The organism is Pseudomonas sp. GW822-FHT02E03 (genome assembly GCF_058802325.1).
Window position 1 is genome coordinate 1 of record NZ_JBXAOA010000004.1, and the last position, 230686, is coordinate 230686.

A 230686-nucleotide genomic window follows, 5' to 3' on the forward strand; every position below is an offset into this window, starting at 1 on the left:
CCCCCCCCCCCCCCCCCCCCCCCCCCCCCCCCCCCCCCCCCCCCCCCCCCCCCCCCCCCCCCCCGCTCCCACATTAGGTCTATGTGAGCCATTAAGGGGTGTCGGGCTGATTTGCCGGATGGGCCAGGAAGAAGGCGGGGTGTGTCGCCGCCAATGCCGCCACTCGACGAATTCGCGGGTAGGCCTCAAGGGAAATATTGAAGCGCTCGGCCGCATACAACTGCGGGATCAAATAGACGTCCGCCAGCCCCGGTTGATCGCCAAAGCAGTAACCGGTGTCACCGATCAATTGCTCCACCGTCGCCAACCCCTGGCTGATCCAGTGACCGATCCACTCAACCACCTGCGGCTCATCGTGCCCCAACTGCCGAAGCTGATTGAGCACGCTGACGTTGTGCAGGGGGTGAACATCGCAGCCGATCACCGCCGCCACGCCACGCTCATGGGCACGGGCGACGAGGTCCTTGGACAGCAATGGCACCTGTGGATAACGTTCCTCCAGGTATTCGATGATCGCTGGTGACTGGATCAGCAACTCGCCCTCATCAGTGCGCAAGGCCGGCACCCGGCCTTGGGGGTTGATGCCCAGATAGGTCGGCTGCCGATGTTCGCCACCTTGCGGCGCGATCAAGTTGATTGGCAGCGCCTGGTAATCCAGCCCCTTCAACGCCAGCGCAATACGCACCCGGTAAGACGAGGTCGAACGATAGTAGGTATAGAGTTCCATGACACGATCCTCTTAGCGCGCGGGCAGCACTTTGCCGCGGCATTCGCCGAAACCGATGGAAGCAAAACCCTCGCGGCTGCAACGTGCGCGCAGAATGATTTCGTCGCCGTCCTCAAGGAACTTACGCACCTCGCCCGACGCCAGTTCGATCGGCTTCTTACCGCCCTCGGTGATTTCCAGCAAGCTGCCGAACTGACCGTTTTCAGGACCGGACAGCGTGCCCGAACCGAACAGGTCACCGGCCTGCAACTGGCAACCGTTGACGCTGTGATGCGCAACCATTTGTGCGACGGTCCAGTACATGTGTTGGGTGTTGCTGAGGGTCAGGCGATGGGCTGGCAGATTTTGCTCGCGCATCGATTCGGTCAGCAGCAGCACTTCGAGTTCGATGTCGAAGGCACCGGCGGCCTGATCACGCTTGTCGAACAGGTACGGCAGCGGCTGCGGATCGCCTTCCGGGCGCGCAGGCTGCGCACGACGGAACGGCTCCAGCGCTTCGGCCGTCACCACCCACGGCGAAATGCTGGTGATGAAACTCTTGGACAGGAACGGACCCAGCGGCTGATATTCCCAGGCCTGGATGTCCCGCGCCGACCAGTCGTTAAGCAGGCAGAAACCGGCGATGTGGTCGGCGGCGTCACCGATGGCGATGGAGTCGCCCATCGCGTTGCCCTGACCGATCCAGATACCCAGCTCCAGTTCATAGTCCAGACGTGCGCACGGGCCAAACGTCGGCTCGGTCTGGCCGGCCGGCAGGGTCTGGCCTTTGGGACGGCGAACGTCAGTGCCGGACGGGCGAATGGTCGAGGCACGGCCGTGGTAACCAATCGGCACGTACTTGTAGTTCGGCAGCAACGGGTTGTCCGGGCGGAACAGTTTGCCGACATTCTGCGCGTGCTCGATGCCGACGTAGAAGTCGGTGTAATCGTTGATCTTCGCCGGTAAGTGCATTTCGCAATCCGCCGCCAGCGGCAGCAGTTTGGCGCCTTGGGCTTCGATCTTGCCGTGCAGGGTGCTGCCTTCCTTGAACAACTCGATCAAGCGTTCACGCAAGGCGACGCGTGCCTCGCGACCCAGTTCGAAAAACGCATTCAACTGACCGCCACGGGTGGCTTCGACTGCTTTCTTTGCAACACCGTCGAACAGCCCGGCATCCAGTGCCGCTTCCAGATCAAAGATATGGTCGCCGATCGCCACGCCACTGCGCGGCGCGGAGCCCTTCACGCTGAACACGCCCAACGGCAGGTTTTGCAGCGGGAAATCAGCGTGGCCGTTGGCGGAGGCAACCCAGCTACGAGTGATGGAAGTCTGAGTCATGGTTATCTCCGGGTCGGGTCGAAAGTCGCGGGCAGTGTGGCCCAGCAGGCGTCGTAATTGTTTTGCAGTTGCGGGCAATCGAGGGCGAATCGGCTCGGGCGCAACACTTGGCTGGTCTCGAACATGAAAGCCATGGTGTTGTCGATTTTAGCCGGCGCCAGTTCCGCGTTGATCGCCTTGGTGCAGGTCTCGCCGTCGGGGCCGTGGGCGCTCATGCAGCTGTGCAACGACGCACCGCCAGGCACAAAACCTTCGGCCTTGGCATCATATTCGCCTTGGATCAGGCCCATGAATTCGTTCATCAGGTTGCGGTGGAACCACGGTGGACGGAATGTCTTCTCGGCGACCATCCAGCGTGGCGGGAAGATCACGAAGTCGAGGTTGGCCAGACCATGCACGCTGGTCGGCGAGGTCAGGACGGTGAAAATCGACGGATCCGGGTGATCGAAACTGACCGTGCCAATGGTATTGAAACGGCGCAGGTCATATTTGTACGGCACGTTATTGCCGTGCCAGGCGACCACGTTCAGCGGCGAATGATCGAGCTCACAACCCCATAACTGGCCGAGGAATTTCTGTACCAGGGTGGTCGGTTGCTTGAGGTTTTCGTAATGGGCCACCGGCGTCAGGAAGTCTCGCGGGTTAGCCAGGCCGTTACTGCCGATCGGCCCCAGGTCCGGCAGACGCAGAGGGGCGCCATGGTTTTCGGCGATGTAGCCGCGGGCCTGCGGGTCGAGCAGTTCGACGCGGAATTTCAGCCCGCGAGGCAGGACGGCGATTTCCAGCGGTTCCAGCTCCAGCACGCCCAGTTCGGTGGCGATGCGCAGGCGACCCAGTTGCGGCACCAGCAGCAGTTCGCCATCGGCGTTGAAGAACACGCGTTCCATGGAACGGTTGGCGCGGTAGTTATAAATACTGATCCCGGACGGTTTTTCTGCGCCCGAGTTGGCGGCCATGCTCACCAGCCCGTCGATGAAATCGGTGGGCTCGGTCGGCATATCCAACGGATTCCAGCGCAGGCGATTGGGGGTCACTTCACCCAATGGGCCACCGGCCAGTTGCCGATCCAGTTTGACGAATGCCGGGTGATTGGCCGACGGCTGGATGCGGTACATCCAGGTCCGCCGTGCTTCGCTGCGAGTCATGGTGAACGCAGTGCCGGAGAACAATTCGGTGTACAAACCGTAAGGAGCTTTTTGCGGGGAGTTCTGGCCGACGGGCAGTGCGCCGGGCAACGCTTCGCTGCTGAATTCGTTGCCAAAGCCTGACTGATAAGCCAGCGCTGGCGCCGTTGAATCGAGGTTCATGGAGCCTCCTGAACGGGAGTTGGCAATGGCCTGTCACTCTGCTGAAGAGACCTTGGCACGCCTGGGTTATTTTTATCGTAATTCGATTACGCATAACGTAATTTGATTGGTATTGACCGTCAAGCTATAAAGACGCCCATTCGTCCCGGGATCACACCGCCTCATGACCAGCGAAAGCAACGGTAAACAGAAAGTCCGCTCGGCCGAGGTCGGCACCGACATCCTCAAGGCGCTTGCCGAGCTGTCGCCATCGACCTCGTTGTCGCGCCTGGCTGAACACGTGCAGATGCCGGCGAGCAAGGTTCACCGCTATCTACAGGCGCTGATCGCGAGCGGTTTTGCCGAGCAGAACCCCGCCACCAACCATTACGGCCTGGGCCGTGAGGCGCTTCGGGTCGGTCTGGCTGCTCTGAACAGTATGGACGTGCTGAAAGTCGCCGCCCTGCCCCTGGCCGAACTGCGCGACGATTTGAATGAGACCTGTTTTTTGGCGGTGTGGGGCAATCAGGGCGCGACGGTGGTACACATCGAACCGGCAGTGCGGGCAGTGACGGTGGTCACGCAATTGGGCTCGGTGCTGCCGTTGCTCAGCTCGTCGACCGGGCTGGTGTTCAGTGCCTATTTGCCCCACCGCGAAACCGATGAGTTGCGCGTTCTCGAAGTTCGCGCCGTCGACGTTCATCCGTTGGCCGATGAGCAGGCTTACACCACATTGTGCGAGCAGATCCGCGAACGCGGCTTGCACCATGTTCACGGCCTGCTGATGCCCGGCGTGGATGCGTTGTCGGCGCCAGTGTTCAATGCGGTTGGGCAGGTGGCCGCGGTGATGACCATCGTCGGCCCGGCCTCGTTGTTCCATGCCGATGAAAACGGCCCGGCGGCGCAGCGGTTGTTGGCGGCGACGCGGGCCGTGAGTTGGCGGATGGGGTATCAGGCTGATGATCTCAGTCGCTGAGCCAGACGCAAAACCAGCGGACCGTCATTAACGCTGGATAATGGTGGTTTTGCTGGTAGCGCTTTGAGGATCGTCGAGAACCTGCTGAATCACCTCCAGCACCCGTTCATGTAGTCGAGGCTGTCCTGTGGCTTGGGAGAAAAACCATTCCACGGTGTATACATCCCCCAATAATCCGATCAGATCTTTCTGTATTTTGGTGGGCTGCGAACCCACATATCCTGCCTTGCCCAACAGCGCCAACTCAATCAGCGCATCCCTGAAATGGATCAGGGCCTTGGCCCGATTGCCCTCCGAGTAAGCCTCGGCGCCTTGCACCAGATTCTTGGTCAGCAAGGCTGCGCTCAAGGCAATACTAACTGGCGGATAGACAATGCCGATGACGCTGACGGCTGTCAGGACGGCGTTGTACACCAGGCCGGTGATGATTTCTTCAAGGCTTTGTGTTTTCGCATCAACATCCGAAATGATCTTGTACACCACGTCGCTATAACAGTCGTACAGATCCGTGACCCGACTGTTGCGCTCCAGTTCCGGTGCCTCAGTGAAGTGGGCCAATTGTTCGAGATCGGTCAAATAAGCGCCCACGCCCGGCTGATACTTCTCGTGCACACGGTCGTAGAGGTAATCACCCAGACCACGGGTTTTCACCGCACTTACAAAGTCCTTGAATGGTCGTATCTCATAACCATCCGGAGCATCAGGCGTGAACAGGTATTGCTCGATCGTCCCGGCGATACGCAGCCTGAAAACAAATACCCCGACTACCAGGCGCTTCTTGAGATGGAGTTTAAACAGAGCACTGTGAGGTACATCGCCAGGTGCCTCGCCCACCGGCCAGGCTAGTTGCGGATGATCGAATGCCGCAATTACCTTTTTCAGCTCCTCGAAGTGTTTCCTCGTCAAACATCCGGTGAACAGCGCCTGCATCGCTGCCACGGTCATCTGACGTTTCATGATGCCCATGTAAATCTTGCGCTTGAAGATGCCTTCGGGATGGGAGCGATTAACATGAGTCGTGCGCAACATATCAATGTACTGCTCGCCCGCGCGCAACGTTCTCGACCAACCGGCGATATCGCGGATATCAAGTTTGTCGAGTGGCGGGTGATCTGTTGCCATCGTAAAACGCGGATACTTGTCCCGATCGGCGTTACCAGCGTAGAAGTGCGTTTCATCGGCAATCAACCGAGTCAGTGTCATCTGTTGTTCATGACTGATTTGCACGTAAATCCGATCAGGATCAATCGCGACTACGTCACCTCTGCCCAGCAGGATTTCTTCCACACGCTGCTTGATCAGTTGATGGCAAAAACGCTCATAGGTGATAAAGCCACCCTCGCGGACCTCAACGGTTTTGAGCGCCTTAAGCTCAGTGTTGATGCGCGTAAACGTCTGACGCAACTCATCGGATGCGGTGCGATAGTAATAGGGCGTTTGGCTTTCTTCCTGTGCCACCAGCCAGGCTCGATGATTGAAAACAACCGTATTTAGCACCTCGGGTCCTGTGTAAGGGGTTGGCACCGGCTGGATACCACGCCATAGATCAGGTCGTTGTGAGATCTTTTTCAGATAACCGGCGATCACTTCGCGATCCAGCGCATGGGATCGCCAGACCAGATAGGCTTGCCCCTCTGGCTTGGCCATCCAGCTGCAGATCTCGCCGTCAAGTTGCCTGAAACCCGGCAACTCATACCAGTCCTGTCCACCAGGCGAATCCGGTGCATACAGGAGCCAGTCATCCTGGCTGGGGCTGCGGCTTCCAATGGCAACCAGCTCCGCGAACGGTCGAGTGTTCCGAACGCCGTCACCCATGAGCGTCAATGGCGCCAGCGTCATGTTCGTATAGCCATTGACGGCAAGCTCGATCCGCTGAAGATTGGTGTCGTTGAGATGTCCGCGAAGCTTCGCGGTAAATGCACTCAGCAATAACTGATCCCGGGTGACATTTTTCATGGCGGCGAGCACAGCACTGCGCTCGTAAGCGGCGCGCAAATCCCGGCCATATGACGCACGGACGTCCCCGTTCCAGTTTTCCTCCAGCCATTGCTGATTCAATCCGATAGGAATGCCTTCGCCTTCAAGCGTGATACTTGCACGCCGACCTTTCTCGTGTAGGCCCCACAACAATAAATCTGTCAGAGAACGCTTGTCTTCCTGTCTGATTTTGCAGTCGGCCTCGTCGAACTCGTATTGGCTGATGGTCATAAGAGTGTCGGGATCAAGGCTGCTGTCAAATTCCAGCTGCAGAAACTGGCTGGCCAGGTTACGAGCATAAACCTGTACATTGATATGCCCTCTAAGTTGTCTTTCCAGATCGACCCTGTTTGCAATCAACTGCTGTTCCAGCCCCCCATAATGAAGTTGGTTGGTAATACTGACCTGCTCAAGCCATTGGGGACGATTCGCGGGGGGAATAGAGGTATTCATAATATTCATTTGTCACCCTTTCAAAAAATGGAGCGAGAAACTCGCCTAACCAAATTAATTCAGGGGCAGCTCAATATGAAAACATCCAAGTAATACCAGGCATTTACGACTTAAACCGCTTGTAACTTCACCCACAATATAAATATGAAGTAAACAATTATATATTCTCCGTATTCTGGATCAGTTCCACAGCCCTAACAATTTGGCCTTGGCCACCGCTTGCGTCCTGCGCTCAACCCGCAACTTCGCATGTATGCGTCGTGTGTGAGTTTTGACGGTATGTAATGAAATGAACAGCACCTCGGCAATCTCTTGATTGGAATGGCCCTGTGCAATCAGCTTGAGCACTTGTAGTTCACGCTGACTTAATGTGTCTGTTTCACCTGTCCGCATGCAAAGTTGATCAGAAGCTAGAAGAGTGGCTTGCTCATTGAGCAATAACGGCTGACGCTGGCGCAATTCACTTAACAACTGGCGAGTCTGATACCGCGCCACATTGCGTTCTCCTTCCTGCAATGCATCAATGGCCTTAGCAGTTTGCCCCTCAAGCCATAGCACTTCAGCCAGGGCCAGTTGCAGTTCGGTGGCGAGTGCCCACATTTCGCGCGCCTGTGCCTGCTCCATCAATGATTCGAGCTGTGCTGCGGCATCACTCGCATCGTGCTCCAACCGAACCTTGGCGAGAATCAGCAAATATTCGATGCGTGGGATCAGCTCCAGCGTGGCCGGTGGCGCCTGCTGTGCCTGCGGCCCGCGATAGTGATTGAGCACCCGGCTCAAAGCCTCGCACGCCAATTCGGCACGCCCCTGTTGCAACCAGAAATGACTACTGACTTGCAACAGCACCCCCCGGTAAACAGTTTCCGGAATCAGCCGCTGCTGCATCAGCCGTTCGGCATCGCGTAAGCGCACAAATGCCTGAGCATAATCGCCTTGATTAGCCGCCAGTTGTGCCAGGCCGAGAAACCCATAGAGCACACGCTTGTCATGGCTGCGCAGACAGTCGTCCAGCCCGCGCTGAAAGAGTTCGGCCGCCCTTTCCTCCTGCCCCATGCATAACGCCAGTCGTCCACGTCGCAGATCAATGCGTCCCAGCAAGGGTATAGGCCGGTCTGTCTGCTGGCAGAGCAGCTCGTACATATTGGTCAGTACACTTTCAGCCCGCACCGCCGCCCCCCGTTGCTCCAGCAATTGCGCATGATCGAGCTCCATCAAGCCCTCGAACACCAGCGAACCTTGCCCCCGCGCCAGGCACAGCGCCTCGCGGTTATGTGCATGTGCCACATCGAGTTCGCCCCTTAGCAAGGCCTGTTGCGTCAGACCGGACAAACACATCAGGCGCGCCGTCCAGCATTCGGGATCGAGCGCGCTCAACGCATCAAGGAAATGCGCGCGTGAAGTCTCCATTCGTCCCTGCAAATGCAGTAGCCAACCCTGCAGGGCCTGCCAGCGTGCAATCAGTTGACGCTGAAGCACCGCCGAGGGTTGAGGCGTGAAATGCGCCAAATGAGCAATGCAGGCAGTTGCCAGTTCGAAACGCCCGGCGAACAACAGCGCAGCGGTAATCAAGCCCACCAACTGCGGGCTCCCCAGCGTCAGTTCTTCGCCTTGCTGCTCATGCAAACGCAGCAACAGCACGACCATTTGCTCTTCGAACAAGTGCTCGAAACTGAAGTGCTGCAACAGGCTGACCGCCACTTCGTATTCCTCGGCGAGCAATGCCTGTTCGAAGGCCGATTTCCAGTCCTGTTCAGCACAGAACCACTGGCATGCACGCCGATGCCAAGAGCGTCCCGCCGGCCATTGCTCATCGCGCAACAACTGCGTGAACGGGGTGAAAATCTGCAGCCAGTCGCTGGAGTCCCCCCAAGGTTCGATAAAACAGCCCAGCGCTTGCAAGGTCCGCAAGTATTGAGCGCCCTCCCCGGCTCCGAACAGGTGATCGCACAGCCGGGCATTGAAGCGGGGCAAGTGGGCCAGCACGCGCCAGGCCTCGCTCAACTCAGGTGTCAGCGAGCTGAACAACTCATGCTCCAGGTAATCGAGCAAGGTGGCCGCCCGTCCCAGGGAGTTGTCCTGACGTGACCAGTCGCACTTGTGCAGCAATGCAATCCGTACACCGGCACACCAGCCGCCGGTGCGCTGGATAATCCGACTCGCCACCTTGCCGGTTTGCTCGGGTACCCAGGGCTGCAATATCTGCTCGACTTCACCTTGAGTGAAAGCCAGCGAAGCGTTCTCGCACTCGTACAACTCATCATCGAGCAGCAACCTTGGCCAGTTGCATTGCGGCCGGCGGCGGGCGCCCAGCCACCAGGTCAGCATCGGGCTGCTGATCGCCAGCATGCGATCCAGTAACTGATCCAGCTCCGGGTTCGGCAGACGGCAGTAGTCATCGAGAAACAGCCAGGCAGGCGTCTGCAATCGCGCCAGATCGCCCAGCAACCCGGTTTCATCCGATGAGGCCAGCCCCAACGTCTCTGCCAGACGCTGACGAAAATCCGCTGCGCTCCACGCCACGCCAGACAATGGCAACCAATGCACCCGGCATTGGGTTGGCGCCTGCAACAGGCATTCGGCGAGCAACGCGCTCTTACCACTGCCGGCGGGTGCGCAGAGTAATTTCACCCGGGCCGTCGAAGCCAATAACGGCTCGCTTAAACGAGCCCGCGACAGGTGATGAGAGGACAGGCGGGGCAGGAATCCAGAACGGTCCAGACACGGAGTCATGGCGGTCATTGCGGCGTGCCTTTTTATAATTGTCCGGCCACCGTAGCCTTCTGTAACCCGCTTGTTGAGAAGTATTCAGGACGCTGATTGGCGCCCATAAAAAAGGCGACCCGCAGGTCGCCTCTGGTGATGCCAATGTATCAAAACCCTTACCGAACGCCCTCGGCGCGCAGGGCCGATGGGGTGTAGTCCGCAGACTTGGCGTCGAAGCCGAATTCGAAGCTGTGCTTCTCTTCGTTCTTCATTCCCAAGGCAATGTATCGGCCGGCGATGATGTCGTAGAGCGCCTCCAGGGTGTAGGCCGGCGTCTGGTGATCGTAGTAATACTGGGCGTGACCTTCAGCCACTCGCCAGAGTTGACCGCGACCGTCGTAGTGATCCGCCAGCGCCACTTGCCAGCTGTCTTCGTCGAGGTACATATGGCGTTTGGCATAGATGTGCCGCTCGCTCGACTTGACCGTGCCGACCACTTCCCAGACCCGGTGCAACTCGTAACGGGTCAGGTCCTGATTGATGTGCCCGGCCTTCACCACGTCATCGTACTTGAGGCTCGGCGAGTCGAGTTTGTAGCTGTTGTAGGGGATGTACATTTCCTTTTTGCCGATCAGTTTCCAGTCGTAGCGATCCGGCGCACCGGAGAACATGTCGAAGTTATCCGACGTGCGCAGGCCGTCAGCGGCGGTGCCCGGCCCGTCGTAGGCCACTTGGGGCGCGCGTCGTACCCGACGCTGACCGGCGTTGTAGATCCACGCCAGACGCGGCTCTTTCACTTGGTCGAGGGTTTCATGCACCAGCAGCACGTTACCCGCCAAGCGTGCCGGCGCGGTCACCGACTGTTTGAAGAAAGTCAGCACGTTGGCGCCTTTTTCCGGGTCCAGGTCCTTCATCAATTGCGGTACGGCGATCTCTTCCTCGAAGCGGATCGGCGTGAAGCTGCCGTTGGTCTGCGGGGTCACCTGGGTAATGATGCGGCGCAGGTTGCCGCCGTGATAACGGGTGATGTGGTTCCACAGCACCTCGACGCCGTTCTTCGGAATCGGGAATGCGTAATAGCGATTGCCGGTGAAATTGGCCAGGCCGTTACCGTCGTTGATGCTGTTCACATTCAGCGCGCTGCGCTTGGCCGACTCGTAGATTTCCGCCGGTAGGCCCACGGTGCGATGGGTCGGGTAGACCGGGATCTTGTAGGTTTCCGGGTAGCGCTTGAACATCGCCACCTGGCCATCCGAAAGCTTGTCCTTGTACTTATCAACGGTTGCAGCAGTAATGGTGAACAACGGTTTTTCGCTGGCGAACGGGTCAGCCAGGAAGCCTTTGCTGTCGACCGCGCCGGCGTTTTTCGGGATGCCACCGGTCCAGGCCGGGATCGAGCCGTCGGCGTTGCCGGCCTTCTCGGCGCCCAACGGCGTGAGTGTGTTGCCAAGCTTGTTGGCTTCTTCCGGCGAGACCGCCGCCATCACGTTGGCGGCCAGCAGGCTCAGGGCCAGGGCGCCGCATTGCAGAATCATCTTGCGCATTAACATCATCCTTCTCAGCCAGATCAGAAGTTCACACCGAAGCTCAGCGCCAGGAAGTCACGGTCTTCCAGGACGTTGTAGTCACCGCCGAAGAAGTCGGTGTAACTGAGGCTCGCGGTATAGGTGTTGCGGTAATCGGCATCGACACCGACGCTGACCGCCTTGGCGCCTTCGTTGAATAGCCCGTTGGGACCGTAGCCGGCGACGTCATGGGACCAGGACAGGTTGGGTTTGAGGTTGATCCCGCCGATCACGTTGGCGTAATCGAGGATCGCCCGGGCGCGGTAGCCCCAGGAGGTAGAGGTGACGAAGCCGTCGGTATCGCCACCGAAACCGTACTGGCCGTAGACCGAATCACGGCCGTAACGCAGCTTGCTCCGCGACTCCAGACCACCGACTCGTACCACCGCGGCTTCACCGACCAGGGTTAGCCGTTGGGCGCCCAATACCTGGTCGAAAAAGTGCGTCAGGGTGCTTTGGACCTGGGTCACTTCCTTGCGGCGATAACCCGTGTTGTCGGCACCTGGCCGGGTCGCGACAGGCGATGCCGCGCCGCCGGCGATCGGGTTAAGCAATGCCAGAGTCAGGTCGTTGGTATTGACCTGCACCGGAGCGTTGGGCCGGTAGCTGATTTCGCCGGTCCAGGCAGTACCGGTGGGCAAAGTGGTGGAGAAGCTCGCACCGTACAGACGAATGTCTTCCGGGTATTCGAGGTAATACTGGCCGCGCCCGAGCATCACGCTTTGGGCCAGGCCCGAGCCGCTGCCCGGGGCCAGACGGTTGGCAATGCTGACCATGCCCGGCAGGCTGGCCAGTGTCGACAGCCCGGCGGTGGAGGTGCCAACGGTCGGTGTGCGACTGTGATAGTTCATGAAGTAGAGGCCGTATTCGGTGTCGTCACCGAGCCAACGCAAGGCGGTGCCCCACTGCCCTGAATCCCGGGCATCGCGGTCGCCGCCACGGGGCACGATGACGCCCTCACGGGTGACCTGGATAGGTTGGCCAAAGGCTGACGCCAGCGGCGCCAACGGGGCAATCGCCGGGCTGCCGACGGTATAACCGTTGTTGCAGCCGTCCGCCGCCACGTCGACGCCGAAGAAAGTGCCGCAGTTGTCGAGAACGGTCTGATCCCACTCCAGTTGGTAGAAACCTTCCACCGTGAGCTGATCGGTCAGGCCCTGGGAAGCGAACAGCATGTTCACCGGAATCAGGCCTTCCTTGATCTCCGCACCCGGACGACGGAATGCGGAAACGTCGACCGGGTTGATGCTGTTGATCGAGTTGCCGATGAAGGTACTTTCACCCCAGCTGACCACCTGCTTGCCGGCGCGCACGGTGCCCGGCAGATCGGCGATGGAATAGTTGTGATAGACGAATGCATCGAGGATCTGTGCGCCCGAAGACTTGGCGCCTTCTTTGCGACCGCTGTCGCTGATCTGTTTGAACTCGCGGTCTTCGTCCTTCAGCTCGAAGTCGTACCAGTACTTGCCACGGACGAACACGCCTGTGTCGCCGTATTTTAATTCCAGGTCGTGGATACCTTTGAAGATCTTGGAGAAGGTCTCGCCTTTCTTGAAGTTCAGGCGCCCGTCATCACCGGTCGAAGACTGGCCGGTACCGCCGTTGACGGTGCCCACCAGTGACTTGTCGGCATCGCGCATGCCCCAGCTCGCGCCGACGGACAACGAGGAATCGAACTGCCCCTCGATTTCGCCGATGTTGAATGAAACAGCCTGCGCCTGGGCACAGCAGCCCAAGGCCACCGCAGCGGCCAGCGCTTGCGGTTTGAAGATGGCGCGCATTGTTGTTTTTGTCATGCGTCTTCCCCGGTGAGTGACAGAAGGCCCCACCCTACTGCCGCACGCCGGGAGCGATAAGCGCACCAAGGAGGTATTCGCGTTGTCCCTCCAAAGGATGAATGCCCGCATGGGACGGGGGTTTGCGCGGGGTATGGATGGGCTGGATGGAGGGTTATCAGCGCAGCGCATGGGACGCGGGTTGAATAGGGTGTGTAGCAGCTGCCGAAGGCTGCGTTCGCTTGTAGCAGCTGCCGAGCTCGCGAGGCTGCGTTCGGCTGCGCAGCAGTCGTAAACCCTGAATCCACAGTGAGCCTGACAGAACACAGAGCCTGATTTTGCGACTGCTTCGCAGCCGAACGCAGCCTTCGGCAGCTGCTACAGGGGTCAGCCAGAGACTGTTGCCCAGCCTGCAACAGTGCATGTCTGGAATCGCTATTTTTCCTTTGCGCTCAAGCCCTTATTCTTGCCGGGCTTTCACGGCAAACGGCCTGAAAGCATGAAGCGACGGGGATGATGCCCCACCCCGTTGGCGACAGAATCCAGATGATTTGAAGCGTACTTTTTCAACTCATCGCCCCGTGTTCACTGACGTTGATTTATTGCTCCTTGATCCACGTCTTGCTTTGGCCGCTGCGTTTGCAGCGGCCTTTTTTATGGGCGGAAGCTTTTCAGGCGGGGAATCATCGGGGGTGAAGGCAGTGCTCAGAGCAAGCCAAGGCCAGTCAGTTAAATTTTCAAGAGAGGAACATCGTACCTGTGGCGAGGGAGCTTGCTCTCGTTCGGTTGCGCAGCAGCCGTCGCTTTTGGGACGGCTTCGCCGTCCAACGGGAGCATGCTCCCTCGCCACAATGGTTCTTCAACTTCCGGATCTCTGTTAACTGACTGGCATCAAGGCAAGCCCGGCAGATGTCGCGCAGTCAGATGGAATACTTCTGCAAGTTCTCCATCATTTCCTTCAGCGCCTCAATATTGTCCTTCGGATGCGCTGCCCCCTCAAAATCACAAATCTGCTGCCAATGCGCCGCGACATCTTCCGGCGAAAAACCAACCCGCGGATCAAACCCGGCGCCCAGGCTGCGCTCCCAGCGCACTTTGCCCATCCAGCCGCCACCCACTTCGAATAGCCCCGAAGTTTCCTGGCAATGTTCGCTGGCCAGGTACACCACCAGCGGGCTGACCAGTTCCGGTTTGAGTTGTTCGAACACGTGTGGCGGGATCAGGCCTTCGGTCATGCGGGTGCCGCCGGTCGGGGCGATGGCGTTGACCAGAATGTTGTTCTTGCGGCCTTCGATGGCGAGGGTGCGGGTCAGGCCATAGAGGCCGAGTTTGGCCATGCCGTAGTTGGACTGACCGAAGTTGCCGTAGATACCCGAGGTCGAGGCAGTGAAGATCACACGGCCATAGTTTTGCTCACGCATGTGCGGCCAGGCGGCGCGGGTGACCTTGTAGGCGCCTTCGACGTGGACGCGGTAAACCAGGTCCCAGTCGCTGTCGTCCATTTTGTGAAAGGTCTTGTCCCGCAGGATGCCGGCGTTGTTCACCACGACATCGACACGGCCAAAAGTGTCGAGTGCATGCTGGACGATTTTGTCACCGTCGGTGACGGAATCGTGGTTGGCTTCGGCGGTGCCGCCCGCTTCGCGAATTTCTGCGACCACACGATCGGCAGCCGATGCATTGGCGCCTTCGCCTTGAGCCGAACCGCCGAGATCATTGACCAGCACTTTGGCGCCCTGCTTTGCGAACAACAGCGCGTGCGCCCGCCCCAATCCACCGCCCGCACCGGTGACGATCACCACTTTATCTTCGAAGCGCACAGACTCATTCATGGGGAACTCCAGCAGGCCAAGGGACAAGGAGTGCGAGTGTCAGCCACAGCGATGCCGGTCACAATGAACACGGGGGCGGCTGAATGGTGCGCAATAAGGCAGCGGGATAGTCAGGAACAGGCCGCTTTGCGCGGAGGTGAAACCAGCCGATCGCGAAATTCCAGATAGTGCTTGAGTACCTGCGCCGGTGCTTCGATCTGCGGGTAATGGCCAATCTCAGGCAGCAGGACCGTATCCGGGGCGGGAATCAGTTGCCGATAGCGCGCCACCATGTGCCCGCCGGAAACCGGATCGACCTCGCCATCGATGACCCGTAGCGGCACCTCGCCACGCTGCATGGCGCTGACCCAACGCTCACGCTGGACACGGCGCTGCGGGATATAACTGATGAGTTTGTGCATGATCCGTTGCCCGTGATTGCTGCTGACCAGGCTCCAGAAATCATCCAGTTCGCTTTCGGTGGGCCGGGTCTGTGGGCCAAAGATCTGCTGGAAACTCTTCACCAGCGCGTCACGGCTAAAGGCTCGCCCGATCATCCAGCCGAAGGGGCTGAGCAGGAGTTTTTGCATCAATACCGGACGATGGGTTTCGGGAAACAGCCCGCCATTGAGGAACACGCAACTGGCGATATCAGCGCGCGTTTCATAGTGCCGGGCCAACAGTTCCTGGGCCACGCTGTCGCCATAATCGTGTGCCAAAATATGAACGGGCTGGTCAACGTTCAGATGCGCCAGTAAGGCCTGCTGCAAATCGGCCTGTTCCAGCAGGCTGTAGTCGTGGTTCACCGGTTTGGCCGAATCGCCGAAGCCGAGCATGTCGCAGGCAATTACCCGATAGCGCTGCGCCAGCGGCTGCCACAGGTAATGCCAGTCCCAACTGGCCGTTGGGAAGCCATGGATCAGTAACAGCGGCTCGCCTTGCCCCGCGGCCCAATAGCGCAGGGTCTGACCGCCGAATACGAACGTCTGGCCGCGCTTGCGCCAGACACATAGCGGAATCTCGGCGAGGGCCATTTAGAGTTTATAACCCGGGTCTTGTTTATCGAGTTTGCGCAGCAGCGCCGGCCAGGCCAGCGCGCCGCCCATCCCTTGAGCACTTTTGGTGACACCGGCGATCATCGCCTTGGCGCCTGCCAGAATCTGCGGTTCGATGGCGATCAGCTCCGCACCACCGTTCTGCGCCAGTACCTGAATTTCGCAGGCGCGCTGAAAGGTAAACATCATCAGGAACGTGTCGGCGATGGTGCCGCCACAGGTCAACAGGCCATGGTTGTGCAGCATCAGGAAATTGTTTTCGCCAAGATCGGCTTGCAGTCGCGCCTTCTCTTCATGGTTCAGCGCAACACCTTCATAAGCGTGATAAGCCAGGCTGGAAAGGACGAACAAGGACTGCTGACTGATCGGCAAGATGCCCTGCTTCTGTGCCGATACCGCCACCCCCGCCGCGGTGTGGGTGTGCAGTACACACACGACGTCATGACGGACTTCATGCACGGCGCTGTGGATGGTGTAACCCGCCGGGTTGATCTCGTAAGGGCTGTCCATCAGCTTGTTGCCGGCCTGATCGACCTTGACCAGGCTCGACGCGGTGATTTCATGGAACATCAGCCCGAACGGGTTGATCAGGAAGTCTTCAGTGCCCGGCACCTTGGCCGAAATGTGCGTGAAAATCAGATCGTCCCAGCCGTGCAAGGCGACCAGACGATAACAGGCGGCCAGATCGACGCGGGTCTGCCATTCGGCGGCACTGACTTTGTCTTTGATGCTGTGTGGCGATTGGACGGGGGCTACGCTCACGGCAAGGATTCTCTTTTTTATTTTTCTGGGTTTTTATTGTTTTTTGCTGCGTTACAGCAGTCTAGTCAGCCCCCGGACTTCGTGTAGTTGCATTGGCAGCCAGCTTGATGGCCGAGCGAGTCAGTGCGCGGGTGAATCTGGATCCATTGTCAAGGCACCCACGAACTTGTGGATGTTGCCTGACCCGCCGCTATCAAGAGCTGGCTCGCTCCCACAAGTCAGCCCCGCAAAACGCTGACCAGTTCTGCCAACCAAGGCTCGGCGTCGGTTTCCGGCGTTACGGTTTCGCTGGCGTCCAGGCGCAGCATTGGCAGGACTTCACGCACGCCCAGTTCGCCGAACAATTCACGCATTTGTTCGCCGCCGCCGCAGAACGTGTCGCCATAACTGGAATCGCCCAAACCGATCACCGCGCCCGGCAAACCACGCCAGGCCGCCGGCAACTGATCGCGGATGGCGAAATACAACGGCTGCAGATTGTCCGGCAACTCGCCCATGCCGGTGGTCGAGGTCACCGCCAAAAACGCTTCGGGGCCAAACGCCAGAACATCGGCGAGTGTCGCGCGGGGGTTGTGCCAGGTTTCAAAACCGGCGGCGTTCAAAATGCTTGCAGCGTGACGGGCGACTTCTTCAGCCGTGCCGTACACCGAGCCGGAAAGGATGGCGACTTTCATCAATCTGATCCTGAATCTAAATAAAAGTAGGAGATATTAACAGCACCGCCTTCATTGATCTTTTAGAATGCAGCGTATCAATCAATACGCAAAGGACTCTGCGATGATCAATGCCCAACTGCTGCAAATGGTGATCGACGCCTCCAACGACGGCATCGTGATTGCCGAAAAGGAAGGCGGACAGGACAACATCCTGATTTACGTAAACCCGGCATTCGAGCGCCTGACGGGTTATACCAGCGAAGAAATCCTCTACCAGGATTGCCGTTTTTTGCAGGCAGGAGACCGGGATCAGCCAGCCCTCGCCTTGATTCGCCAAGCGTTGGGCAGTGGCGGCTCCTGCCGGGAAATCCTCAGGAATTATCGCAAGGACGGCACGCCGTTCTGGAATGAACTGTCGCTTTCCACGGTAAAAAACCCGAACGACGGACAAACCTATTTCGTCGGGGTGCAGAAAGACGTCACGGTTCAGGTCAAGGCGCAGCAGCGAGTCGCGCAGCTGGAAGCGCAATTGGCCGAGGCACAGGCAGAAATTGTCGCACTCAAAACGACGAACGGCTCAAACCAATCTGCGAATTAGTGGTCACTTACTACAATCACCGATGACTTTGTAATTATTTCTTTCGAGCGAACCATGCAGCGCGACGCACTCTTGACCCAGGATGAGCTGGATTTTATCCAGAACATGCAGCACAACCCGCAACTCAATGTGCGGGATGCGACGTCGAGTCTGCTCGTCAACGGTGGCTCGCAGATTCGTGACTTGCTCACACGCCTGGCTGCTCATGAACAAGTCACTATCCAGGCCAGTTTCGAAAATCAGCAAATAACCTTCCCGCTGCACTTGGTGGAAGATGAGTTCCACGCCATGCATCTACGCCTCGGCGTCCCCAGCATCTATGAAGACGGGCCGATGGTTCGGCCATGGCGCCTGGTGCTCGAAGAGCCCGTAGCACTGGAAAATGCCAAGGGCCAACCCGGCACGATGTGGGTGCATGAAATATCGTTCAAAGGGGTTTTGCTGGAAGTTCGCAACAAGACCAAGGCGCCGAAGCATTTCGCGTTGTGGTTCAGCCCCTCAGGTTATGAGCGGATTGCGTTGCGCGGCACCTTCGAGCGTGAAACCGAGCAGGGTTTCTACGCCTACGAATTGAGCCAGAGTGACAAGGACGAAACCGAACGTCTGCGTCAGTACATCCTTCAGCAACATCGCCTGACCCATCCCGCATTGCATATCTGATTTTTCTGTCTATCTACGCTCAGGTATCCAGGTTTCCCGCCAGGAACTGCTTCAAGCGCTGGCGCATCAACACGCCCTCGTTTCCCAGACAACCGATCGACGATCCAGCCAGGCTCTCCTGCGCCAGGTCCGATGCCTCTCCGGCCAGCAACACCTGACAATCCAGGCTCATGGCCAAGCGCTTCAAACGTCTGGGCAGTTCAACCGCCGGCGCGTGGTTGGAAACCAGTATCAGTGCCTTGGGCCTGATCTTTTCGCAGACCAAAACCAATTCTTCGAAGGGCTGACCGATCGCCAACAACTGAATAGCCGAATCGATGCTGCTCAGATACAGCGCCGTGACCAACACGTCGAGTTCACGGCATTGATCGGCCAAGGCGCAGACAATCACTCGTCGCGGTTGCATGACTCGCACCAGCAACAGGCGTTGCAACACTCGAGATCGTAGAAAAGCATCCAGAAAAAGCCACTCGCTGATCTGACCGAACGCTTCATGGCGCTGTAGCAATAGCTTCCAGATCGGAATCAGAATGTCCTGAAACACCACCGTCAATGGGTAACTGGAAAAAATCTGACCGTAGACGTGTTCCAGTTGAACTTCGTCGAAAGCACTCACCGCAGCCTTGACCTGCTGCTGCCATTGGTCGTAGTCAGCTTGAACGAGTTCGTTGGGAATGACCTGCGCCAGCACCTTGAGCGGTTCGGTCTTGGCCAGTATCTTGCCGACCTTGCTGACTGCGACGCCGCGTTCTATCCAGCCGAGGATGCTACGAACACGCTCGATATCGGTCATCGAATACAAACGGTGCCCGCTTTCGGTGCGCGTGGGTTGTATCAAACCGTACCGCCGCTCCCATGCGCGTAGCGTGACCGGGTTGACCCCTGTCAGGCGCGCGACCTCACGAATCGGAAACAGCTCTTCTCGAATCAGGGAGGTGCTGGGGGGCAAGCCAGGTGCAAGGTCTGTCAACACAACCATGAGAATCTACGTCCATGTAATATTGAGACACATTCTAACGCTCCTGCCTCAGTGGTGATCAACACATTGTTGAACTAATTGGAACAGACGTTCCAGACAGAATCAGGAATAATTCTTGCTTGCCCCAAGGCGCAGCCCACCACCCCGGCGCTGTGTCTGGCGAAGCTCTTATCCGGAGCGACGCGTTTGCCCTACGGAGATACAAAATGTCTACCTCACCCGTCACCCTGATGGTTGCGCGCCGCGTCGCCGATGGGCGTTATCAGGACCTGATGGCCTGGTTGCGCGAAGGCGAACAACTGGCCACCGATTTCCCCGGTTACCTGGGCTCTGGCGTACTGGCTCCGCCGCCCAATGATGACGAGTTCCAGATTATCTTCCGCTTCGCCGACGAGCAGACCATGCACGCCTGGGAGCATTCCGCATCGCGCACTGCCTGGCTGGGGCGCGGCAGTGATCTGTTTGCCCACCCTTCGGAACATCGGGTCAGTGGCATCGATGGCTGGTTCGGTGCGGTCGGCCAACGTCCACCACGCTGGAAACAGGCCGTGGCCATCTGGCTGGCGTTCTTTCCGGTGTCCCTGTTGTTCAACTTTGTATTGGGGCCGCTGCTGGCTGAAACGGGTTTGCTGACCCGCGTGTTTGTCAGCACCCTGTGCCTGACGCCATTGATGGTGTATTTCTTCATTCCGCTGTCGACGCGCCTGCTGGCCGGGTGGCTGCATACCCCATCGGCACGTCCGTTGCCCGCCGAACCCACCCCCCAAAATCAATAACCCCCTGTAGGAGCGAGGCCATTGCAGGACGTAGGTGATCAACTCCCGTCGCTGGTATAGTTTTGCTCTTACCGCGACGCGAGCCGTTCATGACCTCTACCGCAGCCCCAATCCTCATCACCGGTGCCGGCCAGCGTGTCGGCCTGCACTGTGCGCAGCGTTTGCTCGAAGACGGCCATCCAGTCATTTTCAGCTATCGCAGCGAACGCCCTGGTGTGCAAACCCTGCGTGATCTGGGGGCGAGCGCGGTGTTTGCGGACTTTTCCAGCGAGGCCGGCATCCTTGCGTTCATCGGCGAACTGAAAAACCACACCGACAGTTTGCGGGCGGTTGTCCATAACGCTTCCGAATGGCTCGCCGAAACCCCGGGCACCGAAGCCGCGGCTTTCACCCGCATGTTCAGCGTGCATATGCTGGCGCCCTACCTGATCAACCTGCACTGTGCCGACCTGCTACGGCGTTCAAGTCCCGCCGACATCGTGCACATCAGCGATGATGTGACCCGCAGGGGCAGCAGCAAGCATATCGGCTACTGCGCCAGCAAAGCCGGGCTCGACAGCCTCACCCTGTCCTTTGCCGCGAAATACGCGCCCAGCATCAAGGTCAACGGTATCGCGCCAGCCCTGCTACTGTTCAATCCCGACGACGACGCGGCGTACCGCGCCAGGGTTCTGGCCAAATCGGCACTGGGCATCGAGCCCGGCAGCGAAGTGATCTACCAGAGCCTGCGTTATTTGCTCGACAACCCTTATGTCACCGGCACGACCCTGACCGTCAACGGCGGACGGCACGTCAAATAAGCCGCTCCCGCGAGGATGTCCCATGACGTTATTCCCGCCACACAACTCCTTGTCCCAGAGCTATCGCGAGATCCTGATCGGCCTGGGTGAGAACCCCGACCGCGAAGGACTGCAAGACACCCCGGTGCGCGCCGCCAAGGCGATGCAATACCTGTGTCATGGTTACGAACAAAGTGTCGAAGAAATCGTCAACGGCGCGCTGTTTGCCTCCGACAACGATGAAATGATCATCGTCGACAACATCGAGCTGTACTCGCTCTGTGAACATCACATGCTGCCCTTCATCGGCAAGGCTCATGTGGCTTATATTCCAACGGGCAAGGTGCTGGGCCTGTCGAAGATTGCGCGGCTTGTGGATATGTTCGCCCGCCGACTGCAAATCCAGGAAAACCTCACCCGGCAAATCGCCGACGCCGTGCAGCAAGTGACCGACGCCGCCGGTGTCGCGGTGGTCATCGAAGCCCAGCACATGTGCATGATGATGCGCGGCGTCGAAAAACAGAATTCGACCATGAACACCTCGGTGATGCTCGGCGCCTTCCGCGAGTCGAGTAATACCCGCCAGGAGTTCCTGCAATTGATTGGACGGAGCAAGTAGCAATGCCACAACTTCAACCAGGAATGGCACGCATCCGGGTCAAGGACCTGTGTTTGCGAACTTTCATAGGGATCAACGAGGACGAAATCCTCAACAAGCAGGATGTGCTGATCAATCTGACCATTCTGTACGCCGCCCAGGATGCAGTGCGTGACAACGATATCGATCACGCGCTGAATTACCGCACCATCACCAAGGCGATCATCGCCCACGTGGAGGGCAATCGCTTTGCCCTGCTCGAACGCCTGACCCAGGAATTGCTGGACCTGATCATGGTCAACGAGTCGGTGCTGTACGCCGAAGTCGAAGTCGACAAGCCCCATGCCTTGCGCTTTGCCGAGTCGGTATCGATAACGCTCGCGGCAAGCCGCTAGCTTCAAGCTTCAAGCGCCAAGCTGTAAACTCGAGCCACCGCAACCCATCTTGCAGCTCGAAGCTTGCCGCTTGCAGCTGTCTCGCAGAGACCTTTCATGAACGATCAACAACGCCTGGAACTTGAAGCCGCCGCCTTTCGCCGGCTGGTTGCCCACCTGGACAGCCGCAAGGACGTGCAGAACATCGACCTGATGAACCTCTCGGGTTTCTGCCGCAACTGCCTGTCCAAGTGGTATAAGGCCGCCGCCGACGAACGCCAGATCGACGTCAGCCTCGACGAAGCCCGCGAAGTGGTTTACGGCATGCCGTACGCCGAGTGGAAAGCCCAATACCAGCAAGAAGCCACCGCCGACCAGCAAGCGGCGTTCGCCAAAGGAAAACCCAATGAGTGATTTGAATACCCTGCGCGCCAGCCTCAAGAGCGGCGAACACGCTTTCGCCGATACCTTGGCGTTCATCGCTGCCGGTTACGACTATCAGCCCCAGTCGTTCAATAACGGTGGTGTGGAAAACGCCGCCGGGCAGAACGAAGGCTCGTGCAAGACCCTGGGTCTGGCATTGCTGGAAGGCTTGAGTGATGAAGAGGCGCTACTGGCGTTTGGCGAGCATTACCGCTCGGTGGTGGCCACGCCTGAAGGCAGCGACCATGGCAATATCCGCGCGTTGATCGCCCATGGTTTGGCCGGTGTGAAGTTCACTCAGCAGCCGCTGACTCGTCGCTGAACGCTTTTTGTAGGAGCGAGGCTTGCCCGCGAAGGCGATCCCAAGAACGCCATCGCCGGCAAGCCGTGCTCCTACAGGTATTAGCGGCACATCCCGACTTTTAATATTGACCCGGCAACTTTATTTCGTTTGCCGGGTACCTCTGCTCGCGGCTTAGATAAAAAGAAGCATCCCTTCTTCTGAGTCCGGTATCCATGAGCAGCGAAAACATCAGTCGGTCAATCAATATCGTTCATCCCGTCACACTCAGCCATGGCAAAAATGCCGAGGTCTGGGACACCGATGGCAAACGCTACATCGATTTCGTCGGTGGTATCGGCGTGCTGAATCTCGGCCACTGCCATCCGCGCATCGTCGAGGCCATTCGCGAGCAAGCCACCCGGCTGACCCACTACGCGTTCAACGCCGCCCCGCATGCGCCTTACCTCGAACTGATGGATCGCCTGACGGCGTTTATCCCGGTGGATTACCCGGTCAGCGGCATGCTTACCAACAGCGGTGCGGAAGCGGCGGAAAACGCCCTGAAGATCGTCCGTGGCGCCACCGGTCGCACGGCAGTCATCGCCTTCGACGGCGCCTTCCACGGTCGCACACTCGCCACCCTCAACCTCAACGGCAAAGTCGCGCCGTACAAGCAGAAAGTCGGTGTGCTACCGGGGCCGGTGTTTCACCTGCCCTTCCCCAGCAAAGACAATGACGTGACCTGCGCCGAGGCTCTGAAGGCGATGGATCGGCTGTTCAGCGTCGAGATCGACGTTGATGACGTGGCCTGTTTTATCGTCGAACCGGTACAGGGCGAAGCGGGTTTCCTGGCGATGGACGTGGAATTCGCCCAGGCGCTACGACGCTTCTGTGATGACAAAGGCATCCTGCTGATCGCCGATGAAATCCAGTCTGGCTTCGGCCGTACCGGCCAGCGGTTTGCGTTCTCGCGACTGGGCATCGAGCCGGATTTGATCCTGCTGGGCAAAAGCATTGCCGGCGGCGTGCCGCTGGGGGCGGTTGTCGGGCGCAAGTCGCTACTCGATAACTTGCCCAAAGGCGGATTGGGCGGCACCTATTCGGGCAATCCCATCGCCTGTGCGGCCGCGTTGGCGACCCTGGACGAAATGACTGACGCGCATCTGCACGCCTGGGGTGTGCAACAGGAAGAGGCGATTGTCAGCCGCTACGAATCCTGGCGAGCCCGCGAACTGTCACCGTATCTGGGCCGCTTGACCGGCGTGGGTGCCATGCGCGGCATCGAGCTGATCAACGCCGACGGCACACCGGCCTCGGCGCAACTCACACAGCTGCTGGCCCTCGCGCGCGACTCGGGCTTGCTGCTGATGCCTAGCGGCAAATCGCGGCACATCATTCGGCTGCTCGCGCCGTTGACCACTGAGGCCGCCGTGCTGGAGGAAGGGCTGGATATCCTTGAGGCGTGCCTGGCGAAGCTGACCTGAAGTAAAAATTCCCACGATCCCTGTGGGAGCGGGCTTGCCCGCGATAACGATTTATCTTTCAACCTTAGTGTCGACTGACCTACCGCCATCGCGGGCAAGCCCGCTCCCACAGGATTACTGCGTTACCGAAGGCATAAAAAAACCGGCCAAGGCCGGTTTTTTGCTTTCTACAGAATCAGAATCAAGCGTTCTGCAGATCGTCGAGGTAACGCTCGGCATCCAGTGCCGCCATGCAACCGGCGCCGGCCGAGGTGATGGCTTGACGGTAAACGTGGTCAGCCACGTCACCGGCGGCGAAGATGCCTTCGAGGTTGGTTGCAGTGGCGTTGCCGTCACGGCCGCCCTGCACAACCAGATAGCCGTCTTTCAACGTCAGCTGACCTTCGAACAACGAAGTGTTCGGGGTGTGGCCGATGGCGATGAACACGCCGTCGACTTTCAGCTCGTCGAAGCTGCCATCGTTGTTCTTCAGGCGAGCACCGGTCACGCCCATGTTGTCGCCCAGCACTTCGTCCAGGGTCGAGTTCAGCTTCAGGACAATCTTGCCTTCGGCAACCCGGGCATTGAGCTTGTCGATCAGGATCTTCTCGGCGCGGAATGTTTCGCGACGGTGGATCAAGGTGACAGTGCTGGCGATGTTGGCCAGGTACAAGGCTTCTTCCACAGCCGTATTACCACCACCCACCACAGCCACGGGCTTGTTGCGATAGAAGAAACCGTCGCAGGTGGCGCAGGCCGAAACGCCTTTGCCCATGAACGTTTCTTCCGACGGCAGGCCCAGGTAGCGGGCGCTGGCGCCGGTGGCGATGATCAGTGCGTCGCAGGTGTAAGTCGCGCTGTCGCCAATCAGGGTGTATGGCTTGGCGGCGAAGTCCACGGCATTGATGTGATCGAACACGATCTCGGTTTCAAAGCGCTCGGCGTGCTCTTTCATCCGCTCCATCAGCGCCGGGCCGGTCAAGCCGTGGACGTCGCCCGGCCAGTTGTCGACTTCGGTGGTGGTGGTCAGTTGACCGCCAGCCTGCATGCCAGTGATCAGCAGTGGCTTGAGGTTGGCACGGGCGGCATAGACCGCAGCGCTGTAACCGGCAGGGCCGGAACCGAGAATAATCACTCGCGAATGACGAACTTCAGACATGACCTGCTCCTGTTGACCGGGCCCGAAACACTGGGCGCGGAACGCCGGATTGCCGGCGGGAATAAAAAAGGACCGTTGAAAGCACTTGGGGAAGGCTTGGGCTCGACAGTCCTGTAAAAGAATGGGTGCAGCGTATCGAGGGGGCGAAGATTAAGGAAATACGGTTTAACAATCCAGCTCATAGGCGGTCTCTATCCCATTGCAGTGAATATATAGACGCCTTTGTTACAGTTAATGTCGATGCCGCTACCGCGCTTTCGCCTGTCAGGCAAAGCCGGTAAGGTCGGCGCGTTTCCCCTTTGCTCGGAGCACGTTATGCCCGCCCCCGTTCTGTCTGGCCCGCAATACCTGCGCGAGGGCCTCAAGCTGGTCCTGAGCCCAAGCCTGCGCTTGTTCGTGTTATTGCCGCTGGCCATCAACCTGGTGCTGTTCGTCGGATTGATCTATCTGGCTGGTCATCAGTTCAGTATGTGGGTCGATACGCTGATGCCGTCCCTGCCCGATTGGCTGAGCTTTCTGAGCTACATCCTCTGGCCGATTTTCGTCGTGTTGGTGGTGTTGATGGTGTTTTTCACCTTCACCATGCTCGCCAACATCATCGCCGCGCCGTTCAATGGCTTCCTCGCGGAGAAAGTCGAAGTGGTGGTGCGCGGCACCGACGACTTCCCGGCCTTCAGCTGGGGCGAACTGATCGCCATGATCCCGCGCACCCTGTCCCGGGAAATGCGCAAACTCGGCTACTTCCTGCCCAGGGCCATCGGGCTGTTCATCCTGTCGTTGATCCCGGTGGTCAACATCATCGCCGCGCCGCTGTGGCTGCTGTTCGGGGTGTGGATGATGGCGATCCAGTACATCGATTACCCGGCGGATAACCACAAGCTGGGCTGGAACGAAATGCTCGCCTGGCTGCGGCAGAAGCGCTGGCAGAGCCTCGGCTTCGGCGGGAGCGTGTATCTGGTGTTGCTGATTCCGGTGGTCAACATTCTGATGATGCCGGCGGCAGTGGCCGGTGCAACGCTGTTCTGGGTGCGTGAGCGTGGCGCGGAAAATCTGGTGGCAGAACGCCGCTGATCGCGTCACAAATCCATCATCCCACCGTCACAATGACGACATGGCCTCAGCCGACACTGAGGTCATGACGACAACTCTGCATATCACCCTGATCACCGAAACCTTCCCACCGGAAATCAACGGCGTTGCCAATACCCTTGGCCGCTTGTTCGATGGTTTGCGCGCACGCGGGCATCAGGTGGAGTTGGTGCGGCCACGCCAGGGTGGCGACCCACTTATCGGAAGCAACGATGAGTTGCTGTTGTGTCGAGGCTGGCCGCTGCCGGGTTACCCCGGCCTGCAATGGGGTCAGTCGTCGATGCACAAGCTGCTGCGGCGCTGGAAACGCCATCGCCCGGATGTGTTGTACATCGCCACGGAAGGACCGCTGGGGTTATCCGCATTGCGCGCGGCACGGCGTTTGGGGATTTCAGTGGTCAGTGGCTTTCATACCAATTTTCAACAGTACTCCAGCCAATACGGCTTCGGGCTGCTGACCCGCTTGCTGACTCACTACCTGCGCTGGTTTCACAATCGCTCGACCCTGACCCTGGTGCCCAGCGCCAGCCAGCGACTGGAGCTGGAACGCCGCCGTTTCGAGCGCCTGGCGCTGCTCTCTCGAGGCGTCGACAGCCAGTTGTTTCATCCGGCCAAACGGCTGAAATCGCTGCGCGAGCAATGGGGACTGGCCGAGGAAGATATTGCCTTGATCCACGTAGGACGCCTGGCGCCAGAGAAAAATCTTGGCTTGCTCAAGCGGTGTTTCGACACGCTGAAAATGACTTATCCACAGCGAAAAATGAAATTGATTGTGGTTGGTGATGGGCCGCAACGATCGATGCTGGAGAAGGAATTGCCCGAAGCGATTTTCTGCGGCTCACAACGCGGCGAAGCGTTGGCCAGTCACTATGCGTCGGGGGATGTGTTTCTGTTTCCAAGCCTGACCGAAACCTTCGGCAATGTGGTGCTTGAGGCATTGGCTTCGGGGCTGGGGGCGGTGGCGTACGATCAGGCTGCGGCGGCCCAGCATATTCGCCATGGCTACAACGGCGTACTGGCCATGCCCGGGGATGAAGAGGCGTTCTGCGATGCAGCTCGTTGGCTGCTGGAGGAGCGCGAAACCTTGCGTTGCGTGCGCCTTAATGCGCGCCAGCATGCGAGTCGTCAGGGGTGGGCGGCGATTATCGAGCAGTTTGAAGGACAGTTGCGGGGGGCTTGTGTTGGGGAGCAGGTGGTTCCTGATGCACAGACATTACCCTGAATCTTTGCTGACCTTGAGGCCATCATCGCGGGCAAGCCCGCTCCCACAGGATTTGTGTGTGGCGCAGAACACTGTGGGAGCGGGCTTGCCGCGATGGGGCCCTTCCAGACGCTACTTAAACCAACGTCATCAACGCCTCACGGCTGAACGGCAGGATGTCTTCTTCACGACCGTCACGCACTTTCTGCGCCCAGTCCGGATCCACCAGCAACGCACGCCCCACGGCCACCAGATCGAATTCATCGTTATTCAACCGCTCCAGCAGTTTTTCCAGGCTGGCCGGTTGGGCGATCTTGTCGGTGTTGACCATGAATTGCAGGAACTCGCCATCCAGGCCTACGCTGCCGACGGTGATGGTTGGCTTGCCGGTGAGTTTGCGGGTCCAGCCGGCCAGGTTCAGCTCGGAACCGTCGAACTCCGGCTCCCAGAAACGGCGTGTCGAGCAGTGGAAAATATCCACGCCAGCGTCGGACAACGGCTTGAGGAACTCACCCAACGCCTCTGGCGTCTGCACCAGGCGCGCGGTGTAATCCTGCTGCTTCCACTGCGAGAAACGGAAGATAATCGGGAAACCCTCACCGACCGCTGCACGCACCGCCTGAATCAGTTCGATGGCGAAGCGCGAACGGTTCGCCAGACTGCCACCGTATTCGTCAGTGCGCTGATTGCTGCCTTCCCAGAAGAACTGGTCTACCAGATAACCGTGGGCACCGTGGATTTCCACGCCGTCCATACCGATGCTCTGAGCATCCTTGGCGGCTTGGGCGAACGCGGCAATCACGTCCTGGATATCTTCCTTGGTCATTCCGTGAACCACGACCTGACCGTCCTTCAATTTTTCCGACGGACCGTAACCCGGCACGCTGGCGTCCGGCTCGGTGCCGATGCGGCGCACGCTGCCCACATGCCACAGTTGCGGAACGATTTTCCCGCCCTCGGCATGCACCGCATCGACGACTTTCTTCCAGCCGGCCAATGCCGCTTCACCATAGAAGTGCGGCACGTTCGGATAGCCGTTGGAGGCCTTGTGACCAACGGTGGTGCCTTCGGTGATGATCAGCCCAACCCCGGCAGCGGCGCGACGACGGTAGTACTCGATCACTTTGGAATTGGGCACGCCGCCCGGCGAAAACGAGCGGGTCATCGGCGCCATGACGACGCGGGTCGGCAACTCGAGAGCGCCTAGGTGAAAAGGCTTGAACAGGGCTTTGACGGGCATGGGACGCTCCATGGGACATAGACTTTATGACGGCGATAATATGGAGACTGCCAAGCCTTGAACAGCACTATTGATTTAAGTGATTAAGGATCAAAAGACAGAAAACATTGTAGGAGCGAGCGGTGCGGCGATCCGACTTGCCCGCGAAGGCGTCATATCATTCAACATTGATATCGACTGATATGACGCTTTCGCGGGCAAGCCTCGCTCCCACACAGAGGGGATGTCAGCTCAACGCTTTTTCGATTGCCTGGATGACAGCATGATCATCCGGCGCCGTACGCGGCGAGAACCGCGCCAGCACGCGACCGTCCTTGCCCAGCAGGAATTTCTCGAAGTTCCAGGTGATGTCCCCGGGAAATTCGGCACCCTCGCCCGCCAACAGACGGTACAACTGATGACGCTCATGGCCGTTGACTTCCAGCTTGCTGGACAACGGAAAGGTCACGCCATAGTTGAGGCTGCAGAATGCCTGGATCTCCTGCTCGGTACCCGGCTCCTGCCCGGCAAACTGGTTGCACGGTAAGCCCAGCACACTGAAGCCTTTGTCCTTGTATTGCTGGTAGAGGTTTTCCAGCGCCGCGTACTGTGGGGTCAAACCACATTTGGAGGCAACGTTGACCACCAGCACGACACGCCCCTTGAAGGGCGCCAAAGGTAGCTCCTGACCATCCAGGGCTGTCAGTTTAAGGTCGTGAAAAGCACTCATGACGAACTCCAAATTCCAGTGTTCTTCTCAAAACAGCCACTTGGCGGTGCCACCAGGGACAGCCGCGGACTAAAAAAGGCGCCCCTCGGGCGCCTCTCCAGCTCTCGAAAGCTTAGCGCAGAAAATCAGTGGTGATGGCCACCTTCGCCATGGACGTGACCATGAGCGATTTCTTCCTGGCTGGCGTCACGGATGTCGATGATCTTGACCTGGAAATTCAGGCGCTGACCGGCCAACGGGTGGTTGCCGTCGACAGTGACATCGTCGCCGTCCAGATCGCGAATGGTGACGATCTGCATCTGGCCGTCCGGAGCGGATGCGTGGAACTGCATGCCCACTTCCAGCTCGTCGACGCCTTCGAACATGCTGCGGCTCAAAGTGCTGACCAGTTCGGCAGCGTATTCGCCGTAGGCATCTTCAGGTTCTACAGCGACAGTCAGCTCGTCACCGACTGCTTTGCCTTCCAGAGCCTTTTCCAGGCCCGGGATGATGTTACCTGCGCCTTGCAGGTAGACCAGCGGCGCGCCGCCGGCGGAGCTGTCGATGACCTCACCAGCGTCGTTGGTCAGGGTATAGTCGATGGAGACAGCCTTATTGGCGGCGATCAGCATGGGGCGAGACCTTTTGCATAAGAAAGATGAATGTCCAAGTTTAGCGAAGCAATCGCCCGAAAGCGAACACAACCCGGACAGACGGGGTGCGGCAAAGGGCTCGACGGTCACAGGCTTCCATCAGGATGAAGACGGACACTGGGTAGCCGAGCTTTCCTGCGGCCATACCCAACACCTGCGGCACCAGCCGCCGTGGCAATCCCGGGCCTGGGTGCTGGACCCTTCGTTGCGTAATGAAAAAATAGGCCAGCCCTTTGATTGCGGATGGTGCGCACAAGGCTCGGTTAGCGATAACCTTGACGACTGAATTTCGGTAGAACGCCAGCCATAGGCGCTCACCATTGCCATGCACCCTTAGAGAATCCGCATGCAAACTTTTTTTATCGCGCCCACCGATTTTGGTGTGGGTCTGACCTCCATCAGCCTCGGGCTGGTGCGTACGCTTGAGCGGGCCGGTCTCAAAGTCGGCTTTTTCAAACCGATTGCCCAGCCGCACCCGGGCGATACGGGCCCTGAACGCTCCACCGAACTGGTGGCCCGCACCCACGGTTTGAAACCGCCTCAGCCACTGGGCCTGGCCCACGTTGAGCGGATGCTCGGCGACGGTCAGCTGGACGAACTGCTCGAAGAAATCATCACCCTTTATCAGCAAGCCGCTGTCGGCAAGGACGTGCTGATCGTCGAAGGCATGGTCCCGACCCGCAGCGCCAGTTACGCCGCGCGGGTCAACCTGCATTTGGCCAAGAGCCTGGACGCCGATGTGATTCTGGTCTCGGCACCGGAAAACGAAGTGCTGACTGAATTGTCCGGCCGGGTGGAGTTGCAGGCGCAATTGTTCGGCGGGCCGAAAGACCCGAAAGTCCTGGGCGTGATCCTCAACAAGGTCAAGACCGACGAAAGCATGGACGCCTTCGCCTCGCGCCTGAAGGAACACTCGCCGTTGCTGCGCAGTGGCGACTTCCGCCTGCTCGGCTGCATTCCGTATCAACCGGAACTGAACGCACCGCGCACCCGCGACGTGGCCGACCTGATGGGCGCTCAGGTGCTCAATGCCGGCGACTACGAAACCCGGCGCATGACCAAAATCATTATCTGCGCCCGTACCATGCGTAATACCGTGGAGCTGCTCAAGCCCGGTGTGCTGGTGGTAACCCCCGGCGATCGCGACGACATCATCCTCGCCGTCAGCCTCGCGGCGATGAACGGCGTGCCTCTGGCCGGCCTGTTGCTGACCAGCGACACCCTGCCCGACCCGCGCATCATGGATTTGTGCCGTGGCGCCTTGCAGGCTGGCCTGCCGGTGTTGTCGGTCAGCACCGGCTCCTACGAAACTGCCAACCAGTTGAACGGTTTGAACAAGGAAATCCCGATCGACGACCGCGAACGTGCGGAGATCATCACCGATTTCGTCGCCAGCCACCTCGACGCCAACTGGCTGCACCAGCGCTGCGGCACGCCACGGGAAATGCGCCTGTCGCCAGCGGTGTTCCGCTACCAGCTGATCCAGCGCGCCCAGGCCGCCAACAAGCGCATCGTGTTGCCCGAAGGCAGCGAGCCGCTGACCGTGCAGGCCGCGGCGATCTGTCAGGCGCGCGGCATTGCCCGTTGCGTGTTGCTGGCCAAACCGGCGGACGTCGAAGCCGTGGCCCGCGCCCAAGGCATCGAGTTGCCGCCGGGGCTGGAAATCCTCGACCCGGACCTGATCCGCGAGCGTTACGTCGAGCCGATGGTTGCGCTGCGCAAGACTAAAAGCCTCAACGCGCCGATGGCCGAACAACAACTGGAAGACACCGTGGTGATCGGCACCATGATGCTGGCGCTGGATGAAGTCGACGGGCTGGTGTCCGGGGTCATTCACTCCACCGCCAACACCATCCGCCCGGCCCTGCAACTGATCAAGACCGCGCCGGGCTGCACGCTGGTGTCTTCAGTGTTCTTCATGCTCTTCCCCGAGGAAGTGCTGGTCTACGGCGACTGCGTGATGAACCCGCACCCGAGCGCCAGCGAACTGGCTGAGATCGCCTTGCAAAGCGCCGATTCGGCCGCGGCGTTCGGCATCACTCCACGTGTGGCGATGATCAGCTATTCCAGCGGTGAGTCGGCCAGCGGTGAAGAAGTCGAGAAGGTTCGCGAGGCCACATTGCTCGCCCACGAACAGCAAAACTCGCTGCTGATCGACGGCCCGTTGCAGTACGACGCCGCCGCCAACGAAACCGTGGCCCGACAATTGGCGCCGAACAGTCAGGTCGCCGGTCGTGCCACGGTGTTCGTGTTCCCCGACTTGAACACCGGCAACACCACCCACAAAGCCGTGCAGCGCAGCGCCGACTGCGTCAGCCTCGGGCCGATGCTGCAAGGCCTGCGCAAACCGGTGAATGACCTGCCGCGCGGCGCGCAGGTCGACGACATCGTCTACACCATCGCGTTGACCGCGATTCAAGCTGCCAACCGACCTATGGATGTTTAAATGCTGGATTTTCTACCTGCACCCGTGCGCGGCGTGATCGCCTCGCTTTTGTTGGCGCTGAACACGATTGTCTGCTGCACGCCGCTGTTCGTGGTGGCGATCTTCAAACTGCTGCTGCCCTTCCCCGCCGCCCAGCGTTTCACCGACTGGCTAATGGGCCATATCCACGAAACCTGGATCAGCAACAACAAGGCCTGGATGGACCTGCTCGGGCACACGCGCTGGCAGCTCAGCGGGCTGGAAGGTCTGGACTATCAGCACTCGTACCTGATCACCAGCAACCACCAGAGCTGGGTCGACATCATGGTGTTGCAGTACGTGCTGAACCGGAAGATTCGCCCGCTGAAGTTCTTCCTCAAACAGCAATTGATCTGGGTACCGGTGATTGGCCTGGCGTGGTGGGCGCTGGGCTTTCCGTTCATGAAGCGTTACTCCAAGGCCTATCTGGAGAAGCACCCGGAGAAGAAAGGCAAAGACCTGGAAACCACCCGCAAGACCTGCGACAAGTTCCGCAACAACCCGGTGGGGATTTTCAACTTCGTCGAAGGCACGCGCTTCACCGAGGGCAAGCACGTACAGCAGAGCTCACCGTTCCGCTACCTGCTCAAGCCGAAAGCGGGTGGCATTGCCTTCGTGCTGGATGCCATGGGCGACCAGCTGGAAGCCATCGTCAATGTGACCATTCACTATCCGGCCGGGCGTCCGGGTTACTGGAATTTGCTCTGTGGGAACGTGAAGGATGTGGTGGTGCACTTTCAGGAACTGAAGATTCCACCGCAGTTCGTCGGCAAGAACTACGACCAGGACGGTGTGTATCGGCTCGAGTTTCAGGGTTGGATCAATCAGTTGTGGAATGACAAGGATGCGTTGCTGGGGCAGATGCATCGGGAGTACACCGCCAAGGTTTGAGGTGCCTGTACCGGCGCCATCGCGGGCAAGCCCGCTCCCACAGTGGTTCTGTGTGGAATGCAAATTTTGTGTTCACTAGAGATCCCTGTGGGAGCGGGCTTGCCCGCGATGGCAATCTCGAGAACACAAAAAAACCCGCAGACGATCACTCATCTGCGGGTTTTTTATTTGCAGCTAACGCTTAGATCGCGCCACGTTTACGCAGCAGATCCAGCACTTGCTTGACGCTTTCTTCCAGCGACAGCGACTGGGTGTCGATCACCAGATCGGCATTCAGCGGCACGTCGTATGGGAAGGATTCGCCCGGGATGTTGTCGCCACCCGCCGCGTACAGACCTTGCGGATCACGCTCGGCACAGACCGTCGGAGAGGCCTGGACGTAGACCGTCAGCAGACGCTCCTTGCCGATCAGTTCCCGGGCCTGCTCACGACCTTCTGCACTCGGCGCAACGAAGGCTGCCAGGGTCAACAGACCGGCTTCGTTGAACTGACGCGCAACGTGCGCTGCGCGACGCCAGTTTTCGGTACGCCCGGCGCGATCCTGTGGCAGACCTTTGTTCAGGTCGTGACGCAGGTTCTGGCCATCGAGTACAAACACCGCACGGCCCAGGTCGAACAGCTTGCGTTCAACCGCGTAGGCCAGGGTGCTTTTGCCCGCGCCCGACAGGCCGCTGAACAACACGGTGGCCGGTTGCTGGCCGAAGCGCAGAGCACGTTCTTCGGTAGCCACGTGAGCTAGTTTGCCGTGGTGGGTGCTGGTGCCATGGCTCAACGGCTGGGCGATGATCATGCCGGCCGCGACTGTACCGTTGGTCAGTCGATCGATGACGATGAACGAACCGGTGGTGCGGTTGCTGTCGTAACCGTCCAGCGCGATGGCCGCGTCGAGGCTGATCTTGACCCGACCGATCTCGTTCAGCTGCAGCGAGCTGGCGGGACCTTCGGCCAGGGTGTTCACGTCCACGCGATTGACGATGCTGGTGATCGAACCCGGCACGTAAGTCGTGGCGCGCTTGATGTCGTATTTCTTGCCCGGCAGCATCGGCTCTTCGGCCATCCACACCAGCATGGCGTCGAAGGCGTCAGTCACTTGCGGCTGGTTGTCGGCATGCACCAGCAAGTCGCCGCGGGAGATGTCGATTTCGTCTTCCATGGTCAGCGTCACGGCTTGACCGGGACCTGCATGCTCCAGCTCACCTTCGAAGGTGACAATGGATTTCACGCGGCTGCTCTTGCCCGACGGCAACACAACGACTTCATCGCCCTTGTGCACGATGCCGCTGGCCAGGGTGCCGGCGAAACCACGGAAGTTCAGGTTCGGACGGTTGACGTACTGCACCGGGAAACGCAGGTCGGTGTAGTTGCGGTCGCTGGCGATTTCGACGGTTTCGAGGATTTCCATCAGCGACTGGCCGGTGTACCACGGCGAGCGCTCGGACTTGTTCACTACGTTGTCGCCCTTGAGAGCGGACATCGGCACGAACGCCATGGTGGTCGGCTTGAACGCGATGCCTTCGGCGAACTTCAGGTAATCGGCCTTGATCGACTCGAACACGCTTTCGTCGAAGCCGTTGAGGTCCATCTTGTTGATGGCGACAACGATGTGCTTGATGCCCAGCAACGAGGCGATAAAGCTGTGACGACGGGTCTGGGTCTGCACGCCGTAACGGGCGTCGACCAGGATGATCGCCAGGTCACAGGTGGAGGCACCGGTGGCCATGTTGCGGGTGTACTGCTCATGGCCGGGGGTATCGGCGATGATGAATTTGCGCTTGGCGGTGGAGAAATAGCGGTAGGCGACATCAATGGTGATGCCCTGCTCACGCTCGGCCTGCAAGCCGTCGACCAGCAATGCCAGGTCGATGTCTTCACCGGTAGTGCCGACTTTTTTCGAGTCGCGGGTAATGGCTTCCAGGTGATCTTCGTAGATCATCTTGGAGTCGTGCAGCAGGCGCCCGATCAGGGTGCTCTTGCCGTCGTCGACGTTGCCACAGGTAAGAAAGCGCAGCATTTCCTTGCGTTCGTGCTGGCCCAGATAGGCGAGGATGTCCTCGCTGATCAAATCAGATGCGTGCGACATGACAACCCCTTAGAAATAACCCTGACGTTTCTTTTCTTCCATCGAACCGGCGCCATCGTGATCGATGACTCGGCCCTGGCGTTCGGAAGTTCGCGTCAGGAGCATTTCCTGAATGATGTCGGTCAGGCTGGTGGCCTCGGACTCGACCGCACCGGTCAACGGGTAGTCGCCCAGCGTACGGAAACGGACCTTCTTCTTGACGATGCGCGCCTTGTCTTCGTCGCTCAGGTGATTGAGCAGGCGCTCGTCGTCGATCATGATCCAGGTGCCATTCATCTCGATGACGTCGCGCTCGGCTGCGAAATACAGCGGCACGATCGGGATGCCTTCGAGGTAGATGTACTGCCAGATGTCCAGCTCGGTCCAGTTCGACAACGGGAATACGCGGATCGATTCGCCCTTGTTGACCTTGCCGTTGTAGACGTTCCACAACTCGGGACGCTGGTTTTTCGGGTCCCAGCGGTGCTTGGTGTCACGGAAGGAATACACGCGCTCTTTGGCACGGGATTTCTCTTCGTCGCGACGGGCGCCACCGAATGCGGCATCGAAGCCGTACTTGTCGAGGGCCTGCTTGAGGCCTTCGGTCTTCATGATGTCGGTGTGCTTGGCACTGCCGTGGGTGAGTGGGTTGATACCCTGCGCAACACCCTCGGGATTCACGTGCACCAGCAGGTCCAGGCCGAGCTCTTCGACCATGCGGTCGCGGAACGCGTACATTTCCTTGAACTTCCACTGGGTGTCGACGTGCATCACCGGAAACGGAAGTTTGCCCGGGAAGAATGCCTTGCGTGCCAGGTGCAGCATCACGGCGGAGTCTTTACCGACGGAGTACAGCATCACCGGGTTATCGAACTCGGCGGCGACCTCGCGGATGATGTGGATGCTTTCGGCCTCCAGCTGTTTCAGATGCGTCAGTTTGTCGACCATGGCTACTCACGAAAACGATCTTATGGACGGCCTGCGGGCCGTGTTCGAGCGGGGAATCCTAGCACAGCGCCCTCTTCTAATCAGGACGCCGGCTAGATCGAAAGGGTATATGAATATACCCCCTCGTTTGGGCACGCAAGACGCATGTGGGAGCGGGCTTGCTCGCGAATGCGGACTCACATTCAACATGGATGTCGACCGACACACCGCTTTCGCGAGCAAGCCCGCTCCCACATTTTGATCAGCGGTGGAGGTCAGATAGGGTTCGGGCAATCGATGAAGATGTGCTCGAGGGCGAAACGTCGCGCCAGGTAATCGCCCAAAGCCTGCACACCATAACGCTCGGTGGCGTGATGGCCGGCGGCGATGAAGCTGATGTCGTTTTCCCGGGCGCTGTGAAACGTCTGCTCGGAGGCCTCGCCGCTGAGGTACAGATCAACGCCCGCCAACACCGCCTGATCAATGTACCCCTGGCCGCCACCGGTGCACCAGCCGACCCGACGAATCATCTCGCTGCCTTCGATCAGCAATGGCTCGCGCCCCATGACTTCCTGCACGCGACGGGCGAAATCGCGAGGGGTCATCGGTTCGTTCAACGAGCCGACCAGACCAACGATTTTCAGATTGTCCGGATCCAGCGGGCCTTCGACGGTGATGTCCAGTTGCCGGGCAAGCTGCACGTTATTCCCGACTTCCGGGTGCAGATCCAGCGGCAAGTGATAGGACAGCAGGCTGATATCGTGCTTGAGCAAGGTTTTCAACCGGCGCTGCTTCATGCCGGTGATGCACGGGTTTTCGCCTTTCCAGAAATAGCCGTGATGCACCAGCACCAGATCGGCCTGGGCTTCCACCGCCGCGTCCAGCAACGCCTGGCTGGCGGTAACACCGCTGACGATGCGCATCACTTGCGGCCGGCCTTCGACCTGCAAACCATTGGGGCAGTAATCGGCAATCTTTGCACTTGCCAGGTAGCGGTCGGCTTCTTCGACCAGGGTGCTCAGGGCAACGGCCATAAAAGACTCCTAAATATCCCGTTCAGAGGCACGTGCGGCCTCGTATAATGCGCGACATTATGGGCGGTCTCACACCGCCTGCAACCTCTGTAGGACTTGCTTAATGCTCAAGGCGCTGCGTTTTTCCGGCTGGCCGCTGTTGGCCGGCGTGCTTATCGCTCTATTGATTATGCAGCGTTATCCGGAGTGGGTCGGGCTACCGAGCCTGGACGTCAATTTGCAACAAGCCCCGCAAACCCTCGGTCTGCAGCAGGGGCCGGTGTCCTATGCCGACGCGGTGACCACGGCCGCGCCGTCGGTGGTCAACCTGTACACCACCAAAGTGGTCAACAAGCCCAGCCATCCGCTGTTCGAAGACCCTCAGTTCCGCCGCTTCTTCGGCGACAACTCGCCCAAGCAGAAGCGCATGGAGTCGAGCCTCGGTTCGGGCGTGATCATGAGCCCGGAAGGTTATCTGCTGACCAACAACCACGTGACCAGCGGTGCCGACCAGATCGTGGTGGCACTCAAGGATGGCCGTGAAACCCTGGCCCGGGTTATCGGCAGCGACCCGGAAACCGACCTCGCGGTACTGAAGATTGACCTGAAAAACCTGCCGTCGATCACCGTCGGCCGTTCCGACAATATCCGCATTGGCGACGTGGCCCTGGCCATCGGCAACCCCTTCGGCGTCGGCCAGACCGTGACCATGGGCATCATCAGCGCCACCGGGCGCAATCAGTTGGGGCTGAACAACTACGAAGACTTCATCCAGACCGATGCCGCGATCAACCCTGGCAACTCCGGCGGTGCACTGGTGGACGCCAACGGCAACCTGACCGGCATCAACACGGCGATCTTCTCCAAGTCTGGCGGTTCTCAGGGCATCGGCTTCGCGATCCCGGTCAAACTGGCGATGGAAGTGATGAAGTCGATCATCGAACACGGCCAGGTGATTCGCGGCTGGCTCGGCATCGAAGTGCAACCGTTGAGTCAGGAACTGGCGGAATCGTTTGGTCTGTCCGGGCGTCCGGGGATTGTGGTCGCGGGGATTTTCCGTGACGGCCCGGCGCAAAAGGCCGGCCTGCAACTGGGCGATGTGATCCTCAGCATCGACGGTGAACCGGCCGGCGACGGTCGCCGTTCGATGAACCAGGTGGCACGGATCAAGCCGACCGATAAGGTCACCATTCAGGTGATGCGCAACGGTAAAGAGCTCAAGCTCACGGCAGAAATCGGTCTGCGTCCGCCACCCGCGCCGATCAAGGAAAAAGAAGGCGAATAAGCGGTAGGAGCTGCCGAAGGCTGCGATCTTTTTGCACCCTCAGCAGCTCCATAACTCCGAATCCGTTAACAGCAGACATTCTCATTAGGCATGTTATATTGTTTCAATATTACTATTGGAACAACATAACATGTCGTCTCGAACAATGGCTTCCCTCGCAGGCCTGGCCCTCGGTTTGCTGGGGGATCCGGTCTTCGCCGAAGAATCGTAAACCGTTGAACTGGACGCCATCAGCGTCACCTCCGACTACGAATCCCCCACCGGCCCGGTCAAGGGTTACCGCGCCACGCGCTCCTCCAGCGCAACCAAAACCGACACCGCCCTTCGTGATATTGCGCAATCGATCAGTGTGATTCCCGTCAGTGTGCTCAAGGACCTGGGCAGCACCAGCGTCGAACGCGCGCTGGAATTTGCCGGCGGGGTATCGAAACAGAACAACTTCGGCGGCCTGACGCTTTACGAATACAGCGTGCGCGGCTTCACCACTTCGGAGTTCTACAAGGACGGTTTCAGCGCCAACCGCGGCTATCCAAGCACGCCGGACGTAGCCAACATCGAACGCATCGAAGTGCTCAAAGGCCCGGCCGCCAGCCTCTATGGTCGTGGCGATCCGGGCGGCACGGTGAACATCGTCACCAAGAAACCCCAGCCCGAAGCCTTCACCACACTGCAAACCAGCGCCGGCAGCTGGGATCGCTATCGCACCGCCGTGGACGTCAATACGCCGCTGGATGATGAGGGCAACGTTCTCTCCCGGGTGAACCTGGCTGTCGAGGACAACCACAGCTTCCGCGATCACGTCGACAATCAGCGTGTGTTTGTTGCGCCCTCCTTCAGCTGGCAACTGAACCCGGACACCAGCCTGTTGGTGGAAAGCGAATTCGTCCGTCACAGCTCGACCTTCGATCGCGGTATCGTCGCGCCAAACAATAAATGGAGCGGTGTCTCCCGTTCGACCTTCCTTGGCGAACCCAACGATGGTGACATCGACAACCACAACAATCTGCTGCAAGCCGCCCTCGAACATCAGCTCAACGACCGCTGGAAACTGCGCCTCGCCAGCCATTACAAAGAAGGCAAACTCTGGGGCTTCGCCTCCGAAAGTCGTCCCTTGAACGCCGACGGCCACACCATCAACCGTCGCTATCGCGAGCGCGACACCAACTGGCATGACAGCATCACCCAACTCGAACTGCGTGGTTTGTTCGACATCGGCAGCTGGCAACACGAACTGCTGATCGGCAGCGAATACGAGAATTTCCGCAAGAACGAACGGGTCACGACCATTGCCGGCGGCCCGTACGCCATCGATATCTATCGACCGATCTACGGCCAGCCGAAACCCAATGGCGCACGCTCCGGGACCGACTTCTTCGAGCACGTCGAAAGCAAGGCGCTGAACCTTCAGGACCAGATCGTCTTCACCGACAAACTGCGCGGCATGCTCGGTGCGCGCTTCGAGCATTTCGAACAAAGCATCGACGATCACAGCCGCAACGCCACCAGCCGCCAGCGCCACGATGCCCTGACCCAGCGGGCCGGCCTGCTCTACCAGATGACGCCCGAAGTGGGCTTGTTCGCCAACGTCTCCACCTCATTCAAACCGAACAACGGCCTGGATGCCGCCGGCAAATCGTTCGACCCGGAAGAAGGCGTCGGTTATGAAGTCGGGATCAAGAGCGAGCTATTCGACGACCGCTTGAGCACCACCCTCGCCGCCTTCCATATCGAAAAGGAAAACGTCCTGGCGCTCGATCCGAGCACCGATTCCAGCCGCGCCATGGGCAAGGCCCGCAGCCAGGGGGTCGATTTACAAGTCACCGGGCAAGTGACCGACGCCGTGCGAGTAATCGGCGCTTTCGCGTACATCGACGCCGAAGTCACCCAAGGCGACAAGGTCATTCCAACCGGTAGCCGAATTCTTGGCGTGGCCAAACGCAGCGGCAGTCTGCTGGGCGTTTATGAATTCCAGGACGGTCATTTGCGCGGTTCGGACCTTGGCGCAGCGTTCACCTATGTCGGCGATCGCTCGGGTGAAGCCGGCAGCGATTTCGAACTTCCGGCCTACCACACCGTCGACCTGCTGGCCCATTACAAGGCCAGCGAAAACGTCACCGTGGGCTTGAACCTGAACAATCTTTTCGACGAGAAATACTTCGAGCGCTCCTACAGCAACTACTGGGTCAACCCCGGTGAGCCGCGCAATTTCACCGTCAGCCTGACACTCAACCTGTAAAAGGACGTCCACCATGCAACACCTAAAATCCCTGGCGCTACTCAGTCTGTTGTGTGCCGGCCAAGTCTCGGCCCACGGTCTCTGGACCGAAGAACGTCGCGGCAACATCGAAGTCATCTACGGCCACGGTGCCGAAGACAACGCCTTCAAGGCACAGAAAATCAGCGGCGCGTGGGCCTATGACGTCGCCGGAAAAATGATCCCGGTGAACGTGCAACGGCTGGCCGACCACGCCCGCCTGCAGCCGTTGAAACCACCGGCGGTGATGGCCGTGGCGCTGAACAATGGCATGTGGTCGCAGACGGCGGATAAGAAATGGATCAACGAAGGACGCAGCAAAGTGCCGGGGGCCATTGAGTCGACCCAGACTTTCAAATACAGCCTGGCGATCTACCAGCCGGGGGCGAAGCTGCCGAAGCTCGATCAGATGAAACTGCTGATTCTGCCGGAGGTTGATCCGCTTACCGTGGGGCCGGGCAAGTCGTTGCCGGTTCGAGTGCTGCTGGACGGTAAGCCGGCGGCGGGCGTGAAGTTGGTGGGCGACTATCGCAGCGCGCCGGATACGTTAAGCACCGAGACCGATGCAGAGGGTCGGGCGCAAGTATTGGTGCGTAATGAAGGGTTGAATGTGATTGCGGCGCAGATGGAGATTCCGCTGAAGGACAACCCGGATGTCGCGACGCGCGGGCTGTTCACGTCGCTGACCTTCCTTGGCGAAGCGCATCACGAGTAACCCCCGAATGATCGTTCCCACGCTCTGCGTGGGAATGCCGCCATGGACGCTCTGCGTCCACTGTGACGCGGAGCGTCACGGGATGCATTCCCACGCGGAGCATGGGAATGATCAGTCTGGGGGTTTTACAGGTCGCCGAGGCCGTCGATCAGCGCCTGATTCTGCTCCGGCGTACCGATGGAAATCCGCAGGAACTGGGCAATCCGCTCCTGCTTGAAGTGCCGAACGATTACGCCCCGTTCGCGCAACTTCGCCGCCAGCCCTGCCGCATCGTGCTTCGGGTGACGGGCGAAAATGAAGTTCGCCGCCGACGGCAACACCTCAAACCCCTTTGCCTCCAGCTGCGCGACCACCTTTTCGCGACTGTCGATGACCAACCGGCAGGTCTTGTCGAAATACTCGCGATCCTCGAACGCCGCCGCAGCCCCCACAATCGCCAGACGATCCAGCGGGTAGGAGTTGAAGCTGTTCTTGATCCGCTCCAGCGCCTCGATCAAGTCCGGATGCCCCACCGCCAGACCAACCCGCAGGCCCGCCAGTGAACGGGACTTGGACAGGGTCTGAGTCACCAGCAGGTTCGGATAACGGTCCACCAACGTAATCGCCGTTTCACCACCGAAATCGATGTAGGCCTCATCCACCACGACCACCGAATCCGGACTGGCCTTGAGGATTTGCTCAACCGCGTCCAGCGCCAGCAGGCAACCGGTCGGTGCGTTCGGGTTGGGGAAAATGATCCCGCCGTTCGGCTTGGCGTAGTCCGCCGGGTTGATCTGGAATTGCTCATCCAGCGGCACCGCGTCGAATGCGATGCCGTACAACCCGCAGTAAACCGGGTAGAAGCTGTAGCTGATGTCCGGGAATAGCAGCGGCTGATCGTGTTGCAGCAAACCGTGGAAAATGTGCGCCAGGACTTCATCGGAACCGTTGCCGAGGAACACCTGATTGCCCTGCACGCCGTAGTACTTGGCAACAGCCTGCTTGAGCAGATCGCTGTTCGGGTCCGGGTACAGACGCAGGTTATCGTTCAGTTCGGTCTGCATCGCGGCCAAGGCTTTGGGCGATGGACCGTACGGGTTTTCGTTGGTGTTGAGCTTCACCAGTTTTGCCAGCTTCGGCTGCTCGCCCGGCACGTAAGGCACCAGACTCTTGACGAAGGGACTCCAGAATTTACTCATGTTCAGTTGCCCTTCTTATCGTCAACGATACGGTATTCGGCGCTGCGGGCGTGAGCGGTCAGCGACTCGCCACGGGCCAGCACGGAAGCCGTTTTGCCCAGTTCGGAGGCACCCTGCTCGGAGCAGAAGATGATCGACGAACGTTTCTGGAAGTCATAAACACCCAGTGGCGAAGAGAAGCGCGCGGTGCCGGACGTTGGCAGCACGTGGTTCGGGCCAGCGCAGTAGTCGCCCAGCGCTTCGGAGGTGTGGCGGCCCATGAAGATCGCGCCGGCGTGGCGGATCTGCGGCAACCAGGCCTGCGGATCGGCAACCGACAACTCCAGGTGCTCTGGCGCAATGCGGTTGGCTACTTCGATGGCTTGTTCCATGTCGCGAACCTTGATCAGCGCACCCCGACCATTGATCGAGGTTTCGATGATCTCGGCGCGCTCCATGGTCGGCAGCAATTTGGCGATGCTGGCGGCGACTTTGTCGAGGAACTCGGCGTCCGGGCTGACCAGAATCGCCTGGGCGTCTTCGTCGTGCTCGGCCTGGGAGAACAGGTCCATGGCAATCCAGTCCGGATCGGTCTGACCGTCACACACCACGAGGATCTCGGAGGGGCCGGCGATCATGTCGATGCCGACCTGACCGAACACGTGGCGCTTGGCGGTGGCGACATAGATGTTGCCAGGGCCGACCACTTTGTCGACCTTCGGCACGCTTTCGGTGCCGTAAGCCAGCGCCGCAACTGCCTGGGCGCCGCCGATGGTGAACACCCGGTCAACGCCGGCAATGCAGGCCGCGGCCAGCACCAGTTCGTTGATCTCGCCTCGCGGAGTCGGCACGACCATGACCACTTCGCTCACGCCTGCCACCTTGGCCGGAATCGCGTTCATCAGCACCGAAGACGGGTACGACGCCTTGCCGCCCGGCACATACAGACCGGCGCGATCCAGCGGCGTGACTTTCTGGCCCAGCACCGTGCCATCGGCTTCGGTGTAGCTCCAGGAATCCTGCTTCTGCTTTTCGTGGTAGCTGCGCACGCGAGTCGCGGCTTTTTCCAAGGCTTCACGCTGAGGCGCGGTGATGCGGGTCAGGGCCAGTTCCAGGCGTTCACGCGGCAGGATCAAATCTGCCATGGAGGCGACTTGCAGGCCGTCGAACTTCTGGGTGAATTCCACCAGCGCCGCGTCGCCGCGTTCGCGCACAGCCTTGATGATGTCCAGCACCCGCTGATTGACCGAGTCGTCAGACACACTTTCCCAGCTCAGCAGATGATCCAGATGATGTGCGAAATCCGGGTCAGCAGCGTTGAGTCGGCGAATTGCAGTCGGTGCGGTCATAGCGAGAGCCTCATAGGAATGGCAAAAACTCAGGCGCCCTAACTTAGCAGTCGTTTCCGCTTGGGCACCTGAGAATTCTGGCTATGAGGCGGATAGACGGGCGCGACTCAAGGTCGCGCGGGTGAATCAGCCGCGGTGTCGAGACTCCACTGCCTTGCGCAGGGTGTCGATCAACGCCTGGATTCGGGCGTGCTGCATTTTCATCGAAGCTTTGTTGACGATCAGCCGGGAGCTGATGTCGGCAATGAAATCCTGGGGCTCCAGGCCATTGGCACGCAGAGTGTTACCGGTGTCGACCACGTCGATGATCTTGTCCGCCAGACCGATCAGCGGCGCCAGCTCCATCGAGCCGTAGAGCTTGATGATGTCGACCTGACGGCCCTGCTCGGCGTAGTAACGCTTGGCGACGTTGACGAATTTGGTCGCCACCCGCAGACGCCCCTTGGGCTCGACATCGCCGACACGGCCGGCGGTCATCAGCTTGCAGAGGGCAATTCGCAGATCCAGAGGCTCATACAGACCCTGGCCGCCATATTCCATCAGCACATCTTTACCGGCGACGCCCAGGTCGGCGGCACCATGCTCGACATAAGTCGGCACATCGGTGGCGCGCACGATCAGCAAGCGCACATCGGCCTGGGTCGTGGGGATGATCAGCTTGCGGCTCTTGTCCGGATTCTCGGTCGGCACGATACCCGCTTCAGCCAGAAGCGGCAGGGTGTCGTCAAGGATGCGGCCCTTGGACAGTGCGATGGTCAACATGGGAAACGTCAGTCCTTATCAAGGTACTCATGCCCGGTCGCAAACGGCGCCGGACATACATCGAGGCCGTTACCAGCCCCGACTTGAACAAAATCAACGGGCGCGTCCTTGCGCCCATGCAGCAGAAACTAGCCCGGTACGCGGCGGATCTTCGCGCCGAGCATCTGCAGTTTCTCTTCGATGCACTCGTAACCACGGTCGATGTGGTAGATGCGGTCGATCAGTGTATCGCCTTCGGCGATCAGCGCCGAGATCACCAGGCTGGCCGAAGCACGCAGGTCGGTGGCCATTACTGGCGCGCCCTTGAGCTTCTCGATACCGGTGACGATGGCGGTGTTGCCTTCGACCTGGATGTGAGCGCCCATGCGGTGCAGTTCGTAAACGTGCATGAAGCGGTTTTCGAAGATCGTCTCGATCACCGCACCAGTGCCTTCGGCAATGGCGTTGAGGGAGATGAACTGCGCTTGCATGTCGGTCGGGAACGCCGGGTATGGAGCGGTCCGCACGTTAACGGCTTTTGGCCGCTTGCCGTGCATGTTCAGCTCGATCCAGTCTTCGCCGCAGGTGATTTCAGCACCCGATTCGCGAAGTTTTTCCAGAACGGCTTCGAGGATGGTCGGATCAGTGTCCTTGACCTTCACACGACCGCCGGTCACCGCCGCCGCCACCAGGTAGGTGCCGGTTTCGATACGGTCAGGCATCACTTTGTAAGTGGTGGTGTGCAGACGCTCGACGCCATCGATGGTGATGGTGTCAGTACCGGCGCCGGAAACCTTCGCGCCCATGGCGTTCAGGAAGTTCGCCAGGTCGACGACTTCAGGCTCGCGAGCGGCGTTTGCCAGCACGCTGCGGCCCTTGGCCAGAGCGGCTGCCATCATGATGTTCTCGGTACCGGTCACGCTGACGGTGTCGAAGAAGAAGTGCGCACCGCGCAGGCCGCCTTCAGGGGCCTTGGCCTTGATGTAGCCACCTTCGACGTCGATGACCGCGCCCATGGCTTCGAGGCCACGGATGTGCAGGTCGACCGGGCGCGAACCGATGGCGCAACCGCCAGGCAGTGCGACTTCGGCTTCACCGAAACGGGCAACCATCGGGCCCAGCACCAGGATCGAGGCACGCATGGTTTTCACCAGTTCGTACGGCGCGATCAGGGTCTTGATGGTGCGCGGGTCGATTTCGACGCTGAGCTTCTCGTCGATCACCGGCTCGATGCCCATGCGACCGAACAGCTCGATCATGGTGGTGATGTCGTGCAGGTGCGGCAGGTTGGCCACGGTCACCGGGCCATCGCACAGCAGGGTTGCAGCCAGGATCGGCAGGGCAGAGTTCTTTGCCCCGGAGATGCGGATTTCGCCATCAAGACGAGCACCGCCAGTAATAATCAATTTATCCATAAGAATCTCGACGCCCTTGGGCTCAGGTGCGCTCGGCCCAGGCCGCGCTGCTGAAAAATTTCATAGTGACCGCATGGATGCTGCCATCGGCGATCCACGGGTTCAAATGGGCATAGATGCTTTGCTGACGCTTGACCGGGCTCAGTGCCGCCAGTTCATCGCTAATCACGTTCAGCTGAAAGTTGCAGCCTTCGCCTTCAACTTCTACCTGAATTCCTGGCAGCTTTCCTTCAAGGAAGCTCTTCACTTCTACGGCCTGCATGCTCAACCTCAATCGGCGCCCTGTGCGCGCGGGTCGGACATCATACAAAAAAGCCCCGCGCCTGCGAACCCCGCATTCACAGGACTCTGACGGGGGGCTTCTTTATAGATGCGGTTCAGGGGTGCGCCAACAGCTCGGTCAATTCGCTGACCTGAGCGATTTCACGCATATCGTCGGGCATCGCGCGAATGCTCAGGGCCTTGCCGGCCGCCCGGGCATCGCGCATGAAGCACAGCAACAGCGACAAGCCGACGCTGCTGGACTTATCCACCGCTGAGCAATCAACCACCAGCGCAGCCGCGTTACTGGACTTGATCAGCGCCTGCCCCTGCTTGCGCAGGTTCGGGCCTGTCCGGTAATCCAGCACGCCACTGAGCAGCAGTTCGCCGGATTCGCTCATGCGAATGGCCGACTCACTCATTGGGTTTGCTTCTCGGTAGATTGTTCGGTGGCTTCCTTGGCTTTGGCGACTTCCCCGGCCCAACCGTTGATGGTCTTGTCCAGATCGTTGCCATTGCGCTGCATCGCATCAGCAAACTGATCGCGGAACAGCTTGCCAATGTTGATGCCGTTGATGATCACGTTGCGCAGCTTCCACTCGCCGTTGATCTTCTCGAGTGTATAAGACACAGGATAGATCGCGCCGCTGCTACTCTTGACCGTCATGCCAACGCTGGTACGGTCGCCTGACTCATCCTTGGCAGGATCGACGACGATGCCCTGGTTGTCGTACTCAAGCAAAGCATTGCCATAGAACTGGAACAGGCCTTTTTTGAAGTTCTCGACAAACTTCTGCATCTGCTCGGGCGTGGCCTTGCGTGAATACTTGACCGTCATGATGCTCTTGGAAATGCCTTCGGCATCCACCACAGGCCCGACGATGGTATTCAGCGCCGTATAAAAGTCCTGCGGGTCCTGCTTGTACTTTTCTTTGTTGGCAGCAAGATCCGCCAACAACCGGGTGGTGGTGTCCTGTACCAGATCGTGCGCGGAAGGCGCCGCCACGGCGTTAGCCATCAACGGCAAAGCCGCGAGTATTACCAACAGGCCACGTCGCAAGATAGAGATCATTCAAAAGCTCCTCATTTGGCGTCTTTGCTAACGGTATTGAGCAGGAATTTACCGATCAGGTCCTCGAGCACCAGCGACGACTGCGTGTCGTGGATGGTTCCCCCTTCCTTGAGCAGGGTTTCTTCCCCGCCCACGCTGATACCGATGTATTTCTCACCCAACAGGCCAGCGGTCAGGATAGATGCAGTGGAGTCGGTCGGCAGATTATCTACGCGCTTTTCCAGTTGCATGGTCACCCGACCGGTGAAGCTGTCGCGATCCAGATCGATTGCGGTGACTTTGCCGATGGTGACACCGGCCATGGTCACTTTAGCTCTGACCGTCAAACCGGCGATATTGTCGAAATACGCATAAAGTTTATAAGTATCGGTGCTCGCCGTCGGAGCCAGGCCACTGACCCGCAGCGCAAGCAACAGCAAAGCCAGGATGCCAGCCAGCAAGAAAAGGCCGACACCGATTTCCAGGGTGCGGTTTTGCATCAGAAATCTCCAAACATCAAGGCGGTCAAGATAAAGTCCAGGCCAAGTACAGCCAAAGAGGCATACACCACGGTCTTGGTAGTGGCACGACTGATCCCCTCGGAAGTGGGCTCGCAGTCATAGCCTTGGAATACGGCGATCCAGGTCACGACGAAGGCAAAAACGATGCTTTTGATAATACCGTTGAGCACATCGTCGACAAACGTCACGCTGTTCTGCATGTTCGACCAGTAGGAGCCTTCATAGACACCCAGCCAGTCGACGGCCACCCACGAACCGCCCCAGATACCCACCACGCTGAAAATTGTCGTCAGTACCGGCAAGGAAATGAAACCGGCCCACAGGCGCGGGGCAATGATGTACTTGAGCGGGTCGACCCCGATCATTTCCAGGCTGGACAATTGCTCGGTGGACTTCATGTTGCCAATTTCGGCGGTCAGCGCCGACCCTGCGCGCCCGGCGAACAGCAAGGCCGTGACCACCGGCCCCAGTTCACGCAGCAGCGTCAACGCGACCATCTGCCCGACGGCCTGTTCCGAACCGTAGCTGGACAGAATATTGAACCCCTGCAGGGCCAGCACCATGCCGATGAACACCCCGGAGACCACGATGATCACCAGGGACATCACGCCCACCGAATGCAGTTGCTTGACCAGCAAGCCGAAACCGCCGCCGATGCCGCCACGACCGAGCAAGGCATGGAACAGGAACAACGCCGAACGCCCGAACACCGCCATCACATCGATGCCGGCATGACCGAAACGGCGCACCCTTTCAATTAGTGTGATCTTGCGCATCAACGCTTCCCCAGAAGATCTGCGCGGTAATCCGGCGCTGGAAAGTGGTATGCGACCGGGCCGTCGGGTTCGCCAGTCAAGAATTGACGAATACGTGGCTCATCCGATTTCATCAGATCCTTGGGAGTGCCTTGCCCCAACACTTGCCCGTCGCCCACCACGATGAGGTGGTCGGCGATGCTCGCGGTCTCGGCCAGGTCGTGGGAAACCACAATGCTGGTGATGTTCAGCGCATCGTTGAGCAGGCGGATCAAGCGCACCAGCACGCCCATGGCGATCGGGTCCTGGCCGACGAAAGGCTCGTCGTACATCAGGATTCGCGGATCGAGAGCAATTGCCCGGGCCAGCGCGACGCGACGTTTCATGCCGCCAGACAATTCGTCAGGCATCAGGTCGATGGCGCCACGCAAGCCAACAGCCTGCAATTTGAGCAGGACAATGTCGCGGATCATTTCTTCCGGCAGCGCTGTATGAACACGTAGCGGAAAAGCGACGTTCTCGAACACATCAAGGTCGGTAAACAACGCACCGCTCTGAAACAGCACACCCATGTGCTTGCGCGCATCGAACAGATCGTTGCGCGACAGTGTTGGCAGGTTCTGGCCATTGACCCAGACTTCGCCGCTGGTGGGGCGCAACTGTGCGCCGATCAGCCGCAACAGCGTGGTCTTGCCACACCCGGAAGGTCCCATGATGCCGGTAACCTTGCCGCGCGGGATGCGGATATCGATGTTATTGAAAATGCTGCGCGTACCGCGCTTGAAGGTCAGTCCCTTCAGCTCGACCGCGTAGGCGTTATCGGCACTCATCTAAACTCCTTGCGATGCAGCCTCTCACTCGGACGCCTGGCTTTCTGGCGAAAGCACATACCTCCCCGGGCAGGCCGAACTGGCGGCGAACTATATCACTGCAAAGCTCAAGCGCCCAAGGCCCAAGCCGGGCATGTTCAGCAACATGACCGCCCGAAATCATCCATTTAGAGAGGATTCGGTAACAAGGAATGACAAACCGCGACGAACTAGCGTGAGGGTTTTGATCATTACCGTTATAATCGCCGCCTTTTCATCAGGCTATTCGATTTCCGACATGAACCAATCCAGCGACCTGATTCAATCCGCACAACGTACCATCCGTTTGGAACTGGAAGCCGTACAAGGCTTGCTACCCCATATCAATGCGGATTTCGTACGTGCGTGCGAGATGATTCTGGCCAGCAAAGGCCGCGTAGTCGTGGTCGGCATGGGCAAATCGGGGCACATCGGCAACAAGATTGCCGCCACCCTGGCCAGCACCGGCACCACAGCGTTCTTCGTGCATCCGGCCGAGGCCAGCCATGGCGACATGGGCATGATCACCCGTGATGACATCATTCTGGCGCTGTCGAACTCCGGCTCCACCAACGAGATCGTCACCTTGCTGCCGCTGATCAAACGCCAGGGCATTCAAATGATCAGCCTGACCGGCAACCCCGAGTCGCCGCTGGCCAAGGCGGCGGAAGTCAACCTCAATGCAAGCGTTGAGCACGAAGCCTGCCCGCTGAACCTGGCGCCCACCTCGTCGACCACCGCAGCACTGGTCATGGGTGATGCTCTCGCCGTTGCGTTGCTTGAAGCTCGCGGCTTTACCGCTGAAGATTTCGCTTTTTCCCACCCGGGCGGCGCCCTTGGCCGCCGCTTGTTGCTGAAAGTGGAAAACGTCATGCATGCCGGCACCGAATTGCCGCAAGTGATGTGCGGTACGCTGCTCAAGGATGCCTTGATGGAAATGACCCGTAAGGGATTGGGCATGACCGTTGTACTGAGTACGGATGGAAAACTCGCCGGGATCTTCACCGACGGCGACCTGCGCCGCACGCTGGACCGCACCATCGATATCCACAGCACGACCATTGATGAAGTGATGACCGCCCACGGCAAGACCGCCCGCGCCGAGATGCTCGCCGCCGAGGCCCTGAAAATCATGGAAGACCACAAGATCAACGCACTGGTAGTGGTCGACAGCGAAGACCGTCCGGTCGGCGCCTTGAACATGCACGATTTGCTGCGTGCGGGAGTAATGTAATGAGCACGGACCTGCTGCAACGCGGCAAACAGATCAAACTGGCGGTGTTCGACGTCGATGGCGTGCTGACCGACGGGCGCCTGTACTTCCTCGAAGACGGTAGCGAATTCAAGACGTTCAACACCCTCGACGGCCAGGGCATCAAGATGTTGATGGCCGCAGGCGTGCAGACCGCTATCATCAGTGGCCGCAAGACCCCGGTGGTTGAACGGCGCGCGAAGAACCTCGGCATTCCGCACCTTTATCAGGGTCGCGAAGACAAACTGGTGGTGCTCGACGAACTTCTTGGCCAGCTCAACCTGAGCTATGAACAAGTGGCCTACCTGGGCGACGACCTGCCGGACCTGCCGGTGATTCGCCGCGTAGGCCTTGGCATGGCAGTGGCCAACGCCGCCAGTTTCGTGCGCGAACACGCCCACGGCATCACCCAGGCCCGCGGTGGCGAGGGGGCCGCTCGCGAATTCTGCGAATTGATCCTGCGCGCCCAGGGCCGCCTCGATGCGGCCAACGCCGCATACCTGTGAGCCCATCATGCTGAGCAAGAAAATTCGTAACATCCTGGTGTTCGGTTGCATCGCCGCGATTTTTGCAGCGGTCGGCTACTGGAACATCAGCCCGGAGCGTTTCCTCGACAAGCCGGTGGTGAAGGTCGATGAAACCGCGATCGACTATTACGCCATCAACGCCCACAGCGTGCAGTACTTGCCCGACGGCAAACTGCAATACGAGATGACGTCGGACAAGGTCGAACACGTGAAAGCGAGCGAGGTGACGTTGCTGACCAATCCGGACCTGAACATGTTCCGTGGCACCGAATTCCCCTGGCACGTCCAGAGCGAGCGCGGCGAAGTCAACCCGGACGGCACTCAGGTCGAGCTGATTGACTCGGTACGTATCACGCGTTTCGACGAAAAAAACCGTAAAACCCTGATTACCACCACCCGTATGACAGTGTTCCCGCAGCAGCAATATGCGCAGACCGATCAACCCGTTAGAATCGACGGCGCTGGCGGTGTATCGACAGGCAACGGAATGAAAGCGTACCTGAAAGAAAGCAGGATACACCTGCTATCGAACGTAAGAGGACAGTATGAGGCTCGTTAAAACTCTCCCTATTTTGCTCAGTCTGGGCGCAGCACTGGGAAGCGTGAGCGCCTGGGCTCTGCCGAACGATCAAGAGCAGCCTATCCGCATTCAGGCCGACGATGCCCAACTGGACGACAAGAACGGCGTTGCCACCTATAAGGGCGATGTGATCATCACCCAAGGCTCGATGAAGGTCACCGGCAATACCGTGACCATCACCCGCACCCCTACCGGCGACATCGACGTGGTGACTTCGGTGGGCAACCTCGCCTACTTCGAGCAACTGCAAACGGCGGGCGATACCAAGCCGGTCCAGGGCTACGGCGTAACTATCCAGTACCACGCCTCGCAAAACCGCGTAGTGCTGATCGATCGCGCCAAGGTCATCGATAAGGACAACAACGTCACCCAAGGCGAAAAAATCGTCTACGACACGGTCAAAAAGCTTGCGAGCGCCGGTCGCGCCACGGGTAACAAGGTCACCGAGGCACGCCCTCGCATCGACATGGTGATCCAGCCGAAGAAGAAAACCGACGAGCAAAAGGCCCAGTAATGGCAACTCTGAAAGCTCAGCATCTGGCCAAGAGCTACAAGAGCCGTCAGGTCGTGCGCGACGTCAGCCTGTCCATCGACAGCGGTCAGATCGTCGGCCTGCTTGGCCCTAACGGCGCCGGTAAAACCACCTGTTTCTATATGATTGTCGGCCTGGTACAGGCCGATCAAGGCCGCGTACTGATCGATGACCTGGACGTCAGCCACCAGCCGATGCACGGTCGTGCGAAGGCGGGCATCGGCTATCTTCCGCAAGAAGCGTCGATCTTCCGCAAACTGTCGGTGGCCGACAACATCATGGCCATCCTCGAGACCCGCAAGGAGCTCGATCAGGCCGGTCGTCGCCAAGAGCTGGAAAGTCTGCTGCAGGAATTTCACATCCATCACATCCGCGACAATCTCGGCATGAGCCTGTCCGGTGGTGAACGCCGCCGTGTGGAAATCGCCCGGGCACTGGCTACCAACCCGAAATTCATCCTCCTCGACGAACCTTTCGCCGGCGTGGACCCGATTTCGGTGGGTGACATCAAGCAGATCATCCATCACCTCAAGGCTAAAGGCATTGGCGTGCTGATCACGGACCACAACGTTCGTGAGACCCTGGATATCTGCGAAACCGCCTACATCGTCAACGATGGCCAACTGATTGCTGAAGGTGACTCCGCCACCATCCTCGCCAATGAACTGGTCAAGGAAGTGTATCTGGGCCACGAGTTCCGCCTGTAAGCACCTGAGGTGCCCGGGTCGTCGAAGGGGCGCTCGTTTCAATAAAAAATCAATAACTTTTTATTGTTACAGCGCTCTAGGCAAACACTTCAGTTTCGGGCATATAATTTGCTTATGTTTGGCGCTTCGGCGCCCTGTAGTGGATGGCGCATGTGCGCCGGCGAATAAGGTGTTAAGCCCCTGCCATGAAACCATCGCTAGTCTTGAGAATGGGCCAGCAGCTGACGATGACACCGCAGCTGCAACAGGCCATCCGCCTGCTCCAATTGTCGACCCTGGACCTGCAACAGGAAATCCAGGAGGCTCTGGAGTCCAATCCGATGCTCGAACGCCAGGAAGAAGGCGACGACTTCGATAACGCCGACCCCTTGGCCGATAGCGCCGAACAGAAACCCAACGCCGACATTCAGGAACCCTCCTACCAGGAAACCGCCCCGACGGTGGATAACCTTGAGGAAGGCGACTGGAACGAGCGCATCCCCAACGAATTGCCCGTCGACACAGCCTGGGAGGATGTCTACCAGACCAGCGCCAGCAGCCTGCCTAGCAACGATGACGATGAGTGGGATTTCACCACCCGCACATCGGTCGGTGAAAGCCTGCAAAGCCATTTGCTCTGGCAACTGAACCTGGCACCGATGTCCGACACCGATCGCCTGATCGCCGTAACCCTGATCGACTGCATCAACAATCAGGGCTACCTGGACGAAACCCTCGAGGAAATCCTCGAAGCGTTCGACCCGGAACTGGACATCGAACTGGACGAAATCGAAGCCGTCCTGCACCGCATCCAGCAATTCGAACCCGCTGGCATCGGCGCCCGCAACCTCGGTGAATGCCTGCTACTGCAACTGCGCCAGTTGTCCGCCAAGACCCCTTGGCTGGCCGAAGCCAAGCGCCTGGTCACCGATTACATCGACCTGCTCGGCAGCCGCGATTACAGCCAGCTGATGCGCCGCATGAAGCTCAAGGAAGATGAGCTGCGCCAGGTCATCGAATTGGTCCAGAGCCTCAACCCACGCCCGGGTTCACAAATCGAGTCCACCGAAGCCGAATACGTCGTTCCCGACGTGATCGTGCGCAAGGACAACGAGCGCTGGCTGGTGGAGCTGAACCAGGAATCAGTGCCACGCCTGCGGGTCAATGCCCAATATGCCGGTTTCGTGCGCCGCGCCGATACCAGCGCTGACAACACCTTCATGCGTAATCAGCTGCAGGAGGCTCGCTGGTTCATCAAGAGCCTGCAAAGCCGCAATGAAACCCTGATGAAAGTCGCCACCCAGATCGTCGAGCATCAACGCGGCTTTCTCGAATACGGTGACGAAGCCATGAAGCCGTTGGTGCTGCATGACATTGCCGAAGCAGTCGGCATGCATGAATCGACGATTTCACGGGTAACCACGCAAAAATTCATGCATACCCCACGGGGCATCTATGAACTGAAATACTTTTTTTCCAGCCACGTCAGTACCTCTGAAGGCGGTGAATGCTCGTCCACGGCGATCCGCGCGATCATCAAAAAACTGGTTGCCGCGGAAAATCAGAAAAAGCCGTTGAGTGACAGCAAGATCGCTGGTTTACTGGAGGCACAAGGCATTCAGGTAGCCCGTCGCACCGTCGCCAAGTACCGCGAATCCCTGGGGATCGCGCCTTCCAGCGAACGGAAGCGGTTGATGTAGCCGCCGGGCTCGCCACAGCGTTCCAGTGGCAGGCATTTCTGCCTGCCGCTTTATGCACTGGCAACGAAGGAGAAGCTGTATGCAAGTCAACATCAGTGGACACCAACTGGAAGTGACCGAACCCCTGCGCACCTACATCGGCGAAAAACTCGACCGATTAGAGAGGCATTTCGACAAGATCACCAATGTGCAAGTCACGATGAACGTCGAAAAACTGCTGCAGAAGATCGAAGCCACGCTGCATATTCCCGGCGGAGAAGTGGTCGCCAATGCCGAGCATACGGACATGTATGCCGCCATCGACCTGCTGACCGACAAGCTGGATCGCCAACTTAAAAAGCATAAGGAAAAGACCCAGAGCCTCCTCCAGGGCGCGACCGGTCGTTAACACCCCCAATCCATGATCCGACTAGAAACCATCCTGACCCCCGGCCGTTCCCAAGTGAACGCGCCGGGTGGCAGTAAAAAGAAAGCCCTCGAGCAAATTGCCAACCTTATCCACCGCGAAGTACCGGATCTGGAAATGCAGGACGTCTTCGAGGCCTTGATTGCCCGTGAGAAACTCGGTTCTACCGGTTTCGGCAACGGCATCGCCATCCCCCACTGCCGGCTCAAAGGCTGCACCTCGCCAATCAGTGCGCTGCTGCACCTGGAAGCCCCTATCGATTTCGATGCCATCGACGGTGCCCCGGTTGACTTGCTGTTTGTGCTGCTGGTCCCGGAAGCCGCCACCGATGCACACCTGGAATTGCTGCGCCAGATTGCCAGCATGCTGGATCGCAAGGAAGTGCGTGAAAAACTGCGCAGCGCCCCGAGCAACGAAGCCTTGTATCAGGTTGTCCTGGACGAGCAGAACGGTCACTAATCATGCGCCTGATCATCGTCAGTGGCCGCTCCGGCTCAGGTAAAAGTACCGCCCTCGATGTGCTCGAGGACAACGGCTACTACTGCATCGACAACCTGCCTGCCGGCTTGCTGCCGGAGCTGGCCGAACGTGCGCTGATTCACACCGAACTGGCACAACCGCTGGTGGCCGTGTCCATCGATGCGCGCAACCTGCCGAGCCATCTGTCACGGTTCCCCGAATTGCTGGAAGAGGTCCGCAGCCGGCATATCCAGTGCGATGTGCTGTATCTGGACGCTGACGAAGAAACCTTGCTCAAGCGCTTTTCGGAAACTCGCCGTCGTCACCCGTTGAGCAGCGCCAATCGTTCGCTGGCGGAGGCGATAGAGGACGAAACCAATCTGCTGGGGCCTATCGCCGATTTGGCTGACCTCAAAGTCAATACCACCAATCTGAACCTGTATCAGCTACGCGATACCATCAAGCTGCGCCTGCTGAATCAGCCGGAGCCCGGCACTGCGTTCCTGGTGGAATCTTTCGGGTTCAAGCGTGGCATGCCGGTGGACGCCGATCTGGTGTTCGACGTGCGCTGCCTGCCCAACCCTTACTGGAAGCCGGAGCTACGGGCACAGTCCGGGCTCGATCAACCGGTGGCCGAGTACCTGGCGGCACAGCCGGACGTCGAAGAGATGTTCCAGGACATTTCCTCATACTTGCTCAAATGGCTACCCCGCTTTGCTGCCAGCAATCGCGCCTATGTCACCATTGCCATTGGCTGCACTGGCGGGCATCACCGCTCTGTCTACCTGACCGAACGTCTGGGTCAGGTCCTGCAAAAAAACCTGAAGAACGTCCAGGTCCGCCACCGCGACCTCAGCTAAAGGATTCACATCGCGATGCCTGCTCTGGAAATCGAAATCATCAACAAGCTGGGCCTGCATGCCCGCGCGTCTGCAAAATTCGTTGGGGTAGCGGGTCAGTATCCTTGCCAGATCAGGGTTGGCCGTACACCGGAATCAATGATCGACGGCAAAAGCATCATGGCCATGATGATGCTGGCCGCTGGCAAAGGCACCACAATTCACCTGAATACCGAAGGCGAGCAGGAACAGGAAGCGCTGGATGCATTGGTGGCACTGATCAATAACTTCTTCGACGAAGGCGAATAAACAGCAAAAGATCGCAGCCTCGTTTCACTCGACAGCTCCTACGGTATGCCGATCCTTGTAGGAGCTGTCGAGTGAAACGAGGCTGCGATCTTTTCTTGTTTTTCAAGCCAACGCGGTATCCATCACCATCATCAGACAAAACCCGATCAGCAGCCCAAGGCTGGCCAGTTTGTCGTGACCATGGCGGCGCGATTCGGGGATGACTTCGTGAGTCACCACCAGCAGCATCGCACCGGCCGCCAGTGCCAGCCCCAACGGCAACAACAGTTCGGCCAGGCTCACCAGCCAGGCGCACAACAGTGCGAAGACCGGCTCGACCAACCCTGACGCGGCACCGATCAGGAACGCCTTGACCCGCGACACCCCTGCTCCGGCCAACACCAACGCGATCACCAGCCCTTCCGGCACATCCTGCAAGGCGATGCCCATGGCCAGGCTGTCGGCGTCAGGCATGCCACCACCGGCCGAGACGCCGACCGCCATGCCTTCCGGGATGTTGTGGGCGATGATGGCGAACACAAACAACCAGATCCGCGGTGCAATCACCGATCGCTTCAGTGTCCCCACGAGCATTTCGGGCGCAGCGCCAGACACCCTGCGATCCACCAGAAACAACCCGAATGCGCCCAGAAGGATGCCGAAGCTGATCAGGCCGCTGGCCGCCCAAGGCGTCAGCCCGAGGCTTTCAGCCGCGGCAATGCCGGGCACGATCAGCGAAAACGCCGTCGCCGCGAGCATCACTCCGGCGCCGAAACCCAGCAGCGAATCACTGACTGCCTGGGGCATCCGCCGAATCACCAGCACCGGCACCGCGCCCAAAGCCGTGCCCAAGGCGCAAATCGCCCCGCCTTGCAGGGCGCGCTGCAGTTTCGGTTCGAGGTCCAGCCAGCTCAGCCCTTGAGCAGCCAATAACGTCATGCCCGCCAGCAGTAACAGCGATTCCAGTGCGTAACGAAACATTCGTCCACTTCCGACCGCCAGTGTTTCAGTGCCCATAGTCAGCCCTGGATTGTTTTTACAGAAGACTTAAACCAGCGCAGCCTGATAACGCGTAGCGACTTCAGGCCAATTGATCACGTTGTAGAACGCATTGATGTATTCCGGACGGCGGTTCTGATAGCGCAGGTAGTACGCGTGCTCCCAGACGTCCAGGCCGAGAATCGGCGTATTGCCGTTCATCAACGGGCTGTCCTGGTTGCCGCTGCTTTCAACGATCAAGGTCTTTTGCGGCGTCACACTCAACCAGGCCCAACCGCTGCCAAAACGGGTCAGCGCAGCTTTGGTGAAGGCCTCCTTGAAGCTGTCGAGACCACCCAGCTGTTCGTCGATCGCCTTGGCCAGCGTGCCTTCAGGTTGGCCTCCGCCGTTGGGTGCCATCACTTCCCAGAACAACGAATGGTTGGCATGCCCACCGCCCTGATTGATCACTGCAGCACGGAGCTTTTCCGGCAATTGCTGGACAGCCGCCACCAGTTTTTCCACCGGCCATTCAGCAAATTCAGTGCCTTCGACTGCAGCGTTGAGGTTGTTGATGTAGGTCTGGTGGTGTTTGGTGTAGTGGATTTCCATGGTTTGCGCATCGATGTGCGGTTCCAGGGCGTCATAGGCGTACGGCAAGGCAGGCAAGGTAAAAGCCATTTCAATGAACTCCATGTTGTAAGGGCGCAGGCTGATGCGAGGTCGAAGCGGTGTCGGTGCGCAGCAATCTGTGGGTGCGCGGATACTCACCGTGTTCGCTGATGAAATTCAGCAGCTCGACATAGGTTTTGCTGCTCTGGCGCAGCGCGGCTTCACGCAAAGCCGGCGCCAGTCGCGGGTCTTGCATGGTCTGTAAAAGCCGTTGATGGATCGCGCACAGGTACTCGGCGCTCTCCTCCGGCTGGTTCAGACGCAGGTGCAGGTCCGCCAGGTTATGGTGGGAAATCACGCAAGCCGCCACCGCTTCGTCGGCATCCGCCCAGCGCTCGAACAACACCTGGGCCAGGGCCAATGCCTGCAAGTAGGCCTCGCGGGCATCGATCAGCTCTCCCAGCATGAAACAGCGATTTGCTCTTTCGATCGTGCGTTTCCAGTGCTCCATGGTGAGCCTCCAAAGCGGTAGCGGTGATTACACGCCGCCTGCGGTGAGCTTCTCTGGGTTGAGCAATTCTTCCAGTTGGCTGCGCGTCAGGTCGGTGTGTTCCAGGGCGACATCGATCACCGGCCGGCCCTGCTGATAAGCCTTCTTGGCAATCTCGGCGGCTTTTTGGTAACCAATGATCGGGTTGAGTGCAGTGACCAGAATCGGATTGCGCGACAGCGCTTCCTTGAGCCGGGCCTCGTTGACCTTGAAGCTGGCAATAGCCTTGTCGCCCATCAGTCGGCTGGCGTTGGCCAGCAACTCGATACTGCTCAGCAGGTTCTGGGCGATGATCGGCAGCATGACGTTCAACTCGAAATTGCCCGACTGACCGGCGACGGTGATCACCGTGTCGTTGCCAATCACCTGAGCGGCGACCATCGCGGTGGCTTCCGGGATCACCGGATTAACCTTGCCGGGCATGATCGACGAGCCGGGCTGCAAGGCTTCGAGTTCGATTTCACCGAGCCCGGCCAACGGGCCGGAATTCATCCAGCGCAGGTCATTGGCGATTTTCATCAAGGAAACCGCTGTAGCCTTGAGCTGCCCTGAAACGCTGACCGCCGTGTCCTGCGAGCCGATTAGCGCAAACAGGTCCTTGCCCGGCGTGAACTGCACCTGAGTCAGTTGGCTGAGTTGCTGGCTGAAACGCGCCGCAAACTGCGGATGGGCATTGACCCCGGTACCCACCGCCGTGCCGCCCTGGGCCAGCGATTGCAGGCTTGGCAGCAGATCCTGCAGGTGACCGATATTGGCCTTGAGCTGTTGCGCCCAACCATTGAGCACCTGACTCATGCGCACAGGCATGGCGTCCATCAAATGGGTACGCCCGGTTTTGACGAACGGATGAACCTGCTCGGCCTTGTGCTCGATCACCTGCACCAGATGCACCAGCGCCGGCAGCAATTGCTCATGCAAGCTCAATGCGGCGCTGACATGGATGGCAGTCGGGATGATGTCGTTGCTGCTTTGGCCGCAATTGACGTGATCGTTGGGATTCACCGGCTCGCCCAACAAGCGGCTGGCCAGGGTGGCGATCACTTCGTTGGCGTTCATGTTGGAACTGGTGCCGGAACCGGTCTGGAAGATATCCACCGGAAAGTGCTGCATGAAGTCACCTTCGAGCAGGCCTTGAGCGGCGTCGACGATCGCCTTGCCCTGGGATTCGCTGATCTGTTTGAGCTCGACGTTGGCTCGGGCGGCAGCGGCCTTGGCCAGAATCAGCGCCCGGATGAACTGCACGGGCATCGGTTTGCCGCTGATCGGGAAGTTATCCACTGCGCGCTGGGTTTGCGCGCCGTACAAAGCATCAATCGGGACATTTAACTCGCCCATGCTGTCGCGTTCGATACGTGTGTTATTCATCAGGAGATCCTTGCACCAGTTCTATGAGAGGAATCGAGGGCAGCAACTCGCAGGTCGCCAATTGCCACGCGTAGCTTTGCCAACGTTTGAGGCGGCATTTGCAGAGTGATTGCCGTTCGAGATCGCGTAGTGGCCGCCAGGCCTGGTCGAGACACAAGCTGCGCCAGTGCCAGGGCAGCGCGACATCGACGGCGGTATCGAGCAGCAAACGGAAAGAGGTTTCAGCGATGGTCCAGGGTGAGGTGGCCGTGCAACACGCCAGATACCGGCCTTCGGCCAGGGAATGTTCAATCAGGCGCGGCTCGTCAGGGTCCATGGCGCAACGGATCTGGCGACTCATCCAGCGCCAGCTTTCGAGGTAAGGCTGCTCGTGCAAGGCAGAACTCATGATCCGGGCTCATTCGATAATGAGATTTATTATTAGATGATAATGAGAACCAAAACAAGCGCAGCGAAACACGGAGATCCTTGTGGGAGCGGGCTTGCTCGCGATGACGATAGAAGATTCAACATCGATGTCGACTGAAATGACGCTATCGCGGGCAAGCCCGCTCCCACAGAATCTGTGTTGCGACCAATAAAAAAGGCGCGCCACCCAATGGGGTGGCACGCCTTTTTGTGCAGCGATCGGAGGCTTAGCTACCCGCCACCGTCATCCGCTCGATCAACACCGACCCGGTGCGAATATTGCTGCGCAGTTCCAGGTCATTACCAACTGCGATGATCTGCTTGAACATGTCACGCATGTTGCCGGCGATAGTCACCTCCTGCACCGCGAACTGGATTTCGCCGTTCTCGACCCAGAAACCCGCCGCGCCACGGGAGTAATCGCCAGTGACCATGTTCAGGCCCTGCCCCATCAGTTCGGTGACCAGCAAGCCTCGGCCCATGCGGCGCAGCAAGGCTGCCTGATCTTCATCGCCGTGGGTGACGAACAGGTTGTGCACGCCGCCGGCGTTGGCGGTGCTCGGCATGCCCAGCTTACGACCGGAGTAGGTGCCGAGTATGTAGGACACCAACTCGCCCTTCTCCACGAACGGCTTGGCGTAGGTCGCCAGGCCATCGCCGTCGAAGGCCGAACTGCCCAGAGCGCGCATCAAATGCGGACGCTCATCGATGGTCAGCCATTCCGGGAAAAGCTTCTGCCCCAGGGTGCCTTCGAGGAACGAGGATTTGCGGTACAGACTGCCACCGGAAATCGCCGACAGGAAACTGCCGAACAAGCCACCGGCCAGTTCCGCGGAAAACAGCACCGGCACTTCGCAGGTCGGCACCGGACGCGCGCCCAGACGGCTCGCCGCCCGTTGCGCGGCACGTTGGCCGATGCTCTCCGGAGAGGCCAGCAAATTGCCCTGACGGTTCACGTCATACCAGTAATCGCGCTGCATCTGGCCATCGGCTTCGGCGATCATCACGCAACTGAGGCTGTGACGAGTCGACGCGTAGCCACCGATAAAACCGTGGCTGTTACCGTAAACCCGGCAGCCCTGGTGAGTGCTGAGGGTGGTGCCGTCGGCATTCTTGATCCGGCTGTCGGCGGCAAACGCCGCCGCTTCACAGGCCAGGGCCTGCTCGATGGCTTGCTCCGGGGTAATGTCCCATTGATGAAACAGGTCGAAATCCTGCAGATCCTTGGCCATCAGCGCGGCATCCGCCAGGCCCGAGGCTTCGTCTTCAGACGTGTGCTTGGCGATGGCGAGTGCCGCGGCGACGGTTTCGCGAATCGCTTCCGGGCCGCTGGCCGATGTGCTGGCCGAGCCTTTGCGCTGGCCTACGTACAAGGTGATGCCGAAGCCCTGATCGCGATTGAACTCAACGGTTTCGACTTCCCGCTGACGCACCGTGGTCGACAGGCCCTGCTCCAGCGACACGGCCACTTCACAGGCACTGGCACCCTGGCGCTTGGCTTCAGCGATGATCTGCTCGACTTGTTCTTGCAGTGCCGGCAACGCTTGTGGGCCGACGCTTTCAACTGCACTCATGCTGTTCTCCACTCAAATTCTGCTTTCGGCTGAGGGCCTTCGAGCGACCGGGCCGGACAAGCGGCCCCCGACTGGTTATCATGGCGGCGTTTCTTTGCGGACGGCCACCATGGTTGATTCTTACGACGACTCCCTCGATACGGGAGAAAAAAGCAAATCCCAGGTTAAACGCGAGCTGCATGCTCTGGTTGACCTTGGCGAGCGCCTTACAACGCTCAAGCCTGACTTGCTGGCAAAACTGCCATTGACCGACGCTATGCGCCGGGCCCTGGCCGATGCGCCCAAGCACACCGCGAATATCGCGCGTAAACGGCACCTTATGTTCATCGGCAAACTGATGCGCGATCAGGACACTGACGCCATTCTGACGCTGCTCGATCAACTGGATGCCTCCACTCGGCAGTACAACGAACGTTTCCATGGCCTGGAACGCTGGCGCGATCGCTTGATCGCGGGCGACGATGCAGTCCTGGAGAAGTTCGTGCTCGACTACCCGGAAGCTGATCGTCAGCAATTGCGCTCCCTGATCCGTCAGGCCCAGCACGAACTGGCGACCAACAAGCCACCGGCTTCGAGCCGTAAAATCTTCAAGTACATCCGTGAGCTGGACGAGACTCAACGCGGTTTGCGTTAAGGCTCGAATCGGGTGGGTTGCCTCGCAACTCACCCGAAGCTCCATCCCTTATGATCCTGTGCCACCCACAGTAATCGCATCAATTTTCAGCGTTGGCTGGCCGACACCCACCGGCACCGACTGCCCATCCTTGCCACACGTGCCCACACCGCTGTCCAGCGCCAGATCGTTACCGACCATCGACACCTTGCTCATGGCTTCCGGCCCGTTGCCGATCAACGTCGCACCTTTGACCGGGGCAGTAATCTTGCCGTCTTCGATCAGGTACGCCTCGCTAGTGGAGAACACGAACTTGCCGCTGGTGATGTCCACCTGGCCACCGCCGAGGTTGGCGCAGTAGATGCCTTTTTTCACCGAGGCGATGATTTCCGCCGGGTCCCTTTCGCCACCGAGCATGTAAGTGTTGGTCATGCGCGGCATCGGCAGGTGCGCATAGGACTCCCGACGACCGTTGCCGGTGCGGGCCACGCCCATCAGACGCGCATTGAGCTTGTCCTGCATATAACCTTTGAGCACGCCGTTTTCGATCAGCGTGGTGCACTCGGTCGGGGTGCCTTCGTCGTCGACGCTCAGCGAACCACGGCGCCCGGCGAGGGTGCCGTCATCGACGATGGTGCAGAGCTTCGAGGCAACCATCTCGCCCATGCGCCCGCTGTAGGCCGAACTGCCTTTACGGTTGAAGTCGCCTTCCAGGCCATGACCGACAGCTTCGTGCAGCAACACGCCTGACCAACCGGAACCCAACACCACCGGCAACGTACCGGCCGGGGCCGGGATCGCTTCCAGATTCACCAGCGCCTGACGCAACGCTTCGCGGGCATAGCCCATGGCGCGGTCGTCGCTGAGGAAATAGCGGTAATCGGTACGACCGCCACCGCCATGACCGCCGCGTTCACGACGGCCATTCTGCTCGACGATCACGCTGACGTTGAAACGCACCAGTGGTCGCACATCCGCCGCCAGCCCGCCGTCGGTGGAAGCAATCAAAATCCGCTCCCAGACCCCAGCCATGCTCACGGTGACTTGCTGGATACGCGGGTCGAGGGCGCGAGTCGCCACGTCGATTCGCTTGAGCAGCTCGACTTTCTCGGCACGGGTCATCACTTCCAGCGGGTTATCCGGCCCGTACAATTGGGTGACATCCTGGGTGGTGAACGCCTGCACGGTACCGTTCTGCCCGGCCCGGGAGATCGAACGGGCTGCACGGGCTGCCGCGCCCAGCGCTTCGAGGGTGATCGCATTGCTGTAGGCGAAACCGGTCTTCTCACCCGATTGCGCACGCACGCCAACACCCTGGTCAAGGTTGAAGCTGCCTTCCTTGACGATCCCGTCTTCCAGCGCCCAGGATTCGGAAATCTGCCCTTGGAAATACAGGTCGGCGGCATCGATGCCCGGGCCGGCCAGATCGCCGAGCACACCTTGCAGGCTCTCGATCGTTACGCCGCCGGGCGCCAGGAGGTGTTCACTGACGGAGGACAACAACTCGCTCATATGCTTTACGCCTTAAATTCGTCGTTCTGATGCAGGTCGCTGGGCGCCCTGCGAGAAAAAGCGCCGGTGAGTGGACACCGGCATCCGCGCCCTGATGGACGCCTGTTCGCTGCTGTCGCGTTGGGCCAGCAGCACGGCCTCGCCCTGATCTTGTTGTGCCAGCACACGCCCCCATGGGTCGACAATGGCGGCGTGACCAAAGGTTTCTCGTGGCCCCGGATGCGTCCCACCTTGGGCGGCCGCGAGCATGTAACACTGGGTTTCGATGGCCCGCGCGCGAATCAGCACGTCCCAATGGGCCGCGCCGGTCACCGCGGTAAAGGCCGACGGCGCGGTAATCAATTCCGCGCCGGCCGCACGCAATTCGCTGTACAGCTCCGGGAAACGCAGGTCATAACACACCGTCAGGCCGACTCGACCGACTGGAGTGTCGGCAACAACCACACCACTGCCATAAGCATAGTCATCGGATTCGCGATAACGCCCGCGATTATCCGCCACGTCTACGTCGAACAGGTGCAGCTTGTCATACCGTGCAACGGTTTCGCCGCAGTCATCCACCAGCAACGAGCATGCATGCACTTTGGCCGTCGGTTGATCCACTGGCGGCAACGGCAATGTGCCGGCCACTATCCATAACTTGAGGTCGCGGGCGGTCTGTTTCAACCACGGCAGGATCGGGCCTTCGCCCAAGGCTTCGGCGCGGCCGATGTCAGCAATGTCACGCCGGCCCATGGCAGCGAAGTTTTCCGGCAGCACGGCAAGCCGCGCGCCACCGGTCGCCGCCTGCTCAAGCAGACGACGGGCCTGGGCCAGATTGACCAGCACGTCGCTCTGGCTGACCATTTGAATCACCGCTACAGACATGGCCATTTCCTTACTCAAAACAACACATGACCTGTAGGAGCGAGCGGTGCGGCGGTCCGACTTGCCCGCGAAGGCGTCTTTCCTGATGCACAGCGGTGCGTCGGTTCGCGGGCAAGCCTCGCTCCTACAGGGATTAGCGTCGGTGCATTCGAACGTACGGACATGCTACTCCATAGGCCCGAAGAGTGCTTTTTCAAAAGAATTCAAAAAGGCTTGTCGAAGGTGATTTTCGGATCTTTCCATGGGCCTTTGACGGTGTATTTGACGCTGGCATAGCGCGCCACGCGGTCACCGATCAGCTTGTCGATCAGAAACAGCGCCCCGCCGACGGCCGGTGCACCGACGATCAGCGCGGCAATCGGCAGATTGTTGGTCACCGGTAAAGTCACCAACAACTTGGCATCGATCTGATCACCCACCAGGTCCAGCGTGCCATTGAGCTCCACATTACTCGACGGCCCGGTCAGCAGAATGGGTTCACGGGTCACGTAGACGCCGTTACTGGCAACCAGCAAGCCTTTGACCCGGTCATAGCTCAAGCCTTTGCCGAACAGGTCGGAAAAGTCCAGGCGCAAGCGGCGGCCAATGGAGTTGAAGTTGAGCAGGCCAAATACCCGCAGCGCCTGAGCCCCGCCCTCGACTTCAACAAACTGACCTTTATTCAGTGACGCATCAAGGCTGCCGGAGAAGCGTTTGGTGGCCAGCCACGCGGGTGACCCAGGCCAACGGCCATCGACGTCCATGTGAAACTCTTCGCTGGTGACGCTCGGTGCAAAACCCCAGCCCTTGAGCACGTCGGCAAGGTTCTTGCCACTGACTCGGCCCTTGTACCAACTGCTGGAGTTACCCGGCACGCCTTCCCAGCCACCGCTGCCCCGCAAGAGAATGCCCTTGAGGCCCAGATCAAGGGCATTGAAGGCGACGCCCTTGTCGGTCGGCCGAACCTTCAGGTGCCACCCGCCCACCAGATCCGGCCCCTGGAACAGCTGATTAATCGTGACATCCAGCGCCGGGATCTTCGTCGGGTCCACCGTGGCCAGCGGATCCGGCGAATTCTCGTCAGCCAGCGCGGTAGGGTCTCGTGCCGGCAAACGTATGTATTGCAGATTGACCGCAATCGGTGCGGCTTTCGCATCGGGAATTCCGACGCTGCCCTTGGCTTGCTGGCTGTCGAGTTGCAAGGCCCACGCGGTCGGTTTACGCGTCAACTGCACCGACGCCTGATCGAGGGTGGTGCCGAAACCAGTGAGTTTTCCGACCTTCAAATCCGCGCCACTGAGCAACTGTTTGGCACTGCCGCCAGGATCCTGGCCAGCGTATTTGGTCACCAGATCCTGCCAAGGGGCGACATCCAGCTCGGACAGTACCCCACGCACGCGCAAGCCTTTGGCGCCGGGCAACACGGCACTGCCGCCACCGAGAAACAACTCGCCGCGACCGTCGGCGAAATTGCCGGCCGGTGCCGCAAAGGTGAAACTCGCCAGATCACCATAGGTAGCCCAGTAACGCCGCTCCGGTCCCTGCAGGGTCATGCGGAACACGGTATCGCGCCCGACATCGGCCGCCATGCCGAACGGTGCCGGCAAATCCACCGCCGCGCCTTTGAGATTGGAGCTGACCATCAATTGGCTGTCGGCGCCAGCAAGGTTCAGTTGCAGCTGATAAGGGATCGTCCCCGTCACCGGCAATGGCTGAGTGACGTTCAGCCATTCAGTCAGTTTTTTGACCTCGACCTCACTCGTCGCCGCAACCCGGGTGTTGAGCTTGCCCGGGCTGCCTTCAGCGAATATCTGTGCGGTCACCGGCTTGTCGAAGGCTCTCGCCGTGATCTTTTGCCCGCTCAGCCCCTTGGAGCTGTCGAAACGAAAATCACCCTTGAGGTGCGTCAGTTCCAAGGTGGGCTCACTGAGCTTCAAACGGGCCTTGGCGGTTTTGAAGTCGACGAGGATTTTCGGCTGCTCGCCTTTGACCAGCGGGATATCGAGTTTGAGCTTGCCTTGCAGATCGCCCTCGCCTTCCCAGCCAGCGAACGTGTCGGCGGTGCCGATTGGCGCTTCTTGCAGAATCTTCAGGCCATCGCCCAACCCGCCAGCGAACGCGCCATCGAGGAACAGATGAGTGCTCTGCCCGGCAGGCACACGAGGAATATTGACGTAGACGTCGCTGACCTGGGTGTCGAGTAATTGGCCCTCGCTCGCGAGGATCCGCACGCCGCTGTCTTCGATGAACACATCGCCGCTGACCTTGCTGACATGCGGCCAGCCCGGCTGAAACGCCAGCTCGGCATCGTGGACCTTGAAAAACAGGCTGATGCTGCGAGCCGTTTCGGCGGCGCCGTGGTTCAGCGAACCCTGGTACTGGAAGAAGCCTTCATCCACTGCGCCTTTGAGAATCGCGGTGCGCAGCCATTCGTCCAGCCCCGGGCTGAGAACCGTCGGCAGGTACTTGGCGGTGTAGCGACCGTCGCCGTCGACCAGGCCGACCCGCAGGTCCATGTAGTCTTCCCGGGCGTGATCGAAATGCAGGCGTATCAGGAAATCGCCGGCAATCTTGCCCTCCTCGCCCAGCACCTTCAGGTACGGTGCGATCAGGGTGAAAGCTTCTTTGTCGAGTTTCCAGGTCAACCGGGCGTTGGCCTGAATGTATTGCCATGGCTTGGCGAAAATCGGGTCCAGATGCAGGGAGAAATCCTTGCTGTCCATGCGCAGTTCGCCCTGCCCGAGGTCGCCGCTGATGCTGCCACTGACATTTCGCACCGCTGGTGCACCGCGATAAGCGTCGAAGCCGACTTTTTCCAGGTTGGCGGCAAAACTGAATTTAGTGTCATCGGTAGCGGCTGGGCGAAAGTCAATCAGCACATTGCGCAAGACTCCGGTGACCTTGAGCCGCTCGACCGCCGTGGCGACCCCTTCGGGCAGTGGGCCCAGTGCGTTCAGCAGCGGAGTGAGCGGTGTGAGATCCAGACGGTCGGCTTGCAGATGCAGGAGCTCTGGCGCCTTGTCTGTCGCTGCCGTTTGTTGAAATTGCAGTTTCGATTCCCAGCGGCTGTCACCCAGGTTCATGGCCAGGGAATCCAGGGTCACCAGAACGCCTGTGGAACTGCGCTGGAAATACCCGTTCAGTGCCAGATTGTTGATCTGGATCGGCTTGCGCTCGGCATAGGCACCCTTGAGTTGCGGCGCGTTCAAACGAATTGCGGCGCGTTGCAGGGTGCCTTTGCTCCAGTTCACCCAGAGCTCGCCACCGGCCTTGATCTCGGAGAAATTCCATTGTTGGGTCAGGCGCTCGGGCAACCATTTCGACCAATCGCTTTGCGGCAGGCTCAGGTAAGCGTCCGCTTCACCGTCCTTCCATTGGGCTGCGCGCAAACGGGTGCGCAGGCTCATCGCAACTGGCTGCCCGTCGGGCAGGGTCAAACGGGCATCGAGCCGCTGGCGCGATGGACCGGTTTTCAGATTCAGGCCGACGTAGGTCAGGGTCAGCGGTGACTCCCCCAACGGCTGCAAGGTGATCTGGCTGTCGAGTACCGACAGCTGCTGGACCCTCTGCATGCGATTGAGCAGTTGCTCCGGGTTCAGCGGCTGGTCCTGCTGCACCGGCAAACCTTCCAGCGCCCAATGACCATCCTCACCTTCCTTGAGGCTGATCTTCAGGCCGTTAAGTTCCAGGTGTGCAATGCGCACTTCGCGCGCCAGCAGGCTGGCCCAGAGATCCGGCACCGCGCGCACCTGATCCAGGCGCAAGGCATTGGAACCCTCACCGACCATCACATCATGGGCCAGCAGAACCGGGGCGAAACCACTCCAGTTGCCTTCCAGCTTGCCGATCTGCAGGGGCATGCCCAAGGCATCGCTGGCTTTGTCTTCGATGTCGGCACGGTACTCGGCCACCAGCGGCGTCAGCTCTCGGCCAAGGCTGACGAACAGCGCCATCAGCACCAAAACCAACGCACACAGGCCCAGACCCCAGCGGGTCAGTGCGGCCAAAATGCGTGTCAGACGGTCCATGTCAGTTGGCTCCCGTGGCAAAAATACTGCAAAAAGCTGAGGCCAGCCGTTCTAGTGAAGGTGAAACACAACGATTCAGAGCAACACCACGTCGTATTGTTCCTGGGAGTACATGGTTTCCACCTGGAACCGAATGGTGCGCCCAATAAAGCCTTCGAGCTCGGCGACATTGCCCGACTCTTCGTCGAGCAAACGGTCGACCACTTTCTGATTCGCCAGCACCCTATAGCCTTCGGCCTGATAGGCCCTGGCCTCGCGCAGGATTTCGCGGAAGATCTCGTAGCACACGGTTTCCGGCGTCTTGAGTTTGCCGCGCCCCTGGCAACTGCTGCACGGTTCGCACAGCACTTGCTCGAGACTTTCGCGGGTGCGCTTGCGAGTCATTTGCACCAGGCCCAACTCGGTGATGCCGATGATGTTGGTCTTGGCGTGATCGCGTTCCAGTTGCTTCTCGAGGGTTCGCAACACCTGACGCTGATGTTCTTCATCTTCCATGTCGATGAAGTCGATGATGATAATCCCGCCCAGATTACGCAGGCGCAGCTGACGGGCAATGGCGGTGGCGGCTTCGAGGTTGGTCTTGAAGATGGTTTCTTCGAGGTTGCGATGACCGACAAAGGCCCCGGTATTGACGTCGATGGTGCTCATGGCTTCCGCCGGATCGACCACCAGATAGCCGCCGGACTTGAGCGGTACCTTGCGCTCCAGGGCTTTCTGGATTTCGTCTTCGACACCGTACAGGTCGAAGATCGGCCGTTCGCCAGGGTAATGCTCCAGACGGTCGGCAATCTCCGGCATCAATTCGGCGACGAATTGCGTGGTTTTCTGGAAGGTTTCCCGGGAATCGATGCGGATCTTCTCGATCTTCGGGCTCACCAGGTCACGCAAGGTGCGTAGCGCAAGGCCGAGGTCTTCGTAAATCACACTCGGCGCGCTGATGGTCTTGATCTGTTCGTTGATCTGGTCCCAGAGCCTGCGCAGATAGCGGATATCCATGAGGATTTCATCGGCCCCGGCCCCTTCGGCAGCAGTACGCAAAATGAAACCGCCGGCCTCCTTGATGCCTTCTTTGGCCACGCAGTCGGTGACCACCTGCTTGAGACGTTCGCGCTCGGCTTCGTCCTCGATCTTCAGGGAAATGCCGACGTGGGCGGTGCGTGGCATGTACACCAGATAGCGCGACGGAATCGACAGTTGCGTGGTCAGGCGTGCGCCTTTGGAGCCGATCGGGTCCTTGGTGACTTGCACCACCAGGCTTTGACCTTCATGAACCAGCGCACTGATGCTTTCGACCGTCGGGCCTTCGCGAAGAGAAATCTCCGAGGCATGAATGAACGCGGCGCGGTCCAGACCGATATCGACGAAGGCGGCCTGCATGCCTGGCAATACCCGCACGACTTTGCCTTTATAGATGTTGCCGACGATCCCGCGCTTTTGCGTGCGCTCGACATGGACCTCTTGCAGGACACCGTTTTCGACCACCGCCACGCGCGATTCCATCGGCGTGATGTTGATCAGGATCTCTTCACTCATGGCAGGGTCTCGTTCAGGCATGTTCACGATAATGGCCGCATCTTGTCAGTACGACGCTCAACGCGCGTTAAAGGTTTGCCAACAGGGTATGCCGAAATGGCCGAGTAGCTCGCAGGTTTCGCACAGGGGCAATCCGACCACCGCCGAGTAACTGCCGTTGAGCCCGGCGACGAACACCGCGCCCAGTCCTTGAATCCCGTAACCGCCAGCCTTGTCCCGGGGTTCGCCGCTGGCCCAATAGGCCGCTGCTTCGTCGCGGTCGATGTTGCGAAAACGCACCAGGCTGCGCACCACCAAAGACTCGCAACGCTCGCCATTGCGCACCGCAATCGCGGTCAGCACTTCATGTTCGCGCCCAGACAACAGCATAAGCATGGCGCATGCGTCGGCTTCGTCCACCGGCTTGCCGAGAATTTTCCCGTCCAGCACCACGGCGGTGTCGGCACCCAGCACGCAGAAATCGGCGTCGGACACGACCGTGCCATGCCCGGCCTCGGCCTTGCCGCGCGCCAGACGCTCGACATAGGCCAATGGGCATTCTTCAGGTAAGGGGGTTTCATCGATGTCCGCGCTGATGACGGAGAACGACACGCCGATTTGCGTGAGCAGTTCACGCCGACGCGGCGAGCCTGAGGCGAGGTACAGCTGTTTCATCAAGACATCTCCCTGCTAGCGCCCTGTCTCACAAATACTGTTCCTTTTTGTCGAGACAGGGCACCGGTGCGAGCACATGCCTGACCGAATTAATTGATTTTGTAGCGTCGACGCAAACCGCGCAAACCGTAGCTGATCCAGGGCCAGAGCAACGCGCTGACCAGTGCCGGCAACACCAGTGCCAGGGTCGGCTGACGATTGCCGGTCAGGGCGCTCAGCCACAACTGAACCAGTTGAGCGAGGCCGAAGATCACCAGGATCACCAGGCTCTGTTGCCACATCGGGAACATGCGCAGGCGCTGTTGCAGCGATAGCACCAGGAAGGTAATGAGTGTGAGGATCAACGCGTTCTGGCCCAGCAACGTGCCATACAGCACATCTTCGGCCAGTCCCAGGCACCAGGCGGTCACCATGCCGACTTTCTGCGGCAGGGCCAGCGCCCAAAAGGCCAATAGCAAGGCCAGCCATAGAGGGCGCAGGATTTCCATGAATTGCGGCAACGGCGAAACGCTGAGCAGCATGCCAATGGCAAAGGTCAACCAGACCATCCAGCCGTTTCGGGAGGAAGTGGTACCGCCCATTATTCTCTTCCCCCAGTGGTAGCCGGCGCAGAAACAGGCGGTTTGGCAGCTGGCTTCACGGCAGCGGGTTGGGCCGCCGATGGTTTGACGGCGGCCGGTGCCGACGCGGGTGGCTTGCTGGCAGCATGAGCAGCGGTTGCCGGGGTTGCGGCAGCAGGTGCTGCCGCCGGAACAGCCGGAGCAGCAACGGCAGCCGGTATCACCGACACGGCAGGTTTGGGCACGGTTGCGGGAATGATCGGCCCACCGCCATGCTGGTCCAGCGCTTCCTGAGCCTGGGCGGCGTCGTTGGCGCGCTCTTCAGGGGTGCGTCCGTCACTGAACACCAACAACAGATAACGGCTGCGGTTCAATGCAGCGGTCGGCACCGCACGGACGATGGCGAACGGTTGACCGGAATCGTGAATCACTTCCTTGACCGTCGCCACCGGGTAACCCGCCGGGAAACGCTGACCGAGGCCGGAGCTGACCAGCAAATCGCCTTCTTTGATGTCGGCGGTATCGGCCACATGACGCAGCTCAAGGCGCTCCGGGTTACCGGTGCCGCTGGCAATCGCCCGCAGACCGTTACGGTTCACCTGCACCGGAATGCTGTGAGTGGTGTCAGTCAGCAACAGTACGCGGGAGGTATACGGCATCAACTCGACCACCTGCCCCATCAGACCGCGGGCATCGAGCACCGGCTGACCGAGGACCACACCGTCACGCTCACCTTTATTGATGATGATGCGGTGGGTAAAGGGGTTGGGGTCCATGCCGATCAGCTCGGCCACTTCAACCTTTTCGTTGACCAGCGCGGAAGAGTTGAGCAACTCGCGCAGCCGAACGTTCTGCTCGGTCAGGGCTGCCAGCTTTTGCATGCGCCCCTGCAACAGCAGGTTTTCGGTTTTGAGTTTTTCGTTTTCGGCGACCAGTTCGGTCCGGCTGCCAAATTGGCTGGCCACACCTTGCCATAGCCGCTGCGGCAGGTCGGTGATCCAGTAAGACTGCATCAGCACCAGCGACATTTGGCTACGCACTGGCTTGAGCAGTGTGAAGCGGGCATCGACCACCATCAGCGCGACCGATAGCACGGCCAGCACCAACAAGCGCACGCCCAGTGAGGGGCCTTTGGTGAAAAGCGGTTTAATAAGCCGCTCCTCCCAGGCAAATGTTCTCTTTATTCATACGGCATCAAACCGGCCTGGATGCAGACTGACAGAAGATAAACGCAACAGGCAGCACTGCAAAGTGCTGCCTGCGCGCTCAAAAGCATAGAGGCGATCCGGCGACTTATTCGCTGGATAGCAGATCCATGGTGTGTTTATCCATCATTTCCAATGCACGGCCACCGCCGCGTGCAACGCAGGTCAACGGGTCTTCGGCGACGATCACCGGCAGACCGGTTTCCTGGGCCAGCAACTTGTCGAGGTCGCGCAGCAAGGCGCCACCACCGGTCAGTACCAGACCACGTTCGGCGATATCCGATGCCAGCTCCGGAGGCGATTGCTCCAGTGCACTTTTCACGGCCTGAACGATGGTGGCCAGGGACTCTTGCAGAGCTTCCAGCACTTCATTGGAGTTCAGGGTGAATGCGCGTGGAACGCCTTCGGCCAGGTTACGGCCACGAACGTCGACTTCGCGAACTTCGCCGCCCGGGTAAGCCGTACCGATTTCCTGTTTGATGCGCTCGGCGGTGGATTCGCCGATCAGGCTGCCGTAGTTGCGACGCACGTAGGTGATGATCGCTTCGTCGAAGCGGTCGCCGCCAACCCGTACGGATTCGGCATAGACCACACCGTTGAGGGAGATCAGCGCGATTTCAGTGGTACCGCCACCGATATCGACAACCATCGAACCGCGAGCTTCTTCCACCGGCAGACCGGCACCGATTGCAGCAGCCATCGGCTCTTCGATCAGGAACACTTCGCGGGCACCGGCACCAAGGGCCGATTCACGGATGGCACGTCGCTCAACCTGGGTGGATTTGCATGGAACGCAGATCAGCACACGAGGGCTAGGCTGCAGAAAGCTGTTTTCGTGAACCTTGTTGATAAAGTACTGCAGCATTTTTTCGCAGACGCTGAAGTCGGCGATCACACCGTCCTTCATCGGACGAATGGCAGCAATGTTGCCCGGCGTACGGCCGAGCATACGCTTGGCCTCGGTGCCGACAGCAACGACACTTTTCTGGTTACCGTGTGTCCGAATAGCCACAACCGATGGCTCATTCAGGACGATACCGCGCTCGCGCACGTAAATAAGGGTGTTGGCAGTGCCCAGGTCAATGGAAAGATCGCTGGAAAACATGCCACGCAGTTTCTTGAACATGGGAAAGGGACCCTAGGCAACGCGTGGGTAAAAAAGTGCGGCAAACTCTAACAACGACAGGGATTTTGGGCAAGGCGCCAATATGTTAAATTGGCCGCTTTTCTGTGCACCAAGCCCCACAATCGCGGCCTTGAGACCGTAGAAATGCGGTAGTGTTCCGACAATCTAACACACGGACGCCGTCCGTTCTGTTTTCCACTGGAGAATCCCATGGCGCTTGAACGCTCCGACGTGGAAAAAATCGCTCATTTGGCCTGCCTTGGCCTCAATGATGCCGATCTTCCACACATCACTTCGGCCCTGAACAGCATTCTCGGGCTGGTCGACGAAATGCAAGCGGTCAATACCGACGGTATCGAGCCGCTGGCCCACCCATTGGAAGCGAGCCAGCGCCTGCGTGCAGACGTCGTGACCGAAACCAATCATCGCGAGGCCTATCAGTCCATCGCACCAGCGGTCGAAAACGGCCTGTATCTGGTTCCGAAAGTCATCGACTAAAGGGAAAGAGCCTGCAATGCATCAATTGACTCTGGCCGAGATCGCCCGCGGACTCGCCGATAAAAAGTTTTCTTCCGAAGAGCTGACCAAAGTCCTGCTGGCACGTATCGCCCAGCTCGACCCGCAGCTCAACAGTTTCATCAGCCTCACCGAAGACCTGGCGCTGCAGCAGGCGAAAGCCGCTGACGCTCGTCGGGCCAACGGTGAGAGCGGCGCCCTGCTCGGCGCGCCGATCGCCCACAAAGACCTGTTCTGCACCCAGGGCATCCGCACCAGCTGCGGCTCGAAGATGCTCGACAACTTTAAAGCACCGTACGACGCCACCGTGGTCGCCAAACTGGCTGCTGCCGGGGCCGTTACCCTGGGCAAGACCAACATGGACGAATTCGCCATGGGGTCGGCCAACGAGTCGAGTTACTACGGCGCAGTGAAAAACCCGTGGAACCTGGAACACGTTCCGGGCGGTTCGTCTGGCGGTTCGGCGGCTGCAGTTGCCGCGCGCCTGTTGCCGGCAGCCACTGGCACCGACACCGGCGGTTCGATTCGTCAGCCTGCCGCGCTGACCAACCTCACCGGCCTGAAACCGACGTACGGTCGCGTTTCGCGCTGGGGCATGATCGCTTACGCATCCAGCCTCGATCAGGGCGGTCCATTGGCCCGCACCGCCGAAGACTGCGCGATCCTGCTGCAAGGCATGGCTGGTTTCGACCCGCAGGACTCCACCAGCATCGACGAGCCCGTGCCTGATTACAGCGCCGGCCTCAACGGTTCGCTGCAAGGCCTGCGCATCGGCGTGCCGAAAGAGTACTTCAGCGCAGGTCTGGACCCTCGCATCGCCGACCTGGTGATGGCCAGCGTTGAAGAGCTGAAAAAACTCGGCGCCGTGGTCAAGGAAATCAGCCTGCCGAACATGCAGCACGCAATCCCTGCGTACTACGTGATCGCCCCGGCGGAAGCCTCTTCCAACCTGTCGCGTTTCGACGGCGTGCGATTCGGCTATCGCTGCGAAGACCCGAAAAACCTGGAAGACCTGTACAAGCGTTCCCGTGGCGAAGGTTTCGGCCCGGAAGTGCAGCGCCGGATCATGGTCGGTGCCTACGCGCTGTCGGCCGGTTACTACGACGCCTACTACCTGAAGGCGCAGAAAATCCGTCGCCTGATCAAGAACGACTTCATGGCGGCCTTTAATGAGGTCGACATCATCCTCGGCCCAACCACGCCGAACCCGGCCTGGAAGCTCGGCGCCAAGAACAGCGACCCGGTCGCTGCGTACCTGGAAGACGTCTACACCATCACCGCCAACCTCGCCGGCTTGCCGGGCTTGTCCATGCCTGCAGGTTTTGTCGATGGCCTGCCGGTCGGCGTGCAGTTGCTCGCCCCGTATTTCCAGGAAGGCCGCTTGCTCAACGTTGCGCACCAGTATCAGTTGAACACTGACTGGCACACCCGCACCCCAACCGGCTTCTGAGGAGAAACACATGCAATGGGAAGTCGTGATCGGGCTGGAGATTCACACCCAGCTCACCACCCGGTCGAAAATCTTTTCCGGTAGTTCCACCACCTTCGGTTCCGAGCCGAACACCCAGGCCAGCCTGGTAGACCTGGGCATGCCCGGCGTATTGCCGGTGCTGAACCAGGAAGCGGTGCGCATGGCAGTGATGTTCGGTCTGGCCATCGATGCCGAGATCGGCCAGCACAACGTGTTCGCCCGCAAAAACTATTTCTACCCGGACCTGCCCAAGGGCTACCAGATCAGCCAGATGGAATTGCCGATCGTCGGCAAGGGCCACCTGGACATCGCGCTGGAAGACGGCACGGTCAAACGCGTCGGCATTACCCGCGCGCACCTGGAAGAAGACGCCGGTAAAAGCCTGCACGAAGAGTTCAACGGTGCCACCGGCATCGACCTGAACCGCGCCGGCACGCCGTTGCTGGAGATCGTTTCCGAGCCGGACATGCGCAGCGCCAAGGAAGCCGTGGCTTACGTCAAGGCAATCCATGCACTGGTGCGTTACCTGGGAATCTGCGACGGCAACATGGCCGAAGGTTCGCTGCGTTGCGACTGCAACGTGTCGATCCGTCCGAAGGGCCAGGTTGAATTCGGCACACGCTGCGAGATCAAGAACGTCAACTCGTTCCGCTTTATCGAGAAGGCGATCAACACCGAAGTGCAGCGTCAGATCGAGCTGATCGAAGACGGCGGCAAAGTGATCCAGCAGACCCGTCTGTACGATCCGAACAAGGACGAAACCCGTCCGATGCGCAGCAAAGAGGAAGCGAACGACTACCGTTACTTCCCCGATCCGGACCTGCTGCCGGTGGTCATCGAAGACTCGTTCCTCGACGATGTGCGCGCCACCCTGCCGGAACTGCCACCGCAGAAACGCGAGCGCTTCCAGGAACAGTTCGGTCTGTCGGTCTACGACGCCAGCGTCCTGGCCACCAGCCGCGAGCAAGCCGATTACTTCGAGAAAGTCGCGAGCATCGGCGGCGACGCCAAACTGGCGGCCAACTGGGTGATGGTTGAACTGGGCAGCCTGTTGAACAAACAAGGCCTGGACATCGACCAGTCGCCGGTTTCGGCCGAGCAACTGGGCGGCATGCTGCTGCGCATCAAGGACAACACCATCTCCGGCAAAATCGCCAAGGTGGTGTTTGAAGCCATGGCCAACGGCGAAGGCAGCGCGGACGAGATCATCGACAAGCGCGGCCTCAAGCAAGTGACCGACACCGGCGCGATCTCGGCGGTGCTGGACGAAATGCTCGCGGCCAACGCCGAGCAGGTCGAACAATACCGCGCGGCAGACGAAGCCAAACGCGGCAAGATGTTCGGCTTCTTCGTCGGCCAGGCCATGAAAGCCTCCAAAGGCAAGGCCAACCCGCAACAGGTCAACGAACTGCTGAAAAGCAAGCTCGAAGGCTGATGAGAATGGAGCCAGCATTCAAACCTGGCTCCATTCCCTGTGGGAGCGGGCTTGCTCGCGAACGCGGTCCGGCACTCAACGCAAGGTTGACTGTCAGAATGCATTCGCGAGCAAGCCCGCTCCCACATTTGTTTCCGGGATACCTTTTATGAAGCGTCTGCTCAGTGCCTGCGCCCTGCTCTCTCTACTGGCCGGTTGCGCCAGCACGGATGTTGTTGATCCACACGGCTACGACATGACTGGCGTAGCTTCGTATTACGGCGCCAAACACCATGGCAAACGCACCGCCAGCGGCGAGCGTTTCAACCAGCACGGCCTGACCGCCGCCCATCGCCAGTTGCCGTTCGGCACCCGGGTGAAGATTACCAACCTGAATAACGACAGGTCCTGCGTGGTGCGCATCAACGACCGCGGGCCATACTCACGTGGGCGCCTGATCGACGTGTCACGTGAAGCGGCCGAACAGTTGGGCATGCTGCGCAGTGGCACCGCGAAGGTTCGCGTGCAAGCCCTCGACGACTGATAGACGGAGCGCTGACTATTTTCGGACTGGCCGATTTACCCCTGATCAGCGTGATTGAATTGTTCAGCGGTCTGTTTTTACTGATCGCCGGTGCCGAACTGATGGTGCGCGCCGCCGTGCGCCTGGCCGCGCGACTGCATGTGCGGCCGCTGATCATCGGCCTGACCATCGTGGCCCTCGGCAGCAGCGCACCGCAGATGGCGGTCAGCCTGCAAGCCACCCTGGCGCAAAACGCCGACATCGCCGTCGGCAGCGTGATCGGCAGCAGCATCTTCAACATCCTCGTCACCCTCGGGCTCTCGGCGCTGATTATTCCGCTGCGGGTTTCGCGGCAATTGGTGCGCCTGGATATTCCGCTGATGATTGGCGCCAGCCTGCTGGTGTTCGTACTGGCGTGGAATGAAGAACTGAACCGCACAGACGGCATTATTCTGCTGGGCGCGCTGGTGCTGTACCTGGGCTTGCTACTGCGCCAGTCGCGGCACTCGGCCCGTCCGCCATCGAGCGCGCATGAAGCGCCACAGGCACCGTGGTTCAGCAGCTTGCTGATGATTGTCGCCGGGCTGGCGATGCTGGTGTTCGCCGGACACTTGCTGCTCGGCGCTGCGGTGGCGGTCGCCACCGACCTGGGGTTGTCGGAGCGGATCATCGGCCTGACGATCGTCGCCGTCAGCACATCCCTGCCGGAGCTGGCCACTTCGTTGATTGCCGCGTTGCGCGGTCAGCGGGACATCGCGGTAGGCAACGTAATCGGCAGCAATCTGCTCAACCTGTTGGGCGTGCTAGGGCTTACCGCATTGATCGCGCCGTCGCCGCTGTCGGTCTCGCCCAATGCCCTGGATTTCGACCTGCCGGTGATGCTCGGTGTCGCGGTGCTGTGCCTGCCGGTGTTCTATTCCGGCTACCGGGTGACGCGCGCCGAAGGCCTGCTGTTTTTGGGTTTGTACCTGGCCTATGGGCTGCACGTGGTGTCGTTCACCACGGGAATGCCGCTGGCCGGCAAGCTTGAACACCTGATGCTGTTTTTCGTCCTGCCGGCGCTGGTGGCGTTTTTGCTGTTCACCTCGCTACGCGCCTGGCGTCGCCAACACCACAAGAGGGAATTGCCATGAGCACTGATAAAAAGCCTGGGCTTGAAGTCCGTCGCCAAGTGATGGGCGACGCTTTCGTCGACCGCGCCTTGGGCAACGCCACCGAGTTCACTCAGCCGCTGCAGGACTTCGTCAACGAACACGCCTGGGGCGGTGTGTGGAATCGCGAAGGTCTGCCGCTGAAAACCCGCAGCCTGATCACCCTCGCCGCGCTGACCGCGTTGAAGTGCCCGCAAGAATTGAAAGGCCACGTGCGCGGTGCGCTGAACAACGGCTGCACCGTGGAAGAGATTCGCGAGGCGCTGCTGCATTGCGCGGTGTATGCCGGCGTGCCGGCGGCGATCGATGCCTTTCGGGCGGCGCAGGAAGTGATTGATAGCTATCAGAAGCCGGAGTAAATCCCTGGATTTTCGCCGTCAGTGACATCGCCATCGCGGGCAAGCCCGCTCCCACAGGGATCTGCCTTGTTGCATAAATTGCATAAGCACTGAAGACCTTTGTGGGAGCGGGCTTGCCCGCGATGAGGCCCTGAAGAACACCGCAAAACCTTCAGTTAAATCCACCCACCCCACTGCAACAAAAAGATCCCGATGTTGGTGGTGACCGCCGCCATCAGCGTGGTAATCACGATGATCGCTGCCGCCAGTTCATGATTGCCATTGGCCTGCCGAGCCATGACGAAACTGGCCGCGGCGGTCGGGCTGCCGAAGTACAAAAACAGAATCCCCAACTCCGCCCCGCGAAAACCCCAGAGCCAGGCGCCAAGCGTCGCCAGCACCGGCAGGCCGATCATCTTCACCAGGCTTGAACTCAGCGCCATCGTGCCGCTTTTGCGCATCGCCGCCAGTGACAACGTGCCCCCGATGCAGATCAGCGCCAACGGCAAGGTGGTTTGCGCCAGGTACTGGCCGGACGTTTCCAGCCACCCCGGCAAACCGATCTTGAAATACGCAAACGGCGCCGCCGCAAACACGCTGATGATCAGCGGGTTGACCATCACACTTTTGCAGATACTCCATGGGTCAGACTTGATCACCGGGCTGTAGACCGCCAGCACGATGGTCGAAAGTGTGTTGTAAAACAGGATCACCAACGCCGCGAGAATGGCCCCGAGGGAAATCCCGTAGTCGCCGTACATGCTCGCCGCCAGTGCCAGACCGATAACGCCGTTGTTACCGCGAAACGCCCCTTGGGTGTAGATCCCCCGGTCTTCCCTCGGGCATTTCCAGATCGCCCAGCCCCAGGCAATCGCAAAACACATCAGCGTGGCAATCGAGAAGTAGATCAGCAGCGCCGGTTGCAGCGCGGCATGCAGGTCGGCATGCAAGATGCCCAGAAACAGCAACGCCGGCATGGTGACGTTGAACACCAGGGCCGACGCGGTATGAATGAAGTTGTCGTTGATCCAGTCGATGCGCTTGAGCAGCGCCCCCAGAAACAGCATGGCAAACACCGGCGCGGTGATGTTCAGGGTTTCGAGGAAAATAGCCAGCATGCCGGAAGAACCTTGGGTGGGCGTCGTTAGGGGGCTAATGATAAGCCACTTTCACCCGGATCGTTCCCACGCTCTGCGTGGGAACGCCTCTTGTGACGCTCTGCGTCACGCTTTTGGGACGCAGAGCGTCCCGGGCTGCATTGCCACGCAGAGCGTGGGAACGATCATTACGTGATCGGCGCAGGATTGAACAAGGTAATGTCGTTATGCAGCTTGTGCTGCTCCGCCCATGTCTGTTTCTTGCCGCTGGCCACGTCCAGGTAGTAGTGGAACAACTCCCAGCCAAGCTCTTCAATCGACGCCCGCCCGGTAGCAATCCGCCCGGCATCGATATCGATCAAATCCGGCCAGCGTTGCGCCAGTTCTGTGCGGGTCGACACCTTCACCACCGGTGCCATAGCCAACCCATAAGGCGTACCCCGCCCGGTGGTGAACACATGCAGGTTCATCCCCGCCGCCAACTGCAACGTCCCGCAGACAAAATCACTGGCCGGGGTCGCGCAGAAAATCAGCCCTTTGCGCTTGAATCGCTCGCCAGGGCCAAGCACCCCATTGATCGCGCTGCTGCCGGATTTGACGATCGAGCCCAAGGACTTCTCGACAATGTTCGACAACCCGCCCTTCTTGTTCCCCGGCGTGGTGTTGGCACTGCGATCCGCTTCGCCCTTGGCCAGGTAACGGTCGTACCAGTCCATCTCCCGCACCAGTTCCTGAGCCACTTCCTCGGTTTCGGCGCGGGACGTCAGCAGGTAAATCGCGTCGCGCACCTCGGTGACTTCGGAAAACATCACCGTCGCACCGGCCCGCAGCAACAGGTCCGAGGCGTAGCCGAGCGCCGGGTTGGCAGTGATGCCAGAGAACGCATCGCTGCCGCCGCACTGCATGCCGAGGATCAACTCGGACGCTGGCACGGTTTCCCGACGACGCAGATCAAGCTTCTTCAAGCGGGTTTCAGCCAGCGCCATGATCTGCTCGATCATCTCGGTGAAACCGTGGCTGGAATCCTGCAAGCGATACAGCCACGGATCGCTCAAATCCACCGAGCTATCGTTCTCGTGCATCACCTGCCCGGCCTGCAATTTCTCGCAGCCCAGGCTGATCACCAGCGCTTCGCCACCCAGGTTCGGGTTGCGCGCCAGATTGCGCACGGTGCGGATCGGGATGTACGCGTCGGTGGCGGTGATCGCCACGCCGCAGCCGTAACTGTGGGTCAGCGCCACCACGTCGTCGACATTCGGATACTTGGGCAGCAGTTCGTCCTTGATGCGTTTTACCGCGTGATCCAGCACGCCAGTGACGCATTGCACCGTGGTGGTGATGCCCAGAATGTTGCGCGTGCCGACGGTGCCGTCGGCGTTGCGATAACCCTCGAAGGTGAAGCCTTCCAGCGGTGCCTGCGCGGCCGGCACTTCGGTGGACAGCGGCAGGCTGTCCAGCGGTGGCGCGGTCGGCATGCGCAGTTGATCTTCCTTGACCCAGCTGCCGCGAGGAATCGGCTGCAACGCGTAACCGATTGTCTGGCCGTAACGAATCACCTGGCCGCCCTCGGGAATGTCCTCGAGAGTGACCTTGTGGCTCTGCGGCACGAAATCCACGGTGACCAAACCATCGGGGAATTCGGTGCCGGCCGGCACGCCCTGATCATTGACCACGATCACCACATTGTCCCGCTCGTGCAGGCGGATGTAGCGCGGCGAGTCGGAATGTTCAATCAACTGCATGACGCCGCTCCTCAGGAATGCGCTTCAGATAACTTATTGTTGGTTTCAGGACCGCTGACAGGCGGTTCTTTGAGTACCACACGTTTGATCGGGCCAACGATCACCAGATAGCTGAAGACGGCTACCAGCGCGTTGCAACCGACGAACACCAGCGCCCATTTGAACGAACCGGTGGAGCTGATGATGTAGCCGATAACGATCGGCGTGGTGATCGACGCAATGTTACCGAAGGTGTTGAACAGGCCACCGCTGAGACCGGCGATCTGTTTCGGCGAGGTGTCGGACACCACCGCCCAGCCCAACGCGCCCACGCCTTTGCCGAAGAAGGCCAGGGCCATGAAGCCGACGACCATCCATTCCACGTCTACATAGTTGCAAGCCACGATGCTACTGGAAACCAGCAGGCCGGCGATGATCGGCGCCTTGCGGGCGAAGGTCAGCGAGTGGCCTTTGCGCAGCAGGTAATCGGAAATCACCCCACCGAGCACACCACCGATAAACCCGCAGATCGCCGGCAACGAGGCAATGAAACCAGCCTTGAGGATGGTCATGCCGCGCTCCTGCACCAGGTACACCGGGAACCAGGTGAGGAAGAAGTAGGTGATGCCGTTGATGCAGTACTGGCCCAGATACACGCCGAGCATCATGCGGTTGGTGAGCAGCTGGCGGATGTAGTCCCACTTCGGACCGTCGCCTTTTTTGCCTTTGCCTTTGTCCTGGTCCATGTCGACCATGCCGCCGTTGTCGGCGATGTGCTTGAACTCGGCGTCGTTGATCATCGGGTGCTGGCGCGGGCTGTAGATCACCTTCAGCCAGATCCCCGAAAAGACGATGCCGATCAGCCCCATGACGATGAACACGTGCTGCCAGCCGAAGCTGTAGACGATCCAGCCCATCAGCGGTGCGAACAACACGGTGGCGAAGTATTGCGCCGAGTTGAAGATCGCAGACGCCGTACCGCGCTCAGCGGTCGGGAACCAGGCCGCCACGATGCGTGCGTTGCCGGGGAAGGATGGCGCTTCGGCCAGGCCCACCAAAAAGCGCAGCATGAACAGCGCAACCACCGCCGTGGACATGCCGAACTCACCAACATAACCCTGCAGCACAGTGAACAGTGACCAGGTGAAGATGCTCAGCGCGTAGATTTTTTTCGAACCGAAACGGTCCAGCAGCCAGCCACCGGGAATTTGCCCGGCCACGTAGGCCCAACCGAATGCGGAGAAGATATAACCGAGGGTGACCGCGTCGATGCCGAGGTCTTTTTGCAGGCTGGAGCCGGCGATTGCGATGGTAGCCCGGTCGGCGTAGTTGATCGTGGTCACCAGAAACAGCATGAGCAGGATCAAATAGCGGACGTGAGTCGGCTTGGTCGATTGCATTGTAGATGTACTCCCACTGATTATTTTTATGCGCGGGTGAATCTTCTTTGATCTGTCTTTTGTGGGAGCTGGCCTGCCAGCGATACAGGCCACTCGGTGTGTCAGTCACACCGCGATGATGCTATCGCTGGCAGGCCAGCTCCCACAGGTATTGCGTGTATCAGGAGCCGATGTAGCTGGTCTTCACGACCGTGTAGAACTCTTGTGCATAGCGACCTTGCTCACGTGAGCCATAGGATGAACCTTTACGCCCACCAAACGGAACGTGGTAATCCACGCCGGCGGTCGGCAGGTTGACCATCACCATCCCGGCCTGGGAGTGACGCTTGAAGTGGTTGGCGTACTTCAGCGACGTGGTGGCGATACCCGCTGACAGGCCGAACTCGGTGTCGTTGGCCATGGCCAGCGCTGCCTCGTAATCGGCGACGCGAACGATGTTGGCCACCGGGCCGAAGATCTCTTCGCGGCTGATGCGCATCGCCGCTGTGCTGTCGGCAAACAGCGTCGGCGCGAGGAAGTAGCCTTCGGTGTCGCACGCCACCAGACCACCGCCACTGACCAGACGTGCACCTTCGGACTGGCCGATGTCGATGTACTTCAGGTCCTGTTCAAGCTGAGCCTGCGAGACGACCGGACCGATATCAGTGCCGGTTTTCAGCGCGTGACCGACCTTGATCGACTTCATGCGCTCGGCCATGGCTTCGACGAATTTGTCGTGAATCCCGGCGGTGACGATGAAGCGGCTCGACGCGGTGCAACGCTGCCCGGTGGAGTAGAACGCGCTCTGTACCGACAGCTCGACCGCTTGCTTGAGATCGGCGTCATCGAGAATGATCTGCGGGTTCTTGCCGCCCATTTCCAGCTGCACTTTCGCTTGGCGCGACACGCAGCTGACGGCGATCTGCCGACCGACACCGACGGAGCCGGTGAAGCTGATGCCGTCGACTTTCGGGCTTTGCACCAGTGCATCGCCAACCACGCGACCGCTGCCCATCACCAGGTTGAACACGCCGGCCGGGAAGCCTGCGCGGGAGATGATTTCCGCCAGCGCCCAGGCACAACCCGGTACCAGATCAGCAGGCTTCAGCACGACGCAGTTGCCGTAAGCCAGAGCCGGTGCGATTTTCCACGCCGGGATCGCGATCGGGAAGTTCCACGGGGTGATCAGGCCGACCACACCCAACGCTTCGCGGGTCACTTCGACGTTAACGCCCGGACGCACCGACGGCAAATAGTCGCCGGACAGGCGCAGGCATTCACCGGCGAAGAACTTGAAGATGTTGCCGGCGCGGGTCACTTCGCCGATGGCTTCGGGCAGGGTCTTGCCCTCTTCCCGGGCCAGCAACGTGCCGAGTTCTTCGCGGCGGGCGAGGATCTCAGTGCCGACTTTATCCAGTGAATCGTGGCGAGCCTGGATGCCGGAAGTGGACCAGGCCGGGAACGCGGCGCGAGCGGCGTCGATGGCGGCGTGGACCTGGGCCAGATCGGCCTTGGCGTAATCGCCGATGGTATCGGTCAACTCCGACGGGTTGATGTTGGCCGAGTAATCGGCACCCGAGACCCATTCACCATTGATGTAGTTGTCGTAACGCTTTGCATCAGCCACTTGAAGATCTCCTCACGCAAGAAGCCGCTGATTGCTCAGCGGCCCTGGTTTATCGAGTGTTATTGCGCACCTTGCTTGTCGATCAGCGCGGCGAGCATTTCGTACTCTTCGCCCGTCAGATCGGTCAGCGGCGCACGCACAGGACCTGCGTCATAGCCTGCAATTTTTGCCCCGGCCTTGACGATGCTCACGGCGTAACCGGCCTTGCGGTTGCGGATGTCCAGGTACGGCAGGAAGAAGTCGTCGATGATCTTGCCAACGGTGGCGTGATCTTCGCGAGCAATGGCGTGGTAGAAATCCATCGCGGTTTTCGGGATGAAGTTGAACACCGCCGAGGAGTAAACCGGCACGCCCAGCGCCTTGTAGGCCGCGGCGTAGACTTCGGCGGTCGGCAAACCGCCCAGGTAGCTGAAGCGATCGCCGAGGCGGCGACGGATCGACACCATCAACTCGATATCGCCCAGACCATCCTTGTAACCGATCAGGTTCGGGCAGCGTTCGGCCAGGCGCTCCAGCAGTGGCGCGGTCAGGCGGCAGACGTTGCGGTTGTAAACCACCACGCCGATTTTTACCGATTTGCACACCGCTTCAACGTGGGCGGCAACGCCGTCCTGGCTGGCTTCGGTCAGGTAGTGCGGCAGCAGCAACAAGCCTTTGGCGCCCAGACGCTCGGCTTCCTGTGCGTATTCGATGGCCTGGCGGGTGGCGCCGCCTACGCCGGCAAGAATTGGCACGCTGGTAGCGCAAGTGTCGACGGCAGTCTTGATGATTTCCGAATATTCGCTGGCCGCCAGAGAGAAGAACTCACCGGTGCCGCCCGCGGCGAACAATGCCGAGGCGCCGTATGGGGCCAGCCATTCGAGACGCTTGATGTAGCCCGCGCGATGGAAATCGCCCTGAGCATTGAAGTCGGTGACCGGGAACGACAGCAGGCCGGAAGAGAGGATGGACTTCAGTTCTTGTGGATTCATTATTCGAACACCCTGGGTAGCAACGTTGTGTGAGAAAACCGTTCAGCCTTCGCCGAAGTTGTAGGTCATCGTACAACTTAAAATACAACCGTCAACTGCATTTCATCGCGAGCCGCAAAATTGGCGTAGGAAAAAGTAATTCCTTGACGTAGGAAATTTCTCATCTATGATCCAAATAACTGTATATACATACAGTTAAATTTGAATCTACCTACGACATATCAAGGAGCTAGAAATGTCAGGTCTATACGCACAACCGAAGGAAAATACCCGACAGATCATCGCCGATCTGGATGATCTTTTTACCGAGCACGGCATCGCCATTTCTGGCGATGGCGAAACTTTGAAGCTGCTCGCGGGCAGCACTCATACTCACAAAAACCAGCAACCCACCTCACCGAAAAAAACGCTGAAAGGTGCGCCGCAACTGAGGTTCGAGGGTGCTGAACACACCGCTATCGGCGACAGCACCTTGTTGCGCTTCATCAAGGACGCCCCCGCTATTCCAGCCTCACAGGTAGAGCTGCATTTACCCAACGGGCTGGCGCTGACCTATGGCCAGGTCATCGCGCTGGGAGGGGATTTCTATGGAATTCCCGATCAACCGATCAACGAAGGCGCGACACCCGCCGAACGAATCCAGCGCTTTACCAACGCCTTCAACTCCCTGGCGGTACTGCCGGCCTCAAACGCCGAGGCGAAGTTGATCCTCGGTGTCATGCAGAAAGAAATCGCCGCCATCAATCAAGCGATCAGGGACGGTAAAGAGCCTCATGAGGCTTATGACGCCCTAGGTGATACGTTGTCGGAAGAGTGGAACAAGATCACCGGTGGCGGCAGTTTCGTTTCGGCGCTATTCCCTTTGGGGCGTTATCTGAAACTGGCCGCCAACAATGCTGACCACTTTGCCGAATGGGCGTTGCTGGCTTACATCGCCGGGCACACGGCAGCGCTGCAACAAGCAGTGCTGGCCCACAACAGCGGTGATGAAAAGCAGTTGGAGCTGGCCTATGCGATGAACGCTTTTGCCGATCACTCTCTGACCGACCTATTTTCCGCCGGTCACCTGCGAGTACCGCGCAAACAGTTGGCGGCAGTGGTCACGCCCAGTGATCTCGGCTCGTTGATTACCCGCTTCATGCACGATGAAGACAGCAAGTTCGGCCTCAACGTGAGCAATGGCAACGGCGATCGCTGGCACGCCTACGGCGACAAGCGCTACTTCGACGCGATCGACAGCGCCAATCGCGCCCAGGTGAATCAAGCGGTTCAAGAGTCTGCGGATGAAGTGTTCGCAGCGTACCTCAGTGGCACTGCTCCATCGGCCGGCAGCTTTGCTGCGTTGAAAAGGCTGCCTGATCTGCAAACTGTATTGAACCCGGCGGGCAATTTCTCGCCGCTGTTCAAGGTCGAGGGCAACAAGGTGTTGCGGCGCAAGGACGTCAACAACTTGAACGATACCGCCACCGTGGACGACTGGTGGGGCTGGAGCACGTATCTGCTGCTCAAGGACTACCAACCAACTGGTGTGCTGAATTCAGCGGCCAATGCCTGATAAGGAGATCACTGATGACTATCAAATTGAAACTGGAACTGGCTTCTGGCCAGTCGCTGAAAGGTGCGCCGTTGGAGTTGTTGTCGAAGGGTGTGTCGATTGCCCGGGCGGTTGTGAATGAGCGCGGGCATGCGATTTTCGATGCCAAACCTGGGGCTGCCGGGTTGGCGGTGAGGGTGGATCGGGGAATTTTGAAGACAATCTGAAAGATTAATTGATGGCGACTGACCCCATCGCGGGCAAGCCCGGCTCCCACAGGTTTCTGTGTACTTTCACACTATTGTGATCGACACAAAAACCTGTGGGAGCCGGGCTTGCCCGCGATGGCGTTCTTTCTGGTGACGCTCAGCCCCGCTGCGCCTGCGCCTCTTCATGCGCCTGGCGCAACCGCTCGCGGCTATTGGTCAAGTGCAAGCGCATGGCCGCCCGCGCTGCATCGGAATCCTGGCGGGCAATTGCGTCATAAATCTCTTCGTGCTCACGACTCAGACGACTCATGTAGTGCTGTTGGTCGTCATGGGCCAGGCGCGCGGAGTTCAGGCGCGTGCGTGGAATGATGCTGGTGCCCAGGTGGGTCATGATGTCGGTGAAGTAGCGGTTGCCCGTCGCCAGGGCGATTTGCAGGTGGAACTGGAAGTCCGAAGCCACCGCATCGCTGGCGTGGGAGACGCTCTCATTCAGCGCATCCAGCGCCGCTCGCATCAACGCCAACTGCTCAGGAGTGCGACGTTGCGCGGCAAGGCCGGCGGATTCCACTTCCAGGCTGATGCGCAATTCCAGAATTGCCAGCACATCGCGCAAGGTCACCACGGTGGCCGGATCAATACGGAAACCGCTCGGGCTCGGGGTATCGAGCACGAAGGTGCCAATGCCGTGACGGGTTTCAACCTGGCCTGCGGCCTGCAAACGGGAAATCGCTTCGCGCACCACGGTGCGACTGACGCCATGGGCATCCATGATCGCTGACTCGGTGGGCAACTTGTCGCCACGCTTGAGGTGACCGTCGCGGATCTGCTCGGACAGCACCGTCACCAGTTCCTGAGCGAGGCTGCGGCGCTTGCGAGGGAGGCGAGGTGCGTCGATCGGGTTTTCCATGGTGAACGTCTTTCTCGAAAAAGCGGCTGAATCCGCATCATAGCTCAACGCGGTTGTACGATCACCGTCGGCATCCACTATCCCCTGTGGGAGCGGGCTTGCTCGCGAAGGCGGTGTGTCAGACACCTCAATGTTGGATGTCAGACCGCTTTCGCGAGCAAGCCCGCTCCCACAAGGGGATTGCGGTGTTCAGGCGGTCACGGTCTGATCCACCAAATGGCCACTCTCGATACGCACATGCCGTGGATGGAAACGCTTCAGGCTGCTGCGATGGCCAACGCTGACGATGCTCAGTCCAGGCAACTCATCAATCAATGCCTGATACAGCGACGCTTCATCCTCTTCGTCCATCGCCGAAGTGGCTTCGTCCATGTACAGCCATTGCGGCGCATACAGCAGCGCACGGGCGAAGGCCAAACGTTGCTGTTCGCCTGGCGAGAGCATGCGCTGCCAGTGATTGGCTTCATCCAGACGCGTAATCAGGTGTGGCAAGCGGCAGGTTTCCAGGACGTGGACGTAACGCTCATGCGGGTAGGTGTCGCCCGGCTGTGGATAACTCAGCACCTCGCGCAGGGTACCAATCGGCAGATAGGGTTTTTGCGGCAGGAACAGATACCGCCCCGTGGGCAGACGGATGCTGCCGTGGCCAGCCGGCCAAAGATGCCCCATCGCCCGCAGCAACGTTGATTTGCCGCTGCCAGAACGACCGCTGAGCATGACGCGCTCGCCCTCCTCCACCGTCATGTCGGCGTTGGTCAGCAGGTGACGACCGTCAGCGAGGTCAAGGCCAAGGTTTTGCACCTTCAACGTTGTGCCCTGATTCTGCACATCGATGGCCGGCGCACGCTGCTCGTTATCGGTCATGGCTTGATGGAAACTCAATAGACGATCGCAAGTGGCACGCCACTCGGCAAGGCCCTGGTATGCACTGATGAACCAGCTGAAGTTTTCCTGAACGTTGCCGAACGCCGAGTTGATTTGCATCAGCTCACCCAGCTCGATCTTGCCGGCAAAGTAACGAGGTGCAGCGACCATGAACGGGAAGATGATTGCGATCTGGCCATAACCGGAAGTGAAAAAGGTCAGGCGCTTGGACACTTTCATGATGTCCCAGAAGTTGTGCCAGACCATGCTGAAGCGGCTGCTCAGACGGCGGTTCTCATTGGGTTCTCCGTTGTACAACGCAATGCTTTCGGCATTCTCGCGGACTCGTACCATCGAGAAACGCAAATCGGCTTCGAAACGTTGTTGGTTGTTGTTGAGGCCGATCAGGCGACGTCCGATCAAATGCGTGAGCCAGCTGCCGACGATGGCGTAAACCAGTGCACACCAGAACATGTAGCCGGGAATCGTATAGCCAAACACTTCGATGCTGCCTGAGACGCCCCACAGAATAATCGAGAACGACACCAGGCTGACGACGGTGCGGATCAAACCAAGGCCCAGGAGCAAGGTGTTGGTGGTGAATTTATTGAGGTCTTCGGAAATGCGCTGGTCCGGGTTATCGGTGTAACCGCCCTGCTCCAGCTGATAGTAGTTCTTGTTGCCCAACCAACGGGTGAAGTGTTTCTCGGTGAGCCAGGCCCGCCAACGAATGGTCAGCATCTGGGTCAGGTAGAGCTGATACACCGCAGCGAGAATTGCCACGGCCGCGATGCCGCAGAAATACAGGATCAAATGCCAGAAGGCCGCTTCGTCCTTCTTTTGCAGGGCGTTATAGAAATCCTTGTACCAACTGTTGAGCCACACTGAAATCGCCACGCTGAACAATGACAGCGCGATCACCGCGATCAACAACGTCCAGGCCTTGCCCTTCTCTTCACTGCGCCAGTAAGGCGTGGTCATCGCCCAGACTTTGCGAAAAAACTGCCCGCGCACAGCATCATTGACCGCGCAATATTCAGCGTTCTGATTCATGGATAAGGCTCGATAAAGAAAAGAACACACACGAGCCGATCATAAATGATCGGCCCGGCTTGTAACGAGGTGTGACAACAATTGTTCAGCGCCGGTTCAGCGACGGACTGGACGCTTCTGCAGTTTGCGCTGCAGCGTGCGGCGGTGCATGCCCAAGGCGCGGGCGGTAGCGGAGATGTTGCCTTCGTGCTCGGTCAATACGCGCTGGATGTGCTCCCACTGGAGGCGATCCACAGACATCGGGTTTTCCGGCACCAGGGTGTCGAGGTCGGCGTGCTCGGAGAGCAACGCGGCCAGCACGTCATCGGCATCCGCCGGTTTGCACAAGTAATTGCAGGCGCCACGCTTGATCGCCTCGACGGCGGTGGCAATGCTCGAGTAACCGGTGAGGATCACCACGCGCATTTCCGGGTCGAGTTCCAGCAGTTTGGGCAACAACACCAGGCCCGAATCGCCGTCCATTTTCAGATCCAGGGCGGCGTAATCCGGTATATCGGCCTGGGCGATGGTCAGGCCTTCTTCGGCGGACCCTGCGGTAGTCACGCGAAAACCACGGCGAGCCATGGCGCGAGCCATCACGCGGGTGAAGGTTGCGTCGTCGTCTACCAGCAGCAAATGCGGCAGTTCTTCGCCTTCGACTTGGATCTCGTCACTCATGTTCGTCTCCTCGGGCGACACGGGGCAGGCGCAGCTCGGTAAGCGTGCCACCTTCCTCATGACTGTAGAGTTTCACTGAGCCGCCGGCGCGTGTCACGCTGGCCTTGCTCAAAAACAGGCCCAGGCCGAAACCTTTGCCCTTGGTGGTAAAAAACGGTTTGCCAATCTGCTCGGCAATAGCCAATGGCACACCGGCGCCATGGTCGCGAATGCTGATGGTCAAGTCCTCGGCATTCCAGTCCAGGGTCACTTGCAAGCCTTCGGGGCACGCATCGGCGGCGTTGTTCAGCAAATTCAGCAGAGCCTGGGTCAGGTCCGGCGGCGGCGCCATGCGCGGCACGGTCCCCTGGCCCAGGCGCTGGAAGCGATAACTGGCTTCCGGGCGCATCAGGTGCCAACGGTTCAGGGCTTCGTCGAGCCAGTCGGTGACGTCTTGCATCTCCACAGCCAAGCGACGATTGGCTTCCGCCGCCCGCACCAACTGCTGCAAGGTCTCTTTGCAGAGTTTGACCTGATCCTGCAGCACGCTCAAATCGTCCTGCAACAGCGGGTCGGGATGGTCCTGGCGCATTTCCTTGAGCAGCACGCTCATGGTCGCCAGCGGTGTGCCCAGCTCATGGGCAGCACCCGCCGCCTGGGTCGCGACGGCCAGTAATTGCTGATCGCGCAGGCCTTCTTCGCGACGAATGGCGCGCAATTCTTCCTGACGACGCAGCTCTTCGGCCATGCGGGCGGCGAAGAACGTGATCACCGCCGCCGCCAGGGCAAAGCTCAGCCACATGCCGTAGATCTGCAGGTTTTCCCGGGCGATCGGGAACGTTTCCAGCGGGTAGAACTGCGCCAGCAGCAACGTGTAAAGCGCCAGGGCGATACCCGACAGAATCACCGAATAGCGCCATGGCAGCGTCACGGCGGCGATGGTCAATGGCACCAGGTAATAAGAGACGAACGGGTTGGTCGAGCCGCCGGAGAAGTACAGCAAGGCACTGTGGATAAACAGGTCGCAGGCCAGTTGCACGGCGTATTCGAGCTCGGTCACCGGCCACGACGTGCGCAGACGAACCGCCGTGAACGCGCACAGCAACATCGAGCAACCCAGGGTCATTGCCAGTTGCACCCACGGCAACGGCAACAGGTCGAACCAGTAGGCCAGCCCCACAGAACCGGCCTGAGCGGCCAGCACCAACGTGCGGATGAACGTAAGCCGCCAGAGGTTCTGGCGAGTGGCGGAAGTGATTTGAACGGGGGCGAGCATGAGCTCTCCTGATGAGCGCTCCAGGCGGATCGCACGGAGTATAACCAAGCCGCGGGCCTGAGAGGCGAAAGTGCGGCAAACGACCACATGGCAGAAAGAATTGCTGCGTCTATAAGGACGCCTTCGCGGGCAAGCCACGCTCCCACATTGGAATGCGTTCCCCTGTGGGAGCGTGGCTTGCCCGCGATTGGCTGCGAAGCAGCCACCTGCTGATTATCTGTATAGAAGTTGTAACTGTGCGAACCGGACCATTGAAGCTAGAGTCTGATGGTTTCACGCAGGTTCGGACCTTAACCCCTGCGCATCGTCCAAGGAGCTTTTCATGCACACATTGCGCCGCAGCGCCGCCCTTCTTGCCTTAAGCGTTGGCACCGTCGCCAGCCTTCCAGCCCTGGCCGTCGACGAACTGCATTACAACCAGATCTCCCTGCGCGCCGAAGTCAGCCAGGAAGTGGCCCGCGACCTGATGATCGTGACCCTCTACACCGAAGAGCAAAACAGCGACCCGGCCAAACTCGCCGCCGACGTCAGCACCACCATGAACAAGGCGCTGGCACAGGCTAAAGAAGTCAAAGACATCACCCTGCGCCAGGGCAGCCGCAACAGCTACCCGATCTACGACACCAAAGGCCAGAAAATCATCGGTTGGCGTGAACGCGCCGAACTGCGCCTGGAAAGCTCGGATTTCGCGGCCCTCTCCAAACTCACCGGTGAACTGCTCACCGACCTGAAAATGGGCGGCATGGACTTCGCCATCGCCACCCCAACCCGCAAGGCCAGCGAAGACGCCCTGCTCAAGGAAGCCGTGACCGCCTTCAAGTCCCGCGCCCAACTGGCCACCGACGCCCTGGGCGGCAAGAGCTACAAAATCGTCAACCTGAACCTCAACAGCAACGGTTATCCACAGCCGTACATGCGCGGGCCGATGATGATGAAAGCCGCGGCCGGCATGGATTCGGCGCCGGTGACGCCGGAAGTTGAAGCAGGCACCAGCCAGGTCAGCATGACGGCGGATGGGGCGATTGAAGTGTTGATGCAGTGATTGGATAAGGGTTAAACGAAAACCGGCGATCAATAAGTGATCGCCGGTTTTTTTGTGCCCTGAAGAAATGGAGTTTGTCCGTCAGGCCTTGTGTTGATTGATCTGCCGTCAATCGCGGGCAAGTCGAATCGTCGCACCGCCGCTCCCACAAGGTCATGCGCCAACTTCAAATCAGCACAAATCCTGTGGGAGCGGGCTTGCCCGCGAAAGCGGTGTGTCAGTCACTGCGATGTTGGATGTACCGCCGTCTTCGCGAGCAAACCCGCTTCCACATTGTTTGCGGTGTGTCTATGTCAGATCTACGTTATCCAACGCCCGGTTCACCGCCAACTCCGCCAACATGATGATCTGTTGAATCGCCAACACTGTATTGCGCTGCGGGCCGATCAGGTGGGTGGCGAAATCACTGGCCAGGACACTGGCCGAGGCCAATGACTCGCAGGCTTGTGCCAACAGGCTTTCGGTATCCATGTTGGGGGCGATCATATACATCGTGCTGGGACGACGGGGTGTCGGGGCGTATGGGGCGGGTGGATCGAGGTAGTAATCGAGGGCGCGTTTTATGGCTTCGCGGTCTTTAAGTAGTTCTTCAGTGCGCAAGGCTTCGACGTTGGGGGTGGTGGTGTTGAAGGGTGGGTCCGGGATTAACTTATCCATGCAATTTTCCTTTTGAAATTGGAGCCATCAATTTCCGATCTCACTCGGCGAAGAGGTGGCAGCTATGTGCGGTGTGAGATTACCGGCAAAAGGAACCCGGCCAGACCGAGGTCTGCCCGCACACAGCCGCCATAACGCATTTGCTGGCAGCGGATAAGCTGGCGGCAATTATGGAGTGGCTCGCGTGGGTTTCCAATCGTTTAGCCGGGATCTCACTCCCGATCACTGAGTTTTCAGTGACAGCCAAAGATTAGAGGCACTGCTTCCTACCCGGCAACCTGAAAAATGCGTGGGAAAGCTCTGTGTTTCTTACACATCGTTCAACAAAAAAATGGAATGCAGAGCAGGCCGCCAAGCCAACAACCAGCTTGAATATGCCGAGATAGAGGGGTTCCCCTTACAAACGGATATTTCCGCCAATCTCACCAACAACGCTACCCTCAGGAAAACATCGCCGCCAAACCCACGGGGACTCCATGGAAAGAACCACCGTCAAACCACTTCTGCTTGCTCTCGCCCTCGCTACAACCGCATCACTCGCACAAACCGCCCAAGCCGCCCAAGCCGCCACCACCCTGGTCTACTGCTCAGAAGCCAGCCCCGCCGGTTTCGACCCCAGCCAATACACCAGCGGCACCGACTTCGACGCATCAGCCGAAACCGTCTTCAACCGCCTCACCCAATTCAAACGCGGCGGCACCGAAGTCGAACCCGGCCTGGCGACAAATTGGGATGTCTCCCAGGACGGCCTCAGCTACACCTTCCACCTGCGCGACGGCGTGAAATTCCACACCACCGACTACTTCACCCCGACCCGCGACTTCAACGCCGATGACGTCCTGTTCACCTTCCAGCGCCTGCTCGACCCGCAGAATGCGTTCCGTAAAGCCTACCCGGCCGAGTCGCCGTACTTCACCGACATGGGCCTGAACACCACGATCAAAAGCATCGACAAGATCGACGACCACACCGTGCGCTTCAGCCTGAACAACATCGACGCCGCATTCGTGCAGAACCTCGCCATGAGCTTCGCCTCGGTGCAGTCCGCCGAATACGCCGCCCAACTGTTAAAGGAAGGCAAAGCCGCCGACCTCAACCAGAAACCGGTCGGCACCGGCCCGTTCGTGTTCAAGCGCTATCAAAAGGACTCGCAGATCCGCTACGCCGCCAACAAGGCCTACTGGAAGCCCGAGGACGTGAAACTCGATAACCTGATTTTCTCGATCACACCCGATGCCGCCGTGCGCTTGCAGAAGCTCAAGGCCGGCGAGTGTCAGGTCAGCGGCTACCCGCGCCCGGCAGACATCGAAGTCATAGAGAAAGACCCGAACCTGACCGTGCTCAAACAGGCCGGTTTCAACCTCGGTTTCCTCGCCTACAACGTAACCCATCCGCCGCTGGACCAGCTCAAGGTCCGTCAGGCCCTGGACATGGCTATCGATAAACCGGCGATCATCAAGGCGGTCTACCAGAGTGCCGGGCAGCTGGCGCAGAACGCCCTGCCCCCGGCGCAATGGTCCTATGACCCGACCATCAAGGATGCACCGCACGACCCGACCAAAGCCCGCGCGCTACTAAAAGAAGCAGGGGTTGCGCCCGGTACGACTATTAATTTGTGGGCCATGACGGTGCAGCGTGCCTCCAACCCGAATGCGCGGATGTCGGCGCAGATGATCCAGCAGGATTGGGAGAAAGTCGGGATCAAGGCCAACATCGTCAGCTATGAATGGGGTGAGTACATCAAGCGCGCCAAGAACGGCGAGCACGACGCGATGATCTACGGCTGGACCGGCGACAACGGGGACCCGGACAACTGGCTCGGCGTGCTCTACAGCTGCGCTGCGGTGAAAGGTAGCAATTACGCCAAATGGTGCGACCCGGCCTACGACAAGCTGGTGCAGCAAGCGAAGGTGTCCACTGACAAACAGCAGCGGGTCAAACTGTACCAACAGGCACAGCAAATCCTTAAGCAACAAGTACCTATCACACCTGTTGCCAACTCGACCGTGTTCCAGCCACTGCGCAAGGAAGTCACCGACTTCAAGATCAGCCCTTTCGGCCTTACACCCTTCTATGGCGTGAGTATAAATAAGTAACACCAGGCGCCAACCGGGTGCACCAGACGCCCCGGTTGCCCCTTGTCGGTGCGCGTTTTGCACCGTAAAAAACCTGCGCAAACGGTCAAATGTGCGGGAATTTATACATATGCGACATTAAGGTACGTTCGTGCCACTGTTTAAGGTTTGGAGCCATTCAGGATCTTGCATTGGGTATGGCCCCTGCATAAGTATCCGCAGGTCGACTCACGAGGTCGTCCTCTAATTCCAAAAATGACAACAAATCATGAGGCCACCATGCTTAAACACGCGGTCATTCCGTTTTTAGTCGGCGCAAGCTTATTAGCCAGCGCACCTTTCGCCCAAGCGGCGACTAACCTGGTGTTTTGCTCCGAAGGGAGCCCGGCCGGTTTCGATCCTGGTCAGTACACCACCGGAACCGACTTCGACGCCTCTGCAGAAACCATGTTCAACCGCCTGACCCAGTTCGAGCGCGGCGGCACCGCCGTTATTCCTGGCCTGGCGACCAAGTGGGACATTTCCGATGACGGCCTGACTTACACCTTCCACCTGCGCGAAGGCGTCAAGTTCCACACCACCCCGTACTTCAAGCCAACTCGTGAGTTCAACGCCGACGACGTGCTGTTCACCTTTAATCGCATGATTAACAAGGATGATCCGTTCCGTAAGGCGTACCCGACTGAATTCCCGTACTTCACCGACATGGGGATGGATACCAACATCACCAAGATCGATAAAGTCGACGACCACACCGTCAAGTTCACGCTCAAAGAAGTTGATGCCGCGTTCATTCAGAACATGGCCATGAGTTTCGCCTCGGTCCAGTCCGCCGAGTACGCTGCCCAGCTGCTCAAGGAAGGCAAAGCCGCCGACATCAACCAGAAGCCGGTCGGTACTGGCCCGTTCGTGTTCAAGAGCTACCAGAAAGACTCCAACATCCGCTACACCGGGAACAAGGACTACTGGAAGCCTGACGACGTGAAGATCGACAACCTGATCTTCGCCATCACCACCGACCCGTCGGTACGCATCCAGAAGCTGAAAAAGAACGAGTGTCAGATCACCCTGTTCCCTCGTCCGGCCGATCTGAAGGCGTTGAAGGAAGATAAAACCCTGAAGGTGCCTGACCAGGCCGGTTTCAACCTGGGTTACATCGCCTACAACGTGATGGACAAGATCAAGGGCAGCGATCAGCCAAACCCGATGGCTCAGTTGAAAGTGCGTCAGGCACTGGACATGGCCGTCAACAAGCAGCAGATCATCGATTCGGTTTACCAGGGCGCCGGCCAACTGGCCGTCAACGCCATGCCACCCACCCAATGGTCTTATGACACCACCATCAAGGACGCGCCATACAACCCTGAGAAAGCCAAAGAGCTGCTCAAGGAAGCCGGCATCAAGGAAGGCACCGAGATCAACCTGTGGGCGATGCCGGTGCAACGTCCCTATAACCCCAACGCCAAGCTGATGGCCGAAATGCTCCAGTCCGACTGGGCCAAGATCGGTATCAAGGCCAAGATCGTCACCTACGAATGGGGCGAGTACATCAAGCGCTCCAAAGGCGGCGAAAACGGCGCGATGCTGATTGGCTGGAGCGGCGACAACGGTGACCCGGACAACTGGCTGAACGTGCTGTTCGGCTGCGATTCGCTGCAAGGCAACAACTTCTCCAAGTGGTGCGACAAGAAGTTCGACGGCATCGTCAAGGAAGCCAAGCGCACCACCGATCAAGCCAAGCGCACCGAACTGTACAAACAGGCGCAACACGTCCTCAAAGATGCTGTTCCAATGACACCTATCGCTCACTCGACGGTGTTCCAACCCATGCGCGACAACGTGCAGGACTTCAAGATCAGCCCGTTTGGCTTGAACTCCTTCTACGGCGTCAGCGTCAGCAAATAAGAAAAGGCAGCGGCGACGTTTTCAGCGACGCCGCTGCTTTTTTCTGCCGAAAAGATAGGAATTTGCCTACATCCTAATCCGCTGTCTGACGCAGCCAGGGGTTAGGACGCGTTGCCTTTTCCTACGAGTCTTTAGGACTCAGCGCATTTACTGCCAGACCCACGGCACCTACCGTCGGGATCTGACCAGCGATTGCGTGGCTATCGGTTTGCTGCCCGTATTGGTTTGAGCTCAATGCAGCCCCCCCATGACGGGGTCGTGGCGCATTGAATAAACACTACAAAAAGAGGGAGCGTCATGCGCCATACCTTGGTTTTATCCGCATTGCTGGGCACCGGCCTGCTGGCCGTCACTTCCGTTAGCCAGGCCGCCAATAACAGCCTGGTGTTCTGCTCCGAAGGCAGCCCGGCGGGTTTCGACACCGCGCAATACACCACGGCGACCGATAACGACGCCGCCGAGCCGCTGTACAACCGATTGGCAGAGTTTGAAAAAGGCGCCACCAACGTCGTACCGGGCCTGGCAACGAGCTGGGATATTTCCGAGGACGGCCTCAAGTACACTTTTCACCTGCGCGAAGGGGTGAAATTTCATACCACCAAGTACTTCACGCCGACCCGCGATTTCAACGCCGATGACGTGCTTTTTACCTTCAATCGCATGCTCGATCCGCAGCAACCTTTCCGAAAGGCTTATCCAACCGAGTTCCCGTATTTCAACGGGATGAGCCTGAACAAGAACATCGCCAAGGTCGAGAAGACCGGGCCGCTGACCGTGGTGATGACGCTCAACAGTGTCGACGCCGCGTTCATCCAGAACATCGCCATGAGCTTCGCCGCGATCCTGTCCGCCGAGTACGCCGATCAGTTGCTGGCCTCCGGCAAGCCGAGCGACATCAACCAAAAGCCGATCGGCACTGGCCCGTTCGTGTTCAAGAGCTACCAGAAAGATTCCAACATCCGTTACAGCGGCAACAAGCAGTACTGGGATCCGAGCCGGGTCAAGCTCGACAACCTGATTTTCGCCATCAACACCGACGCCTCGGTGCGCGTGCAAAAGCTCAAGGCCAACGAATGCCAGATCACCCTGCACCCACGCCCCGCCGACGTGACCGCGCTGAAAAACGATCCGAAACTGCAATTGATCGAAAAGCCCGGGTTCAACCTTGGTTACATCGCCTATAACGTGCGGCACAAACCCTTCGATCAGCTCGAAGTACGCCAGGCGCTGGACATGGCGGTGAACAAACAAGGCATTCTCAACGCCGTCTATCAAGGCGCCGGTCAACTGGCGCAAAACGCCATGCCACCGACCCAGTGGTCCTACGACGAAACGATTAAAGACGCCGCCTACAACCCGGAAAAGGCCAAGGAATTGCTCAAGGCCGCCGGCGTCAAGGAAGGCACCGAAATCACTCTCTGGGCCATGCCGGTTCAGCGTCCGTACAACCCCAACGCCAAGTTGATGGCCGAAATGCTCCAGGCGGATTGGGCGAAGATCGGCCTCAAGGTCAAGATCGTCAGCTACGAATGGGGCGAGTACATCAAGCGCACCAAGAACGGCGAGCACGACATCAGCCTGATCGGCTGGACCGGTGACAATGGCGATCCGGACAACTGGCTTGGCACGCTGTACAGCTGCGATGCCATTGGCGGCAACAACTACTCCATGTGGTGTGATCCGGCTTACGACAAGCTGATCAAGCAGGCCAAAGTCGTCACAGACCGTGACCAGCGCACGGTGCTCTACAAACAGGCGCAGCAGTACCTCAAGCAGCAGGTGCCCATCACGCCGGTCGCCCACTCGACGGTCAACCAGCCGTTGAGCGCCAAAGTCGAAGGATTCAAGGTGAGTCCTTTCGGTCGTAACGTGTTCTCGGGCGTCAGTATCGACCAATAACCGATTAGCCAGAACGCTGGGGGCGGATTACGCCCTCACGCCAGCGTATTGCCGTAATTCGCCAATCCGGCCTATAGCAAACGTTTGCGATGCCTGCATGAGTTCTAAACCAAATAGCCGGATCACCGAAAAAGACCGGCATTAAAAAAAAAGAAAGTAAGGAGCTTCACCCATGAAACTGAGCAGCACCGCGTTATTGGCCTTGGCCATCAGCAGCGTGACCGCCACGGCGTACGCAGAATCCCAAAGCCAGGCGTTCACGCCGGTTACCGTTAAAGAGAAAAGTGCCCAGAGTGAAGCCACAGGCTTTGTCGAAGGCCAATCGATCACTGGCAGCACGCGTAACTGGTACGCCAATGAGCAACTGAAGCGCGGCGCCACGTTCAGCTACAAGAAAAACGGTGTGTCGACCCCGACTGACCGTCGTATCAACTGGGTTCAGGGCACTATCCTCAAGTACAACTCCGGTTTCACCGAAGGCACCGTAGGTTTCAGCACCGAAGTGGCGGCCTACAACGCTATTGCTCTGGATCGTGATCGCAAGGATCTGGCGTCCAATAATGGTGGCGCACCGGGTACCCGTTCTGGCGCGGGCAACAACCGCACCCTGACCGAGGAAGGTGGCGACGCCGTCGGCCAGTGGAGCAAGCTGGGCCTGGCCAACGTCAAGGCCCGCGTGTCCAACACCACCCTCACTGCCGGCCGCCAGAACTTCAGCAGCCCGATGGTCGATGTCATCGGTAACCGTGCGTTGCCTTCGAGCTTCCAGGGTGTGAGCCTGCACAGCGAAGAGCTGGAAAACCTGAGCTTCGACATCGGCACGTTCGATCGCAACTCGCCACGAACCGAACAAAGCCAGCGCAAGTTCCGCACCGAATACGCCAACGGCATCGTTGAAACCGATCACGTCCACACGGCCGGTATCACTTACACGCCATTTGCCAGCCTGACCACCAGTCTGTGGGGCACCCAGGCTGAAGACCTGTGGAACCAGTACTACTTCGGCGCCACCCATGTGCTGGGCGACAGCTCGATCCTGAGCCTGACCACCGGCCTGAACTACTACAAAACCCAGGAAGAAGGTAAAGCCCTTATCGGCAAGATCGATAACGACACCTACTCCCTGTCGTTCGGCCTGACCCACCAGGCTCACAGCCTGACCTTCTCCTATCAGGAAATTAACGGTAACGAGTACTTCGATTACCTGCACGAAACCAACGGCATCTACCTGGCCAACTCCCTGCTGTCGGACTTCAACGGCCCGAACGAGAAGTCCTTCCAGATTGCCTACGGTCTGAACATGGCTGAATACGGCGTACCTGGCCTGAAGTTCAACATCTATCAGGCTCGCGGCTGGGGCATCGACGGCACTCACTACACCGGTAACGAAGGCGTAGCAGGCAAGGGTTACGACGGTATCCAGTCTCAGGACGGCGAACACCATTACGAATACGGGATCGGTGCTTCGTACGCCATTCAGAGCGGCCCGCTCAAGGCTACCGCCATCCGCGCGACCTACACCGCTCACCGCGCCAGCGAAAACCAGGGGGATGGCAGCATCAACGAGTTCCGTCTCGTGACCACCATCCCGTTCAACATTTTGTAAACCCCATGCCGGCGGCTGACTCATGATGAGTCGGCCGTCTGGTTTTTCTGTTCACCGATTGCAGAGGGCTCTAGATGAAAATGCTTCCCCTACGAGCGGCCATGGCTGCCGCGTTGCTGAGTGTCGCCGTCGGCGCCTCGGCCAAACCCTTGGTGGTCTGTACCGAAGCCAGTCCGGAAGGCTTCGACATGGTCCAGTACACGACTGCAGTCACAGCCGATGCGGTGGCCGAAACCATCTTCAATCGTCTGGCGGACTTCAAGCCCGGCACCACTGAAGTGATCCCGGCACTGGCCGAGTCGTGGGACATCAGCGACGACGGTCTGACCTACACGTTCCACCTGCGCAAAGGCGTCAAGTTTCACACCACCGATTACTTCAAGCCGACCCGCGACATGAATGCCGACGACGTGGTCTGGAGCTTCCAGCGTCAGCTGGACCCGAAACACCCATGGCACAAACTGTCGAGCGTGGGCTTCCCATACTTTGAAAGCATGGGCTTCAAAGAGCTGCTCAAAAGCGTCGAGAAAGTCGACGACAACACGGTCAAATTCACCCTGACCCGCCGTGAAGCGCCGTTCCTGGCCGACATCGCCATGGCCTTCTCCTCGATCTACTCCGCCGAGTACGCCGATCAGTTGCTCAAGGCCAACAAGGCCGGCGACCTGAACAACAAGCCGATCGGCACCGGCCCGTTCGTCTTCCAGCGTTACGCCAAGGATGCTCAGGTTCGCTTCAAGGCCAACCCGGACTACTTCCGTGGCAAGCCACCGGCTGAAGCGCTGGTCCTGGCAATTGCCACCGACAACAACGTGCGCCTGCAAAAGCTCAAGGCCAACGAGTGCCAGATCGCGCTGTATCCAAAACCGGATGACATCCCGAGCATCAAGAAAGACACCAACCTGAAGGTTGATGAGCTGAACGCGATGACCGTGTCCTATGTCGCCATGAACACCGCCCGCCCGTACATCAGCGATGTGCGCGTGCGTAAAGCCATCGACATCGCCTTCGACAAGGCGGCGTACGTCAACGCGCTGTTTGGCAAAGGCAATGCGACCGTGGCGGTCAACCCGTACCCGGACACCCTGCTGGGCTACAACCACACACTGACCAACCCGCCGCGTGATCTGGACAAGGCTCGCGCCTTGCTCAAGGAAGCCGGCGTACCGGAAGGCACCACGTTTACCCTGTTCACCCGTAACGGCGGCGGCCCGACCAACCCGAACCCGATGCTCGGTGCGCAGATGATGCAGGCCGATCTGGCCAAAGTCGGGATCAAGGTCGATATTCGGGTCATGGAATGGGGCGAAATGCTCAAGCGCGCGAAAAACGGCGAGCACGACATGGTGTCCGCCGGCTGGGCTGGCGATAACGGTGACCCGGATAATTTCCTGACGCCGATGCTCAGTTGCGAAGCGGCCAAGAACGGCGAAAACTACGCTCGTTGGTGCAATGAAAAGTTCCAGGCGCTGATCGACGAAGCACGGGCTAAAGTGAACCCGGACGAACGCACGGCGCTCTACGAACAAGCCCAGGCCATTTTCAATCAGGACCAGCCGTGGATCAGCATGGCGCACACCCGTATGTTCACTGCAATGCGCACCAACGTAGAGGGCTATCACATTAGCCCCCTCACCACTAATAACTTCGCCACCACCCAGGTGAAGTAGATAAGAAACGCCCGGCATCGCTGACCCCAGCGCTGCCGGGCACGCCTAACCGGCTGATGAGGTACCACACAAGATGTTTAGTTTTATTGCCCGCCGATTGGGGTTATTGATCCCCACGTTCTTCGGCATCACCTTGCTGACTTTCGCGTTGATTCGCATGATTCCAGGCGACCCCGTGGAAGTAATGATGGGCGAACGTCGGGTCGACCCCGAAATGCATGCTCAGGCAATGGAACGCCTAGGTCTGAACAAACCCCTGTATGCCCAATACCTGGATTACATCGGCAAGTTGGCCCACGGCGATCTCGGCGAATCCTTGCGTACCCGTGAAAGCGTCTGGACCGAGTTCAGCTCTCTATTCCCCGCGACCCTGGAACTGTCCATGGCCGCCCTGTTATTCGCCGGCATCCTGGGCCTTCTGGCCGGGGTGATCGCGGCACTCAAGCGAGGATCCCTGTTCGACCACGGGGTGATGGGCGTCTCCCTGGCGGGATACTCGATGCCGATCTTCTGGTGGGGCCTGATCCTGATCATGTTCTTCTCGGTGAGCCTGGGCTGGACCCCGGTGTCCGGGCGGATCGACCTGCTCTACGACATCGAGCCGCGCACCGGCTTCATGCTGATCGATACGCTGCTGGCCGACGACGTCGGGGCGTTCTTCGATGCCCTGCATCACCTGATCCTGCCGGCCATCGTGCTCGGCACCATCCCGCTGGCGGTGATCGCGCGGATGACCCGTTCGTCGATGCTCGAAGTGCTGCGTGAAGACTACATCCGTACCGCCCGCGCCAAAGGCCTGTCGCCATCGCGCGTGGTGTTCGTTCACGGCCTGCGTAACGCACTGATTCCGGTACTGACCGTGGTCGGCCTGCAAGTCGGCACGCTGCTGGCCGGTGCGGTCCTGACCGAAACCATTTTCTCCTGGCCCGGCATCGGCAAATGGCTGATCGAAGCCATTGGCGCACGGGACTATCCCGTGGTGCAGAACGGCATCCTGTTAATCGCCTGCCTGGTGATCCTGGTCAACTTCGTGGTGGACATCCTCTACGGCTTTGCCAACCCACGCATCCGTCATCAGCGCTGAGATCAAGACCATGACCACTCTCACTACACCGGTAGCAGTCGATCAAAGCCTGCTGTATCCGTCCCCGTATAAAGAATTCTGGCACGCGTTCTCCAGGAACAAAGGCGCCGTCGCTGGCCTGATGTTCATGCTGCTGGTGATTTTCTGCGCGATCTTCGCGCCGTGGGTTGCACCGCATGACCCAAGCGAGCAATACCGCGACTTCCTGCTGACCCCGCCGTCCTGGCTGGAAGGCGGGCAAATCCAGTTCCTGCTCGGCACCGATGAACTGGGTCGCGACCTGCTGTCGCGGCTGATCAACGGTTCGCGCCTGTCCTTGCTGATCGGCTTGTCGTCGGTGGTGATGTCGCTGATTCCGGGCATCCTGTTGGGTCTGTTCGCCGGGTTCTTCCCGCGCGTGCTCGGCCCGACCATCATGCGTCTGATGGACATCATGCTGGCCCTGCCGTCCCTGCTGCTGGCCGTGGCGATTGTCGCCATCCTCGGCCCTGGCCTGATCAACACCATTATTGCCATCGCCGTGGTTTCGTTGCCGTCCTATGTTCGTCTGACCCGCGCCGCGGTGATGGGCGAATTGAACCGCGACTACGTGACCGCCGCGCGCCTGGCCGGTGCCGGCCTGCCACGCCTGATGTTCGTCACCGTGCTGCCCAACTGCATGGCGCCACTGATCGTGCAGGCCACCTTGAGTTTTTCTTCGGCAATTCTCGATGCCGCGGCACTGGGCTTCCTCGGCCTTGGCGTACAACCGCCAACGCCTGAGTGGGGCACCATGCTGGCTTCGGCTCGTGACTACATCGAACGTGCCTGGTGGGTGGTGAGCTTGCCTGGTTTGACCATTTTGCTCAGCGTGCTGGCAATCAACTTGATGGGCGACGGCCTGCGCGATGCGCTGGACCCGAAACTCAAGAACGCCGCCTGAGGAGATTCAAATGTCACTGTTAGAAATCAAGAATCTCAACGTTCGCTTCGGCGACGCCAACGCCGTTCCGGTGGTCGACGGTCTCGACATTACCGTGGACAAGGGCGAAGTGCTGGCCATCGTTGGCGAATCGGGTTCCGGCAAGTCCGTGACCATGATGGCGCTGATGGGCCTGATCGAGCATCCGGGGATCGTCACTGCCGATGCCTTGAATTTCGACGGCAAGAACATGCTCAAGCTCAGCAACCGTCAGCGGCGGCAAATCGTCGGCAAAGACCTGGCCATGGTTTTCCAGGACCCGATGACCGCGCTGAACCCGAGCTACACCGTCGGTTTCCAGATCGAGGAAGTGCTGCGCCTGCACCTGAAAATGTCCCGCAAGGACGCCCGCAAGCGTGCCATCGAACTGCTGGAAAAAGTGGAAATCCCGGGCGCCGCCAGCCGTATGGACGCCTATCCGCATCAACTGTCCGGCGGCATGAGCCAGCGTGTTGCAATCGCCATGGCAATTGCCGGCGAACCGAAACTGCTGATCGCCGACGAACCGACCACCGCGCTGGACGTAACGATTCAAGCGCAGATCATGGACCTGCTGCTGGCCCTGCAAAAAGAGCAGAACATGGGCCTGGTGCTGATCACCCACGACCTCGCGGTCGTGGCCGAAACCGCCCAGCGCGTGTGCGTGATGTACGCCGGCCAAGCGGTTGAAGTCGGTCAGGTGCCACAACTGTTCGACATCCCGGCGCACCCGTACAGCGAAGCGCTGCTCAAGGCCATTCCGGAACACAGCCTGGGCGCCGCGCGCCTGTCGACATTGCCGGGCATCGTTCCCGGTCGTTACGACCGTCCGCAAGGCTGCCTGTTGTCGCCGCGCTGCCCATACGTGCAGGACAACTGCCGCACTCAGCGTCCGGCCCTTGACCCGAAAAGCAACAGCCTCGCCCGCTGCTTCTACCCGCTGAATCAGGAGGTGGCGTAATGGCCGTCGTACTTACCGCCCGCAACCTGACCCGTCACTACGAAGTGTCCCGAGGCCTGTTCAAGGGTCATGCGACCGTGCGCGCCCTCAACGGTGTGTCGTTCGAACTGGAAGCCGGCAAGACCCTCGCCGTTGTGGGCGAATCGGGTTGTGGCAAATCCACCTTGGCCCGGGCCCTGACGCTGATCGAAGAACCGTCCTCCGGTTCCTTGAAAATCGCCGGGCAGGAAGTCGCTGGTGCCGACAAGGCTCAGCGCAAGCAGCTGCGCAAAGATGTGCAGATGGTGTTCCAGAGCCCGTACGCGTCGCTGAACCCACGACAGAAAGTCGGTGATCAGCTCGCCGAACCGCTGCTGATCAACACCAACCTGAGCGCCTCGGAACGTCGCGAGAAAGTCCAGGCGATGATGAAACAGGTGGGCTTGCGGCCTGAGCATTACCAGCGCTACCCGCACATGTTCTCCGGCGGTCAGCGCCAGCGGATTGCCCTGGCCCGCGCGATGATGCTGCAACCCAAAGTGCTGGTGGCGGACGAACCGACCTCGGCGCTGGACGTATCGATTCAGGCGCAGGTACTGAACCTGTTCATGGATTTACAGCAAGAGTTCAACACCGCTTACGTGTTCATCTCCCACAACCTGGCGGTGGTGCGCCACGTCGCCGATCACGTGATGGTGATGTACCTCGGCCGTCCGGTGGAAATGGGCCCGAAAGAGGACATCTACACTCGCCCTCTGCACCCCTACACCCAGGCGCTGTTGTCGGCCACTCCGACCATCCACCCGGACCCGACCAAGCCGAAAATCAAGATCGTCGGCGAACTGCCAAACCCGCTGAACCCGCCGTCCGGCTGCGCCTTCCACAAGCGCTGCCCGTATGCCACCGACCGCTGCACCACAGAAGAACCGCTCCTGCGCCTGGTCGACACCCGTCAGGTGGCTTGTCACTACGCCGAGCAATTTCTCGACGGCGCGGTGTAAAAACCGTGGGAGCGGGCTTGCTCGCGAAGGCGTCGTGTCAGTCACCATCACCGTTGACTGACAGATTGCTTTCGCGAGCAAGCCCGCTCCCATAGGGACTGAGTTGACCAGACCCCTTCCGCCAAACTGCGCATCAGTCCGGCAGGAGGGGTTTTCTTTGGTCCGTCATTTACGTTTGCGTGTCTTCCTCTTCCTCATCTTCATCGGCGTCTGGATCATCATCGCCTGATTCGGTCGCAGCGATCATCTGCTCGCTGTGCACGCCTTGCCCGTTCAAGGCCTGTTTTTCATGGTCCTCACACTCTGCCCACGCCACCGCCGACGTGCCGAGGGACAGCATCACCAAAACCTTAAGCAACAACACAATTCGTTGATAAATACTCATAGTCGATTCCATCCTTTGTGGGGTGACGCATGGATGCCTGAAAGGTACTGAATGAAATTTAGTTCCGATTGACCGGGTTCTCCAGACAGCACGCTACCGGGTAGCAGAAAATGCCGTTGGCGGGGAGATTGGTTTGGAATAGGGGTTATATCCAAACCCACTAACAACAATGATCCAATGTGGGAGCGGGCTTGCTCGCGAAAGCGTCGGGTCAGTCGACATCAATGTTGAATGAAGGGCCGCTTTCGCGAGCAAGTTGGATCGCCGCACCGCCGCTTCCACAGTTGACCGAGGCGGCACAAAAAAGCCCCGAGGCTTACGCATCGGGGCTTTGGTGTTACGGCTCAGCGCTTAATGATGCTCACGCGTCGCACGGAATTTCACATCCGGCCAGCGCTCTTCCATCAGCGCCAGGTTAACCCGCGTCGGAGCCAGGTAGGTCAGGTGACCACCACCATCGACCGCAAGGTTTTCCACAGCCTTGACCCGGAATTCCTCGAACTTCTTCTTATCGTCGCAATCAATCCAGCGCGCGGAATAAACAGTGATCGGCTCGTACGAGCACTCGACCTTGTATTCCTCTTTCAAACGGCTGGCGACCACGTCGAACTGCAGCACACCGACGGCACCCAGGATGATGTCGTTGCTGCGCTCGGGGAAGAACACCTGAGTGGCGCCTTCTTCGGCCAGTTGCTGCAAGCCCTGACGCAGTTGCTTGGATTTCAGCGGATCACGCAGACGCACGCGGCGGAACAGTTCCGGGGCGAAGTGCGGGATGCCGGTGAAGCCCAGGACTTCGCCTTCGGTGAAGGTGTCGCCGATCTGGATGGTGCCGTGGTTGTGCAAACCGATGATGTCGCCGGCAAACGCTTCTTCCAGCTGCTCACGCTCGGAGGAGAAGAACGTCAGCGCGTCGCCGATCCGCACGTCTTTGCCGGTGCGCACGTGGCGCATTTTCATGCCTTTTTCGTATTTGCCGGAGCAGATCCGCATGAAGGCGATACGGTCACGGTGTTTTGGGTCCATGTTCGCCTGGATCTTGAACACGAAGCCGGCGAATTTCTCTTCAACCGGTTCCACGGTGCGTTCGTTGGCGACACGGGCCAGCGGTTTCGGTGCCCAGTTGACCACGGCGTCGAGCACGTGATCGACACCGAAGTTGCCCAATGCAGTACCGAAGAATACCGGCGTCAGTTGGCCGTCGAGGAATTCCTGTTGATTGAATTCGTGGCAGGCGCCCTGCACCAGTTCCAGCTGATCGACGAAGCGGTCGTACTCGTCGCCCAAGTGCGCGCGGGCTTCATCGGAGTCGAGTTTCTCGATGATTTTCACATCGGTGCGCTCGTGGCCGTGGCCAGCGGTGTAAACGATGATGTAGTCGTCGGCGAGGTGGTAGACGCCCTTGAAGTCGCGGTAGCAGCCGATCGGCCAGGTGATCGGCGCCGCCTTGATCTTCAGGACCGCTTCGATTTCGTCGAGCAGTTCAATCGGGTCGCGAATGTCACGGTCGAGTTTGTTGATGAAGCTGACGATCGGCGTATCACGCAGACGGCAGACGTCCATCAGGGCGATGGTGCGTGGCTCTACACCCTTACCGCCGTCGAGGACCATCAATGCCGAGTCCACCGCTGTCAGGGTGCGGTAGGTGTCTTCGGAGAAGTCTTCGTGGCCCGGGGTGTCGAGCAGGTTGATCATGTGATCGCGATACGGGAACTGCATGACCGACGTGGTAATCGAGATACCACGCTGCTTTTCCATTTCCATCCAGTCGGAGGTGGCATGGCGGTCGGATTTTCGAGATTTCACCGTGCCCGCAATCGCAATCGCCTTGCCCATCAGCAAGAGCTTCTCGGTGATGGTGGTTTTACCGGCATCGGGGTGGGAAATAATGGCGAAAGTGCGGCGTTTCGCGACTTCGGCGGCCTGTTTGGTCATGGGAAATCGCCTGGCAGGTGATTCAAAAAAGGGCGGCGAGTATAGCGCAAACCGAGCCTGACGGACCACCGTTCGCCCTGTAGCAGCTGCCGAGCCCGCGAGGCTGCGTTCGGCGGCGAAGCCGTCGTAAAACCAGACGCTGCGGTGTATCAGGCAGACCGAGCGTGCCGACTCTACGACGGCTTCGTCCGAACGCGGCCCGCACCGAACGCAGCCTCGCAGGCTCGGCAGCTGCTACACGGGCCAAACAAGATGCGTGGTAGCTAACTGCTGCTAATTATGGAACCTTTTAAAAGGTGAAGACGTCCACTCCCCTGTTACGGCACTCGTACCAGGGGCTGAAAAATCAGCAAGTTGGCCTGACGAGGCTGCGCTTATGGCTCGATTTCATGCGGTTTTATCAGCATGAAGAGCTGCTTCTCGCGAACGTTGTTTTCCCGGCAGCCAGGAATGGCATTGCCACACGGGACTGCGTTCGCCGACTGAAAAAAGGAGTCCGCCTGTGGCTATTCGCTATGGCAAAGGGCTGATAGGAGGTGCGGTTGTCGTCGCACTTCTGGCCCTGCTGGTCCACTGGATTGGCATCAACACGATCGAACAGTACCGCGACGATTTGTTGTTTTACCTGCAAGCTCATCTGATTCTCGTCCTCGTTTCCATGCTGGCCGCCCTTGTAGTGGGCATACCCGCCGGTATCTTCCTCAGCCGCCCGACCATGGTTGGCCGCGCCGAACGCTTCATGCAGATCTTCAACATCGGCAACACCGTGCCGCCTCTCGCCGTACTGGCCATCGCCCTGGGTATCCTCGGCATCGGCAGCGGCCCTGCGATCTTCGCCTTGTTCCTCGCCTCACTGTTGCCGATTGTGCGCAACACCTATGAAGGCCTGAAAAACGTCCAGGGTTCGCTGAAGGAAGCGGCCGTCGGCATCGGCATGACACCGACTCAGGTGCTATGGCGGGTCGAACTGCCGAACGCCGTGCCGATCATCATCGGTGGTGTGCGCGTAGCGCTGGCGATCAACGTCGGTACGGCACCGCTGGCGTTCCTGATTGGCGCCAACAGCCTGGGCAGCCTGATTTTCCCCGGCATCGCCCTGAACAATCAGCCGCAACTGCTGCTCGGCGCGGCCTGCACCGCCCTGCTGGCCTTGCTGCTCGACGGACTGGTGACACTCGCCAGCCGCCTCTGGCTCGAACGCGGCTTGCGCCCGTCTTAAGCCTCGGCAAAGGAATCAACATGAAGAAAGTAAGCTTAATACTAGGCTGCGCCCTGCTGTTCGCAGGATTTGCCCAAGCCGCTGAAAAACCCGTGATCCGCATCGGCGCCCGGGTGTTCACCGAACAAACCCTGCTGGCGGAAATCACTTCCCAATACCTGCGTGCCAAGGGTTACGACACCCAGGTGACCGGCGGTCTGGGCAGCAACCTGGCCCGCAGCGCCCACGAAAGTGGTCAGCTGGATTTGATGTGGGAATACACCGGCGTGTCGCTGGTGGCTTACAACCACGTCACAGACAAGCTCGACAGCGCTCATTCCTACGCCCGGGTGAAAGAACTCGACGCGAAAAAAGGCCTGGTCTGGCTCACCCCGTCGAAGTTCAGCAACACCTACGCCCTGGCACTGCCGGAAAACACCGCAAAAGCGTATCCGCAGATCAACACCATCAGCGAGCTGAACACAGTGCTGCAGGCTGAGGCGAAGACCCATCACCTCGTCGCCCTGGACACCGAGTTCGCCAATCGTTCCGACGGTCTGGACGGCTTGGTCGACCTCTACGGCATGAACCTTACCCGCAAAAACATCCGGCAGATGGATGCTGGTTTGGTCTACACCGCCCTGCGCAATGGTCAGGTGTTTGCCGGTCTGGTCTACACCACCGACGGTCGCTTGAACGCCTTCAAGCTCAAGTTGCTGGAAGACGACAAGCATTACTTCCCGGACTACACCGCCGCGCCGGTGGTGCGTCAGGTTTACCTCGACGCCCACCCGAAGCTCGCCGAAGAGCTCAAGCCGCTGGCCGAACTGTTCGACGACGCCACCATGCGTCAGCTCAATGCACGGGTCGATGTCGATCACGAAAGTCCTTCATCCGTTGCTGCAGATTTCCTGCGCCAGCACCCCATCCACTGAGGAGGAAAAGCCATGGAATTCTTGAACGCCTTTTCCCATCTCGATTGGCCGCAGGTTTTGCACCTGACCTGGCAGCACATCACTCTGGTCGGCATCGCCGTGACCCTGGCGATTGTGGTCGGCGTGCCGTTGGGCATCCTGATGACCCGCTTCCCGACACTGGCCGGCCCGTTGCAAGCCAGCGCTACGGTGTTGCTGACCGTGCCATCGATTGCGCTGTTCGGCCTGCTGCTGCCGTTCTATTCGAAATTCGGCCAAGGCCTCGGCCCGATGCCGGCGATCACCGCCGTGTTTCTGTACTCCCTGCTGCCGATCATGCGTAACACCTATTTGGCGCTGACCGGCGTCGAACCCGGCATTCGCGAAGCAGCGCGCGGTATTGGCATGACCTTCGGCCAGCGCCTGCGCATGGTCGAATTGCCGATTGCCGTGCCGGTGATCCTCGCCGGCGTGCGCACCGCCGTGGTGATGAACATCGGTGTGATGACCATCGCCGCGACCATCGGCGCCGGTGGCCTGGGTGTACTCATTCTCGCTTCCATCAGCCGCAGCGACATGTCGATGCTGATCGTCGGCGCCGTGCTGGTCAGTCTCCTGGCCATCTTCGCCGACCTGCTTCTGCAATGGCTGCAACGCACGCTGACTCCAAAAGGACTCCTGAAATGATCGAACTTCAAAACCTCAGCAAGACCTTCCAAAGCAACGGCAAAGATGTGAAAGCCGTGGACTCGGTAAGCCTGACCGTCAATGAAGGCGAAATCTGTGTGTTCCTCGGGCCATCGGGCTGCGGCAAAAGCACCACGCTGAAGATGATCAACCGCCTGATCAAGCCAACCTCGGGCAAGATCCTGATCAACGGCGAAGACACCACCGACCTCGACGAAGTGACCCTGCGTCGTAACATCGGTTATGTGATCCAGCAGATCGGTCTGTTCCCGAACATGACCATCGAGGAAAACATCACCATCGTTCCGCGCTTGCTCGGCTGGGACAAACAGAAATGCCACGACCGCGCCCGCGAGTTGATGAGCATGATCAAGCTCGAACCCAAGCAGTACCTGAATCGTTACCCGCGTGAGTTGTCCGGTGGCCAGCAGCAGCGGATCGGCGTGATTCGCGCGCTGGCGGCAGATGCGCCGCTGTTGTTGATGGACGAACCGTTCGGCGCGGTCGACCCGATCAACCGCGAGATGATTCAGAACGAGTTCTTCGAGATGCAACGGGCACTGAACAAGACCGTGATCATGGTCAGCCACGACATTGACGAAGCGATCAAGCTCGGCGACAAGATCGCGATTTTCCGCGCGGGCAAACTGCTGCAAATCGATCACCCGGATACGCTGCTCGCGCACCCGGCGGACGACTTTGTCAGCAACTTCGTCGGCCAGGACAGCACCCTTAAGCGTCTGTTGCTGGTGAAAGCCGAAGACGCGGCGGACAACGCGCCTTCGGTGAGCCCGGAAACGCCAGTGGCCGAAGCGCTGGAATTGATGGACGAACTGGACCGTCGCTACGTGGTGGTGACCTGTGCCGAGAACAAGGCCTTGGGCTACGTGCGCCGTCGCGACCTGCACCGTCAGACCGGCACTTGCGCGCAATACCTGCGTGAGTTCAACGCCACCGCGGCGTACGACGAGCATTTACGTATCCTGCTGTCGCGCATGTACGAGTTCAACCGCTCGTGGCTGCCGGTGATGGATGCCGAGCGGGTGTTCCTGGGGGAAGTGACTCAGGAATCGATTGCCGAGTACTTGAGCTCCGGCAAGTCTCGTGGGGGCAAGACCAGTATTGTTTCGCCTGCCGAGGCCGCAGTGGCCTGACCGACGCCATCGCGGGCAAGCCCGCTCCCACAGGATGCTTGGTGTACACAGAATTTGCGTACGACAGAAATCACTGTGGGAGCGGGCTTGCCCGCGATTGGGGGCAACACAAATCTCTTCTGAACCACCTCAAATATCCCTCTTACGGGAACATCACACTGTCATGCAGGTCGGTTACATCAGTAGCTGTCCGGGACCGCACGACGGAAGCGTGCAAAAACGCGACATTTTTTGTTGATCTCGAGCTCCTCACGCCCTAAAGTTCGCGCCGAACGTCCATGCTGGAAACGATCCATCCGGCTCAAGTACTGACGACGAGACAGCAAGGCCAAGGGAAAGCACCGCCTCCCATGGCCTTTTTGCTTTCGGCGACATGCCTTGGGAAGTAGGCGAACCAAAGTGGGGATACGGAGGGCGTTCATTTGCACCCATTGATAATTTCAGTTTGCCAGTAGGAGTTCCCAGCATGTCGATCAACGTCGAAGACTATTTCGCGCGCGATACCTTCCAGAAAATGAAGGCGTTCGCCGACAAACAAGAAACCCCGTTCGTGGTGATCGACACCGCGATGATCAGCCAGGCCTACGACGACCTGCGCGCCGGTTTCGAATTCGCCAAGGTCTACTACGCAGTCAAGGCCAACCCGGCCGTTGAAATCATCGACCTGCTCAAAGAAAAAGGCTCGAACTTCGACATCGCCTCGATCTACGAGCTCGACAAAGTGATGAACCAGGGCGTCGGCCCGGATCGCATCAGCTACGGCAACACCATCAAGAAATCCAAAGACATTCGCTACTTCTACGAGAAGGGCGTGCGTCTGTACGCCACCGACTCCGAAGCTGACCTGCGCAACATCGCCAAGGCAGCTCCAGGCTCGAAAGTCTACGTGCGCATCCTGACTGAAGGCTCGACCACCGCTGACTGGCCACTGTCGCGCAAATTCGGCTGCCAGACCGACATGGCCATGGACCTGCTGATCCTCGCTCGCGACCTGGGCCTGGTGCCGTACGGCATCTCGTTCCACGTCGGCTCGCAGCAGCGCGACATCAGCGTCTGGGACGCGGCGATCGCCAAGGTCAAAGTGATCTTCGAACGCCTGAAAGAAGAAGACGGTATCCACCTGAAGCTGATCAACATGGGCGGCGGCTTCCCGGCCAACTACATCACCCGCACCAACAGCCTGGAAACCTACGCTGAAGAAATCATCCGCTTCCTCAAGGAAGACTTCGGCGACGAGCTGCCGGAAATCATCCTGGAGCCGGGCCGTTCGCTGATCGCCAACGCCGGCATTCTGGTCAGTGAAGTAGTGCTGGTGGCGCGTAAATCCCGTACCGCCGTCGAGCGTTGGGTGTACACGGATGTGGGCAAATTCTCTGGCCTGATCGAAACCATGGACGAAGCCATCAAGTTCCCGATCTGGACCGAGAAGAAAGGCGAGATGGAAGAAGTGGTCATCGCCGGTCCAACCTGCGACAGCGCCGACATCATGTACGAAAACTACAAGTACGGCTTGCCGTTGAACCTGGCGATCGGTGATCGTTTGTACTGGTTGTCGACCGGTGCTTACACCACCAGCTACAGCGCGGTTGAGTTCAATGGCTTCCCGCCGCTGAAGTCGTTTTACGTGTAAGTGCTGCACCCGTAAAGCCAAAAGCCCATGACGAGTCATGGGCTTTTTTTTTTACTTTTGTTGTTTCGACATTTGAATCAGCTGTTCAGACATCGACTTCACTTCCAGAATTGAATGGTCGACCAGACTCAACGAGTACTTGGCACGTGACACAGTTTGCGCAGGATGACTGGTTGCAAGCTCCCTCCCGGCTTCATCCAGGATATACGTCAGCCGATAACAGAAGTCGCTCAGATTGTTGACCGCCCCTCCCGTTCCCCGATAAAGACCGACCAAGCGTGCGAAATGATCCCTTGCCATCTCCAGCCGCTGTTGCTCTGAATAGTGCTCATCAGGATCGTACTGCATGTTTGGAAGGCCGATCCGGCCCAGGCCGTAATAGACTTCGATCTTGGTGTTCACGCCGTGGCATACGCATATCGGTAGACTGAGTGACTCAATGAACCGAACAAAAATGCCGTGAACCGTTTCACCGACGTTGCGTATCGTCGATTTGAACTGGGCCACGGTTTGCTTGCAACGTTCAAGACGGGACCAAAGTTCACGCATCACATCGATCAGATCGGCAGGGGGCGCTCCACCCCATTCAGACGACTTGACCACGCTGAACTGCCCAGGGTCTACGGCCGAGAGTGGTAACTTCCGCTTGGCACTGTCCTCGGCCATCTGACGAAACTCTTGACTGAAACTGTCGATATCCATGGCGACCCGAGCCGTGAGTTCGCCCAACTGAGGCATAGTACAAAGGATCAGCTGCCAGTTGGCCGCGTTAGCTCGTGCCGACCGTATCAATGCCTGAGCATTGGGTGGCTGCAACATGGAATGTCCCGACCGCTTGAAGGCGTCGGAAAAGTTTTCTATTTTCGCCAGAACATCCGGTAGATCATTTAACAGATCAACGTACTGCTTCAGTGAAACAAAGTTCTTTTCTGCCAGTAGATAATCAAGCATTTGTATTCCCTCATCATGGCAAACCATCAATAGCCACCGATCGTATCGTCAGGCTAACCGTGTTAACCGGTGTGTGACATGGAACCTCGATTAACACGGTTCGATGGAATGTTCAGCCCAACTTAGCGGTTAGGGACTGAAACAGGATTAAGGAATGCAATGAACAATTTCGTTTGTTCTTTGAACGCAGTGCTGCGAAGGTCGTCATCGGTAAAGGAATCCTTGTCGGTAGCGGCCAAGTACTGCTCAAAAGCGCTAATCGCCGGGCTGTAGTTCTTTACGTAAACCTTGCGTTGTTCTTCAATCGAGTGAATGGCTTGCAGGTATTTGATCTTTTCGGCGGAGGCACTGACGACACCGTCTTGAAGATCGATTTCCTTGTCAAGGGTCGCGATTTTTTCTTGCAGCTGGTCGCTTTCGCGAACCATGTCCAGAAAACGAATGCCCTTGCCGATATCACCAATGGTTTTCTTGAGTTGCTCAATCGCAAACATCACCAAGGCGACTTGTGGCGGAGCCAGCCCCAGAGCTACTACCTTATCGATGGTCAGCCCAATATCCTTACCCAGCTGTTCAATACCGTTCTTTTCCAGAATGTCGATCGCATCGATCACACCCTTGCGCTCTTCCTTGAGGGCCACCCATTCTCCCTTCAGGACGACGACTTCCGCTTTTGCTTGCGCTTCATCACGTTCAAAATCGGTGATGTAACCCAGCGTCAAACGCGGGTCGAACGCATCACTGATTTCGTTCAGACACTTGCGAACCTGAGTGCCTTGCAAACCAATCGTGTCTGCAACCAGGTTCAATAGCAGTTGGCGTTCAGCTTTGATCGCTTCGATTTCCTGGGCGTCGTTTTCCTCTTCAAGCATTTTCTCGAACGAGCCCAGACGTCGCAGATTGACTTGTAGCGCATTAATGCTTTCAAGGGCCGCAGCCTGCAGTCCCATGGCACCCTGACCGACGCCGTGGACCAGTCGATTGAAGCGATCAAACAGATCAGGCAAATAATTCAGCTTTACCCTCCATACCTCCGCTTGCGTGCGATGCTCGCTCATTTGTGCATGGCTAACCCTCAATGTAGCCAGGTCGAGTGCCGGGTAGGTGTCCTGGAGCGATACGGTAAACGCCATCGCACGAGATGTTTTGCCGTAGTTGCGCTCGTATTCTTCGTCCGCCGCTTTGAAAACCTCAATCAGCTTGTCCGAATCCGATTTGATCTGCTCCCAAGGACCCACCACTTCTTCAAACTCAGTCATGAAAATCCTGAGACTCAATGCATCGTTGATACGGCCTACCGCGCCCGTAGAGTTCTTGATGCACAGATGCAGAACGCTCCAGACATGCATCAGGTTCTGGGTGGCTACATCGGCGTCGACCGCTACAACTATCAGACTTTGCAGATCATGCTTGACCCGCGCCAGCGATCCCAGTGTCTGATTTTTGTTGGTGAGGATTTGAATATCCTTTTCCTGCTGCTCGTATAGCTCATTGCGCCGGGCACGAATGTTTTCCGCTTCCACCCCCATGTAAATGGCCATCGCGAGCCCGACGATATTCATCCCGGCCGCGGCCTTCAATGCTTCTTGAACGGCGGCTTTGTACTCGGTGTTTTTGATATCGATTTCTTTTGCACGCTCATCGATCACCGCTTTTAGCTGTTTGATTTCTTCAGCCAAAGAGTTGTTTTCAATCAGACCCACCCTCAGTTTTATACCTGGTAAAACGTGCTCGCGAAGATCATAGCCAAACAGATCAAGGTCTTTCTTGATACCTTCTACCGTTTTTAGATTGCCATCGATCTTTTCAAAGATACGCCTCAGGTAATAATCGAGTGTACTGATCGTGTCTTCTTCCAGTTCAATACCTGGAAATTTGTCACCCAGTTCAAGCTCAAGTTGCTTCAACTGCTCCAGCGTCTTGATGTTGTGTTTCTCCAAAAGTCCGGAGGCTTTTACTTCGCTGTAGACCTCTTTCATCGAAACGCCATAGGTCAATATGCTGCCGGCAAAGTCCTTGAGGCCACGCCCCGTCATCATGATCCGCTCACGCAGGGGCGACCAGCGTCTGGCATGATTTCGGGTATTCAAGAAAGTGGTCAGAAAGTCCTGGGGATTTAGCCCTGGACCACCGTTCTGACCTGCACCAAAGCGCAGATAGTCCGTGACATCATCCAAGGTATAGGGCAATGCCAAACCTGCTGCTTCATATTTGCGCAGATCAATTATTTGTTTTTTAGTCAGCAACAACCCCGAGTCACGGGTGGCCCCATCAAGCGCTCCGACAGAACCGACAGTAAACAGCTTTGGTGCTTCAACGGCAAACCTTACTACTTCTTCTGGCGTTGCATTTTCTAACGCATCCGCCCACAAAAAACCATTAGACATAATTATTCCATTAATTAGTAAACAATAAATAACAAAAGAAAACCAAGACCAGAAACAGCCTTAATCTCGAACAAAGACTATTTTAAAAAATAAAAAACTCAAAGGCATAACTTGAATCTAAATGTATTCACCAATCAAAAACAGCTAACAACACTGCAAACTGTAAATACTTAACAGCACAAGTAGCAAAGACAAGACTATGCAACAGGAACATTCAAAGAGTTGCTTAACAACTGCGACCTTTGTTGATATTCCCCGGCCAACGCCTGAACACGCGGGTCTATCGCACTCATCAATGTCTGGGTCGCAACTTTCAGAAACGCAAGATTTCCGCCAAGCATCGCGCGGCGATACCATACCAGCCCCTCCGCCATCCTTGTCTGGTCAACCAGAATACTGGCGTAACTGAACTGGCCACGAAAATCCCCGGCTTCAGCGGAACGGCGATACCAGTCGCGCGCGGCTATCAAATCGACCGAACAGATTGAACCTTCCTCCAGATACCGCCCCAACAGGTTCATCGATTTGGCATGACCGAGTTCGGCGGCGCAGCGATACAGGTTCAGTGCTTGCGTCTGATCCTCGATTACCCCGCGCCCAATGGCCAGCAGATTGGCGTAGTTGTACATCGCCCAATCCAGCCCCGCTTCCGCTGCGATCCGGTAATGCCGCGCAGCCACCGAAGCATCGGCAGCGCAGCCCCAACCATGCTCATGGCATCGCCCCAGCATGTTGCGCGCCATCAAATGCCCTTGTCGGGCAGCAATGTCGAACCAGCGCACGGCCAGCGGCTGATCCTGCTCAATCCCTCGCCCGTCCAAAAGGATCTGCCCGAGCAACGCCTGAGCATCGAGCACACCTTCACGCGCGGCGATCAGAATCGCCTGAGCTGCCCGCGCCGGGCTTTCTTCGAGCATCGATTTGAGGCGGTCGCCGTCGACGATTTCCTCGCGGCGTAACTGAAAGTCCGCCACTTACACCTCGACCCAGCGACGCAACAGGTTGTGGTAGGTGCCGGTCAGGCGGATCAATGAAGGATGGTCGGGCATGTCCTGGGTCAACTGTTGAATCGCCCCGTCCATCTCGAACAGCAAGGCGCGCTGGCTGTCTTCACGTACCAGGCTTTGCGTCCAGAAAAACGAGGCGTAACGGGTGCCGCGAGTGACGGCGTTAACCTTGTGCAGGCTGGTGCCGGGATACAGGACCATGTCGCCTGCCGGCAATTTCACGCGCTGAGTACCGAAGGTGTCCTGGATTTCCAGTTCGCCGCCGTCGTACTCCTCCGGTTCACTGAAAAACAGCGTCGCCGACAGGTCGGTGCGCACCCGCTCGATGCTGCCCTTGGGCTGACGCACAGCGTTGTCGATGTGGAAGTCGAAACTGCCACCGGCCGTGTAGCAGTTCAGTAACGGCGGGAAGACCTTGTGCGGTAATGCCGCCGACATGAACTGCGGATTTTTCCACAACCGTTCAAGCATCGCCGCACCGATTTCCTTGGCCAACGGATGCCCTTCCGGCAGTTGCAGATTGTGCTTGGCCTTGGCCGACTGGTAACCGGCGGTGATTTTGCCATCGGCCCAATCCGCCTGCGTCAGGGCTTCGCGAATGCGCTGCACTTCTTCTTTCGCGAACACGCCGGGAATGTGCAGCAACATGGAAAGACACCTGAAGGCAAAGGGGCGCCAATGGTATTGATTCTTATTGCCCGTGTAAAACCCGCGTGACGAATGAAACGGCAAAAACCGTAAAGGTAAATTGTAAAGAATGTAAATTCGCCGCGAATAGTAACGTTTCGCAATTGATACAAATACGTATTTACTCTACATTCCGCGGCCTCAAATCCTTGGGGAGGGGAATTCACATGTCACGCCAACAACCACAATCAACGGTCAGTTCACCACGCTTGCTCGCGTCTGCAATTGGCGTGGTGATCACTGCCGGCTCTGCGGGCCACATGGTTTTCGCGGCCGAAAAGACTGACGAAAAAGCACCGGACAATGCGATTTCCCTGGACGCGACCAGCGTTGTGGGCGAGCAGAATGACACCTCCTACAAGACCGATACTTCGGCCTCCAAGAAGTACACCGCGCCACTGCGCGAGACGCCGAAAAGCGTCACCGTGATTCCGCAACAAGTGATTCGCGACACCGGCGCTACCAGTCTGGTCGACGCCCTGCGCACCACCCCAGGCATCACCTTTGGTGCCGGCGAAGGCGGCAACCCGGCCGGCGATCGTCCGATCATTCGCGGCTTCAACGCCGAAAGCGACACGTTTGTCGACGGCATGCGCGACCCGGCGTCCCAGAGCCGCGAAATCTTCAACGTTGAATCGATCGAAGTCAGCAAGGGCCCGGGTTCAGCCTTCACCGGTGCCGGCTCCACCGGTGGCAGCCTGAACCTGGTGAGCAAGACCCCCAAGCTGGGCAATTCCTACAACGGCGGCTTCACTTGGGGCTCGGACCAGACCCAGCGCACCACCCTTGATCTGAACCAGCAGATGACCGACACCTCGGCCTTACGCTTGAACCTGATGAAGCACGAAGCCAACGTCGCCGGCCGCGATACCGTGGATGTCAGTCGCTGGGGCGTCGCACCGTCCTTCGCCTTCGGCCTGGGCACCGATACCCGCTTGACCGTCGGCTACTACCACGTCGAGACCGACGACATGCCCGACTACGGCATCCCGTTGACGTTGAGCCCCAACCGCAGCAAGCACAACGTCGACAAGCCGGCCAACGTTGACCGCGACAACTTCTACGGCCTCACCGGTCGCGACTTTCGCCAGACCACCAATGACAGCGGCACCCTCAAGATCGAACACGATCTGAATGAAGACCTGACCGTATCGAACAGTTTCCGCATGTCCCGTTCGACCCTGGACTACATCGTCACCAACCCGGACGACAGCAAGGGCAACGTGGTCAATGGCAACGTGTACCGGGGTGCGAAGAGCCGTAACTCGACGTCCAGCGGCTGGATCAACCAGACCGATCTGAGCGCCAAGTTCAACACCGGCGCCATCGAGCACAGTCTGGTGACCGGTCTGGAGTTTTCCTATCAGGACACCCACAACCGTCCGTACCTCCTGACCTCCAGCGCCAGCGGCACTCGATGCAACCGCGCCCTGTTCAATTCCGGCGACTGCACCAGCCTGTACAACCCGACGCCAGGGGATAACTGGAACGGCAGGATCACCGACAGCAAAGCCTTCACCGACACCAACGTCAAGACCGCCGCGGCCTACGTGTTCGACACCCTGAAGTTCAACGAGCAATGGTCCCTGAACCTGGGCCTGCGTTATGACAACTACCAGGTCGAATCCAGTGGCTTCGCCAACGCCAGCAGCACAGCGCCAGCGGGCAGTTTCTCCCGTGAGAACACCAGCGACCTGGTGAACTACCAGATCGGCGTGGTCTACAACCCGTTGCCTAACGGCAGCATTTACGCGGCCTACTCGACCTCCAGCAACCCGGCTGGCGAAACCAGCGGCAACGGTGGCCTGGAACTGGCCGCAAACAACAGCAAACTGGACCCGGAAAAGAACCGCAACTACGAAATCGGCACCAAGTGGGACTTCTTCGGTGACGACCTGTCGCTGACCGCCGCGCTGTTCCGCACCGAGAAAACCAACGCGCGGATCAACGATCCGGACGGCGGCACCACGCAAGTACTGGACGGCGAACAGCAGGTCAATGGCCTGGAACTGAGCTACGCCGGCAAGCTGACCCGTAACTGGAGAGTCTTCGGCGGCTACACCTACATGGACAGCGAAGTGGTCAAAACCACCCTCTCCGCCGATGAAGGCAACCACATGCCAAGCACGCCACAGAACAACTTCACGTTCTGGTCGACCTACGACCTGGTGCCGGACAAGTTGACCGTCGGTGCCGGTGCGACCTACGTCGATTCCCAGTTCGGCAACGTCGCCAACTCGGTGGAGATCCCGTCTTACTGGCGTTACGACGCGATGGCCAGCTACCGCCTGACCAAGAACGTCGACCTGCAACTCAACGTGCAGAACCTGACCGACGAGCGTTACTTCGACCAGATCCTCCAGAACCACTACGCCCACGTGGCGGCGGGCCGTACCGCCCTGCTGAGTGCCAACTTCCACTTCTGATAACAGAAACATGAAGGCCAAAAGCCCAATGCCAGTCAGTTAAACGAGAATCCCTGTGGGAGCGGGCTTGCCCGCGAAAGCAGTGTATGGAGCGACATCAAAGGTGACTGTACCGCCGTCTTCGCGGGCAAGTCGGATCGCCGCACCGCCGCTCCCACAGGTTCCGCGGCGTAACTGACTGGCATTAGGCCAAAGCCCCGTTCATCGAAGTGAACGGGGCTTTTGTGTGTAAAAAAGAATGCTTCTCGACAACTCACGGCATAATGCGCGCCGTGATGATGACTTTTGAACGAACAAGGCGAGCGACGTGTTGAAGAAATCCCTGTTCCAGTTGCACTGGTTTTTCGGCATCAGCGCCGGACTGGTCCTGGCCCTGATGGGCATCACCGGGGCGGCGGTATCGTTCCAGGATGAAATCCTGCGGGCGTTGAACCCCTCTGTGCTGCACGTCGAAAAGCAGATTGCCGGCGTACTGCCACCTGCCGAGCTGGTAGAAAAAATCGAAGGTGCTTCGGGCAAGAAAGTCTCGATGCTCTGGGTCGAGACCGACAGCGGCAACGCCGCGCGGGTGATCTTCACGGCGCCACCCGGTGAACGTCGCGGGCCGATGCGTTACTTCGACCCGTACACCGGCGAGTTCATGGGCGACGTCACCGGCCAGGATTTCTTTGGCCTGATGCTGCAACTGCACCGGGTCCTGGCCATGGGCGATATCGGCCGGCAGATCACCGGCGCCTGTACCCTGATTCTGGTGTTCTTCTGCCTGTCCGGCCTGTACCTGCGTTGGCCACGTCAGTGGAAAAGCTGGCGCGCCTGGCTGACCCTGGACTGGAATAAAAAGGGTCGCAGCTTCAACTGGGATTTGCACTCAGTGGCCGGCACCTGGTGCCTGGTGTTCTATCTTTTGGCAGCGCTGACCGGGCTGTCCTGGTCGTACGAGTGGTACAACAAAGGCCTGACCCGGCTGCTTTCCGATTCGCCGCAGAACGAACGGGTCCGCAGTGGTCGCGGTCCTGCGCCAAGCGGCCCGGCCCCGACTGCCGATTACGCTGCGATATGGAGCAGCATCTACAGCGCCGCCGGCCCTGGGCTTGCCTCCTACAACGTGCGTATGCCGCCCGTGGCCGGGCAACCGGCAACGGTGTTCTACCTGCTGAAGAATTCCCCCCACGACCAGGCACGGAACCAGCTCACCCTCGATCCGGCGACCGGCATCGTCAGCCGTCATGACCGCTACAGCGACAAGAGCCTCAAGGCGCAGCTGCTGACCAGTATCTATGCGCTGCACGTTGGCAGTTATTTCGGGATGATCGGGCGGATTATCCTGACCATCGCCGCGCTGACCATGCCGCTGTTTTTCATCACTGGCTGGTTGCTGTACCTGGACCGTCGACGCAAGAAACGCCAGATCAAGGACGCCCGCAAAGGCCTCGCGCAACCGGGCGGTGATGCACCGGCATGGCTGATCGGCTTCGCCAGTCAGAGCGGGTTTGCCGAACAGCTCGCCTGGCAGACCGCCGGACAACTGCAGGCCGCCGGGTTGCCGGTGAAGGTTCAACCGTTGGCCAATGTCAGCGAACAGGACCTGCAGGATTCCAGCAACGCGCTGTTTGTGGTCAGCACCTTCGGCGACGGTGAAGCGCCGGACAGCGCCCGAGGATTCGAACGCAAAGTGCTGGGTCGGGCATTGAGCTTCGACAGCCTTAACTATGCCGTGCTCGGCCTCGGTGACCGTCAGTACCAACACTTCTGCGGCTTCGCCCGCCGCTTGCACACCTGGTTGGGCGAGCACGGCGGCAAGACCTTGTTCGCCCCGGTGGAGGTCGACAGCGGCGACCCCTACGCCCTGCGTCACTGGCAACAGCAACTCGGCCTGCTGACGGGCCAGGCGCCGGTGGATACCTGGCAAGCACCGAGCTACGACAACTGGACCCTGACCCGCCGCGAATTGATGAACCCGGACAGCAGCGGTTCGCCCGTGTATTTGCTCGGTCTCAGCGCCCCCACCACCAGCAGTTGGCTGGCCGGGGATCTGGTGGAAGTGCTGCCGCGCAATTGTCCGTGGGCCATCGAGCATTTCCTCGACGGCCTGGGGATCGACGGTCGGGCCACGGTTGAGTTCGATGGCCTGTCGCAAACGCTGGAACAAGCCCTCGCCAGCCGCCAACTGCCCGAGAACCGCGCCCATCTGGTCGGCCTGCACGCGCAAGCGCTGGCGGATGCCCTGGTGCCGTTGGCCATGCGCGAATACTCCATCGCCTCGATCGCCGCCGACGGCGTGCTGGAATTGATCGTGCGTCAGGAGTTGCATGCCGACGGCAGCCTGGGCGTCGGTTCCGGCTGGTTGACCGAACACGCTCCCGTGGGCAGCAGCATCAGCCTGCGGGTACGACGCAACAGCGGTTTCCATCTACCGAACGAACCCGTCCCGATGATTCTGCTGGGCAACGGCACCGGGCTGGCCGGGTTGCGCAGTTTGCTCAAGGCGCGGATTGCCGACGGGCAGCAGCGTCACTGGCTGCTGTTCGGCGAGCGTCATCGCGAGCACGACTACCTGTGCCGCGCGGAACTGGAAGAGTGGTTGATCAACGGTGATCTGACGCGACTGGATCTGGCATTCTCGCGAGATCAGCCAGAGAAGATCTATGTGCAGGATCGCTTGCGCGAATCTGCCGACGAGTTGAAAAAATGGCTGGCCGATGGCGCTGTGATTTACATCTGCGGCAGTTTGCAGGGGATGGCTTCTGGCGTAGATCACGTGCTCAACGAATTGCTCGGCATTGAAGAAGTCGACCGCCTGATCGAACAAGGCCGCTACCGCCGCGACGTCTACTGACACACCCCATTAAATGTGGGAGCGGGCTTGCTCGCGAAAGCGATGTAACAGTTGATCGTTCCCACGCTCCGCGTGGGAATGCAGCCCAGGACGCTCCGCGTCCCACAACAGCCGAACGCAGAGCGTCCGTTGAGGCATTCCCACGCGGAGCATGGGAACGATCGTGCAGTCCTCACACCGGCTGCAACGTGCGCTCAAACACCTCTACCCCATCCAGATCCCGCAACACCACACTCAACTCCCCCGTCTGCCCATCGATATTCACCTCGCCAAAAAACTGAAACCCGGCAAACGGCGAGGTGTTCTGCGCAGGTGGTGCTTTCTCGAACACCACCTCGGGGCCGAAGGTTTTATCCAGCGCATTCGGCCCGAAGCTCCCCGCATTCAACGGCCCCGCGACAAACTCCCAGAACGGTTCGAAGTCCTGAAACGCCGCGCGATCCGGGTGGTAATGGTGCGCTGCGCAGTAATGCACATCCGCCGTGAGGAATACGAAATTACGCACCTGCTGCGCCCGCAGAAAACCGAGTAATTCAGCGATCTCTACTTCACGGCCCTGCGCCGGGCCTGGATCACCATTGGCCACCGCTTCCCACCGCGCCACACCGGGGCGGACTTCACCGTCGGGTACGCCGAGGCCGATGGGCATGTCGGCGGCAATGACTTTCCATTGGGCCTGGGAGCCTTTCAATTCGCGTTTGAGCCAGTCCAATTGTTCTCGACCGAGAAACGGCTTGGCGGCACCGAGGTTGTCGTCATTGGCTTCGCGATAACTGCGCATGTCGAGCACGAACACATCAAGCATCGGCCCATAACTCAGCTTGCGATAAATCCGCCCGCCGTCATCGGCACTCTGCAAGCGCATCGGCGCGTATTCCAGCCAGGCCTGGCGCGCACGGCCCACCAGGCTGTGGATATCTTTGCTTTTGTATCGCTCATCCAGTTGTTTGCCCGGCGACCAGTTGTTCACCACTTCGTGGTCGTCCCACTGCCAGATTTGCGGGACCTCGGCATTGAAGCGGCGGATGTTTTCGTCCATCAGGTTGTAGCGGTAATTGCCGCGATAGTCGTCGAGGGTTTCGGCGACTTTGCTCTTGGCTTCGCTGGTGAGGTTGCGCCACACCCGGCCACTTTCGGTGGTCAGTTGCGCCGGAACCGGGCTGTCGGCGTAGATGGTGTCGCCGCTGTGGATAAAAAAGTCCGGCAGGCGCAGACGCATGGCTTCGTAGATGCGCATGCCGCCGATGTCCGGGTTGATGCCGAAGCCCTGGCCGACTGTGTCACCGCTCCAGACAAAGCGAATATTCCGCCGGGCGGTTGGCACACTGCGCAGATGACCGAACCAGGGTTCACTGGCAACACCGCTCTGGGCGTCTTCGAACGTCACGCGGTAGAAAATTGCCTGATCGGCGGGCAGACCCGTGAGTTCGACCCGGGCGGTGAAGTCAGTGCGGGCATCGGCCAATGGCGAGACGAATCGACGAGGATTACTGAACAGGCTCCGTGTGTCCCATTCCACCACCATCCGCGCCGCGCGGTCACTACGGCTCCAGATCATCGCCCGGTCGCCCAACAGGTCGCCGGACTGCACGCCATCGGTGAGTTGCGGCCGATCCTTGACCGAAGCAATCACCGCCGGGGCCAGGCCGGGCAGCAACAGCCCGGCGCCAACGGCTTGCATGACGCGACGACGGCCGAGGTCAAATTCGCTCATGGTGTTCTCCCTGAAAAAGGAAAACTTAAGCATGTGCGCATGACGCTCGTGTGAAAAACGCAAACCCTGTGGGAACGGGCTTACCCGTGATAGCAGCGCAACAGTCACCGAATGGGTTGAATGTTAAACCGTCATCGCGGGCAAGCCCGCTCCCACAGGGTTTAGAGTCAGGCGTTGGCCGGTTCCAGCGCCAGCTCCACCGTTTCCGGCCGCTTGAGCAGCGCATACGTCACCGCCGTCAGCAGACTCCCGGCCACGATCGCCAGCAGATACAACAGCGCATGGTTGATCGCATTCGGAATCAGCATCACGAACAATCCACCGTGCGGCGCCATGAGTTTGCAGCCGAAATACATCGACAACGCGCCGGTCAGCGCACCGCCGGCGATGCTTGCCGGAATAACCCGCAGCGGGTCTTTCGCCGCAAACGGAATCGCCCCTTCGGAGATAAAGCACAGCCCCAACACCAGCGCCGCTTTACCGGCCTCGCGTTCAGTCTGGGCGAACTTGCGCCGAGCAATGAACGTGGCGATGCCCAGGCCAATCGGCGGCACCATGCCGGCCGCCATGGTCGCGGCCATCGGTGCATAACTTTGCGACGCCAGCAGCCCGACCGAAAACGCGTAAGCGGCTTTGTTGATCGGCCCGCCGAGGTCGACGCACATCATGCCGCCCAGCAGCACACCCAGCAGAATGGCGTTGGTGGTGCCCATGCTGTCGAGGAAGTGCGTGAGCCCTGCAAGCATCCCGGCCACCGGTTTGCCGACCACATAGATCATCACCAGACCGGTGAACAGGCTCGCCAGCAACGGGATGATCAGGATCGGTTTCAGCGCCTCAAGGCTCTGCGGCAAACGCGCATAGCGATTGATCGCCTGGGCCGCATAGCCAGCGATGAAACCGGCAATGATGCCGCCGATGAAACCGGCACCCAGGGTGCTCGCCAGCAAACCGCCGATCATCCCCGGCGCCAGGCCCGGGCGGTCGGCGATCGAGTAGGCGATATAGCCCGCCAGCAACGGCACCATCAGTTTGAACGCGGTGTCGCCGCCGATCTGCATCAGCGCCGCCGCGAGCGTGCCTTCCTCCTTGAATGCAGTGATACCGAACACGAAGGACAAGGCGATCATCAAACCGCCCGCCACCACCATCGGCAACATGAACGAGACACCGGTCAGCAGGTGTTTGTAGATGCCGGTCTTCTCTTGCTTGGCCGGGCCTTTGGCGCCGGTCGAAGCGCTTTCCTGTTTGCCTTCGGCCAGGGCTTTGTTCAGCGTCGCTTCGGCCTGTTTCAGCGCAATGCCGGTGCCGCAGCGGTAGATTTTCTTACCCGCGAAACGCTCGGTGGCGACTTCGATGTCTGCCGCCAGCAGCACCACGTCGGCATCGGCAATCGCTTCTGCGCTGAGTGGATTGCGCGCGCCGACCGAGCCTTGGGTTTCCACTTGCAGATCGTAGCCCAGACGCTTGGCCGCTTGCTGCAGGGCTTCGGCGGCCATGAAGGTGTGGGCGACGCCGGTCGGGCACGCGGTGACGGCCACCAGGCGTGGCGCGCTTTTAACGGCGGCGGCAGGCTCGGCGGCGACTTCGGGCGCGACATAAACCTCAGCCTCCTCCACCCCGCGACGCAGCACCGCTTCGACATCTTGCAGGGCCTGGGCCGGGGTGCTCTGGAACACCCGTTTGCCGACGAATCGCGACATATCCACCGGCGCGCTGGTGACCAGCAACACCCACTCGGCGGCTTCGATGGTCGCGGCCGACAGTTGACGTTCCGGATGGGCCGCATCAACGACTTCGACACTGGTGCTCCAGCCCTGACGCTGGGCCGCTGCATCGAGCAGACGAGCGCACAGCACACTGGTGACCATGCCGTTCGGGCAGGCCGTAACAATGGCTAACTTCATTGCAAACCCTCTTATTGTTCTGTCAGGGGGCGCAGGCGCACGCCCTGTTCAAGGTGCGCCAGTTGCGCGGCGTCGCCGATACCAAAACCGATCTGGGTCACGGCCATGGCGGCAATCGCGGTGGCGGTGCGCAAGGTTTGTTCGGGCGTATCGGCACTGAGCAAACCGTGCAGCATGCCCGCCAGCAACGAATCCCCTGCCCCAACGGTGCTGATCACGCTGACCTTGGGCGGCGTGGCGTGCATGGCCGAGCCGACACTGAACCAGTTCACCCCGTCGGCACCGTCGGAAATCACCACGTGCTCGATACCATGTGCATGCAAACGGCTCGCCGCCTCGGCTTGGGCCCCCACGGAAACCACCTCGCAACCCAGCGCTTCTGCCAATTCTTCGGTGTTGGGCTTGATCAGCCAGGGGCCGGCCACCAGACCTGCGCGCAAGGCTTCACCGCTGGTGTCGAGCGCCACTTTCAAACCGCGCTTTTTCAAGCGCTGGATCAACTCCCGCAGCCACTGAGGATTCACGCCACGGGGCAGACTCCCGGCCACGACGACCGCGTCATGCCCTGGAGCAATCTGGTCGAGTCGATCGAGCAAAGCCTGCTGCGCCGCTTCACTGACCCTCGGCCCCGGGCCGTTGATGTCGGTGATGCGCCCATCGCTTTCCGCCAGTTTGATATTGCTGCGGGTCTCGCCGGGGACACGGACAAACGCGTCGGTAAAACCGCGTTTGGCAAACAGGGTTTCGAACGCCTGAAGGTTGTCTTCCCCGAGAAAACCGCTGACGGTCAGCTGATGCCCGAGGTCGGCCAGCACCTGCGCCACGTTCACCCCTTTGCCGGCGGCGTGGGTGTGCATTTCGTCGCTGCGATTGACCTGACCGGCGGTAAGTAGCGGCAATTGAACGGTGAGGTCCAGCGCCGGGTTAAGGGTCAGGGTTAAGATCTTGGCCATTACAGGGCCTCCACTAATGCACGGACTTCGTTCGCGCTGCCCACGGCCAGGGCCTGTTGGGCAAGGGTTTGAGTCTGGGTCAGGCTGAGTTCACGAATGCGCGCCTTGACCTCGGCAATGCTGCGGCCCGACACGCTCAACTCATCCACACCCAGGCCCACCAGCACCGGCACCGCCAGCGGATCGGCCGCCAGTTCACCGCACACGCCGACCCACTTGCCATGAGCATGAGCCGCACGCACGGTGATGTCGATCAGTTGCAGCACCGCCGGATGCAAGCCGTCAGCCTGGGCCGACAAGGTCGGATGACCACGGTCGATGGCCAGGGTGTATTGCGTCAGGTCGTTGGTGCCAACACTGAAGAAATCCACTTCCTTGGCCAGCACCGGCGCCAGCAAAGCGGCCGACGGCACTTCGATCATGATCCCCAGTTGCAGGTCCGCAACCGGGATTTCCAGGCGCAGACGTTCGGTCATGTCCCGCGCCTGACGCCACTCATCGACGCTGCCGACCATCGGGAACATGATCCGCAATGGACGGTTGTCCGCCGCACGCAGCAAGGCGCGCAACTGCGCTTCCATGACCTGCGGGCGTTGCAGGGTCAGGCGAATGCCACGCACGCCGAGGAACGGGTTTTCTTCTTTCGCGATCGGCCAGTACGGCAGCGGTTTGTCACCACCGACGTCGAGGGTACGCACCACCAGCGGTCGCCCGGCCAGGCCATCGAGCACACGACGGTATTCGACCTCCTGAGTCGCCTCGTCCGGCGCTTGCGAGTGGGCCATGAAAATCAGTTCGGTGCGCAGCAGGCCAATGCCTTCGGCGCCCTGCTCCACCGCACTGGTGACGCCGGCGCTTTCACCGATATTGGCGAATACTTCCACCGCGTGACCATCGGTGGTCAGCGCCGGTTGATGGCGTTGTTCGGCGGCGGCTTTCAAGCGCAGTTCGCGGGTGTCGCGTTCTTCGGTAGCACGCTGCAAGGTCGCGGCATCGGCATCCACGTGCAGGCGACCGCGTTGCCCATCGATCAACAGCGGTGTGCCCGGTTTCAGCAGCAACACGGCGGCACCGGCACCCACCAACGCCGGAATACCCAGGGCACGCGCGACGATGGCGCTGTGGGCCGTGGCGCCACCGCGAGCGGTGAGGATGCCGGCGACACGCGTCGGATCGAGACGTGCCACGTCGGACGGGCCGACTTCGTCCATCACCAGAATGTATGGCTGCTCCGGCTCGGCTGGCGTTTCGACCCCACTCAATTGCGCCAGCACCCGACGGCCAATGTCGCGCAAATCGGCGGCACGTTCGGCGAGCAAGGCGTCCTGCAGCGATTCCTGTTGTTTGGCAGCGGCTTCAATCACCGCCATCCATGCTGCTTCGGCGCTTTCGCCTTGCTTGAGACGGGTGTCGACTTCGTCGGTCAGTTCCGGGTCGTCGAGCATTTCCTGGTGGGTGATGAAAATCTCGCGGATGGCTTTGGCCTTGCTGCGCTCGATCAGGCCTTCAATGTCGCGACGCACATCCGCCAGCGCTTGCTTGAGGCGTTCGCGCTCGATGGCGGCGGACTCACCGCGCAGCGGGTAATCGATGACTTGCTGCACTTGAATATGCGCCGGGCCGATGGCGATCCCTGGGGCAGCAGCAATCGCCTGAATCAAACTGCCGGAGGCCGGTGCAAGCAGCACTTCGGCAACATCGGCGATCACTTCGCGATGTTGGCTCACTGCCGGCAGCGGCTCGACTTCTTCACCGAGGCCTTCTTCGATGGCCGCCAGCAAGGCTGGCAAGGCATCGGCGGCGATGGTCGGTTCGGCGATGAATTCCAGCACCTGACCGCGACGGGCGCCAAGGCTGAGCAGTTTGCTCAAACTCTTCACCGACACCGCGCTGTCGTGACCGTCGACGATGCGCACGCGGATTTCGCCTTCAAAACTTTTCGCCAGTTGCGCGAGGATCTTCGCCGGGCGCGCATGCAAACCGTGGGTGTTGGCCAAGGCAATGCGTGCGCTCGGCCAATCCGCCGGCACTTCACCGCCGAGGACTTCCAGCACCGCGCGGCTGCTGGTGGCACGGCCCAGCTCATGACCACGGCCTTCGATCAGCAACGCGCAAAGGCGTTCGAGCAATGCCTGATGGGCTTCACCTAGGCTGGCCAGGCAGAACAGACCGCTCAACGGCTGACCGAGGTAGCGCATGGGTTTATCCGGGGTAACGAACGCCAGGCCCGGACGCTTCACCGTTTGTTCACTGTGCAGCCACCACAAGCCATCGCCCAGCGGCAGCGCGTCGACCTGCTGCAAGACGCCGGCAAAACCGTTGCTCACGCAGTCGGCCTGACGCAGCAAGCGGGCACCGCGCCAGACCAGTTCTTCGAAGTCATCGGCGGAGACTCCGAGGCCGATCATCTGTGCGTCCAGCGCCAATTCTTGCGGCGCGCCTTGCAGCAGTTTCAGCAAGGCTTCGGCGGTGCTGGCGCGACGCAGGGCCTGGCCCAGATCGGTTTCACCGAGGGCGCGGGTCAGCAGTTGCAGCAGGCGCAGGTGTTCATCGGATTTGGCGGCGATACCGATGGCCAGATAAACGATCTGGCCATCTCCCCAGTCCACGCCGTCAGGAAACTGCATCAGCCGCACGCCGGTGGAAAACACCAGATCACGGGTTTGCGGGGTGCCGTGGGGGATGGCAATACCTTGACCGAGAAAGGTCGAGCCCTGGGCTTCCCGGGCCTGCAAGCCCGCAAGGTAACCATCCGCCACCAGGCCATCGGTCACGAGTCGGTCAGCGAGTAATTGCAGGGCGGTGGCTTTATCCACAGCCGACTGGCCCATGGATATCTGCTCTATGGTGAGCTCGAGCATGCTTTCTCCTTTTTGGCGCCGTGTGACGCCAGGTATTGTTTTGATTGATTCAGCTTAGGCCCTTTGGGAGCGCCTTTTCAGGGGCAGTTTTGGCGGTTTCACGGCAGAACCGACCAAAGCGACCTGAAACGTAGAAAATACGCCTGCTGAAACGTTTAATCTAGAATGTTAGGCACGTTACTCGATAATGTCTCATCCTTGAAGTCCAATTGTCGGATGTGCTGCCACAATGATCGCCTGCCGAATCGGGTAGGATTGGCGAAAATGCCGGGCACGCTCGAATAAACAAGGAAATACCGGGTTGAAACTCAGTGATATTGCACAGTTGGCCGGCGTCTCCGTGACCACCGCCAGTTATGTCATCAACGGCAAGGCCGAACAGCAACGTATCAGCAGCGCCACCGTCGAGCGCGTGCGAGCAGTTGTCGAACAACATGGCTTCACACCCAATCCTCAGGCCGCCGGACTGCGCAGTCGGCACACCCGCACCTTGGGGTTCATTCTGCCGGACCTGGAAAACCCCAGTTACGCGCGAATCGCCAAACTGCTGGAACAAGGTGCCCGGGCTCGCGGCTATCAATTGCTGATCGCCAGCTCCGACGATGCGCCAGACAGCGAACGGCAATTACTGCAACTGTTCCGCGCCCGCCGCTGCGATGCACTGATCGTCGCCAGTTGCCTGCCGGCCGGCGATGACAGTTACCGCCAGTTGCAGGCCAAAGGCATTCCGATCATCGCCATCGACCGGGTGATGGAGCCTGAGCACTTTTGCTCGGTGATCAGTGACGACCGCGAAGCCAGTCTGCAGCTTACCCGCAGCCTGCTGGACCCGTTGCCCAAGCAGATCGCCTTGATCGGTGCCCGTCCCGAATTGAGTATCAGCCAGGAACGGGCGGCGGGTTTCAAGGAAGCGCTGAACGGCTTCAAAGGCGAGGCGCTGATCGAGCACGGCGAGTCGTTCAGCCGTGAGTGCGGCAAGCAATTGATGGAAGAGTTGCTTCAGCGCCTGGGCCATTTGCCGGATGCGTTGGTAACCACCTCCTACGTGCTGCTTCAGGGCGTGTTCGATGCCTTGCATGACTTCCCGCTGAAAACCCGCCCGCTACGCCTGGGCACCTTCGGTGATACGCAGTTGCTGGACTTCCTGCCGCTGCCGGTCAACGCCATGTCCCAGCAGCATCAACTGATCGCCGACAAAGCTTTGCAACTGGCGTTGGCGGCCATTGAACAGGCCGATTACCAACCCGGCGTGCAGGCCATCGCGCGAACCTTCAAGCAGCGAATTCATCAGGACTGAGCCGTGGAACTGATCGACACCCACACTCATCTGGATTTCCCGGATTTCGACGTGGATCGTCAGGCGCTGCTGGCCGAGAGCCGCGCCCTCGGCGTGCGGCGGATGGTGGTGCTGGGGGTTTATCAGGCCAATTGGCAGCGGGTCTGGGACCTGGTGCAAAGCGATCCCGATCTGCATGCGGCGTTCGGTTTGCACCCGGTGTATCTGGATGACCATCGCCCTGAGGATTTGACCGAACTCGGTGATTGGCTGACGCGTCTGGCGGGCCATCGACAGCTATGCGCGGTGGGTGAGATCGGTCTGGATTATTTCATCGAAACCCTGGATCGCGAACGCCAGCAAGCGCTGTTCGACGCTCAACTGCAACTGGCGGCGGACTTCAATCTGCCGGCACTGATTCACGTGCGACGCAGCCATGCGGCGGTGATTGCCACGCTCAAACGGTTTCGCTTGAAGCGCGCGGGAATCATTCACGCCTTCGCCGGTAGCCAGGAAGAGGCTCGCGAATACATCAAGCTGGGTTTCAAACTCGGCCTCGGCGGCGCCGCGACCTGGCCGCAGGCCCTGCGCATGCACCGTGTGCTCGCCGGTTTGCCCCTTGAATCGGTGGTACTGGAAACCGACTCACCGGACATGGCCCCCGCCATGTTCCCCGGCCAACGTAATAGCCCGGCTCATTTGCCGGCAATCTGCGCGGCACTGGCTGCCATCATGGCAGTCAGTCCCGAACGACTGGCGTCCGCCAGCACGACCAATGCGTGTGAGCTGTTCAACTGGTAATCCAATACCTGTGGGAGCGGGCTTGCTCGCGAAGAGGCCGTCACATTCAAATTTTATGTGACTGATAGACCGCTTTCGCGAGCAAGCCCGCTCCCACATTGGATCCTCTGCGCGGCATCAAACCCGGAACGCGCTGATCAATTGCTTGAGTTCCACCACCTGCGCCGACAACGCTCGGCTGGCATTTTCGGTCTGGTGCGCGCCGTCAGCGGTGCGCTCACCGGCACGGTTGATCTCGACGATATTCTGGTCGATGTCGTGAGCCACGGCAGTCTGTTGCTCAACCGCGGCGGCGATCTGCTGGTTCTGGTCGACGATCATGCCGACGGCGCCGAGGATGTTTTCCAGCGCCTGCTGAACCTTTTCCGACTGCCCGACCGTGCCGTTGGCCATCTGATGGCTGGTGCCCATCGCCTTGACCGCCGCACCGACACCGCTGTGCAGCTTGGCGATCATCTGCTCGATTTCTTCGGTCGATTGCTGGGTGCGTTTGGCCAGGGTCCGGACCTCGTCCGCCACCACCGCAAAACCACGGCCCTGCTCGCCTGCGCGCGCGGCTTCGATGGCCGCGTTGAGGGCCAGCAGGTTGGTCTGTTCGGCAATGCTTTTGATCACTTCCAGCACACGACTGATGGATTGGCTGTCGCTGGCCAGTTGATTGATCACCCGTACCGACTGATCGATCTCACTGGCCAGTGCAGCGATGCTGCCCTGCTGGGACTCCACCAGGCCGCGCCCGCTGATGGTCTCGTCGTTGACGCTATGGGCGCTGCTGACAGCCGCCGCGGCACTGCGCGCCACCTCCAGAGACGTGGCTGACATCTGGTTCATCGCGGTGGCGACCTGCTCGATCTGCGTGCGTTGCCCCGCCACCGCCTGATTGCTCTGAGCGGACACGTTCTCGACCTGGCCGGCCTGACGCTCGACCTCACCAACGGTCTGGCCCACCCGCTCGATCAGATCATGGATCTTCTTCACGGTGCCGGTGAATACCTCGCCCAGCTCGCCCAGTTCATCGCGGCTGTTAGCGCTGAAGGTCACGGTCATGTCACCGGCCGCCACTTTATCCATCACCGCGCCAAGCCGCTTGAGGGTGGTGCGGGTCGAAGCGTAGAAACCGCCATAGAGGTAAAAAATCAACACAAACACCACCGCCAATGCCACCACCTGCAAGATCATATGGGTGCGATGCTGCTCCAGCCGCTGCTGCAACTGGGTACCGAGAAACTTCAGGGTGGCTTCATTGAGTTGGTAAGTCTGGTCGATCAGGCCCGTGACCTGATCGTAAAAGGCCTGCCACGGTGCATCGAGGGTTTCAGCCATCACCACCTGTTCTTCGAACAGTTCACTGGCCTTTTTCAGAGAGGCCTTGCTGCTTTCAGCCTGAGCGGCCAGGGTTTCGTGCGCTGCTTTACTGGAGCCCAGAGCATCCTGCAATTTCAGACCGTATTCAGCTTGAAGCTTTTCGATCTGCGCCAGCAATTCATCGAACCGGGTGCTCGACGACGAATTGAGAAAGCCCTGTCCCAACGAGTAAGAGCCCATCGCCCGGCCTTCGCCAAGCGTCTGGGTGACGGCTGGCGTGACGTTGGTAATGAGCTCGCTCAGCTGACGCATGTCGCTCTGACTGTCGCGGCTCAGGCCGGCCTGACTGGCAATGATCTGGCTGAAAATCTGCGCGTTGCCGAGCAACTTGCCGATCAGCGCACTTTTGCTTTGCAGGGAGGTTTCCGTTTGCTGGGCCTTGAACGCGGCGATCATTTCATCGCGCTTGCCATCGAAGAAGGTGATTTGTTCCGGGTCAGTGGTCATCGCCGCCAGCCCTTGCAAACGGGTCAGAACACTTTGCTCCAGGGCGCTGATGTTCGACTCGACATGACCGGCCTTGCCGGACTGGCCAAGGGTAACGTTGATCTGCACCAGGTTGTTCAGGGTTTCCAGATCCCGGCGCAGGCTCAGGCCGCTGCCCAGCAGGTCGAGGCTCTGCAGCTCGACCCGTGTGCCCTGGAATTCGCGATAGGAATCGCGCACCAGATAGAAGTTGGTCACCAGCATCGGCACAAGGAACAGCACGCTGATCAGGCTGAACTTCATGCCGAAGCTCAGGCGGTTCATCAGCGCGACGGCGGGATAGAGCAAGCTCTTCACTGTGAAGTCTCCCTTTTGAATTCTTATTTTTATGGCAGGCGCGCAGAGACAGCAGATAGCCACTATTGGCGCTATCTCTGTATAGCCTAAATCGGCGGAGGGTTTTGTAACTTAAGGTTAACGGCGGGGTACCATTGTTGGAGCGGATGAGCACCTTGTGGCGAGGGGGCTTGCCCCCGTTCGGCTGCGAAGCAGTCGTAAAATCCAGACAACTTAGTCTGTCTGGACGGGCGCCGGGGGCCGCTTCGCGACCCAACGGGAGCAAGCTCCCTCGCCACATGTGTTGTGGCTTAGGACAAAACAGTCCACAACGCAAACCCGGCATACCAAAGCACTGCCGCGCGCAGCAGCAGTTCCCAGATCCGGTCCAGGCTGTTGATGCCGTCCGGCCCGACCATCGGCGCCGGAATTTCACCGGCCACCAACCCAACTTTCTCGATCAGTTGGGCGGCGCTGATGTTCCAGTTCAGCAGCTCGTGCAGCATCACCCGGCCGACCGCGACAAAGTTGCCGACCAGCGCAAAACTCGCCGCTAGCAGTCGCACCGGTACCCAATCGAACGCATGACGCAGCTGTGCCGCTCGCTCGACCACGGCCGGGTTCTGCCCGTGCTCCTCGGCCAGCGCCAGCAGTCGATAGCTCAACGCGGCAACCGGGCCCAGCAGGAAGTACCAGAAGATCACCGCGAAAAAACTCTGATAGGCCTGCCACAGCAGATGCCCTTCAACTCGCTCCAGCAGTTGCTCGCCGCTGTCGGCACAAATATTCAGGTCGCGTTTGGCCACATGAGCGGCGGCTTGCAGGTCTTCCCGGCGCCAGGCATCGCGGAACGGCCCGAGGCCGGCCAGCAGATCACCTCGGCCCAGACTGTAAATCACCACCAGCAAGTGCACCGGTAACGCCAGCAAACCGTAGGCTACCGGCTCCAGCACCACCAACAGCAAACCCAGCAGCGCCACCGGCAACAACACCAGCACCACCAGTATCAGCCACGGACGGTTTGTCATGCGTGGGTTGGCTTCAAGCTTGTTCAGCTCGCGCACCCAACCGCCATCACGTTGAACCTGATGGCGCAGAGCCGAGAACTTCTCGATCCACACCGCCAACAGCAGCACCAGAAAACTCATTGTTACTCCTTTTTTTCCTGAGCAGCTTTTGCCAGAGACGCGCGATAGCGTGCCCAGTCAAACGCCGGTCCCGGATCAGTCTTGCGCCCGGGTGCGATGTCGCTATGCCCGCAGATGCGTTGTGCGGTGATACCCGTGAAGGCGCTTTGCAGCTGTCGGGTCAGGGCCGTCAACGCTTGATATTGGGCGTCGGTGAACGGCAGATCATCCGTGCCTTCGAGCTCGATGCCCACGGAAAAATCGTTACAGGTATCCCGTCCTTCGAAACACGAGACGCCAGCGTGCCAGGCGCGCTCAAGACAAGAGACAAACTGAGTGACGGCGCCGTCACGTTCAATCAGAAAGTGCGCAGACACCCGCAGGTCGGCGATTCCTGCAAAGTAGGGATGTTCCGTGACATCCAGACGATTCTGGAAAAATTCCTGCACCTTGCCGGTCAGAAACTGCGCTGGCGGCAGACTGATGTTGTGGATCACCAGCAGGGAGATTTCGCCCTCGGGGCGCGCATTGAAGTTGGGCGAGGGGCATATGCGCACGCCCTGACACCAACCGCTCGCGGGGTCCAACTGCATACAGGTTCCTTCAACGACGACTGTGTTGGTGCCCAGTATGCCGCGATAGACCCTCGGCGCGCGATCACTTGCCGCGATTGAGACGCCGCAGGTTGCCCAACACCGATTCCAGCGCCCGGTCGAACAGCAAGGTATCGTCCAGCGTTCGCACCGCACCACGCCGGAACTCCAGGGCCAGACCGGTGCGACTGTGCTCCTGCACTTTCATCCCGGTACGGTTGACGAAGATGTACTTGCCGGTGGCTTCAATGATCGCCGCCAGCTTGCAGCGCAGGGTGTTTTCCTCATCTTCCTGAAACTCGACCCAGCAGCCCAGGCGCAACTGATCGACTTGAAGCAAAGCGACATCGTCCTCCGGCAAACACATCGATGCTGTCTCGAGCGGGCCTTCGTCAGCGCTGCGAAGCACGATTTGCTGCTGCACTTCGACCATCATCGGTGCGTCAACGGCCATGCTTTTCTGGCCTGGACGTTCGAACAGCTGGACGTGCAAAGCTTCCAGCTTGCTGAAAAACTCGCCGGTGGCGAACGGATCGAATGCCGAGCTGTTCAAACCATCGCGCAACGATTTGAGCAACCCCGGCACCAGCGCCAACAAGCGCACGCTCACGTCGGGTTCATCATGGCGCTGCACGCTCCAGATCAATTGCTCCATGGTCTGCACATCGGCGTGCCATTCGGCGGACTGATCACCGTGCTTGAGGCAGGTCAGCAACAGCACTTTGCTCCAGGCCTCCTGGACAAACGCCACCACACTGTGCGGCAGCACCTTGCCCACCAACGCCTGGTTCAGCGCTTGCTCGACGCGCTGACGCGCCAGTTCGGTCCTGGCGCGGCCCTCTTCGGCGTCACGGGTGCGCTGCTCGAGTAATTCGCTGCGACGGCGCTCGTCATGGGTGAAGGCGAGAAAATCCGCCAGCAATTCGGAAAAGATTGCCGGGTCATCGACAAAGTCGTTCAGCAAACGCTGCACCACTTGCTCGATGCGCAGGTACAGGCTGTCGCGCTCATGGTCATCGCACTCGCCCCAGCCCATGGCTGCTGCGGCGATTTCGTTGAGTAAGCGCCGGGCCGGATGGCTGCTGCGACTGAAGAAGCTCTTGTCGAGCACCGCGACTTTCAGCATCGGGATCTGCAAACGGCCGATCAGCGCCTTGAGCGAGTCCGGCAGGTTGCGGTCATCGAGGATGCATTCGAAGAGCATGGCGATCAGGTTGATCACGTCTTCGTCGGCCACCCCCACCACACGCGATTTGCCGCTTTTGACGCTGCCCCGGGTCAGCAGTTGTTCGAGCTGGTTACGCAGATCGAAGTCGTCTGGAGCCGCCAGTGCCGGTACGTATTGCTGCAAATGCGAGAGCAGGCGCAGCAGGTCGCGGGTTGAGATGGGCTGGGTCTGGGCGCTGACCTCCAGGGTCGGCGCAACGCTGCCACGCACGTGGAACAGCAATTCCTGCAAGGCGGCGAAGACTTCCTGCACGCCTTCGTCAATCTGCGTATTGCCAGTTTGCACGCCTGTCTCGGCGGGATCAGCATGAACACTCGCAGCCGCCCGATCGGTGGCACGCCGCGCCGGGGCGGGCTTGAGGTCCGGCAGCACGCCGGTGGCGATCAGCAGTTGATTGGCTTCGGCGTAGAGCTGATCAGCATTGCTGAGCACATAGCGTTCGAACAGCTTGAGAATGATCAGCTTGACCTTGATCTCCATCCCCAGGTTGCGCCCGGCCTGCAAGAAATACTCGCAGAGCAGCGTCGGCCCCATGGGGTTTTGCCGTTCGATCAACGCCTTGCCCAGCAGCATGCTGAGCCGGGCTGTCAGTTGGTCGAGGGCGAAGCCGTCGCGGTTCAGCACTTTGCCGACCATGCCCTCCACCGCCACATTACGTTCCATGTCGTCTAACGGCACCGCGGCATCGAAAACCAGTGCCGGGGGAAAGGCAGCCTGAGAGGTGTCGTGATGAATGAGGCCGACGAAAGCCTCGGAGAATTGCTCGAGAAAACCGCGTTCGATGCTTTTGCGCTTGAGGCGCAAATCGCGCATGGCTTCGAAGAAGATGTTTTGCTCGACGTCGTTGCGGGCGCGGTCGGCCATCTCGAACAGGGTGTCGTCGGCGTTATCGAACAGCGCCTGCAAACCCTCCTTGAGCTGTTGCGCGGCCTTGTCGCGAACCTGAAGCAGAATCACGGGCAGGCGGGCGAGCGGTGAGTGAGTCGCCTGGTCGGTAGCGGCCTTGTGCAAAGGCACTACATTCCCGTCGTTGTGCATCCAAGCCTCCTGGAACGGTGATTCTTCGGTTCGTACGCAGGCCATACAGCCGACGCTCAACGGGGACAGTCATCACCCGTTGTCATTCAATAATAAGGAATCCAAAGTTACGTCAAAGCTATGACGTCAAACGAAAGGCGAATTATCTGCAAAAGACTCTCCTTGTGCCAGCAGACTCTGCCCGCCCCAAAGAAATAGACGTTTATGAGAGCCCCTTGCTTAACACCGATTGCTCGCACGAATCGACCAAATGCAGGTGGGCGAACGATGGAATGGGCGTTGATGCCTTGGGTTGCCTCGCAGCATGGCCCTATAATCGGGCCACTTTGTTTGTGGAGCCCGTTATGCCGAATCTACGTCTCGCCGATTTGACCGCCGAAATCGAAGCCAACGTGCGCCGTGCGTTGCTCGAGGACATCGGCAGCGGCGACATCACCGCGCAACTGATCCCGGCCGAACGCCTGGCCAAAGCCACCATCATCACTCGCGATGCGGCTGTTATTGCTGGTACCGCGTGGGTGGATGCGGTTTTCCGGCAATTGGACCCTCGGGTTGCCGTTCATTGGCAGGTGCGCGACGGCGAACGGGTGAAACCCAATCAGGTGTTGTTCCATCTCGAAGGCCCGGCGCGCTCGCTGCTGACAGGTGAACGCAGTGCTCTTAATTTCCTGCAATTGCTGTCCGGCGTGGCCACTCGCGCGCGGTACCTGGCCGATTTCGTCGCAGAGACCCAGGTGAAGTTGCTCGACACCCGCAAAACCCTGCCGGGGCTGCGCCTGGCCCAGAAATACGCCGTGACCTGCGGCGGTTGCCACAATCACCGCATCGGCCTGTATGACGCCTTCCTGATCAAGGAAAACCATATCGCCGCCTGCGGTGGCATTCCTGAAGCTATCAATGCCGCACACAAGATCGCCCCGGGCAAACCGGTGGAGATCGAAGTGGAAAGTCTGGCGGAGCTGAAGGAAGCACTGGCGGCGGGCGCTGACATCATCATGCTCGATGAACTGAGCCTGGCTGACATGCGCGAAGCTGTGCGCTTGAACGCCGGCAAGGCAAAACTGGAGGCTAGCGGCGGTATCAATGAAAGTACATTGCTGCCAATCGCCGAAACCGGGGTGGATTATATTTCCATTGGTGCGATGACCAAGGATGTGAAGGCTGTAGACCTGTCGATGCGCCTCAGTCTCTGAGGAGCTGTAAGCCATAAGCTACAAGCTACAAGCGGTTTCACTTTGCCTGTAGCTTGCGGCTTGAAGCCTGAAGCTTGTCGCTGTCAAACGACTAGATTATTCATCTCGCAGTACTCTTCCCACTCGACGCCCAATACCTCGGCCGCCTCCTTGTGCAGGGCCAAGCGCGCAGCTTCGAACTCTTCCGGGGTTGAGGTGTACTTGAGCGTCAGCTCCCACGGCTGCAAGCCCTGGGATTCAGCCTCATCCTCAAATGCCCACTGGATCTGGTCTTTCTGATCGTCGGCTGACAAGTCCTTGATCTCTTCGGCCAACTGAGGCGACTCAAGCAGGTACTTTTTAAGTGCTTCTTCGTTTCTGGCTTCTTGGGTCAATTCTTTAACGGTCATGGCGTTCTCGCTGATCTGGGGAATGGAAGATGGATCTGGATCATCAAGGATCTCTCTGACGCAAATAACCGTTTGAAGCCCGGTTTGTCTGGCCTTCAGAACCATTCGGGATCATCTGAAAACTGCTGGGCGATGCTCATGCAGACAACGAATATAGGACGTTTTGTCGATGATTTACACGGGTCTTTACATCTATCCCATAAAAAGCCACGTGCATAAGGTGCGAGAGGCCTTGGGAACATAAGTCGAAACCCAAAGTCATAGCGATGTGCCATATCGGCACGTCACAAGGAACCCAGTGATGCGCAGTTTTTCGAAGCTTTCGTCTACCCAGCTTGCGACCGCTACCCTGCTGCTCGGCAGCCTGACATTGGCCGGCACTGCTCAAGCGGCTGTCGAAGTCACCTCTGACCCTGCGTTGTACTCCGACAAAATCTGCGCCCTCCACAATTCATTCGGCAAGGACACACTCGTCAGAACCAGCGTCAGCATCGATGATCTGGAGAGCCTGCAAAAAACCGTGAAGACCAATGCCATGGAGCTGGAAAGCCAGAAGCGCACCCTCAGCGAACAAACCCGTCAGATCGAAGAACTCAAACGCAATAGCGGTTCCAGCTCAAACTCCAGCAGCAAGGAGATTGACGATCTCAAACGCACGGTCAATGAGCAGGAACGCGATCTGAACAACCTTGGCAAGCAAGTGGAAGAGCTAAAGCGCAATAGCGGCTCCAGCTCAAGCTCGAACAACAGCGAAATCTCCAGTCTCAAACGGGAGATCAGCGATCAGGATCGCGCGATGGATCAGCTCAAACGCACCGTTGAGGATCTGAGCAGAAAGGTGAAATAAGCGAGAAGTGGTGCCCGAGACAGGAATCGAACCTGCGACCTTCGCGTTACGAGTGCGCTGCTCTACCGGCTGAGCTACACGGGCTGTGGGCTAAACCTAGCACTGGCTTCGAGGTCCGGCAACTTGTGGCGAGGGAGCTTGCTCCCGCTCGGCTGCTCAGCAGCCGTAAACTGGTACACGCAGTGGCCTGGCGTAATGCATCAGGGTCGCTTCGCAACCCAGCGGGAGCAAGCTCCCTCGCCACAGTAAGTTCATGCTCAATACTTTCCTGCACACAAAAAAATGCCCCGCCATTTTCACGGCGGGGCATTTTTTATAACGTTGAAGCGGTCAGGCGTGGGAGTGATTAAACGCCCGAAGCCTTGGCTGCTGCTACGTCTTTGATGGACAGCTTGATACGGCCGCGGTTGTCCACGTCCAGTACCAGTACTTCCACTTCCTGGCCTTCTTTCAGGATGTCGGTCACTTTCTCAACGCGAGCATCGCTCAGCATCGAGATGTGAACCAGACCGTCCTTGCCCGGCAGGATGTTGACGAATGCGCCGAAGTCGACGATGCGTTCAACCTTACCGACATAGATCTTGCCGATCTCGGCTTCCGCGGTGATGCCCAGAACGCGCTGACGCGCAGCTTCTGCCGCTTCCTTGGTTTCGCCGAAGATCTTGATCGAACCGTCGTCTTCGATGTCGATCGAAGCCTTGGTTTCTTCACAGATCGCACGAATGGTCGCGCCGCCTTTACCGATGACATCACGGATTTTGTCGGTGTCGATTTTCATCGCGATCATGGTCGGAGCGTTTTCCGACAGCTCGGTACGCGACTGGCCAATGATCTGGTTCATCTGACCGAGGATGTTCAGGCGCGCTTCCAGGGCTTGGCCCAGAGCGATTTCCATGATTTCTTCGGTGATGCCCTTGATCTTGATGTCCATCTGCAGCGCGGTAACACCTTTGGCGGTACCCGCTACTTTGAAGTCCATGTCGCCGAGGTGATCTTCGTCGCCCAGGATGTCGGTCAGGACGGCGAATTTCTCGCCTTCTTTAACCAGACCCATGGCGATACCGGCAACCGGTGCCTTCATCGGAACGCCGGCATCCATCAGAGCCAGGGAAGCGCCGCAGACCGAAGCCATGGAGCTCGAACCGTTGGACTCGGTGATTTCCGACACAACACGGATGGTGTACGGGAACACGTCGGCAGCAGGCAGCATCGCCTGAACCGAACGACGGGCCAGACGGCCGTGACCGATTTCGCGACGACCAGCGCCACCCATGCGACCACACTCACCTACCGAGAACGGAGGGAAGTTGTAGTGCAGCATGAACGGGTCTTTTTTCTCGCCTTCCAGGGTGTCCAGCAGCTGTGCGTCACGGGCAGTACCCAGAGTCGCGACTACCAGGGCCTGGGTTTCGCCACGGGTGAACAGTGCCGAACCGTGGGTCTTCGGCAGAACGCCGACTTCGATGTTCAGCGGACGTACGGTCTTGGTGTCGCGACCGTCGATACGTGGCTTGCCGTTAACGATGTTTTCGCGAACGGTGCGGTATTCGATTTCACCGAAAGCCGCTTTGACTTCAGCGGAAGTCGGTTGGCCTTCTTCGCCGGACAGCTTGGCAACCACCTGGTCTTTCAGTTCGCCCAGACGTGCATAACGGTCGGCTTTGACGGTGATGGTGTAAGCCTGGGAGATCGCTTCGCCGAACTCGGCACGGATAGCGCCCAACAGTGCGGTGGCTTCCGGCTGAGGAGCCCAGGTCCAGGTTGGTTTGGCAGCTTCAGCGGCCAGCTCCTTGACGGCGTTGATCACCACCTGGAACTCGTCGTGCGCAAACAGTACAGCGCCCAGCATCTGGTCTTCGGTCAGCTCTTTGGCTTCCGATTCAACCATCAACACGGCTTCCGAAGTACCGGCAACGACCATGTCCAGGCTCGAAGCTTTCAGCTGTTCGTAAGTAGGGTTCAGCAGGTAACCGGTGCTTTCATGGAACGCAACGCGGGCAGCGCCGATCGGGCCATCGAAAGGAATGCCGGAGATGGCCAGGGCAGCCGAGGTACCGATCATCGCAGCGATGTCCGGATCGGTCTTTTTGCTGGTGGAAACGACGGTGCAGACAACCTGCACTTCGTTCATGAAGCCTTCTGGGAACAGCGGACGGATCGGACGGTCGATCAGTCGGGAAGTCAGGGTTTCTTTCTCGGAAGGACGGCCTTCACGCTTGAAGAAACCGCCAGGGATCTTACCGGCAGCGTAAGTCTTTTCCTGGTAGTGAACGGACAGAGGGAAGAAGCCCTTGCCTGGATCGGCTTGTTTGGCACCGACAACGGTCACCAATACGCTGACGTCGTCGTCAACGGTGACCAATACTGCGCCGGAGGCCTGACGGGCGATACGGCCAGTCTCGAGGGTAACGGTCGACTGACCGAACTGGAATTTTTTGATTACCGGGTTCACGGTGTCCTACCTTCTTTTGTGGCTCTTGGGGAACTTGTCTTCTTGCGAAATTCTTGGGCAATGTCGGGAATCGGCCCAACGCCTGTCCAGGGTAAAACGACTATCCAGATAAAACTTGAGGCTGGGAGCCTGCCATGCGCCAGCGGGAAACCCACTGACGCACGACAGACAACCAACCTCTAGCGCAATCGCTTATTAGCGACGCAGACCCAGGCGACCGATCAGAGTCTGGTAACGACCCAGATCCTTGCCTTTCAGGTAGTCCAGCAGCTTACGACGCTGGTTTACCATGCGGATCAGACCACGACGGGAGTGGTGATCTTTACCGTTGGCCTTGAAGTGACCTTGCAGCTTGTTGATGTTGTGGGTCAGCAGTGCAACTTGCACTTCTGGCGAACCAGTGTCACCAACAGCTTGCTGGTAGTCAGCTACGATTTGAGCTTTTTCTTGAACGTCGAGAGCCATGAGGCAATCCTTTTATCAGGAAACTGTTTCAAAGAAACAGCTTCAACAGGCCAGGGACAAATCCCTGTATCTATAAATGAGTAGTGACCGTGCCTGTTAACAGCCACACTCGCCGACCTGCTGTTACACAGGCCGGTTTCGGTCATTCTGACCGAATCAGTCGACGTGGCGCGATGCGCCCGTCTTCGCTCACTTCACCGATACCGATGAAACGACCATTGTGATCCTGTACCCGTACCATGCCGAACTTCGGTGCATCCGGGGCGCGTACCGGTTGGCCGTTAAGCCAGTAGAACGCGCTGTGCTCCGAGAAATGCAACAGTGGCCAGTCCAGCAGGCCGCTGTCCGATGGCATCAGGAAGCGGTCGACCGCTTCGTTGCCGCCTTCGGCATGTACCGCTTCAAGCTCTTCCAGAGTGACGGTCTGTGCAAGCGTGAAAGGCCCGGCCTGGGTACGTCGCAATTCAGCCACGTAAGCGCCACAACCGAGTTGCTCACCGATATCCTCCACCAGGGTGCGGATATAGGTGCCTTTGCTGCAATCCACCGCAAGCCGCGCAGTATCACCCTCAAAGGCCAGTAATTCCAAGCGCGCAATAGTAACAGAACGCGGTTCGCGCTCCACTACTTCGCCTGCACGGGCCAGCTTGTACAGCGGCTGCCCATCACGCTTGAGCGCCGAGTACATCGGCGGTATCTGACTGATTTGCCCACGAAATTTCGGCAGCACAGCTTCGATATCGGCGCGACCAACGGTCACCGGACGCTCCAGCAAAACTTCACCTTCGGCATCGGCCGTGGTGGTGGTCTTGCCCAGTTGCGCCAGGGTTTCATAACCCTTGTCGGAATCGAGCAGGTATTGCGAGAACTTGGTGGCCTCGCCAAAGCACAACGGCAGCACGCCGGTGGCCAGCGGATCGAGACTGCCGGTGTGCCCGGCCTTCTCGGCATTGAGCAACCAGCGAACCTTCTGCAATGCCGCGTTGGAGGTGAACCCCAGCGGCTTGTCGAGCAGGATGATGCCGCTGACGTTACGACGGATACGTTTGACCTGAGCCACCGATTACTCCTTGGCGTCTTCGGGTTCAGCCGCTACCGGGTGCTGATTGTCTTCAGCCACCGCACGCTCGATCAGGGCCGACAGGTGCGCGCCACGCACGACGCTTTCGTCGTAATGGAAGTGCAACTGCGGAACGCTGCGCAACTTCATTTCGCGAGCCAACTGCATACGCAGGAAACCGGCAGCTGCGTTGAGCACCTTGATGCTTTGCGCGATGTCGTCGCGGCTGTCCTGGCCCATCACGGTGATGAAGATCTTGGCGTGACCGACGTCACGGCTGACTTCAACAGCGGTAATGGTGACCAGACCGACGCGCGGGTCTTTGACTTCACGACGGATCAGCTGTGCCAGCTCACGCTGCATCTGATCGCCGATACGTTGGGTACGGCTGTATTCTTTTGCCATGTCTTGTTACCTGTTACTGCCCCACGGTGAAACCCGAGGGGTCTGAAAGCGGCAAACGCCCGGCCTGACAAAAGCCAGACCGGGCGTTGCGTTTAGAGTCCGGACGTTGCGCCGCGCATCTGCATGCAGCGGCTCATCGTGGCCCTTGAAGTGCGCGAGTTAGAGGCTGCGAGCAACCTGCACCTTCTCGAAGACTTCGATCTTGTCGCCGACCTTGACGTCGTTGTAGCTCTTCACGCCGATACCGCATTCCATGCCGGCACGTACTTCGGAAGCGTCATCCTTGAAGCGGCGCAGGGATTCCAGCTCGCCTTCGAAGATAACGATGTCTTCACGCAGTACACGGATTGGACGGTTACGGTGAACAACACCTTCGATAACCATGCAACCGGCGATCGCGCCAAACTTCGGCGAACGGAACACGTCACGCACTTCAGCGGTACCCAGGATGTTCTCGCGAACATCGCTGCCCAGCATACCGGTGAGGGCTTTCTTGACGTCTTCGATGATGTCGTAGATCACGTTGTAGTAACGCATATCCAGACCTTCCTGCTCGACGATCTTGCGAGCGCCAGCATCGGCACGCACGTTGAAGCCAAACAGTACAGCGTTGGAGGCCAGTGCCAGGTTGGCGTCGGATTCGGTGATACCACCGACACCGCCACCGACCACACGCACTTGCACTTCGTCGTTACCCAGGCCATTCAAGGCACCGTTCAACGCTTCCAGCGAACCACGGACGTCGGATTTGAGGACGATGTTGAGCGTCTTCTTCTCTTCCTGACCCATGTTCTCGAAGATGTTTTCAAGCTTGCCGGCGTGAGCACGGGCCAGTTTGACTTCGCGGAACTTTCCTTGACGGAACAGAGCCACTTCACGGGCTTTCTTCTCGTCGGCAACCACGCTCATCTCGTCGCCAGCATCCGGGGTACCGTCCAGGCCGAGAATCTCGACAGGGATGGAAGGACCGGCTTCCTTGATTGGCTTGCCGTTCTCGTCGAGCATGGCGCGAACGCGGCCATAGTTCGAACCGACCAGCACCATGTCGCCTTGGCGCAGGGTACCGTCTTGAACCAGAACGGTTGCAACCGGGCCACGACCTTTGTCGAGACGCGATTCAACCACGACGCCACGGCCAGGAGCCGAAGGGGTCGCTTTCAGTTCGAGAACTTCAGCTTGCAGCAGAACAGCTTCGAGCAACTCGTCCACGCCAGTACCGACTTTCGCCGAAACCGATACGAACGGGGTGTCGCCGCCCCACTCTTCCGAGGTCACGCCGTGAACCGACAATTCGCTACGGATGCGATCGAGATCGGCGCCCGGCTTGTCGATTTTGTTCACTGCAACAACCAGCGGAACACCAGCAGCCTTGGCGTGCTGAACGGCTTCAACGGTCTGCGGCATTACGCCGTCGTCCGCTGCAACCACCAGGATCACGATGTCGGTCGCCTTGGCACCACGGGCACGCATGGCGGTAAACGCGGCGTGACCAGGGGTGTCGAGGAAGGTGACCATGCCGCGTTCGGTTTCAACGTGGTACGCACCGATGTGCTGGGTGATACCACCGGCTTCGCCAGCAGCTACCTTGGCACGACGGATGTAGTCGAGCAGCGAAGTCTTACCGTGGTCAACGTGGCCCATTACGGTCACAACCGGTGCACGGGAGAACGCTTCACCTTCAAACTTCAGGGACTCGGCCAGGGAATCTTCCAGGGCGGTGTCGCTGACCAGGGTCACTTTGTGGCCCAGCTCTTCGGCAACCAGTTGGGCAGTTTCCTGATCCAGTACCTGGTTGATGGTCGCTGGAGTACCCAGTTTGAACATGAACTTGATGATTTCAGCAGCCTTGACCGACATCTGCTGGGCGAGATCGCCAACAGTGATGGTCTCGCCGATCTTCACTTCGCGCACAACAGGGCCGGTTGGGCTCTGGAAACCGTGGGCGTTGCGTTTCTTCAGCTTGGCCTTGCCGCGACCACCACGACGGAAGCCATCGCTTTCTTCGTCGGTAGTACGTGGCGCAACACGTGGAGCAGGCGCTTTTTCCTTGACCGAAGCACGATGCGGAGCGTTTTTGCGCTCGCCATCGCCACTGCCACGACGATTGGCATCGTCGGCACGTGGTTTGTCCGGACGACGCTGTTCGTCGCGTTTGCGAGTGTCGGCCGCTGGTGCTGGTGCAGCTGCAACAACCGGCGCGCTTTCACGCACTGGCTCAGCTACTGCAGCAGGCGCTGCAACGGCGTCGTTAGTAGCGGTTTGCGCAGCCGCAGGCTGGCGACGCGCTTCTTCTTCGGCGCGACGCTTGGCTTCTTCTTCAGCCTTCTGACGAGCAGCATTTTCTACTGCGCGGCGTTCTTCCAGTTCGCGTTTGCGCTCGGCTTCGATTTCTTCCGGGCTGCGTTGTACGAAGACTTTCTTCTTGCGTACTTCAACGCTGATGCTCTTGCTACCAGCAACACGCAGGGTGCTGGTGGTTTTGCGCTGCAATGTAATCTTGCGCGGTTCTTCCACTTTCGCCTTGTGGCTGCTCTTCAAGTGAGTCAGCAAAGACTGCTTCTCACTATCGCTCACACCTTCATCGGCGGCGGTGTGCGGCAGACCTGCCTCACGCATCTGCTGCAACAGGCGCTCTACCGGTGTTTTGACCTCATCGGCCAGTTGTTTCACCGTGACTTGCGTCATGCACTTCTCTCCTCAGGCCGCGCCTAATTACTCGAACCAATGGGCTCGGGCGGCCATGATCAACTTGCCGGCACGATCATCGTCAATGCCGTCGATGTCGAGCAGGTCGTCAATAGACTGCTCGGCCAGGTCTTCGCGGGTAATTACGCCGCGCACCGCCAGTTCCATCGCCAAATCCTTGTCCATACCCTCAAGCGAGAGCAGGTCTTCGGCCGGATGGGCGTCTGCCAGCTTTTCCTCAGTAGCGATGGCTTTAGTCAACAAACGATCCTTGGCGCGAGCGCGAAGCTCGTTGACGGTTTCTTCGTCAAAGCCGTCGATGTTGAGCATTTCTTCCAACGGTACGTAGGCAATCTCTTCCAGGCTGGTGAAGCCTTCATCTACCAGCACCTGTGCCAGGTCTTCGTCGACTTCCAGCTCGTCGATGAAGTTGCGCAGGATGTCGCCGGTTTCTGCTTGCTGCTTAGCCTGGATGTCCGATTCGGTCATCACGTTCAGGGTCCAGCCAGTCAACTGGCTAGCCAGACGCACGTTCTGACCACCGCGACCGATGGCCTGAGCCAGATTGTCTGCGCCAACGGCGATGTCCATTGCATGGGCATCTTCGTCAACGATAATTGCCGCCACTTCAGCCGGCGACATTGCATTGATCACGAACTGCGCCGGGTTATCGTCCCACAGGACGATGTCCACACGCTCACCGCCCAATTCGCCCGACACTGCCTGGACGCGCGAACCGCGCATACCGATGCAAGCGCCTTGCGGGTCAATGCGTTTGTCCTTGGAGCGGACCGCGATCTTGGCGCGCGAACCCGGGTCGCGGGACGCAGCCATTACTTCGATCAGGCCTTCAGCGATTTCCGGCACTTCGATGCGGAACAACTCGATCAGCATTTCCGGCGCGGTACGCGACAGGATCAACTGAGGGCCGCGGTTCTCGGTGCGGATTTCCTTGAGCAGCGCACGCAGACGCACGCCAACCCGGAAGGTTTCGCGAGAAATGATGTCTTCACGGGCCAGCAACGCTTCAGCGTTATTGCCCAGGTCGACGATCACGTTGTCGCGGGTGACTTTCTTCACGGTGCCGGAGATGATTTCCCCCAGGCGCTCGCGGTAGGCATCGACGACTTGAGCACGCTCGGCTTCGCGAACCTTCTGCACGATGACTTGCTTGGCAGTCTGTGCAGCAATGCGGCCGAACTCGATGGATTCGATCTTTTCTTCGACAACATCGCCGACCTTGGCACCAGGATGCGTTTCTGCAACCTTGCTCGGCCAGGTTTCGATGGCCGGATCGTCCAGGTCTGCTTCTTCGACAACCGTCCAGCGACGGAATGTCTCGTAAGCACCGGTGTGGCGATTGATTTCCACACGCAGATCGACTTCGTCCTCAAAACGCTTTTTGGTAGCAGTGGCCAGAGCCAGCTCCAGCGCTTCAAAAATTACGTTTGCCGGTACGCCCTTTTCATTGGATACCGACTCAACAACCAGCAGTACTTCTTTGCTCATCGTACGCCTCGCCTTTCGCAAGCCATTGGATCCGCGGGATCCGCGTCTCAGTCAAAACTGGGAATAATGTTGGCCTTGTCGATCATATCGATCGGCAACAGGAACTCATGGTCTTCAACCTGCACCACAACGTCCTGCTCTTCTACACCGCGCAGAAGGCCCTGAAAGTTGCGCCGACCTTCAAAAGGCGAGCGCAGCTTGATCTTCACTTGTTCACCGGCAAATTTTGCAAACTGCTCAATAGTGAACAGTGGGCGTTCCATGCCAGGCGAGGAAACTTCAAGGGTGTATTCAACGGCAATCGGATCTTCAACATCCAGTACACCGCTGATCTGACGGCTGACGATGGCACAATCGTCCACCAGCACGCCGCCCTCTTTATCAATATAAACGCGCAACATTGAGTGGCGACCTTGAGCCGAAAACTCAATACCCCAGCATTCATAGCCTAGGGCCACGACCACCGGGGCCAGCAAGGCCTGCAACTCTTCTAGCTTGCTCGACACCTGAACCCCCTCGTGCATGTATGTGCATGCTGTGCAAAATAAAAAAATGGGCGAAACGCCCATCCTTGAAACGCCGTTGAACAGCGGCGTTGAAAGTGTCCAGCTAACAAAAAGCCCCTGAAAAGGGGCTCCTTAAACTGGTTGCGGGGGCCGGATTTGAACCGACGACCTTCGGGTTATGAGCCCGACGAGCTACCAGACTGCTCCACCCCGCGACAAAGCTGGGGCGGAAGTATACGACCGATCCCTGACAGGGTCAATGTAACCTTCCACCTACAAGAAAGCCCGCAACAGCGGGCTCTCCTGATAATTGGTACCGAGAAGGGGACTCGAACCCCTACACCCTATGGGCACAACCACCTCAAGGTTGCGTGTCTACCAATTCCACCACCTCGGCAATACTACGTTTGAAACCCTTCTTACTTCTGCTCTTGAGCTGGAGGCACGTCAGTCGCTGGAGTAGCCGACTTTTGCTCTTGAAGCACCGGGACATCATCAGAAGCCGGTTGTTGCTTTGGAACTTCCAACACTGCTGGATTTGGCAAACCTACTTGAGTCAGCTCATGAGCCTTCTCTTTAGCAAAGTAACCTAACCCCAAGCTGGTTATGAAGAAACCGGCGGCAAGTATAGCAGTAAACTTACTAAGAAAGGTAGAGGAACCTTGGCTTCCGAACACAGTATTTGAAGCACCTGCTCCGAAAGACGCGCCAGCATCCGCACCTTTACCCTGCTGCAGCAAAACCAGAGCAACTACGCCCAATGCACCCAGCAGATGAAAAACGACTACGACTGTTTCCAGCATTTTTTCAGTTTCCCGCGGCGCGACAAATCGCACCGAACTCATCTGCATTCAGGGAAGCTCCACCAATGAGCCCCCCATCGATATCCGGCATGCCGAACAGTTCGACCGCATTGGCCGCCTTCACGCTGCCGCCGTATAGAAGCCGCACACCTTGCGCGACTTCAGAATTCTCTGCCGCCAACTGAGCGCGAATGGCTGCGTGCACATCCTGCGCCTGTTGCGGCGAAGCAGTCAGCCCGGTACCAATGGCCCAGACCGGCTCGTAAGCGATTACTGCCTTTGCAAAGACACCTACACCCAGCTCCTCAATGATACTGCCAAGCTGACGCCCGACAACCTCAAGAGTTTTTCCAGCTTCGCGCTCTTCGAGGGTTTCCCCTACACACAACACCGGAATCAAGCCACATGCCTGCGCCGCTGCGAACTTGCGAATCAGCATTCCGTCCTGCTCGCCCATTATCTGGCGGCGCTCGGAGTGCCCGACAAGCACCAGGGAACAACCTGCATCCACCAACTGACTCGGCGCAATTTCACCGGTCAATGCACCCTGCATGGATTCCACTGCAGAATTCTGCGCGCCGACCGAAATCGACTTGCCTTTCAAGCCATCAATCACTTGATTGATATGCAAGCAAGGCGGGAATACCGCGACATCAACACCGCTCGGCAAGGCCAGATGACCAAGGCCATTGATCAGCTCAGCGACGCTGGCGCGGGTACCGTGCATCTTCCAGTTACCAGCTACCATAGGGCGACGCATGCTGTACCTCGTCGGTCAAAGTGGGCGCAGATGTTACCCAACACAATCATGGCTGGCAAGCCGAAATCAGACAGAAACTTCAGTTACCAGTTTTGCCAGCTCTTCGGCGTATCCGCGAACCTGTGTTTCGTCCTCGCCCTCGACCATGACCCGCACCAGCGGCTCTGTCCCGGACTTGCGCAACAGCACGCGCCCACGACCGGCCATCGCCTGGGTGACACGATCGCTGGCCTCTTTGACTTTCGGATGCTCGAGCGGACTCGCACCACCGCCAAACCGGACATTGATCAACACTTGAGGACACTTGCGCAGCGCCTGACGGGACTGAGCCAGGCCTTCTGTGCGCCTCTTCAGCGCCATCAACACCTGCAACGCGGCAATGATCGCATCACCAGTAGTGGTGTGACTGAAGCAGACAATGTGCCCCGAATTTTCCCCACCCACCTGCCAATCGCGCTCCAGCAACTCGGAGATCACGTAACGGTCGCCAACGTTGGCGCGCACAAAAGGAATCGCCAGATCAGCCAGAGCCAGTTCCAGCCCCAGGTTACTCATCAGCGTACCGACCACACCGCCCTGCAACTTGCCGCGCTCTTGCAGATCGCGAGCGATGATGAACAACAACTCGTCGCCGTCGACGACAGCGCCCGTGTGATCAACCATCTGGACCCGGTCACCATCACCGTCAAAGGCAATACCCAAATCGGCGTGCTCGGCCAATACGGCAGCTTGCAGCGGCTCCATATGGGTCGAACCGCAGTTTTCATTGATGTTCAGGCCGTCAGGATGAGCAGAAAGCACAACAACTTCAGCCCCCAGCTCACGGAACACACTAGGCGCCACTTTATAGGTCGCACCGTGGGCACAGTCGATCACGATCTTCAGCCCGGTAAAACTGGTGCCGGTAGGAACGCTGCTCTTGCAGAATTCGATATAACGGCCCGAGGCATCGTTGATTCGCGACACCTTGCCGATCTTGCTCGACTCAACCACGGTCATCGGGGTGTCGAGCAACTCTTCAATCATCAACTCGACTTCATCCGGAAGCTTGGTGCCCTTCCCGGAGAAAAACTTGATGCCGTTGTCGTCATGAGGGTTGTGCGAGGCGCTGATCACGATGCCGGCTTCGGCATGAAAAGTTCGCGTCAGATAGGCGATGGCCGGCGTCGGCATCGGCCCCAGAAGCATCACATCAGCACCTGCCGAGGTCAGTCCAGCCTCAAGCGCCGATTCGAACATGTAACCGGAGATCCGAGTGTCCTTGCCCACGAGCACCTTGCAGGCACCCATGCTACGAAATGCCATGCCTGCCGCCCAGCCAAGCTTGAGCATGAAATCAGGAGTAATCGGGTATTGACCGACTCGACCACGAATGCCGTCGGTGCCAAAGTATTTTTTGCTCATAAGTACTCCATCATTCTTATTCGGCTGATTCTACGGCGGCGATCATCCGCACCACATCGACGGTTTCGGCCACATCATGGACGCGCAATATACGCGCCCCCTTGATTGAAGCCAGTGCCGCGAGCGCCAAACCGCCATACAGGCGCTCTCCCACAGGCCGATTCAAGGCTTGCCCGATCATGCTCTTTCGCGAAACCCCGACCAACAGAGGCCGCCCCAAGGCATGCAAGGCCTCCATACGCTTAAACAGGCTCAGGTTGTGCTGCAAGGTTTTCGCGAAGCCGAAGCCCGGATCGAGAATGATCCGCTCGGCGGGGATGCCCACCGACGCGCACTGAACCATGCGCTCAGCGAGAAACTCGCCGACCTCTTTCGTCACATCCTGGTACTGCGGATTGTCCTGCATGTCGCCCGGCTCACCGAGCATATGCATCAGACATACCGGCAAGCCGGTGGCCGCTGCCGCATCCAGAGCGCCATCTCGACGCAACGAACGCACATCATTGATCAAACCCGCCCCCAGCCTTGCGGTTTCACGCATGACTGCCGGCGTGGAGGTATCGACCGAGATAATCACATCGAGTTCACGATGAATCCGCTCGACGACAGGCGCTACACGCTCCATCTCTTCAAGGGGGGAAACCGCCCTGGCACCGGGCCGGGTCGATTCGCCACCAACGTCGATCAGCGTCGCACCAGCCGCCACCATCGCCTCGGCGTGGCGCAAGGCCGCATCGAGCTGACTGTATTGGCCACCATCGGAAAAGGAGTCGGGAGTGACATTGAGAATGCCCATGACATGCGTCTGGGCCAAATCAAGAACCCGGTTACCGCAAGGCAACCGGGTCGAGGACTGAACAGAAGTCATTTCAAACCTTATACGTCAGCAGCCGGGCCACCGATGGGTGTTTCCGGACGCCCATCCTGCACCGCCGGAGGCGTGCCGGAAGTATCACTACCGCCAGACCAGTCGCGAGGCTCGCGAGGAGCACGACCTGCCATGATGTCATCGATCTGATCAGCATCGATCGTCTCGTACTTCATCAAGGCATCCGCCATGGCGTCAAGCTTGTCACGGTTATCCGTAAGGATCTGTTTGGCCGTGCCATAGCACTGGTCAATGATGCTGCGTACTTCGGAGTCGATCAGTTTGGCTGTCTCGCCGGAGAAGCTGGCATGTTGACCACCGCCGCCACGACCGAGGAACACTTCGCCCTCTTCTTCGGCGTACATCAACGGGCCGAGTTTTTCCGACAAGCCCCACTTGGTCACCATGTTCCGTGCGATCTGGCTGGCACGCATGATGTCGTTGGATGCACCGGTGGTGACACCGTCGAAGCCAAGGGTCATCTCTTCAGCGATACGACCGCCGTACAGCGAGCAGATCTGGCTGATCAGCGCACGCTTGGACAGGCTGTAGCGATCTTCTTCCGGCAGGAACATGGTCACACCGAGCGCACGACCGCGCGGGATGATCGACACTTTGTAGACCGGATCATGCTCAGGGACGACGCGACCGACGATAGCGTGGCCAGCTTCGTGATAAGCAGTGTTCTGCTTCTCTTTCTCGGACATGACCATGGATTTGCGCTCGGCACCCATCATGATCTTGTCTTTGGCCAGTTCGAACTCTTTCATCTCGACGATGCGCTTGCCGGCACGGGCTGCGAACAACGACGCCTCGTTCACCAGGTTGGCCAAGTCGGCACCGGAGAAACCAGGAGTACCACGCGCGATCACGGCCGGAGCGACGTCGTCACCCATTGGCACTTTGCGCATGTGGACTTTGAGAATCTGCTCGCGACCACGGATATCCGGCAGACCGACCACGACCTGACGGTCGAAACGACCCGGACGCAGCAATGCAGGGTCCAGCACGTCGGGACGGTTGGTTGCTGCGATGACGATGATGCCGTCATTCATTTCAAAGCCGTCCATCTCTACCAGCAACTGGTTGAGAGTCTGTTCGCGCTCGTCGTGACCGCCGCCCATGCCGGCACCACGGTGGCGACCGACGGCGTCGATTTCATCGATGAAGATGATGCATGGCGCGTGCTTCTTCGCCTGCTCGAACATGTCACGAACACGACTGGCACCGACACCGACGAACATTTCGACGAAATCGGAACCGGAAATAGTGAAGAACGGCACTTTGGCTTCGCCGGCAATCGCCTTGGCGATCAAGGTTTTACCCGTACCAGGAGGACCAACCATCAGCACGCCACGAGGAATGCGACCGCCCAAACGCTGGAATTTGCCCGGATCACGCAGGAATTCGACCAGCTCGCCAACTTCTTCCTTGGCTTCGTCGCAACCGGCAACGTCAGCCAAAGTGGTTTTCACCTGATCTTCGGAAAGCAGGCGCGCCTTGCTCTTGCCGAAGCTCATCGGCCCGCCCTTGCCACCGGCACCGCCCTGCATCTGCCGCATGAAGAACATGAAGACAGCGATGATTACGAGGATCGGGAAGCTTGCGACCAGGAGTTGAGTCCAGATGCTTTGCTGCTCAGGCTGCTTGCCTTCAACTACCACGTGGTTATCCACGAGGTCGCCGATCAGGCCATTGTCCTGGATTGCCGGACGAATGGTCTTGAAGCTGTCGCCATCGTTGCGCTTGCCGGTAATTACGTAGCCATCAACTGCTACGCGCTCGACCTTGCCATCCTTGACCTGCTGGATGAAGTCGGAATAGTTGAGGGTCTGCGGCTCGTTAGGGCTGGAGAAGTTGTTCATCACCGTCACCAGGACAGCCGCGATGATCAACCACAGGATCAGATTCTTTGCCATATCGTTCAATTAACTACCCTCTGAAGCAAGCTCCGCTAATGGCGCGTGCTTCGCATGATATTCACCGGCCTAACTTACTACATTACCTACGGCTCTGGCAGGCGCCGTCTGTAACCCTTTGTGAAACACTTTCTACACAATATTCGCTAATGCTCACGGGACGAAATACGAAAAACCTATCGACCCGCAAAAAAACCTCGATTTACTCACTACGGCCGCGGTAGCCCCAAGCCAGCATGTATTGCTCGCGGGAACTGCCACGGGAAGAGTCCGGCTTGATCATCTGGACCTTGTCGAATTTCTGACGAGCGTCCTTCACGTAAGCATCAAACCCTTCACCCTGAAACACCTTGATCACGAAATTACCACCCGGCTTGAGTATCCGAGCCGCCAGATCAAGAGCCAGCTCACATAGAAACATGGCTTTTGGCATGTCCACCTCAGGCGTACCACTCATATTGGGGGCCATATCGGAAATCACAAGGTCCACCTGCGAATTACCCACGGCTTCAAGGATCTGAGCAAGCACTTCGTCCTGGGTGAAGTCACCCTGAATGAAAGTCACGTCCGGAATGCTGTCCATTTCCAGGATGTCCGAGGCGATCAGACGCCCCTGACCACCGATCAGCCGACTAGTGACCTGCGACCAGCCGCCGGGCGCCGCACCCAGGTCGACAACGCTCATACCAGGACGGATCAGCTTGTATTTCTCCTGGACCTCCAGAAGCTTGTAACTCGCACGCGAGCGGTAACCATCCTTCTGCGCCTGCTTCACATAGGGATCATTGACATGTCTTTTCAGCCAACCAAGGCTTGTCTTGGAACGCGCCATTGGGCACCTCGATGATAAGGGTCGTGATTAATTGGGCGGATCCACGAACCCTCGGGTAAAATGGCCGCCATTTTACAGAATCCAGACTAAAGGGTCAGATTATGCCGCTCACTCAAGAGCAGAAGAAACAGTACAAATCCATTGGCCACCATCTGAAACCAGTTTTGATTGTGGCTGACAACGGTTTGACTGAAGGTGTGTTAGCCGAACTTGAACGCGCTTTGGCGGATCACGAGCTGATCAAAATCAAGCTCAACATCCTCGATCGCGAATCGCGCCTGGCAGCCATTGCAGAACTCTGCAAGGCCGGCAAAGCCGATCTGGTTCAAGTCATCGGCAAGATGGCACTGATTTATCGCAAGAACTTCAGCGTCAACAAGCAGCTATCGAACGTCCATCGCTTCAAGTGATGGCAAGGGTCAAGGGTGTGCTTCGCGCACCCTCACACTCCATCCCGGCACCGGTTGCATCACCAGCACCAGCCCGGAAAATCCCAGAACAAGATAGCTGAACAGCTGCCAATGCGCCGCCTGCGGCCAGCCGACGTGGACCGCGAAATACATCGCGCCCCCATACAGCGCCATCAGCAGCAGTTGCCCACGAATATCACGCCATAGACTGGCAAGGCCCTCGGCCTGAACCAGCACCAAAACCTGAGAAATCACACACGCTGTGGCAAATCCCACCATCAGCGTATTCAGCATGCCTGCAATTTCGTCGATCAGCAGCGGCGCCAAGCCTATTCGTCCCAGCACCGGCAGCAAACCGATGTGCAACAGCCACAGGCCGCCAACCCACAACATTTGGGTTAGCTGCCAAAGCATGGCGCCCGCACGTAGCGGGCGCCTTCTTTCAGAGGTGGCGAACTTCGACAATCTCATACTCGATAACGCCACCTGGCGTTTTCACGGCGACCACATCACCCTCTTCCTTGGCGATCAAGGCGCGAGCCAGTGGCGAACCCACCGAAATCTTGCCGAGTTTGAAGTCAGCTTCATCCTCACCCACGATGTGGTAAGTGACGCGCTCATCCGTCTCGACGTTGGCGATTTCAACGGTAGTGCCGAAAATCACTTTGCCGGTATGAGGAATGGTCGTGACATCGATGATGACCTGATTCTGAATCCGGCCTTCAATGTCACGAATCCGCGCCTCGACCATACCCTGCTGCTCGCGAGCAGCGTGGTACTCGGCGTTTTCCTTCAAGTCACCCAACTCGCGGGCCGTACCGATGTCCTGGCTGAGCTTCGGACGAACGACCTTGGTCAGGTGAGCGTGTTCTTCTTCCAGGGCTTTCGCGCCCTGGACGGTCATTGGGTATTTGATCATGCCTTCAATCCTGCGTGTAAATCCTGCAAGCGGCGCACGGTCTTCTCGGGACCGAACTTCAGCGCTTCGCAGATAGCTTCGCCAGCAGCAATGGTAGTGGTGCAGTAGATCTTGTGCTGCAAGGCATTGCGACGAATGGAGTAGGAATCGGCGATCGACTGGCGACCTTCGGTGGTGTTGATGATCAGGGTGACTTCGTCATTCTTGATCATGTCGACCACATGCGGACGGCCCTCGGTCACCTTGTTCACACGACGCACTTTCAGGCCTGCGGCTTCGATCAGCTTGGCAGTACCGGCAGTGGCGACCACTTCAAAGCCCAAGTTGATCAGATCACGGGCCACGCCTGCAACCAGTGGCTTGTCATCGTCACGCACGCTGATGAATGCGGTACCGCCAGTCGGCAGCACTTCGCTGGCGCCCATCTGGGCTTTGGCAAAGGCTTCGCCGAAGGTGTCGCCCACGCCCATCACTTCACCGGTGGACTTCATCTCTGGGCCCAGGATCGGGTCCACGCCAGGGAACTTGGCGAATGGGAACACCGCCTCTTTCACGCTGTAGAAGTTCGGAATGATTTCTTTGGTGAAGCCGATTTCCTTCAGGGTTTTACCGGCCATCACGCGAGCCGCGATCATTGCCAGGGAAACACCGATGCACTTGGACACGAACGGTACGGTACGGGAAGCGCGCGGGTTGACTTCGATGACGTAGATGTCTTCGCCTTGCAGTGCCAACTGAACGTTCATCAGGCCGACAACGCCCAGTTCCAGGGCCATTTTCTTGACCTGTTCGCGCATCTCGTCCTGGATGTGAGCAGGCAGCGAGTACGGCGGCAGGGAACATGCGGAGTCACCGGAGTGAACGCCGGCCTGTTCGATGTGCTGCATGATCGCGCCGATCACCACGTCGGTGCCGTCGCAGACCGCATCCACGTCCATTTCGATGGCGCAGTTGAGGAAGTGATCGAGCAGCACCGGGCTGTCGTTGGACACTTTCACCGCATCACGCAGGTAGCGCTTGAGTTCTTCTTCTTCGTAGACGATTTCCATCGCGCGGCCGCCCAGTACGTAGGACGGACGAACCACCAGCGGGTAACCGATCTTGGCCGCGGCACGAATCGCTTCGTCTTCGCTGCGCACGGTGGCGTTTGGCGGCTGACGCAGGTTCAGACGCTCAACCATTTGCTGGAAGCGCTCACGGTCTTCGGCACGGTCGATGGCGTCAGGGCTGGTGCCGATGATTGGCACGCCGGCTTCTTCCAGGGCGCGAGCCAGTTTCAGCGGGGTTTGGCCGCCGTACTGGACGATCACGCCTTTCGGCTTCTCGACGCGGACGATTTCCAGTACGTCTTCCAGGGTCACTGGTTCGAAGTACAGACGATCGGAGGTGTCGTAGTCGGTGGAAACGGTTTCCGGGTTGCAGTTGACCATGATGGTCTCGTAACCGTCTTCGCGCAGGGCCAGTGCCGCGTGTACGCAGCAATAGTCGAACTCGATGCCCTGGCCGATACGGTTTGGGCCGCCGCCGAGGATCATGATCTTGTCACGGCCCGACGGTGCGGCTTCGCACTCTTCCTCGTACGTGGAGTAGAGGTAAGCGGTGTCGGTGGCGAACTCGGCCGCGCAGGTGTCAACGCGCTTGTAGACCGGGAAGATTTCCAGCTTATGACGGTGGCGACGCAGAGCCTTCTCGGTCACGCCCAGCAGCTTGGCCAGACGCATGTCGGAGAAACCTTTGCGCTTGAGGCGGAACATCACGTCGTGGTCGATGCTGGCCAGACCCAGGGTCTTGACCTTCTCTTCTTCCTTGATCAGGTCTTCGATCTGCACCAGGAACCACGGATCGATCATGTTCATGCCGAAAATATCTTCGACCGACAGGCCGGCGCGGAACGCGTCAGCGACGTACCAGATACGCTCGGCGCCCGGCACGGTCAGTTCGCGCTTGAGGATGCTCATGCTTTCCGGGTTGCTCAGGTCGAGCTTCTCGTCCAGGCCGCAAACGCCTACTTCCAGACCGCGCAGGGCTTTCTGCAAGGATTCCTGGAAGGTCCGGCCGATGGCCATGACTTCACCGACCGACTTCATTTGAGTGGTCAGGCGTGCGTCGGCTTTCGGGAACTTCTCGAAGGCGAAACGTGGCAGCTTGGTGACGACGTAGTCGATGGACGGCTCGAAGGACGCCGGGGTCTTGCCACCGGTGATGTCGTTCGACAGCTCGTCGAGGGTGTAACCGACGGCCAGTTTTGCCGCGACCTTGGCGATCGGGAAACCGGTGGCTTTCGAGGCCAGGGCCGAGGAACGGGATACCCGCGGGTTCATCTCGATGACGACCATGCGACCGGTGTTCGGGCAGATGCCGAACTGCACGTTGGAACCGCCAGTCTCGACGCCGATCTCGCGCAGTACCGCCAGCGAGGCGTTACGCAGGATCTGGTATTCCTTGTCGGTCAGGGTCTGTGCTGGCGCAACAGTGATCGAGTCACCGGTGTGCACACCCATCGGGTCGAAGTTTTCGATGGAGCAGACGATGATGCAGTTGTCCTTCTTATCGCGGACAACCTCCATCTCGTATTCTTTCCAGCCGATCAGGGATTCGTCGATCAGCAGCTCTTTGGTCGGCGACAGGTCCAGACCGCGAGCGCAGATTTCTTCGAACTCTTCACGGTTGTAAGCGATACCGCCACCGGTGCCGCCCATGGTGAAGGACGGACGAATGATGCACGGGAAGCCCAGACGCTCGAGAACCGCGTTGGCCTCTTCCATGCTGTGGGCGATACCCGAACGCGGGCAGTCCAGACCGATGGATTTCATCGCCTTGTCGAAGCGCGAACGGTCTTCGGCCTTGTCGATGGTGTCAGCGTTCGCGCCGATCATTTCTACGCCGAACTTCTCCAGAACGCCTTCGCGCTCCAGGTCCAGTGCGCAGTTCAGAGCGGTTTGGCCACCCATGGTTGGCAGCAGCGCGTCCGGACGCTCTTTCTCGATGATCTTGGCAACGGTCTGCCACTTGATCGGCTCGATGTAGGTGGCGTCGGCCATGGCCGGGTCGGTCATGATGGTCGCCGGGTTGGAGTTCACCAGGATGACGCGGTAACCCTCCTCGCGCAGGGCTTTACAGGCCTGGGCGCCGGAGTAGTCGAATTCGCAGGCCTGGCCGATCACGATCGGGCCAGCGCCGAGAATCAGGATGCTTTTAATGTCTGTACGTTTTGGCATGGGTTGTCACTCAAATCCGCAGGTCAGTCGGCAAGCCGTCTTGTTCAATCTCTGAAGCCTTGAGGGGGCCACCGGTTTCGGGACCGCCCTCAGGCTTCGCTACATCAGGGCGAGCGATTAGCGTCGCTTGGCCATTTCGTTGATGAAGCGATCAAACAGTGGCGCTACGTCGTTCGGGCCAGGGCTGGCTTCAGGGTGACCCTGGAAGCTGAAGGCGCTCTTGTCGGTACGCTCGATGCCTTGCAGGGTGCCGTCGAACAGCGATTTGTGGATCGCCCGAACGTTGCCTGGCAGGGTCGCTTCGTCTACCGCAAAACCGTGGTTCTGGCTGGTGATCATCACCACACCGCTGTCCAGATCCTGGACCGGGTGGTTGGCACCGTGGTGGCCATGGCCCATTTTCAGGGTCTTGGCGCCGGAGGCCAGAGCCAGCAGTTGGTGACCGAGGCAGATGCCGAACACCGGAATCTCGGTTTCCAGCACGTCCTTGATTGCCTGGATCGCGTAGTCGCATGGCTCAGGGTCGCCCGGGCCGTTGGACAGGAACACACCGTCAGGCTTCAGTGCCAGCGCTTCGGCGGCCGGAGTCTGTGCAGGCACCACAGTCACGCGGCAACCGCGCTCGACCAGCATGCGCAGGATGTTGACCTTGACGCCGTAGTCGTAGGCCACCACGTGGTATGGCAGCTCGGAGGCTTCAAGGGTCGCGTGGCTGTCGGTTTTCAGATCCCAGACAGTCGAGCGCCACTCGTACTTCTCTTTGGTGCTGACGACTTTTGCCAGGTCCATGCCTTTAAGGCCAGGGAAACCCTGAGCGGCGGCGATGGCGGCTTCTTCGGAAATGTTGTCACCGGCCATGATGCAGCCGTTCTGCGCGCCTTTCTCACGCAGGATGCGTGTCAGGCGGCGGGTGTCGATACCGGCGATAGCCACCACATTGTTGGCTTTCAGGTAGTCGGACAGTGACATCGTGTTGCGCCAGTTGCTCGCAACCAGTGGCAGGTCACGGATGACCAGGCCAGCGGACCAGACGCGGTCGGACTCGGCGTCTTCCGGCGTGGTGCCGGTATTGCCGATGTGCGGGTAAGTCAGGGTAACGATCTGTTGGGCGTAGGAAGGATCGGTAAGGATTTCCTGATAGCCGGTCATTGCGGTGTTGAACACCACCTCACCAACGGTTTGACCGTCGGCTCCAATGGCTTCGCCGCGAAAAATGCTGCCATCAGCAAGGGCGAGTATGGCTGGCTTAGTCAAGAAGACCTCCCGTAAATAAAGCCTGAAAGGGCGATCGCAGGTTGTAAAAAAGCGGAGTGACGTATGGACACGTCACCCCGCTTCTTCACCGAATTATTCTGCGCGCTTTTAGTGGACACACTAAAGCTGTAGCTTACAGAAAAAGGCATTTTTGGTCTACCGCCAATGAGCCCTAAAGGCCGGAGAATGCGACAGGACGTCGCTTGGCGGAATAAAACCGGGCCCAAACGCTGAGTTTGAACCCGATTTCGGGCACATCTTACCGCAGGTCGAGCACGTCTTGCATGTCGTAAAGGCCTGGCTCACGACCATCCAGCCACAAAGCTGCACGTACCGCACCCTTGGCGAAGGTCATGCGACTGGATGCTTTGTGAGTGATTTCCAGTCGCTCGCCTTCACAGGCGAACAGCACCGTATGATCACCGACCACATCCCCACCACGAACAGTCGCGAAGCCGATCGTTTCACGCTCACGCACACCGGTGTGACCTTCACGACCATAGACCGCAACCTTCTGCAGATCACGATCCAGCGCGCTGGCGATCACCTCGCCCATGCGCAGAGCCGTACCTGAAGGCGCATCGATCTTGTGCCGATGATGAGCCTCGATGATTTCGATGTCAGCCTCATCGCCCAGCACACGAGCTGCCATATCGAGCAGCTTCAGCGACAGGTTTACACCAACACTGAAATTGGCCGCGAACACAATCGCAATATCCTTGCTCGCCTCGGCCAGCAACTGTTTCTGCGCCACGTCCAGCCCCGTGGTGCCGATCACCATGGACTTGCCCGCTTTACGGCAGAACTCCAGGTTTTTCAGCATCACTTCCGGGAGCGTGAAGTCGATCAACACATCGAACTCATCGGCCACCGCATCCAGCTTGCCGGACAGCGGCACACCGATTCGCCCCAGCGATGCCAGCTCACCAGCATCCACGCCAATCAGTGTGCTGCCAGGGCGCACTATGGCTGCCGTCAGGCCGGTCAGCGGCGCGCGCTGCTGCACCGCCTCGACCAGAATCTTGCCCATGCGCCCGGCAGCGCCCATCACAGCTATACGTCGCATGCCGACTCCTTACAAATCGCCGAAGAAGCGCTTCACGCCTTCGAACCAACCGGTGGTTTTCGGCGAATGACTGTTGTCACCCGCCAGGGAGCTGCGCAACTCCTCCAGCAATTCGCGCTGACGACGACCCAGGTTGACCGGGGTTTCGACCGCCACGCGGCACATCAGGTCACCAGCACCGCCTCCACGAACCGGCGCGACGCCTTTGCCGCGAACACGGAACTGCTTACCAGTCTGAGTCCCTTCCGGAATCTTCAGCTTGACCCGACCATCAAGGGTCGGAATCTCCAGTTCGCCGCCCAGCGCTGCATCGACGAAGCTGATTGGCACTTCGCAGAACAGGTGCTTGCCGTCACGCTGGAAGATCGCGTGCTCTCGCACGTTGATTACCACGTACAGGTCACCGGTCGGACCACCCTGCGCACCCGCCTCGCCCTCACCAGACAAGCGAATACGGTCGCCGGTATCGACACCGGCCGGCACTTTCACCGACAGGGTCTTGTACTCTTCGACACGACCTTCGCCGCGGCAGGAATCGCACGGATCGGAAATGATCTTGCCTTGGCCATGGCAGCGCGGGCAGGTCTGCTGTACCGAGAAGAAGCCCTGCTGCATGCGTACCTGACCGATACCGCCGCACGTTGGGCACGTGATCGGCGAGGAGCCTTTCTTGGCGCCCGAGCCATCGCACGGCTTGCAGTTGACCAGTGTCGGAACGCGGATATTCACGGTCGTGCCGCGCACCGCTTCTTCCAGGTTCAACTCCAGGGTGTAACGCAGATCGCTGCCGCGCTGAGCACCGCCACGAGCACCGCCGCGACCGCCACCGAAGAAGTCACTGAAGACATCGCCAAAGATGTCGGAGAAATTCTGACCGCCAAAACCGGCACCGCCGCCACCCATGCTCGGGTCGACACCGGCATGACCGTATTGGTCATAGGCCGCGCGCTTGCTGGAATCGGACAGCACTTCGTAGGCCTCGTTGGCCTCCTTGAACATATCTTCCGACGCTTTGTCATCGGGATTACGGTCCGGGTGATGCTTCATCGCCAGGCGACGGTAGGCCTTTTTCAGGTCCGCTTCGCTTGAACCACGCTCAACACCCAATACTTCGTAATAGTCACGCTTTGCCATAAGTCTTTGCACTCTTAAGGACGTTCGGCAAACCTCTCCTGAGCCTCGCCAAACTCGTTGAGCCCCAATACAGGCCCGGACCCAACTCACGTCAATTCAACGATCCTGGTCTTTGATTCAATACGGTACTTCTGGCTCGAAAAGCAGGAGCATTTCCGGCCATACCATCAGCACCCGAACGGTTGTCGCATGCTGTAAAAATTCGCTAACTCCAGACACGCCAACGCGGGAGCAAGCTCCCGCGCGGCGACATCCTACCAGTCACCGCCTGAAGGCAGTCAACCGGGCGACCAACAACTTACTTGTGGTCTTTGACTTCTTCGAACTCGGCATCAACAACGTCGTCAGCCTTTTCAGCTTTTTCGTCGTGCGGTGCCGCGCCTTCAGCTGGCTGAGCCTGTTCGGCATACATTTTCTGAGCTACTGGCGCAGAAACCTTGGACAGCTCTTCAACCTTTGCTTCGATAGCGGCCTTGTCGTCGCCTTTGATGGCGGTTTCCAGGGCAACTACAGCGGCTTCGATTGCAGTCTTCTCTTCTGCGCTCACTTTATCGCCAGCATCAGCGACCATTTTGCGCGTCGAGTGAACCAGGGCATCGCCTTGGTTACGGGCGCTGGCCAGCTCTTCGAACTTGCGGTCTTCTTCAGCGTTCACTTCAGCATCGCGAACCATCTGCTGAATTTCTTCCTCGGACAGACCGGAGTTGGCCTTGATCACGATCGACTGAGTCTTGCCGGTAGCCTTGTCTTTCGCGCCGACGTGCAGGATGCCGTTGGCGTCGATGTCGAAGGTCACTTCGATTTGTGGCACGCCACGTGGTGCTGGTGGAATCTCGGCCAGGTCGAACTTGCCCAGGGACTTGTTCTGTGCGGCTTGCTTACGCTCACCTTGCAGTACGTGAATGGTCACTGCGCCCTGGTTGTCGTCGGCAGTCGAGAACACTTGCGATTTCTTGGTAGGAATCGTGGTGTTTTTCTCGATCAGCGCGGTCATCACGCCGCCCATGGTTTCGATACCCAGGGTCAGCGGGCTGACGTCGAGCAGCAGAACGTCTTTCACGTCACCAGCCAATACCGCGCCCTGGATAGCAGCACCCATGGCAACAGCTTCGTCAGGGTTGACGTCTTTACGTGCTTCTTTACCGAAGAAATCGGTCACCAGCTTCTGAACCAGTGGCATACGGGTCTGACCGCCGACCAGGATCACGTCGTTGATCGAACCAACGTCGATACCGGCGTCTTTCATCGCAATGCGGCAAGGTTCGATGGTGCGCTGAACCAGGTCTTCAACCAGCGCTTCGAGCTTGGCGCGGGAGATTTTCACGTTCAAGTGCTTAGGACCGGTAGCGTCTGCAGTGATGTATGGCAGGTTCACGTCGGTCGACTGGCTCGAGGACAGTTCGATCTTGGCTTTCTCAGCGGCTTCTTTCAGGCGCTGCATGGCCAGCGGGTCACCCTTGAGGTTCATGCCGCTTTCTTTCTTGAATTCGTCAACGAGGTAGTCGATCAGACGAATGTCAAAGTCTTCACCGCCCAGGAAAGTGTCACCGTTGGTGGCCAACACTTCGAACTGGTGCTCGCCATCGACTTCAGCGATTTCGATCACGGAAACGTCGAAAGTACCGCCGCCCAAGTCGTAAACGATCACGGTGTGATCGCCTTTGGCCTTGTCCATACCGTAGGCCAGTGCGGCTGCGGTTGGTTCGTTGATGATACGTTTAACGTCCAGACCCGCGATGCGGCCGGCGTCTTTGGTGGCTTGACGCTGGCTGTCGTTGAAGTAGGCCGGAACGGTGATCACCGCTTCGGTCACTGGCTCGCCGAGGTAGTCTTCGGCGGTCTTCTTCATCTTCTTCAGAATTTCAGCCGAGATTTGTGGCGGCGCCATTTTCTGGCCATTCACTTCAACCCAGGCGTCATTGTTGTCAGCCTTGACGATCTTGTAAGGGACCATCTGGATGTCTTTCTGTACGACTTCTTCGTCGAAACGACGACCGATCAGACGCTTCACCGCGTACAGGGTGTTATGCGGATTGGTCACTGCCTGACGCTTGGCCGACTGGCCAACCAGGATTTCACCGTCGTTGGCATAAGCGATGATCGACGGCGTGGTACGCGCGCCTTCAGCGTTTTCAATAACTTTGGCTTTGCCGTTTTCCAGCACGGAGACGCAGGAGTTGGTAGTCCCCAGGTCGATACCGATAATTTTGCCCATGTTCACTCTCCCGAAACTTTGGATTTGGATGCCGCAGTAGTGGTGGCTGACTGCGGTAGCACTTAAACGCTTGACTTCTAAATGGGGGCCTTGCGGCTAATTTCAAGCCTGCTCGTCAATCGAAGGCGAAACCGGTGCAGGTGCCTTGCTGACCACGACCATGGCCGGGCGCAGCAGGCGACCGTGAAGCTGGTAGCCCTTCTGAAATACCTTGAGCACGCTGTTTGGCTCGACGTCGGCGCTTTCCTGCATGGCCATTGCCTGGTGATGCGAGGCATTGAAGGGCTCGCCTTCAGGATCGATCGCTTCCAGGTGATAGCGCTTCAGGGTGTCCTGGAACATTTTCAAGGTCAGCTCGATCCCTTCGCGCATCGGACGAATGTTCTCGTCGTCAGGGTTGGATAGCTCCAGACCGCGTTCCAGGCTGTCAATGATCGGCAGCAGGTCGCCAGCGAACTTTTCCAGGGCGAATTTGTGAGCCTTTTCAACGTCCTGCTCGGCACGGCGGCGGACGTTCTGCAGATCGGCGGCTACACGCAAAGCCTGATCCTGCGCACCAGCCAATTGCTCTTCGAGCACTTGTACACGAGCCGCCAGGTCTTCACCCGAAGCCTCGGGGCCCTGGTTGGCGTCTAGATTTTGCGTATCCACTGTCTGTTCGTCAGCCATAGATTTCTCCTTCCAATATCGTCCGCGAGCTCAACTCGCGCTTCTGCCCCGGTATATGGGGCCGCAAAATTCAGCTTCAAGGGCTATTTGATGATTAACCCTACAAAAAACAGCTGCATTGTCATTCCTCATTGCGCTAAGGATTTTCGCGATTCAAGCAAATCGACCTAAGAGAGGGCATTGTCAGCCCGAAACAAAACACTGTATAAATAACCAGACCTAAAGCCTGGGAGCGGCCTTTATGCTGGTGCACCTGTCCGTACATAACTACGCCATCGTTGAACATCTCGATCTCGAACTCGATCGCGGGATGAGCGTGATCACAGGGGAAACCGGCGCCGGCAAGTCGATCATGCTCGATGCCCTGGGCCTGACCCTGGGCGATCGCGCCGACAGCGGCGTGGTCCGCCCGGGCGCCGACAAGGCCGATATCCTGGCCACCTTCGACCTGATCGACATCCCGGAAGCCAGCGCCTGGCTGGCCGAGCGCGACCTCGAGAACGACGGCCCGTGCATTCTGCGTCGAGTGATCACCGCTGAAGGGCGATCCCGCGGCTACATCAACGGCACTCCCTGCCCCCTCGGTGACCTGAAGGCCCTGGGCGAGTTGCTGATCGATATCCACAGCCAGCACGAACACCAATCCCTGCTCAAAACCGATACTCATCGCCGTCTGCTCGACGAATACGCCGGTGCCACAGACCTGGCCCGCCAGGTGCAATTGGCCGCCCAACGCTGGCGCCAGACCCGCCAGGAACTGGAACGCCTTTCCAACTCCGGCGACGAACAGCGCGCCCGCCATCAGTTGCTCAGCTACCAACTTGAAGAACTGGAAAACCTCGGCCTCGGCGAAACCGAGCTGGATCAGCTGGAACAGGAACACAAGAACCTGACCAACGCCGAAACCCTGCTGGGCATTTGCCGGCAAGTGGTCGAACAATGCAGCGAAAGTGATTCCGGCAACGTACTGAACGCGCTCACCGCCAGCCTTAATCGCCTATCGAGCGTGAACAATTCGATCGGCGCCTTGGGCGAAGCCAGCAGCCTGCTGACCAGCGCGCAGATTCAGGTTGAAGAAGCCGTAGGCGAGCTAAACCGTTTCCTCGACAATTTCGACGCCGATCCGGCCCGCCTTCAATACCTGGAAGAGCGCCTCGATGCCATCTACACCCTGGCGCGCAAACACCGCATCCAGCCGACCGAGGTCGCTGAGATGCAGCAGAAGCTACTCGATGAAATCGAAACCCTGAATGCCAACGACGAATCCATTGAACGACTGAGCGATGAGCTGGCCTCCTACGCCCGTCATTATCAGGAGAAGGCGCGGGAGCTGAGCGACCTGCGGCATCAAGCCTCAAGCAGCCTGGCCAGTGCCGTAGAACAGGAAATCCAGCGCCTGGGCATGCCCGGCGGCCGCTTCACCATCGAGCTGCGCCCCAATAGCAGCGACGAACTGCTGCCCAATGGACTCGAACAAGTAGAACTGCTGGTAAGCGCCAACCCGGGACAACCATTGAAAGCCCTGGCAAAAGTAGCGTCGGGGGGCGAACTGTCGCGTATCAGCCTGGCGATTCAGGTGATCACTGCACAGACCTCCCGCGTACCGACCCTGGTGTTCGATGAAGTGGACGTGGGTATCGGCGGCCCGACCGCCGAGATTGTCGGCCAGTTGCTGCGACGCCTCGGGGAGCGTGGGCAGGTTCTGACCGTGACTCACTTGCCGCAAGTGGCGGCGCAGGGGCATCAACATCTGTTTGTACACAAGGTCCGCGGTGAAGACGCCACACATACGGCCGTCTCAAAACTGAGCAAGACCGATCGCGTTGAAGAAGTGGCACGGATGCTCGGTGGCATCGATCTCACCAAGGAATCACTGGCTCACGCGAAAAAGATGGTCGTTACCGCGAAAATTTAAGAACTGCAGAAAGCACGAAGGCGACCCTAGGGTCGCCTTCGTTCGTTTCGCGAACCTGAAGTTCGCGCGACATGCTTACTTTTTCTTGCGTACGTACAGCACAAGATTGTGATCAACCATCTCGAAGCCATACTTGTCGACGATTGCTTTCTGCAGCCGCTCGATTTCTTCGTCGAAGAATTCGATCACTTCACTGGTCTCGACGTTGACCATATGGTCGTGATGCTTGCCGTCGTCCAGCTCGAAGACCGCATGGCCTCCGTCGAAGTTGTGCCGCACCACAAGGCCAGCTGCCTCGAACTGGGTCAGAACACGGTAAACCGTGGCCAGACCGACGTCCTCACCAGCCTCCATCAGCGCCTTGTAAACATCCTCGGCACTCATGTGGCGTTGCTCGGCGGAATCGAGCATTTGCAGAATTTTGACCCGTGGAAGGGTCACTTTGAGGCCGGCTTTGCGTAGTTCGCTATTTTCAACCATGGTCAGCTTTCTCGCGATGCTGCTTCGCAGCTTCTCTTAATGCGGGTATGATCGGCGTTTACGTTGTCCCAGCCAAGATAGTGGAAGTCGCCCACCGATGCAAAACACCAAGCTCTTGCTAACCAGTTTCACCTTTGTGGGACTGCTCGCACTCGCCGGTTGTTCATTCCCCGGGGTTTACAAAATCGACATCCAGCAGGGCAATGTCGTCACGCAGGACATGATAGACCAGTTACGCCCGGGAATGACCCGCCGGCAAGTACGGTTTATCATGGGTAACCCTCTGCTGACCGACACGTTCCATGCCGATCGCTGGGATTATCTCTACAGCCTGCAACCGGGTGGCGGTGAACGCCAACAGGAACGCATTAGCGTTATCTTCAACCCAAATGATCAACTTGTCAGCCTCTCTGGCGATTTCATGCCGGGCGTGAGCCGCGACGAAGCCATTCTCGGCAAGGACAGCGACACTACCGTGACCGCGCCTGCCGAAAACGCCGAGAAGCCGAAGCCAGAAAAACCGGTCAAGCCTGGGTCGTTGCTGGATCAGATCCAGAAGGACGTGGACAACGTGGAAACCGTTCCAGTCCCGACGCCAGAACCGCTGGAAACCTCGCCGCAATAATTTGCGACGCAATAAAAAACCCGGCATGTCCGGGTTTTTTATCGCCTGGCGTTTAACCGGATCACTGATTCCGGGCTTTGACCTCGGCCGCCTTGGCGGCGCGCAACCGGCGAACTTCTTTCGGATCGGCAAGCAACGGCCGGTAAATCTCGAGGCGATCCCCTGCCTGAACCGGACGATTGGCCGGTTCAGCGATCACTTTGCCAAAGATCCCAACCGGACAACTGGTCAGATCCAGCTCAGGGAATTCGCTGTTCAGGCCGGATATGAGCAACGCATCTCGCACCGTTGCACCCACCGGCACCGTTACGGTCAGCAATACCTGACGATCAACAGCGGCATACACCACTTCAACCTTGATCACGGCCTCAACCATGCATCTGTTTCGCACGCTGGCAAAACGCGTCCATCAGCGTATTCGCCGCCTGATTGAACAAAGGCCCCAACGTCGCACGCACCAGCGGTCCCGAGTAGTCGAACGACAAGTCCAGACTGATCTTGCAGGCCTTCTCGCCCAACGGCTTGAACACCCAGATGCCATGCAACTGGCTGAACGGGCCTTCTTCGAGGTTCATCTCGATCGAATGCCCGGGCACCAGGGTATTACGCGTCACGAAATGCTGACTCAGGCCACCCTTGGCCACGCCGACGCTGGCACGCATAAGCTCAGGAGTACTTTCCAGAACTTCCGCCGACGAGCACCACGGCAGGAATTCCGGATAGCGGGCCACGTCGTTGACCAGGTCATACAGCGCTTGTGCCGGATATGGCAGCAGGGCCGAACGTTGAATGTGTGTCGTCATGTCAGCGTTACTTCCACAGCTGGGCGGCAAACACTACGAGAATGCCGATGGGCGCCACATAGCGCATCAAGAACAGGGACAGGGCGAACAGCACCGGACGGCGGATCGACAATTCGTCGCGCACCGCTTCACGCCCCATCACCCAGCCCGCAAACACCACGAAACACAAACCACCGAGTGGCAACATGATCCGCGAGGTGAAGAAATCGATCACACCGAAGAAGTCCAGACCACCGGCTGCTCCCCATTGATAGAGGTGGAACATCCCGCCTTCGTTCACGAAAAACTTGGCTTGCTTCCAGATATTGAAGGAAAACACCGTGCCCAGACCGACGAACCAGCAGATGAATGCCAACCAGAAGGTAACCCAGGCACGACTGATCTTCGTGCGCTCAACCAGGTAAGCCACCATCGGTTCGAGCAGGGAAATCGCCGAACTCCAGGCCGCAATCGCTACCAGCACGAAGAACACTACGCCCATCAATTGGCCGAACGCTACGTTGCCAAAGGCAAATGGCAGGCTGACGAACATCAGGCCAGGGCCTTCGCTCGGGTTCAGGCCGGCAGCGAACACAATCGGAAACAATGCCAGACCGGCCACCAGGGAAACGAAAGTATCGAGCAGCGCCACACCGACAATGGTGCCGGAAATCGACGAGCTCTTCGGCATGTAAGCACCGTAGATCATGATCGAACCGACGCCCACGCTCAGGGAGAAGAACGCATGCCCCATGGCCGGCAGCAAGCCGTCGAGCACTTTTTCCGGGTGGAAGTCGAACATGAAATGCACGCCCTCCATGAAATGGCCGGTGGTCATGCTGTAGCCCAGCAGGACAATCACCATCACGAACAGCAGCGGCATCATGATTCGCAGGCTGCGCTCCAGCCCGGCGACTACGCCTTTGGCGATCACCACGGCGGAGAGGAGCATGAAAATCGTGTGCCAAAGTGTCAGGCGCCATGGGTCGGCGATCACATTGCCGAAGTAGGCGCCGACCTGATCAGGCGTCGCCCCCTGGAAGTCGCCACGCCCCATGTCGATGATGTAGTCCAGCGACCAGCCGCCGACCACACTATAGAAAGACAGAATCAGCAACGCCGTGATCATCCCGGCAAACGCCCCCCAGGACCACTTCGCCGAATGCCCCGCTTCCAGCGCCAGAACCTTCAAGGCATTGGCCGGGCTCTGCCGTGCGCGTCGGCCGATCAGGGTTTCGGCCAGCATCACAGGCACACCGATCAGCGCAATACAGGCCAGGAACATCAGCACGAAGGCTCCGCCACCGTAGACGCCGACCATGTAAGGGAATTTCCAGATACTACCCAAACCCACGGCCGAACCGGTCGCGGCGAGTATGAAGACCCAGCGGCTAGCCCAACTGCCGTGGACAGAAACCTTGTCTGTCGACATCGTTATCACGCCCAAGCGTTCAAAAAAGAGGCCGCATTGTCCGGGATTCAATCAACCTGCTCAAGCACGTAGCGATACCGTAGCCGACTCGCTTGCAACTCCCTATAATGCCGCCCCTATGGCTAAACAGAAGAAACACCCAACAGGGACCATCGCGCAGAACAAAAAGGCGCGACACGATTACTTCATCGAGCATAAGTTCGAGGCTGGTCTGGTCCTGGCCGGCTGGGAAGTAAAAAGTTTGCGGGCAAGCAAACTACAACTGGTTGACAGTTACGTGCTGCTCAAAGATGGCGAAGCCTGGCTGCTCGGCAGCCACATTACGCCGCTGATGACTGCCAGCACCCACGTCATCGCAGATCCGACCCGCACCCGAAAATTGCTGCTCAACCGGCGGGAGCTGGAAAAGCTGGCCGCTGCCGTGCAGCAAAAAGGTTACGCCTGCGTATGCCTGTCCTGGTACTGGAGCAAGCACATGGTCAAGTGCGAGATCGCTCTGGGCAAGGGCAAGAAGGAATACGACAAGCGTGATACCGAACGCGAGCGCGACGCCGGTCGTGAATTGCAGCGTGCGGTGCGAAACAAGGGCAAGGAAGACTAGTTCTTTCGCCTTCAGATCGCTTTCGCGAGCAAGCCCGCTCCCACATTATCTGTGGATGCCGACATTTATGTGGCAGACCCGGAACCTGTGGGAGCGGGCTTGCTCGCGAATGCAATCGTCCAATCACCACAGAACTAACTGATTACATCCCCTTGCGCCGCTCCGCCCGAGCCACGCGTTGCACTTCCTGACGCACCTCTTCCAGCACTTCCTGCACATACAAAATGTGCCGACTGGAAACCTCCCGCGCCTGCTCTGCCCGTCCTTCGATAATCGCCAGATACAATTCTCTGTGCTGCGCGATCAGCATGTCGCGGGTTTCTGAACGCTGTTTGTACATGCCGCCAATGTTGGTCACCACGTTGCGCTTGAGAAGGTCGAACAGCCCACGAATGGTGTGCAGCAACACCGCGTTATGGCTGGCTTCGGCGATTGCCAAGTGAAATTTTGCGTCCGCCGCGCCCTCTTCTAGCCGACTCACTTCGTCATGACGCGAATAGCAGTCCTGCAACTCGTCGAATGCCGCCGTCAGCCGCTCGCGATCCACATCAGTCGCGCGCAATGCCGCGTAGTACGCACAGGAGGCTTCCAGCGTATGACGAAACTCCAGCAAATCGCGCTGGGCCTCGGGGTTGCTTTCCAGCAGATGCAACAGCGGATCGCTGAACGTCGAGCCCAGGGATTCCACCACGTAGTTGCCGCCGCCCTGACGACTGACCAGCAGCCCTTTGGCCGTCAGTTTCTGAATCGCTTCGCGCAACGAAGGGCGTGACACGCCGAACTGCTCGGCCAACGCGCGCTCAGCCGGCAAGCGTTCGCCAGCCTTCAATGTGCCCTCGAGGATCATCCCCTCAAGCTGCTCGACAATATCGTCAGACAAACGGCGCTGCCGAATCTGATCAAACCCCATCACTCAATTCTCCACGATCCCGACGGCTCGCCGGGCTCTCTATTCTGGCCTATTGGCGCTGCGCCAGCACCTACCAGACAACGTTTGATCGAACAGATCAGATGCCCTCTGCACCGCTCATTCGACAAAAGTTTTAGGGCGGCAAATTGACACACCGCATACAAGGCTTTTACCCTAGCCAACAGCGATTGTAAATTGGTATTACCAATTAACCAAGAACGCTGACCAGTGCCTGACCAACAACAATTAGGGGCCACCCCATATGCAAACCTGGCAACAGCTCTACAGCCCGCTCGGCAGTCTCGGCGTGTCCGCACTCGCGGCCGTCATCCCCATCGTATTTTTCTTCCTGGCCTTGGCCGTGTTCCGCCTCAAAGGCCACGTGGCCGGCAGCATTACCCTCGCGCTGTCGATTGCCGTGGCAATCTTCGCGTTCCAGATGCCGGTCGATATGGCCTTCGCGGCAGCCGGATATGGCTTCGCCTATGGCTTGTGGCCGATTGCGTGGATCATCGTGGCAGCGGTGTTCCTGTACAAACTGACGGTCAAGAGTGGTCAGTTCGAAGTGATCCGCAGCTCGGTGCTGTCGATCACTGACGACCAGCGCCTGCAAGTGCTGCTGATCGGCTTCTGCTTCGGCGCCTTCCTGGAAGGTGCCGCCGGTTTCGGCGCACCGGTAGCGATTACCGCCGCGCTGCTGGTGGGACTGGGCTTCAACCCGCTGTACGCCGCGGGCCTGTGCCTGATCGCCAACACCGCGCCGGTAGCCTTCGGCGCCTTGGGGATTCCGATCATCGTCGCCGGGCAAGTCACCGGCATCGACGCGTTCAAGATCGGCGCCATGACCGGCCGCCAACTGCCATTGCTGTCGCTGTTCGTGCCGTTCTGGCTGGTGTTCATGATGGATGGCCTGCGCGGCGTTCGGGAAACCTGGCCGGCGGCGCTGGTAGCTGGTTTAAGCTTTGCCATCACCCAATACTTCACCTCGAACTTCATCGGCCCGGAACTGCCAGACATCACCTCGGCACTGGCCAGCCTGATTTCCCTGACGCTGTTCCTGAAAATCTGGCAACCAAAACGCGCCGCCGGCCAACACATCGTCGGCGCCGTCTCGGCTTCCGTGGTGTCCAGCGCCGGTGGTTTCGGCCAACCGCGCACCACCGTGGCTTCGCCTTACAGCCTGGGGGAAATTTTCAAAGCCTGGTCGCCGTTCCTGATCCTCACCGTACTGGTCACCATCTGGACGCTGAAACCGTTCAAGGCGATGTTCGCTGCGGGTGGCTCGATGTATAGCTGGGTGTTCAACTTCGCGATCCCGCATCTGGATCAAATGGTGATCAAGGTCGCTCCGATCGTGACAGCCCCGACGGCGATTCCGGCGGTGTTCAAACTCGATCCGATTTCCGCGACCGGCACTGCAATTTTCTTCTCTGCGCTGATCTCGATGCTGGTGCTGAAGATCAATCTCAAAATTGGTCTTACCACTTTCAAAGAGACCGTCTACGAACTGCGCTGGCCGATTTTGTCCATCGGTATGGTGCTGGCCTTCGCCTTCGTCACCAATTATTCGGGCATGTCATCGACCATGGCTCTGGTACTGGCAGGCACAGGTGCGGCATTCCCGTTCTTCTCGCCATTCCTCGGCTGGCTCGGCGTGTTCCTAACCGGTTCCGATACCTCGTCCAACGCGCTGTTCAGTTCGCTGCAAGCAACCACCGCGCACCAGATCGGCGTCAACGACACCTTACTGGTGGCGGCGAATACCAGCGGCGGCGTGACAGGCAAGATGATTTCGCCGCAATCGATCGCCGTGGCCTGTGCCGCGACCGGGTTGGTGGGCAAGGAATCGGATCTGTTCCGCTTCACCCTCAAGCACAGCCTATTCTTTGCAACGATCGTCGGCCTGATCACGTTGGCTCAGGCCTACTGGTTCACCGGCATGCTGGTGCACTAAGAACTACACGCGACACGGAAAAAACCGACGCTGGGTTACGCCCCCGGCGTCAGCTATTCACAACCGGGTCTGCAAGGCTGCTGAAAGCTTCCCTCACTATATTCAGCAGCCTCAGCGGACGGATAACCGGGACCACCCGGAGACACGCCTGATGAGCGAGCTTTTTTACAACGCAGTGCCAAACGCGACCCGCGTCGCCCCGCCACTGCCCGAGCCTCGGCAATACCCCAGCGAAAAACCGTCACGGGTCTACCTGTTCGGGACTTGCGTGGTGGATCTGTTCTACCCGGAAGCCGGGATGGACGCGATCCACCTGCTGGAACGCGAAGGCATTCGTGTCGACTACCCGCAAGGGCAAAGCTGCTGCGGGCAACCGGCCTACACCTCGGGTTACACCGAACAGGCCCGGACCGTGGCGCGCTCACAACTGGCGCTGTTTGCCGGGAATTATCCGGTGGTGGTGCCATCGGGGTCTTGCGCGGGCATGTTGCGCGAACACTACGCCGACTTGTTCAAGGATGAGCCGCAAACGTTGAAGCAGGTCCAGGCCCTGGCCGACCGGACTTATGAACTGGCGGAGTTCCTGCTGTTTGTCTGCAAGGTGCAGCTCAAGGACAGCGGCGAGCCGGTTAAAGTGGCGTTGCACACGTCGTGCTCGGCACGCCGAGAAATGAACACCCACCTGCACGGCCGTGAGTTGTTGGCGCAGCTAAGCAACGTGGAGCGAGTCGACCATAGCCACGAAAGTGAATGCTGTGGCTTTGGTGGGACTTTCAGCGTCCGTATGCCAGATATTTCCGGCGCGATGGTGGCTGACAAGACCCGGTCGTTGAAGGAATCCGGTGCGCACAAGGTACTCAGTGCCGACTGCGGTTGCCTGATGAACATCAATGGCTCGCTGGAGAAACAGCAGGAAGCGTTGCGCGGTCAGCATCTGGCCAGTTTCCTGTGGCAGCGTACCGGAGGTGCTCAATGAGCACTTCCACGATTATTCCTACGGTTGCTGTAGAAGAAGATTTTCGCGCCCGGGCTCACAAGGCTTTGGCTGACACGCAACTGCGAAACAACTTTCGCAGCGCGATGGATTCACTGATGAGCAAACGGGCAGCGTCCTTCAGCGATGCCTTTGAGCGAGAACATTTGCGAGTGCTGGGCAATGCTGTCCGCGCCCGTGCTTTATCCAAGTTGCCCGACCTGCTCGAGCAACTTGAACAGAACCTGACCCGCAACGGTGTGACAGTGCACTGGGCGGAAACGGTGGACGAAGCCAATGGCATCGTCTTATCGATCATCCGCGCTCACGAGGCGCGGCAAGTGATCAAGGGCAAATCGATGGTCAGCGAAGAGATGGAGATGAACCATGTCCTCGCGGCTCAAGGCATTGAATGCCTGGAGTCGGACATGGGCGAATTCATCGTCCAGCTCGACCACGAGAAGCCTTCACACATCATTATGCCGGCGATCCACAAGAATGCCGGTCAGGTCGCGTCCTTGTTCCACGACAAACTTGGCGTGGAGTACACCAAGGACGTAGACCAACTCATTCAGATCGGTCGCAAAGTCCTGCGACAGAAATTCTTCGAAGCAGACATCGGCGTCTCCGGCGTCAACTTCGCCGTGGCCGAAACCGGCACTTTGCTGCTGGTGGAAAACGAAGGCAACGGGCGCATGTCGACCACCGTGCCGCCCGTACATATTGCCGTCACGGGCATCGAGAAAGTCGTCGAAAACCTGCGGGACGTTGTACCGCTGTTGTCGCTGCTGACCCGCTCGGCTCTCGGCCAGCCGATCACCACCTACGTCAACATGATCTCCGGCCCGCGCAAGGAACATGAACTCGACGGCCCGCAGGAAGTGCACCTGGTATTGCTCGACAACGGCCGCAGCCAGGCGTTTGCCGACAGCGAATTGCGCCAGACGCTGAACTGCATCCGCTGCGGCGCCTGTATGAATCATTGCCCGGTCTATACCCGAATCGGCGGCCATGCCTATGGGGAGGTTTACCCTGGGCCTATCGGAAAAATCATCACCCCGCACATGGTCGGCCTGGCGAAAGTCCCCGACCACCCGAGTGCCTCGTCGTTATGCGGCGCTTGCGGTGAAGTCTGCCCGGTAAAAATTCCGATCCCCGCATTGTTGCGTCGCCTACGGGAAGAGAACGTCAAAGCCCCGGACAGCCCGCATCAAGTGATGCGCGGTCAGGGCAGCAAGTACTCGCGCAAAGAACGATTTATCTGGAACGCCTGGGCGAAGCTCAACAGCTCGCCAACGCTCTATCGCCTGTTCGGCTTCTTCGCCACCCGCCTGCGCGCGCTGACGCCGAGCAACGTCGGTCCGTGGACCCAGAACCACAGCGCACCGAAACCCGCCGCCCGCTCACTGCATGACATGGCCCGCGAGCATCTGGCCAAACAGGGAGACCGCTGATGAGCGCCAAGCAAAATATCCTCGCCAAGTTACGGAACAGTCTGACAGGCACCACGCCTGTGCCTGACAACTTCGATGTCGAATTGGTGACCGAGCCCTACACCTACACGCCAGAACAGCGCATCCCGCAACTGCGCAAACTGATGGAAGCGGTGCACACCGAAATTCATCTGACGTCCGGAGAAGGCTGGCCCGAATTGCTGGCGAAACTGCTGCAGGATCGCCAGTTGCCCAGCCTGTTGGTTGCGCCGACGACACCTCACGGTCAACGCATCACTCAGCATTGGGCGAAAAATCCTGGCCTGCCCGCGCTCAAAGCCTACGACCGTCCGGTCGAGGAGTGGAAAGCCGAGCTGTTCAACGACACCCCGGCCAGCCTGACCACCACCCTCGGCGCAATCGCCGCGACAGGTAGCCTGATTCTCTGGCCGACGCGAGAAGAACCGCGCCTGATGAGCCTGGTGCCGCCGGTGCATTTTGCCTTGCTCAAGGCCAGTGAAATCCGCGATAACTTTTATCAGGTGCAGCAGGAGTTCGAATGGGCTCAAGGCATGCCGACCAACGCCTTGCTGGTGTCCGGCCCGTCGAAGACTGCCGACATCGAGCAAGTATTGGCTTACGGCGCCCATGGCCCGAAAGACCTGGTCGTTCTGATCCTGGAGGACCAATGAGTCTACCGGCGGCTTTCCTGCGAGATGCACAGCAACTGATTCCTCAGGCACGACGTTTCGACGATCCGCTGTCGACCTTGGCCTTCGGCACCGACGCCAGTTTCTACCGGCTGATTCCGAAACTGGTGATCCGCGTCGAGTCCGAAGACGAAGTGGTGGCGCTGCTCAAACTGGCGCAACGGGATCAGGTCCCGGTGACCTTCCGCGCCGCCGGCACCAGCCTGTCTGGCCAGGCCATCAGCGATTCGGTGCTGATCGTGCTGGGGGATAACTGGAACGGTCGCGAGATTCGTGGGCAAGGAACACAGATCCGCCTGCAACCGGGCGTGATCGGTGCCCAAGCCAACGCCTGGCTGGCACCGTTCGGACGCAAGATCGGACCAGACCCGGCGTCGATCAACGCCTGCAAAATCGGTGGCATCGTCGCCAACAATGCCAGCGGCATGTGCTGCGGCACGGCGCAGAACACCTATCACACATTGGCCGGCATTCGCCTGGTGTTGGCTGATGGCAGCCGTCTCGATACCGAAGATGCCGCCAGTGTGATGGCCTTCCGTGAGAGCCACACCGAGTTGCTGGAACAACTGGCGACTTTGGGCCGCGAGACCCGCGCAAACACTGAATTGGCTGCGAAAATTCGCCACAAATACCGTCTGAAAAATACCACCGGGCTGTCACTCAACGCGCTGGTGGATTTTGACGAGCCTGTGGATATCTTGAGCCACTTGCTGGTGGGCTCCGAAGGCACGCTCGGATTTATCAGCGCGGTAACCTACGACACGGTGATCGACCACCCGAACAAGGCGTCGGCGCTGATCGTGTTCCCGGATGTAGAAACCTGCTGCAATGCGGTAACCGTGCTGAAAAGCCAACCGGTGTCGGCGGTGGAACTGCTGGACCGTCGCAGCCTGCGCTCGGTGCAGGACAAACCCGGCATGCCGGCTTTCGTACAGCACCTGTCGAACAATGCCTGCGCCCTGCTCATCGAATCCCGCGCCGCTTCGTCTTCTTTGCTCAAGGAACAGCTGACGCAAATCATGGCGTCGCTGACCGGCTTCCCGGTGGAGAAGCAAGTCGACTTCACCGAAGACCCGGTGGAAAACGCCCGGCTCTGGGCGATCCGCAAGGACACCTTCCCTGCCGTCGGCGCGGTGCGCAAAACCGGCACCACGGTGATCATCGAAGACGTCACCTTCCCGGTGGAGCAACTGGCCATCGGCGTCAACCGCCTGATCGAGCTGTTCGACAAACATCACTACGACAAAGCGATCCTTTTCGGACACGCCCTGGAAGGCAATCTGCACTTCGTCTTCACCCAAGGCTTCAACAGTGCGGAAGAAGTCGCACGCTACCAAGCGTTCATGGACGACGTGGCGCAGTTGGTGGCCGTTGAATTCGGCGGCTCGCTGAAGGCTGAACACGGCACCGGTCGCAACATGGCGCCCTTCGTCGAACTGGAATGGGGCAGCGACGCTTACCAGTTGATGTGGCAGCTCAAACGCCTGCTCGACCCTAACGGCATTCTCAACCCGGACGTGGTGCTCAGCGACGATCCGCAGATCCACCTCAAACATCTGAAGCCGTTGCCGGCCGCCGATGAGATTGTGGATAAGTGCATTGAGTGTGGCTTTTGCGAACCGGTGTGCCCGTCGAAAGGCCTGACGTTGAGCCCACGCCAGCGCATTGTGATTTGGCGAGATATCCAGGCGAAGAAGCGCGCAGGTGTCGACACCACCGAGCTCGAAGCCGCTTACGAATACCAAGGCATCGATACGTGCGCCGCCACAGGCCTGTGCGCACAACGTTGTCCTGTAGGAATCAACACCGGTGAGCTGGTGAAAAAGCTCCGTGGCCGTAAGGCAACCCATACGAAAACCGCCAACTGGATTGAAGGAAATTTCGCCACCGCGTTGCAAGGCGCGCGCTTTACTCTGCACGTCGCCAACGGTGCGCGGATGCTGCTGGGGGCACCACGTTTGGCAAAGCTTTCGGCATCGCTGACGCGGCTGTCCAAGGGTCAGGTTCCGCAATGGACCAACGCCATGCCACAGCCGGAAAGAGCCATCCGTTTCAGCCCGACCGTGTCGGACGAGCGGCCTCGGGTGGTGTACCTGGCAGCCTGCGTGTCGCGGGTCATGGGCCCGGCGGCGGGTGATAAAGAGCAAATGTCGTTGTACGAAAAAACCCGTGGCTTGTTGGAAAAGGCCGGTTACCAGGTAGTTTTTCCGGATAATCAGGACAACCTCTGCTGCGGCCAGCCATTCGCTTCCAAGGGTTACGCCGAACAAGCCGAACACAAGCGCCAGGAACTGATCGGCGCGCTGCTGCACGCCAGCCGCGGCGGGCTCGACCCGATCTATTGCGACACCAGCCCCTGCACCTTGCGGCTGGTTCAGGACCTGGGCGACGTGCGACTGGACTTGTACGACCCGGTGCGCTTCATCCGCACCCACTTGATGGATCGTCTCGATTTCACCCCTCAGGAAGCGCCAATCGCGGTGCACGTCACGTGCAGCACTCAGCATCTCGGCGAGAGCCAGGCGTTGATCGATCTTGCGCGCAAGTGCAGTAAAAACGTGGTCATCCCGGAAGGCATTCACTGCTGCGGTTTTGCCGGAGACAAGGGCTTCACCACCCCGGAATTGAATGCTCATTCCTTGCGCACGCTCAAGGACGCGGTACAGCAATGCAGCGAAGGGATTTCCACCAGCCGCACCTGTGAGATTGGTCTGACGCAACACGGCGGAATTGACTACCACGGGTTGGTCTATCTGGTGGATCGAGTGACCCAGGCCAGGGCGACCTGAAGAAAAATAGAACCCTGACGCACCGTCGCAGTCCACCGATCAAGTCCCGCAAACGCGGGACCTTTCCCAAAATTGGCAGCTCGTCCTGATGGCCAGCGATGCCTGGCCCCTCAGTTCAAGGAGATACCCATGAAACGCTCAGTACTGTTAGGTCTGTTCGTTACTGCCTCAATGCTGGCCTCCTCCTCGTTTGCCGCCGGCGATGATCTCTGTGCAACCAACCTGCAAGCCATCGCCAACGCCAAGACCCAGACCCTGGCGCCGGAAATGAGTGCGCGCGTCGAGGCAAGTGTCCAGCAGGCCAAGGCCTACCAGGCGCAAAACACCGAGGAAGGCACCAAAAAATGCATCTCCGAAACCACTCAAACCCTGCAGGAAATACAGAACGCGGGCAAAGGCGATAAAGGCTGATAACCACTGAGGGCCAACCTTCGGGTTGGCCTTCTGAGCCATGTAAACCCTAAGCTTGCGGAGCATCAGGCAGTCTCACGACTGCTTCGTAGCCGAACGCAGCCTCGCGTGCTCGGCAGCTGCTACAGATTGCATTTGGTCTTAACTGACTGGCATCAGGCGTTTCTTGTCCCTTTTTCGCACCCCCCTCCCGGAAAAATCTTTCACCCCATCGCCAGCAAAAACAGAACCCTTGCACGCCATCACAGTCCATTTGTTAAGCCCCAATCAGCGTGGCCCAATCCCCACCCCCGTTCCAGGAGATACCCATGAAGCGTTCCGCCCTGGCTGGACTGCTCATCGCTGCAACAATGCTGGCCTCCTCCGCATACGCCTCAAACGATAGCGATCAATGCGTAATGAAGCTGCAGGAAGTCAACAGCAAGCTGTCCAGCACAGCCACGCTGGACGCCGCCACCAAAGGTGTCGTCATCACCAAAACTGAACAAGCCAAGGCCGCCCACGCCGCCAACAATGACAGAGAGTGTGTTTCCCTGACGCAGCAGGCGCTTCAGGACATTCAAAGCCACGCGCACGGTCAGTAGGGCCTGACCAGAGCCAATCCAGCGTTGGCCCTGACACGCAAGCACGGACAGAAGGTCGACTCGCCGCGCGCATTGGCGTACACTGCGCTTGCCTGCTGGTTACACACTGCAGGTTCGGGGCCGTTTAGGATTCGACGCCGGTTGCGAAACTTTAGGTGCATGCCGAGTTGGTAACAGAACTCGTAAATCCACTGTTGCAACTTTCTATAGTTGCCAATGACGAAACCTACGGGGAATACGCTCTCGCTGCGTAAGCAGCCTTAGCCCTTCCCTCCTGGTACCTTCGGGTCCAGCAATCATCAGGGGATGTCTGTAAACCCAAAGTGATTGTCATATAGAACAGAATCGCCGTGCAGTACGTTGTGGACGAAGCGGCTAAAACTTACACAACTCGCCCAAAGCACCCTGCCCGTCGGGTCGCTGAGGGTTAACTTAATAGACACGGCTACGCATGTAGTACCGACAGCGGAGTACTGGCGGACGGGGGTTCAAATCCCCCCGGCTCCACCAAATAAACATTACAAATCAGGCACTTAGCGTTTATCGCAAGTGCCTTTTTTGTGCCTGACGGGGCCGTTTTAGCTCCGTAATGACAGCTAAATGGCAGCCTCAGACGAAGCGGCGAAGGTCAGGGAAATGAGTTCTGAGATTGATAGAGTCAAGGATCGAGCGAAAAGCAGAAGCTTGGTGGACGACCTCTACCAAGATGCCAGTCGGGTCTACGTAGTCCATTACTCATGCGAATCGTTTTACGAGGGCTCTACCGGCGCCTCGAAACGTGTAACTTCAATTGCGGTACGAAATCTGAAGTCGGCACAAACGAAGTCGTGGTCGCTTCACAAGTCAGCCGAGCTCAAGGGCTCCCTCGACACCATGTCGGACGAGCTCGACAGTCACGAGCGATCTATGCTTGATGGGTATTTTGCATTCCTTGAGCAGCATAAGGATTGTCGATTCCTTCATTGGAATATGCGTGATGAGCATTTCGGCTTCTTCGCTCTTGAGCATCGCTACCGGGTGCTTGGGGGGAACCCTTTTGAACTCCAGGACGATAAGAAAGTAGATTTAGCTCGCGTACTGGTCAGCCTTTATGGCAAATCCTATGCGCCACATGTGGATAGCAAAGGGCGTAAGGGCCGCATAATGAGCCTGACTGAACTGAACAGCGTGTCCGACATTGATGCGCTTACCGGAGAGCAGGAAGCGGAGGCGTTCGTCAACGGCGACTACCTAAAGATGCACAGGTCTACTCTGCGTAAACTGGATATGTTTGCAAATTTTTTCGAGCGAACGCACGAAAAGCGGTTAAAAACCGACGCATCTTGGGCAGACAAATTCGGTGTACGGCCAGTCGCCGTTCTCGAGGTAATAAAAGGACACCCTCTATTCACAGCCTTCACCGTTATCGCCATCGCTCTAGGCGCCATAGCTAAATACACAGAATTTTTTAACCAGGTTTTTAGTCCCTGATGAAACGACTGACTCAAGGCCCGAGAAACTGAGCAGCCAGATATATTGCAGCATGGGCGGGACCGAGATATGTCGCTAGCTTTAGACGGCACGAAACCGACAAGAAGGAGTTTGCTTGTGGCGAATGAGGCGACCCCGGCAAGGCAAGTAATGACACCCGAAGAGCTAGAGATTTCGGCTAAAGCAGTCAGCTTCGCTCGCGCAAACAAGAAAGCAATCGCCAAGCGCCGGACGGACAAAACCATTTATCCGCCAGAGGAAGCTCCCGTGTCAGTGTTTATGGCCGGCTCCCCAGGGGCGGGTAAAACTGAAGCCTCAATCGCGCTTGTGAACCTTTTCGCTGACACGAAGATCCTAAGGATTGATCCAGACGAGCTTCGAAACGAATTTTCTGAATACTCGGGTGGCAACTCTTGGCTTTTTCAGGGAGGTGTTTCGATCCTGGTTGAAAAAATTCTCGACTTTGCTATCGATCAGAGACAGTCTTTTCTGCTCGACGGAACATTCTCCAACCTCGATGTAGCCAGAAGAAATGTCGAACGCTCCTTGAAAAAGGGCAGATTTGTGCAAATCTTGTACGTCTATCAAAATCCTCACCTTGCATGGGGCTTTGTCAAAGCTCGAGAGGAGGCAGAGGGTAGAAGGATTCGCAAGGAGCATTTCATCGATCAGTATTTCGCGGCGCGTGACGTTGTGAACGCACTTAAGCTAGAGTACGGCGGCGATGTCCACGTGGATCTACTGCTCAAGCATATCGACAATTCTGGACGTCTTTACAAAGCTGGTGTCGATAAAATTGACTACCATATACCTGAGCGCCACACGCGGGCCGATCTAGAGGCCGAGCTCGGATTACCATCAGGAGCGCATTCATGATTTCGATTAAGCTAGGCTTAACCAAGGGTGCTAAAAGCCCATTTGCCGACTTTATTCGTAACGCGAAGTCAGAGCAAAAAAAACGCGTTTACAGTGAAGTTTTGACCGAGGCGACCAAGCAACAAAACCTCGTGATGATGCAGGCCGAGGCAAAGCAAGCCTGATAGACATGCATAGAATCAAAGAGAAGCCCGGCCAGATGCCGGGCTTTTTATTTCCCGTTTACGCTCGGTATCCTCAGGGAGATCTTCATTGCGGCTGGACGGCTGGACGGCTGGACGATAAAGCACGTTACTCACTTCAATGTCGCTCAATAGCGCCTGCGTCCGCCTATCCCGACTCTCCTTTCCAACCTAGGTCTTAATTGCAGCTTTTGCTGGAGGCAAACTAACCACGTCCTAGGAAATTTCCCTCAAACTGTGGCGAACTCCATGAACTGGCGAGTAACGACCCGTAAAGATAACCTTCCATCTTCGCTGCAACCCGGCGAACGGTTTTGACAGGCCGAAAAGCGTAGGGATCCCTAAATTTCCGGAGTTCCCCCATGAAAAAGACCAAACCCAAGCCACTTGAAAACCCAGCCACTCCAGAGTCGGAAACCCTCGACCTGACCCAACTCTCCAAAGCCACCCAACGCGCCGTCAGCGCCCGCTTGCGCGACCCGAAACAGCCCGATCCCGTAAGCCATGTTTTCACGATCCTCCCCGACGTCGACACCCCAACCCTGCTCGCTCACGCCAGCGAAACCCTGGCCTCCATGAATGTCATGACCACCGATCTGGCCGACCAGCTTGAAGGCTCGCATCGCAACGTGGCATTGGCGATTCAGCAACTGGCCGTGCTGGCCGAGATGTTGATCAACCGAGCGCTGGATAACCTCGATTCGCCCCTGCCGCCGGTCACGCCCGTCTGCCACTGAGTGATCTCGCTCGTTGAGCGAATGGAGGTTTTGTCATGGATCGATACATGCCGGTCACCGGCATCGACTGCACCATCGCGTCGCTGCTGATCGACACCGAAGCGCCGCTGGACGTGCTGCATGAAACGGCGGCCTACCGCATCCGCACGGCGACTCAATTGCTGGAAAGTTTCGCTGTGAACGAAGGCGTTTACAGTGAGCTGGCGCGGGTGTTGGTAACTTCGCTGCGCGATGGCTGTGATTTGCTGGATGTGGTTGGGCGAAGGTTACAGATGCAGGTTTCGGCGTTGTAACGAACCCAGCATGTTACCCCAACACAAAAAGGCACCTGACGAACATATCGCAGGTGCCTTTTTGGGATTGAGCGACATTAGATGACTCAACAGTAGGTTTCATGATCTGTAACTTACTGTCGACTCAATGGACGCAGAGTCGCCACGCTTTCTGCCTTGTGTAAAAAAAGGATTTATCTGACAGATTAGAACCACGTCATCCTGGGAAATTTCCCGCAACCCGTAGCGACTTCCATGAACTGGCGAACAACGTTTCCGGCAGATAGTCTTCACGCTTCGCTGCAAACCCTGCGGACGGTTTTGACAAGCCGAAACAGCGTAAGGATCCCTAACCTCATGGAACGCCCTTATGAAAAAAATCACCCTGCATTTAGTTGAAAAACCGGCCACTTCAGAGCCTGAAACCCTCGACCCCACCCAACGTCCCCAAGCCACCGAGCGCGCCGTCAACGCCCGCCGGCGCAACCTGAACAGAAACATCTTCGCCGTCCGCCCCGACGTCGACACGCTCACCCTGCTCTCTCATGCCAGCGAAACCCTGGCGTCCCTCAACGTCATGACTCTGGACTTTGCCAACCGGCTCGATGGGCCACAGCGCAATGTGGCGCTGGCGCTTCAGCAGTTGACGATGCTGACCGAGCTCTTGGTCAACCGAGCGCGGGATAACCTTGATCCGAACGCATCGGTGGCCGTGGGCAAGCCACCCGTTTTTCACTGAGTGATCGAGCGACGACTACAGACGCAGATTTCGGCGTAGAAAAACAAAATGGGCGGCCTCATTGAGGTCGCCCATTTTTGCTGATGCCGTCGTTGTTACATCGTGGAAAATGAAATACACAACATTATTGCGACTTCCCCGGGCATTTCGTTCACTCAGAGGCCATGCCGAAGGCCCATCCATATGAATTTTTCTTCACCCCACCACCTCTCCCCAACCTGTACATTGCCCTCGCTCATTCAAGAAACTACGGTTTGCCCGCGCTCCCGCGGGCTTTTTTTTGTCTGCGGTTTTGTTGGCGGTCAGTTCAAATAGCCCGCGCAGGGGAAACCTTCGGCAGTTCCTGCAGGCATTTCAATCGATACAAATATTCCTGCTCCCCATGCTGCTGCGCACACCGCGCCTGATAACACTTCCTGATCAAACCAAAACCGGCCGATTCAGCCAGCCGCTGGCTCGCCACGTTGGCCGAGTCCGTGGTCAGGTACAACGTGAAACCGGGCAGGCTTTTGATCAATTCTTCGAGCGCTGTGCGCATATAACCTTTGCCCGAATACTCGGTATTGGCCCAGTAGCCGAGGACGTAGCGGTTGCGGCGCTGGGGCTTCAAACCGATGCAGCCGATGATCGTGTGCGCCGCATCGTCGACGATAAACAGCCGCCGCTCACCTGTTTCGCTTTTGAATTCTTCGACTGCCCGCGCGAGGAACGATCTGGCCTCGTCCTCGGTGGTGTAGGGTTTGGCCCAGGGCAGAAATTCGGAATGGGTGGTAAAACTGGCGTTAAGCGCATGCTGCAACGCTTTACACCATTCGGGGTCGGGGGCACTCAATCTCAATGTATGAGTGCCCACCGTCAGCGAAAGCTCCATTGCATCTTCCTTGAATTCAAACTCCGTAGCGTCAAACAGTAGCAGTGCCAGGAAGGACACTGCTACTCAGGAATTCAACGGCCCCCGGCCTAAATCTCCGCGTTGGCGGGTGAACTTGTAAACGGCTCAACGACAGGTCGCTCAGCCTGCTGTCGCACCGGCAGCTCCAGCCGCGCCCGCCCATAGAACGCCAACGCCGTCAGCAAACATGCCAGCCATACAAAGATTCCGGCCCAGAAGGTGTGGGACATGTAGTGCCAACCCTGTAGAACCCGCGTCGTGCCGTAGACGAAACCGAGCAACAACGAGCCGTACATCAGCGCTTTGGAATACCGCCAGCGGTAGCGGCGAGCCACAAAGTACAGCGCGAGCATGGTGAAGCCGCCCGACGCATGTCCACCCGGCCAGCAGCGACCATCGCCTGCGACTTTCAGCAGGTCGAAATTCTGGTACCACTCCTTGTGTTCGATGTTCCCGGCGTACTGGGTCGTTTCGACCGGGCAATACACACTGGTGTGGCCTTTGAGGTAGTGGATAACGCCAGTGCTGATGGAAAACGCGAACACCACATAGAGGAAGTCCCGACGGTGTTTACTGGCGAACCGAAGCACCGGCGCGACTTTGATTTTTTCCAGGAGCGTGATGATCTTCGAATGTTTTTCAGCCTTCAGTCGCGGCCAGAGAAACGACAGCAAAGCGCCGATCATCGCGACCTCGCCAGTCCAGTTCGGGATGATCCGCGCCCATTTATGGGTGATCTTCTCGAACAGATGGACATGCGCCAACGGGAACACCCGGGTGGCCGGATCATAAAAAAGATCGCTGAAGGCAATGTCGATTTTAGTCAGGTCAAACAGCAGGAACACCACGACCGCACAGGCCAGCGGAATACCAAAGTTCACCCAGTAAAAGCGGTAAGGGGGAGAAGTCAGCATCGTATGTCCTGATCCAGAGGAATGATGGTGAAACTCATTCGGTGGTTACCGAACGCCAGTCGGAGGCCTCGATGAAACCGAGCATGCGCGGTGGTTGAGACTTTTGGGCGGAGATAAACAGAGAAGCGCCATAACCAAGGGTCGCGGTCGGTAACTTGAGATCTTTTTCCAGTTGCGCCATGCATTCGCTGTGGGTCACCAGAATCAGGTTGCGCCCGACCACCTTGTGCGCCAGGGCATCGCGCAGCATGCTGCCCCTGCAATGGATCAACCAGTCTTCACCGACGCCGACCTTGTTGAACATGTAACCGGCGGTCTGCGCCGTACGCATCATCGGGCTGTTATAGATGTCGGCCTGATCCAGCCCCAAATGCTCGAACTGCGCGCCGACGCTCACCGCCACGCTACGGGAGCGATCGGTGATGCCGTCATTGCCGCTCAGGCAGGCAGCCGTGGAGTGATCACAACGCTCGACGTGGCGCACCAGCACGATCATGTCGCCTTTGGCCCACCCGGTCGCCAACGCCCGGGCACCCGCCACATTGCCATGGGCCAGGTCAGGGACGGCGGCGGGTCGCAACAGCCACACGGTCAGCGGAATAACCAACAAGGCAGATGCCAGCACGACTGCGGCGTTTCGATAACGGGCCAAACGGCTCAGATCGATCGAGCGTTTTATCCCGAACAGACTCAGTCTCAATTCCACATCAAGCCACCTCGCCGGCATGCACCACTGTCATTCGTTGCCGCGAGGGTAAAGAGGCGCGCGTCGGCAGCCGGTGAAACCCGTGTGAAAACCTTGTTACAAACTTTGCCTAACAAAAACCTTTCAGCTCCCGGGATTGCTGCCGATACAGACCTGCTAACCCCCCTTGCTGGCTCTTAAAACAACAATCTTCCAGCCAACCGACGATCAAGAAGCACAACGTTCCTGGAGGAATATTGATGAATAGCTGGTTCGGTAATATCAGCGTGAACCTGAAACTGGGCCTGGGATTCGGCCTGGTCCTGGCACTGACCTGCGTCCTCGCCCTGACCGGCTGGACGAGCCTGGGCGGGTTGATTGACCGCAGCAACTGGATGAGCGACATCACTCAGCTCAACGCTGGGCTGACCAAACTGCGTGTGGTTCGCCTGCAATACATGCTGACCAACGGCGATGAAACGGCCGCACAGAATGTGCAGACCACCCTCGACGGCTTCGTCGCTCAGCAACAAGCGTTGCTGTCGAGTTTCAAGAGCCCGGAAAACGTCAAATTGCTCAAAGAGCAGAGCGCGACCATCAGCGCTTACCAGATCTCCCTGAACAAAATGCGCAGCGCCTACCGCACCGGTAACAGCGCCCGCGACGCCATGGGCGCCAATGCTGAAACCGCCAGCAAGTTGATCGAAGCAATCAGCACCCGCGTGCAGCAAATGCCCCTGAGCGACCAACGCTTCGAACAGTTCCAGGCCATCACCGCGGCCAAGGAAGCGTTTATCCTGGCTCGCTACGAAGTGCGTGGCTACACGGCCAGCACCAACGTCGAGACTGAGCAAAAAGCCGTCGCCCAACTGGACACGGCCATCGCCAGTCTGAAACAGCTCAATGTGCATTTCGCCGAGACCCAGCAAGATGCGCTGCGCCAGCTGGAAACCGCGCTAAGCAACTACCGCAGTGCCTTGCAAGCGTATAAAGCCGCCAACACCGAGGCGGTGCAGGCGCGCAAGGAAATGACCGAACAGGGGGCCACCATCGTGACCCTGAGCGATCAGCTGTATCAGATCCAGCTCGACCGCCGCGACGCCGAAAGCGCCCAGGCCCGCACGCTGCAACTGATCAGCACCTTGCTGGCCTTGCTGGTGGGCGTCATTGCCGCCGTGATCATCACCCGTCAGATCACCGGCCCGTTGCGCGATACCCTGGCCGTGGTCGAGCGCATCGCCAGCGGCGACCTGTCCCAGGACGTCAAAGTGACCCGCCGCGACGAACTCGGCGTGCTGCAGCAAGGCATCGCACGCATGGGCGTGACCCTGCGCGATTTGATCAGCGGTATCCGCGATGGCGTCACTCAGATCGCCAGCGCCGCCGAAGAACTGTCAGCCGTGACCGAGCAAACCAGCGCCGGGGTCAACAGTCAGAAAATCGAGACCGATCAGGTGGCCACCGCCATGCACGAGATGACTGCCACGGTGCAGGAAGTCGCGCGTAACGCTGAAGAAGCGTCCCAAGCTGCAGCCGCCGCTGATGGCGAAGCGCGCGAAGGCGATAAAGTCGTCAACGAAGCCATCGCCCAGATCGAACGCCTGGCCAGCGAAGTGGCGCGCTCCACCGAAGCCATGAGCGTGCTGCAGCAGGAAAGCGACAAGATCGGCAGCGTCATGGACGTGATCAAGGCCGTGGCCGAACAGACCAACCTGCTGGCCCTCAACGCCGCCATCGAAGCGGCCCGTGCCGGTGAAGCCGGTCGTGGTTTTGCCGTGGTGGCCGACGAAGTTCGTGGCCTGGCCCAGCGCACGCAGAAATCCACCGAGGAAATCGAAGGCCTGGTGGCCGGACTGCAGAACGGCACCCAACAAGTGTCGGTGGTGATGAACAACAGCCGCGCCCTGACCGACAGCAGCGTGGCACTGACCCGCAAGGCCGGCGTGTCACTGGAAAACATCACCCGAACGGTGTCCAACATCCAGTCGATGAACCAGCAGATCGCTGCCGCTGCCGAGCAGCAAAGCGCCGTGGCCGAAGAGATCAGCCGCAGCATCATCAACGTACGCGACGTGTCTGAACAGACCGCCGCCGCCAGCGACGAAACCGCTGCGTCCAGTGTTGAGCTGGCGAGGTTGGGTAATCAGTTGCAGATGATGGTGAGTCACTTCCGGGTGTAACCCGCGAATCTATGAATCCTCTTTGCCTGCGTGCCCTACTCGTTTCCGGCACCAGGCAAATCGAACTCTCGGCCATTCGTTTAAAACTGGCGCACGCCTGAATTCCTATATCCTGTCGTCCAAAAATACCGATACCGAATCGCTTTTTCATACGCATCACCCCTCAACCAGCCTACCTCCCTTTCTTCTCTACTCCTGTACGTTTCTTCTGACCAAGGACATCCCATTCGGACAGGAGACTTACAACACATGGACGTAAGTAACGACTCATTGCTAGACAAACTCGTTGACTTCCCTGCCAGCGAAGAAGGGACAAAAACCGACTTCAAAACAGCCATGCAAGCTATGAAGATCGAGTCTGTTTTCGATATTGCGCACATGCCCCAGGAGCAGTTCGCCCGCGACTTGGCCCGGCACAGCGACGCCAATGGGCAGCAGGCTTATGACAACGCCGTGAGTTACGCCCGACAGATCAGCCGTCTGTATCTGGAGCATCAGGTATCGTTCGGTGACGCCAAACGGCGTATCCGGCGTAACGCTGATTTCGAATCGAAATCTGTGCCTGCCACCTATCAAACGTTGTTCAACGAGAATTGGGAGCATTTTTGCCATGAAGGCGATATTGCTTCAATCGACTCGCCCGTGGCCTATTTGCGAGCGTTGTATCTGTTTGCCGGACAGCTGGAAAACTCATCTCGACAACCAGAAAAAATCCCCCTGGATAAACGGCGCCCGGACCTCAAGGAACTGATGCTGGACCACCAGAGCGCCTTCGTTTCTCGGCCCATGTTGAACATTGTCAATGACACCTTGAGCACTCATATCCAGAACCACCTGAACAACACCAACAATTCGAAGAGCGTTCACGAAGTACTGGCCAGCGAGTATTACCCTTTCTCATTGCCCTATGATCTCCATCACCAACAATGCTTGCTTGGATTGGGCACAGACAAACCGGGGCTGGGGGAGCTGAATTATCGCGTCAGTCTGAAACTGCCTTTTTCACATAACGCTGGGGTTGATCATGATCTTTTGAAATCTCGTGTCGACGCTCAGCGACACCTGTCCGGACTAAGTCCGGAGCAGCAGAAGTTGCTAATCATGAAGTTCGATATAGACGCCAACGTTGAAACGTTGAAGAAGGCCTATGGAACCGAAAACATTGAACGCCTAGGTGAACTTGAGTTTTTCAAGGAACGTACCGGACTGACAACAGAGCAGGTACAGCAGGTACTCGCGCAGGGGAAATACAGCCCTCGCGCTTCAGCCAACAGCCCATCTTCCACACATGCCAACTATGGTGCGAGTTACATTAATGGTCTGATTTCCGGCGAGAAATCGAAGGGTGTTCTGAAGATCGCCATTACCGAAAACAAAGCAAAGGAAATTATCAACAGGTCAAAACCACGTTTCCACCGTTTGCAGCAGATGATCCGTCTGCAACGCTGGACCGGTATTCCCTTTGCCGAACTGGATACCTTGCTCGTCAATGCCCTGCGTTCGGAAGGCGGATCATCCACTGCGCTCAACATCAATACCTTGCGCACCCTAGGCGTCTATCGATACCTGAATCAGCGTTATGGCATCTTGCCAGAGGAGTTTGCTTCGTTCCTGCATGACATGCCGACGTCCGCTTGCGGTGATCGAACGCCGTTGTTTGACCAAGTGTTCAATCGCACAGGATTGCTCGACAGTCCTTTGCAAAAAAAGCAGACGACAGCGCTTGTCACTACGGACCTCAAAACCTTCGGCTATCTCAGTGCCGGCCTTGGCCTTTCCTTTACGCAAGACTCATTGTTGCTGCTTGCGCAACAGACCGAGCAATACGCTTCGTTAAAACATGATTTATCTACAGTGTCCTCGCTCTACCGCCAAGCCCGTATCGCACGGATGTTTGGTCTTTCCCCTGCCGACAGTACAAGGCTCGCCCGATTACTGGGAGGGGACAAGTTCAGTGAGCTTCTGGTGACAGGAGCATTGAGCGATCCAAACGCACAGACAACCGACATTCTCGATGTACTGATGGCGATGGATTGGGCCGTCGACTGGCTAGGGCAAAGCAACCGTGATATGGCGCAACTGTGCCAACTGCTCGCCTGCCACAACGTCGACTTGCCGCTGGAGCAGAACCTGCAAAACCGGCTAGATGCACTTCGTACACCTGCCAATACATCCGCTGAGCAGCAGCTTCGTCTGATGGAAAGTCTGCTGCACGACATCGCTGATTTATCCGCGGAGTACCTGCCGAGCGTGATGAAAATGGCCGATACGTCTGTGAAGTCTGTGTACGAGGACATCAACGCGCGCCCCCAGGCAATGCCTGCGTCGCTGACGAAGATACTGCGCGCTGCCAAAGCATGCCGGGAACTACACCTGAGCAGCAGCACACTTGAAATATTGCTGAACAACCCGCGGTTTCTAGCCTCAAACAACTCGGGAACTCTAACACTCCAGACGCTTTATCTGCTTGAACGTTTCAGTCTTTGCGCTCGTCGCCAAGCACAGTCAGAAGACACCCTCCTGCATTACTTGCGTCTTACCAATGAGGATGATGAAGCCGATAAGACGACATCGACACCATCGAAAAAAGACGTCAACGGCTTGCTGGCCCACCTCCTGAACTGGACAACCGATGAGGTGAGTTGCCTGACGGCACAGTTACCCAGCAAGCGGGCGGGCTCAATGGAAGAAGTGGATTGGGTCATGCGCTGCCAGGCGTGTTGCGAAAGCACAGGACTGTCAGCAAACATCTTGCTCAAAGCCACCGATCTGACAACCGACAGTAATACATCGGACTGGAAAGACGTTGGCGAAGCAGTGGTCGCGGCCTGTCACTAACACCTCTCCCGCTTTAAATATTCAAGGAATGAATATGACCGTTGCATTGAAAAAACAACTTGATGAAAGCCTGCGCGATGCCTTGTTGGCGTTCTTCCTGAACAACGTTGCGCCCAACGACGAAACGACAAGAACACTCAAGACAGCTCAGCACCTCTACGAATACTGGTTCCTCGATGTGCTGGTCAGTCAGGATGTGCCCACCACCCCGGTGGCTTGCGCCATTGCCAGCCTGCAGCACTACATCAATTGCATCCTGATGAGCATGGAGCCCGGGTATGACGCCACAACCCTGACTCTGGAGCGGATGCAGACTTGGCGCAATGAGATGCACCAATACCCGATCTGGGCCGCGCATCAACAGTTACTTTACTTTCCAGCGACTTATCTGGAGCCAAGCCTGAGGAACAACAAGAGCGACAACTTCCAGCAGCTGGAAAATGATCTCAGTCAACACCGGATTCAACCCGACGCCGTTCAGTCGGCCGTTCTGGGCTATCTGACCCGGTTCGAAGAAGTCGCCAACCTGAACATCCTCAATGGCTATATCGATGGCGAAGACTTCGCCAACAGCACCTACTATTTCATCGCCAAATCCCGCTCCGAGAACACCTACTTCTGGCGTTCGCTGAACATGGCCCAACGCCCACTCGATGGCACACCGCCGCAACCGCCGGTCACCCCGCCCAAACTCGATCAACCCCTCCCGTACGCCTGGTCGGACTGGGAGAAAGCCGATGTGCCTATTCCAGACGACGCAATCGAACACACCATCCGCCCGGTATGGTTCAACAATCGACTGTTCATTATCTGGGCTCAGTGCATTCATCAGGACCCTGCTGCCGTCAACGTTGCTGTCACGCCATCTGGCGGAGAGAAAAACAACAGTAATCCTCAATTGCGCTTGAGCCTTTGCTACAGGAAAACCGATAAAACCTGGAGCTCCCCACGTATTTGCCTGCAAGGTTTTATTGAGGATAAAACACTGCGTGAAAAGCATCTGGACTCAATCAAGCCGTTGATAGGTACCATCGCCGTACATCACCAGAATGACTTGCAGGATTACCTCCTCATTGCCCTGTACGTCGAGAATTCACCTTCCTCCGAGTCTGAATTCACCTTTCTGAAAACAGTCAGCGTCGATAAAAACCTCGCTCTCACCCCCGGCATGCTCGCGCCTGGCGATATAAAAGAACAAAAACACAACATTCATTCCAAATTCGTGAAGGCGTTCTCCACACCATCCGACAAGAATTCACTTCAACTAAACATTCCTTTACAAGCAAACTCTTACGAATTAAAGAAACTTGGAACCCTCCCCGCGCCAATCAATAGAAAAGACATGACGAACGTGAGGCATCTAAATACTTACACTCCCCCAATCCCTATAATCGCTCACGCAAGCTATAAGCCAGCCACAGTAAAGGTCACACTGAGCATTAGTGGGAACAAGCCAACAAGCACTTTGACACTCCAAGACGCAGCAACAGGTGAATGGTCGTATCAATATGTTTTACTAGGACCGGAGGGTGAAACGACTTCTAATATCAACAATCAATCTCCCCTACAAGAAAGTCTACCGTACCAGCACATATTCACACTCAACGCCACGGACATCGGCGAAGAGGGCAAGGTCTTTCACTACGGCATAAAAATGTTTGATCGCCAAAAAAGGACTGAAAACGAGTTTTTCATTTTGGGAGCCATAGAACTGAAGTTGATCGGGGATGACGTCATTCCTCCCAAAATTGTTTGTGCGAACGCTGCACAGTTTCTCGACTTCTCAAACTCGACGATCTCACAAGGCGACAACAAAAAGGAGCCCCGCCAGCCGATAAAACTCAACACCGGGTTTGCCAGCGAAATGATTCACCGCACCGAGAACAGCCTGGATGAACTGTTCGCGTGGGAAACGCAGCATCTGCCAGAGCCACCAATCCCGAGGGACGTCCCCCACCAGATGGATTTTCACGGCCCTTATGGTCGTTACTTCACAGAGCTGTTCCTCTACCTGCCATGGCTGATCGCCCATCGATTGAACGCTGAACGCCAATACGACGAGGCAGAACGCTGGATCCGTTACCTATTCGATCCCGGACGCAAGCAGGATGCCGACCAACCCGCGCACTGGTGCGCCAAGCCTTTGACCGGTGACGCGCCACCCTTTTATTCCACTCAGGCCCCTCACGATCCACACCAGATTGCCCTCAGTCATCCCGTGCACTTTCGCAAAGCGTTGTACTTTCTGTACCTGGACATCCTGATCAACCGAGGCGACGCGGCGTACCGCGAGCTGACGTCCGATAGCCTTAGTGAAGCAAAGCTGTGGTATATGCGGGCGCTGGATCTGTTGGGGCCGCGTCCGGTCGTTCAACGGGTCGATCAGTGGTCGGCCATTAGCTTGCACACGTTGAGCGAGGCCCCCAGTGGAAGCCTGCGTACATTCGAAAACTCGCTGTCTCACCCAGACACCATCCACTCACTGCAACTACAAGAAGGCAATCCGCAGAAATCCTTGCCGCCTATCGATACCTCGCATTTGCATTTGCCGTTCAACCCGGATCTGCTCAAACGCTGGGACATTGCCGAAATTCGCCTGTACAACCTGCGGCATAACCTCGACATCACCGGCAAGCCATTGCACTTACCGTTATTCGCGGCGCCTCTGAACCCTCGCTCCTTACGCAGGGTCAATGCCCTGAACAGCTCGACCGGCGGAACTTTAGACTTACCGAACTCGAGGATTCCCCACTATCGCTTCAACGTCATCCATAGCCAGGCCCTGAATGCCGTCGAAAGCGTCAGCCAATTCGGCGCCACACTGCTGTCGCTGATCGAGCGCAAGGAGCAGGCTCAGTTACAGGAGCTACAACAGCAGCAGGCCTGGAATCTGGCGAAACTATCCGTCGACCTGCAAACCCAGGCACTGCGCATCGATCGTCAAAACCGCCAGGCACTATTGGCCAGCAAGGCAATCATCGAGGGTCGACTCAGCCACTACCAACAATTGCTGACGAATGATGTGACTCAAGAAGAAGCAGCAGCCAGTCAGCGGTACTTGAGCAGTGGCGCATCGGAGGTAGCGGCATCGGCCTCCCAGGTCGTCGCTGGCGGCATGATGATGACCCCTAACATCTTTGGCTTCAGCAATGGCGGCAGCCGCTGGGAAGGTGCGATGCACGCTGCCAGCGCGCTCGCTCAAGGCAATGCCATCGCGAACCGCACGGCGGCGAATCATCTCGACCGTATGGCGCAATTCAGTCGTCGCAGGGAAGAATGGAGCCTGAACCGTAACCAGGCAGAACGGGAACTGGCACAAATCGACGCGCAACTCGCACACTTTACCGAACAGGAAACCGCCACTCGTCTGCAACTTCGCCTGGCTGAAACAACACTGAACCAGGCCAAGGCCAACTACGACTTACTCAGCAAACGCTTTACCAAAGCGCAGGTCTACCAATGGCTCAACAGCCAATTTGCCACGATGTACTACCAGGCCTATGACGTAGCCCTGGGAATGTGCCTGGCGGCCGAGGCCTGTTGGCAATACGAGATTGCCGATTTCACCGCACGGTTTATTCAGCCGGGGGCCTGGAGTGCAACCTATCGTGGGCTTGGAGCGGGCGAGCAATTGAAACTGAGTCTGTTGAGGATGCAGGCCGCGTATTTGGAGCGTAACGGGCGAGAGCTGGAAATTCGTAAAACCGTATCGCTGCGTCAACTCAAGGACAAGGACAAGGACAAGGACAGCACAATCAATAAAGATTGGACCAGCATTCAAACTGACCTGAAGAAAGGCGTCTGCGATTTCGAGCTGACCCACAAGACGTTCGAGGACGACTACAAAAACCAGAATCATTACCTGCTACGCATCAAAACGATCAGCGTGTCCTTGCCGGCCCTCCTTGGCCCCTATGAAAACGTCCGGGCAACGCTGACCCAGACCTCCAGCAAGGTTTACTTCTCTCCCGGCGACCAAACGCAGCCCATAGAAGACTTGCGCGCAAATCAACAGATCGCGCTCTCTACCGGATTCGACGATAACGGTTTGTTCACCCTGAACTTCAACGATGAACGCTACCTGCCCTTCGAATACACCGGGGCCATCTCCACATGGCGTTTGACCTTCCCGAACCCCGAAGCGCAGCAAGCCATGTTGGACTCACTGACCGACATCATCGTGCACGTGAGCTACACGGCCAGAGCAGCCGGAGGTTCGCAATGAGCGAACAAATAGCATTGCCTGTTATCGCGCCGTCACTACCCAAGGGTGGCGGTGCCATCCAGAGCATTGGCAAAGGATGGGGGGCCATCGGCGCCCACGGCGCAGCCTCTTATGAGATTGCCTTGCCGATTTCACCGGGTCGCGGATTTGCACCCTCCTTGTCACTCAGCTACGGCAGTTCGGTCGGCAACAGTATGTTTGGCATCGGCTGGGGGGTGTCATTGCCCACTGTTGCGCGACGCACCAGCAAGGGTGTACCAGCCTATGCTGAGGATGACGAAATTGTCGGCCCCAGCGGTGTTGTGTGGCTGCCCGAGCGCGATCAAAAGGGCGTCATCACCTCAACCCGCGTCGATCGTTACAACGGGCAGGAACTGGGTACAACCTATACTGTTGTGCGCCACTTCCCGAGAATCGAAAGCAGCTTCGACCGGATTGAACATTGGTCCTCGGAGAGCGACAAACCGGGTTTTTGGTTGGTGCACGGTGCCGATGGCAGCCTTCATCTATACGGAAAAAATCCGGCATCGCGTCGTGCCGATCCCCAGGACACGAGCCGTGTAGGCGAATGGTTGCTAGAGGAGAGTCTGAACCCACACGGCGAGCACATCCTTTACCAGTACAAGGCAGAAGATGACCGCGATGGCGCCAAGGCCCAGCGTTACTTGAGCCATGTGAGCTACGGCAACTTCAAGGCCGATGCAAACCTTTACTTATGGCAAGCAGACCGGCTGAAGCCTGTGCAATGGCATTTCGAGTTGGTATTCGACTACGGCGAACGGAGTACCGAGTACGAACACAAACCTCTATATGAAGGCCAACAGTGGCAAACCCGTAGCGACGCGTTTTCCAGTTTCGCCTACGGTTTTGAATTACGTACCGAACGCCTGTGTCGCCAGATTCTGATGTTTCACCGCTTTCCTGATGAGTTGGGCACCGCCCCCGCTCTGGTCCGACGCCTGCTGCTCGATTACCGCCAGACGCCTCTGGGTTACCACCATCTGAGCGCGGCCCATGACCAGGCGTTTGGCAACTCGACAACCGCCGATAACCGTCCCCCCGTTGAATTCAGCTACATCGAGTTCAAGCTCCTGCCTGATACCCACGCCTGGCAGCGCTTTCAGAACATGCCGGGGCTCAACGACGGCCAAGGTTATCAACTGGTGGACTTGTACGGCGAGGGCCTGCCGGGCGTGCTCTATCGAGGTAACGCAGGCTGGTATTACCGCGAACCCATGCGAGCCAGAGCCAAAAGCAATGAAGTGGCTTACGATCAGTGGCGAGCGTTACCCAACATTCCCGTTGCCGACACTGCAAAACCTGTGCGCCAGTCGCTGAGCGACCTCACGGGCGATGGTCGGCTGGACTGGATCATTGCTCAGCCGGGGCTGAGTGGTTTTTTCTCCCTCGGCCCCGACCGGGAGTGGTCGGATTTCGCCACGTTCAATGCCTTCCCCGTGGAGTTTTTCAATCCGCAAGGGCAGTTGGCCGATCTGATGGGCGAAGGGCTCAGCGATCTGACGCTGATAGGCCCACGCAGTGTTCGCCTGTACGCCAATCAACGGCAGAACGGTTTTGCAACCGCCCGCGAAGTGACTCGTAAAGAGGATGAAGACGCCCTTCCTGTACTCACCTCTTCGTCCTCCGAACTGGTGGCCTTCAGCGATATCCTGGGCAGTGGTCAACAGCACCTGGTACGTATTCGTCACAACGAAGTGAAGTGCTGGCCAAACTTGGGTCGTGGACGCTTCGGTAAAGGCATCGTGCTGGGCTCTCCTGGCCTTGCATACGAAACATTCGACGCCTCGCGAATCCGTCTGGCGGACCTGGACGGCTCTGGCGCCGCCGACCTGATTTATCTGGAAGCGGATCAGGCGCGGATCTTCATGAACCGCAGCGGCAATGGTTTCGCCCCTTCAGTGGCCCTGCCATGGCCGGAAGGTATGCGCTACGACCGTTTCTGCCAGGTGAGCATCGCCGACTTGCAAGGACTCGGCTGTTCCAGCCTGATTCTGAGCGTGCTGCACATGACACCCCGTCATTGGCGCTACGACTTCGTCAGAGCAAAACCGTATTTACTCACCCGCACCAATAACAATATGGGCGCCGCCGGCAGCATCAGCTACCGCAGCTCGGCGCAGGAATGGCTGGATGAAAAAGCGGAGAAAATCAAAGCCGACAAGCCCCGCACCTGTCATGTGCCAATGGCCCTGCATCTGGTATCGAAACAGACCCAACTCGACGAGATTACCGGCAATCGTCTGACTCAGAGCTTCTCTTACCGCCAAGGCTACTACGACGGCATCGAGCGGGAATTTCGCGGCTTCGGCCTGTTGCTGCAAACCGACAGTGAAACCAACCCCGATGATGCCGATTCGCAAGGTTTCACCACGCCATGCCAGACAAAGAGCTGGTTCCACACCGGGCAAGCAGTGGACCTGCCTCGTACCGATTATCACCCTGCTGACAAAGAAGCCGAAGCGCTGGGCAAGGCACTGCTTTGCCAATACCAGCCAGAGCTGAAGAACGACACACGCATCACGTCCCCAGACACGGCAACAACCCTCGAAATGGCCCGCGCCCTGAGCGGTCAATTACTGCGCAGCGAGATCTTCGGAGTCGATAAACGCCTGAAGACCAGAACGCTTTATTCGGTTCAGGAAAACCGCTATCGGGTACGTTTGCTACAAACACCTGAGGGTAATCGACGCTATGCCCGGATGTTGCCACTGCTGCTGGAGTCCATCCGTTATCAGTACGAAGGCATTGCCGATGATCCGCAATGCCGGCACACCCTCAATCTGCAGCACGACCTGTTCGGCACACTGACCCACAGCGTGAACGTCCATTACGCCCGACGTAAAACCGGCAGCGATATCCCGCCGTTCAGCGATGCCGACCAGCAACAATGGTGGCGCGACGCTCATGATCCGGCACAACAGTTCTACTACCTGAACGAAAGCCTTGCCGAATTCATTCATCTGGATAGCGCCCAAGGATGGCGGCTGGGTCTGCCTTATCGCCAGCGTACCAATGCGTTGAAGCGACCCAAGGCGCCCGAGGCCGGAGGGCTGACCACAAAGGATATGACTTACGAAAAGCTCATCGAACTCGTCAAACAAACCGCCTGGACGACCCAACACGTCCTCACCGGACTGTCCGTGCAACGCTACAAAAACACCTCAACCGCAGAAACCCTGCCGGACGGCGTCGCCCACTTCGAAGCCCTGGCCGACCATCTGGAAACCGCCGAGCTGGACGAAACAGCCCTGAAAGCCTTCGACGTGTTGTCGCAAGCGGCTCGCCCCAAGGAAAGACTGCTCGAACGAAGTGGCTATCACCGTATGAACGATTTCCTTCCCGTAGCCACGTCTCCCAGAAAACTCTGGTCTGTCAAAAGCGGTTTCTCGACCTACGCCGCACTGAAGGGTTTTTACAAGACACAGACCCTGCGGTTGAGCAAAAGCCATGGTGTGACCGAGGTCAGCTACGACAACTATCACTGTCTCATCACCGCGCTCAAACTGCCCGATGGTTGTGTCACCAAGGCTACCTACGATTACCGCTCATTCCAGCCCCGGTGCATCACTGACCCGAACGGGAACATTCAAGAAGGGCTCTATGATGGTTTCGGCCAAGTGCTGGCCACCAGCATTTACAGCAACAAGAGCAATACGCTCATAGGTTTCAAACCTATCGCTCAATACAAACGTCCGGAGTTCACCAGCCCGACCGAAGCGATCAACAATGCAAAGGGTGCTCTGCTGGACGCCGCCAATGCCATCTACTACGCGCCATTTAGCTGGATGGGGCGCGTCTCGGACGCAGCTCTGAAGGACCGCGACTGGCTGATGCGCTGCGTGGCCAACGGTGATGTGCTGCCAAGCGGATACATCTGCGCTTCGGTCCGCAGGCGCCTGGCAGGCCTTAAAACATTATTGGCCGATGAAGCGAAACTGAAAACCGAACTCGCAACCTCGGCCCGTGAGCCGATACACATCGCCACCTTGGTCGCTGATCGCTACCCCAATGACAACCAGAGACAAATCCGCATTACCGTCACCTGCTGCGATGGCTTCGGACGAACACTGCAAAGTAAGCAACAAGTCGAATCGGGTACGGCCTACGTCGTCAACGCCAAGGGAGAACTGACCCTCGAGGACGGAACACCGAAGGAGCTGACCGCAGCAAAGCGCTGGCGTATCAGCGAACGGGTGGAATACAACAACAAGGGATTGGCGATCCGGACCTACCGCCCTTACTTCGCCGATCAGCATGACTACATCAACGATGTGTCCTTGCGACAGTTCGGCCATTGCGATCTGCAGTTTTACGATGCGTTGGGGCGCCCTACGCGTACACGTCTGGCAAAACAAAATGGCCTTTCCTATATGCGGCGGCAAACCCGCCACCCCTGGTACACCCTGGACGAGGACGAGAACGATACGCTGGAAGAGGTCATGTCCGAACGACTCCCGACAACCGGAGGTGAGGCATGAGCGCACGCCTTCACTGCAAGACACCGACGATCAACGTAGTCGACAGCCGAGACCTGACGGTCCGGCATGTCGCTTATTGGCGTAGTGACGCAGCCAAGGCTGCGCAGGCGCGCATTACCCGTCAGCAGTACGATACTGCCGGACGCCAGATTGCGCAGTGGGATCCGCGACTGTTTGCCGAAACGCAGAAGGCCAATCTGACGACCCTCTACAGCCTGTCCGGCAAACCACTGCGGGTAGACAGCGTTGACGCCGGGTGGCGACTGAACCTGCCTGGGGACGCCGGACAGACACTTCGCAACTGGGACCAGCGAGGCAATCATTGGCGAACGACCTTCGATAATCAACTACGGCCAATCACGATCCAGGAAGAGTCACCGGGACAGCCGGCACGCATCATCGAACGCTTCAGTTACGGCGACAACTCGAAAGATTCAGCCGCACTCAATCGATGTGGCTTGTTGATTCAACACGACGACGAAGCAGGCACCCTGCTTATCGACGAATACGCCCTTGGTGGTAAACCCTCGCGTCAGACACGCCACTTTTTGTTGAGCGCCTTAGACTGGCCAGCAGAGGAACACAGCCGAAACCTCTCACTAGAAACAGGTGATGGCTACAAAACGCAATGGCACTACGACGCAACGGGCGAGGTCATCCGGCAGGTGGATGCCGGTCAACACCAACAGCGCTTTTCCTTTGATGTTGCAGGCCGACTCAAAACCGTGAGCCTGAAACTCAAAGATACCGAAATCGAAAATACCCTGGTGAAGGATCTCGTTTACAACGCCTTCGGCCAGGTTGAATCGCAGACCGCAGGCAACAACGTCATCAGCCGCGCGGTGTTCGATCCTGCCAGCGGTCGATTGACCTCGATGACTGCCTCCGTATCGAACCGCACCTTGCAGTCGCTGCACTACAGCTATGACGCGGTGGGTAATGTGACGAAAATCGAGGACAAAGCTCAGCCCGTGCAGTTTGGCAGCAACCAGAGAGTCGAAGCCATCAGCAAACTCACCTATGACAGCCTCTACCAATTGACCAGTGCAACCGGACGAGACGCGGCAGGAACAACCACTGCCCCCTATTTTCCTGCGCTCGGCATTACACCCATCGATACCCGGCAACTGTTCAATTTCACCCAACACTACACATACGACGCTGGCGGTAACCTGACCGAACTGCGCCATGTGCGGGATCGCAACAATTACACCCGAACTTTTAACGTGGCAAATCTCAGTAATCGTCTGGCGTCTTGGCGCCAGGGCTCTGAATTGCCCGGCACTGCTACAACCTTCGATGACAACGGCAATCTGCAAGACTTGCAATCGGGCCAGTTGCTGCAATGGAATGCACGCAATCAACTTACCGGCGTGGTGCTGGTCAAGCGTGAGGATGGCCCTGACGACCATGAACGTTATGACTATGACGGCAGTGGTCAGCGTCTTCGCAAAACGACCACCACCCAGGGTGCATCGATCACTCACACCCGAGAGGTCCGTTATTTACCGGGCATCGAAATCCGTACCCGAGGGAAAGAGCGGCTGGAAGTCATAACAGTGCAAGCCGGACGTGGCAGCGTTCGTTGCCTGCACTGGACCGAAGGCCAGCCCTCAGGTATTCCTGCAGATCAACTGCGCTATAGCCTTGACGACCATTTGGGTTCCAGCTCACTGGAACTTGATGGCAATGCTGACTTGATCAGTCAGGAGAGCTACTTCCCATTTGGCGGAACGGCATGGACAGCGTCTCGCTCGAAGGTGGAAGCCGATTACCGCACCATTCGATATTCCGGAAAAGAACGCGATGCCAGTGGCCTCTACTACTACGGACACCGGTATTACGCACCGTGGTTGCAGCGGTGGATCAACCCTGATCCGGCGGGGACGGTCGACGGGTTGAACCTGTATTGCATGGTTGGGAACAACCCCGTCAGATTTACTGATGCGCAAGGTCTGAACAGATCAGACCGTCTGGACTATCTCGATCTGGCAGAACTGAAACTCGACAAGGTAGTGGGATATAGAGAAGGGATGTCTCGTGAAAACTTCGTTGATGTAGCCCGCTGGCAAATCCCTATCGTCAAGAGGCAATACAATAACTTCACCATGGAAACGACCAGAATAATCAGCGAGGCCGGGGCCAACAAAAAGAAAACATTCAATCAGTTGAGTGCATTGGAGAAATCGAAAGAATGGAAGTATCCCGAACCTGTGAGATTTTCAAATCCCGTCTATACATCAGCCTCGCTGGATAAACATACCGCGCTCTCTGGTATCACGAATGAACACCATGACCATCCATTCACCGGATTTCACAACCTTCCTGGAAGCTTAAGCCCCAAGAGCCTGTTTCCCGGCGTCACCCTGAATGAATCAATAGGGAATAAGGAAGACACTTACCGAGTATCAAGTATTCCGGCGTTTATGAATGGCATTCAAAAAGCTTATTTTGCCGCCGATATGCGGCTCCACGTGTTCCTGACCAAACGGATCATTCGTCACGTGACGCGTCACCAGGAAATCCCCGTAAGTGCAGGAATAGCGGGTCTACATGCCGAAGTTGTCGCGGCCAATGTCTGGCTACAGGGAGGTCCGCGTACCAGTCATCACCATCAACGACTGTCACAAGCCTTTATTTACACGGCACGTATGCAAAAACGTGGTCGAGGCTCGGACTTCCCTGCCTGCTTCAATTGCAGTGGAATTCTGCCTCCTTTCATCAACATCGTCACGGGACGAAAAACTAAGTCCTACTGACCCCCCGCATTTGTACAAAACGATATCAATGCCAGCTTCTCTCAAACACTAATCGCATTGGTAAACACCAACCGATTCCCAAACGGATCACTGATGGTCATGTCCTGGCTCCCCCAGGGCATGGCCTGAATCTGTGGACGAGCAAAAGCATACTCCTTGGCCAACAATTGCTGCTGGAACGCCTCCAGTTCATCGGTCTCAATGCGCAACGCCGAGCCCGGTGTGCTGTCACCGTGATGTTCGGACAGGTGCAGCACACATTCGCCAAGGGAGATTTGCAGGTACAGCGGGAAATTTTTTTCGAAGCGATGCTGCCAGTCGATCTTGAACCCCAGGAAGTCGACGTAGAACTCCAATGCCTTGGTTTCATCGAAAATCCGCAGGATCGGGGTAGTTTTGCCCAAGCTCATGGAGTTGCTCCCAGATTGAGAAGGCCCAGAGTGTAGCTGGGCTGGATGTCAGCGCTTCGGCTTGGGAGCGGCTTTCTTTAATCGCAATGTGCCACCATGAGACATGGATCAATGAAAGTAATTTTCGTGGAGAGATATGGGATGTCGTGCAGAGGTATGGCAGGTCGTGAGTGATGGAAATTGGCCAGGGGACTTTCATCCCCCGACGCTGACCGTCCCACGCTCGGCGTAGGAACGATCACTGATCGATTTCAGTCGTGATGCTCGCTGGCGCGTTTGAGCAGTTTCTTGCAGCGTTCGGACAAATGCAGCACGCGTAGCTGCTTGCCAGCCTTGGTGTAGCGCTCGCGCAATGTCCTCAGCGCAGCGATGGCAGAGTAGTCGACGAAGCTCAGGTGGCGACAATCAAGGGTCACCTGCGCCGGGTCGTTGGCGGGATCGAACTGGTTGAGGAATGGCGTGGTAGAGGCGAAAAACAATGTGCCGTGCAGGCGGTAGAGTTTGCTGCCGTCGCTTTCCTGATAGCTGTCGGCATACAACTCGCGAGCCTGTTGCCAGGCGAAGTTGAGCGCCGCAATGATGATCCCGCACAACACGGCGATGGCCAGATCGGTGAACACCGTAATCACCGTGACCGCGATGATCACCAGGACATCGTTCAGCGGCACCTTGTTGATCACACGCAATGAGGCCCAGGCGAAGGTTTGCTGCGACACCACGAACATCACCCCGACCAGTGCGGCCAGCGGAATGCGCTCGATCAGCGGCGAAAGGAACAGCACAAACAGCAGAATCATAATCCCGGCCACTGCACCGGACAGCCGACCGCGACCACCCGAGCTGAGGTTGATCATGGTTTGCCCGATCATGGCGCAGCCGCCCATGCCACCGAACACGCCAGAAACCATGTTGGCAGCACCCAATGCCACGCACTCACGATCCGGGTAGCCACGGCTCTCGGTGATCTCGTCGGTCAGGTTCAGGGTCAGCAGGGTTTCCAGCAGACCGACCAACGCCATCAATATCGCGTAAGGGGCGATGATGCGCAGGGTTTCCAGGCTCCAGGGGATGTCTGGCAGTGCGAAGCCCGGCAAACTGCCGGCAATGTGCGCCATGTCGCCCAAGGTGCGGGTCGGCAGGCCGAGCAGATAAACCGCCAGCCCAACGCCCAGAATCGCCACCAGTGCTGGCGGCACGGCACGCGTCAGGCGCGGCATCAAATAAACGATGGCCATCGTCAGCGCCACCAGCCCGACCATCATGTACAGCGGCGCACCACTCAACCAGCCGTCACCGCTCTTGAAGTGCTCCAACTGGGCCAGGGCAATGACAATCGCCAGGCCGTTGACGAAGCCGAGCATTACCGGGTGCGGCACCATGCGCACCAGTTTGCCCAGCCTCAACAAACCGAACGCCAGCATGATCAACCCGCCCAGCAGCACAGTCGCCAGCAAGTACTGCACGCCGTGCTGCACCACCAGCGCGACGATCACCACAGCCATCGATCCGGCGGCACCGGACACCATCCCCGGCCGCCCGCCAAACAGCGCAGTCAGGGTGCAGATGATGAAAGCGCCGTAAAGCCCCATCAATGGATTGAGGTGGGCCACCAGCGCGAAGGCGATGCATTCGGGCATCAGTGCGAAAGAGGTCGTGAGTCCGGCCAGGACATCGGCGCGCAGACGTTTGGGTTTCATGGCTTACCTAAAAAGACAGGCGGGAGAAGAGAGGGCGGATGTTACGGAATTGAGGGCGGGCCGACCAGTGAATGGGGCGCCGGAAACGCTTTCGCGAGCAAGCCCGCTCCCACATGGGCCCTGTGTCGTTCCCATCATCGTGAATCGACGCAAGTCCACTGTGGGAGCGGGCTCGCTCGCGAAGAACGATGACGCAATCTCCGAATCAGCCCTTGAAATCCGCAATCGCGTAAGCCGCCAATTTGCCCTGGATGAAGTCCAGGAAGCACTGAATCCGCAGGGCGAGTTGCGAGTTGCGGTAGTACACCGCGTTGATCGGTTGGCGATATCCGCTGTTGAATTCCGCCAGCAGCACCTGCAAGCGACCGGCGCGGATGTCGTCGATGGTCATGAAGTGCGACAGGCAGGCGATGCCCTGCCCTGCCAGCGCCAGGTGCCGGATCGTCTCGCCGCTGGACGCATTGATCGACGCCTGGATCGGCCAGCGATCACCGTGGACATAGCGCAATGGCCATTGGTTGAGGCCTTCATTGTGGGTAAAGCCCAGCAGCTTGTGCTCGGTCAAATCCTCGACAGCGCTCGGTATGCCGTGTTGTTCCAGATAAGCCGGGCTGGCGACGATGTGCAGCGGGCTGCAACCCAGGGAGCGGGCGTGCAAGGTCGAGTCGGCCAGCGTGCCGATGCGGATGGCGATGTCGGTGCTTTGTTCGAGCAGGTCGATGATCAGGTCATTGCTGTTGAGTTCGAGCTGGATGTCCGGGTAGAGACGGCGGAACTCATCGATGTACGGCACGATGGCGTGCAGCATGAATGGCGAGGCAGCATTGATTCGCAGACGTCCGGAGGGGGTTTGCTGGCGTGAGGACAGGCGCTCTTCGAGCTCGTCCATTTGATCGAGAATCAGCTTGGCGTGCTCGAAGAAGTACTTGCCCTCCTCGGTCAGGTCCATGCGTCGCGTGGTGCGGTTGATCAGCGTGGTATCGAGCTTGGCCTCCAGTCGCGACAGCGTGCGGCTGACCGCCGACGGCGTTTGCCCGACCTGTTCGGCCGCAGCTGAAATCGACCCGCACTCAATCACGCAGACGAAAATCTGCAACTCATCGGATCTGGCTTTCACGTGTGTCCTCATTCGCTAATCGGCGTGGCCTGCGATCTTTCCTGCCTTTGCGACGGATACTAGCCGGAAAACTCAGGCCGGTAAGCCAAACACCTCGCTCAAGTGCTGCTCATAGCGCGCCACATCGGCTTCGATGTTCGGGCGCTTCATTACATCGACGCACAGAAAGGTAGGCAAACCGGTCATGCCAAGGAAGGTATTGGCCTTGTGGAACGGGAAGTACACCGCATCCACGCCTTTGGCTTCGAAGAAGTCGGTCGGGTCGTCGAAGGCTTGTTGCGGCGCGTTCCAGGTCAGCGACAGCATATATTTTTTACCGTGCAACAAACCGCCGCTGCCGTACTTCTGCGACGCGTCGGAACGCGTGCGGCCATCGCTGGCGTAAAGGCTGCCGTGGCCTTCGGTGAAGACTTCATCGACGTACTTCTTGACGGTCCAGGGGGCGCCCATCCACCAACCGGGCATCTGATAAATGATCACGTCGGCCCAGAGGAATTTGGCGACTTCCTCCGCGACGTCGTACCCCTCGTCGATAAACGTGGCTTTTACATCCACACCGCCGCGATCCAGCACGCTCAGCGCCGCTTCATGCAACGTCGTGTTGTAGCGGCCATCGGAGTGGGCAAATTTTTTGCCGCCATTGAGCAACAGGACTTTTTTCATGGGAGAAATCTCGCAAGGTTGAAATTCGATGGCGGCAGAGTAGCGATCGACCTCGCGTGGAATAAGCCCTCATTCAGCAAAATTCATTTGACCAATACGCACGAATCGGCAGGCGATTATTGCCATAAACTTGTGCCGATTCTGACTTTCAAGGAAAACCTGATGAGCGAACTGCATGGCTTCATCCTGCACGCCAAGACCCGCCCGGAAAAATCCGCGGCCTTCGAAGCGTTGTTCCGTGCTTATGTCGAACCAAGTCGCGCCGAACCCGGTTGCATCGAGTACCACATGCTGCGCGACAAACAGGACCCGACGCTGTTTATCTTCTACGAGATCTGGCAATCCCAGGCTCATCTGGATACGCACTCGAACCTGCCGCACATGAAGCAGTTCCTCGACCAGCGCATGGAGTTTCTGGAACGGGATTTCGATATCCGGCCGATCGAGATGCTCAGCGCGTCGTCCGCTAGCCGCTGATCAGCAAGTGGCCACCGAGCATACCAAGGCCGATGAAGAATACGCGCTTGAACAACACGGCGCTGATCCGCTGGCGCAGCCATTGCCCCAGCAACATGCCGAGCACTGCCGGAATCAGCGCCAGCAGCGATGCACTCAACTCGCCTCCGCCGAGGGCGCCGCGCCATAACAGCCCGGCGGCCAACGCGAGGGTCGAGACGGTGAATGACAGGCCCAGCGCCTGCACCAGTTCATCCTTGCTCAAGCCCAGCGCTTGCAGATAAGGCACCGCCGGAATCACGAAGACGCCGGTGGCCGAAGTGATGACGCCCGTCAGCACACCGCAGAGCGGACCGAGCCAACGCGCGGTGCGACCGCCGACGCGCAAGGTCGGCAGGAACAACCCGCTCAAGGCGTATATCAACAATGCCGCCCCCAGCCCCCGCACAACCCAGTGTCCACCGGCCATGCCGATCCACAGAGTACCGGCACCCGTGCCGATGAAAATCGCCAGCAGCATCGGCCACAACCGGTTCAACAGCCCGCGCAAATGACCGCCGAATGCCAGTTGCCAGACGTTGGTCAGCGTCGCGGGAATAATCAGCAACGCCGCAGCCTGCGACGGTGCCATAGCCAGACCGAGCAAGCCCATGGCGATGGTCGGCAGGCCGAGGCCGATCACGCCTTTGATCATCCCGGCCAGCAGGAAGGTGGTGATAACCAATAAAGACAGGGCCAGACCCAGATTCTGGTAGAACGCGGCGAGTGTATTCATGGGGCTATGCTGAGCCCTGAAGGTTGCCTTGAAAATCTGCCATATACTGAGGCTGCCTCTTGATTTGGTAGAGGCTAAAGTTTTCGTTGCGGCTGATGACGTCTTCGCGGGCAAGCCCGCTCCCACAGGGATCGAATGCGGACACAAGAAGTCGGAACACCCGAGATCCATTGTGGGAGCGGGCTTGCTCGCGAAAGCGTCCGCCCAGACAACCAACCTCCCGAGGCTGTAACGATGCACTTCGACCTGACCGACCTGCGCCTCTACCTGAACATCCTCGACACCGGCAACATCACCGCCGGCGCCGCCCGCAGCCATCTGTCACTGGCGGCGGCGAGTGCGCGAATCCGCGCCATGGAAGCTTCACTGGGCATCGAGTTTCTAGAGCGAGGTCGCCGCGGTGTCAGCCCGACGCCTGCCGGCCGGGCCCTGGCGCAGCACGCCCGAGTTCTTTTGCAACAGGCCGAGCGCATGCAGCAGGACCTGGCCGAATACGCCAAAGGGGTCAAAGGCCAGGTGCGGTTGTTGTGCAATACCACAGCGATCACCGAGTACCTGCCGGAGTTGCTGGCAGACTTTCTGCGCGACCATCCGAACCTCGACATCGACCTCCAAGAGTTGCCCAGCGCGCGCATCACCCACGCCTTGCGCCAAGGTGCGGCGGACCTGGGCATCGTGTCCGACGCCGTGGATGCCGACGGCCTTCAGACCCGCTATTTCCGTGACGACCCACTGGTGCTGATCCTGCCACGGGATCATCCCTTGGCCGACAGCGAACCATTAAGTTTCAGCGCCACCTTGCGCCATGATTACGTCGGCCTGAACGCCAACAGCGCCTTGGCCGTGTACCTGGAAGAACAAGCCCTGCACAGCGGCTTACGGATGCAGGTCCGCATTCGTGCCGATGGCTTCGATGGCGTGATGCGCATGGTCGCCCGAGGTGCCGGGCTGGCGATCGTGCCCTTGGCGGCGGTCGAACGCTGGCCGACTGAAACACCGTTCAAAAGCATCGAACTGAAAGAGCCGTGGGCGCGACGCAAACTGTTGCTGTGCGCCCGGGACTTCGCCGTGCTACCCGGTTATGCCCAGGCCTTGCTGAACGCCTTGACCTCCCCTGAGGGGCAGGCTTTACCCTTGAAGTTTCATCTTCAGGGACAGTTACGATGAGCCAGCAAACCGCCCGTTAGAGGGGCCTTGAAGACGCGCTCATGCACGCCCCTTTTCAGAAAAAATAAGCATAAGGAATAGCTTGCATGGTACGACTACATACGTACTATAGCTTCGAAGCCGAACGTGTCGTTCAGTACCCGCCACCCTGCGGCGACGGCGGGCAAGGAAGAACGGATCAGCTCCAATAACCTACAAGGAATGAGGGGACGCTATGGTTGATTCAACTGAGTTTCGTAATGCGATGGCGATGCTGGGAAGTGCGGTCACCATTGTGACAACGGATGGCCCCGCGGGCCGTTTTGGCTTTACCGCTTCGGCGGTGTGCAGCGTGACGGACTCACCGCCCACACTGCTGGTCTGCGTGAACCGCTCCTCGTCCAATCATGAGCATTTCAAAACCAATGGGGTGCTCTGTGTGAATGTGCTGACGGGAAATCATCAATCAACATCCGGGGCGTTCGCCAATCGTCATCTGTCCATGCAGGAACGCTTTTCCAGTGTGAACTGCGAAACCCTGGTGACCGGTTCGCCAGCCATCGATGAAGCGCTGGTCAATCTCGACTGCCGCATCAGCAAGATTGACGAAGTGGGTACTCACAGCATTTTTTACTGTGAAATTCTCAAGCTCAAACACAGCGAGGCCAAGGAAGGCCTGGTCTACTTCAATCGCAATTACTACCGCCTCAACGACGAACTGCGATTGGCGCCCGATCAGTAACCGCTGCCTGCCCGGCATTGATGACAGCCGTCGTGTGCCTGGACGTCGGCCTGTCCAATACCGGGTCATCACAGGGATGAGAACATGTTATTCAATGAAGAAAACTTCGCGGATATAGACCTTAACTTGATCATTACTTTTCTGGTGTTGTTCCGGGAGCGAAGTGTTACCCGCACGGCTGAACGCCTGCATGTCAAACAACCCGCCATCAGCGGATCGTTATCGCGCTTGCGCAAAAAGTTCGATGACCCGTTGTTCCTGCGCACCTCCAATACCATGCGCCCCACCTCGAAAGCAGAAAAACTGGCGCTGGCCCTCACCCCGGCGATCAGTCAAATAGAAGCGGTGATTTGCCGCTGACAAAGAACGCCAAAACCCCTTGGTCGGATGAACGATCAGGGGTTGTTCCGGACTCAACGGTCGAACGCTGAGAGGATATGAAAAAATAAGGGATCGGAAGATGCGTGACTTCAGCTCGATTGCCGAGCCTGATCCTGACTAAACCCGCGCCCAAAAGGCCGGTAGAAAGCACTCACTGACCAGCAAGGCAGAGCCGTTGCGCGTGAAGCGCGAGCGCCTGGCCAGCAATCGTTTGGCCTGAGGGGCGAAACGATAGGACAGCGCTGCCAGCGGCGCGCCGGGGGACAGCAAAGTGCACTGGAAGGGTTCACGCAGGGTTTGGTCCGACGTATAGAGGATCTCGGCCAATGGCCGGCCACCGTATTCGTTCAGCTCCGACCAATCGGCGCTCAGGGCCGGTACGCTGGTCAGGCTGCGCGCCGTGACACAGGGTTCACCATCGAGCTTCATGACCACTTCACGCACCCAACCGGTCGACGCCGCCGGCACGTCCAAAGCCTCTGCCTCGTCAGGGTTGAGCGGCCCGTGGGACTGCTCGATCACTTCGATGGAGTAATTGCCCATCGCCTTCAAACGAGGGGTCAACGCGCCCGGTAAAAACAGCCAGTGATGTTCGGGATCAGTTAATTCCGACAACGGTCGCGACGACCAATAATGACTTGTCCCCATACTCTCACCTCCCTGGTGATCGTGAACTCAATGGTTGCAGTGAAGGGCTCTGCCCTTCACTTGCCGTGTACTCCTGAAACTCAAGCCTCGGCGTCTTCGTTCACTTCATGCTTGCTGATCACTTCGACGGTTTGCTCATCGAACTTGACCGCTGTGAGCAGTGAATCGAGCAGCCCTGGAAAACGCTGGTCCATGTCTTCGCGGCGCAGAGACAACAGGTTTTCCCGACCATATGGCCGTTGCCAAATCAGACCGCTGTCACGCAGGACCCGCCAGTGATGCGTCATTGTCGATTTCGACGCCCCTTTGAGAATCCGCCCGCACGGGTGCTCCTGGCCATCGGCCAACACCTTCAATACGGTCAGGCGCAACGGGCTACCCAGTGCGGACAGAACATTCTCTAATAAGATCTGGTCCTGATTAGGGTGATTTGCAACGTTCATAGGTAGGTACCTTTGATGATATAGGCGGGAGGTGTCTTACTAGGATTCGTCTATACGAGAACAGTAAAACTATACACAAAAAGTACACCCCCGCGATAACCACCCCGGGCACTACAGCACCTTGAACCCTGCAATCCCCCCGTTGGTTTTTACTGCACTTCACGCTCCTGGAAGCCGCCGCCCAAGGCCGCCATCAACGAAATCGAACTGTCGATGTGTTTGCTGTTGAGGAAGGCCAGGCGCATCTCGTCCTGAATCAATTGTTGCTCAATGTTTAACGCATCCAGGAACGTATCTTCACCGGCCTTGTACCGGGACTGAGAAAGATCGTAGGACGACTGGGCAATGGCACAGGCCTCTTGCTGCACTGCAATCTGCTGTTCGAAAGAGCGCAGTTGCGTGACCGAAATCGCCACTTCATGCAGGGCCGAGGTCAGTACCTGGTTGTAGTGAGCAATCGAAATATCCAGTTCGGCATTGCCGGCCTTGAGGTCGGAGCGCAAGCGCCCGGCATCGAAAATCGGCAGGGAAACGGCCGGGGCGATGTTCCAGAACTTGCTGACGCTGGCCAGCAATGCATCCCCGGACAAAGCGTGAGTCCCCGCCGAGGCCACCAGGTTGATGTTGGGATAAAACGTAGTCTTGAGCGCATCGATATTTTTGTTCTCGGCTTCGACCCGCCAGCGCGCCGCCACGATATCTGGCCGACGCCCGACCAGTTGCGCCGGCAACTGAGCGGGCAGCGCCACCACACTGGCTTGCAGGCTTGAAGGACGGTCGATGCTTTGCGCGCGATCCACGCCCTTGCCGACCAAGGCCGACAGTTGCAACCGGGCGATTTCGATGTCATCCAGCGCGCCGATCAAGGTCGACTCCGAGCGCGCCTTGAGGCTTTGCACCTGCTTCAACTGCGACAGGTTATCCAGCCCCGAGTCATAGCGTGAGCCCGAGAGTTCCACCAGTTTGCTCAACCGCGCGAGATCCCGCCGATTGAGCTCCGACACCTGCCAGGCGTAGGCCAGTTGGTTGTAGGCCTTGACCACGTTGACCGTCAGAATCAGCCTCGACGATTGCAAGTCGACTTCGGCCGCCATGGCACTGTTGAGTGCCGATTCCCAGGCTGCCCGCTGTCCACCCCACAGGTCAAAGGTGTAGTTGAAATTGACCGCAAGCGATCGGGCGGTGACGTAGTTCCGGCCCTCTCCGCTGTAGTCCTCATACCGGGACAGTCGGGCACGGGTGACGCCCGCCGAAGCATTGACTTCGGGGTAGCGCTCGGCCTCGCGCAAATCCAGAAATGCATTGGCCTTGGCGACCCGTGCCGACACTTCCTGCAGGTCCGGGTTGCTGGCATAGGCCTCTTCGATCAATGCGCCCAGTCGCGGGTCACCCAAAGACGTCCACCAGTCGGCACGAGGCCAGTTGGCGGGCGGCAGTGTGTCTTGCAGCGTTTTGGAGTGCAGATCGTCAACCGACAACAAGCTGCCCTGATGATCGATCCCGGCATAGTTCACACAGCCTGCCGCCAATGCGATGGAAACAGCCAGCGGCGCCAGCATCAAGCGCGTAATCCGATACATACAACATCCTCACATGATGGGTTGCAGCGCACTGACCACAGTGGCTTCAGGCGCGTGGGCTGGCTGTTTGATCGAGCTCAACAAGGTGTAAACCGAGGGCAGGATAAACAGCGTGAACAGCGTACCGATCAGCATGCCCACCACAATCACCAGGCCCAGCCCGAAGCGGCTGTTGGCGCCGGCACCGCTGGCGAACAACAGGGGAGCAAGCCCCACCACCATCGCAGCAGTGGTCATGAGAATCGGCCGCAGGCGAACCTGCGCGGCATGTTGAATCGCCTGCACCCGGTCCATGCCTTGCTTGCGCTGCAATTCATTGGCGAACGCGACCATCAGAATGCCGTGCTTACTGATCAATCCGATCAAGGTGATGAGGCCGATTTGCGTGTAGATGTTCAGCGAGGTCATCCCCAGCGCCAGCGGTACCAGCGCCCCACAAATCGACAGCGGTACGCTGATCAGAATGATGAACGGATCGCGGAAGCTCTCGTATTGCACGCTCAGCACCAGGTAAATGATCACCAGCGCCAGACCGAAGGTGAACGCCAGGCTGTTGCCTTCCTGCACGTACTGCCGGGCGTCGGACTGCCAGTCGAAACTGAAGCCGGCCGGGAACCCTTCCGATTGCTTTTGCAGGAACCCCACGGCATCGCCCAGGGTCACGCCCGGTGCCGGAATGGCCTGGAACGTGGCGGAGTTCTGCTGGTTGAACTGGGTCAAGCGATTGGGCTCGACTTTCATGCTGAGCGTGGCCAGTGTCGATAACGGCACCGGATTGCCCTTCTGGTCTTTTACGTAATACAGCTTGAGGGTTTCAGGGGTGAGCCGGTCCGAGGAAATCGACTGCGGAATCACGTCGTAGGAGCGACCGTGAAAGGAGAACCGATTGACGTATTTCTCACCGATCAAACTGTTGAGGGTCTCACCGATATCCTGCATGCGAATGCCCAGGGCGTTGGCCTTGGCGCGATCGATCTGGATTTCCACCACCGGGTTATTGAAGTCCAGGTCGCTGTCGACCACGGCAAACAAACCGCTGGCTTGGGCTGCCTGCTTGAGCTGATCCATCACGTTGAACAACGCCAGGTAATCCTGATCACTGCGGATCACCATTTGCACCGGTAACCCACCGGTGGAACCCGGCAAGGGCGGCATCTGGAACACGAAGATGCTGGTGCCTTCGATCTCGTTGACCCGCGCCTGCAAATCGGGCTGGATCGTGTTGGCGTCGCGACCACGCTTGTCCCAGTCCACCAGGTTGATCCCGCCGACGCTGTTGGATAGCCCATCGGAACCGTTGGCCACCCAGTTGCTGTAGCCCTCGGGAATCTGGTTGAACGTCTCGTAGAGCTTGTGAGCGTACGCTTCAAGATAATTGAGGTTGGCATGCTGCGGTGCCTTGATGGCCGTCAGCAGAATGTTCTGATCTTCCAGCGGCGCCAGTTCGGTTTGTGCCGAGCGGTACAGAAACGGCAGGCTGAAAAAGATCACCAAAGCCACGCTGAGGCTGATCCAGCGCCGTGCAAGCGAGCCGCCCAGCAACGCGCCATAGCGACTGGCCAGGTACTGGAAGAAACGGTCGGCCTTGACGGCCATGAAGCCTTCGCTGCTTTTGGCGTCCAGCAGACGGGTGCTCATGATCGGCGACAACGTCAACGCAACGATGCCGGAGATAACCACGGCCCCTGCCAGGGTCAGCGCGAACTCCTTGAACAGTGTGCCGGTCAGCCCTCCCATCAAACCGATAGGCGCGTACACCGCCGCCAGGGTGAACGTCATCGCGACCACCGGCCCGGCCACTTCCCGAGCACCGATCAACGCCGCATCGAATGGGGATTTGCCTTCCTCGATGTGGCGGTGCACGTTCTCCACCACTACGATCGCATCGTCCACCACCAGGCCGATGGCCAGAACCATCGCCAGCAACGTCAGCAGGTTCAGACTGAAGCCGAACATCTGCATCAACATCGCGGCGCCGAGCATCGACAGCGGAATGGTCACCAACGGAATCAGCACGGTGCGGAACGTACCCAGGCACAGGTAAATCACCAGGACCACGATCACCAAAGCTTCCAACAGCGTGTAAGACACTTCATCAATCGAGGATTGAATGAAGTGCGCCACTTCGAACGGAATTTGTACCGTCACACCCGGCGGCAGAGTTTCCTGGATCTGCGGCAACAGTTCCCGTACGCGCTTGACGATCACCAGCGGGTTGCCGGTCGGTGCGGCGTCCAGGCCGAGGAACAGCGCCGGCACATCACTCATCGAACCACTGGTATCGGTTGAAGCGGCATTGAGCTCGACAGTCCCGACATCCCGCACGCGGATGATGCGGCCATTGTCGTTGCGCAGCACCATGTCGCGGAAATCTTCAACACTGTTCAGGTCGGTGTTGACCCGCAAGTTGCTGACCACATACAAGCCCTTGACCTGCCCCGGGGCGGCCTGGAAGTTGTTGCCTTCGATCGCCTTCGACACGTCCTGGCCGGTCATTCCATAGCCCGCCAGGCGTTGCGGATCCAGCCACAGGCGCATGGAGAGTTTCTGCTCGCCCATGATGTTGATTTTGGCCACGCCTTCGATGCCGGCGAACATCGGTTCGACGACACGGGAAATGTAATCGGACATCTCCGGAATGGTCAGGTTGGAACTGGCGAACGCCACGTACGCCACACTGGTAAAACCACCCGAGGTGCGTTCCACCACCGGGTCATAGGCATCCTTGGGCAAGCGGTATTTGATCTGATTGACCTTGGCCATGACCTCGGTCAGCGCGGAGATGGAATCACTGTTGAGTGCCATCCGGATCGTCACTTGGCTACGGCCCTGGGTCGACGCCGAAGACAGGTAATCGATGCCCTCCACCGAGGCCACCGCCTGGCTGATCGGTTGTGTCACAAAGCCCTGCATCAACTCCGACGAGGCGCCCGGGTATTGAGTGGTGACCGTGATGGTCGAAGTTTCCAGCATCGGATACTGGCGGATCGGCAGGTTCAGCAACGCACGCACGCCGAACAGCAGGATCAGCGTACTGACCACCACTGCGAGCACGGGGCGGCGGAGAAAGATGTCGGTGAATTTCATTTTTCCAACCCAGTGGTGAGGTTAAGGCCAACCGTGTCCGGCACACCTTCCACAGCCACTCCGTCATGGAGTTTCAACTGACCGGAAGTCACCACCTGCACGCCTTCGTTCAAACCTTTGTCGACAACCGCCCAGCCATCGCGGCGCTCACCGACTTTGATGCTCTCGCGCTTGACCTTCTGCACCCCCAAGTCATCCGTGTACACGGAGAAGACGCTTTCGCCGTAGGCGTTGTAGGTGATGGCCGTCTCCGGAATCACCAGCTCGGAAGTCTGCGGCAACGTGACCGAGACCCGGGCATACATGCCTGGGCGCAGCAGTTTTTTCGTGTCAGTGATCACCGCCTGGACGTTGATGGTGTGGGACTGATTGATCTGTGGATCGACCGCCACAATCTTTCCCTGAAACTTCACATCCGCCCAGGCATCGACTTTCGCCTGCACGGTTTGGCCGAGCTGTACGCGGGAGCCATCGCGCTCGGCCAGGGTAAAGTTGACCCGCAGCACACCGGGGTCGGTCAGGGTCGCGACAGCGCCGCCGGCCTCCAGGTATTGACCCAGATGCGCCTGACGAATCCCCAGGGTGCCAGCGAACGGCGCACGAATATGACGCTGGGCGATTTGCGCCTGCATGCGCTCCATGTCGCCTTTGGCCGCGTCATATTGAGCGCGGGCACTGTCAAAGGCCCGACGGCTCTCGGCACCGGTTTTCGCCAGTTCCTGCACCCGGGCGAATTGCGCCTTGGCCGATTCGAACTCGCCCTTCAGGCGAACCAGTTCACCTTGCTCCGGTGCGTCGTTGAGCGTGAGCAGAACCTGCCCCGCCGCCACTTGATCACCGGACTCAAAGTCGATGTCCACGACCTTGCCACTGACTTCAGCCGACACCAGCACCTGGCGCTGAGCCTCAAGCTTGCCGATGGCTTCCAGGTAATAGGTGTAGGGCTGCTTCTTGACCTGCGCCAAACCGACCTTGGTACTGGGTATCCGTTGTTCGGCCGAGACCGGGGCGGGCCACCAGAAACGCCAACCGAAAGCACTGCCAATAATAATAACCAGCAGAACAAACACCAGTGATTTAACTTTATTTCGAGCAAGCATGTGGCACTCCCTTGACTCTCTACTGCGAGCGCAAAAGTTCAAGAATTAATAAAAGAGGCGGCACAAACCCGACGCGTCATTAATCCCTGTGATTAATCACTCATGACACGCCGGATTTATTTATAACCGTTTACGCTGCCGCGAGCGCATTGGTCTTATCCAGGTAAAACTTGCCGATACCGTGCAAGTTCAAAGGCGACAAAGTAAAGTGCTTTGAACCGGTATGAATGTCGCGGAAACAGCGTTCCAGGAAGTGGGACTTGTAAACCGCTTTGGAACCGGCGAGCGCGTAAATCTGATTCACAGCGTTTACCGAGTTTTCAGTGAGCACCGAGGCCGCCAGCCCGACCCGGGCACTGACCGGATCACCGATGGTCTCACCACGGTTGATGACCTGGCAGATCGCATCTTCGAGCAGCAACTGAGCCGTGTGCACCGACGAAATGGCCCGACCGGTTTTCTCGAAGATCACCCCTTCCAGGCCAGGATCGGTGTTCACCGCACGATCGTTACGGAAATGATCGACCGCTGCACGAGCAACGCCCAGCACGGTGGACATCGCCGCCAGGGTACCGAATTCGTAATAACCGGTGGCGTACGCCCGCGAACTACGGATTTGCGGGGACTTCTTCAACGTCTCGACATCCAGGGAGAACGCCTTGTTGACCAGCACTTGCTCACACTCGAAATGGTGGCTACCCGTGCCGCGCATGCCCAGCGTGTCCCAGGTGTGGTTGATCTTGCATTGAGACGCCGGAACAAAAAACATCCGCACTTCAGGGGCCGAACCGTCGGCCGGGCCTTTCACCGTGGCGGTGCATACCAGCCAGTCGGCATAGGCCGAACCGCTGGCGAAAGCCCATTTGCCGCTCAGCAGGTAATCGTCGCCGACCGGCACTGCCTCACCGCCAGAGTGAATCGCACCAATCACAAAACCCGTGCAAGTGCTGTAGATCGCTTCGGAGGTCTGCTCCGGCAAGTAGTCGGAGAGTCGACCCATTGCCACTTGCACCGCCAATTGCCAAGACACCGAGGCATCATGACGGGCAAATTCGAGCAGCATGGCGGAGGTCGTCTGGATATCCACTTGCGAACCACCAAACGCCCTGGACACCGACGTTCTGCCGAAACCCTCCTTGAAGAGCTCAGACATTACATCCTTGTGAGTCGCATTCGTCTGCTCGCTGTAATCCCTGTGCCTGATGATCAACGGGTTCAGCGCACGCACCTTCTCAAGCCATTCATTGGACTCAGTGGGAAGATTGTTCCATTGCATAAGATTTTTCATAACGGCTCCTAGCTATTATTTATTAACGATCAGCAGACGAAGAACAGATGAATCTTTATTATTTTTGAACCCGACAAAAATGTACGTCTACAGTCGTACATTGGCAAGCGTTAGTTAGGTTTTCTTTTAGGAAAAATCCCGTCCAGCTTAATGAAAAACTCCAGACAAAAAGACACTACCGAACTTCCATAGAAGTTACGCCTTTTTTAACTTTCGAGTATTAGCGTGAGCCGGCGCGTCGTGCACTCACCTCCGACAACGATGCCCAGTCCTGATCGCCCTGACCATGGGCCATTCCGTCCAGCAGGTTGTCTTTCAACACACTGGCAAACGGCAATGGCACCTGCGCCGCTTCGCCTGCCTCCAGGGCCAGGCGAATATCCTTCAGACCCAGGGACAGCTTGAAGCCCGCCGGCTCAAAATGTTTATCGATCATCAGTTGCCCGTAGCCTTGATAAACCGGCACGGGAAACAGCGTCGAGGTGATCATTTCAATGAACGTCGCGCGGCTGATGCCATAGCTGCTGGCCAGAGTGGACGCTTGCGCCATGGACTCGATCGCCGACGCAATCATCAGGTTGGCCGACAGTTTGGCCACGCACGCCAGCTCCGCGCATTCCCCGAATGGCCAGGTCTTGCGTCCCAACACATCGAACAACGGCTGAACACGGGCCAGTGCTTGCGCAGGACCAGAGGCGAGGATGTTCAAATTACCGGCCGCGGCCACGTCCACCCGTCCCAGCACCGGCGCAGAGACATACGCCACATCACGCTCGGTATGCAGCGCCGCAAACTCCTTGGCCAGCGCGACCGACACTGTGGACATATTCACGTGAACACTCCCCGCGGCAAGGCCATCCAGCCCTTTGCCGTCGATGAACACCGAGCGGATGGCGACGTCATCGCCCAACATCGAGATCAACACCTCGGCCTGTGCAGCGAGTGCCGGACTATCGACGGGCTGAGCACCGGCACGCGCCAATTCATCCAGCGGTGCCGACGATCGATTCCACACTTTGACCCGATGACCGGCCTTTAACAGGTTCAGCACCATCGGCACGCCCATCGTGCCCAAACCAATAAATCCCAGCTCCATGCTCTGCTCCCGTCCTTGTCAGCTGTTCGAAATGTCCGTGGGACGTCGATCCAGAATTGCGATTGTACGTGTACAGGCGTACATTTCAAGTGCCTCGTTTATTTAACCTCGAGACACCGGCTTCAAACACACCTACACACAAGGCAAGGAGGCTTTATGCAATTCGGGATCTACACCGTTGGCGACGTCACACAAGACCCGACCAACGCCAGTACCCCAAGTGAATCTCAGCGCATTCAGGCCACCCTGCAAATCGCGCAAAAAGCCGAAGACATCGGCCTGGATGTGTTCGCCACGGGCGAGCACCACAATCCGCCGTTCATCACGTCCTCCCCCACCACGTTGCTGGCGTACATCGCAGCGAAAACCCAGCGCATCATTTTGTCGACGTCCACCACCCTCATTACCACCAACGACCCGGTGCGGCTGGCCGAGGAATACTCGTTGCTGCAACACCTGGCAGGCGGCCGCATGGACTTGATGCTTGGCCGGGGAAATACCGCACCGGTCTACCCCTGGTTCGGCAAAAGTATCGTCGACGGCCTGCCGCTGGCGATGGAAAATTATCGATTGCTGCACCGGCTCTGGCGCGAAGAGGACATCAACTGGAGCGGTCGCTTTCGCACCCCTTTGAAGAATTTCACCTCCATTCCAAGACCATTGGATGATGTGCCGCCCTTTGTCTGGCATGGCTCGATTCGTACCCCGGAAATCGCCGAGCAAGCGGCGTATTACGGCGATGGTTTTTTTGCCAGCCATATCCTCTGGCCCCGCGAGCACTTCATTGCCCTGGTGGAGTTTTATCGTGAGCGATTTGCGCACTACGGGCATGGCACGCCGGAACAGGCCATCGTCGGCCTGGGCGGGCATATTTTCATGCGCCGCAACTCCCAGGACGCACGACGGGAATTCCGCCCTTACTTCGACAACGCACCGGTCTACGGTCATGGTCCTTCCCTTGAGGAGTTCATGGAGATGACCCCGTTGTCCGTGGGCAGCCCCCAGGAAATCATCGACAAGACCCTGACGTTCCGCGAGCACTTCGGCGACTACCAGCGACAGCTGTTTCTCTTCGACCATGGCGGCATTCCTTTAAAAACCGTGCTGGAACAACTCGACATGTTCGGCAAGGAAGTACTGCCGGTATTGCGCGAAGAGACCCGCAAGCGTCGTTCACCGTTAGCCGCCGAGCCACCGACCCACGCCAGTCGCCTGGCACGTTTGCGTTCGACGCAAACGCCGCCGCTTGAACCGCGACCGGGCTTCAAGACTCCGCAACACGACAGGGTCACCGGACGATAAACCGCCACTTCAATGGCCCACGATCGACCTGTGGGCCATTGAATGGAGTCAGGCCGCGCCTTTGAGCGGTTGCCGTGCATCCATGACCGAGAGCACGTCATGGGTGATCAGGCGGGCGAGGTATTGACCGTAGCCGGTCTTGCTCATGCTCCCTGCCAGCACCAACAGTTGCGCATCGTCGATCCAGCCTTTGTTGTAGGCAATCTCTTCCAGGCAAGCGATCTTCAGGCCCTGGCGTTTCTCGATGGCATGCACGAAATTTCCTGCTTCCAGCAAGGAGTCGTGAGTCCCGGTATCCAGCCAGGCCAACCCGCGCCCCATCACCGAGACGTTCAACTTGCCGCGTTCCAGGTAGACATTGTTGACGTCGGTGATTTCAAGCTCACCCCGTGGCGATGGCTTGATATCCGCGGCGATCTGCAGCACGTCGTTGTCGTAGAAGTACAACCCGGTGACCGCGTAATTGGATTTCGGATGAGTCGGTTTTTCGCAGATGCTCAGAGCCTTGCCGGTGTCGTCGAACTCGACGACGCCGAAGCGCTCCGGGTCGGCCACGTAATAGCCGAACACCGTGGCACCCTCCTCGCGGCTGGCCGCTTCCTGCAGCGTGTCACCGAAACCGGCGCCATAGAAAATGTTATCGCCCAGCACCAGGCATACGTTGTCTTCGCCGACAAACTCGCGACCGATGATGAAGGCTTGGGCCAAACCGTCCGGGCTCGGTTGTACCGCGTAACTCAAGCTCAAGCCCAACTGACTGCCGTCGCCGAGCATGCGTTGGAAACCCGGCAAATCTTCCGGGGTGGAGATGATCAGAATTTCGCGAATATCCGCCAGCATCAACACCGACAGCGGGTAATAAATCATCGGTTTGTCGTACACCGGCAGCGACTGTTTGGAAACGCCCAGGGTCACAGGATGCAACCGTGAACCCGCGCCACCCGCCAATAAGATTCCTTTGTACTTGGCCATGCTTTTCTCCTTGAAGCAGTTGTGTGACAGACGCCCGCAATGACGTCCGTGAAGTGGGTTGGGTTGGGTTCAGGCTTCGACGGCTTCGTTCTGGTGTTCGCCGATGCGTTCCAGCGCGTAGTCGCCCGACAGTACCCGCGTCCACCAGGAACGATTGTCGAGGTACCAGTCGACCGTTTTGCGCAGGCCGCTCTCGAAGGTCTCCTGCGGCGTCCAGCCCAAGTCCTGCTGGATTTTTCCGGCATCGACGGCGTAGCGTTTGTCATGGCCGGGGCGATCCTTGACGAACGTGATCAGGTCCCGAAAACGCTCCACACCCGCCGGTTTGAGTGCGCCACGCGTCTCCAGCAAGTCGCACAAGGTGTGCACCACTTGCAGGTTGGTTTTCTCGTTGTGGCCACCGATGTTGTAGGTCTGACCCACCTCACCGCGGCTGACCACCGCATACAACGCCCGGGCATGATCTTCGACGAACAACCAGTCACGGATCTGCCCTCCGTCGCCGTACACCGGCAACGGTTTGCCGTACAGCGCATTGAGAATGATGTGAGGAATCAGTTTTTCCGGGAAATGGAACGGCCCGTAATTGTTCGAACAGTTGCTTAGCACCACCGGCAAACCGAACGTCCGGTGCCAGGCGCGAACCAGGTGATCGGAGCTGGCCTTGGTCGCCGAGTACGGCGAACTGGGTGCATAAGCGGTGGTTTCGGTGAACGCCGGATCCTCGGGTTCCAGGTCCCCGTACACTTCATCCGTGGACACATGATGGAAACGAAACGCCGCCTGACGTGGCGCATCCAATCGGTTCCAGTAGCCACGCGCCGCTTCGAGCAAAGTGTAGGTGCCGACGATATTGGTCTCGATGAAGGCTTGGGGGCCGTCAATCGAGCGATCCACGTGGGACTCGGCCGCCAGATGCATGACGGCATCGGGTTGAAGACGCGCAAAGATCTCGTCCAGCGCGTTCCTGTCGCAGATGTCCACTTGATAGAAACGATACCGCGGCGAGTCGGCCACATCGGCCAATGACTCGAGGTTACCGGCGTAGGTCAACTTGTCTACGTTGATCACTTCGCACTCGGTTTCGTTGATCAGATACCGCACGACTGCCGAGCCGATAAAGCCCGCGCCCCCTGTCACTAAAATTTTCATCAGCGCCTCCCTTGGCCAATTGATGATTCACAGTCCATCGATGTCGTGTGCCATCGAGCCATCGGTCAGTTGAGCAAGGCCACCCAGTACTGGCTCAAGCCTTTCTCCAGAATCAGCAAGGTCTGAATGCAGACAAAGCTTTCATCGGTGGTGGCCGATGTCGAATTGAGTGGCCCGAACCCGCCATCCTGTTTTTGATGGGCAGCGATCCAGTCCTTCGATGCTTGCAAGTAGTGTGGCTGGGCATCGAGCAAATACATCGCGGCGATGGCCATGTAGGTACCCACCAGGCTGACGGCCTTGCCGGGCCGGTAATGGAACGAGCCATTGGGCTGTTGCAGTTTTTGCAGCCACGCCACGGTCTGCTGCGCGTCGACGATGCGTTTATTGAGAATGAACAGCGTGGAGACCACGCGGTACACCGAGAACGCATCCGGCGGATAACCCGGTTTGTTGGCAAACCCGCCATCGGCGGTTCGGCATCGCAGCGCAAAAGCCTGCACAGCCTGTTCGTCAGGCGCCCGAGCGCCGAGCGCATGCAGCGACAAAACCGCCAGGTTGGTGTGCCAGATATCGGAGACATAACCGGCGACATCGCCGAAACCACCGTCCGGGTTCTGGCACGCCTGCAAGTAACGCACGCAACCTTCGACATCATTCGGCAGCGCCCCCAGCACCCGCAGTGACAGCACCGCGCAATAACTGGCGAATACATCGCTGAGATGACCCGGTTGTTCGGCGAAGCCGCCGTCCGCGTTTTGCGATGACTTGATGCAGTCGATCAGGCTCGCCTTGTTTTCAATCTCGATGCCCAGGGCATGCAAATCCGAGATCACATGCAAGCCGGAAAACACCTGCCACGTCTTGTCTGCCCGGAACCCCAGCGGAG

The 230686-nt window shown here is 58.6% G+C and carries 196 protein-coding genes, 3 tRNA genes, 1 other RNA gene and 2 pseudogenes (1 of these 202 cut by a window edge); 87 read left to right on the plus strand and 115 right to left on the minus strand.

The genetic code is table 11. The features are described 5' to 3' along the window. Positions 1-91 precede the first annotated feature (91 nt). From maiA to hmgA, 3 genes are read right to left on the minus strand one after another with little or no spacing between them, the layout of a single operon-like run. The gene (maiA, locus tag AC1RQB_RS04250; RefSeq protein ID WP_063341517.1) at positions 92-727 is read right to left on the minus strand and encodes a maleylacetoacetate isomerase; all 636 of its coding nucleotides are present in this window, start codon (positions 725-727) and stop codon (positions 92-94) included. Between the two features lie 12 nt (positions 728-739). Next, complete coding sequence (fahA, locus tag AC1RQB_RS04255) at positions 740-2044, minus strand: fumarylacetoacetase (protein ID WP_063341518.1); 1305 nt, start codon at positions 2042-2044, stop codon at positions 740-742. 2 nt (positions 2045-2046) lie between these two features. Next, positions 2047-3351 (minus strand): homogentisate 1,2-dioxygenase, encoded by a 1305-nt coding sequence (gene hmgA, locus AC1RQB_RS04260; RefSeq protein ID WP_063341519.1) that lies wholly within the window; start codon positions 3349-3351, stop codon positions 2047-2049. A 163-nt stretch (positions 3352-3514) separates the two neighbouring features. Here hmgA and AC1RQB_RS04265 point away from each other — a divergent pair, with 163 nt between their 5' ends. After that, complete coding sequence (locus AC1RQB_RS04265; RefSeq protein ID WP_063341520.1) at positions 3515-4306, plus strand: IclR family transcriptional regulator; 792 nt, start codon at positions 3515-3517, stop codon at positions 4304-4306. Between the two features lie 27 nt (positions 4307-4333). On the opposite strand, the gene AC1RQB_RS04270 is transcribed toward AC1RQB_RS04265, so the two are convergent. The 8 genes from AC1RQB_RS04270 to AC1RQB_RS04305 all read right to left on the minus strand — a co-directional run bounded on the left by AC1RQB_RS04270 (position 4334) and on the right by AC1RQB_RS04305 (position 17081). After that, the gene (locus tag AC1RQB_RS04270) at positions 4334-6745 is read right to left on the minus strand and encodes a dermonecrotic toxin domain-containing protein (protein WP_207267227.1); all 2412 of its coding nucleotides are present in this window, start codon (positions 6743-6745) and stop codon (positions 4334-4336) included. Positions 6746-6916: 171 nt separating this feature from the next. After that, complete coding sequence (locus tag AC1RQB_RS04275) at positions 6917-9475, minus strand: LuxR C-terminal-related transcriptional regulator (protein ID WP_063341522.1); 2559 nt, start codon at positions 9473-9475, stop codon at positions 6917-6919. Between the two features lie 140 nt (positions 9476-9615). Beyond that, on the minus strand, positions 9616-10983 hold the full coding sequence (locus AC1RQB_RS04280) for a DUF1329 domain-containing protein (RefSeq protein ID WP_063341523.1): 1368 nt from the start codon (positions 10981-10983) through the stop codon (positions 9616-9618). Positions 10984-11006: 23 nt separating this feature from the next. Continuing rightward, a complete protein-coding gene (locus AC1RQB_RS04285; protein WP_008070525.1) occupies positions 11007-12800 on the minus strand; it encodes a DUF1302 domain-containing protein in 1794 nt (597 codons plus the stop codon). 899 nt (positions 12801-13699) lie between these two features. Next, the gene (locus tag AC1RQB_RS04290; RefSeq protein WP_063341524.1) at positions 13700-14611 is read right to left on the minus strand and encodes an SDR family oxidoreductase; all 912 of its coding nucleotides are present in this window, start codon (positions 14609-14611) and stop codon (positions 13700-13702) included. A gap of 110 nt (positions 14612-14721) precedes the next feature. Next, the gene (locus tag AC1RQB_RS04295; RefSeq protein WP_063341525.1) at positions 14722-15624 is read right to left on the minus strand and encodes an alpha/beta fold hydrolase; all 903 of its coding nucleotides are present in this window, start codon (positions 15622-15624) and stop codon (positions 14722-14724) included. Then, entirely contained in the window at positions 15625-16407 is a 783-nt protein-coding gene (locus AC1RQB_RS04300) for a class II aldolase/adducin family protein (RefSeq protein ID WP_008070530.1), read from the minus strand. A gap of 218 nt (positions 16408-16625) precedes the next feature. After that, complete coding sequence (locus AC1RQB_RS04305) at positions 16626-17081, minus strand: flavodoxin (RefSeq protein ID WP_063341526.1); 456 nt, start codon at positions 17079-17081, stop codon at positions 16626-16628. 103 nt (positions 17082-17184) lie between these two features. Here AC1RQB_RS04305 and AC1RQB_RS04310 point away from each other — a divergent pair, with 103 nt between their 5' ends. After that, positions 17185-17661, plus strand: a complete 477-nt coding sequence (locus AC1RQB_RS04310; RefSeq protein ID WP_063343893.1) for a PAS domain-containing protein — start codon at positions 17185-17187, stop codon at positions 17659-17661. Positions 17662-17715: 54 nt separating this feature from the next. Continuing rightward, complete coding sequence (locus AC1RQB_RS04315; RefSeq protein ID WP_063341527.1) at positions 17716-18321, plus strand: hypothetical protein; 606 nt, start codon at positions 17716-17718, stop codon at positions 18319-18321. 19 nt (positions 18322-18340) lie between these two features. On the opposite strand, the gene AC1RQB_RS04320 is transcribed toward AC1RQB_RS04315, so the two are convergent. Beyond that, positions 18341-19300 (minus strand): MerR family transcriptional regulator, encoded by a 960-nt coding sequence (locus AC1RQB_RS04320; protein ID WP_063341528.1) that lies wholly within the window; start codon positions 19298-19300, stop codon positions 18341-18343. A gap of 206 nt (positions 19301-19506) precedes the next feature. Here AC1RQB_RS04320 and AC1RQB_RS04325 point away from each other — a divergent pair, with 206 nt between their 5' ends. The 7 genes from AC1RQB_RS04325 to AC1RQB_RS04355 all read left to right on the plus strand — a co-directional run bounded on the left by AC1RQB_RS04325 (position 19507) and on the right by AC1RQB_RS04355 (position 24017). Continuing rightward, a complete protein-coding gene (locus tag AC1RQB_RS04325) occupies positions 19507-20076 on the plus strand; it encodes an antibiotic biosynthesis monooxygenase (protein ID WP_063341529.1) in 570 nt (189 codons plus the stop codon). Positions 20077-20165: 89 nt separating this feature from the next. Beyond that, positions 20166-20876, plus strand: a complete 711-nt coding sequence (folM, locus tag AC1RQB_RS04330; RefSeq protein ID WP_008070543.1) for a dihydromonapterin reductase — start codon at positions 20166-20168, stop codon at positions 20874-20876. Between the two features lie 22 nt (positions 20877-20898). Beyond that, entirely contained in the window at positions 20899-21474 is a 576-nt protein-coding gene (gene folE, locus AC1RQB_RS04335; RefSeq protein ID WP_008070545.1) for a GTP cyclohydrolase I FolE, read from the plus strand. 2 nt (positions 21475-21476) lie between these two features. Continuing rightward, a complete protein-coding gene (folX, locus tag AC1RQB_RS04340; protein WP_007901645.1) occupies positions 21477-21848 on the plus strand; it encodes a dihydroneopterin triphosphate 2'-epimerase in 372 nt (123 codons plus the stop codon). A gap of 96 nt (positions 21849-21944) precedes the next feature. Next, complete coding sequence (locus tag AC1RQB_RS04345; protein WP_063341530.1) at positions 21945-22241, plus strand: DUF1244 domain-containing protein; 297 nt, start codon at positions 21945-21947, stop codon at positions 22239-22241. Further along, positions 22234-22572, plus strand: coding sequence for a HopJ type III effector protein (locus AC1RQB_RS04350; protein WP_063341531.1), 339 nt, complete (start codon positions 22234-22236; stop codon positions 22570-22572). Before AC1RQB_RS04345 ends, AC1RQB_RS04350 begins: the two co-directional genes overlap by 8 nt. A gap of 194 nt (positions 22573-22766) precedes the next feature. After that, complete coding sequence (locus AC1RQB_RS04355) at positions 22767-24017, plus strand: 2-aminoadipate transaminase (protein ID WP_063341532.1); 1251 nt, start codon at positions 22767-22769, stop codon at positions 24015-24017. 181 nt (positions 24018-24198) lie between these two features. Here the strand turns inward: AC1RQB_RS04355 and trxB are convergent, their stop codons facing one another. Next, positions 24199-25155, minus strand: coding sequence for a thioredoxin-disulfide reductase (trxB, locus tag AC1RQB_RS04360; protein WP_008070552.1), 957 nt, complete (start codon positions 25153-25155; stop codon positions 24199-24201). A gap of 315 nt (positions 25156-25470) precedes the next feature. Between trxB and cysZ the strand changes: the two genes are divergently transcribed. Beyond that, positions 25471-26226 (plus strand): sulfate transporter CysZ, encoded by a 756-nt coding sequence (cysZ, locus tag AC1RQB_RS04365; RefSeq protein WP_008070554.1) that lies wholly within the window; start codon positions 25471-25473, stop codon positions 26224-26226. 40 nt (positions 26227-26266) lie between these two features. After that, positions 26267-27466, plus strand: a complete 1200-nt coding sequence (locus AC1RQB_RS04370) for a glycosyltransferase family 4 protein (protein ID WP_063341533.1) — start codon at positions 26267-26269, stop codon at positions 27464-27466. 115 nt (positions 27467-27581) lie between these two features. On the opposite strand, the gene AC1RQB_RS04375 is transcribed toward AC1RQB_RS04370, so the two are convergent. The 3 genes from AC1RQB_RS04375 to AC1RQB_RS04385 all read right to left on the minus strand — a co-directional run bounded on the left by AC1RQB_RS04375 (position 27582) and on the right by AC1RQB_RS04385 (position 30005). After that, positions 27582-28685 (minus strand): NADH:flavin oxidoreductase, encoded by a 1104-nt coding sequence (locus tag AC1RQB_RS04375; RefSeq protein ID WP_063341534.1) that lies wholly within the window; start codon positions 28683-28685, stop codon positions 27582-27584. A 226-nt stretch (positions 28686-28911) separates the two neighbouring features. Next, on the minus strand, positions 28912-29394 hold the full coding sequence (locus AC1RQB_RS04380; protein WP_052965554.1) for a glutathione peroxidase: 483 nt from the start codon (positions 29392-29394) through the stop codon (positions 28912-28914). A gap of 125 nt (positions 29395-29519) precedes the next feature. Further along, a complete protein-coding gene (locus AC1RQB_RS04385) occupies positions 29520-30005 on the minus strand; it encodes an FKBP-type peptidyl-prolyl cis-trans isomerase (RefSeq protein ID WP_007901600.1) in 486 nt (161 codons plus the stop codon). Between AC1RQB_RS04385 and AC1RQB_RS04390 the strand changes: the two genes are divergently transcribed. The 3 genes from AC1RQB_RS04390 to yihG are packed head-to-tail and all read left to right on the plus strand — an operon-like array spanning position 29974 to position 33381. Next, entirely contained in the window at positions 29974-30312 is a 339-nt protein-coding gene (locus AC1RQB_RS04390; RefSeq protein WP_081235351.1) for a DUF3565 domain-containing protein, read from the plus strand. The two genes, AC1RQB_RS04385 and AC1RQB_RS04390, sit on opposite strands and share 32 nt — an antisense overlap. 60 nt (positions 30313-30372) lie before the next feature. Then, positions 30373-32472 (plus strand): phosphate acetyltransferase, encoded by a 2100-nt coding sequence (gene pta, locus AC1RQB_RS04395; RefSeq protein WP_207267225.1) that lies wholly within the window; start codon positions 30373-30375, stop codon positions 32470-32472. Then, on the plus strand, positions 32473-33381 hold the full coding sequence (gene yihG / locus AC1RQB_RS04400; RefSeq protein ID WP_063341535.1) for a 1-acylglycerol-3-phosphate O-acyltransferase, YihG family: 909 nt from the start codon (positions 32473-32475) through the stop codon (positions 33379-33381). Between the two features lie 181 nt (positions 33382-33562). Here yihG and cysN read toward each other — a convergent pair whose 3' ends face one another. From cysN to AC1RQB_RS04415, 3 genes are all read right to left on the minus strand, one after another. Next, complete coding sequence (gene cysN, locus AC1RQB_RS04405; RefSeq protein ID WP_063341536.1) at positions 33563-35461, minus strand: sulfate adenylyltransferase subunit CysN; 1899 nt, start codon at positions 35459-35461, stop codon at positions 33563-33565. A 9-nt stretch (positions 35462-35470) separates the two neighbouring features. Further along, positions 35471-36388: a sulfate adenylyltransferase subunit CysD gene (gene cysD, locus AC1RQB_RS04410; protein WP_008008639.1), complete on the minus strand. Its 918-nt coding sequence runs from the start codon at positions 36386-36388 to the stop codon at positions 35471-35473. Between the two features lie 254 nt (positions 36389-36642). Continuing rightward, positions 36643-37401 carry a Nif3-like dinuclear metal center hexameric protein gene (locus AC1RQB_RS04415; protein ID WP_008070563.1) on the minus strand — a complete coding sequence of 253 codons (759 nt, stop codon included), beginning with the start codon at positions 37399-37401 and terminating at the stop codon, positions 36643-36645. A gap of 103 nt (positions 37402-37504) precedes the next feature. On the opposite strand from AC1RQB_RS04415, the gene algW reads away from it, so the two are divergent. The 3 genes and pseudogenes from algW (at position 37505) to AC1RQB_RS04430 (ending at position 41634) form a co-directional block, all read left to right on the plus strand. Then, the gene (gene algW, locus AC1RQB_RS04420; protein WP_008070565.1) at positions 37505-38665 is read left to right on the plus strand and encodes a Do family serine endopeptidase AlgW; all 1161 of its coding nucleotides are present in this window, start codon (positions 37505-37507) and stop codon (positions 38663-38665) included. 130 nt (positions 38666-38795) lie between these two features. After that, positions 38796-40901, plus strand: a pseudogene (locus AC1RQB_RS04425) (TonB-dependent siderophore receptor). 13 nt (positions 40902-40914) lie between these two features. Next, positions 40915-41634, plus strand: a complete 720-nt coding sequence (locus tag AC1RQB_RS04430) for a DUF4198 domain-containing protein (RefSeq protein WP_008070569.1) — start codon at positions 40915-40917, stop codon at positions 41632-41634. A gap of 125 nt (positions 41635-41759) precedes the next feature. Here the strand turns inward: AC1RQB_RS04430 and hisC are convergent, their stop codons facing one another. The 10 genes from hisC to AC1RQB_RS04480 form a co-directional block, all read right to left on the minus strand. Then, a complete protein-coding gene (hisC, locus tag AC1RQB_RS04435; RefSeq protein WP_063341537.1) occupies positions 41760-42812 on the minus strand; it encodes a histidinol-phosphate transaminase in 1053 nt (350 codons plus the stop codon). A 2-nt stretch (positions 42813-42814) separates the two neighbouring features. Beyond that, entirely contained in the window at positions 42815-44140 is a 1326-nt protein-coding gene (hisD, locus tag AC1RQB_RS04440; RefSeq protein ID WP_063341538.1) for a histidinol dehydrogenase, read from the minus strand. Between the two features lie 126 nt (positions 44141-44266). Then, a complete protein-coding gene (gene hisG, locus AC1RQB_RS04445) occupies positions 44267-44902 on the minus strand; it encodes an ATP phosphoribosyltransferase (RefSeq protein WP_007901570.1) in 636 nt (211 codons plus the stop codon). A 128-nt stretch (positions 44903-45030) separates the two neighbouring features. Further along, positions 45031-46296 carry a UDP-N-acetylglucosamine 1-carboxyvinyltransferase gene (gene murA, locus AC1RQB_RS04450; protein ID WP_008070575.1) on the minus strand — a complete coding sequence of 422 codons (1266 nt, stop codon included), beginning with the start codon at positions 46294-46296 and terminating at the stop codon, positions 45031-45033. A 22-nt stretch (positions 46297-46318) separates the two neighbouring features. After that, positions 46319-46558, minus strand: a complete 240-nt coding sequence (locus AC1RQB_RS04455) for a BolA family protein (protein ID WP_008070578.1) — start codon at positions 46556-46558, stop codon at positions 46319-46321. A gap of 115 nt (positions 46559-46673) precedes the next feature. Next, positions 46674-46979, minus strand: a complete 306-nt coding sequence (locus AC1RQB_RS04460) for an STAS domain-containing protein (RefSeq protein WP_063341539.1) — start codon at positions 46977-46979, stop codon at positions 46674-46676. Beyond that, positions 46976-47629: an MlaC/ttg2D family ABC transporter substrate-binding protein gene (locus tag AC1RQB_RS04465; RefSeq protein WP_063341540.1), complete on the minus strand. Its 654-nt coding sequence runs from the start codon at positions 47627-47629 to the stop codon at positions 46976-46978. Before AC1RQB_RS04465 ends, AC1RQB_RS04460 begins: the two co-directional genes overlap by 4 nt. An 11-nt stretch (positions 47630-47640) precedes the next feature. Next, positions 47641-48108, minus strand: a complete 468-nt coding sequence (gene mlaD / locus AC1RQB_RS04470; protein WP_008070583.1) for an outer membrane lipid asymmetry maintenance protein MlaD — start codon at positions 48106-48108, stop codon at positions 47641-47643. Next, positions 48108-48905: a lipid asymmetry maintenance ABC transporter permease subunit MlaE gene (gene mlaE, locus AC1RQB_RS04475; RefSeq protein WP_008070585.1), complete on the minus strand. Its 798-nt coding sequence runs from the start codon at positions 48903-48905 to the stop codon at positions 48108-48110. Before mlaE ends, mlaD begins: the two co-directional genes overlap by 1 nt. Next, positions 48905-49714, minus strand: coding sequence for an ATP-binding cassette domain-containing protein (locus tag AC1RQB_RS04480; protein WP_008070586.1), 810 nt, complete (start codon positions 49712-49714; stop codon positions 48905-48907). Before AC1RQB_RS04480 ends, mlaE begins: the two co-directional genes overlap by 1 nt. A gap of 277 nt (positions 49715-49991) precedes the next feature. On the opposite strand from AC1RQB_RS04480, the gene AC1RQB_RS04485 reads away from it, so the two are divergent. The 10 genes from AC1RQB_RS04485 (at position 49992) to AC1RQB_RS04530 (ending at position 57022) form a co-directional block, all read left to right on the plus strand. Then, positions 49992-50966, plus strand: a complete 975-nt coding sequence (locus AC1RQB_RS04485; protein WP_063341541.1) for a KpsF/GutQ family sugar-phosphate isomerase — start codon at positions 49992-49994, stop codon at positions 50964-50966. Beyond that, positions 50966-51490, plus strand: a complete 525-nt coding sequence (locus AC1RQB_RS04490) for a KdsC family phosphatase (protein WP_008070590.1) — start codon at positions 50966-50968, stop codon at positions 51488-51490. Before AC1RQB_RS04485 ends, AC1RQB_RS04490 begins: the two co-directional genes overlap by 1 nt. Positions 51491-51497: 7 nt before the next feature. Continuing rightward, positions 51498-52070, plus strand: a complete 573-nt coding sequence (lptC, locus tag AC1RQB_RS04495; protein WP_008070592.1) for an LPS export ABC transporter periplasmic protein LptC — start codon at positions 51498-51500, stop codon at positions 52068-52070. Further along, positions 52057-52605 carry a lipopolysaccharide transport periplasmic protein LptA gene (lptA, locus tag AC1RQB_RS04500; RefSeq protein WP_007901540.1) on the plus strand — a complete coding sequence of 183 codons (549 nt, stop codon included), beginning with the start codon at positions 52057-52059 and terminating at the stop codon, positions 52603-52605. The genes lptC and lptA overlap by 14 nt, the downstream gene beginning before the upstream one ends. Continuing rightward, positions 52605-53330 (plus strand): LPS export ABC transporter ATP-binding protein, encoded by a 726-nt coding sequence (lptB, locus tag AC1RQB_RS04505; RefSeq protein ID WP_008070596.1) that lies wholly within the window; start codon positions 52605-52607, stop codon positions 53328-53330. The genes lptA and lptB overlap by 1 nt, the downstream gene beginning before the upstream one ends. Before the next feature lie 185 nt (positions 53331-53515). Continuing rightward, the gene (locus tag AC1RQB_RS04510) at positions 53516-55009 is read left to right on the plus strand and encodes an RNA polymerase factor sigma-54 (RefSeq protein WP_032830276.1); all 1494 of its coding nucleotides are present in this window, start codon (positions 53516-53518) and stop codon (positions 55007-55009) included. A 79-nt stretch (positions 55010-55088) separates the two neighbouring features. Then, on the plus strand, positions 55089-55397 hold the full coding sequence (hpf, locus tag AC1RQB_RS04515; protein ID WP_003178005.1) for a ribosome hibernation-promoting factor, HPF/YfiA family: 309 nt from the start codon (positions 55089-55091) through the stop codon (positions 55395-55397). A gap of 12 nt (positions 55398-55409) precedes the next feature. Continuing rightward, positions 55410-55874 carry a PTS IIA-like nitrogen regulatory protein PtsN gene (gene ptsN, locus AC1RQB_RS04520; RefSeq protein ID WP_007901530.1) on the plus strand — a complete coding sequence of 155 codons (465 nt, stop codon included), beginning with the start codon at positions 55410-55412 and terminating at the stop codon, positions 55872-55874. 2 nt (positions 55875-55876) lie between these two features. Next, entirely contained in the window at positions 55877-56734 is an 858-nt protein-coding gene (gene rapZ / locus AC1RQB_RS04525) for an RNase adapter RapZ (protein WP_063341542.1), read from the plus strand. A 15-nt stretch (positions 56735-56749) separates the two neighbouring features. Further along, positions 56750-57022, plus strand: a complete 273-nt coding sequence (locus tag AC1RQB_RS04530) for an HPr family phosphocarrier protein (RefSeq protein ID WP_063341543.1) — start codon at positions 56750-56752, stop codon at positions 57020-57022. 102 nt (positions 57023-57124) lie between these two features. Here AC1RQB_RS04530 and AC1RQB_RS04535 read toward each other — a convergent pair whose 3' ends face one another. The 6 genes from AC1RQB_RS04535 to pmbA all read right to left on the minus strand — a co-directional run bounded on the left by AC1RQB_RS04535 (position 57125) and on the right by pmbA (position 62488). Next, positions 57125-58018, minus strand: coding sequence for a ZIP family metal transporter (locus tag AC1RQB_RS04535; RefSeq protein WP_063341544.1), 894 nt, complete (start codon positions 58016-58018; stop codon positions 57125-57127). Positions 58019-58048: 30 nt separating this feature from the next. Continuing rightward, the gene (locus AC1RQB_RS04540) at positions 58049-58660 is read right to left on the minus strand and encodes a superoxide dismutase (protein ID WP_063341545.1); all 612 of its coding nucleotides are present in this window, start codon (positions 58658-58660) and stop codon (positions 58049-58051) included. Between the two features lies 1 nt (position 58661). Beyond that, positions 58662-59102: a DUF2753 family protein gene (locus AC1RQB_RS04545; RefSeq protein ID WP_008070619.1), complete on the minus strand. Its 441-nt coding sequence runs from the start codon at positions 59100-59102 to the stop codon at positions 58662-58664. Between the two features lie 27 nt (positions 59103-59129). Further along, positions 59130-60506 carry a class II fumarate hydratase gene (locus AC1RQB_RS04550; protein WP_063341546.1) on the minus strand — a complete coding sequence of 459 codons (1377 nt, stop codon included), beginning with the start codon at positions 60504-60506 and terminating at the stop codon, positions 59130-59132. Continuing rightward, positions 60499-60894 (minus strand): hypothetical protein, encoded by a 396-nt coding sequence (locus AC1RQB_RS04555; protein ID WP_063341547.1) that lies wholly within the window; start codon positions 60892-60894, stop codon positions 60499-60501. Before AC1RQB_RS04555 ends, AC1RQB_RS04550 begins: the two co-directional genes overlap by 8 nt. Positions 60895-61141: 247 nt before the next feature. Beyond that, complete coding sequence (pmbA, locus tag AC1RQB_RS04560) at positions 61142-62488, minus strand: metalloprotease PmbA (RefSeq protein ID WP_008070625.1); 1347 nt, start codon at positions 62486-62488, stop codon at positions 61142-61144. Positions 62489-62597: 109 nt separating this feature from the next. On the opposite strand from pmbA, the gene yjgA reads away from it, so the two are divergent. Continuing rightward, complete coding sequence (gene yjgA / locus AC1RQB_RS04565; protein ID WP_007901505.1) at positions 62598-63122, plus strand: ribosome biogenesis factor YjgA; 525 nt, start codon at positions 62598-62600, stop codon at positions 63120-63122. Positions 63123-63170: 48 nt separating this feature from the next. On the opposite strand, the gene tldD is transcribed toward yjgA, so the two are convergent. The 8 genes from tldD to mreB all read right to left on the minus strand — a co-directional run bounded on the left by tldD (position 63171) and on the right by mreB (position 74565). Further along, positions 63171-64613 carry a metalloprotease TldD gene (gene tldD, locus AC1RQB_RS04570; RefSeq protein WP_063341548.1) on the minus strand — a complete coding sequence of 481 codons (1443 nt, stop codon included), beginning with the start codon at positions 64611-64613 and terminating at the stop codon, positions 63171-63173. 12 nt (positions 64614-64625) lie between these two features. After that, positions 64626-65480, minus strand: coding sequence for a carbon-nitrogen hydrolase family protein (locus AC1RQB_RS04575; protein ID WP_063341549.1), 855 nt, complete (start codon positions 65478-65480; stop codon positions 64626-64628). A gap of 203 nt (positions 65481-65683) precedes the next feature. After that, positions 65684-69487, minus strand: coding sequence for a YhdP family protein (locus tag AC1RQB_RS04580; protein ID WP_063341550.1), 3804 nt, complete (start codon positions 69485-69487; stop codon positions 65684-65686). Positions 69488-69562: 75 nt separating this feature from the next. Then, entirely contained in the window at positions 69563-71020 is a 1458-nt protein-coding gene (rng, locus tag AC1RQB_RS04585; RefSeq protein ID WP_008067330.1) for a ribonuclease G, read from the minus strand. Between the two features lie 57 nt (positions 71021-71077). Further along, a complete protein-coding gene (locus AC1RQB_RS04590) occupies positions 71078-71674 on the minus strand; it encodes a Maf family protein (protein ID WP_008067329.1) in 597 nt (198 codons plus the stop codon). 89 nt (positions 71675-71763) lie between these two features. Beyond that, positions 71764-72255: a rod shape-determining protein MreD gene (gene mreD, locus AC1RQB_RS04595; protein ID WP_007901481.1), complete on the minus strand. Its 492-nt coding sequence runs from the start codon at positions 72253-72255 to the stop codon at positions 71764-71766. Next, positions 72255-73385 carry a rod shape-determining protein MreC gene (mreC, locus tag AC1RQB_RS04600; RefSeq protein WP_081235241.1) on the minus strand — a complete coding sequence of 377 codons (1131 nt, stop codon included), beginning with the start codon at positions 73383-73385 and terminating at the stop codon, positions 72255-72257. Before mreC ends, mreD begins: the two co-directional genes overlap by 1 nt. Before the next feature lie 142 nt (positions 73386-73527). After that, positions 73528-74565, minus strand: coding sequence for a rod shape-determining protein MreB (gene mreB / locus AC1RQB_RS04605; RefSeq protein WP_002555108.1), 1038 nt, complete (start codon positions 74563-74565; stop codon positions 73528-73530). Between the two features lie 210 nt (positions 74566-74775). Here mreB and gatC point away from each other — a divergent pair, with 210 nt between their 5' ends. The 6 genes from gatC (at position 74776) to AC1RQB_RS04635 (ending at position 79999) form a co-directional block, all read left to right on the plus strand. After that, a complete protein-coding gene (gene gatC, locus AC1RQB_RS04610; RefSeq protein ID WP_007901429.1) occupies positions 74776-75063 on the plus strand; it encodes an Asp-tRNA(Asn)/Glu-tRNA(Gln) amidotransferase subunit GatC in 288 nt (95 codons plus the stop codon). Between the two features lie 16 nt (positions 75064-75079). Then, complete coding sequence (gene gatA / locus AC1RQB_RS04615; protein WP_038978954.1) at positions 75080-76531, plus strand: Asp-tRNA(Asn)/Glu-tRNA(Gln) amidotransferase subunit GatA; 1452 nt, start codon at positions 75080-75082, stop codon at positions 76529-76531. 10 nt (positions 76532-76541) lie between these two features. Then, positions 76542-77987, plus strand: a complete 1446-nt coding sequence (gene gatB, locus AC1RQB_RS04620) for an Asp-tRNA(Asn)/Glu-tRNA(Gln) amidotransferase subunit GatB (RefSeq protein ID WP_063341552.1) — start codon at positions 76542-76544, stop codon at positions 77985-77987. 148 nt (positions 77988-78135) lie between these two features. Further along, positions 78136-78510: a septal ring lytic transglycosylase RlpA family protein gene (locus AC1RQB_RS04625; RefSeq protein WP_063341553.1), complete on the plus strand. Its 375-nt coding sequence runs from the start codon at positions 78136-78138 to the stop codon at positions 78508-78510. Between the two features lie 50 nt (positions 78511-78560). Next, on the plus strand, positions 78561-79622 hold the full coding sequence (locus AC1RQB_RS04630) for a calcium/sodium antiporter (RefSeq protein WP_063341554.1): 1062 nt from the start codon (positions 78561-78563) through the stop codon (positions 79620-79622). Next, positions 79619-79999 (plus strand): carboxymuconolactone decarboxylase family protein, encoded by a 381-nt coding sequence (locus AC1RQB_RS04635; RefSeq protein WP_063341555.1) that lies wholly within the window; start codon positions 79619-79621, stop codon positions 79997-79999. Before AC1RQB_RS04630 ends, AC1RQB_RS04635 begins: the two co-directional genes overlap by 4 nt. Before the next feature lie 155 nt (positions 80000-80154). On the opposite strand, the gene AC1RQB_RS04640 is transcribed toward AC1RQB_RS04635, so the two are convergent. The 5 genes from AC1RQB_RS04640 to kdgD form a co-directional block, all read right to left on the minus strand. Further along, the gene (locus AC1RQB_RS04640; protein ID WP_008067303.1) at positions 80155-81096 is read right to left on the minus strand and encodes an AEC family transporter; all 942 of its coding nucleotides are present in this window, start codon (positions 81094-81096) and stop codon (positions 80155-80157) included. Positions 81097-81263: 167 nt separating this feature from the next. Further along, positions 81264-82817, minus strand: a complete 1554-nt coding sequence (garD, locus tag AC1RQB_RS04645; RefSeq protein ID WP_038978949.1) for a galactarate dehydratase — start codon at positions 82815-82817, stop codon at positions 81264-81266. Between the two features lie 11 nt (positions 82818-82828). Further along, the gene (locus AC1RQB_RS04650; protein ID WP_007901410.1) at positions 82829-84196 is read right to left on the minus strand and encodes an MFS transporter; all 1368 of its coding nucleotides are present in this window, start codon (positions 84194-84196) and stop codon (positions 82829-82831) included. A 160-nt stretch (positions 84197-84356) separates the two neighbouring features. Further along, positions 84357-85802, minus strand: a complete 1446-nt coding sequence (locus AC1RQB_RS04655; protein ID WP_063341556.1) for an aldehyde dehydrogenase family protein — start codon at positions 85800-85802, stop codon at positions 84357-84359. Positions 85803-85861: 59 nt separating this feature from the next. Beyond that, on the minus strand, positions 85862-86773 hold the full coding sequence (gene kdgD / locus AC1RQB_RS04660) for a 5-dehydro-4-deoxyglucarate dehydratase (RefSeq protein ID WP_008015297.1): 912 nt from the start codon (positions 86771-86773) through the stop codon (positions 85862-85864). Positions 86774-87008: 235 nt separating this feature from the next. Between kdgD and AC1RQB_RS04665 the strand changes: the two genes are divergently transcribed. Both AC1RQB_RS04665 and AC1RQB_RS04670 read left to right on the plus strand, forming a co-directional pair. Next, positions 87009-88328 carry a hypothetical protein gene (locus tag AC1RQB_RS04665; protein WP_063341557.1) on the plus strand — a complete coding sequence of 440 codons (1320 nt, stop codon included), beginning with the start codon at positions 87009-87011 and terminating at the stop codon, positions 88326-88328. A 14-nt stretch (positions 88329-88342) separates the two neighbouring features. Further along, positions 88343-88534 (plus strand): hypothetical protein, encoded by a 192-nt coding sequence (locus tag AC1RQB_RS04670; RefSeq protein WP_063341558.1) that lies wholly within the window; start codon positions 88343-88345, stop codon positions 88532-88534. Between the two features lie 139 nt (positions 88535-88673). Here AC1RQB_RS04670 and AC1RQB_RS04675 read toward each other — a convergent pair whose 3' ends face one another. From AC1RQB_RS04675 to AC1RQB_RS04690, 4 genes are all read right to left on the minus strand, one after another. Further along, a complete protein-coding gene (locus AC1RQB_RS04675) occupies positions 88674-89423 on the minus strand; it encodes a FadR/GntR family transcriptional regulator (RefSeq protein ID WP_008067294.1) in 750 nt (249 codons plus the stop codon). 189 nt (positions 89424-89612) lie between these two features. After that, on the minus strand, positions 89613-91340 hold the full coding sequence (locus AC1RQB_RS04680; RefSeq protein ID WP_063341559.1) for an ABC transporter ATP-binding protein/permease: 1728 nt from the start codon (positions 91338-91340) through the stop codon (positions 89613-89615). A gap of 96 nt (positions 91341-91436) precedes the next feature. After that, a complete protein-coding gene (locus AC1RQB_RS04685) occupies positions 91437-91997 on the minus strand; it encodes a response regulator transcription factor (protein WP_008067292.1) in 561 nt (186 codons plus the stop codon). After that, positions 91990-93252 carry an ATP-binding protein gene (locus AC1RQB_RS04690; RefSeq protein ID WP_008067291.1) on the minus strand — a complete coding sequence of 421 codons (1263 nt, stop codon included), beginning with the start codon at positions 93250-93252 and terminating at the stop codon, positions 91990-91992. The genes AC1RQB_RS04685 and AC1RQB_RS04690 overlap by 8 nt, the downstream gene beginning before the upstream one ends. A gap of 322 nt (positions 93253-93574) precedes the next feature. Between AC1RQB_RS04690 and AC1RQB_RS04695 the strand changes: the two genes are divergently transcribed. Beyond that, positions 93575-94294 (plus strand): SIMPL domain-containing protein, encoded by a 720-nt coding sequence (locus AC1RQB_RS04695; RefSeq protein WP_008067290.1) that lies wholly within the window; start codon positions 93575-93577, stop codon positions 94292-94294. A gap of 288 nt (positions 94295-94582) precedes the next feature. On the opposite strand, the gene AC1RQB_RS04700 is transcribed toward AC1RQB_RS04695, so the two are convergent. After that, positions 94583-94951, minus strand: a complete 369-nt coding sequence (locus AC1RQB_RS04700) for a DUF6124 family protein (protein WP_492570856.1) — start codon at positions 94949-94951, stop codon at positions 94583-94585. A gap of 476 nt (positions 94952-95427) precedes the next feature. On the opposite strand from AC1RQB_RS04700, the gene AC1RQB_RS04705 reads away from it, so the two are divergent. The 9 genes from AC1RQB_RS04705 (at position 95428) to AC1RQB_RS04745 (ending at position 108071) form a co-directional block, all read left to right on the plus strand. Continuing rightward, positions 95428-97047 (plus strand): ABC transporter substrate-binding protein, encoded by a 1620-nt coding sequence (locus AC1RQB_RS04705; protein WP_063341560.1) that lies wholly within the window; start codon positions 95428-95430, stop codon positions 97045-97047. A 258-nt stretch (positions 97048-97305) separates the two neighbouring features. Further along, complete coding sequence (locus AC1RQB_RS04710; RefSeq protein ID WP_008067278.1) at positions 97306-98931, plus strand: ABC transporter substrate-binding protein; 1626 nt, start codon at positions 97306-97308, stop codon at positions 98929-98931. A 297-nt stretch (positions 98932-99228) separates the two neighbouring features. Then, the gene (locus AC1RQB_RS04715; protein ID WP_063341561.1) at positions 99229-100830 is read left to right on the plus strand and encodes an ABC transporter substrate-binding protein; all 1602 of its coding nucleotides are present in this window, start codon (positions 99229-99231) and stop codon (positions 100828-100830) included. Positions 100831-101002: 172 nt separating this feature from the next. Beyond that, complete coding sequence (locus tag AC1RQB_RS04720) at positions 101003-102436, plus strand: OprD family porin (protein WP_063341562.1); 1434 nt, start codon at positions 101003-101005, stop codon at positions 102434-102436. Between the two features lie 74 nt (positions 102437-102510). Continuing rightward, positions 102511-104106 carry an ABC transporter substrate-binding protein gene (locus AC1RQB_RS04725; RefSeq protein ID WP_063341563.1) on the plus strand — a complete coding sequence of 532 codons (1596 nt, stop codon included), beginning with the start codon at positions 102511-102513 and terminating at the stop codon, positions 104104-104106. 73 nt (positions 104107-104179) lie between these two features. Next, entirely contained in the window at positions 104180-105190 is a 1011-nt protein-coding gene (locus tag AC1RQB_RS04730; protein ID WP_063341564.1) for an ABC transporter permease subunit, read from the plus strand. Positions 105191-105200: 10 nt separating this feature from the next. After that, positions 105201-106112, plus strand: a complete 912-nt coding sequence (locus tag AC1RQB_RS04735) for an ABC transporter permease subunit (protein ID WP_008067271.1) — start codon at positions 105201-105203, stop codon at positions 106110-106112. A 10-nt stretch (positions 106113-106122) separates the two neighbouring features. After that, positions 106123-107091 carry an ABC transporter ATP-binding protein gene (locus tag AC1RQB_RS04740; RefSeq protein ID WP_008067269.1) on the plus strand — a complete coding sequence of 323 codons (969 nt, stop codon included), beginning with the start codon at positions 106123-106125 and terminating at the stop codon, positions 107089-107091. After that, on the plus strand, positions 107091-108071 hold the full coding sequence (locus AC1RQB_RS04745) for a peptide ABC transporter ATP-binding protein (RefSeq protein ID WP_063341565.1): 981 nt from the start codon (positions 107091-107093) through the stop codon (positions 108069-108071). The genes AC1RQB_RS04740 and AC1RQB_RS04745 overlap by 1 nt, the downstream gene beginning before the upstream one ends. A gap of 169 nt (positions 108072-108240) precedes the next feature. Here the strand turns inward: AC1RQB_RS04745 and AC1RQB_RS04750 are convergent, their stop codons facing one another. Then, on the minus strand, positions 108241-108456 hold the full coding sequence (locus AC1RQB_RS04750; protein WP_063341566.1) for a hypothetical protein: 216 nt from the start codon (positions 108454-108456) through the stop codon (positions 108241-108243). 351 nt (positions 108457-108807) lie between these two features. Beyond that, the gene (locus AC1RQB_RS04755; RefSeq protein ID WP_007900384.1) at positions 108808-110391 is read right to left on the minus strand and encodes a peptide chain release factor 3; all 1584 of its coding nucleotides are present in this window, start codon (positions 110389-110391) and stop codon (positions 108808-108810) included. A gap of 502 nt (positions 110392-110893) precedes the next feature. Here AC1RQB_RS04755 and AC1RQB_RS04760 point away from each other — a divergent pair. From AC1RQB_RS04760 to AC1RQB_RS04780, 5 genes are all read left to right on the plus strand, one after another. After that, complete coding sequence (locus AC1RQB_RS04760; protein WP_007900385.1) at positions 110894-111610, plus strand: ABC transporter permease; 717 nt, start codon at positions 110894-110896, stop codon at positions 111608-111610. A 20-nt stretch (positions 111611-111630) separates the two neighbouring features. Then, positions 111631-112524 (plus strand): glycine betaine ABC transporter substrate-binding protein, encoded by an 894-nt coding sequence (locus tag AC1RQB_RS04765; protein WP_063341567.1) that lies wholly within the window; start codon positions 111631-111633, stop codon positions 112522-112524. A gap of 12 nt (positions 112525-112536) precedes the next feature. Next, positions 112537-113190, plus strand: coding sequence for an ABC transporter permease (locus AC1RQB_RS04770; protein ID WP_063341568.1), 654 nt, complete (start codon positions 112537-112539; stop codon positions 113188-113190). Continuing rightward, the gene (locus tag AC1RQB_RS04775; protein WP_063341569.1) at positions 113187-114344 is read left to right on the plus strand and encodes an osmoprotectant ABC transporter ATP-binding protein OsmV; all 1158 of its coding nucleotides are present in this window, start codon (positions 113187-113189) and stop codon (positions 114342-114344) included. The genes AC1RQB_RS04770 and AC1RQB_RS04775 overlap by 4 nt, the downstream gene beginning before the upstream one ends. Before the next feature lie 466 nt (positions 114345-114810). After that, a complete protein-coding gene (locus AC1RQB_RS04780) occupies positions 114811-115974 on the plus strand; it encodes a type III PLP-dependent enzyme (RefSeq protein WP_052965627.1) in 1164 nt (387 codons plus the stop codon). A 51-nt stretch (positions 115975-116025) separates the two neighbouring features. On the opposite strand, the gene AC1RQB_RS04785 is transcribed toward AC1RQB_RS04780, so the two are convergent. From AC1RQB_RS04785 to AC1RQB_RS04800, 4 genes are all read right to left on the minus strand, one after another. After that, entirely contained in the window at positions 116026-116925 is a 900-nt protein-coding gene (locus tag AC1RQB_RS04785) for a hypothetical protein (protein ID WP_063341570.1), read from the minus strand. Between the two features lie 122 nt (positions 116926-117047). Beyond that, complete coding sequence (locus AC1RQB_RS04790) at positions 117048-119312, minus strand: alpha-xenorhabdolysin family binary toxin subunit A (RefSeq protein WP_063341571.1); 2265 nt, start codon at positions 119310-119312, stop codon at positions 117048-117050. A 197-nt stretch (positions 119313-119509) separates the two neighbouring features. Next, positions 119510-120286 carry a tetratricopeptide repeat protein gene (locus AC1RQB_RS04795; protein ID WP_241824461.1) on the minus strand — a complete coding sequence of 259 codons (777 nt, stop codon included), beginning with the start codon at positions 120284-120286 and terminating at the stop codon, positions 119510-119512. Further along, positions 120287-120967 carry a Fe2+-dependent dioxygenase gene (locus AC1RQB_RS04800; RefSeq protein ID WP_008067249.1) on the minus strand — a complete coding sequence of 227 codons (681 nt, stop codon included), beginning with the start codon at positions 120965-120967 and terminating at the stop codon, positions 120287-120289. A 206-nt stretch (positions 120968-121173) separates the two neighbouring features. Here AC1RQB_RS04800 and AC1RQB_RS04805 point away from each other — a divergent pair, with 206 nt between their 5' ends. Then, a complete protein-coding gene (locus AC1RQB_RS04805; RefSeq protein ID WP_063341572.1) occupies positions 121174-123432 on the plus strand; it encodes a TonB-dependent receptor in 2259 nt (752 codons plus the stop codon). A gap of 307 nt (positions 123433-123739) precedes the next feature. Beyond that, entirely contained in the window at positions 123740-126268 is a 2529-nt protein-coding gene (locus tag AC1RQB_RS04810; RefSeq protein ID WP_063341573.1) for a PepSY domain-containing protein, read from the plus strand. Between the two features lie 172 nt (positions 126269-126440). Here AC1RQB_RS04810 and AC1RQB_RS04815 read toward each other — a convergent pair whose 3' ends face one another. The 4 genes from AC1RQB_RS04815 to ptsP form a co-directional block, all read right to left on the minus strand. Then, positions 126441-127982, minus strand: a complete 1542-nt coding sequence (locus AC1RQB_RS04815; protein WP_063341574.1) for an alkaline phosphatase D family protein — start codon at positions 127980-127982, stop codon at positions 126441-126443. Between the two features lie 167 nt (positions 127983-128149). After that, the gene (locus AC1RQB_RS04820; RefSeq protein WP_063341575.1) at positions 128150-129889 is read right to left on the minus strand and encodes a PTS fructose-like transporter subunit IIB; all 1740 of its coding nucleotides are present in this window, start codon (positions 129887-129889) and stop codon (positions 128150-128152) included. Between the two features lie 11 nt (positions 129890-129900). Continuing rightward, positions 129901-130842, minus strand: a complete 942-nt coding sequence (gene pfkB, locus AC1RQB_RS04825; RefSeq protein ID WP_063341576.1) for a 1-phosphofructokinase — start codon at positions 130840-130842, stop codon at positions 129901-129903. Then, positions 130842-133703: a phosphoenolpyruvate--protein phosphotransferase gene (gene ptsP, locus AC1RQB_RS04830; protein WP_063341577.1), complete on the minus strand. Its 2862-nt coding sequence runs from the start codon at positions 133701-133703 to the stop codon at positions 130842-130844. Before ptsP ends, pfkB begins: the two co-directional genes overlap by 1 nt. A gap of 301 nt (positions 133704-134004) precedes the next feature. Here ptsP and cra point away from each other — a divergent pair, with 301 nt between their 5' ends. Together cra and AC1RQB_RS04840 are read left to right on the plus strand one after the other, a co-directional pair. Further along, positions 134005-135000 (plus strand): catabolite repressor/activator, encoded by a 996-nt coding sequence (gene cra, locus AC1RQB_RS04835; protein ID WP_007900424.1) that lies wholly within the window; start codon positions 134005-134007, stop codon positions 134998-135000. A 3-nt stretch (positions 135001-135003) separates the two neighbouring features. Then, a complete protein-coding gene (locus AC1RQB_RS04840) occupies positions 135004-135780 on the plus strand; it encodes a TatD family hydrolase (RefSeq protein WP_063341578.1) in 777 nt (258 codons plus the stop codon). Between the two features lie 117 nt (positions 135781-135897). Here AC1RQB_RS04840 and AC1RQB_RS04845 read toward each other — a convergent pair whose 3' ends face one another. The 4 genes from AC1RQB_RS04845 to AC1RQB_RS04860 all read right to left on the minus strand — a co-directional run bounded on the left by AC1RQB_RS04845 (position 135898) and on the right by AC1RQB_RS04860 (position 141893). Beyond that, positions 135898-137928, minus strand: a complete 2031-nt coding sequence (locus AC1RQB_RS04845) for a methyl-accepting chemotaxis protein (RefSeq protein WP_063341579.1) — start codon at positions 137926-137928, stop codon at positions 135898-135900. A gap of 290 nt (positions 137929-138218) precedes the next feature. After that, positions 138219-139055: a regulatory signaling modulator protein AmpE gene (ampE, locus tag AC1RQB_RS04850; protein ID WP_063341580.1), complete on the minus strand. Its 837-nt coding sequence runs from the start codon at positions 139053-139055 to the stop codon at positions 138219-138221. A gap of 2 nt (positions 139056-139057) precedes the next feature. Continuing rightward, positions 139058-139627, minus strand: a complete 570-nt coding sequence (gene ampD / locus AC1RQB_RS04855) for a 1,6-anhydro-N-acetylmuramyl-L-alanine amidase AmpD (RefSeq protein WP_063341581.1) — start codon at positions 139625-139627, stop codon at positions 139058-139060. Between the two features lie 64 nt (positions 139628-139691). Beyond that, complete coding sequence (locus AC1RQB_RS04860) at positions 139692-141893, minus strand: DUF1631 domain-containing protein (RefSeq protein WP_063341582.1); 2202 nt, start codon at positions 141891-141893, stop codon at positions 139692-139694. Positions 141894-142237: 344 nt separating this feature from the next. Here AC1RQB_RS04860 and nadC point away from each other — a divergent pair, with 344 nt between their 5' ends. Beyond that, a complete protein-coding gene (nadC, locus tag AC1RQB_RS04865; protein WP_063341583.1) occupies positions 142238-143086 on the plus strand; it encodes a carboxylating nicotinate-nucleotide diphosphorylase in 849 nt (282 codons plus the stop codon). Positions 143087-143169: 83 nt separating this feature from the next. Here nadC and AC1RQB_RS04870 read toward each other — a convergent pair whose 3' ends face one another. Beyond that, positions 143170-143475, minus strand: a complete 306-nt coding sequence (locus tag AC1RQB_RS04870; protein ID WP_063343895.1) for a DUF6388 family protein — start codon at positions 143473-143475, stop codon at positions 143170-143172. A gap of 301 nt (positions 143476-143776) precedes the next feature. Here AC1RQB_RS04870 and AC1RQB_RS04875 point away from each other — a divergent pair, with 301 nt between their 5' ends. Then, complete coding sequence (locus AC1RQB_RS04875; RefSeq protein ID WP_063341584.1) at positions 143777-144322, plus strand: hypothetical protein; 546 nt, start codon at positions 143777-143779, stop codon at positions 144320-144322. Positions 144323-144330: 8 nt separating this feature from the next. On the opposite strand, the gene AC1RQB_RS04880 is transcribed toward AC1RQB_RS04875, so the two are convergent. From AC1RQB_RS04880 to rlmE, 16 genes are all read right to left on the minus strand, one after another. Next, positions 144331-144406, minus strand: a tRNA-Thr gene (locus AC1RQB_RS04880). A gap of 262 nt (positions 144407-144668) precedes the next feature. After that, complete coding sequence (pnp, locus tag AC1RQB_RS04885) at positions 144669-146774, minus strand: polyribonucleotide nucleotidyltransferase (protein ID WP_007900459.1); 2106 nt, start codon at positions 146772-146774, stop codon at positions 144669-144671. Between the two features lie 195 nt (positions 146775-146969). Further along, a complete protein-coding gene (gene rpsO, locus AC1RQB_RS04890; RefSeq protein WP_003177875.1) occupies positions 146970-147239 on the minus strand; it encodes a 30S ribosomal protein S15 in 270 nt (89 codons plus the stop codon). A 142-nt stretch (positions 147240-147381) separates the two neighbouring features. Further along, the gene (gene truB / locus AC1RQB_RS04895) at positions 147382-148299 is read right to left on the minus strand and encodes a tRNA pseudouridine(55) synthase TruB (RefSeq protein WP_007900465.1); all 918 of its coding nucleotides are present in this window, start codon (positions 148297-148299) and stop codon (positions 147382-147384) included. A gap of 3 nt (positions 148300-148302) precedes the next feature. Then, positions 148303-148704 (minus strand): 30S ribosome-binding factor RbfA, encoded by a 402-nt coding sequence (gene rbfA / locus AC1RQB_RS04900; RefSeq protein ID WP_063341585.1) that lies wholly within the window; start codon positions 148702-148704, stop codon positions 148303-148305. 159 nt (positions 148705-148863) lie between these two features. Further along, complete coding sequence (gene infB / locus AC1RQB_RS04905) at positions 148864-151389, minus strand: translation initiation factor IF-2 (protein WP_063341586.1); 2526 nt, start codon at positions 151387-151389, stop codon at positions 148864-148866. Positions 151390-151416: 27 nt separating this feature from the next. Beyond that, positions 151417-152898: a transcription termination factor NusA gene (gene nusA / locus AC1RQB_RS04910; RefSeq protein ID WP_007900474.1), complete on the minus strand. Its 1482-nt coding sequence runs from the start codon at positions 152896-152898 to the stop codon at positions 151417-151419. Positions 152899-152945: 47 nt separating this feature from the next. Next, a complete protein-coding gene (gene rimP / locus AC1RQB_RS04915; protein ID WP_010463487.1) occupies positions 152946-153404 on the minus strand; it encodes a ribosome maturation factor RimP in 459 nt (152 codons plus the stop codon). A gap of 138 nt (positions 153405-153542) precedes the next feature. Beyond that, positions 153543-153619: transfer RNA gene (locus AC1RQB_RS04920), tRNA-Met, on the minus strand. A 96-nt stretch (positions 153620-153715) separates the two neighbouring features. After that, a tRNA-Leu gene (locus AC1RQB_RS04925) sits at positions 153716-153801 on the minus strand. Between the two features lie 22 nt (positions 153802-153823). After that, positions 153824-154207 carry a preprotein translocase subunit SecG gene (gene secG, locus AC1RQB_RS04930; RefSeq protein ID WP_030128079.1) on the minus strand — a complete coding sequence of 128 codons (384 nt, stop codon included), beginning with the start codon at positions 154205-154207 and terminating at the stop codon, positions 153824-153826. A gap of 4 nt (positions 154208-154211) precedes the next feature. Next, on the minus strand, positions 154212-154967 hold the full coding sequence (gene tpiA / locus AC1RQB_RS04935) for a triose-phosphate isomerase (RefSeq protein ID WP_063341587.1): 756 nt from the start codon (positions 154965-154967) through the stop codon (positions 154212-154214). Positions 154968-155033: 66 nt separating this feature from the next. Next, a complete protein-coding gene (gene glmM, locus AC1RQB_RS04940; RefSeq protein ID WP_063341588.1) occupies positions 155034-156371 on the minus strand; it encodes a phosphoglucosamine mutase in 1338 nt (445 codons plus the stop codon). A 16-nt stretch (positions 156372-156387) separates the two neighbouring features. Beyond that, the gene (folP, locus tag AC1RQB_RS04945) at positions 156388-157239 is read right to left on the minus strand and encodes a dihydropteroate synthase (RefSeq protein WP_063341589.1); all 852 of its coding nucleotides are present in this window, start codon (positions 157237-157239) and stop codon (positions 156388-156390) included. 8 nt (positions 157240-157247) lie between these two features. Beyond that, entirely contained in the window at positions 157248-159158 is a 1911-nt protein-coding gene (ftsH, locus tag AC1RQB_RS04950) for an ATP-dependent zinc metalloprotease FtsH (protein WP_030128083.1), read from the minus strand. Between the two features lie 202 nt (positions 159159-159360). Further along, a complete protein-coding gene (rlmE, locus tag AC1RQB_RS04955) occupies positions 159361-159990 on the minus strand; it encodes a 23S rRNA (uridine(2552)-2'-O)-methyltransferase RlmE (protein ID WP_007900501.1) in 630 nt (209 codons plus the stop codon). 101 nt (positions 159991-160091) lie between these two features. Here rlmE and AC1RQB_RS04960 point away from each other — a divergent pair, with 101 nt between their 5' ends. Beyond that, the gene (locus AC1RQB_RS04960) at positions 160092-160400 is read left to right on the plus strand and encodes a YhbY family RNA-binding protein (protein WP_007900503.1); all 309 of its coding nucleotides are present in this window, start codon (positions 160092-160094) and stop codon (positions 160398-160400) included. Positions 160401-160409: 9 nt separating this feature from the next. Here AC1RQB_RS04960 and AC1RQB_RS04965 read toward each other — a convergent pair whose 3' ends face one another. From AC1RQB_RS04965 to grpE, 8 genes are all read right to left on the minus strand, one after another. Further along, on the minus strand, positions 160410-160814 hold the full coding sequence (locus AC1RQB_RS04965; RefSeq protein WP_063341590.1) for a hypothetical protein: 405 nt from the start codon (positions 160812-160814) through the stop codon (positions 160410-160412). Between the two features lie 28 nt (positions 160815-160842). Continuing rightward, a complete protein-coding gene (greA, locus tag AC1RQB_RS04970; RefSeq protein ID WP_007942892.1) occupies positions 160843-161319 on the minus strand; it encodes a transcription elongation factor GreA in 477 nt (158 codons plus the stop codon). Further along, positions 161316-164537 carry a carbamoyl-phosphate synthase large subunit gene (gene carB, locus AC1RQB_RS04975; RefSeq protein ID WP_008067204.1) on the minus strand — a complete coding sequence of 1074 codons (3222 nt, stop codon included), beginning with the start codon at positions 164535-164537 and terminating at the stop codon, positions 161316-161318. Before carB ends, greA begins: the two co-directional genes overlap by 4 nt. Before the next feature lie 117 nt (positions 164538-164654). Then, complete coding sequence (carA, locus tag AC1RQB_RS04980) at positions 164655-165791, minus strand: glutamine-hydrolyzing carbamoyl-phosphate synthase small subunit (RefSeq protein ID WP_008067202.1); 1137 nt, start codon at positions 165789-165791, stop codon at positions 164655-164657. A gap of 259 nt (positions 165792-166050) precedes the next feature. Continuing rightward, positions 166051-166857, minus strand: coding sequence for a 4-hydroxy-tetrahydrodipicolinate reductase (gene dapB, locus AC1RQB_RS04985; RefSeq protein ID WP_007900515.1), 807 nt, complete (start codon positions 166855-166857; stop codon positions 166051-166053). Between the two features lie 9 nt (positions 166858-166866). Beyond that, positions 166867-167991 (minus strand): molecular chaperone DnaJ, encoded by a 1125-nt coding sequence (gene dnaJ, locus AC1RQB_RS04990; RefSeq protein WP_008067198.1) that lies wholly within the window; start codon positions 167989-167991, stop codon positions 166867-166869. A 298-nt stretch (positions 167992-168289) separates the two neighbouring features. Further along, positions 168290-170206 (minus strand): molecular chaperone DnaK, encoded by a 1917-nt coding sequence (gene dnaK, locus AC1RQB_RS04995; RefSeq protein WP_008067196.1) that lies wholly within the window; start codon positions 170204-170206, stop codon positions 168290-168292. A 102-nt stretch (positions 170207-170308) separates the two neighbouring features. Then, the gene (gene grpE / locus AC1RQB_RS05000) at positions 170309-170875 is read right to left on the minus strand and encodes a nucleotide exchange factor GrpE (protein ID WP_007900531.1); all 567 of its coding nucleotides are present in this window, start codon (positions 170873-170875) and stop codon (positions 170309-170311) included. 241 nt (positions 170876-171116) lie between these two features. On the opposite strand from grpE, the gene recN reads away from it, so the two are divergent. Then, positions 171117-172790, plus strand: coding sequence for a DNA repair protein RecN (gene recN, locus AC1RQB_RS05005; RefSeq protein ID WP_063341591.1), 1674 nt, complete (start codon positions 171117-171119; stop codon positions 172788-172790). A gap of 75 nt (positions 172791-172865) precedes the next feature. Here the strand turns inward: recN and fur are convergent, their stop codons facing one another. Next, positions 172866-173270, minus strand: coding sequence for a ferric iron uptake transcriptional regulator (gene fur, locus AC1RQB_RS05010; RefSeq protein ID WP_003197684.1), 405 nt, complete (start codon positions 173268-173270; stop codon positions 172866-172868). A gap of 97 nt (positions 173271-173367) precedes the next feature. On the opposite strand from fur, the gene AC1RQB_RS05015 reads away from it, so the two are divergent. Beyond that, positions 173368-173895, plus strand: coding sequence for an outer membrane protein assembly factor BamE (locus tag AC1RQB_RS05015; RefSeq protein ID WP_007900538.1), 528 nt, complete (start codon positions 173368-173370; stop codon positions 173893-173895). Between the two features lie 61 nt (positions 173896-173956). Here AC1RQB_RS05015 and AC1RQB_RS05020 read toward each other — a convergent pair whose 3' ends face one another. The 3 genes from AC1RQB_RS05020 to AC1RQB_RS05030 are packed head-to-tail and all read right to left on the minus strand — an operon-like array spanning position 173957 to position 176109. Then, positions 173957-174271 (minus strand): RnfH family protein, encoded by a 315-nt coding sequence (locus tag AC1RQB_RS05020; protein WP_063341592.1) that lies wholly within the window; start codon positions 174269-174271, stop codon positions 173957-173959. After that, entirely contained in the window at positions 174264-174698 is a 435-nt protein-coding gene (locus AC1RQB_RS05025; protein ID WP_008067191.1) for a type II toxin-antitoxin system RatA family toxin, read from the minus strand. The genes AC1RQB_RS05020 and AC1RQB_RS05025 overlap by 8 nt, the downstream gene beginning before the upstream one ends. A gap of 7 nt (positions 174699-174705) precedes the next feature. Beyond that, positions 174706-176109 (minus strand): sodium-dependent transporter, encoded by a 1404-nt coding sequence (locus tag AC1RQB_RS05030; protein ID WP_008067189.1) that lies wholly within the window; start codon positions 176107-176109, stop codon positions 174706-174708. 118 nt (positions 176110-176227) lie between these two features. Between AC1RQB_RS05030 and smpB the strand changes: the two genes are divergently transcribed. Next, complete coding sequence (smpB, locus tag AC1RQB_RS05035) at positions 176228-176710, plus strand: SsrA-binding protein SmpB (RefSeq protein WP_007900551.1); 483 nt, start codon at positions 176228-176230, stop codon at positions 176708-176710. A 142-nt stretch (positions 176711-176852) separates the two neighbouring features. Here smpB and AC1RQB_RS05040 read toward each other — a convergent pair whose 3' ends face one another. After that, a complete protein-coding gene (locus tag AC1RQB_RS05040) occupies positions 176853-177620 on the minus strand; it encodes a GntR family transcriptional regulator (protein WP_008067187.1) in 768 nt (255 codons plus the stop codon). Positions 177621-177882: 262 nt separating this feature from the next. Here AC1RQB_RS05040 and AC1RQB_RS05045 point away from each other — a divergent pair, with 262 nt between their 5' ends. The 14 genes from AC1RQB_RS05045 (at position 177883) to AC1RQB_RS05110 (ending at position 190750) form a co-directional block, all read left to right on the plus strand. After that, positions 177883-179574, plus strand: coding sequence for a lactate permease LctP family transporter (locus AC1RQB_RS05045; RefSeq protein ID WP_063341593.1), 1692 nt, complete (start codon positions 177883-177885; stop codon positions 179572-179574). A 151-nt stretch (positions 179575-179725) separates the two neighbouring features. Then, positions 179726-180550 carry a (Fe-S)-binding protein gene (locus tag AC1RQB_RS05050; protein WP_063341594.1) on the plus strand — a complete coding sequence of 275 codons (825 nt, stop codon included), beginning with the start codon at positions 179726-179728 and terminating at the stop codon, positions 180548-180550. Further along, positions 180547-182001, plus strand: coding sequence for a LutB/LldF family L-lactate oxidation iron-sulfur protein (locus AC1RQB_RS05055; protein WP_038978890.1), 1455 nt, complete (start codon positions 180547-180549; stop codon positions 181999-182001). The genes AC1RQB_RS05050 and AC1RQB_RS05055 overlap by 4 nt, the downstream gene beginning before the upstream one ends. Beyond that, positions 182001-182672, plus strand: coding sequence for a LutC/YkgG family protein (locus AC1RQB_RS05060; protein ID WP_063341595.1), 672 nt, complete (start codon positions 182001-182003; stop codon positions 182670-182672). Before AC1RQB_RS05055 ends, AC1RQB_RS05060 begins: the two co-directional genes overlap by 1 nt. Then, positions 182669-185479: an FAD-binding and (Fe-S)-binding domain-containing protein gene (locus tag AC1RQB_RS05065; RefSeq protein WP_063341596.1), complete on the plus strand. Its 2811-nt coding sequence runs from the start codon at positions 182669-182671 to the stop codon at positions 185477-185479. Before AC1RQB_RS05060 ends, AC1RQB_RS05065 begins: the two co-directional genes overlap by 4 nt. 129 nt (positions 185480-185608) lie before the next feature. Beyond that, complete coding sequence (locus tag AC1RQB_RS05070) at positions 185609-185890, plus strand: PA2433 domain-containing protein (protein WP_008067174.1); 282 nt, start codon at positions 185609-185611, stop codon at positions 185888-185890. Positions 185891-186198: 308 nt separating this feature from the next. Beyond that, positions 186199-186474 (plus strand): PA2433 domain-containing protein, encoded by a 276-nt coding sequence (locus tag AC1RQB_RS05075; protein WP_063341597.1) that lies wholly within the window; start codon positions 186199-186201, stop codon positions 186472-186474. Between the two features lie 116 nt (positions 186475-186590). Then, positions 186591-186984: a transfer-messenger RNA gene (gene ssrA / locus AC1RQB_RS05080) on the plus strand. Positions 186985-187074: 90 nt separating this feature from the next. Continuing rightward, on the plus strand, positions 187075-187944 hold the full coding sequence (locus AC1RQB_RS05085; RefSeq protein ID WP_198537199.1) for a hypothetical protein: 870 nt from the start codon (positions 187075-187077) through the stop codon (positions 187942-187944). A 150-nt stretch (positions 187945-188094) separates the two neighbouring features. Continuing rightward, entirely contained in the window at positions 188095-188820 is a 726-nt protein-coding gene (locus AC1RQB_RS05090; protein ID WP_063343897.1) for a zeta toxin family protein, read from the plus strand. Next, a complete protein-coding gene (locus AC1RQB_RS05095) occupies positions 188817-188984 on the plus strand; it encodes a hypothetical protein (protein ID WP_181150620.1) in 168 nt (55 codons plus the stop codon). Before AC1RQB_RS05090 ends, AC1RQB_RS05095 begins: the two co-directional genes overlap by 4 nt. A 380-nt stretch (positions 188985-189364) precedes the next feature. Further along, positions 189365-189739 (plus strand): DUF6124 family protein, encoded by a 375-nt coding sequence (locus AC1RQB_RS05100; RefSeq protein ID WP_063341598.1) that lies wholly within the window; start codon positions 189365-189367, stop codon positions 189737-189739. A gap of 35 nt (positions 189740-189774) precedes the next feature. Continuing rightward, positions 189775-190032, plus strand: a complete 258-nt coding sequence (locus AC1RQB_RS05105) for a hypothetical protein (RefSeq protein WP_063341599.1) — start codon at positions 189775-189777, stop codon at positions 190030-190032. 349 nt (positions 190033-190381) lie between these two features. Beyond that, a complete protein-coding gene (locus AC1RQB_RS05110; protein ID WP_063341600.1) occupies positions 190382-190750 on the plus strand; it encodes a DUF6124 family protein in 369 nt (122 codons plus the stop codon). Positions 190751-191057: 307 nt separating this feature from the next. Here AC1RQB_RS05110 and AC1RQB_RS05115 read toward each other — a convergent pair whose 3' ends face one another. The 3 genes from AC1RQB_RS05115 to pmrG all read right to left on the minus strand — a co-directional run bounded on the left by AC1RQB_RS05115 (position 191058) and on the right by pmrG (position 193262). Next, on the minus strand, positions 191058-191621 hold the full coding sequence (locus tag AC1RQB_RS05115) for a GNAT family N-acetyltransferase (RefSeq protein ID WP_063341601.1): 564 nt from the start codon (positions 191619-191621) through the stop codon (positions 191058-191060). 89 nt (positions 191622-191710) lie between these two features. Beyond that, complete coding sequence (locus tag AC1RQB_RS05120) at positions 191711-192556, minus strand: phosphatase PAP2 family protein (protein WP_063341602.1); 846 nt, start codon at positions 192554-192556, stop codon at positions 191711-191713. A 34-nt stretch (positions 192557-192590) separates the two neighbouring features. Beyond that, entirely contained in the window at positions 192591-193262 is a 672-nt protein-coding gene (gene pmrG, locus AC1RQB_RS05125) for a lipopolysaccharide core heptose(II)-phosphate phosphatase PmrG (RefSeq protein ID WP_063343898.1), read from the minus strand. 374 nt (positions 193263-193636) lie between these two features. Here pmrG and AC1RQB_RS05130 point away from each other — a divergent pair. The 6 genes and pseudogenes from AC1RQB_RS05130 to AC1RQB_RS05155 all read left to right on the plus strand — a co-directional run. After that, positions 193637-194563, plus strand: a pseudogene (locus AC1RQB_RS05130) (methyl-accepting chemotaxis protein); the annotation flags it as partial. A gap of 144 nt (positions 194564-194707) precedes the next feature. After that, complete coding sequence (locus AC1RQB_RS05135) at positions 194708-195421, plus strand: methyl-accepting chemotaxis protein (RefSeq protein ID WP_429547825.1); 714 nt, start codon at positions 194708-194710, stop codon at positions 195419-195421. Positions 195422-195670: 249 nt separating this feature from the next. Then, positions 195671-198259 carry a Tc toxin subunit A gene (locus tag AC1RQB_RS05140; protein ID WP_063341604.1) on the plus strand — a complete coding sequence of 863 codons (2589 nt, stop codon included), beginning with the start codon at positions 195671-195673 and terminating at the stop codon, positions 198257-198259. A 34-nt stretch (positions 198260-198293) separates the two neighbouring features. After that, entirely contained in the window at positions 198294-202484 is a 4191-nt protein-coding gene (locus tag AC1RQB_RS05145; RefSeq protein ID WP_063341605.1) for a Tc toxin subunit A-related protein, read from the plus strand. Then, a complete protein-coding gene (locus AC1RQB_RS05150) occupies positions 202481-206983 on the plus strand; it encodes a SpvB/TcaC N-terminal domain-containing protein (protein ID WP_063341606.1) in 4503 nt (1500 codons plus the stop codon). Before AC1RQB_RS05145 ends, AC1RQB_RS05150 begins: the two co-directional genes overlap by 4 nt. Continuing rightward, on the plus strand, positions 206980-209742 hold the full coding sequence (locus tag AC1RQB_RS05155; protein ID WP_063341607.1) for an RHS repeat-associated core domain-containing protein: 2763 nt from the start codon (positions 206980-206982) through the stop codon (positions 209740-209742). The genes AC1RQB_RS05150 and AC1RQB_RS05155 overlap by 4 nt, the downstream gene beginning before the upstream one ends. A 41-nt stretch (positions 209743-209783) precedes the next feature. On the opposite strand, the gene AC1RQB_RS05160 is transcribed toward AC1RQB_RS05155, so the two are convergent. From AC1RQB_RS05160 to mdaB, 4 genes are all read right to left on the minus strand, one after another. Further along, positions 209784-210152, minus strand: a complete 369-nt coding sequence (locus tag AC1RQB_RS05160; RefSeq protein WP_063341608.1) for a glyoxalase superfamily protein — start codon at positions 210150-210152, stop codon at positions 209784-209786. A 251-nt stretch (positions 210153-210403) separates the two neighbouring features. Continuing rightward, entirely contained in the window at positions 210404-211849 is a 1446-nt protein-coding gene (locus AC1RQB_RS05165) for a SulP family inorganic anion transporter (protein WP_063341609.1), read from the minus strand. A 205-nt stretch (positions 211850-212054) separates the two neighbouring features. Beyond that, positions 212055-212966, minus strand: coding sequence for a LysR family transcriptional regulator (locus AC1RQB_RS05170; RefSeq protein ID WP_063341610.1), 912 nt, complete (start codon positions 212964-212966; stop codon positions 212055-212057). 72 nt (positions 212967-213038) lie between these two features. Further along, positions 213039-213629 carry an NADPH:quinone oxidoreductase MdaB gene (mdaB, locus tag AC1RQB_RS05175; protein WP_063341611.1) on the minus strand — a complete coding sequence of 197 codons (591 nt, stop codon included), beginning with the start codon at positions 213627-213629 and terminating at the stop codon, positions 213039-213041. Between the two features lie 162 nt (positions 213630-213791). Between mdaB and AC1RQB_RS05180 the strand changes: the two genes are divergently transcribed. Next, positions 213792-214106: a putative quinol monooxygenase gene (locus tag AC1RQB_RS05180; protein ID WP_063343899.1), complete on the plus strand. Its 315-nt coding sequence runs from the start codon at positions 213792-213794 to the stop codon at positions 214104-214106. Here AC1RQB_RS05180 and AC1RQB_RS05185 read toward each other — a convergent pair. Then, entirely contained in the window at positions 214096-214860 is a 765-nt protein-coding gene (locus AC1RQB_RS05185; protein ID WP_063341612.1) for a sulfite exporter TauE/SafE family protein, read from the minus strand. The genes AC1RQB_RS05180 and AC1RQB_RS05185 overlap by 11 nt on opposite strands. Before the next feature lie 234 nt (positions 214861-215094). Here AC1RQB_RS05185 and AC1RQB_RS05190 point away from each other — a divergent pair, with 234 nt between their 5' ends. The 3 genes from AC1RQB_RS05190 (at position 215095) to AC1RQB_RS05200 (ending at position 217108) form a co-directional block, all read left to right on the plus strand. Then, a complete protein-coding gene (locus tag AC1RQB_RS05190) occupies positions 215095-216027 on the plus strand; it encodes a LysR substrate-binding domain-containing protein (protein WP_063341614.1) in 933 nt (310 codons plus the stop codon). Between the two features lie 214 nt (positions 216028-216241). Beyond that, a complete protein-coding gene (locus tag AC1RQB_RS05195) occupies positions 216242-216748 on the plus strand; it encodes a flavin reductase (protein ID WP_063341615.1) in 507 nt (168 codons plus the stop codon). A gap of 84 nt (positions 216749-216832) precedes the next feature. Then, positions 216833-217108 carry a helix-turn-helix domain-containing protein gene (locus AC1RQB_RS05200; RefSeq protein WP_063341616.1) on the plus strand — a complete coding sequence of 92 codons (276 nt, stop codon included), beginning with the start codon at positions 216833-216835 and terminating at the stop codon, positions 217106-217108. 138 nt (positions 217109-217246) lie between these two features. Here AC1RQB_RS05200 and AC1RQB_RS05205 read toward each other — a convergent pair whose 3' ends face one another. The 7 genes from AC1RQB_RS05205 to AC1RQB_RS05235 form a co-directional block, all read right to left on the minus strand. Further along, a complete protein-coding gene (locus tag AC1RQB_RS05205; RefSeq protein WP_063341617.1) occupies positions 217247-217777 on the minus strand; it encodes a chorismate--pyruvate lyase family protein in 531 nt (176 codons plus the stop codon). An 80-nt stretch (positions 217778-217857) separates the two neighbouring features. Continuing rightward, positions 217858-218220 carry an ArsR/SmtB family transcription factor gene (locus AC1RQB_RS05210; RefSeq protein WP_008067485.1) on the minus strand — a complete coding sequence of 121 codons (363 nt, stop codon included), beginning with the start codon at positions 218218-218220 and terminating at the stop codon, positions 217858-217860. 149 nt (positions 218221-218369) lie between these two features. Continuing rightward, a complete protein-coding gene (locus AC1RQB_RS05215) occupies positions 218370-219800 on the minus strand; it encodes an efflux transporter outer membrane subunit (RefSeq protein WP_063341618.1) in 1431 nt (476 codons plus the stop codon). Between the two features lie 9 nt (positions 219801-219809). After that, positions 219810-222887 carry a MexW/MexI family multidrug efflux RND transporter permease subunit gene (locus AC1RQB_RS05220; protein WP_063341619.1) on the minus strand — a complete coding sequence of 1026 codons (3078 nt, stop codon included), beginning with the start codon at positions 222885-222887 and terminating at the stop codon, positions 219810-219812. Further along, on the minus strand, positions 222884-223987 hold the full coding sequence (locus AC1RQB_RS05225) for an efflux RND transporter periplasmic adaptor subunit (RefSeq protein WP_008067488.1): 1104 nt from the start codon (positions 223985-223987) through the stop codon (positions 222884-222886). The genes AC1RQB_RS05220 and AC1RQB_RS05225 overlap by 4 nt, the downstream gene beginning before the upstream one ends. A gap of 130 nt (positions 223988-224117) precedes the next feature. Further along, positions 224118-225275 carry an acyl-CoA dehydrogenase family protein gene (locus AC1RQB_RS05230; protein ID WP_063341620.1) on the minus strand — a complete coding sequence of 386 codons (1158 nt, stop codon included), beginning with the start codon at positions 225273-225275 and terminating at the stop codon, positions 224118-224120. Between the two features lie 220 nt (positions 225276-225495). Next, the gene (locus AC1RQB_RS05235; protein WP_063341621.1) at positions 225496-226371 is read right to left on the minus strand and encodes an NAD(P)-dependent oxidoreductase; all 876 of its coding nucleotides are present in this window, start codon (positions 226369-226371) and stop codon (positions 225496-225498) included. 156 nt (positions 226372-226527) lie between these two features. Between AC1RQB_RS05235 and AC1RQB_RS05240 the strand changes: the two genes are divergently transcribed. Then, the gene (locus AC1RQB_RS05240) at positions 226528-227673 is read left to right on the plus strand and encodes a CE1758 family FMN-dependent luciferase-like monooxygenase (RefSeq protein WP_008067491.1); all 1146 of its coding nucleotides are present in this window, start codon (positions 226528-226530) and stop codon (positions 227671-227673) included. 48 nt (positions 227674-227721) lie between these two features. Here AC1RQB_RS05240 and rfbA read toward each other — a convergent pair whose 3' ends face one another. The 3 genes from rfbA to AC1RQB_RS05255 form a co-directional block, all read right to left on the minus strand. Next, the gene (gene rfbA, locus AC1RQB_RS05245) at positions 227722-228645 is read right to left on the minus strand and encodes a glucose-1-phosphate thymidylyltransferase RfbA (protein ID WP_063341622.1); all 924 of its coding nucleotides are present in this window, start codon (positions 228643-228645) and stop codon (positions 227722-227724) included. A 69-nt stretch (positions 228646-228714) separates the two neighbouring features. Next, complete coding sequence (rfbB, locus tag AC1RQB_RS05250) at positions 228715-229797, minus strand: dTDP-glucose 4,6-dehydratase (protein ID WP_063341623.1); 1083 nt, start codon at positions 229795-229797, stop codon at positions 228715-228717. A 65-nt stretch (positions 229798-229862) separates the two neighbouring features. After that, a protein-coding gene (locus tag AC1RQB_RS05255; RefSeq protein WP_063341624.1) for a prenyltransferase/squalene oxidase repeat-containing protein crosses the window boundary here: on the minus strand, positions 229863-230686 show its 3' end. Its footprint extends 1354 nt past the window's final position; only the last 824 of its 2178 coding nucleotides appear in the window; the start codon falls outside the window, past its right edge; the stop codon is at positions 229863-229865.

What these genes read in the sequence shown, in the direction of transcription:
- AC1RQB_RS05160 (WP_063341608.1), bottom strand. Translation starts at nt 210,152, where the DNA reads ATGAGCTTGGGCAAAACTACCCCGATCCTGCGGATTTTCGATGAAACC.
- folP (WP_063341589.1), bottom strand. Translation starts at nt 157,239, where the DNA reads ATGACTTCTGTTCAGTCCTCGACCCGGTTGCCTTGCGGTAACCGGGTT.
- AC1RQB_RS04755 (WP_007900384.1), bottom strand. Translation starts at nt 110,391, where the DNA reads ATGACCAAACAGGCCGCCGAAGTCGCGAAACGCCGCACTTTCGCCATT.
- glmM (WP_063341588.1), bottom strand. Translation starts at nt 156,371, where the DNA reads ATGAGCAAAAAATACTTTGGCACCGACGGCATTCGTGGTCGAGTCGGT.
- AC1RQB_RS04490 (WP_008070590.1), top strand. Translation starts at nt 50,966, where the DNA reads ATGAGCACGGACCTGCTGCAACGCGGCAAACAGATCAAACTGGCGGTG.
- garD (WP_038978949.1), bottom strand. Translation starts at nt 82,817, where the DNA reads ATGCAGTTGATTGAACATTCCGACTCGCCGCGCTACATCCGCCTGCAC.
- AC1RQB_RS04290 (WP_063341524.1), bottom strand. Translation starts at nt 14,611, where the DNA reads ATGAATGAGTCTGTGCGCTTCGAAGATAAAGTGGTGATCGTCACCGGT.
- kdgD (WP_008015297.1), bottom strand. Translation starts at nt 86,773, where the DNA reads ATGAATCCACAAGAACTGAAGTCCATCCTCTCTTCCGGCCTGCTGTCG.
- AC1RQB_RS05240 (WP_008067491.1), top strand. Translation starts at nt 226,528, where the DNA reads ATGCAATTCGGGATCTACACCGTTGGCGACGTCACACAAGACCCGACC.
- AC1RQB_RS04390 (WP_081235351.1), top strand. Translation starts at nt 29,974, where the DNA reads ATGGAGACAGCCTTATTGGCGGCGATCAGCATGGGGCGAGACCTTTTG.
- folM (WP_008070543.1), top strand. Translation starts at nt 20,166, where the DNA reads ATGACCTCTACCGCAGCCCCAATCCTCATCACCGGTGCCGGCCAGCGT.
- AC1RQB_RS04965 (WP_063341590.1), bottom strand. Translation starts at nt 160,814, where the DNA reads ATGCTTTGGCAGCTAACCCAAATGTTGTGGGTTGGCGGCCTGTGGCTG.
- AC1RQB_RS05210 (WP_008067485.1), bottom strand. Translation starts at nt 218,220, where the DNA reads ATGAACGTTGCAAATCACCCTAATCAGGACCAGATCTTATTAGAGAAT.
- ftsH (WP_030128083.1), bottom strand. Translation starts at nt 159,158, where the DNA reads ATGGCAAAGAATCTGATCCTGTGGTTGATCATCGCGGCTGTCCTGGTG.
- AC1RQB_RS05195 (WP_063341615.1), top strand. Translation starts at nt 216,242, where the DNA reads ATGGTTGATTCAACTGAGTTTCGTAATGCGATGGCGATGCTGGGAAGT.
- algW (WP_008070565.1), top strand. Translation starts at nt 37,505, where the DNA reads ATGCTCAAGGCGCTGCGTTTTTCCGGCTGGCCGCTGTTGGCCGGCGTG.
- dnaJ (WP_008067198.1), bottom strand. Translation starts at nt 167,991, where the DNA reads ATGGCAAAGCGTGACTATTACGAAGTATTGGGTGTTGAGCGTGGTTCA.
- secG (WP_030128079.1), bottom strand. Translation starts at nt 154,207, where the DNA reads ATGCTGGAAACAGTCGTAGTCGTTTTTCATCTGCTGGGTGCATTGGGC.
- rfbA (WP_063341622.1), bottom strand. Translation starts at nt 228,645, where the DNA reads ATGGCCAAGTACAAAGGAATCTTATTGGCGGGTGGCGCGGGTTCACGG.
- AC1RQB_RS05055 (WP_038978890.1), top strand. Translation starts at nt 180,547, where the DNA reads ATGAGCACTTCCACGATTATTCCTACGGTTGCTGTAGAAGAAGATTTT.
- rfbB (WP_063341623.1), bottom strand. Translation starts at nt 229,797, where the DNA reads ATGAAAATTTTAGTGACAGGGGGCGCGGGCTTTATCGGCTCGGCAGTC.
- AC1RQB_RS05065 (WP_063341596.1), top strand. Translation starts at nt 182,669, where the DNA reads ATGAGTCTACCGGCGGCTTTCCTGCGAGATGCACAGCAACTGATTCCT.
- AC1RQB_RS04675 (WP_008067294.1), bottom strand. Translation starts at nt 89,423, where the DNA reads ATGGAAAACCCGATCGACGCACCTCGCCTCCCTCGCAAGCGCCGCAGC.
- AC1RQB_RS04670 (WP_063341558.1), top strand. Translation starts at nt 88,343, where the DNA reads ATGACTATCAAATTGAAACTGGAACTGGCTTCTGGCCAGTCGCTGAAA.
- AC1RQB_RS05110 (WP_063341600.1), top strand. Translation starts at nt 190,382, where the DNA reads ATGAAAAAAATCACCCTGCATTTAGTTGAAAAACCGGCCACTTCAGAG.
- AC1RQB_RS05020 (WP_063341592.1), bottom strand. Translation starts at nt 174,271, where the DNA reads ATGGTTGAGGCCGTGATCAAGGTTGAAGTGGTGTATGCCGCTGTTGAT.
- AC1RQB_RS04580 (WP_063341550.1), bottom strand. Translation starts at nt 69,487, where the DNA reads ATGGACCGTCTGACACGCATTTTGGCCGCACTGACCCGCTGGGGTCTG.
- AC1RQB_RS04805 (WP_063341572.1), top strand. Translation starts at nt 121,174, where the DNA reads ATGTCACGCCAACAACCACAATCAACGGTCAGTTCACCACGCTTGCTC.
- AC1RQB_RS04685 (WP_008067292.1), bottom strand. Translation starts at nt 91,997, where the DNA reads ATGAGTGACGAGATCCAAGTCGAAGGCGAAGAACTGCCGCATTTGCTG.
- AC1RQB_RS05220 (WP_063341619.1), bottom strand. Translation starts at nt 222,887, where the DNA reads ATGAAATTCACCGACATCTTTCTCCGCCGCCCCGTGCTCGCAGTGGTG.
- AC1RQB_RS04485 (WP_063341541.1), top strand. Translation starts at nt 49,992, where the DNA reads ATGAACCAATCCAGCGACCTGATTCAATCCGCACAACGTACCATCCGT.
- gatC (WP_007901429.1), top strand. Translation starts at nt 74,776, where the DNA reads ATGGCGCTTGAACGCTCCGACGTGGAAAAAATCGCTCATTTGGCCTGC.
- AC1RQB_RS04550 (WP_063341546.1), bottom strand. Translation starts at nt 60,506, where the DNA reads ATGAATAACACACGTATCGAACGCGACAGCATGGGCGAGTTAAATGTC.
- AC1RQB_RS05095 (WP_181150620.1), top strand. Translation starts at nt 188,817, where the DNA reads ATGATTTCGATTAAGCTAGGCTTAACCAAGGGTGCTAAAAGCCCATTT.
- AC1RQB_RS04625 (WP_063341553.1), top strand. Translation starts at nt 78,136, where the DNA reads ATGAAGCGTCTGCTCAGTGCCTGCGCCCTGCTCTCTCTACTGGCCGGT.
- tpiA (WP_063341587.1), bottom strand. Translation starts at nt 154,967, where the DNA reads ATGCGTCGCCCTATGGTAGCTGGTAACTGGAAGATGCACGGTACCCGC.
- AC1RQB_RS04770 (WP_063341568.1), top strand. Translation starts at nt 112,537, where the DNA reads ATGGAATTCTTGAACGCCTTTTCCCATCTCGATTGGCCGCAGGTTTTG.
- AC1RQB_RS05015 (WP_007900538.1), top strand. Translation starts at nt 173,368, where the DNA reads ATGCAAAACACCAAGCTCTTGCTAACCAGTTTCACCTTTGTGGGACTG.
- AC1RQB_RS04480 (WP_008070586.1), bottom strand. Translation starts at nt 49,714, where the DNA reads ATGAGTGCCGATAACGCCTACGCGGTCGAGCTGAAGGGACTGACCTTC.
- AC1RQB_RS04695 (WP_008067290.1), top strand. Translation starts at nt 93,575, where the DNA reads ATGCACACATTGCGCCGCAGCGCCGCCCTTCTTGCCTTAAGCGTTGGC.
- AC1RQB_RS04690 (WP_008067291.1), bottom strand. Translation starts at nt 93,252, where the DNA reads ATGCTCGCCCCCGTTCAAATCACTTCCGCCACTCGCCAGAACCTCTGG.
- AC1RQB_RS04720 (WP_063341562.1), top strand. Translation starts at nt 101,003, where the DNA reads ATGAAACTGAGCAGCACCGCGTTATTGGCCTTGGCCATCAGCAGCGTG.
- lptA (WP_007901540.1), top strand. Translation starts at nt 52,057, where the DNA reads ATGAGGCTCGTTAAAACTCTCCCTATTTTGCTCAGTCTGGGCGCAGCA.
- nusA (WP_007900474.1), bottom strand. Translation starts at nt 152,898, where the DNA reads ATGAGCAAAGAAGTACTGCTGGTTGTTGAGTCGGTATCCAATGAAAAG.
- AC1RQB_RS04370 (WP_063341533.1), top strand. Translation starts at nt 26,267, where the DNA reads ATGGCCTCAGCCGACACTGAGGTCATGACGACAACTCTGCATATCACC.
- hisG (WP_007901570.1), bottom strand. Translation starts at nt 44,902, where the DNA reads ATGTTGACCATCGCACTGTCCAAGGGCCGCATCCTTGACGACACCCTG.
- AC1RQB_RS04870 (WP_063343895.1), bottom strand. Translation starts at nt 143,475, where the DNA reads ATGACCGTTAAAGAATTGACCCAAGAAGCCAGAAACGAAGAAGCACTT.
- AC1RQB_RS04715 (WP_063341561.1), top strand. Translation starts at nt 99,229, where the DNA reads ATGCGCCATACCTTGGTTTTATCCGCATTGCTGGGCACCGGCCTGCTG.
- AC1RQB_RS04710 (WP_008067278.1), top strand. Translation starts at nt 97,306, where the DNA reads ATGCTTAAACACGCGGTCATTCCGTTTTTAGTCGGCGCAAGCTTATTA.
- hmgA (WP_063341519.1), bottom strand. Translation starts at nt 3,351, where the DNA reads ATGAACCTCGATTCAACGGCGCCAGCGCTGGCTTATCAGTCAGGCTTT.
- AC1RQB_RS04265 (WP_063341520.1), top strand. Translation starts at nt 3,515, where the DNA reads ATGACCAGCGAAAGCAACGGTAAACAGAAAGTCCGCTCGGCCGAGGTC.
- yihG (WP_063341535.1), top strand. Translation starts at nt 32,473, where the DNA reads ATGCTGGATTTTCTACCTGCACCCGTGCGCGGCGTGATCGCCTCGCTT.
- AC1RQB_RS04355 (WP_063341532.1), top strand. Translation starts at nt 22,767, where the DNA reads ATGAGCAGCGAAAACATCAGTCGGTCAATCAATATCGTTCATCCCGTC.
- AC1RQB_RS04320 (WP_063341528.1), bottom strand. Translation starts at nt 19,300, where the DNA reads ATGGTTGTGTTGACAGACCTTGCACCTGGCTTGCCCCCCAGCACCTCC.
- AC1RQB_RS05070 (WP_008067174.1), top strand. Translation starts at nt 185,609, where the DNA reads ATGAAACGCTCAGTACTGTTAGGTCTGTTCGTTACTGCCTCAATGCTG.
- cysD (WP_008008639.1), bottom strand. Translation starts at nt 36,388, where the DNA reads ATGGTCGACAAACTGACGCATCTGAAACAGCTGGAGGCCGAAAGCATC.
- hisD (WP_063341538.1), bottom strand. Translation starts at nt 44,140, where the DNA reads ATGACCGCACCGACTGCAATTCGCCGACTCAACGCTGCTGACCCGGAT.
- AC1RQB_RS04315 (WP_063341527.1), top strand. Translation starts at nt 17,716, where the DNA reads ATGCAGCGCGACGCACTCTTGACCCAGGATGAGCTGGATTTTATCCAG.
- AC1RQB_RS04700 (WP_492570856.1), bottom strand. Translation starts at nt 94,951, where the DNA reads ATGGATAAGTTAATCCCGGACCCACCCTTCAACACCACCACCCCCAAC.
- ampE (WP_063341580.1), bottom strand. Translation starts at nt 139,055, where the DNA reads ATGAGTTTTCTGGTGCTGCTGTTGGCGGTGTGGATCGAGAAGTTCTCG.
- cysN (WP_063341536.1), bottom strand. Translation starts at nt 35,461, where the DNA reads ATGTCGCACGCATCTGATTTGATCAGCGAGGACATCCTCGCCTATCTG.
- AC1RQB_RS05230 (WP_063341620.1), bottom strand. Translation starts at nt 225,275, where the DNA reads ATGAAAAATCTTATGCAATGGAACAATCTTCCCACTGAGTCCAATGAA.
- AC1RQB_RS05105 (WP_063341599.1), top strand. Translation starts at nt 189,775, where the DNA reads ATGGATCGATACATGCCGGTCACCGGCATCGACTGCACCATCGCGTCG.
- AC1RQB_RS04705 (WP_063341560.1), top strand. Translation starts at nt 95,428, where the DNA reads ATGGAAAGAACCACCGTCAAACCACTTCTGCTTGCTCTCGCCCTCGCT.
- AC1RQB_RS04545 (WP_008070619.1), bottom strand. Translation starts at nt 59,102, where the DNA reads ATGGAGCACTGGAAACGCACGATCGAAAGAGCAAATCGCTGTTTCATG.
- gatB (WP_063341552.1), top strand. Translation starts at nt 76,542, where the DNA reads ATGCAATGGGAAGTCGTGATCGGGCTGGAGATTCACACCCAGCTCACC.
- AC1RQB_RS04735 (WP_008067271.1), top strand. Translation starts at nt 105,201, where the DNA reads ATGACCACTCTCACTACACCGGTAGCAGTCGATCAAAGCCTGCTGTAT.
- yjgA (WP_007901505.1), top strand. Translation starts at nt 62,598, where the DNA reads ATGGTTGATTCTTACGACGACTCCCTCGATACGGGAGAAAAAAGCAAA.
- hpf (WP_003178005.1), top strand. Translation starts at nt 55,089, where the DNA reads ATGCAAGTCAACATCAGTGGACACCAACTGGAAGTGACCGAACCCCTG.
- AC1RQB_RS04465 (WP_063341540.1), bottom strand. Translation starts at nt 47,629, where the DNA reads ATGATCTCTATCTTGCGACGTGGCCTGTTGGTAATACTCGCGGCTTTG.
- AC1RQB_RS04860 (WP_063341582.1), bottom strand. Translation starts at nt 141,893, where the DNA reads ATGCACAACGACGGGAATGTAGTGCCTTTGCACAAGGCCGCTACCGAC.
- AC1RQB_RS05140 (WP_063341604.1), top strand. Translation starts at nt 195,671, where the DNA reads ATGGACGTAAGTAACGACTCATTGCTAGACAAACTCGTTGACTTCCCT.
- AC1RQB_RS04730 (WP_063341564.1), top strand. Translation starts at nt 104,180, where the DNA reads ATGTTTAGTTTTATTGCCCGCCGATTGGGGTTATTGATCCCCACGTTC.
- AC1RQB_RS04740 (WP_008067269.1), top strand. Translation starts at nt 106,123, where the DNA reads ATGTCACTGTTAGAAATCAAGAATCTCAACGTTCGCTTCGGCGACGCC.
- tldD (WP_063341548.1), bottom strand. Translation starts at nt 64,613, where the DNA reads ATGAGCGAGTTGTTGTCCTCCGTCAGTGAACACCTCCTGGCGCCCGGC.
- mreD (WP_007901481.1), bottom strand. Translation starts at nt 72,255, where the DNA reads ATGGGCGGTACCACTTCCTCCCGAAACGGCTGGATGGTCTGGTTGACC.
- AC1RQB_RS04650 (WP_007901410.1), bottom strand. Translation starts at nt 84,196, where the DNA reads ATGCAATCGACCAAGCCGACTCACGTCCGCTATTTGATCCTGCTCATG.
- AC1RQB_RS04345 (WP_063341530.1), top strand. Translation starts at nt 21,945, where the DNA reads ATGAACGATCAACAACGCCTGGAACTTGAAGCCGCCGCCTTTCGCCGG.
- mdaB (WP_063341611.1), bottom strand. Translation starts at nt 213,629, where the DNA reads ATGAAAAAAGTCCTGTTGCTCAATGGCGGCAAAAAATTTGCCCACTCC.
- pmbA (WP_008070625.1), bottom strand. Translation starts at nt 62,488, where the DNA reads ATGAGTGCAGTTGAAAGCGTCGGCCCACAAGCGTTGCCGGCACTGCAA.
- AC1RQB_RS04375 (WP_063341534.1), bottom strand. Translation starts at nt 28,685, where the DNA reads ATGCCCGTCAAAGCCCTGTTCAAGCCTTTTCACCTAGGCGCTCTCGAG.
- AC1RQB_RS04800 (WP_008067249.1), bottom strand. Translation starts at nt 120,967, where the DNA reads ATGTTGCTGCACATTCCCGGCGTGTTCGCGAAAGAAGAAGTGCAGCGC.
- AC1RQB_RS05225 (WP_008067488.1), bottom strand. Translation starts at nt 223,987, where the DNA reads ATGCTTGCTCGAAATAAAGTTAAATCACTGGTGTTTGTTCTGCTGGTT.
- AC1RQB_RS05030 (WP_008067189.1), bottom strand. Translation starts at nt 176,109, where the DNA reads ATGTCGACAGACAAGGTTTCTGTCCACGGCAGTTGGGCTAGCCGCTGG.
- AC1RQB_RS04460 (WP_063341539.1), bottom strand. Translation starts at nt 46,979, where the DNA reads ATGAGTGAGTCGGCCATTCGCATGAGCGAATCCGGCGAACTGCTGCTC.
- AC1RQB_RS04875 (WP_063341584.1), top strand. Translation starts at nt 143,777, where the DNA reads ATGCGCAGTTTTTCGAAGCTTTCGTCTACCCAGCTTGCGACCGCTACC.
- AC1RQB_RS04275 (WP_063341522.1), bottom strand. Translation starts at nt 9,475, where the DNA reads ATGACCGCCATGACTCCGTGTCTGGACCGTTCTGGATTCCTGCCCCGC.
- AC1RQB_RS04745 (WP_063341565.1), top strand. Translation starts at nt 107,091, where the DNA reads ATGGCCGTCGTACTTACCGCCCGCAACCTGACCCGTCACTACGAAGTG.
- mlaE (WP_008070585.1), bottom strand. Translation starts at nt 48,905, where the DNA reads ATGCGCAAGATCACACTAATTGAAAGGGTGCGCCGTTTCGGTCATGCC.
- AC1RQB_RS05150 (WP_063341606.1), top strand. Translation starts at nt 202,481, where the DNA reads ATGAGCGAACAAATAGCATTGCCTGTTATCGCGCCGTCACTACCCAAG.
- fahA (WP_063341518.1), bottom strand. Translation starts at nt 2,044, where the DNA reads ATGACTCAGACTTCCATCACTCGTAGCTGGGTTGCCTCCGCCAACGGC.
- AC1RQB_RS05120 (WP_063341602.1), bottom strand. Translation starts at nt 192,556, where the DNA reads ATGCTGACTTCTCCCCCTTACCGCTTTTACTGGGTGAACTTTGGTATT.
- AC1RQB_RS04270 (WP_207267227.1), bottom strand. Translation starts at nt 6,745, where the DNA reads ATGAATATTATGAATACCTCTATTCCCCCCGCGAATCGTCCCCAATGG.
- AC1RQB_RS04555 (WP_063341547.1), bottom strand. Translation starts at nt 60,894, where the DNA reads ATGAGTTCTGCCTTGCACGAGCAGCCTTACCTCGAAAGCTGGCGCTGG.
- AC1RQB_RS04765 (WP_063341567.1), top strand. Translation starts at nt 111,631, where the DNA reads ATGAAGAAAGTAAGCTTAATACTAGGCTGCGCCCTGCTGTTCGCAGGA.
- AC1RQB_RS04295 (WP_063341525.1), bottom strand. Translation starts at nt 15,624, where the DNA reads ATGGCCCTCGCCGAGATTCCGCTATGTGTCTGGCGCAAGCGCGGCCAG.
- AC1RQB_RS04750 (WP_063341566.1), bottom strand. Translation starts at nt 108,456, where the DNA reads ATGAGTATTTATCAACGAATTGTGTTGTTGCTTAAGGTTTTGGTGATG.
- gatA (WP_038978954.1), top strand. Translation starts at nt 75,080, where the DNA reads ATGCATCAATTGACTCTGGCCGAGATCGCCCGCGGACTCGCCGATAAA.
- AC1RQB_RS05085 (WP_198537199.1), top strand. Translation starts at nt 187,075, where the DNA reads ATGGCAGCCTCAGACGAAGCGGCGAAGGTCAGGGAAATGAGTTCTGAG.
- AC1RQB_RS04540 (WP_063341545.1), bottom strand. Translation starts at nt 58,660, where the DNA reads ATGGCTTTTACCTTGCCTGCCTTGCCGTACGCCTATGACGCCCTGGAA.
- AC1RQB_RS05235 (WP_063341621.1), bottom strand. Translation starts at nt 226,371, where the DNA reads ATGGAGCTGGGATTTATTGGTTTGGGCACGATGGGCGTGCCGATGGTG.
- rpsO (WP_003177875.1), bottom strand. Translation starts at nt 147,239, where the DNA reads ATGGCTCTCGACGTTCAAGAAAAAGCTCAAATCGTAGCTGACTACCAG.
- AC1RQB_RS05145 (WP_063341605.1), top strand. Translation starts at nt 198,294, where the DNA reads ATGACCGTTGCATTGAAAAAACAACTTGATGAAAGCCTGCGCGATGCC.
- rlmE (WP_007900501.1), bottom strand. Translation starts at nt 159,990, where the DNA reads ATGGCGCGTTCCAAGACAAGCCTTGGTTGGCTGAAAAGACATGTCAAT.
- AC1RQB_RS05180 (WP_063343899.1), top strand. Translation starts at nt 213,792, where the DNA reads ATGAGCGAACTGCATGGCTTCATCCTGCACGCCAAGACCCGCCCGGAA.
- AC1RQB_RS05060 (WP_063341595.1), top strand. Translation starts at nt 182,001, where the DNA reads ATGAGCGCCAAGCAAAATATCCTCGCCAAGTTACGGAACAGTCTGACA.
- AC1RQB_RS05045 (WP_063341593.1), top strand. Translation starts at nt 177,883, where the DNA reads ATGCAAACCTGGCAACAGCTCTACAGCCCGCTCGGCAGTCTCGGCGTG.
- rapZ (WP_063341542.1), top strand. Translation starts at nt 55,877, where the DNA reads ATGCGCCTGATCATCGTCAGTGGCCGCTCCGGCTCAGGTAAAAGTACC.
- hisC (WP_063341537.1), bottom strand. Translation starts at nt 42,812, where the DNA reads ATGAGTAAATTCTGGAGTCCCTTCGTCAAGAGTCTGGTGCCTTACGTG.
- AC1RQB_RS04960 (WP_007900503.1), top strand. Translation starts at nt 160,092, where the DNA reads ATGCCGCTCACTCAAGAGCAGAAGAAACAGTACAAATCCATTGGCCAC.
- trxB (WP_008070552.1), bottom strand. Translation starts at nt 25,155, where the DNA reads ATGTCTGAAGTTCGTCATTCGCGAGTGATTATTCTCGGTTCCGGCCCT.
- dnaK (WP_008067196.1), bottom strand. Translation starts at nt 170,206, where the DNA reads ATGGGCAAAATTATCGGTATCGACCTGGGGACTACCAACTCCTGCGTC.
- dapB (WP_007900515.1), bottom strand. Translation starts at nt 166,857, where the DNA reads ATGCGACGTATAGCTGTGATGGGCGCTGCCGGGCGCATGGGCAAGATT.
- AC1RQB_RS05205 (WP_063341617.1), bottom strand. Translation starts at nt 217,777, where the DNA reads ATGGGGACAAGTCATTATTGGTCGTCGCGACCGTTGTCGGAATTAACT.
- AC1RQB_RS04415 (WP_008070563.1), bottom strand. Translation starts at nt 37,401, where the DNA reads ATGGCCGTTGCCCTGAGCACCCTGGTCGAAGAAGCCGACCGCTACCTG.
- AC1RQB_RS04775 (WP_063341569.1), top strand. Translation starts at nt 113,187, where the DNA reads ATGATCGAACTTCAAAACCTCAGCAAGACCTTCCAAAGCAACGGCAAA.
- AC1RQB_RS05215 (WP_063341618.1), bottom strand. Translation starts at nt 219,800, where the DNA reads ATGTATCGGATTACGCGCTTGATGCTGGCGCCGCTGGCTGTTTCCATC.
- AC1RQB_RS04680 (WP_063341559.1), bottom strand. Translation starts at nt 91,340, where the DNA reads ATGAATCAGAACGCTGAATATTGCGCGGTCAATGATGCTGTGCGCGGG.
- AC1RQB_RS04380 (WP_052965554.1), bottom strand. Translation starts at nt 29,394, where the DNA reads ATGAGTGCTTTTCACGACCTTAAACTGACAGCCCTGGATGGTCAGGAG.
- ptsP (WP_063341577.1), bottom strand. Translation starts at nt 133,703, where the DNA reads ATGCTCGAGCTCACCATAGAGCAGATATCCATGGGCCAGTCGGCTGTG.
- lptC (WP_008070592.1), top strand. Translation starts at nt 51,498, where the DNA reads ATGCTGAGCAAGAAAATTCGTAACATCCTGGTGTTCGGTTGCATCGCC.
- folX (WP_007901645.1), top strand. Translation starts at nt 21,477, where the DNA reads ATGCCACAACTTCAACCAGGAATGGCACGCATCCGGGTCAAGGACCTG.
- AC1RQB_RS04725 (WP_063341563.1), top strand. Translation starts at nt 102,511, where the DNA reads ATGAAAATGCTTCCCCTACGAGCGGCCATGGCTGCCGCGTTGCTGAGT.
- AC1RQB_RS04385 (WP_007901600.1), bottom strand. Translation starts at nt 30,005, where the DNA reads ATGCTGATCGCCGCCAATAAGGCTGTCTCCATCGACTATACCCTGACC.
- AC1RQB_RS04535 (WP_063341544.1), bottom strand. Translation starts at nt 58,018, where the DNA reads ATGGGCACTGAAACACTGGCGGTCGGAAGTGGACGAATGTTTCGTTAC.
- smpB (WP_007900551.1), top strand. Translation starts at nt 176,228, where the DNA reads ATGGCTAAACAGAAGAAACACCCAACAGGGACCATCGCGCAGAACAAA.
- greA (WP_007942892.1), bottom strand. Translation starts at nt 161,319, where the DNA reads ATGATCAAATACCCAATGACCGTCCAGGGCGCGAAAGCCCTGGAAGAA.
- AC1RQB_RS04635 (WP_063341555.1), top strand. Translation starts at nt 79,619, where the DNA reads ATGAGCACTGATAAAAAGCCTGGGCTTGAAGTCCGTCGCCAAGTGATG.
- murA (WP_008070575.1), bottom strand. Translation starts at nt 46,296, where the DNA reads ATGGATAAATTGATTATTACTGGCGGTGCTCGTCTTGATGGCGAAATC.
- AC1RQB_RS04510 (WP_032830276.1), top strand. Translation starts at nt 53,516, where the DNA reads ATGAAACCATCGCTAGTCTTGAGAATGGGCCAGCAGCTGACGATGACA.
- AC1RQB_RS05190 (WP_063341614.1), top strand. Translation starts at nt 215,095, where the DNA reads ATGCACTTCGACCTGACCGACCTGCGCCTCTACCTGAACATCCTCGAC.
- AC1RQB_RS05115 (WP_063341601.1), bottom strand. Translation starts at nt 191,621, where the DNA reads ATGGAGCTTTCGCTGACGGTGGGCACTCATACATTGAGATTGAGTGCC.
- AC1RQB_RS04665 (WP_063341557.1), top strand. Translation starts at nt 87,009, where the DNA reads ATGTCAGGTCTATACGCACAACCGAAGGAAAATACCCGACAGATCATC.
- fur (WP_003197684.1), bottom strand. Translation starts at nt 173,270, where the DNA reads ATGGTTGAAAATAGCGAACTACGCAAAGCCGGCCTCAAAGTGACCCTT.
- AC1RQB_RS05155 (WP_063341607.1), top strand. Translation starts at nt 206,980, where the DNA reads ATGAGCGCACGCCTTCACTGCAAGACACCGACGATCAACGTAGTCGAC.
- AC1RQB_RS04325 (WP_063341529.1), top strand. Translation starts at nt 19,507, where the DNA reads ATGTCTACCTCACCCGTCACCCTGATGGTTGCGCGCCGCGTCGCCGAT.
- AC1RQB_RS05025 (WP_008067191.1), bottom strand. Translation starts at nt 174,698, where the DNA reads ATGACGACACACATTCAACGTTCGGCCCTGCTGCCATATCCGGCACAA.
- AC1RQB_RS04305 (WP_063341526.1), bottom strand. Translation starts at nt 17,081, where the DNA reads ATGAAAGTCGCCATCCTTTCCGGCTCGGTGTACGGCACGGCTGAAGAA.
- rbfA (WP_063341585.1), bottom strand. Translation starts at nt 148,704, where the DNA reads ATGGCAAAAGAATACAGCCGTACCCAACGTATCGGCGATCAGATGCAG.
- AC1RQB_RS04790 (WP_063341571.1), bottom strand. Translation starts at nt 119,312, where the DNA reads ATGTCTAATGGTTTTTTGTGGGCGGATGCGTTAGAAAATGCAACGCCA.
- pfkB (WP_063341576.1), bottom strand. Translation starts at nt 130,842, where the DNA reads ATGGCCAAGATCTTAACCCTGACCCTTAACCCGGCGCTGGACCTCACC.
- cysZ (WP_008070554.1), top strand. Translation starts at nt 25,471, where the DNA reads ATGCCCGCCCCCGTTCTGTCTGGCCCGCAATACCTGCGCGAGGGCCTC.
- lptB (WP_008070596.1), top strand. Translation starts at nt 52,605, where the DNA reads ATGGCAACTCTGAAAGCTCAGCATCTGGCCAAGAGCTACAAGAGCCGT.
- AC1RQB_RS05050 (WP_063341594.1), top strand. Translation starts at nt 179,726, where the DNA reads ATGAGCGAGCTTTTTTACAACGCAGTGCCAAACGCGACCCGCGTCGCC.
- AC1RQB_RS04815 (WP_063341574.1), bottom strand. Translation starts at nt 127,982, where the DNA reads ATGAGCGAATTTGACCTCGGCCGTCGTCGCGTCATGCAAGCCGTTGGC.
- nadC (WP_063341583.1), top strand. Translation starts at nt 142,238, where the DNA reads ATGCCGAATCTACGTCTCGCCGATTTGACCGCCGAAATCGAAGCCAAC.
- ptsN (WP_007901530.1), top strand. Translation starts at nt 55,410, where the DNA reads ATGATCCGACTAGAAACCATCCTGACCCCCGGCCGTTCCCAAGTGAAC.
- AC1RQB_RS04285 (WP_008070525.1), bottom strand. Translation starts at nt 12,800, where the DNA reads ATGACAAAAACAACAATGCGCGCCATCTTCAAACCGCAAGCGCTGGCC.
- AC1RQB_RS04310 (WP_063343893.1), top strand. Translation starts at nt 17,185, where the DNA reads ATGATCAATGCCCAACTGCTGCAAATGGTGATCGACGCCTCCAACGAC.
- AC1RQB_RS05135 (WP_429547825.1), top strand. Translation starts at nt 194,708, where the DNA reads ATGCACGAGATGACTGCCACGGTGCAGGAAGTCGCGCGTAACGCTGAA.
- ampD (WP_063341581.1), bottom strand. Translation starts at nt 139,627, where the DNA reads ATGCAGTTGGACCCCGCGAGCGGTTGGTGTCAGGGCGTGCGCATATGC.
- AC1RQB_RS04530 (WP_063341543.1), top strand. Translation starts at nt 56,750, where the DNA reads ATGCCTGCTCTGGAAATCGAAATCATCAACAAGCTGGGCCTGCATGCC.
- AC1RQB_RS04575 (WP_063341549.1), bottom strand. Translation starts at nt 65,480, where the DNA reads ATGTCTGTAGCGGTGATTCAAATGGTCAGCCAGAGCGACGTGCTGGTC.
- grpE (WP_007900531.1), bottom strand. Translation starts at nt 170,875, where the DNA reads ATGGCTGACGAACAGACAGTGGATACGCAAAATCTAGACGCCAACCAG.
- AC1RQB_RS04280 (WP_063341523.1), bottom strand. Translation starts at nt 10,983, where the DNA reads ATGCGCAAGATGATTCTGCAATGCGGCGCCCTGGCCCTGAGCCTGCTG.
- mreB (WP_002555108.1), bottom strand. Translation starts at nt 74,565, where the DNA reads ATGTTCAAGAAACTGCGTGGCATGTTTTCCAGCGATCTTTCCATTGAC.
- infB (WP_063341586.1), bottom strand. Translation starts at nt 151,389, where the DNA reads ATGACGCAAGTCACGGTGAAACAACTGGCCGATGAGGTCAAAACACCG.
- AC1RQB_RS05040 (WP_008067187.1), bottom strand. Translation starts at nt 177,620, where the DNA reads ATGGGGTTTGATCAGATTCGGCAGCGCCGTTTGTCTGACGATATTGTC.
- carB (WP_008067204.1), bottom strand. Translation starts at nt 164,537, where the DNA reads ATGCCAAAACGTACAGACATTAAAAGCATCCTGATTCTCGGCGCTGGC.
- AC1RQB_RS05075 (WP_063341597.1), top strand. Translation starts at nt 186,199, where the DNA reads ATGAAGCGTTCCGCCCTGGCTGGACTGCTCATCGCTGCAACAATGCTG.
- pta (WP_207267225.1), top strand. Translation starts at nt 30,373, where the DNA reads ATGCAAACTTTTTTTATCGCGCCCACCGATTTTGGTGTGGGTCTGACC.
- AC1RQB_RS05165 (WP_063341609.1), bottom strand. Translation starts at nt 211,849, where the DNA reads ATGAAACCCAAACGTCTGCGCGCCGATGTCCTGGCCGGACTCACGACC.
- AC1RQB_RS04455 (WP_008070578.1), bottom strand. Translation starts at nt 46,558, where the DNA reads ATGCAGGCCGTAGAAGTGAAGAGCTTCCTTGAAGGAAAGCTGCCAGGA.
- AC1RQB_RS05200 (WP_063341616.1), top strand. Translation starts at nt 216,833, where the DNA reads ATGTTATTCAATGAAGAAAACTTCGCGGATATAGACCTTAACTTGATC.
- maiA (WP_063341517.1), bottom strand. Translation starts at nt 727, where the DNA reads ATGGAACTCTATACCTACTATCGTTCGACCTCGTCTTACCGGGTGCGT.
- AC1RQB_RS05090 (WP_063343897.1), top strand. Translation starts at nt 188,095, where the DNA reads ATGACACCCGAAGAGCTAGAGATTTCGGCTAAAGCAGTCAGCTTCGCT.
- mlaD (WP_008070583.1), bottom strand. Translation starts at nt 48,108, where the DNA reads ATGCAAAACCGCACCCTGGAAATCGGTGTCGGCCTTTTCTTGCTGGCT.
- rng (WP_008067330.1), bottom strand. Translation starts at nt 71,020, where the DNA reads ATGAGTGAAGAGATCCTGATCAACATCACGCCGATGGAATCGCGCGTG.
- AC1RQB_RS04780 (WP_052965627.1), top strand. Translation starts at nt 114,811, where the DNA reads ATGTCGATCAACGTCGAAGACTATTTCGCGCGCGATACCTTCCAGAAA.
- folE (WP_008070545.1), top strand. Translation starts at nt 20,899, where the DNA reads ATGACGTTATTCCCGCCACACAACTCCTTGTCCCAGAGCTATCGCGAG.
- AC1RQB_RS04430 (WP_008070569.1), top strand. Translation starts at nt 40,915, where the DNA reads ATGCAACACCTAAAATCCCTGGCGCTACTCAGTCTGTTGTGTGCCGGC.
- AC1RQB_RS05100 (WP_063341598.1), top strand. Translation starts at nt 189,365, where the DNA reads ATGAAAAAGACCAAACCCAAGCCACTTGAAAACCCAGCCACTCCAGAG.
- AC1RQB_RS04640 (WP_008067303.1), bottom strand. Translation starts at nt 81,096, where the DNA reads ATGCTGGCTATTTTCCTCGAAACCCTGAACATCACCGCGCCGGTGTTT.
- AC1RQB_RS04785 (WP_063341570.1), bottom strand. Translation starts at nt 116,925, where the DNA reads ATGCTTGATTATCTACTGGCAGAAAAGAACTTTGTTTCACTGAAGCAG.
- AC1RQB_RS04350 (WP_063341531.1), top strand. Translation starts at nt 22,234, where the DNA reads ATGAGTGATTTGAATACCCTGCGCGCCAGCCTCAAGAGCGGCGAACAC.
- recN (WP_063341591.1), top strand. Translation starts at nt 171,117, where the DNA reads ATGCTGGTGCACCTGTCCGTACATAACTACGCCATCGTTGAACATCTC.
- AC1RQB_RS04590 (WP_008067329.1), bottom strand. Translation starts at nt 71,674, where the DNA reads ATGAAACAGCTGTACCTCGCCTCAGGCTCGCCGCGTCGGCGTGAACTG.
- AC1RQB_RS04820 (WP_063341575.1), bottom strand. Translation starts at nt 129,889, where the DNA reads ATGAAGTTAGCCATTGTTACGGCCTGCCCGAACGGCATGGTCACCAGT.
- AC1RQB_RS05185 (WP_063341612.1), bottom strand. Translation starts at nt 214,860, where the DNA reads ATGAATACACTCGCCGCGTTCTACCAGAATCTGGGTCTGGCCCTGTCT.